Raw genomic sequence first — 229,496 nt, 5'->3', positions numbered from 1 at the left:
GTAGTAGATGCCCTCGCCGGAGGCCGGCGCCACCACGCCGGCGGCATCGCCGGCCAGAAGGACGTCGCGGCCGTTGTCCCAGCGCTTGCGCGGCCGCAGCGGAATCGGCGCGCCTTCGCAGCGCAGGGTCTCGACCCCATCGAGTCCGGCGTCACGGCGCAACTGGTCGACGGCGCCGCGCAGCGACAGGCCCTTGACCGCAGTGCCGGTGCCGATGCTGGCGGTGTCGCCGTGGGGGAACACCCAGCTGTAGAAGTCCGGCGAGAGGCGGCCCTGATAGTAGACGTCGCAGCGCTCGCCATCGAAGGCGGCGTTTTGCGGTTCCGGGGTTTGCGGCGACCGCACGACCTCGTGGTAGGCGAAGACGAAGGGGATCTTCTCGGCCTGGGGAAAGGCTTCGCGCACCACGGCGGAGTTGGCGCCGTCGGCGCCGATCACCGTGCGGGCGCGCACCGAAACGCTGTCGCCCTCCTTGGTCCGATAGGTCACCACGGGCCCGTCCTCAGCGTCGCGGGTCAGGCGCTGAAAGCTGCCCTGCCGCCAGTCCGCCCCCTGCATCGCGGCGCGGCGGCGCAGCCACTCATCGAAGTCGCAGCGGTCCACCATGCCGACGTAGCCCTCGCCGTCGATCGGCATGTCGACCGTGCGGTCGGAGGGCGCAATGATCCGCGCCGATCGGGCCCTTGCGACAATCAGGGAGTCCGGAATGGCGAAGTCGCGGATAAGGCGCGGCGGCACCGCGCCGCCGCAGGGTTTGATGCGCCCCGCCTTGTCGAGCAGCAGGACGCTCCGCCCCTGCTGGGCGAGGTCCGAGGCTGCGGTCGCCCCGGCCGGGCCGCCACCCACCACCACGACGTCGTAGCTTTCCATAGGCTGCATCGGCTCAGTCTCCTCCAACGGGCGCATATCCGGCCCCCCGCGCGGGCGAGCGGCCGGCGGCAGCGGGCCCCTTGACTCGCAGAGCGAGGCCGGCGGCCAGGAAGAACAGCATCGCTTCTCCCGCGAAAACCAGTGCATAGGCGGATGTCGGCGCGGCGAGTGCCCAGCGCAGGAGGTCGACGGCCAAGGTGCCGAGCAAACCTCCCAGGCCGAAGGCAATCGCCTGCGCCGCCCCCCAAAGGCCCATGCGCACGCCCTCCCGCTTGGCGCGGCCATCGTTGACAAGGCTCATCATCGCGCCGATAGCGGCCACCGCGAAGGCGCCGTTGGCCACACCCAGCGTGAAGACGGTGGCGCGCAGCGGCCAGCTTCCGGCGGCAAAGGCGGAGAAGGCCAGAGTCAGAAGAACCGCGCCCGAAGCGATGCAGCCACCGACGGTCCAGCCCAGGAGCGAGCCCAGGCGTCCGCGTGCCAGGCGGCCGCAGGCCAGAGCGACCAGAAGCATACCGAGGAAGACGCCGGCGTGTTGCACGCCGGAGAGCCGCGTCGATTCGCCCGGCGTCAGCCCGAAGACCGTGCCGGCGAAGGGCTCTAAGATCAGGTCCTGACCGCTGTAGGCCAGCATCGAGACGAAGACGAAGACCGCAAAGCGCCGTGCGCGGGACTCGCCCCAGACCTGGCGGATGGCCTCGCGGAACGGCGGCATGGGCTGGGGGCTTTGTGGGCTCTCCTGCAGCGCCGGCACAGCCCTGCCTTCGATCCCGAAGACCGCGATCAGCGCCAAGACGAAGGCCGCGGCGGCAACGCCCAGGCTGACGGCGACCAGGCGCGTCAACGAGAACGGGTCGAGCAGATGGCCGGCGACCGTTGCCGTCACCACGAAGCCGGCAATCATCATCATCCAGACGATGGTGGCCGCCGGGCCACGGCGCTCCGGGTCGACCTGCTTGGCCAGAAGCACCAGAAGCGAGGTGCCGGCAGCACCGACACCGCCGCCGATGACGGTGAAGGCGAGCACCGCCAGGGCGATACCCAAGAGCGGCTGGACCGACATCAGGGCCACTGCCAGAGAAGCCGTTGCCGCGCCCAGCGACAGCGCCAGCATGCCGCCGACGATCCAGGGGGTGCGCCGTCCCCCGACGTCGGAGCCGTAGCCCAGACGGGGGCGCAACACCTGGACCGCGTAGTGGAGGCCGACCAGCACGCCGGGCAGGGTTGCCGGCAACGCCAACTCGACGACCATTACCCGGTTCAGGGTCGAGGTTGTGAGGACGACGATGGCGCCGAGCGCCGTCTGCACCAGCCCAAGGCGGATAATACCGAACCAGCCGAGGCGCTTCCCGCTCATGCCACCGCTCCGACCAGCGGCACCAGAGCAAAGGCGGTGACCATCATCCCGATGACGTAAAGCGTGGTACCCGTTGCGTTGTACCAGGGCGCATAGGCCTTGGGGTCCCTCAACAGCCGCAGCATCAGGACAAGCTGCGCCAGGAACAGCAGCGCGATCGCCAGGGCAAAGCCGTGTTGTCCCCAGATCCACAGGAAACCGATGACGGCAAGCTGCGGCAGCGCCATGACGACGCAGGCGACCCGGGCGGCAAGCCTCACGCCGAGACGAACCGGCAAGGAGCGGATGCCCATGCGCCGGTCGCCCTCCACGGCCTTGAAGTCGTTGAGTGTCATGATGCCATGCGCGCCGGCGCTGTAGAGCGCGGCAACGACCAGGATGCGCCAGTCGGGCAGCGCCGCGGCCATGACCGCGGCGCCGGTGAACCAGGCAAGGCCTTCGTAGCAGAGCGCAACGGCCGCACAGCCGCGCCAGCCCTCCTCCTTCAGCCGCAGCGGCGGCGCACTGTAGGCCCAGGCAAGGACAAGACCGAAGACGGCGGCACCGAGAACCCAGGGCCCGAGCAGCGCCGCAACCACCAGCGAGAGGGCCGTCCAGCACAGCGCGAAGTAGAAGGGCACACGCCCGGGGACGCGGCCCGAAGGGATCGGGCGGCCCGGCTCGTTGATCGCATCGACATGGCGGTCGAACCAGTCGTTGGCGATCTGGCTGGTCCCACAGACCAGGGGCCCGGCGAGAACGACCCCGGCAAGGATCACGGGCCACTGTCCCTCCAGCGGCACGCCGGAAGAAACCACGCCACAGGCAAAGGCCCACATCGGCGCGAACCAAGTGATCGGCTTCAGCAGCTCGACCATCGCCGCCGGCTGTATGCGGCCCGTTGCCGCCTCGGAAACAGCCAATCGAGACATACCGTACGGTATGCTTGACACTCTAGATTGTCAATTTTGATTTACAGAAAGAAGTGCCGATTTTTCGCCGTCGAGAGGTCCGGCGGGGAGGCCAGCGGGAAAACCGTCACGCCTCTTCTTCCGGCGCCACGTCGGCGAGCCCGAAGCGGCGCAGTTTGACGTAGAGCGACTGCCGGCTGACCCCCAGCATTTCGGCCGCGGAGGCCCGGTTGTCGCCGGTCAGCTCCAGGGCGGCCTCGATGCAGAGCTGCTCGATGACATCCGTCGTTTCCCGCACGATTTCTTTCAACGACACACGCCCGACAAGACCGGTGAGCTGCTCGACCGAGCGCGGCACGGTCTTTCCGGCCGGATTGCTCGACTTGAGGCGCTGGCCGACATTGCGGATCATGAAGCCGTAGCAGGGCAGTTCGCCCTCGGTCACGGCCACGGCGGAAATCTCCACCTGCGCCACCAGGCCCTGCTCGCCCTGCACCGAAGACGCAAAGAGGCGGATCGCCTGGTTCTCCCGCAGGTTCGCGCGCAGCACGCTCCAGTCCACGCCGGGCCGGCCGAGCCAACGTTCCAAAGGCTGGCCGCGCGCCTGTTCCTCCGACCCGAGCTGCGCCAGGTCGAGGAAGGCACGGTTGGTGCTGAGGATCCGACCGTCGAGGGACGTCATGACAAATCCGTCGGGGGCGGCCTCCACCAACTCCAGCATCCGCGAACGGGGTCCCGATTCGAAAACGCTGCCGTCCCTGTTGAGCGGGGCAAAGCGCACCAGAAAGTAGGACGCGTTTTCGTGACGAAACAGCGATGCGCCAACGCTGAAGCGCTCGTCCCCATCGGTGGCGACGCGCACATCCTCGCCACGCCCTGCGGAGCGAACCGTCGCCAACAGATGGTCGATGGCCTTGCGGCCCCCGGCCTTCAGGCCTCTGAGGACATCCGGAAAGGTGGAGCCGACGGTCTTGCGCGGGCGCTTGGTCTTGTTGGCATAGGCCTTGAGGAAGGCTTCCGCCGCGGTGTTGGCCTCGATGATCTGCTGGCTTGCCGCATCGACGATGAGCACCGGCTCGGAGGACACCTGGAAGAGCAGGCGATAGCGCGTCTCGGCACTGCGCTGGCGGGCGTATTCGCGCTCCACCGCCTGCTGCGCCTCGACCAGACGCTGCTGAAGCACCGCGAACTCCCTCAGATTGCGGCCCAGCGCGATGACTTTCCCCTTGTCGCCGACGCGCAGGGCCGAATAGAGCACCGGCAGGTCGCCGCCGCTCGTCGAGGGATGGTTGACCTGGCGCCAGCGCGGCGCTTTCTGCTTTGCGGCATCGCGCAGAAGATCCTCGATCTTCTCGCGGCTTTCGACCGTGACTGTCTTTTCCCAGGGCTGGCCGAGCCAGTCGCCGCAGTCGTCGAGGGAAATCTCGTCGCTGCCCAGTGCGAGGTCTCGCACAACGCCCTTTTCGTCCAGGATCAAGGCGACATCGGAAGACGCCGCAAGCAGGCCGAAGGCCGCTTTGGGGTCGAGGTCACCCAGAGTCTTTAAGGGCGCGTTGAAGTGCTTCACTGCCTACACCGTCATACGTGACAACATCGCCGGATGATACCCGTGCAGGCAAGATCAGCAATGCGCCATCACCAAAGTGTGTAAATTGTCAGCTTGAAGGGCAGCGTGGTGACCGTCAATGGCCATGGCGTCCGCACCGACCTGCGATACGCACTTGGGATGTTCGACGAACACACGACCGCCAACGATTACCGATAGCTTGTCATTGCGCGACACCCTGCGCACCTCGTCAATCTCCGCCGCCAGCGCTTCCAGCCCCTCGTCGCAGCTCAACGACAGGCCGAGGATCGCAAACCATTCGTCGCGCACCATGCTCGCAACATGGCGCTTGTCCGTTGCCGGTTCCACAGCAACGTCCCAGCCACCGCGGCGCAGAAACTCGGCCACCATCAGGGCGCCGAAGTTGTGCTGCTCGCCCGGCGCCGGCGCGATGAGGGCGCGGCGCCCCTGTTCCCAGGGAATCGTCTCGCCCTGCGTCGAAAAGCTGAGGTCGCGAAGAATCTGCTGGAGCCGGCCCAGAGCAATCGTGACATCGGAGAAGGTACAGAGATCCTGCTTCCAGAGTTCGCCCAGGTTCTTCGCGGTCGGCGCCAGCAGGTCCAGGAAGATGCTCTCAAGCGCCACGCCGCGCTCGTGCAGCAGCGTCACGTAGGCCATCGCAACAGGGAAATCGCTCTTGAGAACCAGGCTGGTCAGCTCGGTCACATCATCCGGCGAAGGCTTGCCCCGGTGCTCCTGTCCGCCCTGATGGTCAGGCGGGGTCACCTTGTGGGCTAAGACAAGTCTCGGGATGATCTCTCCTTCGATCGTGCGAACCAAGCGGTCGAAGCGGACATCGGAGCCGTCCACCGCGGCGATGTGACTGAAATCAGCCGGAGGCGCATCGTAGTCGCGGACCTGTTCTTCGGTCCTGAGAAATTCCTTGGTCTGGCCTTCGTCGCTAAAGCTAGCCATTGCCTTCCTCCCTCAAAGCGAGAACGCAGGCTGCATTTTTGGCGAAGGTAACTACCGTCGATCTCTGAGCGCCGAACCTGGAGCTAGATCTGCCTACCTGTCTGAACTTATCCCCTGAGTGAAACGCCCCCTCTGGTTTTGATAGTCCCCTTCGCGTCCGCCTTCTTGACCGCTATGGCTTTGGGCATCTGCGCGAACCATTGAACGTTCCCACACGCAGGTCTGTCAAGCGGTCTTCACGTGAGAAAAAGTTGACAGAACGTCCGTGCCGCTCTGCCGCTTTACAAGACCTGCATCGCTTCACGTGCAACACAGCCTATACCCAGGTTCGAATCGGCGCAGCAGGCTCCGGTGCCAAGTTCTTCCACAGCCTGTGGAAAAGACCGGCTTGAGCGACACAGACGACGGTCGCGCGGAGCGGCCGCGCATGCCGGCCTCGCACCCTGCGACTCCGGCGAGGAGCGCCAAGAGCTAAAGCGCAGAGGCGCGGGATGATGCAAAATCGCATTTGTCCATTTTAATTTACGTCCATAAAACTTGACACTTCCGCGACAGCCGTTCTAGAGTCCCGGAAACAAAGCAAAAGGCGCGTGGGGAGGAGTTCGGTGCAGACTTTCCGACCCTGGCACGAAAGCGGCTCAGCAGGATCACCCTTGCATTGTTGCGCAGGGGCTTTCCGGAAGACGGCCATTCGGACAGGTCCCAAGACCGCAGGTTTCAGGACCACTGGTTTCAGGACTGCAAGGTCCGGGACGATCGGCACCGCAACCCTGACAGCAGCACACCCAGCAGATCGCGAACGCGCCAGTCGAACAGGCTTAGGCGGGCCCGGCTCAAGTTGGCCCGGCTCAGGTAGGAGAGCACCATGATCTTCGCGTCCGGAATACTCGATCGTTGCATCGCCGCCGTCGATTTCTGCCCCTGGCCGGCCCACGCCGCCGCCAGCCCGCTGCAGCGGCGCGGGGCCCAGACGCAACGCAGAGCGCTCTACACCGCCGAACAGCGGCGCCGGCGCGATGCATCGCGCTGGACGCTGGTGCAGGGCATTCTGGCGCCACTGCAGTTCGCGGTCTTCCTGATCAGCCTCTACCTTGTCATGGACTACCTGGCGACAGGTCAGGGCTATGCGTTGGCTACCGGCTCCATCGTCCTCAAGACGCTGGTGCTCTATACCATCATGATCACCGGGTCCTTGTGGGAGCGCGACGTCTTCGGGCGTTACCTCTTTGCGCCGGCGTTCTTCTGGGAGGATGTGGTCAGCATGCTGGTGCTGGCGCTTCACAGCGCCTACCTGGTTGCCCTTCTGGGCGGACTGATGGCGCCTCGGGAGCTCATGCTTCTCGCGCTCGCCGCCTATATCTCTTACGTGGTCAACGCCGCGCAGTTCGTGCTGAAGCTGCGCGCCGCGCGCCGCGAGCAGCAGCGCTCAACCGAGCACCTTGGCCTGGCAAGCCTCGCAAAATGAGCAACCCCGCCGCAGCCGTCTCGCCGCTCACCGCAGCCGGCTGCGGCTCGGAGGGGCGGGCACCTGAGCCGGAGGTTTTGCGACAGCGCGGCCAAAGAGAAGTCTTCTGCGGCCTCACCGGTATCATCTGGCTTCACCGAAAGATTCAGGATGCCTTCTTTCTGGTGGTCGGCTCGCGCACCTGCGCACATCTGATCCAGTCGGCCGCCGGAGTCATGATTTTCGCCGAGCCGCGCTTCGCCACGGCGATTATCGACGAGCGCGATCTCGCCGGCCTCGCCGACGCCAACGAAGAGCTGGACCGCGTCGTCGACCAACTGCTGGCCCGGCGGTCGGACATTCGCCTGCTCTTTCTGGTCGGGTCCTGCCCTTCGGAGGTCATCAAGCTCGATCTCGCCAAAGCGGCTCAGCGGCTCTCGCAGCGCCACGCACCCGATGTCCGCGTGCTCAACTACTCAGGCAGCGGCATCGAGACGACCTTCACACAAGGGGAAGACGCCTGTCTGGCTTCGCTCGTCCCCACCCTGCCCACCACCGATACCGCCGAGGCATCGCTTCTGGTCGTTGGCGCTCTGGCCGACGTGGTCGAAGACCAGTTTTCGCGGCTGTTCGACGACCTCGGGGTCGGGCCGGTCGGTTTCCTCCCCCCAGGGAAGGCGAAGATGCTCCCGCCGGTCGGCCCGACAACCCGCTTTCTGCTGGCCCAGCCTTTTCTGGCCGACACCGCGAAAGCGCTGGAGGAGCGCGGCGCCACACACCTGCCGGCACCTTTTCCCTTGGGGGCAGAGGGCACCACGGCCTGGATGCGCGCCGCCGCCGATGCCTGGGGTGTCGAGGCTGAGCGCTTCGATGCGGTCACCGCGCCGGCACGCCAGCGCGCCGGCCGTGCCGTCGCGCGCTACTGCGACACCCTGGCCGGCCGCCGGGTCTTCTTCTTTCCCGATTCGCAGCTCGAGATTCCCATCGCCCGCTTTCTGGCGCGGGAGCTGGAGATGACGCCCCTGGAAGTCGGGACGCCTTACCTGCACCGGCAGCATCTCGCCGCCGAGCTGGCGCTGCTGCCGGAGACCGCCCGCTTGAGCGAGGGACAGGACGTCGAACGCCAGCTCGACCGCTGCCGCTCCGCGCGGCCCGACATCACCGTCTGCGGCCTGGGGCTTGCCAACCCGCTGGAAGCCGAGGGCCTGACCACGAAATGGTCCATCGAACTGCTGTTCACGCCGGTCCAGGGCTACGAGCAGGCCGGCGACCTGGCGGAACTCTTCGCACGGCCCCTGCGGCGCCAGGCGGCATTGGCGGTCTGAGGCCATGCAGCTGACACTCTGGACATACGAGGGCCCACCGCACATCGGCGCGATGCGGATCGCAACCGCCATGGAGGGTCTGCACTACGTCCTGCACGCGCCGCAGGGCGATACCTATGCCGACCTGCTGTTCACCATGATCGAGCGGCGCGACAGGCGCCCGCCCGTCACCTACACCACCTTCCAGGCGCGGGACCTCGGCGGCGATACGGCGGCATTGTTCAAGTCCGCCGTGCGCGACGCCTACGAACGCTTTAAACCGCAGGCCCTCCTGGTGGGCGCCTCCTGCACGGCGGAACTGATCCAGGACGACCCGGGCGGCCTCGCCAAGGCCCTCGCCCTGCCGGTCCCGGTGATTCCGGTCGAACTGCCGGCCTATCAGCGCAAGGAGAACTGGGGCGCGGCCGAGACCTTCTATCGCTTGGTGCGTGCCATGGCCGGGCCCAAGCTGCCCGCTCCGGGGACCATGCGATCCGATCGGCCGAACGGTGCACAGCCGTCCTGCAACATTCTGGGGCCGACGGCGCTCGGCTTCCGCCACCGCGATGACGTCCGGGAGGTCACGCAGCTGCTTTCCCGGCTTGGCATCTCGATCAACGTCGTCGCGCCGCTCGGCGCCACGCCCGCCGACCTGGCGCGCCTGGGAGAGGCCGACTTCAACGTCGTGCTTTATCCGGAAGTCGCGGATACGGCGGCCCGCTGGCTGGAGCGCAGCTTCAAGCAGCCGCGTGTGACGACCGTTCCCATCGGCGTCGGAGCGACCAAGGACTTCATCGCCGAGCTTCGGGAGCTCGGCTTCGCCGGCCCACCGGCAGCCGATTTTGAGAGCGACCTGCGCCTGCCGTGGTACTCCCGTTCCATCGACTCGACCTATCTGACCGGCAAGCGGGTCTTCATCTTCGGCGACGCGACCCATGCCGTCGCCGCAGCGCGCGTCGCGTCCGAGGAACTCGGCTTTGAGGTCGTCGGCCTCGGCACCTACAGCCGGGAGTTCGCCCGCGACCTGCGTGCCGCCGCCGCGCGCTACGGCGTCGAACCGCTGATCACCGACGACTACCTGGATGTCGAAGCCCGCATCGCCGAGCTGCAGCCGGAACTGGTCCTCGGCACCCAGATGGAGCGCCACATCGCCAAGCGTCTGGGTATCGGCTGCGCGGTGATCTCGGCCCCCGTCCACGTCCAGGATTTCCCTGCGCGCTATGCCCCGCAGATGGGCATCGAAGGCGCGAACGTGCTCTTCGACACCTGGGTGCACCCCTTGATGATGGGCCTGGAAGAGCACCTGATCGGCATGTTCCGCGAAGACCCGGAGTTCGGTGCTGATGCACGGCCCTCTCACCTCGGCCACGGCTCAAAGCCGGCCGAGTCCCCCTCCGGCAGCACGCCCATCGAAATCTCCCCGCCCGCCATCGGTTCCGTCAGCGAGTCCGACTCTGGTTCCGGCGACGAGATCCGTTGGGCCGAGGAGGCAGAGAAAGAACTCGGCAAGGTTCCCTTTTTCGTCCGCGGCAAGGTCCGCCGCAACACGGAGCGCTTTGCCCGTGACGGCGGACTGGCCCTGATCACTCTTGAGACATTGTATGATGCCAAAGCCCACTTCGGACGCTGACGCGGCCCCCCTGCGGGTCGTGATCGTTACGCTCGACAATCATCTGGCCAGCGCCACCGAGAGAGCCTGCCGGCGCCTGAAGCGCGGTCTCCCGAGCCTGGACCTGAGCCTGCATGCTGCGACCGAGTGGAGCGACCCCGAAGCCCTGGCCCGGTGCCGTTCGGACATCGAGTGCGGCGACATCATCATCTGCACGATGCTGTTCATGGAGGACCATGTCGAGGCCGTGCTGCCCTGGCTGAAGGCGCGGCGCGAGCACTGCGATGCGATGGTCGGATGCATGTCCGCAGGCGAGATCATCCGGCTGACACGTCTCGGCAAGCTGTCCATGGACGGCAGCAGCGGCGGCGCCCTGTCGCTGCTGAAACGTCTGCGCGGGCGCAACAAGAAGGGCAGCACGGCCGGCGCGCAGCAGCTCGCCATCGTGCGCCGCCTGCCACAGATCCTGCGCTTCATTCCCGGCGCGGCCCAGGACCTGCGCGCCTATTTCCTGACCATGCAGTACTGGCTGGCAGGGTCGGAGGCCAATGTCGCCAACATGGTGCGCTTCCTGGTCAGCCGCTATGCGGCGGGGCCGCGCGCCGGCCTGCGCGGGCGCTTCAAGGCCACCCTCCCGGTCGATTATCCGGAGGTCGGCCTCTACCACCCGCGTCTGTCCCAGCGGGTGACCGAGACCCTGACGGACCTGCCGCAGGCCAGCGGCGGCAACGTCAGGCGCGTCGGCCTGCTGCTCATGCGGTCCTACGTTCTGGCCGGCGACACGCGCCACTATGACGGCGTGATCGAAGCCCTTGAAGCCCGCGGCATCGAGGTGGTCCCCGCCTTTGCCAGCGGCCTCGACTCGCGTCCGGCGATTGAGCGCTTCTTCGTGGCCGAAGACCGCGCGCGGGTCGACGCCATCGTTTCCCTGACCGGCTTCTCGCTGGTTGGCGGCCCGGCCTACAACGACTCCAAGGCGGCAGAGGAAGCACTGGCCGCTTTGGATGTTCCCCTGATCTCCGCCCAGGCCCTGGAATTCCAGACGCTCGACCAATGGGAGGCTTCGCCGCGCGGCCTGACGCCCATCGAAGCCACCATGATGGTCTCGCTGCCGGAGCTCGACGGCTCGACGGCCCCCATCGTCTTCGGCGGACGCGGGCACAAGGCGGACGACCCCGCCCCGGGCCAGCGCGACATGCAACCCCATGAGGAGAGAGCCGGCCTGCTGGCCGCCAGGGTGGCCCGGATGATCGACCTGCGGCGGCAACCGCGCGCCGACCGCAAGGTTGGAATCGTGCTTTTCAATTTCCCGCCCAACGGCGGGAGCACCGGTACCGCAGCGCACCTCTCAGTCTTTGGATCATTGCACCGTGTTCTGCAGGGGCTGAAACTCGAGGGCTACAGCGTCGACGTGCCCGACACTGTAGACGCGCTGCGGTCGCGGATCCTGGAGGGCAACGCCAAGCGCTTCGGAACCGACGCCAACGTGCACGCACGCATCGCGACGGACGACCATGTGCGCCGCGAGACCTGGCTCGGCGAGATCGAGGCCCAGTGGGGGCCGGCACCCGGCCGCCAGCAGAGCGATGGTTCGTCGCTCTTCGTTCTGGGTGAGCGCTTCGGCAACGTCTTCGTCGGCATCCAGCCGGCCTTTGGCTACGAGGGCGACCCCATGCGGCTGCTCTTCGAACAGGGCTTCGCCCCGACCCACGCCTTCTCCGCCTTTTACCGCTTCCTGCGGGAGGACTTCGCCGCCGACGCCGTGCTGCACTTCGGAACCCACGGCGCGCTCGAGTTCATGCCCGGCAAGCAGGTGGGGCTCTCCGCCGCGTGCTGGCCCGAGCGGCTGATCGGCGATCTGCCGAGCTTCTATCTCTATGCCGCCAACAACCCCTCCGAGGGCACGATCGCCAAGCGGCGCGCGGCGGCGACGCTGATCAGCTACCGCACGCCGCCGCTGTGCCATGCCGGGCTCTACAGGGGCCTGCTCGACCTGCAGGACTCCCTGACGCGCTGGCGTTCCCTGCTGCCGCAGGCGTTGGAAGAAAGGGGCTCCCTGGCCGCCCTCATTCAGACGCAGGCCGCCGCGCTCGATCTCGCGCCGGAGGCACCGGCCTGGACCGGGGAATGCGACCACGAAATCACAGCCCTGCAAGACTCCCTGCGGGAACTGGAGGACTCGCTCATTCCGACCGGACTGCATGTCATCGGCGAAGCCATGACGCGGAGCGAGCGGATCGAGCTGCTGGACGCAATGATGGAAACCGCCACCGGCACAGCCGCTGACCGCCTGGCCATTGAAGCGCTGGTGGACGGCGCGGCACCGGAGACGGTCCTGGCCGCCAGCGGCCTGCCGGCCAGCGAAGAGAACCAGACCCTCATCAGGGAGCTCAAGGAGGTCAACTGCCTGCTGACCGAGGACTATGAGATCCCGGCTGTGCTGCATGCCCTCGACGGCGGCTTCATCCGCCCGGTCCCGGGCGGCGATCTGCTGCGGACACCGGCCATTCTTCCCACTGGTCGCAACGTTCACGGCTTCGATCCCATGCGCATACCCAGCGCCTATGCCATCGCCGACGGCGCCCAACAGGCCGAACGCCTGCTCGCACGCCACCGGGCCGGCGGAGAGGACTATCCCGAATCGATCGCCGTCGTGCTGTGGGGAACCGACAACCTGAAGAGCGAGGGCGGCCCGATCGCCCAAGCCATGGCCATGATGGGCGCGCGCCCGCGCTTCGACGGGTTCGGGCGCCTCTGCGGTGCCGAACTCATTCCGCTGGAGGAGCTCGGGCGGCCACGCATCGATGTGATCGCCACGCTCTCCGGCATCTTCCGGGATCTTCTGCCCCTGCAGACGCGGATGCTGGCCGAGGCGGCCTATCTGGCGGCCACGGCAGAGGAGCCGCCGGAGCAGAACTTCCTGCGCAAGCACGCGCTCCGCTATCAGAAGGCGCAGGGCTGCGACCTGGAGGAGGCGGCGCTGCGCATCTTCTCCAATGCCGACGGCGTCTATGGATCGAACGTGAACCACCTGATCGACAGCGGCTGCTGGCAGGACGAGGACGAGCTGGCGAACACCTTCACGCGCCGCAAGGGCTTTGCCTATGGCCGCGACGGCAAGCCCGAACAGCGGGTGGAGCTGATGAACAGCCTGCTGGCCGATGTCGAGCTGACCTACCAGAACCTCGAATCCGTTGAGCTGGGCGTGACGACGATCGACCACTACTTCGATACGCTCGGCGGCATCAGCCGATCCGTCGAGCGCGCCCGTGGCGATACGGTGCCGGTCTACATCGGCGACCAGACCAACGGCACCGCAAAGATACGCACGCTGGAGGAGCAGGTCGCGCTGGAGACGCGCACGCGCATGCTGAACCCCAAGTGGTATGAGGGTCTGCTGTCCCACGGACACGAAGGTGTGCGTCAGATCGAGGCCCAGGTCACCAACACCATGGGCTGGTCGGCGACCACCGGCCAGGTGAGCCCCTGGGTCTATCAACAGATCACCGAAACCTTCGTGCTGGACGAGGAGATGCGCGAGCGCCTCGCCACACTCAATCCCGCCGCATCGGCCAAGGTCGCCAACCGCCTGCTCGAGGCCCAGGAGCGGCAGTACTGGTCGCCTGACGCCGCCGTTCTGGAAGCCCTGCGCAAGGCGGGTCAGGACCTGGAAGACAAGCTCGAGGGCGTGGGTCAGGAGGCAGCAGCATGAACGTCGCAACCAAACCTTCAGGCGTCCTCGCCGGCAACCGCTCCCGCCCCGACGGCGAAGGCAGCGTCCAGGTGATGCTGGACCCGGATCTCGCCATCGACAGCGCCAAGGTCTTCACGGTCTACGGCAAGGGCGGCATCGGCAAGTCGACCACGTCTTCGAACCTCGCCGTCGCCTTCTCCAAGATCGGCAAGCGGGTGCTGCAGATCGGCTGCGACCCCAAGCACGACTCGACCTTCACGCTCACCAAGCAGCTGATGCCCACGGTCATCGACGTGCTCGAGTCAGTCGACTTCCATCCGGAGGAGCTGCGCATCGAGGACTTCGTCTACGAAGGCTACAACGGCGTCATGTGCGTGGAGGCCGGCGGGCCGCCGGCCGGCACCGGCTGCGGCGGCTACGTGGTCGGCCAGACCGTCAAGCTGCTGAAGGAGCATCACCTGCTGGAAGACACCGACGTGGTGATCTTCGACGTTCTGGGCGACGTCGTCTGCGGCGGCTTCGCCTCGCCGCTGCAGCATGCCGACCGGGCCCTGATCGTCGCCGCCAACGACTTCGACTCGATCTTCGCCATGAACCGGATCGTCGCGGCGATCACGGCGAAGGCGCGGAACTATGACGTGCGCCTGGGTGGCGTGATCGCCAACCGCAGCGCGGCCACCGACGAAATCGACCGCTTCAACGACAAGGTCGGCCTCAAGACCCTGGCGCACTTCCCGGACCTGGACGTGATCCGGCGCAGCCGGCTGAAGAAGTCCACGCTCTTCGAGATGGAGGACTCGCCGGAGCTCGAGGCCGTCAAACGGGAGTATCTGCAGCTCGCCGAGACGCTCTGGGCCGGCACGGAACCGCTGGAGGCGGAGCCCATGAAAGATCGCGAGATCTTCGACTTTCTCGGGTTCGACTGAGGGGACGGACGATGGCAACAGCCTCTTACTTCGAACGGCGCAGCGAGCTCGAAACCTACTTCGACCGCACGGCGGCGGAGGCCTGGTCGCGCTTGACCTCCGACGCGCCGGTCGGACGCATCCGCGCGACGGTGCGCGCCGGGCGGGAACGCATGCGGGCCACCCTGCTGAGCTGGCTGCCGGAGGACCTCCGCGGCCGGCGCATTCTGGATGCCGGCTGCGGCACCGGGGCGCTGTCGATCGAGGCGGCGCGCCGCGGCGCGTGCGTGACGGCCATTGACCTGTCGCTCACGCTGGTGCAGCTGGCCCAGGACCGATGCCCCCAGGATCTCGGCGCCGGTTCCGTCAGTTTTCAGGTCGGTGACATGACCGACCCCGCACTCGGCAACTTCGATCACGTCGTCGCCATGGATTCGCTGATCCACTACGAGGCGGGCGATACGGTCGACATGCTGGCGCGCCTCGCGCAACGCGCGGAACGCAGCCTGCTCTTTACCTTCGCGCCGCGTACCCGGCCGCTCGCGGCAATGCATACGCTCGGACGCCTCTTTCCGCGCGGCAACCGGGCACCGGCCATCGAACCCCTGCGGGAGATCGACCTGCGGCGGCGCCTGGCGCGGGCCGAACGGCTGGACGGCTGGGAAACCGGCCGCAGCGAGCGCATCGCCAGCGGCTTCTACACCTCACAGGCCCTGGAGTTGCGGCGCCCATGAAAACCCTGCAGAGAGTTCTGGCGCGCGGCTGGCTCCATGTCGGGCCACGCTTCCTGCCGTTTGCCGACGCGGCAACGGCGGAGCTGCCGCTCGGCAGGCTGCTGCGCCTCTCGCTGTTCCAGGTCTCCGTCGGCATGGCGGTCGTCCTCATAACCGGTGTCCTGAACCGGGTGATGATTCTTGAACTGAGCGTGCCGGCCTGGTTCGTCGCGCTCGCCGTCGCCCTGCCGCTGATGCTGGCGCCATTGCGCGTGCTCATCGGCTTTCGCTCCGATTATCACATCTCGGTCCTCGGCTGGCGGCGGGTGCCCTACATCTGGACCGGCACCCTGATTCAGTTCGGCGGGCTTTCCATCATGCCCTTCGCCCTGCTGGTGCTCTCCGGCGATAACTACCATGACGTCCCGGCCATCGTCGGCCAGGGCGCCGCCGCCGCGGCCTTTTTCATGGTCGGCATCGGCCTTCATATGGCGCAGACCGCGGGTCTCGCCCTGGCCACCGATCTCGCACCGGCGGAGGCGCGCCCGCGTGTCGTGGCATTGCTCTACGTCATGCTGCTCCTCGGCATGGTGGTCAGCGCCCTCGCGTTCGGTGCGCTGCTAGCGGACTTCAACGCGGTGAAGCTGATCAGGGTGATCCAGGGCGCAGCCGTGGTGACCGTGGTCTTCAACGTCGTGGCGCTCTGGCAGCAGGAGGTGCGCGACCCTGCGCGCACCGATCCCGCCCGGCCGCGCCCCGACTTCGCCCAGACCTGGCGCGGCTTCATCAGCCAGGGCCGCGTGCTGCGCCTGCTGGTGGCGATCGGTCTCGGCACCGCGGCGTTCAGCATGCAGGATATTCTGCTGGAGCCCTATGGCGGGCAAATCCTCGGCCTCAGCGTCAGCGCGACGACGGTGCTGACTGCCCTGCTGGCCGGCGGCACGCTGATCGGTCTCGGCCTGGCGGCCGGCCGTCTAGGCCGCGGCGCCGATCCGCTGCGCCTCGCCGGCTGGGGCGCCGTCGCCGGCCTGGCGGCCTTTGCCCTGGTCATCCTGGCCGCGCCCCTGAATTCCACCCTTCTGTTCCGCGCCGGCACGGCACTGATCGGCTTCGGCGGCGGGCTCTTCGCCGTCGGCACGCTGACCGCCATCATGGCTCTGGCCGAGGGCGCCCACCGCGGTATCGCGCTCGGCGCCTGGGGAGCGGTCCAGGCCTGCTGCGCGGGAGGAGCCATCGCCCTGGGCGGCGCCGTGCGGGATGTCGTTTCGCAACTTGCGGATACAGGCGCGCTGGGCCCGGTCCTGACCGGTCCCGCCATCGGCTATGGCGCGGTCTATCACCTCGAAATCCTGCTGCTCTTCGCCACCTTGATCGCCCTGGGGCCGCTGGCGCGGGCGAGGGACGGGCGCAGGGCAGAATCGAAAAACCGTTTCGGGCTGGCGGAGTTCCCCGGCTAGGCCCGATTGCTTGTGGAGGTTTGTCATGTCAACCGGCGCATTTACCAGCTACATCGACGTCGCGCAGATTGCCCTCTATGTCTTCTGGGTCTTCTTCGCCCTGCTGATCTTCTATCTGCGGCGTGAGGACAAGCGCGAAGGCTATCCTCTGGAATCCGACCGCTCCGACCGGGTGACCGTCCAGGGCTTCCCCTCTCTGCCGGACCCCAAGACCTTTCATTTGCACCACGGCGGCACGGTGACGGCGCCGCGGACCGAGTCGGACACACGGACGATTCACGCCGAGCCGGCCTCCTACTTCCCGGGTGCGCCCTTGATGCCGACCGGCAATCCGATGACCGACGCCGTCGGTCCGGCCTCCTATGCGCAGCGGGCCAACACGCCCGACCTGACCGCCGAGGGGGCGGTGAAGATCGTGCCTCTGCGGACGGCAGGCGACTTCTATCTGGAACCGCGCGACCCCGATCCGCGCGGCTGCCCGGTCGTGGCCGCCGACGGGCAGACCGCCGGAACCGTGGTGGATGCCTGGGTCGACCGTGCCGAGGTGCTGATCCGTTACCTCGAGGTGGAGGTATCCGGCCCCGAGGGCCAGCGGCGCGTCATGCTGCCCATGACCTGCGTGCGGATGGGCGGCAAGCGCGGGGCCCGGAAGGTCCGCGTCAACGCGATCACCGCGGCACAGTTTGCTGACGTGCCATCGCTGGCGAACCCGGAGCAGATCACCCTGCTGGAGGAAGACCGCATCTGTGCCTACTACGCCGGCGGCAACCTCTATGCCACACCCCAGCGCCAGGAGCCGGTCCTATGACGGCCCATCACGGTCACGACGATTTCGCGTTCGAACCCGTCCGCGGCCTGCCCGAGACTCTGCCGGAGGGAGAGGCAATCCTTTGGCAGGGGGTGCCGGCGTGGCGTTCTCTGGCCCGGCGCGTTTTCCACACCCGGAAGATCGCCTTCTATGTGACGTTGCTGCTGCTCTGGCAGGGCGCGACGACGCTGCATGACGGCGGCAGCTTCGCTATGGCTGCCGTCGCCGTTCTGATGCCCTTGCCGCTGGCGTTGGGCGCGGTTGCCATTCCCGCCCTGCTGGCCTGGGGTTCCGCCCGTTCGACGGTCTACACCATCACCAACAAGCGGGTGGTCATCCGCTCCGGCATCGCCCTGGACGTCACCGTCAACCTGCCGCTGGCGAAGATCGAGACTCTCTCCAAGCGGCTGCACCGCGACGGCAGCGGCGACATTCCCATGACCCTGGCCGGCGACGGGCGGATCGCCTACCTCGCGCTCTGGCCCAACGCCCGCCCCTGGCGTCTCGCCCGGCCGCAGCCGATGCTGCGCTGCCTGGCGGAGCCGGAGGCCGTCGCCGAGCTTCTGGTCAGGGCCCTGATCGCAGCCCAGGCCGCTACAGGCCTGGAGACTGTGGAAGGCGAGTCCAAGGCCAAACCGACGGCGGAGCAGCCCCGCTCCGCGCCAATTGCAGCGGCCTCTTGAGACAGGGAACACAGGCCATGACCACAAACCACAAGCAGACCGAGACCATTCCGCGGCCCGTCCTGCTTGCCGCCGGGGCCATGGTTGTTCTTGCTATCGCGCTGGCTGGTTTCGGGCAGATCAGCGGGCTGGGGCGGGTCGCCCTGCCCGAGGCGGAAGCCGTTGCGAGCCGGGAACTGCACTTCGAACAGCGCAGCGATGGCGAAGTCGTCGTCCTTGGCAGCGACGGTGTGGTTGCAGTCAATCCGGAGGGCGCCGGCTTCCTGCTCGGCATTGCCCGCGGCCTGGGGCGCGAGCGCCTGCTGCGGGGCGCCGACCCGAACGCGCCTTTCACCCTCACGCGCTGGAGCGACGGGCGGCTGTCATTGCTGGACCGGGAAACCGGCAGCGAGATCGAACTGTCAGCCTTCGGCCCGGACAATCGGCGCCTGCTTGCGGCCCTGCTCTACGCAGAGACCGCAGCGCAATGATGCTTGCCTGACGCAAGCGCAAAGGAGAACACCATGGACGACCTCAACATCAACGACGCCGTCAATGTCACCACCCGCCAAGCCGTCACCGAGGACCTCATCTCGCCGCGCTTCTACACCACCGACTTCGCGGCCATGGACCGCTTGGACGTCAGTTCGGTGCGCAGCGAGTGGGACGCCCTGATGGCGGAATTCCGCGCCGACAACAACCGCCACCACTTCGACCGCGACCCGAAGTTCAACGTCGACATCGAGGCGCTGCCCGAAGACCTGCGGGAAGAGTTCCTCGACTTTCTGGTGAGTTCCCTGACCGCCGAGTTCTCCGGCTGCGTGCTCTACTCCGACATCAAGACCCGGGTGAAGAACCCGGACGTCAAGGCGCTGATGGGCGCCATGAGCCGCGACGAGTCCCGCCATGCCGGCTTCATCAACAAGGCGCTGAAGGACTTCAACCTGGGAATCGAGCTCGGCTTTCTGAAGAAGACCAAAAAGTACACCTTCTTCAAGCCGAAGTTCATCTTCTACGCCACCTATCTCTCGGAGAAGATCGGCTACGCGCGCTACATCACGATCTACCGGCAGCTCGAACGCAACCCGCAGTACCGCTTCCATCCGATCTTCAAGTGGTTCGAAGCCTGGTGCAACGACGAGTTCCGCCATGGCGAGGCCTTTGCCCTGATCATGCGCGCCGACCCCAGCCTGCTGCGGGGCCGCAACAAGCTGTGGATCCGCTTCTTCCTGCTGGCCGTCTTCGCGACCATGTACGTGCGCGACCATGCACGGCCCGCCCTGCATCGCGCCCTCGGGCTCGATCCCACCGAGTTCGATTTCACGGTCTTCCGCATCACCACGGAGATCTCAAAGCAGATCTTCCCGGTCAGCCTGGACCTCGACAATCCGGCTTTCCGCGCCGGGCTGGAGCGCCTGCGGCGTATCGCCGAGGCGAGCAAGGCCGCGAAGGAAAGAGGCGGCCTCGTCGGCGGTGCCAAACGGGCTGCCCTCGCCGTAGCAGGCGCAGCGACCTTCGCCCGGCTCTACCTGCTGCCGACGCGCAAGCACGCGCTGCCGCAGAACGTCCGGCTGGACCCGGTGTGGTAAGTCGGTAACCGACCCGAATGTGAGGCACGCCGATGATCGAGTACGGCCTTCCTGTGATTTTCGCGCTCTTTGTGTGGTGGTTCTCCACCGGCGTGATCATCTACCTGGACGGCCTGCCCAGGCACACCTTCCGCTGGGGCATGCTGGGCGCCACGCTGCTGCTTGCCGCCTCGATCTACGGCTTGGCCGTGACCAAGAACGACACCAGCGTCGCGGGGGCCTACTGGGCCTTCACCTTCGGCCTGCTGATCTGGGGCTGGCAGGAAATCAGCTTCTACATGGGTTTCGTCACCGGCCCGCGAAAGAAAGCCTGCCCGGAGGGTTGCCGCGGCTGGAAGCACTTCGGTCACGCCATACAGGTCAGCCTCTACCATGAGCTCTCGATCATCGCCGCAGCGGTGCTGGTGGTCGCAGTCACCTGGAACGGCGCCAATCAGGTCGGCACCTGGACCTTCATGATCCTCTGGTGGATGCATGAGAGTGCCAGGCTCAACGTCTTCCTGGGCGTGCGCAACCTGAACGAGGAGTTCCTGCCGGAGCATCTGGAGTATCTGAAGAGCTTTCTCACCAAGAAGCCGATGAATCTGCTGTTCCCGGTTTCAATCACCGTTTCGACGGTGATCCTTACTTGGCTGATTCAGTCGGCGATCGCGCCGGAAGCCACCGCCTTTGAAGCGGTCGGCTATACCTTCCTGGCAACCATGATGGCGCTGGCGGTTTTGGAGCATTGGTTCCTGGTGGTTCCCCTGCCGGCTGCCTCCCTGTGGAACTGGGCCCTTTCCTCCCACGGCAAGGCCCAACCCCTCGATGGCGAGCCGGCCGCCTTTGGTGTCGTGGAGGACCACGGCCTCGAGCAGGTCAGCACCCTCTCCGCACTGCATCTCGCCGGGAGCCGTGACACAGAAACAGATCACGGGCATGACCACGAAGGCGAGGCGACGTCATCGCATGGCGGCAACGCCCCCGGCGAAAACGAACAGCCGCGCATCGTGGCCATCGGACAGAATCTGGACTGCCCGGCGCTGGACGCCGGCACCGCAGGCTGCACCGCGGCCGCCACATCAGCCACCTCGGGGCCAACCCCTCGGACACGGCCTGTCGAACCTCAAAGCGAGGAGGAGACGAAGAATGGATTACCAGAGCTTCTTCGACCAGCAGCTTACTGATCTCCGTCGGGAGGGACGCTATCGCGTCTTCGCCGATCTGGCGCGTCAGGCCGGCAGCTTTCCGCGCGCCACTTGTCATCCTTCGCGCCAACCCGGCGAAGAACCGGGGGATCCTTGCGGCGAGGTCACCGTGTGGTGTTCCAACGACTACCTCGGCATGGGACAGCACCCCGCCGTGCTCGCAGCCATGCACGAGGCGATCGACCGCTGCGGCGCCGGCGCCGGGGGAACGCGCAACATCTCGGGCACCAACCACTATCATGTGCTGCTCGAACGCGAGTTGGCCGACCTCCACGGTAAGGAAGCGGCCCTGCTTTTCACCTCCGGCTATGTGTCGAACTGGGCGGCGCTGACAACCCTGGCCTCGCGCCTTCCCAACTGCGTCGTCGTTTCCGATGCGAAAAACCATGCCTCCATGATCGAGGGCATCCGCCACTCGCGCGCGGAAAAGCGCATCTTCAAACACAACGATCCGGAGGATCTGGCGCGCAAGCTGGCCGACATAGAGCCCGGGCGCGCCAAGCTGGTTGCCTTCGAATCCGTCTATTCCATGGATGGGGATGTCGCACCCATTGCCGAGATCTGCGATGTGGCCGAGAGATACGGCGCCATGACCTACCTCGACGAGGTGCACGCGGTGGGGCTCTATGGCCCGCGCGGCGGCGGCATCGCGGAGCGCGAGGGGCTGATGGACCGCCTGACGGTCATCGAAGGCACCCTCGGCAAGGCATTCGGCGTTCTCGGCGGCTACATCTCCGGGTCGGCCGCCGTTGTCGATTTCGTCCGCAGCTTCGCCTCGGGCTTCATCTTCACCACCGCCCTGCCCCCCGCCGTAACCGCCGGGGCCTTGGCATCGGTCCGCCACCTCAAGCACAGCAAGGTAGAACGCGCCCGCCACCAGGAGCGTGCCGCAACCCTGAAATGGATGCTGACACAGGCGGGACTGCCGGTCATGCCGTCCGCAAGCCACATCGTCCCGGTGCTGGTGGGGGATCCGCGCAAATGCAAGGCGGTGACCGACCTGTTGTGGGAGCGCCACGGGATCTACGTACAGCCGATCAACTATCCGACGGTGGAACGCGGCACGGAGCGGCTGCGCCTGACACCATCGCCGCTCCACGGCGACGACGATATGGAACGCCTGGTTTCGGCCTTGAGTGAAATCTGGTCGGAGTTCGCCTTGGTCAGGGAGGCCGCCTGAAGAAGGCCGCCATAGACGCCGGCATTCGGAGCGTTGCGGGCACCGCAACCGGCGGCTGGTATCAAAGGTTGCATCACGAGCCCGCCAACACCAAATGCGGTAGAGAAAGTGTGCCGCTATGATGTTGATTTCACAGATATTTCAGTAAATTGTGCTTGTAGTCTGACAGCCGCTGTCCACATTTATGGACAGATAGGATCGCGGTCTGTAGAAGTGGATTTATAAGCAGGTCGTAAAGTACAAGGCCTGTGCGCAAGGGGGGATTGGTTTAGGGCAAAGGCTTGTGGCTGCGCCGAGGGGCGACCTGCGAAGGGAGTCCACCGGCAGGGGGTGTGTCACGCCCACGACAGCCGCAGTCGGCCGACCCATTTTCGATAGCGCATGAGATTGAGTCATTATGGAAGGCTTGAACGTCGCACAACCTGACATAACCCTTCATCTGGATATGGAGGGCACCATCCAGCGCGTCTCCCATTCCGCCGCGATCCCCGACAGCGATGTCGAGAGCCTGCGCGGGCGTGCCTGGAGCGAGACGGTCGGCGACGTCGGCGGCGACAAGATCAAGCACATGCTGGAAGACGCGCGGGACCGGGGGATCTCGGCCTTTCGCCAGCTTAACCAGCACTTTCCCAGCGGACTGAAGCTGCCGATCGAGTACACGGCGGTGCGCCTTGGCGACAACCAGGGCCTCGTCGCCATCGGGCGCAACCTGCAGGCTGTGGCCGAACTGCAGTCCCGCCTCGTTGCCGCGCAGCAGGCCATGGAGCGCGACTACTGGAAGCTTCGTGAAGTCGAGACCCGCTATCGGCTGCTCTTCGACTCGTCGAACGAGGCGGTGCTCCTGATCCGCGCGTCGACCCTTCATATCGTGGAAGCCAATCCGGTTGCGATCCGCGCGCTCGGCGTGTCGGCCCAGGGCGGCGAGTTCCTGGCCGAGATCGCGGCGAAGGAGCGCCAGCATTTCGAAGACATGCTGCAGCGGGTCCGCGATCAGGGCAAAGCGCCGGCCGTCATGATCCACATGGGCCAGGACCAGACACCCTGGCTGGTCCGCGCGTCCCTGATGACCGCTGGACCGGGCCCCATGTACCTGCTTCAGCTCTCCCCGGTTTCTGCCGAGGCTCCTGCGAGCCTCGTCAACGATACGATGCCGATTGCCGACCTCATCGCGCGGGTTCCCGATGCCTTTGTCGTGCTCGACAAGCAGGGCACGGTCCTGCGGACCAATCAGGCCTTCCTTGACCTGGTTCAGGCCGGCTCCGAGGCGGTGGTCGTCGGGGAGCGGCTCAGCCGCTGGCTGTGGCGGCCCGGCGCCGATCTGACTGTCCTGCTGGCCAACATTCAGCTCCATGGGACGGTCAGGCTGTTCTCAACGACCGTGCACGGCGATCTGGGCCTGGAAACCGAGGTGGAGCTCTCCGCCAGTGGTGACAGGCAAGGCGACCCCCAGCATATCGGGGTCCTCATCCGCGACGTGAGCCGGCGGCTGGTGAACAGCACGCACGGCCGGGAACTCAGCACGCTGGTCAGCACCCTCACCGAGCAGATCGGCAGCACCTCCCTGCGCGACCTTGTCAGGGACACGGTTGGCGTCGTCGAACGACACTACATCGAATCGGCGCTTGAGCTGACCAACGGCAACCGCACCGCCGCGGCCGAACTCCTGGGCCTGAGCCGTCAGAGCCTCTATGCCAAGTTGAACCGCTACGCGATGGACGGCGGCACACAATCGCCGTCAGACAACAAAGCGTAACCGGTGCCCCTGCCAGCGTGTCCGAACAACAGCCCGCGACACCGGCCTTCGGCGAAGCCGATCTCTCGAACTGCGAGCGGGAACAGATCCATCTGGCTGGGTCGATCCAGCCTCATGGTGCGCTTCTCGTGCTCCAGGAACCGGAGCTGCGCGTCGTGCAAGCCAGCGCAAACGCCGGAAGCTTCCTCGGGCATGAATCCCCTGTCGGCACAAAGCTCGACGATTGGGAGGGCGATCTCTCAGAGAAAATCCGGCGCCACCTCGGCGACCGTATGGACCGTATCCCGATTGCCGTCCGATGCCACCTGGGATCGCCGGCGCGGGAGTTCGACGGACTGATCCACCGCCCGCCGGAAGGCGGACTGATTGTCGAGCTGGAAGAAGCGGGGGCATCGCTCAACCTCTCCCAGCACCTCGAAGACTCGCTGCGCAAGATCCTCGAGACCGCTTCCCTGGCCGAGCTCTGCAGCGAATCCGCCGGTATCATCAAAGCGCTCACCGGCTTCGACCGGGTCATGGTCTACCGCTTCGACGAAGAGGGGCATGGCGAGGTCTTCGCAGAACGACGGGAAGAGCATCTGGAAGCCTTTCTCGGAAACCGCTATCCGGCATCCGACATTCCTCAGATTGCCCGGCGACTCTATGAACGCAACCGCGTGCGGCTGCTGGTCGACGTGGACTACGAACCGGTGCCTTTGCAGCCGGCTCTTTCGCCGCTGACCGGCGGCGAGCTCGACATGTCGCTCTGCACGCTGCGGAGCATGTCGCCGATCCACATACAGTACCTGCAGAACATGGGCGTCAGCGCGACACTGGTCGCCTCGTTGATGGTTGCCGGCCGGCTCTGGGGCCTCATCGCCTGCCATCACTATGCGCCGCGCTCGGTCCCCTACGAGACCCGCGCCGTCGTCGAGCTTCTGGCGGAAACCATCGCGACGCGCCTCGCAGCTCTTGAGAGCTTCGTGCAGGCCGAAGCGGAGCTCATGGTCCAGCGTCTCGAGCAGCGCCTTGTCGAGGCGATTTCACGCGACGGCGATTGGCAGTCCGCTTTGTTCGGACATAGCCGTTCTCTGCTGCAGCCCCTCGACGCCAGTGGCGCGGCCCTGCTGTTCGAGGGCGAGGTGCGGACCACGGGCGAGGTGCCGGGAACCCGCGAGCTGCGCCGCATCGGCAACTGGCTCGACCGCCAGGCGCGCAAGGGGCAGATCACCACGACCTCGCTGGGCCGCGAGGAGCCTGCCTTTGCGTCCCTGACGCCGGTGGCCAGCGGACTGCTGGCCATGCCCCTTTCCAGCGTTCCCGGCGAGTACCTGTTGTGGTTCCGGCCCGAACGCATTCGCACCGTCACCTGGGGCGGCAATCCCTTCAAGCCGGTGATCGTCGGCAACGACCCCTCCGATCTTTCACCGCGGCGCTCCTTCTCTCAATGGCACGAAGTCGTCGAGGGCACGGCCGACCCCTGGACCTCCGCCGACCTGAATACGGCACGCCTGATCGGCGACACGCTGGCCGACGTGGTTCTGCAGTTCCGCTCGGTGCGCATGGTGATCGCCCAGGAGCAGCTCGATCAGGTCAGCGACAAGGTAAAGCTCTCCGAACAACCGGTGATCACGGCCTCTCCGGAAGGCCGCATCCTGCTGATCAACTCGGCGTTCCGGCGCTTACTGAAGGACCCTGGCAAAGAACTGACCACGGTCAACGACCTCCCGTCGCTCTTCACCAACCCCAACGCCGTAAGGCGCAGTCTCGACGACCTGTTGCGTCATCAGAGCACATGGCGTGGCGAGGTTGTCCTGCATCTGCAGGAGGAGGAAGCGACGCCGCTGCGTGTGCGTGCCGATGCCGTGATCTCCGCCCCCGACCATCTGCTCGGCTTCGTCTTCATGTTTACCGACCTGACCGAGCGCAAGGCCGCGGACACTGCCCGCCGCCAGTTCCAGGAAGGGCTGATCGGACGCCATCAGATGCACGGTCTGCAGCTCAACTCGAAGTCAGATCTGCTCTACCGCAACCTGCTGTCCTCGGTCGTCGGCAATGCGCAGCTTGCGGCGCTCGAGATCACCGACAGCATGGAACTGGCCAAGATCCCGTCAAAGCTCGAAAGCGTTCAGGCCTCCGTGGCACGCTCCAGGGAGCTGCTGGAACACCTGATGTGGCATGCCATGGTGGACGATGACAGCGAAGACGAGGAAGGGCCCGGAGGGAAGGACCGGCCGCCGGGGATTCGCAGCTAGGGCGCTGCAGCCCGAACGGCCAATGACATCGCGATGCTGTCCCGGAAAGCCCGTACGCCCTCGTCGACCGCAGCACGGAACCGCAGTGGCGGCAGGGGCGCGCGGTTGATCCTCTCGCGGTAGGCGCCCCGAAACCGATCGAGGTCTCCCACCTCCGTAAAGTCGTAGAACGAAAGACATCCGGGCTGCAGACCCAGATTGCGGGCCAGCAGGCGCCGCAACACCCGTCCGCCGTTCAGATCGCCGAGATAGCGGGTGTAGGCATGGCCCAGAAGCCGCGCCGGATCGCTCTCCGCCACCGCCTCTATCCGCCGGGCATAGCGGTCGGCGGCAGGCAGCACCGGCAGCACCGACCGCCAGGTTGCTCCAAAGAGAGCGTCAAGGTCGCGGGCAAGCCCCTCCGCGCGGTAGACGACCGGCTCGGCAAGCCCTGAAATCACAGGGTCCGCCTTCCCCTGCTCAAGCGACCGTTCCAGCGCCCCATAGACCGGATGCAGATTGCGCAGCAACAGCACATATCCCGTCCGGCTGACGGTCCCGTGCAGAATGTCGGCGATGATGCCCGAACGCTCGGCCTGGCGATGCAGACGCTGGGTTCGATCTTTCAGGCTGTCCGCCAGACCCGGCGCGCCGATGCGACTGCCGCGCTGCTTGCGGTGCTCTGCCGCGGCGGAACCCGGATCCACTCTCTGCCCATCCATCGCGCGCACCTCTCCGGTCCCTGCAAAGACGAGCTTCGCCGAGCCGACCGGCAGGGTCAAGCGACAGGGCCAAGCGACAGGCCCGCCTTCGCGGCGGGCCGGCGCCCAGGGCACCCCCCTCAGAGAGACTGGCTCAAGGCGGGGCGGCGCTCAGGGAGGGGAAGTCGCCCAGCATGCTGTCGCCGTTCAGCGGCTTCTGAACGCCCTGATGACAGGTCGTGCAATACGTCTTGGCGACATCGCCCAAAGGCCCCAGCCGCGTCGGCGGAAAGACCGGCTGCAGCGGATCGAGATGTTCGATGTTCAAGGCCCGCACCATCTCGATGCCATGCCAGGCGGTCATGCGCTGCGGGGTGCTCTGCGCCCACTCCTGGACCGCACGCGTGTTGTGACAGAACGTGCAGTTGACCCCCAGGGCCTCGGACATATGGATCATGAGCGCATAGGAGCGCTCGGTATCCTGGATCGAAACCACATGATCGCTCGGCAGGGCGTCCAGTCCCTCGACGCGGATCTCACCGTAGTCGCCCAGAAGCGCGGTAAAGGGATCGGTGTGCAGGGAGGTCAGTCCGACGGAAACGGTGTTCTGCCCGGCCGTATAGCCGGCCCAGCCGCCCGTCGGCCCGGGCTCTTCCTCTCTGTACCAGACGTTCTGCGGCACCGGATGGCCACGGTGGCAGGTGTAGCAGGTGACGCCGGTCTCGGCGACATGGTCCGTCCAGTTGGCGTTGATGTCCCAGGTCATCTGCAGCATCCGCCGGGCGACGCCCTTGGTGTAGACCTCGTCCGAAGCCAGGTTCTCCTCGTTGTGGCAGTAGACGCAGCCCTCCTCGGGAGAAACCCATTCGGTGATCGCGGCCATCAGGCGGTCGAACTGGTCGGAACTGAGATGTCCCAGCACCGGCACGTTCTCGTAGACTTCCGAGGCACGTGGGCCGCTGGTGTCAAGCTCCCAGGGCGGTTCCGGCAACTGGTTCGCCGCAACGCCCTCGGCCATGCGCTCGATATCGCCGATCTGCACCATCGCCGTGCCGCGGAAGCCGGTCTGGTTATTGTCCACCGGCGGCAGGTCCCAGTCCGCCATGACGAACATGGCGACGGTCAGAAAGGCTGCGACAACCGCCAGCAATCCGGTCCAGATGTTCATTGCCCTGCTCCCATCGCCGGGTCGCCCATGCCTTGGAAGACGTCCGGGTAAGGCGGGGCCACACCGTGTTTCACCGACCAGAGATACCAGTTATCGACCACCGTGCCGGTCAGCAGAATACCGATGCCGCCGGTCAGGGGCGTCAGCACCGCAAACCACCAGGCCCAGCGGTGGATCGATTCCATCGTGGCGTTGAAGCCCATGGTCCAGCGCCAGAACAGCGCCGCCCGTTCCGATGCCGTGCCGCGGTCGGTCACCTGCTCGATCTCGCGCTCGCCGCCAAGGCGGCTGACCGCGAGGATCGTCGCGCCGTGCATGGCAAAGAGCAGCACGGAGCCGTAGAGGAAGACGATCGAGAGCGCGTGGAAGGGGTTGTAATGCAGATTGCCGTAACGCAGCGAGAAGGCCGTGGTCCAGTCGAGATGCGGGAAGATGCCGAAAGGCACGGCCTCCGCCCAGCTCCCCATCAGCGCCGGGCGGATGAAGCCCAGAACGAGGAACAGGAAGATGGCCGACGCAAAGGCCCAGGCGACATGCGTCCCCATGCCCAGGGCGCGGGCCCGGCGATAGGTGCGCACCCACCACAGCAGGATGGAGATGGTCAGGAAGAACCCGGCCATGACCCACCAGCCGCCTTCGGAAAGGGGTGGCAGGAATGCGAAGCCGTACTCCGGCGGCGGCGGCTCGAGCGCCAGCCAGGGCAGTTGACGGACGAACTCGATCGGATCCCAGTTCACCGAGGCGGCCATGTTGAGGCCGATGATCTCGATGGCTGCGAAGCCGAAGAGCAGCGAAACGATCCCGGTCCAGCCCAGGTAGATCGGTCCGATCTGGGCATTCCCGAGCCAGCCGATCCAGTAGGCGAAAAAGGGTTTGCCGGCGCGGTCGGAATCGTGGCGCGGCAGGTCGACGCCGAGTTCGGGGGCGGCGCGGACCTGAACGCGGGTGAAAATGTTTTGATATTCAGCCATGGTCCCTTGCCTTTCCCTAGAACCAGATCGGCAGTCTCAGCCACCAGTCCCACCACTCCGGCCAGCTGCGGTTCCAGAACGGCCCGGAGATGACGATGCAGATGGCGCTCCAGACGCCGGCGTTGATCGCGAGCAGAAGCCCGAGGCGGTGAATGCCCAGGGTGCCGATGGAGTAGCCGATGGTGTCGCGGAAGAAGGTGTCTTCGTATTCCGGCGTCTTGACCTTCTCCCCCTCGGCCGGGTTGACCGCCGAGAGCACCAGCGCGCCGTGCAGCGAGAGCGCCAGGGTGGTGGTGAAGAAGAAGGTGACCGCGATCATGTGCGCCGGGTTGTACATGAAGTGCAGGTGCTGGTAGCCGACGTTGGACACCCAGTCGAGGTGACTGTAGATGCCGTAGGGGAAGCCGTGCCCCCAGGCGCCGAGCAGCAGCGGACGGATCACCACCAGGGTTACATAAGCCAGAATGGCCGCGCTGAAGGCGATCGGCACATGGTAGCCGATACCCAGCTTGCGGCAGATCTCCACCTCGCGCAGCGCCCAGGAGACGAAGCTGCCGATAGCGCAGATGGTGACGATTTGCCAGATGCCGCCTTCCATCATCGGGGCCGGTCCCAATCCATACTTAAGGTCCGGCGGTGCGATGTTGATCTGCCAGAGGTTCCAGGTCGGCCCCTGGCTGGCACCATAGATGATCAGCACGGTGCCCAGAGCGGCGAAGAAGACCGTCGTCACACCGAAGAAGCCCACGTAGAAGGGACCGACCCAGAAGTCGAACATGTCGCCGCCGATCAGCGTTCCTCCGCGTACGCGGTACTTCCTTTCAAAACTGAGCATTGCCATGGCGTGCCTCTCCTTTGGGTCGCCCTGAACTTAAAGCCGCCGCGGGCGGCGGGTTGGCAGCGGACGGCCCTTCAAGGGCGCGCCCGCTGCCAAAGGCCCAGCGATCACTGGATGCTGGTTTGGGCCGGTTCGTTGAGCCAGCTGCCGTAGCGTTCGGTACTGAGTTGAACGAAGTGGTTCACCAGCACCATGAAGAACGCAAACGCCAGGATCGCTATCAGCGCCCTGCGCGGATCGAACAGAAGCCAGATTCTCCACATGATTTCTCTCTCCTTCTCTGATCTGGACCTAGAACCAAGGACGCCAGATCCAGATGAGGATGTGGGCAATGATCGTCAGCCCGAGGAAATACAGGAATCCCTGCATGAAATACTTGTGGAATTCCCTGGCTTCGTTCTCCGTCAATCCGGACAGGGAGCCGCTCCTTTCGCCGTTAGCCATGCGAGTGGCCTCCAACAAGGATGGCCGTGTGGCCGTTACCGCGCTCATCCCACGCGGCGGGGTTCGTCACAGTGCAAGCACCATGACGAGTCCTCTGCCCGGCAGTGCCGGGCAAGAGCTCGGGGATCGCTGCGCGCCGGCCGCCACCGAGATCGGCGGGCCGGCAGGCAGGATCGTATCTGGAGAAAGTCCGGGTCATGCGCTCTGTCCCTCCGCCATAGCGGCCAGGGAGCGTTTCACGCGCTCGACGCCGACCTCCGCTTCGCCGGCGCTCTTGGCATCGGTCTCGATGCGCTCGCGCAGGCGCTTGGCGGCCGAAATCCGCACCAGGAAGGGCTGCCGCTCCAGATGCACTTCCAGCGCGGCGCGGGCCTCCGCACTCCAGCGGCAGGCGCTTGCCTGCGCGCCGCGCGCAGGCGTCGCCTCCACCCGGTCGAGGTCGCTGCTCAGCGGCAGGATGTGGAAGAGCGCGTCGAACAGCGCGTTGCAGTATTCCTGAACGATGTAGGTCGCACCGGCATAGCCCATGAAGGGCGTGCCCGTCGCCCGGCGCACGATTGCGCCGGGGAAGGATGCCGGAATGTAGATGGCGCGGCAGCCCTGCTCGGCGGCGTACATGCGCTCGTTGTAGGAGCCGAAAAGCACCAGTGGCGGCGATTCTCTGAGCGCCGTGCGGACCGCGTCGTTGTCCGGCTTCTTGCCGGCCGTGCGGGCGAAGGAGAAGGTGCAGGGCACCCCCATCTCCTCCTCCAGGAAGCGCTTCAGGCCGCGGGTGTAGGTCGCAGAAGCGACAACCGCGAAAGAGCCGGTGGCGAAGAAGTCCTGCGTCACGCTGCGCCAGAGATCCCAGATCGGCTTGATCGTGCCGTGCTTCTCTTCGGCGATGAAGGGTTCCGGGTCGACACCGGTCAGCTCACCCAGCTTGCGCAGGAAGTTCGTCGTCGCAAAGAGGCCGATGGGCGCCTGCAGGTAGGGCCGGTCCAAAGCTTCGCAGAGCTGGCGTCCGAATTCCCGGTAGAGGCAGACGTTGACCGCGGCATCGCCAAGCCGGGGCACGTCCTTCACGTGGGCGCCCAGGGGAAAGACCAGGTTCACCTCGCAGCCGATACCTTCGATCAGGCGGCGGATCTCCGCCAGGTCCGAGGGCATGTTGAAGGTGCCGTACATCGGGCCGATGATGTTGACCAGGGGCTTGGCGCCTTCGGGCCGGGGCTTCGCCGGCCGCTTCGCCGCCTTCTTGCCGCCGAACTCCGACCACAGCCAGTAAAGCGCGCGGTCGGCGCTCTGCCACTGGTCCTCGTCGATGGTGCGCGGCAGGAAACGCCGGAGGTTGGAGCCCTCGGGCGTGACGCCGCCGCCGATCATCTCGGCGATGGAGCCGGTGACCACAACGGCCGGCTGCTTCTGGTCCTGGGTGCCACTGGCCCGCCGCAGAGCCTCTTCCGTCCCGCTCATGGTGAGCTCGTCTTCGGACAGTCCGGTCACCACGACAGGCAGTTCGTGGGGCGGCAGGGCGTCGGTGTAGTGCAGGACCGCCGTCACCGGCAGGTTCTCGCAGCCGACGGGCCCGTCGATGACCACACGCAGGCCCTTGATCGCCGAGAACGCATAGACGGCGCCCCAGTAGCCCCCCGCACGATCGTGATCGAGGACCAGCATGGTCAGCCGCCTTCCTGCACGGCAGTCTGCGGTTCCGCCTGTGCCTTGTGTTTTGCCGGCGCCTTGGGCTTCACCTGTGCCTTGGGCTTCGCCGTGCTGCGCGCAGGGGCCTTTTCCGGCGCGGCGGGCGCTTCTGTTGCGGTTGCCTTGGGGGTCTCCTTCTTGGGAGGCCGCGGTCCGTAGCCCGCGGCATCGCCGCTGCCGACCCCATCGAAGAAGGCGGTCATCTGCCGGAAGCGTTCGCGGCCGCGGGTCTGTGCCGCCACGATGCCGGCCAGCGCGCCGGCCCCGGCAGGCCCGAAGAGCGGGCGTGCCGAAACCATGTTGGTAAAGTAGATCGCCGGCACGCCCTCTTCCTTGGCAGCCTGCACCAGGGGCGTGGTCCCCAGCGCGAGATCGGGCTTCACCTCGCGCATCGCCGCCAGATCCTGCTCCAGCGCGGCGCGGTACTGCACATGGGTTCCCTGCGCCGCAAGCCATGCGCGGTCGGGCTCGCTCCAGGGCGTCTTCGGACAGGCGGTGCCGACATAGGGCACCTCTGCCCCGGCCTCGATCAGCAGGCGCGCGACCAGCAGTTCGGAGCCTTCGTAGCCGGACACGGTGATGCGGGCCTTTATGGGATTGGCGGCCAGCACTGCACGGATCGCCGCCAGGCTCTGCGCCTTGGCGGCATCGACGCGCTCCGCCGCCACCCCGGCAGCCGCCCCGACGGCCTGCAGCCAGTCGGCGGTCGCCTCGACACCCACGGGGCCCGAGCCGACGACCGGCCGTCCGGCTGCCTGGAATTCCCGCACCGAGGCGGTATAGAAGGGATGCACTGCCGCCGCGACGCGGCAGTCCAGTGCGCCATAGAGATCCCGCCATTCGCGCGACGGCAGCTGCGGGCCGACAGCCAGGCCGAGCGGCTCCAGCAGGGCGCCGATGCCGACCGGATCGGCCGGGAAGAGCTCGCCGATCAAGCTGACTGTCGGGCGCTCCGCGGCGTCCTGGTCGGCCTGCTGGTTACTCTGGCGCCGGGGCCGCTGCACAGGGCCCTGCTCCGCTTCCGAGCGGGCGTAGCGCAGCATGGCGCCGGCCAGAACGTCCTTGGCTTCCGCATGCGTCGGCACGCCGAAGCCGGGCACGTCGATGCCGATGATGCGCACGCCCTCGATCTCGCGCGGCAAACGGTCGAGCGGGATGCCCGAGGCCGTCGGCACACAGAGGTTGATGACCACCACCGCGTCGTAGAGTTCCGGATTGGCCATCTCGACGACCGCGTTGCGGATGTCCTCGTAGAGCTGCCCCGTGACCAGGGTCTCGGAATTGAAGGGAACGTAGCCGACGGTGCGGCGCGCGCCGTAGAAGTGCGAGGTAAAGGTCAGGCCGTAGACGCAGCAGGCCGAGCCCGAAAGGATCGTCGCCGTGCGCCGCATGCGTAGGCCGACCCGCAGGGAGCCGAAGGCCGGGCACATGGACTGCGGCTGATCGTGCGGACCCTTGGGATAGTCCTCGGCCAAGCGTTCCAGAGCCGCCGTCTTGCCGGCCGCCCTGGCGGCGTTCAGCAGGGTCTCCTGGCCACCGTGGCAGCCGCCTGCAACGCTTTCCGTCGCTGCTGCGTCGGGCGGCTTCGTCGGCAGATGATCGTCGGAGCGCATCGCGGTCAGACCCCTTCGTAGACGACTTCGAGGGAGGGCTTTTCGACGATCTCGCCCGCGCACATGTCTTCCGGGGTCGCCGGGTCGAGGACCACGTCACGCCCCACCGCCTCGCTGGCGAAGAGGCCGAGAAGCGCGTCCTGGGTCAACGGCGTCGGCGTCTGCGGCCCGGCCCCGGCTGCCTGCTGGGCGAGTTCCTCGAACAGAGGAGCCCAGTCCCCACCGGGCTTGCCGACGATTTCGTAGTTGGCGCTCTTGCGCCGGATGTCGTCGTGCGCCGGGATGGCCGCGAGAACGGGGATGCCCACCGCCTCGGCAAAGGCCTGGGCCTCGCCGGTGCCGTCGTCCTTGTTGACCACCATGCCGGCGACGCCGACATTGCCGCCCAGCTTGCGGAAATAGTCGACGGCCGAGCAGACGTTGTTGGCTACATAGAGCGACTGCAGATCGTTGGAGCCGACGACGATGACCTTCTGGCACATGTCCCGGGCGATCGGCAGGCCGAAGCCGCCGCAGACCACGTCGCCCAGGAAGTCGAGCAGCACGTAGTCGAAGCCCCAGTCATGGAAGCCCAGCTTCTCCAGCAGTTCGAAGCCGTGAATGATGCCGCGCCCGCCGCAGCCGCGCCCGACCTCCGGGCCGCCCAACTCCATGGCGAAGACGCCGTCGCGCTTGAAGCAGACGTCGCCGATCTGGACCTCCTCGCCGGCAAGCTTCTTCCGCGAGGAGGTTTCGATGATGGTCGGGCAGCTGCGCCCGCCGAACAGAAGCGACGTGGTGTCGCTCTTGGGATCGCAACCGATCAGCAGCACCCGCTTGCCCTGCTGCGCCATCATGTAGGAGAGGTTCGCCAGGGTGAAGGACTTCCCGATGCCGCCCTTGCCGTAGATGGCGATGATCTGGGTCTCCTTCGTCACCGGCGCCGTGGAGACAGGGTCAGGGCCCTTGGCCGCTTCGGCGCGCAGGCGCGCATCCATCTCCGCCGTCGTGCGCGGTTCGGAAGCCGATGGCTCGGAAGCAGATGGCTCGGAAGACGGAAGGGTCGCGCCCGAAACATCCTGGGTTTTGGTTGTTGCCTGGGTCTTGGTCATTGCCTGGGTCTTGGTCACTGGCAGTGCCTCCAATCGAGAACCATCTTCAGGCAGGAGGAGTCGTTGAACGCGGTGCGGTAGGCAGGCTCGGCCTGCGCCGCCGCCTCGCGATGCGTGATCAGACCCTCCAGGGAAAGCCGCCCCGACCGGACAAGGTCGCTGACGGCCGCGAGGTCGCCATCGCGCCATTCCGCCGCGACCCTGATCCGCGCCTCGCGGATGAAAGCCGGCGGAAAGGCGAAGGAGAGGGGCTGGCTGTAGAATCCGGCCAGGGTGATCTCCCCGCCAGGTGCGAGGCGGCCGATGAGACTGTCCAGCAGGCTGTGATCGCCGGAGACATCGCAGATTCTGGCGTAGTCCTGGCGCGGGTCGTCATCGGGGTTGACGACCGCATAGCCTTCACCGCCCTGACTGCGCAGCGGGCTGCGCTCCCAGACCGTCGGGGCCGTCGCGCCGAGAATGAGCGCCAGACGCGCCACGAGACGCCCCAGGACACCGTGTCCGACGACGAGATCGGGAATGCCGTCAACGATGGCGTGATGGGCGGTGGCCGCCAGGGCCATGAGGACGCCCCGCTCGCCAAGCCCGGCATCCAGCGCGATGACCCGCTCGCCGGCCACCACAAGGCGCGCCGCGGCGCCGCCGAAAAGGCCCCTGACGTCGCCGAAGCAGCGCGCGCCGGGAACGAAGACGAACTCGCCCACCCTGGCGCCGGACCGGCTGCCTGCCTCGGTCACCCAGCCGACCGACTCGTAGCCGGGAACCAGAGGATAGCCCATGCCCGGAAACGCCGGCATGTCGCCGGACCATAGCAGGCGCTCGGTTCCCGTGCTGACCCCGCTCCAGGCCACGTCGACGACGACGTCCTCGGCCCCGGGCGGCGACAGCTCGAGCCGATCGAGGACCAGATGCTCGGGCTTTTGCAGGACAACGGCGAGGGTTTCCAAGGGTGCTCTCCATGCCCTGTGGATCAGGGCTTATGGCTCATCTTTCGATCGACTGTCAGCTTATATAGACACTCTGGAATGTCAAGTTAACAGAACACATGCGGGTGTCAGCTTTTTGGGACCTCTGCGACAAGCACGCGGGCCAGCAGGGGGGTATGGGTCGCGCGCAGCCGGGGATTCGCAAATCCGGCAGCCTCCGCAAGGCGGCCGATACGCTCGGGCGTGCGCGGACAGCCACGCCCCATCGCCAGCAGGTAGAACCCGAAGTAGGCGTCGCCGCTCGCCTCGGCCCCGCGGGTCTGGGCCATCGGTTCCGCCACCAGCAGGGTTCCGCCGGGCGGCAGCGCCCGGCGCACCGCGCGCAGCAGCGTCAGCACGGCATCGTCCTCATGGTCGTGGAGCACACGCACGAGGGAAACGATGTCGGCGCCAAGCGGCAGGGCGTCCTTCAGAAAGTCGCCGCCGTGGGTCTTCAGGCGGTCGGCGAGGCCCAGACCGGCGAAGCGTTGCTCGGCCCGCCGGGCGACCGCCGGCAGATCGAAGAGCATCAGTTCCAGTTCCGGCGCCGCCGCGGCGGCAGCGGCCAGAAAGGCCCCCTCGCCGCCGCCGACGTCGAGCAGGCAGCGGTGCCGGCCCAGCGCATAGGCATCGAGAACCTCGGCCGCCACCATCGGCTGCGAGACCGCCATGAGACGGCTATAGCCGGCAACCGAGTCGCCACCCAGCGCATCGGGCGCTTCACTGTCGGCATAGGGCCAGAACTGCGCGAGCGCCTGACCGCCGCGCTCCCCGCGCAGCAGGGCGACGGGATCGCGCAGGTCGGCGTAGAGCATGCCATGATGCTCGACCATCGCCGCAATGCCGGGATTGCCCACAATCGCAGCGCCCAGGGGACCGAGGCCGTAGCGCCCGCCACCGCGGGTCGCAACCAGCCGCAACGCCACGGCGGCGTCGAGCAGCCGCGCCGCGGCCTCTTCGGTCAGACCGAGGCGCCGGGCAAGGTCGGCACGCCCCTGCGGACCTTCTGCCAGGATTGCGAAAAGATCGAGACGCACGGCGGCGGCGAGCACCTGCGTGTAGACAAAGCCGGCGCAGAGATCGAAGAGCGCGCGGCTGCGTCGGCGCACGATAGGCCGCGTCAAGGGGAAGCGCGCGGCCCAGCGCTGAAAGCCCGGATTTGCGAGCAGCCGGTCGCGCGCGCCCAAAAGCCGGTCGTGCAAGGCGCGCAGGTTGGCCGGCGCGGCCTGCGGGACCCCTGAGCGATGGGTGGCGTCGGCTAGGCCGCGCGCCGGAGCTTCTTCGGTAGGAATCGCTGCGCCTCCTCGATGATGCGCAACCGCAGGGCCCTGCGCCCCGGACAGAGCGGGATCGACTCGGCTGCCGCCACGACCAACGCCTCCAGGCGGTCGATCGCACCGTCCAGGCCAAGCGCATGAACGGCGTTGGGGCGTTGATGGGCCGCATCCTGACCGACCGGCTTGCCGAGTTCGTCCGGATTGCCGAAGACGTCACGGATGTCGTCGGCGACCTGATAGGCCTCCCCGAGTCCCTCGCCCAGCGGGCGCCAGGGTGCAGGCTCGTATCCCGCCGCCGCGGCTCCGGCCATGGTCGCCCCGGCAAAGAGGGCGCCGGTCTTGGCGCGCTGGTACTGCGCCAGGTCGAGCGCGGGTTCGCATTCCCAGGCCTGGCCGGCCGAAATCCCATGCGGTGTCCCAACCGCTGCGCCGACGATGCGCAGCAGGGCGGAGAGGCGCTGCGGCTGTGCCGCGGCGCCACGCCCCAGAACCTCGAAAGCCATGACGATCAGCGCGTCCCCGGCCAGAACGGCGAGACGTTCGTCAAAGGCTTTGTGAACGGCGGGTTTGCCGCGGCGCAGGTCGGCATCGTCGAAGCACGGCAGGTCATCGTGAACCAGCGACGCGCAGTGCAGCAGTTCGACCGCCGCTGCCGACGCGGCGGCAATGTCGGAAGCGCCTTCGCCGCAGGCACTGGCCACCGCAAGACAGAGCTGGGGGCGGATCCGCGCGCCTCCCGGAAAAACGGCGTGGCGCATCGCGGCAGCCAGGCGCGGCGGGTGCCCGGGGGCCTCGCCGGCAAGCAGCGCGGCGTCCAACACCGCATCGACCCGATTGACCGTCTTCATGCTGCCCTCCCGCGCTTGTGCGTCCACATCAGCCTCGACTGTCATTTTTAATTGTCACATAATACTGTCAGATAGATTGGACAGTTCCGCATTGCTTGTCAACGGCCTTGCCCGACAGGCCGGACGTCCGCAGAGCCAACAACGCCGGCAGCACCGGAGGGAGCGCCGGGGAGAGCGCCGGGGAGAGCGCCGGGGAGAGCGATGGTGGACAGAGACCGTGTCATCATTGTCGGTGCGGGCATCGCCGGCCTCGTGGCGGCCGTCGAGCTGGCGCGGCGCGGCCTGCAGGTCACGCTGCTGGAACGGGCCGCGGCGCCGGGCGGCAAGATGCGCGAGGTCATGGTGGGCCCGGCAGCGGACCGCCGGGCGATCGACGCAGGCCCGACGGTCTTCACCATGCGCTGGGTCTTCGACGAGATCTTCGCCCGGGCCGGCACGGCGCTGGAGGACCATGTCGCGCTGCAGCCGGTTGAGGTCCTCGCCCGCCATGCCTGGAGCGCGGACCAGCGGCTCGACCTCTTTGCCGATGCGGCGCGCTCCGCCGAGGCCATCGGCGATTTCTCCGGGGCTGCGGAGGCGCGCCGCTTTCTCGCGTTCTGCAAAGAGGCCGCAGAGGTCTACACCACGCTGGAAGCCTCCTTCATGCAAACACAGCGCCCCAGCCCCGTCAGTCTGGTGCGCAACGTCGGCTGGCGCGGGCTCGGCGGGCTTTTGCGTATCAAGCCCTTCGAAACTCTCTGGTCGGCGCTCGGCCACCACTTCCACGATCCCCGCCTGCGCCAGCTCTTCGGCCGCTACGCGACCTACTGCGGGTCCTCGCCGTTCGCCGCGCCGGCAACCCTGATGCTGGTCGCCCACGTGGAGCAGCGCGGCGTCTGGCTGGTCGAGGGCGGCATGCAGCGCCTGGCGGAGGCCCTCGCCGCACTCTCTGAGAGCTTGGGCGCCACATTGCGTTACGGGGCCGAGGTGCAGGATGTGAAAGCCGCCGGCGGCCGCGTGTCGGGCGTCGAACTGACAAGCGGAGAGGTGCTGAGCGCCGACGCCGTGGTCGTCAATGCCGATGCAGCAGCGGCGGCGGCCGGCCTGCTGGGCCAGGACGTCGCCGCGGCGCTCCCAGCGGCCAGTCCTTCCGGGCGCTCGCTCTCCGCGGTCACCTGGGCCCTCACGGCAAAGACCGAGGGTTTCCCCCTGCTGCGTCACAACGTCTTTTTCTCTGGAGACTACGCCGCCGAGTTTTCGGACATCTTCGACCATCAGCGGGCGCCGCGAATGCCGACCGTCTACGTCTGCGCTCAGGACCGCGGCGACCCCGGCGACCCGCACCCGCAAGGGCCCGAGCGTTTGCTCTGCCTGATCAACGCACCTGCCGGCGGAGACGGTCCGCCCCTCGACGGCCCCCTCGACGGCCCCCTCGACGCCAAGGAGATCGAGTCATGCGCGCAAAGAGCATTCGACCGGATGGAGCACTGCGGCCTGCGCATCGAACGGCAGAGCGCGGCGATGGCCGTGTCGACGCCGCAGGACTTCAACCGCCTGTTTCCCGGCAGCGGCGGGGCCCTCTACGGGCGGGCCTCGCACGGATGGCAGGCAGCCTTCAACCGGCCGGGGGCACGAACCCGCCTGCCCGGGCTCTACCTGGCCGGGGGCAGCGTGCATCCGGGCCCGGGTGTGCCGATGGCGGCGACCTCGGGCCGGCTGGCGGCGGAGAGCCTTCTCCAGGAACTGGATTTACAGTCGACGTCGCTGCCGGCGGCTATGCCTGGTGGTATCTCGATGCTCTGAGCGACGACGGCCGCCATGGCGTGACCGTGATCGCTTTCATCGGCAGCGTTTTCTCGCCCTACTATGCCTGGGCGCGGCAGCGTGGAACCGCCGATCCGCTGAACCACTGCGCCGTCAACGTCTCGCTCTACGGACCGCGCGGCGGCCGCTGGGCGATGACGGAGCGGGGCGGCGGCGCCCTCAGCCGCGACGCGCAGCATCTGCACATCGGCCCCAGTGCTCTGCGCTGGGATGGTGAGTGCCTGAGCGTCGGCATCGACGAAGTGACCGTCCCCCTGCCGTCACGGCTGCGCGGCAGTCTGCGCCTCTATCCCGAAGCCCTCACCGGCCGAAAGCTGGCGCTGGACCGGGCAGGTCGGCATCACTGGTGGCCTGTGGCGCCGCGCGCCAGGGTCGAGCTCGACTTTCATCAGCCCGCTCTGCGCTGGCAGGGCGGCGGCTACTTCGACAGCAACGCCGGCGCCGTGGCGCTGGAGCAGTCCTTTCACGGCTGGCATTGGTCGCGGGCCCATCTGAAGGAAGGTGCGGCGCTGCTCTATAACGCGCGGGAGCGCGGCGGCACGACCACCTCTCTCGCCCTCCAGGTCGCGAGGGACGGAACCGTCGAGCCCTTTCCCAGCCCGCCGGAAGCGGCCTTGCCGCGGACCCTCTGGCGCATCGGGCGCCAGACACAGGCCGACCCCTCGGCAACGCCGCGGGTTCTGCGAACCCTGCAGGACAGCCCCTTCTACGCCCGCTCTCTGGTGGCGAGCCGCGTGCGGGGCGAGGACGTTACGGCGGTCCACGAGAGCCTCGACCTCAACCGCTTTCGCCATCCCCTGGTGCAGTTGATGCTGCCCTTTCGGATGCCGCGCCGTTCCTAGGACCTCTCTCGGGGCTCGTCTGGGGCGCGCCGTCGCTTTTGCTGACGCTCCACAACTGCCACACGGCCGCGCCCCCGACCAGCAGGAAGAAAAGCGTGATCTCCAGGAAGGCGGCCAGTTCGCCGCTGATGATCCCGCCCGTCATGATTCCACCATCTACGACAAGGCGACGCCGCGCGCACCGTTCAGCCGCCAGATCGTGAAGTTGAGCAGCATCGCAAAACTGACCCAGGCCAGATAGGGCAGCATCATGAGGGCGGCGCCGGAGTGGATCGGATAGAAGGCGACGATCATCGCCACGATGGAGATCCAGAGCAGGGCCATCTCCGCAAGGGCAAGATCGATGCGCTTCAAGCCGAAGAAGAGCGCCGACCACAGCCAGTTCAGAAGCTGCTGAGCGGCGTAGATCGCCAAGGGCAGGGCCGCACCGGCCCAGCCGGCCTCGGCCCAGACCAGCCAGCCCGATACCGCAATCATCGCGTAGAGGATCATCCAGACCGGGCCGAACAGCCATCCGGGCGGCTGCCAGGACGGCTTTTCGAGCCGCTGGTACCACTCCCCGGGCCGGAAATACATCCCGCTGGTAGCGACAGCCATGCAGGCGCCGATGAACAGCAGCAGGGTCAGGTAGCTTGGACCATCCATCGCCTTATCACTTAGCCTGCCCACGCCCGGCGTCAACGCCGCCTGTGGACCGGCCCGCCCCGCTCACGCGCGACGCCACAGTCAGGCCCGACGAACGGCCTGCGTCGCCGCCACCTCGCGGTCGCTGCGCTCCAGCCGCTCGAAAAGCGCGATCATCCAGCAGACGCGGGCACTGAGATCCCACCACGGCAGCACCACCTGCGCCTCTGCGGCCGCCTCGGCCGTCGCATCCGGAAGCGGCGCGACCGCACAAACCAGAAAGCGGGTCTGGTCCAACGCCGGCTGCGCGAGCGCACGGCGCAGCGCGGCCCGGCGCGGCAGCACCGTTTGGCCCGCCGTCCTTGTCAGGGACTTCAGCATCAGGCTCAGCTTGCGCGCGCCCGGCACCACCGCACGTTGGGACAGGCTGTCAAAGCCGTTGTGGGCAACGCATACGCCGATCTCCGCATAGATCAGGCTTGCTGCCAGAATTGCCGGACGGCAGCCCGCGGGCAGTGCGGCGATCCCGGACTCGGCCCTTGCATAGAGCCGCTCCGCGGCCGCCAGCAGGCGGGCGATCACCGAAGCGAGTGCAGGGCAGAACCGCGGCGCGGCGAGCCAGGCATCGGGATCGATGCCGGCTTCGCGCAGCCACTGGCGGGGCAGGTAGAGCCGACCGGCCCTGGCGTCCTCACCGACATCGCGGGCGATGTTGGTGAGCTGCATGGCCACACCCAGATCGCAGGCCCGCGCCAAGGCATCAGCATCGCGCACGCCCATCACGACGGTCATCATGGCACCGACCGTGCCGGCAACCCGCGCGGCATAGGCCTGCAGGTCGGCCAGAGTCTCATACTGGCGGCCCTCGGCATCCCAATGCAGCCCCTCGACGAGCGCCAAAGGAAGGTCGCGCGGCAGGGCGCGGCGCCGCACCATCGCCGCAAAGGCGCGGTCCACCGCATCGTCTTCCGGACGGCCCGCATAGAGGCGCTCCAGCCGTGCCCGCAGCGCGGCCGGGGTCTCAAGCCCGCCCTGCCCGAGATCGACCGCATCATCCGCCGTCCGGCAGAACGCATAGAGCGCGATCGCGTCGTCCCGAACGTCACCGGGCAGCAGGCGGGATGCAGCGTAGAACGAGCGGGACCCTTCGCTCAGCAATTGACGGCAGGCTGCGAGATCGGCAGCGGAGGTGTCAGGATCAGGCAAGGGCTGCTGCATCGGGAACCACCTTGTCGAGAACTTTGGCTGAGGTCAGGACGCCCGGCAGTCCGGCCCCAGGGTGGGTGCCGGCACCGACGATGTAGAGATGTTCGATGTCTTCGCTGCGGTTGTGCGGCCTGAACCAGGCGCTCTGCGTCAGGATCGGTTCCATACCGAAGGCCGCCCCCCGGTAAGACAGGAGACGATCCTGGAAATCCAGCGGGGTCATGAGCCGCGAGGTCACAACGGAATCTTCCAGACCCGGCAGCAGGGTGCTGTCGAGATAGGCCGCGAGACGCTTGCGATATGGCTCCGCCGACGCCCGCCAGTCGACCGCAGCCTCCAGGTTCGGGACCGGCGACAGCACGTAGAACGCATCGCAGCCCGGCGGCGCCAAAGAGGGATCGGTGGCGCTGGGCCGATGCAGATAGAGGCTGAAATCCTCCGCCAGGACCTTGCGCTTGAAGATATCGGCAATCAGTCCGCGGTAGCGCGGTCCCATGAGGATGGTGTGGTGAGGAACGTCTTCGTAGCGCCGTTTGGTGCCGAAGTACCAGAGAAAGAGGCTCATGGAGTAGCGCGTGCGTTCCAGCCGGCGGTCGCTCCAGCGTCGCCGCGCTTCCTCCGGCAGCAGGTTGCGGTAGGTCCAGGCGGTGTCGGCGTTGGAAACGACGACCTCGGCGGGGATCACCTCACCGGATGCCAGGGCGACGCCGACGGCGCGCCGGCCCTTCACAAGGATGCGGCTGACCTCCGCGCCCAGACGCAGGCGGCCGCCCTGCCCGGCGATCAGATCCACGAGGCCGGCCACCAGCCGGCCGGTCCCGCCCATGGCGAAGTGCACGCCCCACTGGCGTTCGAGAAAGGCAATCAGGCTGTAGACCGAGGTCGCGCTGAAGGGATCGCCGCCGATCAGAAGGGGGTGAAAACTGAAAACCCGCCGCAGGCGTTCGTCACGGATGTACTTGGCGACCAGATTGTAAACGCTGCGATAGCCCTGCAACTTCACGAGGTCCGGCAGCACCCGAGCCATATCGGTCCAGGACCCGAAGCTGACATCGCCCAGCTTCTCGAAGCCGATCCGGAAATGGCGCTCGCTGGCCGCCATGAAGCGCTCGTAGCCGGCAACGTCATCGGGCGAGACGCGGGCGATGGCCGCCCGCATGGCCGCAGGATCGCCGGAATAGTCGAAGGTCGCGCCGTCGTCGAAACGGATCCGGTAGAACGGGTCGAGCGGCCTGAGGTCGACATCGTCGGCCATGCGGCGGCCGCAAAGCTGCCAGAGTTCCTCAAAGAGAAAGGGCGCCGTCACGATGGTCGGCCCGGCATCGAAGGTGAAACCGTCCTGGCGGAACACATAGGCCCGCCCCCCCGGGGCGTCCAAGCGCTCCAGCACCGTCACCCGGTAGCCGCGGGCGCCGAGACGCACCGCCGCAGCAAGACCGCCGAAGCCACTGCCAATCACCACCGCATGCGGCTTCTGTGGCGCCTTGGCCGGCTCTGCGGTGGCCGGCGCCCGCGGGCCGACGCCGCTTTCTTTCACAACCGTCAACATTGGTTGACAAGTATATATGTTGTTTTTGATTGACGCCAGCCGCAGAAGCGGCAGCCCCAAAGAATCCCTGCAGGACCGGCGCGGGAGCGGCAGATCAGCCGCGAAGCACCTTCATCCGCTCTGCAAAGTCTGCGATGTGAGCGGCCGTTTCCCCCGGCGCTTCCTCGTGGGCCAAGTGCCCCAGGCCCGACATGGAAACGACCTCGGCCCGGGGGGCCAGCGCCCCGATGCGCTGCGCCTGGGCGGGCGGTATGCTGCGGTCGCGGGCGCCGACGATCAGCAGCAGCGGGACGGAAAGCTGTGGCAGCTGGTCCTCAAGGCGCTCCAGATTCCAGTTCGCCATCATGTCGAGGGCTGCGGCCACGTGGGCCGGCTTGCGCGCAAGGCGGCGATAGAGGCGCGCGCCCTCGGTATCGATGCGTGAGCCCGTTTCACGCAGCAGGCGGTTCACCAGCGAAGGGTCCGCGGCGCCCAAGGAGAAGATCCGCGGCACCGCGCCGCTCAGCGACAAGGCCCGGGCGACCGGCGAAAAGACCCGGCCGGGAAGCCCGCGCAATGCCAGCAGAGCCCCGTTGAGACTGATCATGCCCTTGGCGTCCAGCCGTCCGTCCAGACACATGCGCGCCAGGATCGCCGCACCCGCCGAGTGTCCGGCCACGAGGGCCGGTGAGACCTCCAGCGCCTTCAGCAGCGTCTCGACCGACCGGGCCATCGCCGTCAGGGACATGCGGTGGAAGGGCGCGGTCTGGCTGAAGCCATGGCCCGGCAGATCGGGCGCCACGACGGAGAAGCGTTCCGCCAGGAGTGGCAGAAGGCCACGCCACGAATGGGTCGAGGCGCCGGTCCCGTGCAGCAGCAGCAGACCGGGCCCGGATCCCTGGCACTGAACGTGCCATTCCAGCCCCCCGGCTTCGACAAAGCGGCTGCTGTCACGGTTTGGCCAATCCCGCCCATCCTCTTCCCAGAGCGGGCAGTCGCTCATGACACGGCCTCCGCCGCGCCGGCGTTCTGGACCGCAGCGGACAGGCTGCGGGCATCGGCGCGCGGCAACGCCAGGTAACGCGCGCCCATCTCCGCCGCCAGATCCCGGGCGAAAGGATTGGCCCGCGGGCCGGTATCGATGAAGAGGGTGGCAAGCCCCGCGCCGCGGAGTCTGCGCGCCGCGTGCCGCGCGTCGTCCTCTGCCTGCGCGCGCCCGCCGCTGCCGTCGCGCGATACATTGGCGCGGCCATCGGTGAGCAGCACCAGGCTGGGCGTGCGCCCCTGCCGGTTGACCGACTCCGCCATCACCCGCGCCGCATCGAGGCCGGCGGCCAGCGGCGTGCCGCCGCCGCCGGGCAGGGCCGCAAGCTCCCGCTTGGCGCGCACCAGCGAGCGTGTCGGCGGCAGCAGAACCTCGGCGCCACCCCCGCGAAAGGCGATCAGGGCAACCTGATCGCGCCGCGCATAGCAATCCGCAAGCAGCAGCTCGACGGCGCCCTTCGCTTCCGCCAGCCTGTGCAGGGCCGCCGACCCCGACGCGTCGACCACGAAGATCGTGACCGACTCGCTGCGCTGCTTGAAGCGGACGATGCGGAAGTCGTCCCGCCGCACCTCCATGCGCCTGTTCCCCTCCGCGCCGTCCTGCCGGTCCCGCCGCAGCGGTTGCCAGGGGGCAGCCGTCCGCAGCGTTTCGACGAGATTGAGGCGGTTGCCGCCTGCAAGATCGCCGCGGCGCGTCCCCACCGGCCGCCCGCGGCGGCGGGCAAGCTGCAGGGCGCCGACACGGCCCGCGGCGCTTCGGCCGCGCGGGCGGCCGGCGGCCGATTGCAGTTGGGTCAGCAGGCGCGGCGGGATCGCCGCCTGTGCCGCGGCCAGAACCAGATCTTCGGGCGGCGTGTCGCTGCCCCTGTCTTCACCCTCGCCGTCCTCCGGCGGAGTTTCGGCCTGGTTCTCCTCGGCGGCCGGGGGCTCATCATCGGGTAACGGCAGACGGCTCGCCCGCGGTGCCAGCACCAGGCGGGCCGCGGCCTCGCAGTCGGGCCTGGCCACGGCAGGCCGGCCATGAAGCGCCGCATGAATGCGGGCGAAACCCAGTGCGAGCGCCTCGGCCCGCAAGGACCCCGTGCCGAGCGCGAGCGCGACGCTACAGAGCAGCTCGACATCGCTTTCGGAGGCCTTCACATCCCGGAGCCGCCGGCGCGCACGTGCGATCTCCTCTGGCGCAAAGACACTCTGCGGGCTATCGCCACGGCGCAGGCCGTTCAGATCGATATGCAACGCCAGCCTGTCCGCCAGCGCCGGCGGCACGGCCTCTGAGTCGTCCAGCCCCTCGTCGAGAGCCACGATGCCGAAACGGGTGCGGTGGCGGGCCGTCGTGCCGTCACGCTCGACGGCGACCATGCCGCGGTCGAGCGTCGCCGTCAGACGTGCCGCCGTCGCCGCGGACAGACGCTCGGCGGAGGCGAGGATCAGCAGGCCGCCGTCGCACTCCGCCAACAGCCCGCGTTCCGCCAAGGGTTTGCCGGCCCGCAGGGTCGCGGCCAGGTCGAGCCCGCCGAACAGGCGCCCGTCGGTGACATGCAGCGGCACTCGGCGCCAGGGCGCGTCCGCCGGCTGTCCCTGGCACAGGAGTTTCAGCCACTGGTCACGCAGCGGCGAGGGCGGCGAGCGCAGCACCGCACCGCCGAGCCCCGCCGGATCGACCGCGAGCGCCGCTGCGGCCAGGACCGCATCCGCCCAGGGTGCGGGTGAAGACGCGGGTGAGGGCGCGGGCGCCACCCCGGTCATGCGCCGAAGACCTCCTGCAACGCCCGCTCCACACGAACGCCGGAGCCCGCCTCGTCCAGCGGATCGCGCCGCAGCCGATGGCGCAGCGCGGAAGGCGCGACCCGCCGCAGATGGTCGTCGTTGAGAACTTTCGCCCCCTCCAGCGCGGCCAGAGCGCGCGCGGCGCGGATCATCGTCAACTCGCCGCGCAGTCCGTCGGTCCCGAGCTTCATGCAAAGCTCGGCCACCCGCTCCAGCGCGCCATCAGGCACCTGAATGTCGTCGAGCCGCTGCCGCGCCGTGGTCAGTTTGCGGCGCAGTTGGCCGTCCTTGCGCTTCCACTTAGCGAGAAATGCGGCAGCGTGGCGCTCGAAGTCATCGCGGCGGCGCACCACCTCGACACGGCTGGCGAGGTCTTCCGGCGTGGTGACATCGACCGACAGGCCGAAGCGGTCGAGCAGCTGCGGACGCAGCTCGCCTTCCTCGGGATTGCCGCTGCCGATAAGAACGAAGCGCGCGGCATGGCGGACGCTGAGACCTTCGCGCTCGACCACGTTTTCTCCCGAGGCGGCGACGTCGAGCAGCAGGTCGATCAGGTGATCCTCCAGGAGGTTGACCTCGTCGATGTAGAGGAAACCACGGTGCGCCAGGGCCAGGAGCCCGGGTTCAAAGGCCTTTACGCCGGCTGTGAGCGCGCGTTCCAGATCCAGCGCGCCGACCACCCGGTCCTCGGTCGCGCCGAGCGGCAGGTCGACCACCGGCACCGGCACCGCCTTGCTTTTCAGCTCCGCAGATTTTCGGTTGCGCCGGAGGCCGCAGTCGTCGGCGCAGGCCCGCGGATCCGCTTCCGGATCGCAGTGATAGCGGCAGCCGGCCACCACCTGCATCTTCGGCAGAAGGGCGGCCAGCGCCCGCACGGCCGTTGACTTGCCGGTGCCGCGGTGGCCGAAAACCAGGACCCCGCCGATCGACGGATCGATGACGGCAATCAGCAGGGCCAGCTTCATCTCTTCCTGGCCGACGATGGCGGAGAAGGGATAAGGATCGGCCATTGTCAGACCCCGCCGTCCGTCAGAAGCAAGGGTCTGTTCGTTTCCCATCGGGGCATCGCGCCAGCAGGCCTTCCTCTGTAAAAAGTTGCTCCAGTCATGTTACATCGTTTGGACAGTTGAAAGCGACAGGCTATCTGGACAGTGCGCAGGCGCAGCGCCCGAAGCCCTGCGAACGTCGGTGCAGGGTCCGCGGCGGCGGTTCGCGCGCAGACAGGCGAGAGGGAGTAGGGTGACTCTGATCCAACGCATCACCGGCGTTGTCGCAACCGCACTGGCCCTGTTCTCCCTCTGGCAGCTCGAAAGCGCCCGGGACGGAATCTCCATCGTCCCGCTCCACACCGGGCAGACCCCGGCCACGGTCTATCGGCAACCGGACAGCGACGGGCCCATCGTGGTCATCGCCCACGGTTTCGCGGGCTCCCGCCAGCTCATGGAGGCTTTCGCCCTGACCCTGGCACAGTCCGGCTACACCGCCGTCAGCTTTGACTTTCAGGGCCACGGCCGCAATCCGGCGCCGATGTCGGGAGACATTACACAGATCGACGGAACGACGCGGCTTCTGGTCGCCGAGACGGCGGCCGTGATCGATGCCGCACAGCAACAGTTGGGCCGCACCGCAGAGCCCGTCGCCTTGCTCGGCCACTCCATGGCCACCGACATCATTGTCCGCCAGGCCATCGCCGACCCGCGTGTGCGCGCCGTGGTCGCCGTTTCGATGTTCTCCGAGGCGGTGAGCGCAGAGGCGCCGCAGCGGTTGCTGGTGATCACCGGCGCCTGGGAGCCAGGGTTGCGCAGCGTGGCGCTCGCGGCGCTCCGCCTCGTCGATCCGGGCGCTGCGGAAGGGCAGACCGTCAGCGACCCGGAGAACGGAGTCCTGCGGCGCGCCGTGGTGTCACCGACGGTCGAGCATGTGGGGGTGCTTTACAGTGCGACCTCGCTGCGCGAAGCGCGCGCCTGGATCGACGACGCCTTCGGCCGCGAGAGCAGCGGCCCGGTCGCGGCGACCGGGGGTTGGATCGCCCTGCTCTTGGGCAGCATCGTCGCACTCGCCTGGCCGCTGGTCAGCCTGCTGCCTGAGGGCCGGCGCCCGCCGGACCGGCCGATCGCAAGCACGTTCACAGTGGCAACGGTGCTGCCGGCGGTGTTGACGCCGCTGCTGCTCTACCCCTTGGACCTGCGCGTGCTTCCGGTTCTGGTGGCGGACTATCTTGTGCTCCACCTTCTGCTCTACGGCCTCATGGCGCTTGCGCTGCTTGCCTGGCGCGGCGTCCGTTTCGGGCGCCTGGCGCTCGTCCCGAGCGCCGCCCTCGTCGCCTTCGGGCTGGGCGTTTTCGCCCTGGCGCTGGATCGCTATGCCGCGAGCTTCCTGCCCCCTGCGGAGCGCATTCCCGTCATCCTCGTGCTGGCGCTCGGGGCCGTCCCCTTCATGCTGGCAGACAGCGTGCTCACCGAGGCGGGCCACGCCCGGCTGTGGCGGCGCCTTGCAGCACGTCTGGCCTTCCTCGCCTCGCTCGGCATTGCCGTCGCGCTCGACTTCGAACGCCTGTTCTTCCTGATCATCGTTCTGCCCGTGTTCGTGCTGTTCTTTCTGATCTTCGGCCTCATGGGCCGCTGGGTCGGACAACGCAGCGGCACAGCGATGGCCCCCGGCCTGGCGCTGGGCCTTATCCTCGCCTGGGCCCTGGGCGTCACCTTTCCGCTGGTCGCGGCCTGAAGGTCGTCCCGGCACCGAACGCCGTGAATGGATTTCCAAACCAGCGATCCGTTTGTCGCCGACCGGGACACCACCGACGATCACGGGATACCGCCGACGACCAGGCGCCTCGAGACTCCGGGCTGTCCGACTGATTGCCCGGGTCAGTTTGATCGCGCCCGTTCGGCTGTGATCTGCGGAACGAATCGGGAAGAGCGGGGGCCGAATGCCGTCCCATCCCGTTTTCATTCTGCTTTTCAGGAAGTTATGGCGCGCCCGGGAAGATTCGAACTCCCAACCTTCTGATCCGTAGTCAGATGCTCTATCCAGTTGAGCTACGGGCGCTTGAGGGCCAAAAACGGCGGGGCGGGGCCGCAAAGCGGACCGCGAAGAGGCGGGACATTACTCGAAGCCCCGGTTCCTTGCAAGCGCTTCACCGCGGTGCAAAACCCAAGGAATCTTGCGGGAAACCGCCGCTCTTCCACAGCTTTAGCGCGGGAAATCGCCCTTGTACCCCCAGAATCCATCCTCTACTATCTCGCGAACTTCCCCGGGGGGCTGGGATAGCAATACTCTGTAAAGACTTACATGGTTAATCTGTAAGGACTTACTTGGTTTGGCTGTCCCGTAAATCTGTACGGATATATCCATGTCGAAAAGACGATCCCTGCCCTTTCGTCGGACCGCTGTCGTCGCCGGCGTGCTGATGCTGGCTGCGGCCTGCGCCGCGCCTCAGAACGACCGCAGCACGGCGAGCGACAGCGCCCAAGCGCCTGCGTCCGAGCCTGTCGTCGAGACCGCGGCGGTGCCTGAGGCCGCGCCTGCCGAACCCGCGGCTGCCCCGGCCGCCACCGACTCCAATTCGCCGCCGCCGCCGCAGATCCTGGGAACCACGCAGTTCCGTCCGCCGACGGTCAGCAACATGCGCCCGACCGGCACCGTCGTCGGCAAGAAGATCGAGAGCCTGCGCGGCGATCTGCTGCGCCTGCAGGGGGATCTCTCCTCGGAGAACGACCAGCTTCAGGGCCTGCGGATCTCGGCCCGTCAGTTCGCCGGCAACTACCACTCCCTGAAGGCGGCGATGAACGCCCGCCTGCAGGTCGGCACCACCCCCGGCAACCCGGAACTGGTATCCCAGTGGAACCAGGCCCAGTCGGAACTGCAGCAGGTCGGCGCCTCCATCGCCGCCCTGAACACCCTGGCCAGCCAGGTCTCCGGTACCGCCTCTCTGGCGGCCTTCCTCCTGGAATCGACGAGCACGACCTTTGAACTGCGCGGCGCCGTGGAAGAAGACCACCGCCAGCTCGCGGTCTTGGAGGATGAGGTCAACAAGACCGTGGTCATCATCGACCGCCTGTTGAACGAGCTGACCGACGACATCGCCCGCACGCAGAACTACTTCGCCAACGAGCGGCTGAACCTGACGGCCATGCAGGTCGCCATCGACAACGGCGAATACATCGGCGGCAGCCTCGCCAACCGCTCCTACGGCGTGCCCGCTCCGGCCCCCGCCGGCGGCGCGGCCAGCCAGGTCGGCCAGCGCCAGCCCCTGGCGGTGATCCGCTTCGACGATCCGGACGTGCAGTACGAGCAGGCGCTCTTCACGGTCGTCGGCTCCGCTCTCGAACGGCGCCCCAACGCCGCCTTCGATATCGTCGCGGTTTCGCCCAGCGCCGGCGACGCGGCCCAGGTGGCCCTGGACACGACCCGTTCGCGGCGCAATGCCGAAGGCGTGCTGCGGACCCTCACCTCCATGGGCCTGCCGGCCGACCGCATGACGCTCTCGGCCACCAGCAGCGCCCAGGTCCAGGTCAGCGAAGTCCACGTCTACGTGCGCTAAGGCCACAGTCTCGCAAGCATAGCCTGCGTCTGCCCGGGCCGCCCCGCGGCTGCCCGCATCGTTTTGGCATGGGCGGGGCTGGACCCCCGGCGGTATCGCCCTAGTCTCACTGGGGTTACCAAGAGGGGGCGCCATGTTGCTTGCTTATCCCTACCCGGCAGGGCGCCGAACCGCCCTTTCTCTTTTCCTCGGCCTGCTGCTCTGCCTGGCGGCCGGCGGGCTCGCGCCGCCCGCCAAAGCGCAGGACACCGCCGCGCCGCCGGCCGCGGACCAGGCCGCGATCCTGAACACGATCCAGTCCCAGCTGGACGCCTTCCAGGCCGACGACGGGGCGCGGGCCTTCTCCTTCGCCACGCCGCAGCTGCGCCGCATGTTCCGGACACCGGAAAACTTCATGGCCATGGTGCGCGGCGGCTACATGGCGGTCTATCGACCGCAGTCGGTGGAGTTTCTCGACGCGCGCGTGGTGTCCGGGCGCACCGGACAGGCGGTGCGCTTCGTCGGGCCCGACGGCATCGCCGTCATCGCGATCTACACCATGGAGCGTCAGCCCGACGGCTCCTGGCGGATCGCCGCCGTGCAGCTGGTCCGCACCGGCGAAGTCTCCAGCTGATGTTCGAAAAGGCTCCGCCACAGGAGCCCTGAACCCGGCCCCAAGCGCAGATTTGACAGGCCGCCCCCGACGTCCAATAAAGGCCGCCGCAGGTCCGGACCGGATGCCGGGCACGCGGACTGCCGGGTCAGTGCAACAGGGGGATCGACCACCAATGGTTCAGAAGAACTTTCCCGTTTCCTGGGATCAGCTGCATCGCGATTCGCGCGCCCTGGCGTGGCGCCTGGTGGAAAGGGGGCCGTTCAAGGGCATCGCCGCCGTCACGCGCGGCGGACTGGTGCCGGCCGCCGTCATCGCCCGCGAACTGGATCTCCGGATGATCGACACCATCTGCATCGTAAGCTACCGCGACGACAACACCCAGGGCGAGCTTGAGGTCCTGAAAGGGGTCGGCCACGACAGCGAGGGCTGGCTGATCATCGACGACCTGGTGGACACCGGAAAGACCGCCTCGGTGGTGCGCGAGTTGATGCCCAAGGCCCACTTTGCGACGGTTTACGCCAAACCCGCCGGCCGCCCGCTGGTGGATTCCTTCGTCACCGAGGTCAGTCAGGACACCTGGATCCTCTTCCCCTGGGATTCGGAACTGCAGTCGGTCCCGCCGATCATCCAGAACTCGCGCGGCCTCTAGCGACCGGAAGCGCACCCGTGAACTCTCGGAGCCGGGCTTCGAGCCGGTCCGTTTGAGGGGAGCCGCGGCATCCCTGAAAGGAAGCCTAAAACCCGCCGGCGATGTCTTCCAGAGCGTCGCGGTCCGTCAGTTCGACTTCGTTGTTGGGTAACAGCCGGATCAGGCTGCGCTGCTTCAACTGCGTGAAGGTGCGGCTGACGGTCTCCGTCGTCAGACCGAGGAAGTCACCGATGTCGGTGCGGCTCATCGGCACCGAGACCGGCGACTCGCGCTGGCCGCGCTGACGCGCCCGCCGGGCCAGCAACAGCAGGAAGGACGCGATCTTCTCCCGCGCCGTCTTGCGGCCGAGCAGCAGCATCTGCTCCTGCGCCGCCGCCAGTTCGTTGCTGGCAATGTTCAGGAGCCGCTGTTCCACTTTGGGGAAGCGCTCCATCAGGACTTCCAGCTTCGGGCGCGGGAAACGGCAGAGCTTGCACGGCGTCACCGCCTCGGCGCTGTAGGCATAGTTCTCGTCGTTGGCCAGCCCGAGAAAGTCTCCGGCAAAGAGGAAACCCGTGACCTGGCGGCGGCCGTCCGGCAGCAGCTTGTAAACCCGCAAGGTCCCCTCGGTCACGTTGAAGACATGCTCGGCAGGCTCGCCCTCGTCGAACAGCGGGGTGCCGGCCTCGATCCCGATGTTGGTGACGATGGCCGCCATCTGCGTCTGCTCGATATCGTTCAGCGGCGCACAGATGGTCAGATTGCGAATGGAGCAGGCGCTGCACGGCGAGGGGTCCGAGCCTTCGCGCGGAACCGCGGGCGCAAGGTTGCCTACGTGATTGACATCGAATACGGCCATCTCACCACTCCATCGCCCGACGTGTGCAACGATTCGCGACGGGCGCCGCACGACCCTGAAGAGCTGTGGCAATGACATGGATCAAGGACGCCATCCCGAAATCGACCTCATGGTTCTTATGTTTGGCTGCCCTTAGGATGCTATCGATCTTGCGAAAACTCAATGTCAGTCTTTTGGCCCAGAACGAGGTGGACCGCGCCTATCCCTTGATTCAGGCGGCCCTACCTGGGGCGTCTATAGAAGCTTGGCGAAGCTTCGCAGCAATGCGATTAGGGCAGGACGAGACAAGCAGGACTGGAATCCTATCCGTACACAATGAGCAGTCCTGCATTGTCGGTCTGGGCGCCTACATGACGGTCCACGATCTGCAGCACGGCCCCGTTCTCTTCGCCGATCATCTCTGCGCCATGGATATCATGGACCAGTCGAGCGTCGCCCGGGCGCTGCTGCGCGCCATGGAGCGGATCGCCGAACAGCAGGGCTGCTACGCAATCCACACCTCCCTGCCGCAGAGCGACGTGCGCGAGGCCGGTGGATGGATCACCAACATCTTCCACGAACGCGGCCACTGCGTTCGCGGCCTGCAGATGTGCAAACTGGTGGCCGCCGCCAGCTAAAGCCCGACCGGAGCAGTCTCCGCCCCGTCGGAGCCAAGGAGCAGCGAGTCTTTGCGGACCCGGCAAGGCGCGGGCCCGGCTCCAAGCTTCGACTGGAAATTGCAGCCGCTCTGTCGGATGCTAATGCGGCTCGACCGACCTCGAAGCGGTTTCAGACCGCCTTTCCTCACCGCCACACTCGAGAGGAGCGTGCCATGCTTCGCCGCGCCAACGCCCGCCCCACCAACGCCTGCCCCACCAGCACCCGACGCCTCCGCCCGCTCGCCGCGCTGGCCTTCGCCGCCCTGCTGCCGGGCCTCGCGGGCTGCGCCGCCCCGGCGGAGCAGACGACCACCGCCGTCGAACAGCCGCAGCACATGGTCGCCGCGGCCAATCCGCTCGCAGCCGAGGCCGGGATGGCGATGCTGCGCCAGGGCGGCTCGGCCGTCGATGCGGCCATCGCCACGGCCCTGGTGCTCGGCCTCGTGGAGCCGCAGTCCTCCGGCATCGGCGGCGGGGCCTTCCTGCTGCACTACGCCGCAGCGGACCGCAGCGTCAGCGCCTATGACGGGCGCGAATCCGCACCGCGGGAGGTGGCAGAAGATCTCTTCCTCAAGGCCGACGGCGACCCCATGGCCTTCTGGGATGCGGTGGTCGGCGGCCGTTCCGTCGGAACGCCGGGCCTGCTGCGCATGCTGGAGATGGCACACCAGGAGCACGGGCGCCTGCCCTGGGCCGATCTCTTCGCCCCGGCCATCGCGCTGGCCGAAGAGGGTTTCGCGGTGTCGCCGCGGCTGAACGGCCTGATCGCCGGCGACCGCTTCCTGAAGCGCTATCCCGAGACCGAGGCCTACTTCCACGACGGCCAGGGCCAGGCCCTTGCGGTGGGCACGCGGCTGCGCAACCAGGCCTACGCGGATACCCTGCGCGCCGTGGCCGAGGGGGGCGCCGATGCCTTCTACAAAGGGCAGATCGCCATCGATCTGGTGCAGCGGGTGCGGGCGGCGGCCGGCAACCCCGGCTTCCTCAGCTACGCCGACATGGCGACCTACGAAGCCAAGAAGCGCGCGCCGCTCTGCGCGCCTTACCGCCAATGGCAGGTCTGCGGCATGCCGCCGCCGACCTCCGGCGGCGTCGCAGTGCTGCAGATCCTGAGCCTGCTGGAGCCGAGCGACCTGGCGGCGCTGGAGCCGGCCTCGCCCGAGGCGATCCACCTTGTCGCCGAGGCCAGCCGCCTCGCCTTCGCCGACCGCAACCGCTTCCTGGCCGACAGCGACTTCGTCGCCGTGCCGGTAGAGGCCCTGCTCGACCGGACCTATCTGCGCGAGCGCGCGCGGCTGATCTCGACCGACCGCAGCCTCGGCACGGCGGAGCCGGGCCTGCCGGCGCAGCAGGCCCACAGCCCGCAGCAGCTCAACCCACCCTCGACCTCGCACCTCTCCGTGGTGGACGCGGACGGAAATGCCGTCTCCATGACCGCCTCCATCGAGAGCGCCTTCGGCGCGCGGCTGATGTCCGGCGGCTTCCTGCTGAACAATGAGCTGACCGACTTTTCCTTCCGCCCCTCCGTTGACGGCCAGCCGGTCGCCAACCGGGTGCAGGCCGGCAAGCGCCCGCGCTCCTCCATGTCGCCGACCCTGGTGCTGGACCGCGAGGGCCGCTTCGTCATGGCCATCGGCTCGCCCGGCGGCAGCCGCATCATCGGCTACACCGCCAAGTCGATCATCGGCGCGCTGGACTGGAACCTGTCGATGCAGGAGGCCATCGACCTGCCCAACTTCGTCAACCGCAACGGCGCCACCGACCTGGAGGAAGGGCGCGGCCTGGAAAGCGCGGCCCGGGCCCTCGAAGGGCTGGGCCACGAAGTCAATATCCGCGGCCTCACCTCCGGCCTGCACGGCATCCGCCTGACCGGGGACAGCCTGGAAGGCGGCGCCGATCCGCGCCGCGAAGGCGTGGTGCTGAGCGAGTAGGCAGCCGCCGGAGCAGAGGCCGTAGAACTCCCTGGCTTCGCCGTGGATCGCGGCAAAGGCTGGCACCCCCACCCCAACCCTCCCCCATCAAGGGGGAGGGGGAGTTCTTAAGGCGACCAACAAAGAGACCCCTCCCCGCTTGATGGGGGGAGGTCGGGAGGGGGGTGACCCTCCGCCACCCGCCGAAGCGCTTTGAAACCGGAAGAGGCTTTTCCGCGTAGGTTGAATCAGGCCGCATGATCGATCCGATCTATCCCATGCGAGCCTCTTGCCATGTTTCGCACCTTCGCCCTCGTCTTCGGCGGCCTCTGCTATCTCCTGTCCTCGGCGGTCCTGGCCTATTACCTCTGCTGGCTCGGCGGCTTCCTGGTCCCCAAAACGATCGATAGCGGCGCTGCCGCCATGCCCGGCGGCACGGCGCTCGCCGCGGCCCTGCTGGTCAACGCCCTGCTGGTCGCGCTCTTTTTCATCCCCCACAGCATCCTGGCGCGGCCGCGCTTCAAGGCCTGGTGGACCGGGATCGTGCCGGCGCCCATCGAACGCTCGGTCTATCTGCTGCACTGCGCCCTCGCCATGGCCGCGATGATGGCCGGCTGGCAGGCGCTGCCGGCGCCGCTCTGGCAGCTTGGCCACCCGCTGGCCGAAGCCCTGCTCTGGGGCGGCTTCGCCTTTGGCTGGATCTTCATGCTCGGCGGGGCCTTCTCCATCGACCATCTGGAACTGATGGGCCTGAAGCAGGTCGCCTATAACTTCCTGGGGGCGCCACTGCCGCCGCAGCCCTTCTCGACGCGCTGGTTCTACCGCGTCGTGCGCCACCCCATCGCCCTCGGCCATCTGCTGGTGGTCTGGTGCCATCCGCAGATGAGCCTGGGCCACGCCTTCTATGCCGCCCTGGCCACGGCCTACGTCCTCTACGCCACCTACCGGCTGGAAGAACCGGACCTCGATCAGGCTTTCGGCGAGAACTACGCTGCCTACAGGAGGCGGGTCCCCGGGCTGGTTCCGCTGCTCCGTCCGCGCCGCTGACGGTCCCTGCCTGCGCTCTTGCAGCGGGGACATTCGCAGTTAGACTGAGGGGAGATGAGCGACACAGCCTCTCCCTCCGAAGACCAGACCAGCGAGCCTCCGGACCCGGCCTTAGCGGCGGCGGGCGGCCTGCCGCTGGTGACCCTGAAGCCCCATGGCGTCAAGCGGCTGCGCCGCGGCCATCCCTGGGCCTACTCCAACGAAATCGAGATGAATGCCGCCGCCAAGGCGGTGCCGCCCGGTGCGCTGGTCGAACTGCAGGATGCGGCGGGCGAGTACCAGGGCACGGCCTTCTTCAACCGTCACCCCCTGATCTCGGCGCGCGTGGTGACCGCCCGGCGCCGCGACAAGATCGACCGCGACTTTCTGGTCCGCCGCCTGCAGCGCGCCCTGGAGATCCGCGAGACCCTGATCGGCGTGCCCTTCTACCGCCTGGTGCATGCCGAAGCCGACGGCCTGCCGGGGCTGATCGTCGACCGCTTCGGCGAGGCCCTGGCCGTCCAGGTGAACACCGCCGGGATGGAGCGCCTGACCGGCCTGCTGATCGACGCCCTGAACCAGGTCGTCGGTCCGCGGACCATCGTGCTGCGCAACGACAGCGCCGCCCGCGCGCTGGAGCATCTGGACGCGCAGGTGAGCGTCGCCCAGGGCGCGCTCGACGGCCCGCTGGCGCTGGAGGAAAACGGCGCACGTTTCTTCGCCGATCTGGAAGGCGGCCAGAAGACCGGCTGGTTCTACGACCAGCGCGACAACCGCGCCTGGGCGGCGGGCCTCGCCAAGGATGCCCGGGTGCTGGACTGCTACGCCTTTGCCGGCGGCTTCTCCGTGCTCGCCGCGCTGGCCGGCGCGCGGGAGGTGGTGGCGCTGGACCGCTCCCAGCCGGCGCTCGACCTGGCGGCCATGGCGGCATCGGCCAACGGCGTCGCCGAGCGCTGCCGCTTCACCAAGGGCGAGGTCTTTCACGAACTGCAGCGCCAGGCCGCGGCGGGGGAGCGCTACGGCCTGGTGATCGTCGACCCGCCGGCCTTCGTGAAGTCGAAGAAGGATCTGGCCCAGGGCCTGAAAGGTTACCGCAAGCTGGCCCGCCTCGCCGCCAGCGTGGTGGCGCCGGGCGGCTATCTGGTCGCCGCCTCCTGCTCCCACCACGCCGATGTCGACAGCTTCGCCGGGCAGGTGCGCCGCGGCCTGCAGGACGCCGGGCGCAGCGCGCGCATCCTGCGTACGTCCGGCGCCGCGCCGGACCACCCGGTCCACCCCGCCCTGCCGGAAAGTGCCTACCTGAAGGCCCAGTTCCTGGCGCTGGACTGACGGGGCGCAACCGCCGCGACCGACACTCCACCTGTCGTGCTCCGGCCCGTCCCGAGCATGCACCCTTCGAGACGCCGCTGGCGCGGCTCCTCAGGGTGAGGCCGTTCTCTTCCTCATGCTGAGGAGCGCCCGCAAAGGGCGCGTCTCGAAGCATGCCGGGCCCGGCGCGCAGATGGACCCCTCAAGAAACCAAAGGGGTCAAGCCCGAGGGTGACAGTTAGAAGGGAGGCACTAGAGGCGGTGTAGGCCGCCAATCTGAGCCGGCTCTGCCGCTTCAGTTCTGCCCCACTCAGTTCTGCGCCGTCTGCAGTTTGCGGTCGATGTGGCTGGCCAGTTCCATGGAGGCGCGGCCGTCGACCAGCAGGCCGTTGTCACGCTGGTAGGCCCGGATGGCGGCGGTGGTCTTCTCGCCCTGCTGGCCGTCGATCGGCCCCGGGCTGTAGCCGAGCTGGTCAAGGCCCGCCTGCACCCGCGCGACGGCGGAGTCGTTGGCGGGCCGGTCGTTGGACGCCCAGATGGGATCGCCCAGATTGATAATGTCCTCGTCGGTGAGCGCGCCGGTCAGGCCGCCGGCGGCGGCGCCGATGAGCACGCCCTCCAGGATCGAAAGCCCGGTGACCGCGCCGACCACCGCGCCCGCCGCCGCACCGATCCCCGCGCCCGAGCCGGCGCGGTCGCCGGTGCTGCTGCCGCAGGCCGAAACCAGAAGGGTCGCGCCCAGAAAGAGCGCCAGGGCAGAACGTGTCATCGCCGGTCTCCATGATGGCTTTCACCTTAAGATAGACCAGGAACGGGGGTATTTCATTCCCAATCCCGGCCTCTTTGATCCCCGTCGCTTTGATCCCCGTCCCTTTGATCCCGGTCCCTTTCACTGGCGGGCGTTCCCCCGACGCATGGCAGCCCTGCCCCAAAGCCGGCTTGCCAGCAGGGGGCTGGCGATGCTACCCGAACGCTTCGATCCAACGGCTGCGGCCCCTGCCGCGCCGCCTTACTCGGAGCCTTGATGTCAGGGATTGTGCCCACCTGCTGATCCGTTCTCCTGACGGCTGAGCCTGCCTTCGTGGCGGCTGTGCCTGACGGAAGCTGACGGACTCGAGCAGCCTTGACGCCGCCGCCGCGATGCGGACCGGCAGCACTGAGGCGTGGGTTCCTTCTCCGGGGACAGTCCCCCTCCGAGTACATCATCATGAACATCTCCAAGAGCGAACAGCGCGTGCTGCACGTGCTGGCGCAGGGCGGACAGATCCGCCATGAGCGCGGCGGGAGCCGCAAGGTCACCAAGGTTCTCTGCGTCACGCGGGACGGACACGTTCTGTCCGACTGCACGCTGGCGGTCTTCAACCGCCTGCGCCGCAGACGCCTGATCAGCTCCCGGGGCGGCAGGCCCTACCGCATATCCCAGTTGGGCCGCGAGTCCGTGCGCCCGCAACTCGACAACCGCTAGGGGCGGAACAGCGACAAGGACAAACCCAAGATGACTGCAAAGGAAAGCCGGACCCTGCGCCCCGCGACGCGGGAGGACAGCAAGGCCATCCTGAACCTCGCCGTCGCCAGCGGCCTGTTTCAGGAAGACGAAACCGCCGTACTGGCGGAGATGCTCGCCGATGCCTTCGCCGGCCACCTGGAAGACCATCACTGGATCGTGCTGGAGGACGGCCCGGGGAAAGGCGAACCGGGTGGCGGAGCCATGGTTGCCGCCGCCTGCGTCGCGCCGGAGATGATGAGCGACCGGACCTGGAACCTCTACTTCATCGCGGTGGCGGCGCCACACCAGGGCCGGGGCCTGGGCGCGGCGCTGCTGACCCATGTCGAAGAGACGCTGCGCAAAGGCGGCGCGAGGCTGCTGCTGATCGAGACTTCGGGGCTCGACAGCTTCGCGGCGACACGCCGCTTCTACCGCACCAGAGGCTATGAGGAGGAGGCGCGCATCCGCGACTTCTACCGCGCGGGCGAGGACAAGATCGTGTTCCGCAAGCTGCTCTGACGGCCGGCTTCAGCTCGCCTTCTTCGCTGCCGCCTGCTGGTCCTTGCTCTGGGCCACCGGGAGCACGAGGCGGAACAGTGTGCCCTCGGCGTCGGAACGCTCCATGCGGATGTCGCCGCCGTGGGCGCGCATGATGTCGTGGGCGATGGAAAGGCCGAGGCCCGATCCGCCCTCCCGGGTCGAGCCGGTGAAGGGCTTGAAGAGGTGCTCCTGCGCCTCCTCGGGCAGGCCGGGGCCGTTGTCCTCCACATCGATGACCAGAAAGTCGCGCACCGGGCGCGCGGCGATGCGCACCTCGCCCGCCCCGGCTTCCAGGGAATTGCGCCCGAGGTTGATGAAGACGCGGTAGAGCTGCTCGCGGTCGGCCTCGACCACGAAGCCGCGGTCGACTTCGTTCAGCCAGCCGCCGCGCCCGGCCCCGGCGCCGGCCAGGCCCTCGCGCACCTCGGTCATGAGGTCGCGCAGGTCGAAGCGGTTGAGCTCCAGATGGGCCGGCCCCTCCCGCGTGAACTGCAGGGTCTGGGCGCAGAGATGCAGCGCCCGGTCGATGGCGCCGACCAGGGTTGGCGCCATTGAGCGCACGGCGGGATCGCCGCTGCGGGCCAGACGCTCCGAAATCAGGCTGGCGGTGGCCAGAATGTTGCGCAGATCGTGGTTGACCTTGGTGACTGCGGTGCCGAGGGCGGCCAGCCGGGTCTTCTGCAGCAGCGCGGCGCGCAGCCCCTCCTGCATGGTCACCAGCTCGCGCTCGGCGACGCCGACTTCGTCGCTGCGCTCGGAGGGCTGCAGCCCGCCGGCGGCCACCTCCGGGTTTTCGCGAAAGGCGGCCATGCTGGCGGTGATCCGGCGCATGGGCCGCACCATCAAGAGATGCAGACTGAGATAGACCAGCGCGGCGGTGAAGATCGAGATGATCAACGAGAGCTGGAGGATGCGGTAGGAGTAGTCGTACATGTCGCGGCGCATCGGCGCTTCGTCCAGCACCACCTCCACCAGCACCGCCGGGTCCTTGGGCGAGGGCCCGACGATGCGCAGCAGGCGGTTTTCCGGCGCGGCCAGCGCGACCACCGCATCGCCGATCAGTCCGAAGAAGCTGGCCTCGCGCAGATCGTAGCTGGCGTCGATCCCCTCCGGCCCCTCGACCATCAGCATCAGCTTGCCGCGGTCCGGCTTGGTGAGGGCCACCATGTAGGCGCCGACATGCTGCAGCAGCTCCGCCTCCAGGTCCTTGCTCACCATGTTGTCCGGCGTCGCTTCGAGGGCGAGGATGGAGAGATGTGCCGCGGCCAGCCGCTCCTGCAGGTAGACCAGGCGCATGCGCCCGATGGAGGGCGCGTAGATCAGCACCTCCGCCACCATGACGAAGAAGATCGTCAGCAGCAGAAGCTTGGCCGAAAGGCTTTTGGTGAGAGGCGGCAGGCGGAGCCTGTTCCCCGGCGACTTAGGACCCAACATAGCCCTGGCTTATAGCACGGCTCCGGCAGGCTCGGGAATCGGCGCCGCCACGCGCCGCAGGGGCTTCGGTCGGCCGGAAAAGGCTGGGTTCAGACCGCGAAAGGCAGGGCGCCCGGTCCCGCCGCCCTGGCCCGCGTGCCGCGAGACAGACTGCGAAGGACCGGGCGCCGAAAGAGGAGATCCCGTCTCCGCCCTTAATTGGACTTGGCGGCGCAGGGATTGCAGGGGTTCTTGGCAGCGCAGGGGTTGCAGGGGTTCGCAGCCGCACAGGGATTGCAGGGGTTGCAAGGATTGCAGGCCGCCGGCTTCAGCACCTTGGCGGCGCAGGGGTTGCAGGCCGCCTTGGCCGCACAGGGGTTGCAGGGGTTACAGGCCGCCACCTGAACCGGGGCGCTCGAAACGTTGGCTGCAGCGACCGGCATGGCCACCGCACCGGCGGAAACAGTGGCGACACTCAGCGCAACAAGGGTTTTCTTCAGCATCGTGGTTAAGCCTCCAAGCTTGATCGATCCGTGCCGACACCCGCGGACGGGCGCCTTCGAGCCGGCAGGCCGCCGATGTGGGGCCGTTGCGTGCCGGTGGTCCAAGAATGGTGGGATGCGCGATCAATCTCGAATCACGCTCCGGCGAGCGGCTTCAATTTTCTGTGAAAAATGGCCCTTTTCCGGCCACAGAAGCCCGTCCTAGGCCCGCCCCGGGACCGCCCCCGGGACCGTACGCCGCCCCCAGGCAGCAGATCCCAGGCACCAAGCCCCAGGCAACCGACCGGCAGGTCCTCGGGAGCGGCGCTCAGTCCTGCTTGCGCGCCTTCAGCTTCTTGTACACCACGGGAGTCACCGCTAGCACCGCAAGGCCCAGGATGGGCGCAAGGATCTGGGGCTGAAAGATGATGCCCAGGTCCGGCACCTCGCCGCGGTCGAAGATGGCCCCGACACCATTGCCGACCAGCGCGTAGACGAAGGTGCCGGGGATGATGCCGATGAAGGTACCGATGACAAATATCCTTAAAGGAACCCCGAGAAACGCCGGCACCAGGTTGACGATGAAGAAGGGAAAGAGGGGGACCAGCCGCAGGACCAGCATGTAGTTGAGAGCGTTCTCCTGAAATCCTGCTTCCATCTTCTGGATGGCCGCACCGGCCTTGGCGCGCAGCAGGTCGGCGAAGGCATAGCGCGCTGCCAGGAACAGGGCACTGGCGCCCAGAGTTGCGCCGACAACCACGTAAATCGTGGCGAAGTACGGCCCGAAGAGAAACCCCGCGGTAATGGTCAGGAGCGCCGCGGCAGGGATCGAGCAGGCGGCAACGATCGCATAAAGCGTCACGAAGCCGAGCCCCGACAGAATTCCGTACTGCGCTACGAGATCCAGAAGGTTGGCGCGGTTTTCCTTCAAAACATCGAAGCTGACATAGCGGTGCCAGCCGAGCAGGAAGAACAGGCCGAGCCCCGCCAGCAGAACGAGGATCGGCAAGAAGCGGCCGAGCGATAAGCCTTTTTTGCCGGCAGGCCCGGCATGCTCGGGGGTGGGTTCGGTCATGGACACTCCCTGGGACGGTCCCGGACAATCCCGGGTGGTAGCCGGAACATGGTTAACCAAAGGCTAATGCAGACCCCAGCGGGCCGGCGGCGGGGCGGTCGGGTTCGCTGGGAGGCGGCGCACAACCGAACACCCGAGCGTTTTAGCCCCTGGCCGGGCCGGCAACCAGTCACCATAGTGTGAGCCCTGCGCGATGGCCGGCCAAGCGTCGCCCAGGGGCTCCCAGGAGGAGGCATCGGAAACCCTTGCGCCCGCGCCGTGTCGGAACCGCCGGAAAGAAAGGCGCGCCGCGGGCCTTGCGGTCGTTGACAGAGCCGGGAGGCACCCTTATACAGCCCCGTCAATTCAAGAGTCAGCCTGGTACTGGAGACCGACCGTGAAGCGCACCTATCAGCCCTCTGTGCTGGTCCGCAAGCGCCGCCACGGGTTCCGCGCACGTAAAGGAACCGTAGGCGGGCGCCGCATACTCGCTCGACGCCGCGCCAAGGGCCGCAAGCGCCTTTCCGCTTAAGGTGTCGTGATGCCGACCGTCGGGCGGCTGAAGACACGACCTCAGTTCCTCAGGGTCGCGGCCGCCAAACGCAAGTGGGCGACGCCGGGCCTCGTTCTGCAGGCCGCAGGCCGGCCGGCGGACAGCACGCAGGGCAGCAAGACACGGGAAACGGGCTCTCCGGCCGCCGGTCACGATGATCCGGCGGATGTCCGGGTCGGTTTTACGGTCACGCGGCGGATCGGCAACGCGGTCGTGCGGAACCGGGCCAAGCGGCGCCTGCGCGCCGCCGCCGCCGAGGTGTTTCCGCGTCTGGGCCGCAAGGGCACGGACTACGTGGTCATCGGCCGCAGCGGCACGCTGACGCGGCCGTACGACAAGCTGCTGGGCGACCTGGAACAGGCCATCGGCAGGCTGGACCGCAGAAAAGCCCGGGCCAAAACGGCCAACGCCAAAACGGGCGAAGGCAGAACGGGCGAAGGCAGGGCGCGGGACGCCGGGCCACAGGGAACGTCAGAGGAGGCATCTTGATGAGGGCCTTGCGCCTGTTGATGCTGGTCTTGATCCGGGGCTACCAGCTTCTGATCTCGCCCTTCTTCCCGCCGTCCTGCCGCTACATCCCCAGTTGCTCGGAATATGCCCGCCAGGCCGTGGTCCGCCACGGCCCCCTGCGGGGCGGCTGGCTGGCGCTGCGCCGGCTGCTGCGCTGCCACCCCTGGGCCGACTGGGGCTATGACCCGGTTCCTGATGCGCCTGCCGATCAGGCACAAGGCGGTCGGGCGCAAAACGCGGGCACCGCAAAGAATTCCGCCGGCGGGCTTGGCCTTTGCGCCGATTGTCGCCATCTAGACCACTAACCGAGCCGCAGAGGCCCGCCCGCGGGGAGCCAATCGAGTCTTATGGAACAGCGTAACCTTCTCCTGGCGATCGTCCTGTCGGTGGCGATCCTCTTCGGCTTCCAGATGCTCTTCCCGCCGCCCCCGCCGCCGGTCCAGCAGCCGGAGACGGCCGGCGAGCAGGGCTCGACGCCGGTTCCGGGAGCGGGCACCGCCCCGGCGATCCCCGGCCTGTCCGGCGGCGTGCCGGCGGCCCAGGTGCGCGAAGAGGCGATCGGCATCAGCCCGCGCATCGAGATCGAAAGCGACAACCTGGGGGGCTCCATCGCCCTGCGCGGCGCCAAGGTCGACGATCTGGTGTTGAAGCAGTTTCGCGAGACACTGGACGAAGACAGCCCGCTGATCACCTATCTGTCGCCGGAAGGCTCCGCCAATCCCTACTTTGCGCGCTTCGGCTGGGCCGCCTCGCCGGGCACCACCGTCACGCTGCCGGACGCCCAGACCCTCTGGCAGAGCGAGGGGGGGACGCTGACGCCAGACAATCCGGTCACGCTGCGCTGGAACAACGGCGAGGGCCTGACCTTCGAACAGGTCTTCGAACTCGACGAAGAATACCTCTTCACCGTGACCCAGCGCGTCGTCAACGATGCCGGCCAAGAGGTCCAACTGGCGCCCTTCGGCCTGATTTCCCGCACCAACACGCCGGACATCCTGGGTTTCTTCATTCTCCACGAGGGCCCGTTGGGCGTCTTCGACGAGGTTCTGAAGGAAGTCGACTACGACGAACTGAAAGACGACTTCGAGGGCCGCGATGTGGTGATCGAAACGCCGACCACCAGCGGCTGGATCGGCATCACCGACAAGTACTGGCTGGCCGCGCTGATCCCGGACCAGAGCGAGGCGGTCATGACGCGCTTCCTCTATAATCAGCGCGACGGCCGCGACCACTACCAGACGGACCTGATCTACAACGCCAGCGCCATTCCCGCCGGCGGCAGCGCCGAGATCACCAACCGGCTGTTCGCCGGCGCCAAGGAAGTGGTGAAGCTGGACGCCTACGAAGAGCAGTTCGGCATCGTCGGATTCGACCGGGCGGTCGACTTCGGCTGGTTCTACTACCTCACCAAGCCGCTGTTTTATGCCCTGCACTGGCTGAACGCGACCCTCGGCAATTTCGGCCTCGCCATCCTGGCGCTGACCGTGGCCATCAAGCTGGTGTTCTTCCCGCTGGCCAACAAGTCCTACAGGTCCATGGCCAAGATGCGCAAACTGCAGCCGCAGATGCTGGAACTGCGCGAGCGCTTCGCCGAGGACAAGCAGCGCCTGAACCAGGAGATGATGGCGCTCTACAAGCGCGAGGGGGCCAACCCGCTGTCGGGCTGCCTGCCGATCCTGATCCAGATCCCGGTCTTCTTCGCGCTCTACAAGGTGATGTTCGTCACCATCGAAATGCGCCACGCCCCCTTCTACGGCTGGATCCAGGATCTTTCGGCGCCGGACCCGACCTCCATCCTCAACGGCTTCGGCCTCTTGCCCTGGGGCGTGCCGGAGCTCGGTATCCTGAACCTGCTGAACCTGGGCGTCTGGCCGTTGCTGATGGGCATCTCCATGTTCCTGCAGCAGAAGCTGAACCCCCAGCCGCCCGACCCCGTGCAGGCCAAGATCTTCCTGATGATGCCGATCATCTTCACCTTCCTGCTGGCGACCTTCCCGGCGGGCCTGGTGATCTACTGGACCTGGAACAACGTGCTCTCCATCGCCCAGCAGGCCATCATCATGAAGCGCGCCGGCGTGCCCATCGGCGGCGGCTCGGCCACCAAGCCGACAACCTGACCGGGGAAAGGGGCCGGCCTCGGGACCGGCCCCGCTGTCGGCTGTCATGACGCCAGAGACTGAAAGCGACGCCGAAGCCGAAGCCGCGGCGCTGGAAGCCGGGCGCCTGCTCTTCGCCGGGCCCTGCGACTTCCTGATTTCGGCGGCAGACGAAAACCAGATCCCCGCCTTCGGCCTCGCCGAGGTCGCCTTTGCCGGCCGCTCCAACGTCGGCAAGTCGAGCCTTGTGAACGCGCTCACCGGGCGCAAGACCCTGGCCCGCACCTCCGGCACGCCGGGGCGCACAAGGCTGCTGAACTTCTTCGATCTCGGCGGGCGGCTGATCCTGGTGGACCTGCCGGGCTACGGCTACGCCCGCGCCTCCAAAAGCGACATCGAACGCTGGACCCGGCTCACCCGCGGCTACCTGAAGGGCCGCTCGGAGCTGCGCCGGGTCTGTCTGCTGGTCGACTCCCGCCACGGCCTGAAGGCCAGCGACCATCAGGTCATGGACGAACTGGACAAGGCCGCCGTCTCCTACCAGGTGGTGCTGACGAAGGCCGACAAGATGAAGCCCGGCCCGCTGGCGCGCATGGCGGAGGAGACGGGCAAGACCCTGGCCAAACGCCCGGCCGCCCACCCGGTCTGTCTGATCACCTCGGCGGAGAGCGGGGCCGGCATTGCCGAACTGCGCGGCGCCCTGGCGGCGCTGGCCGAACCGCGCGACAAGGGTTAGAGTGGCGCCGGCCCAAGGGGGCTGAGTCGGTCGGGGGAAGCACCGGCGCCGCAACGGCGGGCCGGGGGATCTAGAGTATGAAACGCAACAGCATCAGCGACACCAAGCACTGGCTGCGCACGGCCCGGACCATCACCGAGGCGCTGCCCTTCATGCGCCGCTACTCCGGCGAGACCTTCGTCATCAAGTACGGCGGGCACGCCATGGTGGACGAGGAGCTTGCCGCGCTCTTCGCCAGCGACATCGTGCTCCTGAAGCAGGTCGGCGTGAACCCCATCGTGGTGCACGGCGGCGGCCCGCAGATCGGCCGCATGCTGGAGCGGCTGTCGGTCGCAAGCGAGTTCGTCGACGGCCTCAGGGTCACCGACGCCAAGACCGTCGAGGTCGTGGAGATGGTGCTCTCGGGCACCATCAACAAGTCGATCGTCAGCGCCATCAACGCCGCCGGCGGACGGGCGGTGGGCCTCTCGGGCAAGGACGGCAGCCTGATCCAGGCGCAGAAGCTGAAGCGCAGCACCCGCGATCCGGATTCCAACATCGAGAAGGTGCTGGACCTGGGTTTCGTCGGCGAGCCGACCATGGTCGATCCGCGCATCCTCTTCGCGCTGCAGGACTCCGGCCTGATCCCGGTCATCGCCCCCATCGGCATGGGTCCAAAGGGCGAAACCTACAACATCAACGCGGATACCGTGGCCGGCGCCGTGGCGTCGGCGGCCGGCGCCTCGCGCCTGCTGATGCTGACCGACGTCGTCGGGGTGCTGGACAAGAGCGGCGAACTGCTGCCGGACCTCAGCGCCGAGGAGGTCGGCAGGCTGCAGCAGGACGGCACCATTTCCGGCGGCATGATCCCCAAGCTGGAGACCTGCGTGAAGGCCGTGGAGAACGGCGTCGAGGCGGCGGTCATCCTGGACGGCCGCATGCCGCATTCGATGCTGTTGGAGATCTTCACCGGCGCCGGTATCGGCACCCTGATCCACCGCTAGCGGGTGGCGAGGAGTCCGACACAGCCCCTTCATGCTTCGAGACGTTCGCTGCGCTCTCTCCTCAGCATGAGGATGCGTTCTTGAAGCGCCCCAGCCCTCATCCTGAGGAGCGCGCCAAGGCGCGCGTCTCGAAGGATGCAGCACGAAGGGCTGAATGCGCCAGCAGCCCCTGAGACGTCAGAGCCTCAGTCGGTGAGGCTGGCGAAGAAGTCCAGCTGCCACTTCATTTCTTCCGGCGAGAGCGGAAAGTCGTCGCCGTTGCGGGCATGCAGCGCCTTGTTGGGGGGGATGCCGCCCATGTTGGTCTGAAGCTGCAGGGCCATGCGCATGCTGCAGCCGGCTTTCCAGGCCAGCGCGGTAACGCCCTTGGCGGAGCGGCCCTTGAGGATGCGGTCGACAAGGCCGGCATCGATCTCGGCAAGCAGCGCCAGGCCATGGCACACGAACTCGCGTTTGCCGGCGAGAACCGCATCGCCCAGCACTTCGCCGTTCAACTTGCCGGCCTTGAAGAGACGGGCTGCGTCCTCGGCGCCGTCGTAGGCGGGTTCGCCCGGTTGCTCCGGCGCGCTTTCGGCGACCCGGCGGTGCACCTCCTTGGCCACGGCCTCGGCGGTTTGCTTGTCGATATCGTTGCGCTGCCTCAGCTTCTCCAGCAGGGACTCCGCCACCAGCGAGGCCAGCTTGCGCACCGCCTTGGGGGACAGGGCGGGCCGCTCGACCAGCGGCTGTTGCCAGGACGGTTCCTCGACCGAACCATCGATCAGGGTATCGAGAGTCTCCTCGCGGATCTGTGCTGAATCATTGCCCAGAAGCTCCGCAATGGCGCGACGGTCGTCGCGCTTGACGATGGCATCGGAAACCGCCTCGCCGACCTGCGCGCGGCGCGAAATTGCGCAGAGCCGATCGCCGGAAACACTGCTGGCAATGATCTCCAGGAGATCCTCGTCGCTGAGCAGCGGCGAGAATTCCAGAACCGGGCAGGCGACGACGTCTTCGGCGTCGCGGGCCAGACGCTGGATCACCTGCGGCGGCGCATTGGCGACCGACTTCAGGGTCTCGGCGAGGATCTGACGGACCTGCGTGGCCTGGTCCCTGGCGAGCAGTTCCAGCGCCTCGACGACGAAGCGCTGGGCCTTCTCCTGGGTGCCCCGGTTCTCCTGACGGGTCAGCTCGGCAATCTTGCCCGCCAACTCGGCCCGCACCTTCTCGTCGTTGTCGCGCGCCAGGATGAGATCCGCCTGCCCCGGCGTCTTTTCGTTGGCGGCGATGCGGCGGCGCACCTCCGAGGAGGGGTCCTGCGAGAGGTAGTACAGCAGTTCCGGGCGCAGGTCCTCGCGCGATGCCAGGTCCGCGCGGTCCTTGTCGGACCCGCCTTCCGCCAGCGCCTTGCTTTCCTCATAGGACAGGGCGGCCGGCGCCTTCTTGCGTTTCAGACCGAAGACCATCAGTCGGCTGCCTTGCGGCGGTCGAAGGCCGCGGCCAGTCGAAGCGCATTCTTGCCCGACCGCTTGGCGCCGTACATCGCCTCGTCGGCGCGCCGCAGCAGCGATTCGAGGCTCTCGCCCTTCTTGGGTTCGTGAATGGCGATGCCCAGCGAAAACCCGAGCGGATGGTCCGCATCGCCGGAGTATCCGCGCAGGCGTTCGGCGAGCTTCAGCAGCCGTTCGCCTTTGCGCTCGGCGGTGGCGCGGTCCATGTCTTCGAGAAAGAGGGCGAACTCGTCGCCGCCGAGGCGCGCCGCAAGATCGCCGGCGCGCGACTGTTCTTTCAGTAGGGCGGCAACGTCCAGCAGCGCTTCGTCGCCGGTCTGATGGCCATGGGTGTCGTTGACCTGCTTGAAGTTGTCGAGATCGACGTAGATCAGTGCCCCCGGCCGCTTGGCGCCGCTGTCGGCCGCCACGCGTTTCTCCAGCTTGGCGGTGAAGCTGCGGCGGTTGTCGAGACCGGTCAGCGGATCGGTCATGGAGAGGACTTCCATCTCCGTCTGCCGGGCCAGCTGCTCGATGGCGAGGCCGACCTGGCCGGAGATGTTGTTCAGCAGACCGCGGTCTTCCTGGCTCCAGCCGCGGGCGCCGCTGGAACGCCAGACACAGAGCAGGCCGTTCATTTCGTCGCGGAACCGGGTGGCGCGGACGAGGACGGCGCCGCTGTCGCGCTCCAGTTCGGCGACGAGGTTTTCCGGCGTCAGCAGTTCGGACAGGCCGGCGAGATCCTGAACATCCGCCGCTTGCCCGGACTGCGCCAGCGCCTGGCCGATTTCCCCGTCGACCAAGGCATGGATGGAGATGCCCGAGAGCGCCAGCGCCGGCAGCAGGGCCTCTGCCGTTGCGGTCAGCATGCGCTGCGGTTCGAGTTCGCGGCGCACCATGTTGACGATGTAGGAGAACAGGCGTTCGCGGTTCTGTGCTTCGGCAAGCTCCGCCTCGTGGCAGCGCAGCTGGGTGATGTCGCGGCACACGCCGCGCGCGCCCAGCCATGCGCCATCGACAGTCAGCGGCAAGACGGTGGAGAGCAGGCAAAGGCTTTCGCCGGCGGCATCGCGGACCCAGATCTCAGCCGCGTCGACAGGCTCCTTCGCACTGAAGGGGCTCTTGTCCGCAAGCTTGGGGTCCAGCAGCAGGTCGCTGGCCGGGCGCCCGACGAGGTCCGAGGCCTTATAGCCCAGTGCACCGCGCGGGGAGACGAAGGCAAAGCAGCCCTCGGCATCGGTCTCCCAGGCGAAGTCGTTGGAGATTTCCACCAGATCCTTGTAGCGCTGGCGCGATTCCACGAGGGCCGACCGCAGGCTGCGTTCCAGCGTGACATCGCGCCCGAGCAGCAGCGCCGCGGTGCCTTCGCTCCAGGGCAGCACCGTGACGTCGAAGGCGCGCTCGACAGACTTGCCGGCCTCGGTCGCCGTGACCACCAGGGGATTCACCTGGGCGGCGGTGCCCAGGATGGCCGCGCGGACGGCCTCGCGCAGTTCCTCGTGGCCGCCCGCCGTCAGGAGAGTCGCAATGGGGGCCGCCAGTTCGTTGGCGTGCAGCACGATCCCGTTGTGGCCCGCCAGCAGTACGGCACCGGGATAGAGTTCCAGGGCGCCATGGGCGCCGAACAGCGCGGGGGGCGCCGCGTCTTCGAGAAGCTGGTCGTAGCTGCCCTGCCGGACGGCGTCTTGTGTGGGGCCGCTCTTTGCGGGCGACCTTGCCATGAAACCCCCTTTTCGGACACGGCCCTGCCGGGGGCCGGAGTGTGTGATCTGGAGGTCACCAAGATGCGCCCTCTGCCGTTAAGATGCGCTTAAGTGCAAAGGCCGAAACCCCTGCGTTACAGCCATTCCGGCGTGTCGAATTTGGCACAAACACACGCCAGCAGCGAAACCGGCAGGCGCGTTCCCGCGCTTAACCTTCGGCTAACCCTGAAGCGCTCAGCCGAGCCGCCGCGGGGAAGCCAGGGGGAGGCCAGGGGAAAGCCAAGGGGCCGCCGCGGGACTCCCGGCCGGCGGAGCGCTGACAGCCTGCGGGAAGGCCGGGGAAAGGGCGCGGCCGCCGGGGGCGTTGGGGAGAGGACGGGCAATTGACAGGACGCCAAGCCTACCGCATGTTCCCGGGTATCTGTTCTATGGGCATTTGCGCCCCATCCACCGCCTGAACCAAGCTGCAGGACCCCATGCAAAGTGACCAGCTGAAGGGCATCATTGAGAATGCCTGGGAAGACCGCGAGTCGGTCAACACGGGAACCACCGGCGAGATCCGCGATGCGGTGGCCGCGGCGCTGGAGGGGCTGGACTCCGGCAGCTTCCGTGTCGCCGAAAAAGGCGGCGACGGCTGGCAGGTGAACCAGTGGTTGAAGAAGGCGGTGCTGCTGTCCTTCCGCCTCAACGACATGGGGCTGATCCCCGGCGGGCCGGGCGAGGCGACCGCATGGTGGGACAAGGTGCCATCGAAGTTCGCGGGCTGGGGCGAGAACCGCTTCCGCGACGCCGGCTTCCGCGCGGTTCCCAACTGCACCGTGCGCCACTCCGCCTACATCGCCCCCGGCGTGGTTCTGATGCCGAGCTTCGTCAACCTGGGCGCCTATGTCGACTCCGGGACCATGGTGGACACCTGGGCGACCGTCGGCTCCTGCGCCCAGATCGGCAAGAACGTGCACCTCTCCGGCGGAGCGGGCATCGGCGGCGTGCTGGAGCCTTTGCAGGCCGGCCCGGTCATCATCGAGGACAACTGCTTCGTCGGCGCCCGCTCGGAGGTGGTCGAAGGCGTGGTGGTCGAGGAGGGCTCGGTCCTCTCCATGGGCGTCTACATCGGCGCTTCCACCAAGATCGTCGACCGCACCAGCGGCGAGGTCTTCATGGGCCGGGTGCCGGCCTACTCCGTCGTGGTGCCCGGCAGCCTGCCGGGCAAACCGCTGCCCGACGGCAGCCCGGGCCCCAGCCTCTACTGCGCGGTCATCATCAAGCAGGTCGACGAGCGCACCCGCGCCAAGACCTCGATCAACGACCTTTTGCGCGACTGAGCGCAGGCTCATGGCGGCAACCAAGATCGACACGCTCGAACTGGCGCAGGCCCTGATCCGCTGCCCCAGCGTCACCCCGGCGGAGGCCGGCAGCCTGGACGTTCTGGGCGAGGCGCTGGAAGGGCTCGGCTTCACCTGCCACCGCCTGCCCTTCGCCGAGGAGGACAGCGCCGAGGTCGACAACCTCTATGCCCGCCTCGGCGACAGCGGCCCCAACCTCTGCTTTGCCGGCCACAACGACGTCGTCCCGGTCGGCAACCCCGACGACTGGAGCGTCGACCCCTTCGCCGCCGAGGTCCGCGACGGCCGGCTCTATGGCCGCGGCGCGGTGGACATGAAGGGCTCGATCGCCGCTTTCGTCGCCGCGGTCAGCGGCTTCCTGGCCGAGGGCGGCAAGCCCAGGGGCTCGCTCTCTCTGCTCATCACCTGCGACGAAGAGGGCGAGGCCATCAACGGCACCCGCAAGGTGCTGCGCTGGCTGGGCGAGCAGGGCGAGGCGCTGGACAGCTGCCTGGTCGGCGAGCCCACCAGCAACGAAGCTCTGGCGGACATGGTGAAGATCGGCCGCCGCGGCAGCCTGAACGCCCGGCTCTCGGTCTCCGGCACCCAGGGCCACACCGCCTATCCCCATCTGGCCGACAACCCGCTGCACCACCTGACGCGCATGCTGGACGCGCTGATCGGCGAGGCCCTGGACGGCGGCAATGCGCACTTCCCGCCCTCCAGCCTGCAGATCACCTCCGTCGACGTCGGCAACGCCGCCACCAATGTGATCCCGGCGACCGCCGAGGCGCGCTTCAACGTGCGCTTCAACAACCTCTATGACAGCGCGGCGGTGGAACGCTGGATCCGCGAACGCCTGGACCGGGCGCTCGACGCCTCGCGCGGGGCGGCCTACGACCTGAAGATCCGGGTCTCCGGCGAGTCCTTCCTCTGCCCGCCCGGTCCCTGGAGCGCGCTGGTCTCGGCGGCGGTGGAGGAGATCACCGGCAAGCCGCCGGAGCTGGGCACCAGCGGCGGCACCTCCGATGCCCGCTTCATCAAGGACCACTGCACGGTGGCCGAACTGGGCCTGCTGAACGCCACCGCCCACAAAGTGGACGAGAACGTCAGCGTGGAAGACCTCACGGCCCTGACGGCGATCTACCGCAGCCTGCTGGAGCGCCACGCCGCCGGCTGACGGTCAGTCCTTCTGAGAGATTTCGAAGACGTCGTCTGGGTAGCCGACCTCGGTGAGATAGAGGCCGCAGGCCGGCGCCGTGGGACCGGCTGCCGCCCGGTCTTGCGCCTCCAAGGCCCGGCGCAGGTTCCCGGCGCTCCACTTGCCCTCGCCCACCAGCCGCAGGGAGCCGGCGAAGTTGCGGATCTGGTGATGCAGGAAGGAGCGCGCCTCGGCGTGGATCTCGATTGCCTGGCCGAAGCTGTCGGCCCGGGAAGTGACATCCAGGCGGTCTAGGGTTTTCACCGGCGACTTAGCCTGGCACTCGCTGGCCCGGAAAGATGTGAAGTCGTGCCGCCCCAGCAGCACCTGGGCCGCCGCATGCATGGCCGCGGCGTCCAGCGGCTGGGGCACGAACCAGGCTTGGCCCCGCTCCAGCGCCAGGGGCGCCCGGCGGTTGACGATGCGGTAGCGATAGGCGCGGCGGTTGGCGGAAAAGCGGGCGTGAAAGTCCGCCGGCACCCGGCGCACCGCCAGCACCGCCACCGGCGCCGGCTTCAGGTGAAAGTTGAGGGCGGCCATCACCCGCTCTGGCTCCACCTCTTTCGCCAGATCCAGGTGCGCCGACTGCGCCAGGGCATGGACCCCCGCGTCGGTGCGTCCGGCCCCCTCGACCAGTACGGTCTCGCCGCAAAAGCGGGTCACGGCCTCTTCCAAGGCGGCCTGGACCGAAGGGCCGTTCGCCTGGCGCTGCCAGCCGACGAAGGCGCCGCCGTCGTACTCGACGATGATCTGAAAGCGCGACACGCCGGCGGCTACCCAGCGGCTGCGCCGAGCGGCAGGCGGCTGCCGGTGGGCAGGTCGAAGCCGCGCAGGAAGGCCTCGGCCGACATCGCCGCACGCCCGGCCCGCTGAACCTGCAGCAGGCGCAGGGCACCGGCGCCGCAGGCGATGGTGGGCGCCTGGTCCAGCACCGCGCCGGGCTGCCCGCCCTGCGGGAGCGGGATGGCGGCGAGGACTTTCACCCGCTCCGCCCTGCCGTCGTGCTCGATTTCGAAGAAGGCGCCGGGCCAGGGCGTGAAGGCCCGGACACGGCGGTCCAGCTCCGCCGCCGGTTCGGACCAGTCGAGCCGGCCTTCGCTTTTCTCCAGCTTCTCGGCATAGGTGACGCCGAAGGCCGGCTGCGGCTGTGCCTCGAGGCGCCCGCGCGCGAGCCCGGCCAGGGCCTCGACGATGAGCCGCCCGCCCAGTTCGGCCAGCGCATCGTGGAGCTGCTGCGCATTGGTGTCCGGCCCGATGGCGAGGCTTTCCTGGAGAAGGATGGCGCCGGTATCGAGGCCCTCGTCCATCTGCATGATGGTGATTCCGGTCTTCTGGTCGCCGGCCAGGATAGCCCTCTGGATGGGGGCCGCCCCGCGCCAGCGCGGCAGCAGGGAGGCGTGGATGTTCAGACAGCCGAAGCGCGGCGCCGAGAGGATCGCGGGCGGCAGGATCAGGCCGTAGGCCGCCACCACCGCCGCGTCGAGGCCGAGGTCTGCAAAGGCGCGGGCCGCGGCCTCCGTGCGCAGGGTCTTCAGCGTGCGCAGCGGCCAGCCGCGCGCCTCCGCCAGGGCCTGCACCGGCGAGGGTCGGAACTTCTGTCCGCGTCCGGCCGGGCGCGGCGGCTGGGTATAGACCGCGGCAATGTCATGCTTGGCTTCGGCCAGGGCCTCCAGCGCCGGCAGGGCGAAGTCCGGGGTTCCCATGAAGGCCAGACGCAGGGGCTTGTCTGTTTGCTTGCCCGGGGACTTACCGGACGAGTGGCTGCTGGGTTCCGGGTGTTGGGCCATAGGGCCGGGCTCAGACACAGGCCCGGACTCAGGCCGTGGCGTAGCTCGCCAGCGGCTTGTCCGCCTTCTTGGCCTTCAAGAGCTTGCGCAGGATCATGTTGCGCTTCAGCGCGGTCATGTGATCGACGAAGAGGATGCCTTCCAGGTGATCCATCTCGTGCTGGATGCAGGTGGCCAGCAGACCCTCGGCCTGCAACTCGCGGATCTCGTTCTCGTGGTCCAGATAGCGCACGGTGATGGCCGCCGGGCGCACAACGTCGCCATAGTGTTCCGGCAGGGAGAGGCAGCCCTCCTCGTAGGAGGAATCCTCGTCGGACACCCAGGTGAGTTCCGGATTGGCCATGTAAAGCGGCGCTTTCTCCTCGCCTTCGCCGGCGACATCGACCACGATCACCCGCTTCAGCACACCCACCTGCGGCGCGGCCAGGCCGATGCCCGGGGCGTTGTACATGGTCTCCAGCATGTCATCCATCAGCCGGCGGATCTCGTCGTCCACGGCCTCCACGGGCGCACAGACCTTCTTCAGGCGCGGGTCGGGGGCGGTGATGATGGGAAGCAGGGCCATGGTCGGATCGCTGGGGTTCCTGGGGGTTCCTGGGGGTTGCCGGTTTCGGGCGCCGCCGCGCTGCGCCGGACAGGCACTAGGTATTGCCTGCAGGGCCGGGGGTCAAGGGATCGGGATCACGCGCGCCAGGCAGCCCGCCTGTGCGGCTTGCTTAGGCCGGGGCGCCGTGCTGTGCTAATCTTCGATTCGCGTTCTGTTCTCTTTCGGAGTCGCGCCATGGATTCCCTGGTGATTCTCGTCGCAGTGGCGGTGACGGCCGTCGCAGTCGTTCTGGGCTTGTTCCTGCTGCGGGAGCGGCGGCGGCCGGCCCAGGAGGACGGGCGCGAAAGCGAGCTGGCGGCCCTCGCGGGGCGGCTGGCCCAGATGGCGGAAAGCCAGGCCGCGGTGCAGGCCCGGATCACCGATCAGCTTCAGGCCCAGGAACGCCAGATGGCCAAGGCGGTGGAGGAGCGGCTGGAGACCTTCTCCAAGCGCGTCGGCGACCGCCTGAACGAGAGCGCGACCAAGAGCCAGACCACCCTGACCGAACTGCGCGAGCGCCTGGCGGTGATCGACAAGGCGCAGCAGAACCTGGCGGAGCTGTCCGGCCAGATGGTGGGCCTGCAGGACATCCTGGCCAACAAGCAGGCGCGCGGCGCCTTCGGCGAGGTGCAGCTGCGCGACCTGGTGGAGGCGGCGCTGCCGCCTTCGGCCTATGCCTTCCAGGCGACGCTGGGCAACGGCCGGCGGCCCGACTGCCTGCTGAAACTGCCCAATCCGCCGGGGTCGATCGCCATCGACGCCAAGTTTCCGCTGGAAAGCTATGAGGCGCTGCGCGCCGCGGGCAGCGACGAAGCCGCCCTGGCGCCGGCCCGCCGCGCCTTCGCCCAGGATCTGAAGCGCCACGTCCAGGACATCGCGGCACGCTACATCCTGGCCGGGGAGACGGCGGAATCGGCGCTCCTGTTCCTGCCCAGCGAGGCGGTCTACGCCGAACTCCACGCCAATTTCCGCAGCGTCGTCGAGGAGTCCTACAAGGCGCGGGTCTGGATCGTCTCCCCCACCACCCTGATGGCGACCCTGCACACGGTGCGGGCGGTGCTGAAGGACGTGCGCATGCGCGAGCAGGCTGGCATCATCCAGACCGAAGTGGAGAAGATGATGGGCGACGTCCTGCGCCTGGACAAACGGGTGAACAACCTGGAGAGCCACTTCGAGATGGCCCGCCGGGACATCCACGAAATCCGTACCTCCTCCGGCAAGATCCTGCGCCGCGGCGAGAAGATCGGCGAGCTGGAGCTGGAGGACGACGGCTCCGCCGCCGCCCTGGAGCCGGCATCAGCCCCGCCGCCCCAGATCACCAAGCATTGAATTTACTTATTTTAAGTTAAATGCGATCAAAATCGACTATTAACTTGAAATAGCTTAATTCAGCACTCTGATGCGGTAGCTGACCTCCGCCTCGCCGCCGGCCGGGACCTGCAGGCGCCAGACGATGCGGTTGGCGCTTTCCTTCTCGTGAGCCGCGCTTTCCTCCAGCATCGACCAGCCCTGGGGCAGGCTGCCGCCGACCAGCACCTCCACCGCCTCGGCCTTGGCGTTCTGCACCACGATGCGCTGGCCGGTCTCGTAGCTGCGGTTGGACAGCCGCTCGAAGGCCGTGCGCGTCGCCCGTGCCGTGACGTCGAAGGCCCGGCCCAGGCTGAGCCGCGCGGTCTCGCCTTCCGGTGTCTGGGTCATGCGGTCCTCGCCCAGAAACAGCGGCTGACCGCCCGGCCCGGGGCCGTAGATCCGCACCACCCCCGATGGCAGGGGGGCGCCCAGGCCCAGTTCGGCAGAGTTTTCCAGTTCCATGATCAGGGCGGCGGAGACCGGCCCGACCTCCTCGATGTTGGGATTGCCGATTGCGAGACCGTCGAAGCGGTACTCGCGGGCGACCTTGACCCCGGCGGCGCTCATCAGCGGCACCTGCTTGGTCTCGCCGCGCAGCAGGGTGACCGGCAGCGCCACGGTGTAGACGTAGCGGTCCGAGGCCGACTGCGGCGCCCGCGCCATATCGGCCGGCGCCGCCATCGCCTGGGGCAGGGCCGCGTCCATTTCCTGGCGCGCCATCATCAGCGGGCGGGCCGTTTGATTCACCTGGCCGGCCACCAGCCGCAGGTCGGCCGCCGGGAAGTCGCTGCGCGTCCCGTTGGTCAGGGTTGCAAGAGCCTGGAGGTCGAGGGTGTCGTCCGCCTCGTTCAGCCGCGCCACGTAGTCGGCGCGCCAGGACAGGCCCGAGGTCAGATAGGCGAGTTGCAGGGCCTGCTCCCCCGCCGTCTGGCCGGCCAGCCGGGCGAGCAGCGCCGGTTCGCTGCGCAGGCCCGGCGGCAGCTCCGCAAAGGCGATCCGCCCCGGCGGCGAGATTTCGATCTGCCCGTCAACCCGCAGCACCAGGCCACCGGCCAGGGAGAGCACCTCGGCGTCGAAGACCGTGTCGGCGCCGGTTTCCGGGTGGGTCCGGATGAGGCGGACGGTCTTGCCGAGGGAGGCTTCCAGGAGGCGCTGCGGCGTCAGCAGGTCGGCGACGAAGCTCTGTTCCAGAACCCGCAAGCCCTGGCCGCTCAGCAACACGGTCTCCGGCCGCAGCAGGTTGCTGACATCTTCGATCGCCAGTTCGGAGGCGCCGGCCGGCAGGTTCAGCCGCCGCTGCTCGCTGACCAGGGCCAGATCCTGCTCGTAGATCGTCAGCGCCAGCGACTCGCGCCCCTCCGCCGTCAGGCGCGCTTCCTGTGCCCCAACGGGGATGGCCGCGGCCGCCAGAACCGTCGCCGCCGTGATGGTCAGAACCGCACGGCGGCGCAGGAAGCGCGCGTTCCGGCCGAAAATCTTCAACAAAGAAGCCATAGTCTTGTTAAACCTCGCTCAATTCCTGCAGGTCGGCGGTGCGGCGGGAGCCTGCCAAGCAATTGCGGCAGCATCGGGGCGCAGCACTGGGGTGCAGCATTGGGGCGCAGCAGCCGGGGCACACCAGCATTGGAGCGCAAGCGCGCCACGCGCCCATCTTTCGTCAGGCCGGTCGCCGCGCCTTCAAGGCGGCTGTCAGGGTGCCGTCGTCGAGATAGTCCAGCTCGCCGCCGACCGGAACCCCGTGCGCAAGCCGGGAGAGCTTCGCCCCGCTCTCCGCCAGCCGGTCGGTGACGAAGTGGGCCGTGGTCTGGCCGTCGACCGTGGCTGAAAGCGCCAGGATCACCTCCTCGACGCCGCCGCCTTCGACGCGTTCGATCAGCCTGGCCATGTGGAGTTGATCGGGCCCGCGCCCGTCGATGGCCGAGAGCGTGCCGCCGAGGACGTGATAGCGGCCTTTGAAGGCGCCGCTGCGCTCCAGCGCCCAGAGATCGGCCACCTCCTCCACCACGCAAAGCAGGCGTCCGTCACGCTTGGGATCCTGGCAGATGCCGCAGGGGTCCTGCGTGTCGAGATTGCCGCAGGTGCTGCAGACAGTGATGGCCTCCGCCGCCTTGGCCATGGCATCGACCAGCGGCAGCATCAGCGCCTCGCGCTTTTTCATCAGATGGAGGACCGCCCGGCGCGCCGAGCGCGGCCCCAGGCCCGGCAGCCGGGCGAGCAGCTGGATCAGACGGTCGAGGTCGCCGGCAATCATCGGCGGATGGATCCGAAGCGCAGGAGCATAGGAAAGGCGCGCAGAAGCGGGCCGGTCAGAAGGGCAGCTTCATGCCCGGCGGCAGGCTGAGCCCGCCGGTCACCTTCTGCATCTCCTCGGCGACCCTGACCTCCACCTTGGCCTTGGCATCGTTCACCGCGGCGACGATGAGGTCTTCCAGAACCTCCACATCGCTGGGATCGACCAGGGAGGGATCGATTTTCAGGCCGCGCAGTTCGGACTTGCCGTTCAGGGTGGCCGTCACCATGCCGGCACCGGCCTGACCGGAGACTTCGAGCTCCCCCAGCTTCTCCTGCATCTCGGCCATCTTGGCCTGCATCTCCTGCGCCTGCTTCATCATCTGGCCCAGGTTCTTCATGCTTCGCCCTCTCCTTTTTCTTTACGACTCTCGTCGTCATGGGCGCCGGTCCCATAGGTGCCAGTCTCCGCGGCGCCCGCCTGTCTCGCGCCATCACGGCGCGCAACCAGTTCGGCATCCGGAAAAGTCTCCAGCGCCGCCTTGACCAGGGGATGGTCCATCACCGCGGCGCGTTTCTCGGCTTCCGCCGCCCGTTCCTGCTCGCGCAGGGTCGGCGCGCCCGGCTCCTGGGAGATGGAGATGATCCAGCGGCTGCCGCAGACCTCCTCCAGCACCGCGGCAAAGCGGCTCGCCAGATTGGGCGGCGCCTCTTCGCGCACGTTGATCTCAATGCGCCCGGGCTCGAAGCTGACCAGATGCACATCGTCCATCAGATGGTTGGCCAGCATGGTCTCGCGGGCGCCGCGCACCAGCGCAACCGCCTCGGCGAAGCTCCTGGGCGTCTTGTCGTCAGGCCCGGAGGACGGCTGCGAAACCGCCTCCGGCAGCAGGTCGAAGGTTTCTTCCAGCGGCTGGGCGAGGGCGGCCTGGGGCGATCCGTCGGTCAAGGGCGCCGGCTGGTCGCGCGGCGGAAGGGCGGCCGAAGCTTCCGGCCCCGCATCCAGCGGGCCGGCCATGGGCTCCGGCGACGGCGCGCGCGCGGACTTGGGGGCCGAAGCGGTCCCCGCATGGCCGGCTCCCGAGTTGCCTGCCGCCGCATCGGCGCCGCCGGTCAGGCGCTGCACCAGTTCCGCCGGGCTCGGCAGATCGCTGGCATAGGCCAGACGGATCAGCGCCATCTCGGCCGCCTGCAGAGGGATCGGCGCGCTCTGTACCTCGCCCAGGCTCTTCAGCAGCATCTGCCAGATGCGCGCCAGGCTGGCCATGCTGAGCTTCTCTGAGAGGTCGCGCCCGCGCACCCGCTCGGTCTCCGGCTGGCCCGGCGCATCGAGCGTGGCGGGAACCAGCTTCGCGCGGGTGAGAAAATGGGAGAGCTCCAGCAGATCCTGGATCACCACCGCCGGGTCCGCGCCGGCGGCATGGAGGCCGGCCAGGATCTCCAGGCTCTCCGGCACCTTGCCGGTGACCACCGCGGCAAAGAGATCGAAGATGCGCGCGCGGTCGGCGAGGCCCAGCATGGCCTGCACCTGATCGCCGCTCACCGTCTTGCCGCCGCCCAGCGCCATGGCCTGATCGAGCAGGGAAAGGCCGTCGCGCGCCGAGCCGTCGGCGGCGCGGGCGATCATGGCCAGGGCCTCCGCCTCCACCGCGACATCCTCCTGTTCGGCGATGCGGGTGAAGAGGGCCGCCAGTTCCTCCTGCGCGAGGCGGCGCAGATCGAAGCGCTGGCAGCGCGACAGCACGGTGACCGGCACCTTGCGGATCTCCGTCGTGGCGAAGATGAAGACGACGTGCTCCGGCGGCTCCTCCAGGGTCTTCAACAGGGCGTTGAAGGCGCTGGTGGACAGCATGTGCACTTCGTCGATGATGTAGATCTTGTAGCGCGCCTGCACCGGGCGGTAGCGCACGCCCTCGATCAGTTCGCGGATGTCGGCGACGCCGGTGCGGCTGGCCGCGTCCATCTCGATCACGTCGACATGGCGGTCCTGGGCGATCGCCAGGCAATGTTCGCAGACGCCGCAGGGCGCGGGGGTGGGACCGCCGGAGCCGTCCGGCCCGACGCAGTTCAGCGCCCGGGCGATGATGCGCGCCGTCGTGGTTTTGCCGACGCCGCGCACGCCGGTCAGCACGAAGGCATGGGCCAGGCGTCCGGTCTCGATGGCGTTGGTGAGGGTGCGGACCAGCGCTTCCTGGCCGACAAGGTCGGCGAAGCTGCTGGGGCGGTACTTGCGGGCGAGCACCCGATAGAGGCTGGCTTCGTCTCTGTCGCTGCTGGCGTCGCTCATAAAGCTGTCCGGGGGTTATCCGGGGGGTCCATCCGGGTGGACTTCGGTCCTGGCGGGACCTGCAGCCCTTGAGCGATAAAGCTCAACCCGATCAAAGGTTTAGGGTGGGAGGCTGGACAAACGACCCGTATCGGAAACTCGTTACGGCTGCTTCCTTCCGGACCTGACCGGGTTGGCGAGCGATACGTCCGCAGCCAACCTCCCACAATCAATATCGGGCATCGCGGGCAGGAGGGCAAGGCCCACGGATGGCTTTCGGCAGGCGCCCGAAAGCCCAGGCGGAGCTACGCATCTAGGCCTTGATCGGGATCCAGATTTCCAACCCGCCATCCCCGGTTTCGGGATCGAAGTCCTTGTCGTAGCGCTCAAAATCCGGTGCATCGGCCATCTCATAGCCGGATCCGGGGAGCCATTTGTTCCAGATCGTGTTCACCGTCCGGCGGATCGTCGAGATGTGATCGCGGTGGGCGAAGACGGCATAGCGCTGCGGGGCAATGCGCAGGCGGGTAAAGTCGGCCGGCAGCTCGTCGAAGTCCGTGACCTCGATCCCGCAGATGTAATCGAAGTTGCCGGCTCCGTCACTGTTGCAGGAGACTCCGTAGGCCACCTGGCCGACCTGGCCGGGCAGTTGGTCCGCACAGGCGTTGAAGCGCTGCCACTGTGCCGGAATGCCCTTGCTGGATTCCCAGTCATAGCGTGCGCCGAGGCCGGCCACGAGCAGGGCCCGGCCGTCCTCGAAGCGGGCCGGCTCCAAACCTTCAACAAAGTCCTCGTCCATTTTCAATGGCTCCACCAGTTCGAGAGTGTTGAGACTGCGCCGCGCGCGAAGCTGCTCCGGCGTAAGCCCGAAGTGCTCGCGAAAGGCGCGGGTGAAGGCTTCGTGTGAACCGTAGCCGGCATCGAGTGCGACCGCCAGGATGTCGGGCGCGCCCTCCGCCAGGCACCGGGCCGCCTCCGCCAGCCGGCGCCCCCGGCGGTAGCGGGCGAGCGACCAGCCGGTGGCCAGGCTGAAGGCCCGTGACATTTGGAAACGAGAGATCCCGGCAACCGCCGCAATCTCGTCAAGGGTGATGTCTTCGGCCAGTTGGCTTTCGATGAACCAGATGGCCTTACTCACGGGGTTGGTCACATCCGCCGACCTGTATCCACAAGAAACCCGGGCAAGCTATAGCGGCTGTGGAGCGGGGCCGCTTGATCGCGGTTGCGGCCGCTCCGCCTTCTGCCCTTAGCCTATTGGCGTTCCAGCGTGATGAGGGAGCCGTCGCGGGCGGGAAAGGTGACACGGGCGATGCCGCAGTCGGCATCGTACCAGACGTCGCGCTCGATCTCGCCGGTGAGCCGGAAGTGGCGGGCCTGGCGCGGCCGGCCGGCAACCTCCACCGCTTCCTCGCCGACCAGCCTGGTGTTCACCACCTTGGTGCGCCCGTCGATGGTGCCGAAGAGCACCTGGGTCTTCGGTGTGTCGCGGTGCCAGAGGCTGGCCGGAACGACGAAACCGGAGACGTCGAAGCCGACGTCGTTGACGGTGCCGCGCAGGGCGCCGTCGCGGCGCAGGGACTGCACCCGCCAGAGCCGGCCATCGTCGTCGGTGGCGGAAGTCAGGCCATGCAGCCAGCCGTCGCGCCAGACCTCCTCGGCGCGGTGGGTGAAGCGGAACAGCGTGACGCCGAGTACACCGACCGAAATGTCGATGGCGACCTCGACGATGAAGTCACCGTCGCGGCGCGAAAAGTCGAAGCGGTGCTCGCCAATGACGTTGCCGTGGCGCAGGACCAGAAAGCGCCAGGCCTTGTCCTGCGGCACCAGATTGGCCGCCGCAGCCCCGAACGGGCGGCCGGGCCCGAGCAGGCCCGCGGCGGCCAGCGCGGAAGCGCCGCCAAGACGGAGCGCCCGGCGCCGGTTGATGTCGAAGCGCGCAGTCGTGCCGGGAGCTTTGATATCGGAACCGGTCATGCTGGTCCCAGCCTGACCCAAGGGCGCCGGCGGTTCAAGGCGCAGCCTGCGCGCCCGTCAGGATGCCGGGATCACGCTTCGGTGACCGAAAGGGCGATTGCCACGACGCCATTGCCAGGAGTCCAAAGCCCGGGCAAGCTGGCGCCATTATGTCCCCACGCAAGTCTCCCGCGCCGAATTTCTATGCCGGCGTCCCCCTCGACCGGATCGACCAGCGCCGCGCCGATGCGACCTTCATCGACCGGCTGGTCAGCGATCCGGACTGCGTCATCGTACCGGTCTGGCGCAACAAGCACCTGATCGCCGCCCAGGCCGAGGCGGTCTGGCTGCGCCGGCGCGACGCCGGGCACCTGGTGGCGGTGGCGCGCGAGCACATGTTCCTGGGGCTGCGCAGCGACGTCCCCTATCTGGCCGTCGACCTCTCCCACCTGGAGGCGCCGGAGGACGACCCGGTGCTGGCGCGCCAGGGCGCCTTTCAGGACCTGCGCGCCGTCGGCCCGGTCATGAACCGCTGCGACTCGGCGATCCTGGCCTATGCCCGCGGCCTCGTGCACTGGCATTCCCGCCACGGCTTCTGCGGGGTCTGCGGCAGCCCCACCGTCAGCGAGAAGGCCGGGCACCAGCGCCGCTGCACCAATCCCGCCTGCCGCAGCGTGCATTTCCCGCGCACCGACCCGGCGGTCATCATGCTGGTGCACGACGGCGGCGAGCGCTGCGTGCTGGGCCGCCAGCCCATCTGGCCGCCGGGCATGCATTCCACCCTGGCCGGCTTCGTCGAGCCCGGCGAAAGCCTGGAGGAGGCGGTCGCCCGCGAGATCCTGGAGGAGGTCAACCTGCCGGTCGCCGTCGAGGACGTGGTCTACCACTCCTCCCAGCCCTGGCCCTTTCCGTCCTCCATCATGCTGGGCTTCTACGCCCGCGCCGACTTCGGACCGCTGGACACCGCCGAGGACGAACTGGAAAGCGCGGCCTGGTACACCCGCGACCAACTGCGCGCCTCGCCGGAAAACGAGACCTTCAAGCTGCCGCGTCCCGACTCCATCGCCCGGCGCCTGGTGAACGACTGGCTGGCGGAGGGTTAGGCGGAGTCCAACCCACCCTTCGAGACGGGCTTTCAGCCCTCCTCAGGGTGAGGCCCGTTTTGAACCCCCACGGTTTTGAAACCTCATGGTGAGGAGCCCGCGCAAGCGGGCGTCTCGAACCATGAAGGCGGTCCTACCAGGTTCCCTGATTTCAGTCGCCGTTGGTGCGGCCGCGGAAGGCATCGGCGGGATAGACGCCGAGGATCTTCACTTCGCGGGAGAAGAAGCTGAGTTCCTCCAGCGCCAGGCGCACCATGCGGTCGTCCGGGTGGCCTTCGATGTCGGCGTAGAACTGGGCCACCGTGAAGCTGCCGTCGATGATGTAGCTTTCCAGCTTGGTGATGTTGATGCCGTTGGTGGCAAATCCGCCAAGCGCCTTGTAGAGAGCCGCGGGCACCGAGCGCACGCGGAAGACGAAGGTGGTGATGACCAGCCCGTTGTGCATCGGCGGGTCGATCGGCTCCTCCGCCATGATGAGGAAGCGGGTGGTGTTGTGGTCGGTGTCCTGCACGTCGCCGGCCAGGATCTGCAGGTCGTAGATCTCGGCGGCGAGCTTGGAGGCCAGTGCGGCGCGGGTGGGATCGCCCAGTTCGGCCACCTCCGCCGCCGCGCCGGCGGTATCGGCGTGGGAGACCGGCATCAGCCCCTCGCGGCGGGTGAAGTGGCGGCACTGGGACAGCGCCTGGACATGGCTGTGGACGGTCTTCACCTGGTCGCGGGTCGTGTTCTTCGGCGCCAGCAGCTGATGTTCCACCCGCTGGAAGTGTTCGCCCACGATGTGCAGGCCGGATTCCGGCAGCAGGTGGTGGATGTCGGCAACCCGCCCGGCGCTGGAATTCTCGATGGGGATCATGGCCAGCCGCGCCCGCCCGTCCCTGACCGCGGCAAAGGTGTCCTCGAAGGAAACGCAGGACAGCGTGGTCATCTCCGGAAAGACGGCCCGGCAGGCCATGTCCGAATAGGCACCGGGAACGCCCTGAAAGGCGATCGTGTTCTGCGACGCCGCCGCTGCGGGGGCCTCCACCATGGACGAGAAACCTTCTTACGTATTGGGCCAGACATTCGTATTGGAGGGCGCGCGGGAGCCTCGCCCGAGAGACAGACTTGCCGACCGGCCCTTACCCCCGATCGGGCGCGAGAAGAGCCCGCGCCCGGGCCAAATCGGCGGGAGTATCGACGCCGAGCGGCAGGGTGTCAACGCGGGCCACATCCAGGCGCAGCCCCGCTTCCAGGGCTCTGAGTTGCTCCAGCCGCTCGCGCTGCTCAAGGGGCGAGGGCGGCAGGGAAACGAACTGCGCCAGAGCCTCGCGCCGGTAACTGTAGATGCCGATGTGGTGGTAGAGCGGCTGGGCCGCACCGCCGTCCTTGGGATCAAAATCCCAGGGATCGTAGGGCACGGGGGCGCGGCTGAAGTAGAGCGCCCGGGCCAGGTCGGCGCGCCCGGCAAAGCTGACGGCGGCCTTCACCACATTGGGGTTGCGGCGCTCCTCCGGATCGCGGATCTCGACCACCAGGCTGCCGATATCCACGGCGGGGTCGGCCAGGGGGCGCAGGACCGCCTGCACCAACGCCGGCTCCACCGTCGGCAGGTCGCCCTGCAGGTTGACCACCGCGTCGTGGCGGCCTTCCGGGTCGATGGCCTCCAGCGCCTCGAAGATGCGGTCGGAACCGCTGGGATGATCGGGCCGGGTCAGCACCGCCCGGCCGCCCGCCGCTTCGATTGCGGCAACGATCTCCGGTTCGGCACAGGCCACCGCCACCGGGCCCACCTCCGCCTCCACCGCACGGCGCCAGACGTGGACGATCATGGCCTCGCCGTGGATGTCGGCCAGCGGCTTGTCCGGCAGGCGCACGGAGGCCATGCGGGCCGGAATCAGGACAACCGGGTTGCGCGGCGGAGTCGGCTCAGGCGGGGAGACGGGAACCATGGGGCAGGGGCAGGTTTAGGGGCTGGTTTAGGGGCTGGTTTAGGGGCTGGTTTAGGGGCTGGCTTGGAGACTTGCTTATCTGGGCGAGACTTCGGGGCAGGTGGATTCGCGGCGCGCGCGAAAAGCTCCCGCAAACCGCCAGATTTGTCACCGGGCGGTGAGCCTGTCCGCCTTCATCGCCGATGAAAAGGCTTTTTTCACGCTCTTTTTTGTATACCTGCGGCGCCATAACGCGGCGCGGACTATTGAATGCCCGGATTTGCGCGGCTATTGTCCGGCCCGGAACAGAGGGAAAGCAAGGGTTTGTCCATGGCTTCTTCGTTGGAATCGAACAAGATTGCTGCCGCGCTGCTGACCGCCGGCGTTATCGCCATGTTCTCCGGATTCGCCGCAGAGCTTCTCTACCATCCCGAGCAGTTGGAAGAGAACGTCTACACGGTGGCCGGAGTGGAGGGCGACGCCCCGGCCGAGGTCGCCGAGGCACCCCCGGCGCTGGAGCCTATCGGACCGCTTCTGGCCTCCGCCGATCCGGCGGCCGGCGAGAGCGTGGCCAGGAAGTGTACCGCCTGCCACAGCTTCGACGAGGGCGGTCCCACCAAGGTCGGCCCCAACCTCTGGAACATCGTCAACCGCCAGATCACCGGCTACGACGGCTTTTCCTTCTCCGACGCCCTGCTGGAGAAAGCCGATCAGGTGTGGGACTACGAGAATCTGAACGGCTTCCTGCACCGGCCGCGCGACTGGGCGCCGGGCACCAAGATGTCCTTCGCCGGCCTGCGCAGCGAGCAGGAGCGTGCCGACATCATCGCCTACATGCGCGGGCAAAGCGGCGAGCCGGCCCCGCTGCCACAGTAGGTTTCTGGACAACCAGCCTGAGCGGCCCGCCGGGATAGCCTGACGGGCCGCTTTTCAGTTCTTCACCGGAGACTTGGGCCCATGGGCGAATCCCCCGAAGCCTGTCCGCAGGCCTTTGTCGAGCCGGCCGGGGCGATGGCCGACGCCGCCCGGAGCGTCGCCCGGCAGTACTTTCGCCAGGGCCTGGCCATCGAGGACAAGGCCGACGAGAGCCCGGTGACCCGCGCCGACCGTGAGGCCGAGGCGGCCATGCGCGCGATCATCGCCGCCGCCTTTCCCGACCACGGAATCATCGGCGAGGAGTACGGCACCGAGAATCCGGAGGCCGAATACGTCTGGGTGCTGGACCCCATCGACGGAACCAAGCGCTTCATCACCGGCAACCCCCTCTTCGGCAGCCTGATCGCCCTGCTGCGCAACAAGCAGCCGATCCTCGGCGTCATCGACATGCCGATCCTGGAGGAACGCTGGCTTGGGGCCACCGGGCGGCCGACGGTCTTCAGCGACCGCCAGGGCAGCCGCACGGCGCGTGTCAGGCCCTGTCCGGACCTTGGCGCGGCCACCATCCTCTCCACCGCGCCGGAGATGTTCCAGGGCGCCAACGAGCCCGCCTTTCACCGCCTGCGCGAAGCCGCCAAGCTGACCCTCTACGGCGGCGACTGCTTCAATTACGGGCTCCTCGCCAGCGGCTTCGCCGATATCGTCATAGAGGCGGACCTGGCCCCTTACGACTATCTGGCTCACGCCCCCGTCATCATCGGGGCCGGCGGCCTGATGACCGACTGGCAGGGCGCGCCCCTGACCCTGGACTCGGACGGTCGGGTGCTCTGCACGGGCGATACAGCCTGCCACGGCGCGGCGGTTACCCTGCTTGCCGGAACCCTTTAGGCGCTCCCGCTACATCATTTTGTTGCTGCGGCGCGATGAATTCGCCGTAACAATAGGGCGAGGACGCTTGTTTCGAGAGGATTCGGCACCCAATTCGGTTTAGAATCGAGTTCAAGAACAGGGACAAAGGCTTGAGCCACATGCTGCCACGCAGCGCTTCGCCGGTCGGGTGTGCCGCCGCGCCGACCGCGCGGCGATGCCGAAAAGGATAAAGGGCCGAAAGGGATAAAGGAATGACTGACAGCTTCCGTCTTCCATGGCGCCAGGGCGCCATGGCCGCCGTCCTCGGCGCTGCCGTGCTGATCCCTCTTTCCGCCGCTGCCGACGAGCACATCACAAAATCCTGGGCCATCGCAGAATTCGGCGAGCCGCTCTACGACGAGACCATGGAGCATTGGCCCTATGCCAATCCCGATGCGCCGAAAGGCGGCTCCATTACGCTGGGCGCCTTCGGCACTTTCGATACCTTCAATCCGTATATTCTAAAGGGCGAGTTCCCCTCGAGCATCGGGCTCATTTACGACAGCCTCATGGAGGGCTCCGCCGACGAGCTGGTGAGCGCCTATGGGGTCATCGCCGAGAGCGTCGAGTATCCGGAAGACAAGAGCTGGGCGATCTTCAACATCCGTCCGGAAGCACGCTTTCACGACGGGGTGCCGATCACGGCCGCAGACTTCAAGTTCACCTTCGACACCATCCGCGAGCATGGCCGCCCGTTCCTGAAATCGTTCTACGACGATGTCGAGAGCGCGGAAGTCCTCTCCGACCGCCGTATCCGGTTCAACTTCCGCACCCGGAATTCCATGAAGCCGATCACGATCGTGGCCGGCACCTCACCGCAGCCGCGTCACTATTGGGAGACGCGAGACATCTCCAAGACCACCCTGGAGCCGCCGCTCGGCTCCGGCCCCTACCGCATCAAGAGCATGGAGCCGGGCCGCAACATCGTCTACGAGCGGGTGGAGGACTATTGGGCCGCCGACCTGCCCGTGAACCGCGGCCGCAACAACTTCGATATCATCCGCTACGACTACTACCGCGACCAGACGGTGCAGTTCGAAGCCTTCAAGGCCGGCAAGATCGACTATCGCGGCGAAGGTGAGGTGAAGCGCTGGTTTACCGGCTACGACATTCCCCAGGTGAACAACGGCCAGATCCTCAAGGTCGAGAAGGCGAACAACAACCCGCGCGGCATCGGCGCCTTTTTCATCAACAACAGACGCGACAAGTTCAGTGACAGGCGCGTGCGCGAGGCGATCGTCAATCTCTACGACTTCGAGGCGATCCAGCGCACCCTGCTGTACGGCCAGTACAGGCGTATCAAGAGCTATTTCCCCAACTCCGATTTCGGCGTTTCCGGACCGCCGACGCCGGAGGAAGTCGCAATCCTGGAGCCCTACCGCGATCAACTGCCGCCCGAGGTTCTGACCGAAACCTTCGAGCCGCCGAAGAGCGACGGCAGCGGACGCAACCGCCAGAACCTGCGCCGGGCGCTTGCGCTCTTCAAGGAAGCCGGCTGGGAGCTGCGCGACAACCAGCTGGTGAACGCCGAAACCGGCGAGCAGTTCCAGCTCCAGATCATCACCGCCTCGCCGCCGACCCTGCGGATGGCCGAACCCTTCGTCCAGTCCATGCAGCGCGCCGGCATCGACGCCTCCATCCGGCTGGTCGATCCAGCGCAATGGCGGGTCATCGGCGACGACTTCGACTTCGACATGAGCACCGGACGCCTGAACTTCTTCCCACCGCCGGGAACGGAGTTGCGATCCTATTTCGGCTCAGAAGCGGCCGACCTGCGCGGATCGGCAAACTCCATGGGAATCAAGAATCCGGTCGCCGACGAGCTGATCGAGAAGATCATCAATGCCGAGGACCTGGAAACCCTGAAGGCAACCACCCGCGCCCTCGACAGGGTCCTGCTCTGGAACCACTACCTGGTCCCGGTCTACTATCCGGACAAACACTGGTTCGCCTATTGGGACAAGTTCGGCATGCCTGAGACATCGGGCCGTTACAGTGCGGGCTTCTCAAGCACCTGGTGGTACGATGAGGCGCGTGCTGCGAAGCTCACGAACTGACCGGCGGCGTCCCGTGCCGCCCCTCGCGAAGAGCATGCAGCCTCTATGCTAGCCTACATCGTCAGGCGGCTGTTTCTCATCATCCCGACCCTGCTCGGGATCATGATCATCAACTTCGTGATCGTACAGCTGGCGCCCGGGGGACCGGTCGAACAGCTGATCGCTGAGCTGAGCGGCGAGGCGGTGGGCGCCACCGAACGTTTCTCGGGCGGCGGCGCCGACGTCAATCAGCAGACACAGCCAAGTGGCAGCGCAGCAGGGGAAAGGGGCTCCAACACGACCTATCGGGGCGCGCAGGGCCTCGATCCGGAAGTCATTCAGGAGATCGAGCGCATGTTCGGCTTCGACAAGCCGATGCACGAGCGCTTCCTGCTGATGATGGGCAACTACATCCAGTTCGATTTCGGCGAGAGCTACTTCCGCGACCGGCGGGTTGTCGACCTGGTCATCGAAAAGATGCCGGTGTCCATTTCGCTCGGCCTCTGGACGACACTGCTGGTCTACCTCATCTCGATTCCGCTGGGCATTGCCAAGGCAACCCGCGACGGCAGCCGCTTCGACGTCTGGACCAGCGGCGTGGTGATTGTCGGCTATGCGGTGCCGTCGTTCATTTTCGCCGTCCTGCTGATCGTCGTCTTTTCCGGCGGACGCTATCTCGACTGGTTCCCCCTGCGCGGCCTGACCTCCGAGAACTTCGACGACCTCGGGCGGCTGGAACAGGCGCTCGACTATCTCTGGCACATCACGCTGCCGGTCCTGGCCCTGGTGATCGGCGGTTTCGCCACGCTTACAATGCTGACCAAGAATTCCTTCCTCGACCAGATCGGCCAGCAGTACGTGCTGACCGCCCGCGCCAAGGGGCTGACCGAGCGGCGCGTGCTCTACGGCCACGTCTTCCGCAACGCCATGCTGATCGTGATCGCCGGCTTCCCGGGCGCCTTTGTCTCCATCCTCTTTACCGGCGCTCTGCTGATCGAGGTGATCTTTTCCCTCGACGGTCTCGGCCTGCTGGGCTTCGAGGCGGCCCTCAGCCGCGACTATCCGGTCATGTTCGCAACCCTCTACTTCTTCACCCTTCTGGGCCTCCTGATGCAGCTTGTCGGCGACATCACCTACACCATCGTCGACCCGCGGATCGATTTCGAGAGCCGGGAGACCTGATGTGACCACCCCGGCAGCAGCGGCGAAGACCGGCGAGGGACGCTTTCTGGGCTTTCGGATTTCGCAGATAAACCGGCGGCGCATCGGAAACTTCCGTGCCAACAAGCGCGGCTACTGGGCGACCCTGATCCTGGTACCGATCTTCATCCTCTCGCTGTTCGCGGAGCTGATCGCCAATGACCGACCGCTCTTTATCTGGTTCGACGGCAAGCCCCACTTCCCGGTTTTCTTCACCTACGCCGAGACCGTCTTCGGCGGCGAGTTCGAACTGGAAACCGACTACAAGGATCCTTTTGTCGTCGAGCTGATCGAGGAGAAGGGATGGATTGTAAACCCGCTGATCCCCTTCTCCTACAACACCATCGACTTCGACCTCGCCGATCCCGCCCCCACGGCCCCGGACAGCCGGCACTGGCTGGGCACCGACGACCAGGCCCGTGATGTCGTCGCGCGGGTCATCTACGGCTTCCGCATCTCCGTGCTCTTCGGCCTGGCACTGACGATCATATCATCGGTCATCGGCGTCATGGCCGGGGCCGTGCAGGGCTACTTCGGCGGCTGGACGGATCTGCTGTTCCAGCGCTTCATCGAGATCTGGTCGGGCCTGCCGATCCTCTACCTGCTCATCATCATGGCAAGCGTCATCACGCCGGGATTCTTTCCCCTGCTGATCCTGATGCTGCTGTTTTCCTGGATGGGCCTCGTGGGTGTGGTGCGCGCCGAGTTCCTGCGCGCGCGCAACTTCGACTATGTGCGCGCGGCAAGAGCCCTCGGCGCCTCCAACATCACCATCATGTACCGCCACGTGCTGCCCAACGCCATGGTCGCGACCATCACCTTCATGCCCTTCATCCTTTCCGGATCGGTCACGACCTTGACGGCGCTCGACTTCCTGGGCTTCGGCCTGCCCCCGGGCTCGCCCTCGCTCGGCGAGTTGCTGGCCCAGGGCAAGGCCAACCTTCAGGCGCCTTGGCTGGCCCTTACCGGTTTCGTGGTGATCGCCATCATGCTCAGCCTCCTCGTCTTCATCGGCGAGGCCGTGCGCGACGCCTTTGACCCGCGCAAGCTCTTCACCGGCCCGTCGGTGGCCGAGGACACGCTGTCCGAGGCGGCGGACGCCTCACGGCCGGCCGCCGCGAGAGGAAACGACTGATGGAGCCTCTCCTGCAGGTGAACAATCTCTCGGTGCGGTTCCAGATGCCGGGCAGCCCGGTCGACGCTGTCAAGAACGTCAGCTTCGAGATCGCCAAGGGCGAAACCCTGGCGCTGGTGGGAGAAAGCGGGTCCGGCAAGTCGGTCTCGGCGCTTTCCGTGCTGCAGCTGCTGCCCTACCCGCTGGCCCGCCATCCGGCCGGCAGTTCCATCCGCTTCATGGGGCGGGAACTCATCGGGGCCGACGAGAAGACCCTGCGCGAGGTGCGCGGCGACCAGGTCTCGATGATCTTCCAGGAGCCCATGACCTCCCTCAATCCGCTGCACACGGTGGAGAAGCAGATCCGCGAGACGCTGATCCTGCACAAGGGGATGACCCGGGACGAGGCGCGCCAGCGCACCCTGGAGCTTCTGAAGATGGTGGGTATCCCCGACGCCGTGAAGCGCCTCTCGGCCTATCCGCACGAGCTTTCCGGCGGCCAGCGCCAGCGGGTGATGATCGCCATGGCACTGGCCAACGAGCCGGACCTGCTGATCGCCGACGAGCCGACCACGGCCCTGGACGTCACCATCCAGGCGCAGATCCTGAAGCTTCTGAAGGAGCTGCAGCGCGACCTCGGCATGGCGATGCTGATGATCACCCATGATCTGGGCATCGTGCGCAAGATGGCCGACCGGGTCTGCGTGATGACCCAGGGCGAAATCGTCGAGCAGGGCGACGAGGAGGCGATCTTCGAAAAACCCCAGCACCCCTATACCCAGCGCCTGCTGGCGGCCGAACCCAAAGGCGCGCCCATCCAGGCAGCCGCCGATGCGCCGGAGGTGATCCGCGGCGACGACGTGAAGGTCTACTTCCCCATCAAGAAAGGCGTGCTCAAGCGCACGGTGGACTATGTGCGTGCCGTCGACGGCATCTCGGTTTCGGTGCGCGAGGGCCATACCGTCGGCGTGGTGGGGGAAAGCGGCTCCGGCAAGACGACGCTGGGCCTGGCGCTGCTGCGCCTGCTGTCCTCGGAAGGCGCGATCCGCTTCAACGGCCAGACCATTCAGGGCCTGGGCTCCACGGACCTGCGGCCCCTGCGCCGCTCCATGCAGATCGTCTTCCAGGACCCCTACGGCTCGCTCAGCCCGCGTCTTTCGATCGGCCAGATCGTTGCCGAAGGCCTGAAAATCCATGACATGGGTGAGAGTGAGGAGGCGCGCGAGGCGATGATCATCGACGCGCTGGAGGAGGTCGGGCTGGACCCGGAAAGCCGCCACCGCTACCCGCACGAATTCTCCGGCGGCCAGCGCCAGCGCATCGCCATCGCCCGCGCCATGGTGCTGAAGCCGCGCTTCGTGGTGCTGGACGAGCCGACCTCGGCGCTCGACATGTCGGTGCAGGCGCAGATCGTCGATCTGCTGCGCGATCTGCAGCAGCGCCACAACCTGGCCTATCTCTTCATCAGCCACGACCTGAAGGTGGTTCGCGCCCTGGCCGACGAGGTGATCGTCATGCGCAACGGCCGGGTGGTGGAGCAGGGCGACGCCGGGCAGATCTTCGATGCCCCGCAGGAGGCCTATACCCAGGCTCTGATGAAGGCGGCATTTGAACTGGAAGCCGTCGAGGGGGTTGTGGCAACCTGAAGGCCCAGTCCCTTCCGCTTCCTGGATCATCGTGGCCCTTCTCATCAAGACCGATATCGACCGCGGCACCGCCTGGGCCGAGGCCCTGGCAACCGCCTATCCCGAACTGGACGTCCACACCTGGCCCTACAAGGGCGATCCCGCGGACATCGAGTACGCGCTGGTCTGGCAGCCGCCCGAGGGGGAGCTGAAGCGCTACCCGAAGCTGAAGGCGATCTTTTCCATCGGCGCCGGCATCGATCATCTGGCGAGCGACCCGGACCTGCCGGAAGGCGTGCCGGTGGTGCGCATGGTCGAGCCGGGGCTCACCGCCGGGATGTCGGAATACGTGACCTACGCCGTCCTCGGCCACCACCGCTTCATGCTGGACTATGCCCGCCAGCGCGCCGGGAAGCTCTGGCAGGAGATCCCGCAGATCGCCGCCGGCGCCCGCCAGGTGGGCATGCTGGGACTCGGCGTGCTGGGGCGCGACGCCCTGGAAAAGCTGATGCCCTTCGGCTTCAGATTGGCGGGGTGGAGCCGCACGCCCAAGAGCATTACCGGCATCTCCTGCTACCACGGTGAGGAGGGGCTGCGCGAGTTCCTGGCGGAGACCGACATCCTGGTCTGCCTGCTGCCGCTGACGCCGGAGACCGAGGGCATCCTCTGCCGCGAGACCTTCGACCAGCTGCCCGAAGGGGCCGCCGTCATAAGCGTCGGGCGCGGCGGCCACCTGGTGGAGGACGACCTGCTGGCCGCGCTGGACAGCGGCCGCCTGAGCGGCGCCACTCTGGACGTCTTCCGCAAGGAACCCCTGCCCAAGAAGCACCCCTTCTGGACCCATCCGAAGATCTTCATCACCCCGCACATCGCCAGCATGACCATCCCGGAGAGCGCCTGCCAGGCCGTGGTCGCCAACATCCACCGCCTGGAAGCCGGCGAGCCGCTGCGCCACGTCGTCGACATGGAACGCGGGTACTGAAACTCTCCGTCAGGATCGAAGGATCATCTGGGATAACGGCGACTGAGACGGAGAGGCCGTCACCCCCTCCCCCTTGAGGGGGGAGGGTTGGGGTGGGGGTGAGCCGCCCGCTTTGCGTCGTCGTTCGTATTCAGCCCTCGTCCAGCGTCCTGGCGGCCTCGGCGGCCATGTCGGCGAACTCGCGCAGAAAAACCGAGCCCTTGACGGTGCGCTGCACCAGGATCGAGCGGCGGTCCGCCTCGTCCGGCTTGCGGCGCAGGAATTCCAGGCCCTCCAGCCGGTCGAGCGCCCGGGTCACCGCCGGTTTGGACATGTTGAGCCGCGCCGCCAGGCCGCGCACGGTGTGGGGCGGCGGCGCCTGGTAGACATGCAGCATCAGCGCGAACTGCCGCGCCGTCAGATCCGGCAGCGCACGGTTCAGGCCCGCCACCATCACGCTATGCCACAGCGCCAGGGCCCTGGCAGGCTTCAGGTCCAGGCTCACGGCCGGGCGTTCCGGAGAGCCGCATTCCGGGGGGCGGCACTGCGGGTTGCCGGCCCGGTCTCCGGCGGCGGGCGGACGGCCATGCTGGACGCCTCATCTCGTTACAGGTGCGAAACGAATTCTGCCGAAGCTCAACCCGGGGCGCAAGCGCTGTCCCCTCTTTGCCCCAGGCCTGCTTTGTCCCGCGTCTGCGGCAGGCAGACGGCGTGACGGGCGCCGCCAGGCGGCGGTCAGCGCTTGGCCGCGGGCGTACGCCGGGTGAGTTCGACAACGGCCGCATAGGCCGCGCGCAGGCCCATGGCCTCGCCGCCCTCCGGCCGGCCCGGCTTGCCCGCCGGGTTCCAGGCCATGACATCGAAGTGCGCCCAGCGCGTCGACGGGCTGACGAACTGCTCCAGAAAGAGCGCGGCGACGATGGCGCCCCCATAGGGGCTGCCGGCGATGTTGTTGAGGTCGGCGGTCTTGCTCTCCAGGCCCTGGCGGTAGGGCTGGTGGAGCGGCAGACGCCACATCGGGTCGTTCTCCGCCGCGCTGTGGCGCAGCAGGGTACCGGCCAGCTTGTCGTCGTTGCAGAAAAGCGCTGGCAGGTCGGGGCCCAGCGCCACCCGCGCGGCGCCGGTCAGGGTCGCGAAATCGAGCAGCAGGTCCGGCTTCTCGCTGTCCGCCTCGGCCAGGGCATCGCAGAGGATGAGGCGCCCCTCCGCATCGGTGTTGCCCACCTCGACGGTCAGTCCCTTGCGCGTCTGGAGGATATCCATCGGGCGGAAAGCGTTGCCGGAGACCGCGTTCTCCACCGCCGGGACCAGCACCCGCAGGCGCAGCGGCAGCTTCTGGGCCATGATCAGGGCGGCCAGGCCCAGCACGTGCGCGGCGCCGCCCATATCCTTTTTCATCAGCTTCATGCCGGCCGCCGGTTTCAGGTCCAACCCGCCGGAATCGAAGCAGACCCCCTTGCCCACCAGGGTGACCCGCGGCCCCCGCACACCCCAGCGCAGATCGATCAGGCGCGGCTCGTCATCGGCGGCCCGCCCCACGGCATGCACGGCCGGATAGTTCTTGCGCAGCAGCGCATCGCCCACGATCACGCTGCACTTGGCGCGGTGGCGCCGGGCCAGCGCCTTGGCCGCATCGGCCAGCGCCGCCGGGCCCAGGTCGTTGGCCGGGGTGTTCACAAGATCGCGCACCAGAAAGGTCGCCTCGGCAGTGTGGGCGACGAGATCCTGGTCGGCCCCCTTCGGCCAGACCAGGCTGGCATAATCGCGCCCGTTTGCCTTGTAGCGGATGAAGGCATAGGTGCCGAGCCGCCAGCCGAGCGCCGCCTTGCTGGCCGCGGCCGGGCGCAGCGGCTGGGTCAGGCGGTAGGAGCCCGGCGGCAGCGTCGAGGGCAATGCCGCAAAGGACCAGATCGGCTCCTTGGCGTCGACGATGGCCAAGACCTCGTCCAGCGCGCCGTTCGCGCCGGGCAGCGGACAAACGCTGCCCGGGGCCGCCTTGAACCCGCTCTGCGCGATCCAGCCGCGCCGCTCGGCGCGCTGGTCCTTCAGCCAGTCGTCGAAGGCCTCGCGCGGGAGCGCGGTCAGGGGTCTGGCGGAGGGGTCGTCGGTAACCAGAAATGATGTCGTTGCCAAGGCTGCGGGCTCCGGAGTGGGCAGGAGGAAGGGTCGAGGAAAGCCGCGCCGCAGGAAAAGCCGGCGACGAACGGCTTGCGTGGCGCGCGCATCTTTGCGCTAAATCGCGGCCCTGTCGAGCCGCAGAAAGACCGACCCGGAGAAAGCCCAGCCCATGCCCCGCTACAGACTGATCCTCGGTAACAAGAGCTATTCCTCCTGGTCCCTGCGCGGCTGGCTGATCGCGAAGCTGGCCGGCATCCCCTTCGAAGAAGAGGTGATTTACCTGCGCAAGTCCGATACCCGCGCGAAGATCCTGGCCCACAGCCCGGCCGGCCAGGTGCCGGCGCTGATCGAGGACGGTCAGGTGATCTGGGACAGCCTGGCCATCGGCGAGCACCTGGCCGAGCGGTATCCCGATAGAGGGCTCTGGCCGAACGATCCGCAAGCGCGCAGCCTTGCGCGCTCGGTGGTGGCAGAGATGCACTCCGGCTTTCGCGCTCTGCGCATGGCCCTGCCCATGGACCTGCGGCGGCGCTACACGGACCATCCGCTGAGCCCGGAGGTCGCCCGGGAGATCGCCCGCATAGAAGAGATCTGGCACGACTGCCGCGCCCGCTACGGCGCCGAGGGCGGCTTCCTCTTCGGCGCCCCGACCATTGCCGATGCCTTCTACGCCCCGGTCGTCACCCGCTTCCGCAGTTTCGAAGTGACGCTGAAGGCGGAAAGCGAAGCCTACTGCGCTGTGATCATGGACTGGTCCCTGATGCGCCAGTGGCTGGCTGAAGCGGCGGAGGAAAGCGAGACCATCGTGTTCTTCTGACCGCGCGCACCCGGAGCAGCAGGTACCGGGAACTGCACGCACCGGAAACTGCGCAGGCGCGGCTTGGCGCGGCTGCGCCTATTGCAGCACCTCGGCCTCCCGGTAGTAGCGCTCGGCCCCCGGATGCAGAGGCACGCCGAGCCCCTCGGTGGCCTTTTCGATCATGATCTGCGCCCCCTTCGGATGGCCTTTCTCGAGAAGCTGCCGGGTGCTGGGGTGCCACAGCGCGCGCGTGATCTGGTAGACCGTTTCCTCCGGCACGCTCTCCGCGACCAGCCACTGCGCCCCGACCGAAACGGTGTGGGTCGCACCGATCCCCGGATAGGTTCCCGCCGGTAGCATCTGGTCGGCGAAGAAGGGAGAGTCCGCCAGCAGGGCCTCCACCGGCGGCCCTTCGATCGGCACCAGCTCGACGAGCGCCTCCTCCGCCAGCTCCTGCACCGCCGCGGCAGGCGTACCGGCAGTGAAGAAGAAGCCGTCGATCTCGGCTTCGCGCAGGGCGTCGGCAGCGGCGCCGGATGCCAGTGGCACGTCCTCCACATCGTCTTCGCCGAGGCCAAAGGCCTTCAGGATCAGCAAGGCATCCACCCGGGTCCCGGAGCCTTTGCGGTCCAGGGAGATGCGCTTGCCACGCAGATCCTGCACGCTCTCGATACCGGAGTCGTAGCGCACCACGAGGTGCATGGTTTCCGGATAGAGGTTCGCGATCGCACGCAAGCTGGAGACGGCGCCTTCCTCTTCGAAGAGCTCCTCTCCGTTGAAGGCCCAGTAGGCGACGTCCGACTGACTGAAACCGGATTCCAGGCTGCCGTCACGGATCTGTCGGACGTTGTCCACCGACCCCCGGGTCGACTGCGCCACGGCCACCAGTCCCGGGGCGCCGCAGCTGCCGCCGCGGTCGCAGTCGCGGCTGCCGGGCGGCGAGGAGATGGCGCTGGCGATGATACCGCCGACCGGGAAGTAGGTGCCGGCGGTCGAGCCCGTGCCGATCCGGAAGAAGGTGATCTCCTGTGCCACCGCGCCGGCAGCAAAGACCCCCATGAACAAGGGTACCAGCAGGGCCTGGCGAAGGACCCTGCCGACTCTTGCGGCGAACCAAAAGCGGCGATGCATCAGCGCCTCTTGACGGGAGCCGGCCTGGCCGGCTGTGTGCACCGCCACAGCATAGCAAGCCGGCCGGAAGGGCGCCAGAGCGACGCCCGTCCGGCCCGCCGATCAGGCGCCCGCCCGCCGCGCCTTCACGCGCTTGTAGACGACCGGCAGCAGGGAAAGAAGCGACAAGCCCACCAGCCCGGCAATGATCTCCGGCGTCAGCACCGAGCCCACGGAGAAGCTGCCGCCCTGATCGAAGACCGACCCAAGGCCGGCTCCGGCGAGGACGAAAACCAGGGTGCCCGGGATGATCCCGAAGAAGGTGCCCAGCACATAGGTGCGCAAGGGCACGCCCAGGAAGGCCGGAACCAGGTTGACGATGAAGAAGGGAAACAGCGGGATCAGACGCAGCACCAGCAGATAGCTCAGCGCGTTCTCCTGAAAGCCTGCCTCCATGCGTTTCAGGAAGGGCCCGGCACGGTCCCGCAGCGCCGAGCCGAGCGCCGAGCGTGCGATCAGGAAGATCGCCGTCGCGCCGAGGGTCGCAGCGACGACGACATAGACGGCGCCTGTTGTGACGCCGAAGAGGAAGCCCCCGGCGATCGTCAGCACCACGCCGCCCGGCAGCGAGAGGGCCGTCGCCAGGGCGTAGAGCGAGACGAAGGCCAGCCCGGCGAGGACGGCATTGTCCGCCACAAAGCCGTTGAGTGCTGCGCGGTGCTCGCGCAGGGCTTCGATGGAAAGATGCTCGTGCAGACCCAGCGAGAAGGCCGTCGCAATGGCCGCCGCCAGAACGGCAAGCGGCAGAAAGCGCTTCACGCGGGACGGTTTCCTGGTGGGAACAGTGTTGTTGTCCACTGTGGTGGCCTCCGTTGCGGTCCGCGGCACGGGGCCAGAGGTCGATACATGGTCGCTCATGACAAACTCCAGGCTTGCCGCCCCACGCCGCTCGTGCGGGCGGTGGTTGATGGATCCAAAGGATTGCTGTCTTGCGGCCGCTGGACGGCCTTTCGTCTGCGCCCCAGCTCTGGGCCCTAGAAGCGCAGCAGGAACCGGACGATCTTCTTCGTACGCTCGCTGAACAGGCTCGGGGTGTAGTAACTCCCCGCAACCCGCTTGTTGACCTCGCCCAGGGTCGGATAGGGCGCGATGATGTTGGCCATGGCGCCGATCTTCAGACCCTGGCTGATGGCCAGGACCCAGGGTTGGAGCAGTTCGCCGGCGTGCAGCCCGGCGATGGAGGCGCCCAGGATCTTGCCCCGCGCGCCGACCACCACCTTGATCAGGCCCTCGGTGGCCTGCTCCGCCTGGGCGCGGTCGTTCTCGGCGAAGGACCATTTGAGCGCCCGCACCTTGTCCCCGTACTGCTCGCGCGCCTGGGCTTCGGTCAGGCCCACGTGGGCGACCTCCGGGTCGGTGAAGGTGACCCAGGGCACCGCCTTGTAGTCGACCTTGGCGGGCAGCTTGAAGAGCGCGTTGCGGATGACGATGCCTGCGTGGTAGCCAGCCATGTGGGTGAACTGATAACCGCCGGCGACATCGCCGATGGCAAAGATCTTCTTGTTGGTCGTCCGCAGACGCGCGTCGACCTCGATGCCCTTGGGGGAGTAGGCGACACCGGCGACTTCCAGGTTCAGGCCGCCCACATTGGCCTTGCGCCCGGCCGCCACCAAAAGGTGGGAGCCTACAATCTGCTTCGTCTCGCCGTTTTCCTCGATGGTTACCGCGACGCCGTTGCCATGCGGCGCAACCTCCTTGATGGCGATGCCTTCGTGGATCTCGATGCCGTCCTCGACAAGGCGTTTGCGCGCGAAGGCGGTGACGTCGGGGTCGTCCTTGCCCAGCACGGTGAACATCTCCAGCAGCGAGACCCTGGCCCCCAGGCGACGCTGGGCCTGGGCCAGTTCGGCGCCGATCGGGCCGCCACCGATGACGATCAGGTGGTCGGGCCGCTCGGCCAGATCGAAGACGGTCTCGTTGGTCAGAAAGGGAACCTGGTCGAGGCCCGGGATCGGCGGCACCGCTGCCGACGACCCGGTGGCGATGACGAAGCGCTTGGCCTTGATGCGGGTATCGCCGGCGACGACCTCGCCCGGCCCGGTGAAGCTGCCGGCCGACTGAATCACGGTGACGCCGAGATCTTCAAAGCGCTCTACCGAGTCGTGCGGGGCGATGGCGGCGATGACGCTGCGGACGTGATCGCGCACGCCGAGGAAGTCGACCTCCGGCTCGTGACCGTTGACGCCGAACCTGCCGGCGTGGCGCACCGTGTCGGCCGCATGGCCGGCGGCGATCAGGGACTTGGAAGGGACGCAACCGTAATTCAGACAGTCGCCGCCCATCTTGCCCTTTTCGAGCAGAACCACCTTGGCGCCCATTTGCGACGCACCGGCGGCCACAGAAAGGCCGCCGGAACCGGCCCCGATCACACAGATATCCGCTTGGATGGTCTTGGCCATCGTGCTGTTCCTTGTTTGCGCTTGTGTCTTCCCGGGCTTCCGGGCCGCCGCCGCAGCGGCGCCGGCCCCTTGACCCGGAACCGTTAGCCTTCGACGACGATCTTGTAGTTCGGCGTCGGGTTCAGCGGGCAGCTATAGATGTACTCGCCCGCCTCGAGCGTGACTTCGTAGTCCTTGGTCGTGCCCTGGCTGAGGCCGCCGCCGGAGACGGAGACCTTGTTCAGCTTGTGCAACGGATTGCGCCAGTCGTAGTCGTGCTCGCGCACCCAGAAGCCGAGGTCGTAGGGAACGTTCTTGTTCGTCACCCGGAAGACATACTTGCCGGGCTTCAGCGTCAGCACCTTGGCGCTGGCCAGGCGGTCCGCGCCGCTGTCGGCATTGATCGCCTCGCAGTCGGCCTTCTGGGTGGTGGTGTAGCCGTGATCGCCACCGTCTTCGACCTCGACGAACTGGCAGGCGGTCTGCGTGAGTTCGATAACCTGGGCCTCCTGGGCCGAGGCGGAAGAGATGCCAAAGGCGAGCGCCCCGGCGGCGAGGGAAGCCGTGCTCAGAAAAACCTTCTTCATGGCGCTGTCTCCTTGTCGCTGTAGCGGGGTCGCATGCGACGCTCTCGATGGTCCCCCGACCTCGGTGCGGGTGCCCGCTCAACTCCCCCGGCAGGCGCCCCGTCTGCAGCTCAGATAGGAAGGCTGAATGCCGCCAAAAGGCCTTTCACAGGGATGTGACACGGCGTTACGGGCGCCGGACCGCCTAAAAAACCCAGTTTCGGCTGAATTGAGGGCTTTTCGCAGCCCGCAATCAATGGATGACCATAGCACAGGCGGCGTTACCAGGCCGTTTGCACAGGCATGACCCGCGCGAAAAGCCGCCTTTGCGCCTTCAACCGGGGCAACCGGCACTCAGGCCCTGGCGGTCCGGCAAAGGGAGTGACACAATTCCTCTCCTCTCAGCTCCTGTCCTCTCAGCCAGCCCGGAACCGCCCGTCCCCTTATGACCGAACAGCAGATCATGATCTTCGCCATCATGCTGGGGCTCTTCGTGCTGCTGGTCTGGGGCCGCTGGCGTTACGACGTCGTCGCCTTCGGCTGCCTGATGGTGGCCGTGGTCGCCGGGCTGGTTCCGGCCGCGCAGGCCTTCAGCGGGTTCGGCCATCCGGCGACCATCACCGTGGCGGCGGTCCTGATCCTCAGCCGGGTTCTCTCCGGCTCCGGCGCCATCGACCTGCTGACCCGGCTGATCAGGCCGGCGGAGCACTCGACCAGCAGTCATGTCGGCGTGCTCGCGGGCCTGGGCGCGGTGCTTTCCACGGTGATGAACAACGTGGGCGCCCTCGGCATCCTGCTTCCCATGGCGCTGCAGTCGGCCCGCAAGGCGGTCCGCTCGCCCGCGAAGCTTCTGATGCCGCTGTCCTTCGGATCGATCCTCGGCGGCCTGGTGACGCTGATCGGAACGCCGCCCAACATCATCGTCGCCACCTTTCGCGGCGAGCTCACGGGCCAGCCCTTCAAGATGTTCGACTATGCCCCGGTGGGGCTGGCCATCGCGCTTGCCGGCCTGGTCTTCATCACCCTCATCGGCTGGCGGCTGGTCCCGGAACGCGGCACCAGCCGTGCGGCGGGCGGCGACCTCTTCGACATCGAGAACTACATCACCGAGGTGCGGGTGCCGGAGGACAATCCCCACATCGGCAAGACGCTGCGCGAGATCGACGACCTGACCCAGGACATCGATGCCGTCATCATGGATCAGATCCGCAACGACCGGGTGCATCCGGCCGCCGGCCGCAAGGAGCTGCAGGCGGGCGACGTCCTGAAGATCGAGGGGGCGCCCGACGAGATCGACAAGTTCGTCAGCAAGCTCGGGCTGGAGATCGGCGTCGAGACGGGCAAGACCAAACCGCCGGAGGACGCGACCCTGATGGAAGCGGTGGTGACGCCGGGCTCGCGCCTGGAAGGGCGGCTGGTCGGATCGCTGCGCCTCTTCGCGCGGCGCGGCATCACCATTCTCGCCGTCTCCCGCCAGGGCCAACCCTACCGCGGCCGGCTGCGCTCCTTCCGCATCCGGCCGGGCGACGTGCTGCTGCTGCACGGCGAGACCGAGCATCTGGCCGACCTCGTCCCGGCACTCGGCTGCCTGCCGCTGGCCGAGCGGGAGCTTCACTTCGGTAAACGCAAGCAGGGGCCAGCCGTCATCGCCATCTTCGCCGCCGCCATCGCCGCGGCCAGCCTGGGGCTGGTGCCGATCCAGATTGCCTTCGGCATCGCCGTCGCGCTTCTGGTGGTCAGCGGCATGCTGGCGGTACGCGAACTCTACGACGGCATCGACTGGCCGGTGATCGTGCTGCTGGGCTCCCTCATCCCCGTCGGCGGCGCGCTGCAATCCACCGGTGCGACGACGCTGATCGCCGACGGCCTGCTGACAGTCACCGCCGGGCTTTCGGCCAGCATCGTTCTGGTGATCCTGATGGTGGTCACCATGACCCTTTCGGATATACTGAACAACGCGGCGACCGCGGTCGTCATGGCGCCGATCGCGGCGACCATTGCCGAGCGGCTGGGCGTCAGCGCCGATCCTTTCCTGATGGCCATTGCCGTCGCCGCCTCCTGCGCCTTCCTCACGCCCATCGGCCACCAGAACAACGCGCTGATCCTCGGCCCCGGCGGGTATCGCTTCGGGGACTACTGGCGCATGGGTCTGCCGCTGGAGGCACTGGTGATCGTGGTGGCGGTCCCGGTCATTCTGATGGTCTGGCCGCTCTAGGCCGGCCGCGGGGCGCGGCGGCCCATCCGGGCGCGGTCAGGCGGAGTTCTGGCTGGGCCTGCCGGCACCGCCCGGCCAGGTCAGGACGCGGCTTGCCGGGAAGCGCACGGTGATCTCCGTGCCTTCGCCGACCGTGCTTTCGACCACCATCTGGCCGCCGTGCATCTCCGCCAGGGACTTGGTGATCGGCAGGCCGAGACCGGTGCCGTCGTGGCTGCGGGTGTGGACGCTCTCGACCTGGCCGAAGGGTTGGAGAACCAGGTCGATCTCCTCTTCCGCCATGCCGATGCCGCTGTCGCGCACGACCAGCGCAAAGCTGCCGTCGGCTTCCACGCAGGCTTCGGCGCAGACCGACCCGCCCACCGGCGTGAACTTGATGGCGTTGGACAGCAGATTGAGCAGGATCTGCCGGATCGACCGCTTGTCGGCGACGAGCTGCGGCAGGCCTTTCGGCAAGGTCGCCTGCAGCTTCAGGCCGCTGTTCGCCGCGGTTTCCTTGACGATGGTCAGGCAGGATTCCACCACGGCGCCGAGGTCGATGGGTTCCTCGTGCAGCTCCATGCGCCCGGCCTCGATCTTGGAGAGATCGAGAATGTCGCTGATGATCGAGAGCAGGTGACTGGCCGAACGCCGGATGTCTTCGGCGTACTCGCGGTAGTGCTCGTTGCCGATCGGGCCGAAGAGGCCCTGCTCCATGATTTCGGAAAAGCCGATGATCGCGTTCAGCGGCGTGCGCAGCTCGTGGCTCATGTTGGCGAGGAAGGTCGACTTCGCGCGGTTGGCTCTCTCGGCCTCGTCGCGGGCGACCCGAAGCTGCTTTTCCTTCTCCTTCATCTCCGTGATGTCGACATGGATGCCGCCGACCCCGATCGGCGTGCCGCCGGAGCCGAGCACCGGAAAGCGCGTGATCATGACAAAGACCTTGCCGCCGTCGCCACGGGTCACCTCCGTTTCGACCTCCATCGGCACGCCGGTCTTCAGCACCATCCAGTCCTGTGCGCGAAAAACCTCCGCCTCGTCGTGGCGGAAATAGTCGAAAGGCGATTCGCCGACCAGCACGGTCTCTCCCAGGCCATAGACGTCGCGGAACTGCTGATTGACCAGCATGTACTGGCCGTCCTGGTTCTTCAGGCTGAGGCCGGCGGGCAGATGGTCGATCACGGCGCGCAGGCGGTCGCGGATTTCCTGCTCAGCCCGCTCGATGGATTTGGTCTCGGTGATATCGGTGGCGGTCAGGAAGATGCCGCCGTTGGTGGTGCGTTCCTCGCGGATCCGCACCCACTTGCCGTCGGAGCGCTCGACCTCGAACTCTTCGCGCGGGTTCAGGTGCCGCTCCATGCGCTCGGCGACCCACTCCTCCTCGCGCCCGAAGGCCGAGGGGATGAGACCATGCTGGATCTGGATGCGGATGAGCTCTTCGAAGGTCATTCCGGGCCCGATGGTCTCGGTGGCGGCGCTGTGGAAGGCGAGGTAGCTCTCGTTGAACAGCAGCAAGCGGTCTTCCGCATCAAAGAGCGCCACCGCCGCGGTGAAGGACTCGACCGCCTGAAGCAGCAGGTCCTGCGCCTCGAAAGCGATGCGGCGCGCGTGGTATTCGTCGGTCAGGTTGCGTCCGGTGCCCCGGTAACCCAGGAAGCTGCCGTCGTCGTCGAACAGCGGCACCCCGCTGATCGACCAGTACTGGCGCGATCCGTCGGCCATGGCATAGACATAGCGGAAATCACGGAACGGCCGATGAGCCCGCAGGTCGGCCAGATGCGCGTTCCACTTCTCCTCGTCGGTGTCGCCCGCCCCGAGCTGCAGCCGCGACTTGCCGATCACCTCGTCGGGGTCGACACCGGTGGTTTCTCTCAGCCGCTCGGAGACGAAGCAAAGCCTGAGGTCGGCATCCATTTCCCAAAACCAGTCCGACGCCGCGGCAGCGAACCCCCGCAGGCGCTCCTCGCTGTCGCGGAGCGCGGAAAGAGCCCGGGCATGATCGTCCTCGAGGCGTTCCACCTCCTCGACGCGTTGCCTGAGCCGCGCCAGCTCCTCGGCCAACTCAGCCTTGGTGGGCAAGGACCCCAACCTTTCCATGGGATTACGGACAGATTTCAGTTTCCTCTGATAACCATTAAGAGACGTTGAAGATGCCCGGAAAACCGGGCCGAAGCCTCGCTGAGAGCCCTCCTTCAACGCCTAAGCGCACCCGTCACGAAAGTGACCTGCAAGCGACATCCTGCGGCAAAGTCCGAAGGCTATCGAATTCGTTAACCATAACCACGCGCTGAGGCCGGGCCGGCCGGGGCAGCCACGGGACGCCGCGCCTCCGCGTTAACGAAACAGCAAGATCCCCAAAACCCGATCGCCAAGGAGAAGATCATGACGCCGACGCGCTTTCCCCGCTCGACCTCCCTCTACTCGCGACGCAAGGTGTTGCGCGGCGGCGCCGCCGGCGCCGGGCTGTTCGGCGCCGGGCTGCTGGGCTTCCCCGCCATCGCCCAGTCCAACCGCCCGGTCTTCACCCACGGCGTTCAGTCCGGCGACGTGACCACCGACAGCGGCATCATCTGGGCCCGGGCCGACCGGCCCTCGCGGCTGCTGGTCGAGGTCGCGACCAGCGATTCCTTCAGCAACGCCCAGCGCCTGCGCGGGCCGGCGGCCATCGACGGCAACGACTTCACCGCCAAGATGGATCTCACCGGCCTGCCGGCCGGCCAGGACATCTTCTATCGCCTGCAGTGGCAGGACCTGGCCGACGTCAACCTGCTGAGCGAACCGATGGTCGGCCGCTTCCGCACCGGACCCGCCGGCAAGCGCGACATCACATTCGTCTGGACCGGCGATACCTGCGGCCAGGGCTGGGGCATCAACCTGGATTGGGGCGGCATGCGCTGCTACGAGACCATGCGCAACAACCGGCCGGACTTCTTCATCCACTCCGGCGACACCATCTACGCCGACAACCCTCTGGAAACGGAGAAGATGCAGCCCGACGGCAGCGTCTGGAAGAACGTGATGATCGAGGAAAAGGCCAAGGTCGCCGAGACGCTGGCCGAGTTCCGCGGCAACTACAAGTACAACCTCATGGACGAGAACGTGAAGCGCTTCAATGCCGAGGTGCCGATGCTCGCCCAGTGGGACGACCACGAGGTGGTGAACAACTGGTACCCGGGCGAGATGCTGATCTCCGACGACCGCTACACGGTGAAGAGCGCGGACCTGCTGGCGGCCCGCGCCAACAAGGCCTTCCTGGAATACATGCCGATCCGCCAGCACCCCAGCGACCGCGAGCGCATCTATCGCAAGATCCCCTACGGGCCGCTGCTGGACGTCTTCTTCATCGACCTGCGCAGCTACCGCGGCCCCAACAGTTCCAACAACCAGCCGGTGCGCAGCCGCGACACCGACTTCCTGGGCCCGCAGCAACTCACCTGGCTGAAGCAGCAGCTGCTGGCATCCAAGGCCACCTGGAAGGTGATCGCCAGCGACATGCCCATCGGCATCGTCGTCGCCGACGGCGAGAACGCCTTCGAGAACGGCGCCAACGGCAGCGGGCCGGTGCTGGGCCGCGAGCACGACATCGCCGACCTGCTGAGCTTCATCAAGCACAACGACGTCAAGCAGACGGTCTTCTTCACCGCCGACGTCCACTACACGGCCGCGCACTACTACGACCCCAGCAAGGCCCAGTTCCGCGACTTCAATCCCTTCTGGGAATTCGTCTCCGGCCCCGTTCATGCCGGCTCCTTCGGGCCGGGCCGCATGGACGACACCTTCGGCCCGCAGGTGGTGTACTCCAAGGACCCGGCAGGCGAGCGCAATCTGCCGCCGAGTTCCGAACTGCAGTTCTTCGGCCATGTGCGCATCGACGGCGAGACCGAGGCCATGACCGTGACCCTGAAGGACCTGAACGACAAGGACCTCTACACGGTGACCCTGGAGCCGGCCAGCGCCTGACCTCTTCGTTCGCAGACTTGAGCCAAGGGGGCGCCCCGCAGATCCGCGGGGCGCCCCTCTTGTTGCCAACCCGGTCTAAGTCTGGCCGCGCAGGGGCCGCACCGTGTTGGGGAGATTCGCCACCACCACGTCGGCCAGGGCTTCGATCATCTTCACCTGGGGGAAGCTGCGCCGATACCACAGCGCCACCGGCCGGGTCGCCGTCGCCAGCTTCAGCGGCCGGGCGACGATGCCCATATCCGTCATCCAGCCGCCCCTGACCGCCAGCGCCGGCACCAGCGTGCAGCCGAAGCCGGCGGCCACCATGTTCAGCAGCGTCTCCAGGCTGGAGGCGCGCAGGTCGCCGAAAGGACTCGTCCGCTTGCCGTTGCGCGCCGTCGCGCCGGGGGTCCCGGCCCGGGTGTCGCAGACCTGCAGCACCTGGTCGCGCAGGCAGTGCCCGTCGGTGAGCAGCAGCAGGTCCACTTCCGCCAGGTCGGCTTCGGTAACCTCCTCCAGGGACGCCAGCGGATGGTCGCGCGGATGGGCGATCCAGAAGGGCTCCTCAAAGAGCGGCAGGCTGGCGAGGTCCGCGGCCTCCGGCGTTGTCGCCAGAAGGGCGGCGTCGATCTCGTGATCGGCCAGCCGCTCCAGCAGCCGCTCGGTCACTTCTTCCGAAAGCACAGGCGTGAGGCGCGGATGAGCCTCCGCCAGGCGCCGCAGCACCAGGGGCATGAGGTAGGGCGAGACGGTGGGGATCACGCCGAGCCGCAGGCGGCCGCTCATGGGGTCGCGCTGGGCGCGGGCGATGCCCTCGATCAGGTCGGTCTGTTCCAGCGCCAGGCGTGCGTGCCTGGCGATGGCCTCGCCCACCGCCGTGGTCACCACCGAGCGGTTGGTGCGCTCGAAGAGGGTAACCCCCAGGCTGTCCTCCAGCTTGCGGATCTGGCCGCTCAGGGTCGGCTGGGTGACATTGCAGCGTTCGGCGGCGCGGCCGAAGTGCCGCTCCTCCACCACCGCAAGCAGGTAGCGCAGATCCCTCAGGTTCATCGCTCAGAGTCCCAAAACCATCGCCTTTTCCTAATAATAGTCTATGCCAATTATATCTATCGAAACAATCGATTTCACTTATCGACGATTTCCGACCACCTTTGAGGCGTCGCTTCAGCCGGGTGCGACCCGGGCAGCCGGTGAGACTGCAGGGCGAGACTGCAAGCAGGACCCGGCAGGGCGCAGAGCACCGTTTTCAGGAGGACAGAGATGGCGGACGACAGCAGCAAGACCAGCCGACCCACCACAACCACCCCCACCATGACGACCACGGCGGGGGCGCCGGTTTCCGACAACCAGAATTCCATAACCGCCGGCGCGCGCGGCCCGGTCCTGCTGCAGGACTATCAGCTGATCGAGAAGCTGGCGCACCAGAACCGTGAGCGCATCCCCGAGCGGGTGGTCCACGCCAAGGGCTGGGGGGCCTTCGGGACCTTCACCGTCACCCACGACATCACCCAGTACACCCGCGCCAAGATCTTCTCCGAGGTCGGCAGGAAGACCGAGCTGATCGCGCGTTTCTCCACCGTCGCCGGCGAACTGGGCGCCGCCGATGCCGAGCGCGACGTGCGCGGCTTTTCGGTGAAGTTCTACACCGAGGAAGGCAACTGGGATCTCGTCGGCAACAACACGCCGATCTTCTTCATCCGCGACCCGCTGAAGTTCCCGGACTTCATCCGGACCCAGAAGCGCCATCCCAAGACCAACCTGCGCTCGGCCACCGCGATGTGGGACTTCTGGTCCCAGTCGCCGGAATCCCTGCATCAGATCACCATCCTGATGTCCGACCGCGGCATTCCGACCAGCCCGCGCTTCATGAACGGTTACGGCTCCCACACCTTTTCGTTCATCAACGCCGACAACGAGCGGTTCTGGGTGAAGTTCCACTTCAAGACCCGCCAGGGCCACAGGCACCTGACCAACGAAGAATCCGCCGCGGTGATCGGCCAGAGCCGCGAGAGCTATCAGGAGGATCTCTTCGGTTCGATCACGAGCGGTGCGTTCCCGCAGTGGGACCTCAAGGTCCAGATCATGCCGGAGGCCGATGCCGAGAAGACGCCCTACAACCCCTTCGACCTGACCAAAGTCTGGCCCCATGCCGACTATCCGCTGATCGACGTCGGCGTCATGGAACTGAACCGCAACCCGGACAACTATTTCGCGGAGATCGAGCAGGTCGCTTTCTCGCCCTCCAACATCGTGCCGGGCATCGGGTTCTCGCCGGACAAGATGCTGCAGGGGCGAATCTTCTCCTACGCCGATGCGCACCGCTACCGCCTGGGCACCCACTACGAGGCGCTGCCGGTGAACGCACCCAAGTGCCCGGTGCACCACTATCACAAGGACGGCGCCATGCGGTTCTTCCGCAACGACACCGGCAACCCGGACGTCTACTACGAGCCGAACTCCTTCAACGGCCCGGCCCAGAACCCGGACTACGCCGAGCCGCCGCTGAAGATCTCCGGCGATGCCGACCGCTACGACCACCGCGAGGGCAACGACGACTACACCCAGGCGGGCAACCTCTTCCGCCTCTTCGACGAGGGCCAGAAGCAGCGGCTCTTCGAGAGCATCGCCGGGGCCATGGCCGGCGTGCCGGACTTCATCGTCCAGCGCCAGCTCGCCCACTTCCACGCGGCCGACCCGGACTACGGCGCCGGCGTCGCCAGGGCCCTGGGCGTGACCTATCCGGCGGCGGCCGAGTAAGCCGCCCGCGAAAAGCCTCCGCCGCTCCGCCCGGACCCCGCACCCCCTCTTCGGCTCCGGGCGGATCGGTTAACCTGAGGCCGGAGACGGACCGTCCCCTCTTCCTCCGGGGGGAAGGCCCGTCTCCGGCCCTTTTCTTATCACGCCAGAGATCTCCGCCGGACTCGCGCGCACGTCGCAGGCGCAAGTCACAAGCGCGCGAGGCACGGCCTGTCAGCCGGCCGCCGCGCCGGTCAGCCGGGCCATGACGTGGGCGTCGATGTATTCGCCGCGGCGGTAGGCATAGGCCCTAAGCGTTCCCTCGACCTCGAAGCCCAGGCTCCTGTACAGCGCGACCGCGCGCTCGTTGGTGGTCCAGACCGTGAGACCGAGCCGCGAGAGCTGGAGCCAGTTGTCCGCCAGATCGAGGATCGCCTCCATCAGCGCGCGGGCCACGCCTTTGCCCTGCCAGTCGGCGTGGGTGACGATCATGTTGATGTCGCCGGCGTGGCGGTGGCGCGGAACATGACCGAAGGTGTAAAGTTCGGCAAAGCCGACGATCCGGTCTTGCGACAGGGCCACCATGGCGGTCGTCCCGTCGCTGGGCTCCAGGCGTTTGCGGGTTTCGTCGAGACGCTGGATCGGCAGCCGCATGGTGCCGGTCACGACGTGCGGGCTGAGGAAGATCTGGTGCACCGCGTGGTGATCGCCGTCCTGCACGTGGCGAATCTCATAACCCATCGTTCCCTCCTTGAAGTCAGCGAACGAATGCGGCGTCGCGCGGACACTAAGGATTTGGGCAGAAGATGCAACCGAGTCCATGAGGCCGGGTTGACGGCCTTTGCGGGCCGACGCCCTCAGCGATTGGAGGGTTGCTTTGCAGTGACGCGGATCTCGATGAGCGCGCCGGGCGCCGCGAGCTCCGAAACACCAATCGCGGTCCAGGCCGGATAGGGCTCGGCGATGTAGTCGTCCTTCACCCGGCGGAAGAGATCCAGATGGTCGAGCAGGCCGACGTGATAGCTGGTCATCTCCACCACGTCGCCGAAGTCCGCCCCGGCCTCCGCGAGCACCGTGCCGACGTTCGCGAAGGCCTGACGAACTTGCGCTTCCGGGCTCCGCGGCAGGCTGCCGTCCGGGCTCGCCCCGGTGCAGCCGGAGACGAAAAGGAAACCGCCGGAGAGGATCGCCGGCGCGAAATGCCAGTCGCTGTAATAGCTCTGCCGGTCCGGCGGGATGATGGCTTTCTTGTCCAAGGTCGAACGTTCCCAAGCATGGCGGCGTACAAAGGCCGATTACCTTACCCGCCGTTCACGTAAGCATCGACCTCCGCGATCCGGGCGGCCTTGGCCTCGTCGTCGAGGAAGGAGGCGGCAAAGGAGTTGCGGGCGATTTCGGCCAGAACCGCATCGCTGAGGCCGAGCGCCTGCTGCACCGCGCGGTAGTTGTCGTTCACATAGCCGCCGAAGTAGGAGGGATCGTCGGAGTTCACCGTGACGAAGAGCCCCTTGTCCAGCATGGTCTTCAGGGGATGTTGCTTCATGTCTGTCACGCCGCAGAGCCGCAGGTTGGAGAGCGGACAGACGGTCAGCGGCATCCGCCGTTCGGCCAGTTCCGCGACCAGGTTCTCGTCCTCCAGCGCCCGGTTGCCGTGGTCGATGCGGTCGACCTGCAACGCCTCCAGCGCGCCGCGCACATAAGCGGGCGGCCCCTCCTCGCCGGCATGGGCGACCGCGCGGAACCCGGCAGCCCGCGCCTTGGCGAAGACCTCGGTGAAAAGCTCCGGCGGATAGCCGTTCTCCGAGGAGTCGAGCCCGACGCCGACGATGCGGTCGCGGTGATCCATGGCCTGCTCCAGGGTCGCCAGGGCGTCCTCCGCCGGCAGGTGGCGCAGAAAGCAGAGAATGAGCTTCGACGTAACGCCGAACCGCCGCTCCCCCTCCTGCAGGGCGCTGTGGATGCCGTCCAGGACGGTCTCGAAGGCAACCCCGCGCGCCGTATGGGCCTGAGGGTCGAAAAAGATCTCCACGTGTTTCACCCCATCGGCCGCAACCCGCGTGAGGTAGGCCAGCGTGAGATCGTGGAAATCCTGCTCCGTCCGCAGCACCGACATACCCTGGTAGTAGAGGTCCAGAAAGTCCTGCAGGTTGGCGAAGCTGTAGGCCGCCCTGATCGCCTCCACCGAGTCGTAGGGCAGCGAGACGCCGTTGCGCTGAGCCAGGGCGAACATCATCTCCGGCTCCAGCGAGCCCTCGATATGAATGTGCAGTTCGGCCTTGGGCAGGGAAGCGATGAAATCGGTCACGGAAAACGGATCCTCTTGGGCGCGGCGTCCTTTGTTGCGGTGGGCGTTTATAGCGAAATGGAGAAGCCCCCGTCGACCGGCAAGGCGGCACCGGTGACGAAGTCGCTGGCGGGCCCGGCGAAAAACGCCGCCAGCCCCTCGAAATCCTCCGGCCGGCCCCAGCGCGCCGCCGGCGTGCGTTTCAGGACGTGGTCGTTCAGGCCGTCCACCTCGCGGCGCGCCAGGCGGGTAAGATCGGTGTCGATCCAGCCCGGCAGGATACAGTTCACCTGGATGTTGTCCGCCGCCCAGGCCGCGGCCAGAGACCGGGTGAGCTGCACCACGCCGCCCTTGCTGGCGCCGTAGGCCGGGCTCCAGGGCGCCCCGAAGATCGACAGCATGGAGCCATTGTTGAGGATCTTGCCGCCGCCGGCCCGCTTCATGAGGGGATAGCAGGCCTTGGCGCAGAGGAAGGCACTGGTGAGGTTGGCATCCATTACCTGCTGCCACTCCGCCGCCGACAGGTCCTCCGGGCGTTTGCGGATGTTGGTGCCGGCGTTGTTCACCAGGATGTGGGGCCCGCCGAGCCGGGCCTGGGTCTCTTTCACCATGGCCGCGACCGCCGCCGCGTCGGTCACATCGCAAACAACGGACAAGGCCTTGGCGCCCAGGCCCTCCAATTCTGCCACGGCAGCGGACAGCTTCTGCCTGTTGCGGCCGGCCACGGCCACCGCCGCCCCGGCCTTGGCCAGGCCACGGGCGATGCCCAGACCGATCCCGCCGTTTCCGCCGGTGACCAAGGCCACCTTTTGTGAAAGGTCGAACGCTTTCATGCCGGAGGTCCCGCTTGCGCGCTACTGCAGCGGCGCTTCGGAGTCTGCTTGGCTGCTGCGGGCGGCCGCGAGGCGCAGGCGGAAGGTCTGCTCGTCGGGAACGCCGGCGACTTCGAGCAAGAGTTTCTTGCGCACCGCCTCGGCAAAGCTCTGGTCGCCGTCGACGGTGACGACAAAGGATGCCGGGCCGACGATGATGTCCTCCCGGAAGGCCTGCTCCAGGTCGTAGCTGACGGGCCGCCCGCTGGCGCAGGGCCGGCAGAGGATCGCCAGACCGTTTATGGAAACATCGGCGGCCAGGGCGGCGTCGCGCGCCGCCTGAACCGGAAGCCCGCCCCAGTTGTTGGCACTGTCGCCGGAAAAATCGATGATCTTGCGGAAGCCGTCGATGTCGTTGTTCTCGATCAGCGCCAGACCGGCGGCGATGGCCGAGCCGATGGCGTTGCGCCCGAAGGCCTGGCGCGGCTTCTCCAGCAACTGCTGGGCGAAGGCCGCGGCGGAGGCCTCGCCGTCGATGATGGTCCAGGGCACCACCACCTCCTGGGAGCTGGCATTGCCCCATTCCACGTAGGTGACCGCGATTTTGCCGTCATGTCCCAGACCGATTGCCGCCAGGATGTCGGGGTCGGTGATCGCCTCGGCATAACCCTGACGCTGAAAGAAAATCTCGTCGTCGTCGATGGAGCCGGAGGCATCGGCCAGCAGCACAAGCTCCAGATCGACCCGTTCGGCCGCCAACGCGGGCGGGGAGACCGCCATGGACAGACCCGCGAGCAGGCCCGCGAGCAGGAAAGCGGAGAGTCCAAAGGCTTGCAGCAGGGCCCGGGCCGGGAAAGGCATGATCCGCATCCTCGCAGCTGTGTCGGCGGCAGGGAGCATACCCTTTGCCGCGGGCCGGCGATAGCGGCTCAATACGGCTGAGGCCCGCTGACAGGCCTGCGAAGAGGAGATAAGCTCCCGCTGAAATACCAGGGAGATCGGTCATGACTTCGAAACGCGGGGCAACGAAGCGCGGGCACTGCCTTTGCGGGGCGGTCAGCTATGAGTATGACGGACCGGAAAACTGGCGCGGGCACTGCCATTGCGATTCCTGCCGGCGCGCCACCGCCTCGCCCTTCACCACCTTTTTCGGGGTCGACCGGAGGGCTTGCCGCTTCACGGGAGCCGAGCCCGCGGTCTATCGATCATCGCCCGGCGTGCGGCGTCTGTTCTGCCCGACCTGCGGAACGCCGATCGCCTACGAAAGCGAGCGCTGGCCGGAAGAGACCCATTTCTACGCCGCCACTCTCGAGGACGCCCGGGACTTCGCGCCCGAGTTCCACGTCTACTGGGCCGAGCGCCTGCCCTGGGTCCACCTGCAGGACGACCTGCCGAAACACGAGGGCAGCGGCAGCTGAGGGACGGGCGACCGCTGAACCGGTAACCGCTGAAGAAGTCGCCAAATCCGGCTACGGGCGCGGCGAAGGCGGCGCCTACTCCCCCGGCGCGTTGACGGCCGGGGCCGCGGCCCGCGCCGGGCCGGGGCCGCCGCTGCCGGCGGAGTCGTTCCTGCCAGCGACCGGAACGGCCTCGACGAAGCAGTCGATGGCCGCCTGGACCCCGCCCTTGCCGTGCGGGATGCCGAGCGCCGCCAGGCTGGTCTCCACCACGCCCAGAGTGCCCAGCATCATCGGCGCATTCACATGGCCCATGTGCGCGATGCGGAAAGCCTTGTCGGTGAGATCCCCGATGCCGATGCCGAGGACCACACCGCAGACGTTTTCCGCGTAGCGCAGCAGCTCTGCCGGGTCGCGTCCCTCCAGAAGCACGGTGGTCACGGAGTTCGCACGCGCCGCCGGATCCAGCACGTTGAAGCTGAGCGCCCCGCCCTGGGCCCAGACCGCGATGGCGCGCCGCGTCGCTTCGGCCAGGATGCGGTGGCGTTCGAAAACCGCCGGCAGCCCCTCCTCGAACAGCAGATCGAGCGCCTTGCGCAGGCCGAACAGCAGGTGCTCCGGCGGCGTGCCGCAATACTTGTTGTAGTGGCGCGGTCCTTCGCGCTGTGTCCAGTCCCAGTAGAAGGTGCGCAGGTCGGCGCTCTCATGCGCATCGAGCGCCCGCTTGCCGGCAGCCACGAAGCTCAGCCCGGGGGGCGTCATAAGACCCTTCTGCGATCCCGTCACCCCGACGTCGATCCCCCAGGCATCCATCTCGAAGGGCATGGTGGCGAGCGAGGCGATGGCATCGACCATGAACAGGGCGCCGTGGCCAGCCGCATCGATTGCCCGGCGGATCGCCGGGATGTCGTTGGCGATGCTGGAGGCGGTGTCGACCTGGACCACCAGAACCGCCTTGATCTCCCCCGCCGTATCGGCCCGCAGACGCTCCTCGACGGCGGCGGGATCGACCGCATGGCGATAGCTGGCCGGCATCTCCTCGACGGTGATGCCTTGCGACGCGGCCATCTCGCCCCAGGCCGGCGCGAAAAGGCCGGAGCCCAGCACCAGCACCCGGTCGCCGCGCGAAAGGGTGTTGCTGAGCGCCGCCTCCCAGGCGCCGTGGCCGTTGGCGGCATAGATGTAGGTGCGCCCCTCGGTCTTGAAGATGCGGCGCAGATCCTCCAGGCAGCTGGTGGTGGTGTCCAGCAGGGCACCGGCATAGATCTCGATCGCCGGGCGGTGCATGGCCTGCAAGACCTCGTCGGGCACCGTCGTCGGGCCCGGAATCGCCAGGAATTCCCGTCCATGTCGCAGTGTCATCGCGCGAAATCTCACGTTAACGTTGGCGGCGGAGGAAGGGAGCCTAAGCGCCCGGCGGCAGAGGGGCAAGCCCGACGCGGACAGCCGCAGAGAACTGCGGGAAAAGCCCGTCCGACCGCGGCCGCCAGATCCGTCACTGCGAAGGACGCGCGCAGGCGGCAGAGCAAAGGTGACGGAGCAAAGGCGACCGGGCAAAGGTGACAGGGCAAAGGCGACCGGGCAAAGGTGACAGGGCGGCTTGAGTTTCAGAAAGCCCGGCACTAGCCTACGTCCTCAGGCCCGGCCCGGGCCTCCCCCCTCCGACAGGGAAAGCATCCGACATGCAGGGCGAAGACCTCATCGAACCCGTTCCGTTCGAGCACGTGCATAAGGAGGGACTGCACCGCCTGCTCGCATCAGGAGGGTATCGCATGAGACTGTCAGCCCCCATTTTTCGACTGAAACGGCAAGCCAGACTGTTGGCGCGCGAAACCGGTCTGCCGCTGCATGACGCTCTGAACCGGGTCGCGCGAAGCGAAGGTTTCCGGACTTGGAGTGAGCTCGCCGCGGCTGTGCCGCGGCGGCCTGCGGCCGCCGAAATCCTGACCCGGCTGGTTCCCGGGGATCTGATGCTGCTGGCCGCGCGTCCGGGCCACGGTAAGACCCTTCTGGCTTTGGCGCTCCTGGTCGAGGCTTCAAAGGCAGGCCGGCAGGGTTTCTTCTTCTCTCTCGACTGCACCGAGATCGAGGTTCTGCGTCACCTGCGATCGATCGGTGCGGACCCGAAAACGAGCGAAGGCGCCTTCGCGCTCGACACCTCCGACGACATCTGCGCCGGCCATATCGTCGAGCGGATGACGGGAACGCCGCAGGGCAGCCTCGCGGTGGTCGACTATCTCCAGCTTCTCGATCAGCGGCGGCGCAACCCGGAACTCGGCGCTCAGGTGGCGGCCCTGCGGGCCTTCACACAGGCCAAAGGATCGATCCTGGTGATGGTTTCGCAGATCGACCGCGCGTTCGACCTCCAGGGCAAAGCCCTGCCCGACCTGTCGGATGTGCGCCTGCCCAATCCGCTCGATCTGACTCTGTTCACCAAGACCTGCTTCCTGCACGACGGTGAAATTCGGCTGGACGCGGTGGCCTGACGCCGCCCCGAAGGAGGATCTCGCATAGGTCCGTTTCCCGTTTGGAAGATCCAGGCCGGCAGGCGGAGCCGATCGGGTTTTGCAACGAACCCGGCCGGCGCCGTTTTTGTGGGCAACAACTGGATGACAATGGCAGGGTTTTGCTGAACAGTTGGAAGCATGGACAAAATGGTCATCGAGGAGATCCCTCGGACGATACCCGCCAGCACCTTTGACCGGGTGGTTTCCTGCTGCTTGGGGAGCCATTTGTGAGCAGCCGCTGGAAGCCCGGCCGTGCTTTCACCATTGCGACCGTTTTGCCTGCGCTTCTGGCGCTGCTGGTCGTTGCGGCCGTGGTTCCGGTTATCGCGACGACCTATGTGGTCAATGCATCGAATGCCAACGCATTGCTCAGCACCCGCGCCGAGCTGCTGGTTGACGGCCTGGAAAACCAACTGAGAGGGCTGCTGGATCCGATCAACGCGCAACTGAGCACGGCCCGCGACCTTATCGAGCAGAGCGAACTGGACTTCGAGGACCCGGTCCGCTTTGAAACCTATGTCGAAGGAATGATCAGCGGCACACCGCAGATGTCCGGCATCGGCGTCATACGGCCCGACGGCACCATGAGGCGATGGGAGAGGGGACGACCCGGAGCCATAGAGGAGCCGCCCGACGCCCTTCCCTTGGTGGGACAGGCCCTCGCCGAAGCCGGCCTCACAGACCAGGTCCGGTGGTCGGCGCCCTTCGTCAGCCTGGTGCTGCGGGATACCATTCTCAATCCGCGCATCTCAATCCGACGGGATGGAGGGATCGCCGGCATCCTGACTGCCGGCGTCACGGGCCGGCGCCTGTCGGAGTACGTAAGCGCGCTCTCCGAAGGAGAGGTCACCGCTTTCATTCTCTATGACCGCGACAAGCTGATCGCCTATCCCAACCGTTCGCCGGAAGAAGCCACGCCGACATCGACACGTCTGCCGACCATCCAGGACAGCAGCCTGGCCATCATCCGCGATATCTGGGTCGAACAGAACGAGGTCACCCAGAGCAACAAGATGGTGCGCACCGAAGGTCACTGGGCCCCTATCGACGGAACGCCCTATGCCTACTTCTATCGTGAAATCACTGGATACGCCCCCGAACCCCTTCTGGTCGGCGTGGCCATTGCCTCGGCGGAAAGCCGCTGGTTCAGATGGGCGGCCCTCTTGGCGGCCGCGTTCGGGGTGGTCCTGCTCGGGATCGCCGTCGTCGCCGCCTGCGTGATGGGACGCCGGATCGCAGCACCCATGGTTCAGATCGAGGATGCGCTCAGCAAACTGGAAAACATGGAGTTCGACAGAGTGGCGTTGCCGCAGATGAGCCGAAGCCGGATCGCCGAATGGCGGAACTCGGCCACGCGGCTGACCAAAACGGCGACGGCCCTGGCGTCCTTCAATCAGTACGTTCCGGGCAAACTGGCCCGACGGCTGATGAACCGTCCTCAGGACGCGGTGGAGCCGCAGGAAAGACCGGTCACCGTCATGTTCGTCGACATGGAGGGGTTCAGCGCCTTTGCCCGGACCCATACGGCACAGCAGGCGGCGGAAAGACTGAATGCCGTCTTCGGGCTCATCGGTCCCATCATCGAGAACCACGGTGGTGTGATCGACAAGTACACCGGGGACGGGCTCATGGCTTTCTGGGGCGCGCCGGACCTGCAGGAAGACCATCGCCGGCGGGCGATCGATGCGGCTCAGGAAATTCGGCGTGTCGTGGACGAGGTTTCCGCTGAATCCTGGTTCGACGGCACCCCCCGCTTGAGGATAGGTCTGCACGCCGGGCCGGCAATCGTCGGCAATCTCGGTTTCGAGGGGCGCGTGAACTACACCCTGGTGGGAACGACGGTGAACACCGCCGAACGTGTCGAGCAGGGGCTGCGCGGGCGCCGGCCGGATCAATCCGTGATCATCGGCATGTCGCAGGAAATGTACGATCAGGTCGGGCCTGCGGCGGGCCTTGACGCGGCAGAGACCCTGCAGGTCGGCCACTACCACATAGTGGTCCTCTAACGACCTTTATGAGCGGGCGTGGCGTAGCGCCGGTCGGCACAAACGGTCCAGGCCGGAGGGGACAGGCGCCTCTCTCACGACGCTTCGCGGGAGGACGCCTGCCTGTCGGGTGCACGGACCCACCATGCGCACAGCAGGCCCAGGAAGGACGTTGCGAACATCAAACCCAGCAGGGTCATTGCACCCGTCTCTTCGGTGACGACGGCACCGGCCATCCATGTCAGAACGGCACCGGCAGCCATGGTAAGGGCCCCGGCGAGGCCCGAGGCCGTGCCCGCCAGATCGGAACGGACCGACATCGCGCCGACATTGGCGCTGGGCATCGTGATCCCGTTGCCGAGGCCGACGAAAATGGTGCACCCAAACAGGGCGAGTTCATGCTCCAGGCCCGCGGCAAAGAGCAACAGCCCGACGGTAAGACCCGTGCAGGCCACGACCCGCCCCGCCAGCATCATGGTCTCCAGTTCGAAATCCTTGGCAAAGCGGGCGGCCCCATAGCTGCCCAGAACGAAGCCGCCGGTGATCGATCCGACGTAAAGCCCCAGCATGCCCGGAGAGATCTGGAACAGCGCGGTCGCGACCAGGGGCGCCCCGGCAATGAAGGCGAAGAACGCCCCTGTCGAAAACGCCATGCAGCCGGCATAGCCCCAGAACCGCCGGGATCGCAGCAAAACCGGATAGGACCGCACCTGGGACCGGAAGGTCTGGGAGGGGTTCGGGTTGGTCTCGCCCAGATCGATCCAGGTCAGGCCGAAGAGGGCGATCCCCACCAGCGCAAAGACGAGGAAGCTGGATCGCCAGCCGAAAAGCTCGTCGAGCGCGCCGCCCACCATCGGGCCCAGCATCGGCGCCACCGCCATCGCCATTGCGATATAGCCGAGGAGGCTCGCCGCCTGCTTGGGCGGCACCATGTCCCGCACGACCACGCGCGACAGCGCCCCGCCTGCAACGATCGCGCCCTGCAGCAGCCGGAAGAACAGGAACACCCAGACGGTTTCCGCCAAGAGGCAGCCCAGCGACGCGACGGTGAAAAGGACGATGGCGCCAAGCAACACGGGCCTGCGCCCGTATCTGTCCGACAGGGGTCCGATGACGATCTGCAGGACAGCGGTCACCGCGAGGTAGCCGGCGATCGACAGGCTGACCAATGCGTAATCCGCATCGAGATCCACGGCGATGTTGACGAGCGAGGGGACGAACATATTGAGCGAGAGGATCGAGACGCCAGTCAGCAGGATCAGCGTCAGGATCGTCGGCGGCGTTCGGTCGGTCGAGGACATCTAGGCAATCCACTAAAACTTGCACAAAAAAAGCCCCCGAAACAGTCGGGGGCGCGTCACGTCGTGAACCGGAAACGGTTACCGTTTCCCGCGCCTTCGCTTCGATACTACGCAGATCCTGGTCACGACGATTGCTCCACTTGAGTGCCTGGCACTTGGATGCCTGGAACGCTAGGGACCGCAGTTCCGCCTGTCAACAACGGCGCCCGCCGCACAAAGCGGTGGCCCGCACGTCATCACGCCCGCTAGACTGAGGCCGATGGCGTGAAAACCAGGTCCGCCAGTCCATGCCGAAAAGCCGCGGACCAGTCCCCGCCAGCGGGCCATTAGTCGCCTGCGACGAGGGCCGCGCCCGAGAAGCATGAAAGGATACGCATGCGCAAGGTCCTGAAAATCCTGCACTCAATCGCCGCATGCGGACTCATCGGCGGCCTCGGCTGCTACATGATCCTGCTCGTCGCGGCTCCGCAGGAGACGCCTGCCGCCTACGCGGACCTGCGGCACGCCATCGCCGCAATCAGCAACTACCTGTTGCTGCCTTCTTTGGCCATCGTGCTGCTCTCCGGCCTGCTGGCGATGGCGACGCATCACCCGTTTCTGGACAAGGGCTGGGCGTTGCTGAAGGCGGCCTTGGGCATCCTCATGTTCAAAGGCGTGCTGACAATCGTCGGGGCGAAGGCCGATCACGCCGCCGTTGTCTCCCGGCAGATCGCCGACGGCGAGCCGGTGGCGGAGGTGCTGGACGCAGCTCTTGCCCAGGAATGGCTCGCCCTTGGCACCGTCATGGCGCTGTCAGTGGCCAACGTGGTGTTGGGGGTCTGGCGTCCAAGGCTCGCCCGCAGGACACAGAGCCACGCGCAGCGCACACCCGAGGCGGCCGCCGGCACGGATGCGGGCAGCGGCGAGCGCGCGCGCCCGGCGGCGTAGCCGGGCGCCCCAGAACGCCGACCGCCCAAGCGGCGTCGCCGCCCCAGGTTGAAGGCAGCGGCACTTCAAAACCCGATGTGAGCCAGAGCTGCGGAGAAAGGGAACTGCGGGCCCTGGCCAAGGCCTCCCCGCCCGGTCCAGGTCTGCGTGGAGTCCTGCCGTCCGCTCGGCCGCATGGCGATGTTTTGCGGCGTGACAGGGGGCGGCGTCCGGTCTTAAATGCCCCACCAAGGCACACGAACGAGAGCGATTGCGCCCCTTCCGCGCCAAGGCCAGCGGCTGACGCAATGCGGCGGACCGCAAAGGGACCCTATCGATTGCGCTGGCGGGAGGCGGCCGTATCCGTGTGCGATCCTGATCGGCACCGTCTGGTGCGAAAACTTGGGCTGGTGCAAAGACTTGGGGCGGGTTGTCTCGGCCTGCTCATGACCCTGTGGGGGCTCGGCCCTGCCGGCGACGCTCTGGCACAGCAGGCCCCCGAGTTCTTCAACGACGAGGAGACACCGGCTCCCCAGAGCGAGGAACCGGTTGTCGGCTATGAGACCCTGCTGCGCGGCGTCGAGGACGAGGGGTTGCGGGCGGTCCTGGAAGGGTCGTCGCAACTCTTCGCCCTCGCGCAGAGGCCACCGGCCACCCTCATCGGCCTGCGGCGGCGGGCCGAAGCCGATCTCGAGCGCCTGCGCACGGCCCTGCGGTCCGAGGGGTACTACGCCTCCGAACTCGACCTGGAAATCGACAGCGACAGCCGCCCTGTCCGGGTCGCTCTGAACGTCACGCCGGGCCCGCGCTACAGTCTGGCGGCCTACGACATCGGCTATGTCACCAGTCCGGCGCCCCCGCAGGCGCTGCGCCCCGATCTGCAGGAGATCGCCGTCACCATCGGCATGCCGGCCCGCGCCCCGGAGATCGTCGCCGCAGAGCAGAACCTCGTCAGCCGGCTGCAGGAACGCGGCTATCCCTTCGCCCAGGTCGCCGAGCGCAAAACCTTCGTCGATCACGAGGCGAGGGTCATGACCGTGCAGCTCAGCCTGGACGCCGGGCCGGCGGCCACGCTGGGTCCGCTGACATTCACGGGCCAGGAGCAGGTCGCGGAGAGCTACCTGCGGCGGATCGCCGGATGGGACGAGGGAGCCCCCTATGACCGGCGGGTCCTGCAGGAAACGCAGCGCCGGCTGTCCGAAACCGGGCTGTTCGCCTCGGTCACGGCCGAGACCGCCGCCGAACCCGCTGCCGACGGCGCGCTTCCCGTCACGGTCACGCTTGTGGAACGGGCGCAGCGCTCCATCGGGGCCGCGGCCTCGATCTCGACCGATATCGGCCCGGGCGCCGAGGTCTTCTGGGAGCATCGCAACCTCCTGGGCGAGAACGAGACCTTTCGGGTAAGCGTCACGGGGTCCCTGATCGAACAAAGCAGCGCGCTCGAGTTTCGCAAGCCGGCCTTTCTGGAGCGCGAGCAGGCCTTGCTGGCGGAACTGACCGGCGGCTTCGAAGACAACGACGCCTTCGAGCGTCAGGCGGTTGAAGGCCTGGTCGCTCTGGAACGGCCCGTTCTGGACAACTGGCGGGTCACGGCCGGTGTCTCGGCCGGATACGAGGTCGTCGATGAAAACGCCAATGGCGCAACCGGCGAACGCCAGTTCACGCTCTTCGGCCTGCCGTTGACGGCCAGCCGCGATACCACGGACAATCCGCTTGATCCCGCCAGCGGAACCCGCCTGCAGGCGTCGCTGACGCCGGCTACGGGGGTGGGCGACGAGTCGCTCTTCTTCGCCACCGGAACCCTGGGCGGCTCCGCCTACTATGCCGTTGACGAGGACGCCCGCTTCATCCTGGCGGCCCGCGCACGGGCGGGAACGATCCTGGGCGAGGAGACCGAGGTGCTGCCCGCCGACCGGCGCTTCTATGCCGGCGGCGGCGGGTCGATCCGGGGCTACGAGTTTCAGCTGGTCGGCCCCCTCGACGACGATGAAGATCCTCTGGGCGGTACCTCCCTGGTGGAACTCGGCGTCGAGGCGCGCGTCCGTGTAAGCGAGGACATCGGCGTCGTCCCCTTTGTCGACGGAGGAACGGTCTTCGACGACCCCTGGTTCAACAGCGGCGAAACACTGCGCTGGGCGGCCGGCCTGGGACTGCGGTACTTTACCGGCTTCGGACCCCTGCGACTGGACGTCGCCTTTCCGCTCAACGGGCGTGACGACGTGGACGAGACCCTGCAGATCTACATCAGCTTCGGACAGGCGTTCTGAGATGCCGCGGGCCGGCGCTATGCTGAAATGGACGGCCATCGGCCTGACCACGGTCCTGGCTGTCGCCGCGCTGTCGGGGCTGCTCGCCTACGGCTGGCTGGAGAGCGAGGCCGGCCGCGGCTGGCTGAAGCGGCAGGTCGAGGCCGCCGTCAGCACGCCGGGCGAGATCGAGCTTTCGATCGAAGCGCTCGAGGGCAGCCCCTGGCGCAAGATGACGGCCCGCAAGGTGACGCTGCGGGATCGGGCCGGCCCATGGCTGCAGTTCGGCGCCGTGGAAGTCGCGTGGCGGCCCGGCGCTCTTCTGAGGGGCCGCCTGGATATCGAGGCGCTGACGGTGCGCGCCGCCGCACTGGACCGGCTGCCCGCGGAATCTTCGCAAGGCGCAGATCCGGCGCAGACCTCGGAGGGTCTGGCCGTTCTGCTGGACCCGCCACTCGACATCCGAATCCGGAAACTGGATGCGGATGAGATCGCCCTCGGCGCGCCGGTTCTGGGACAGGCCGCCCGCTTCACTCTGCAGGGCGAAACCGCCAGTGACGGGGAGCGCCAGCTGTCCGCCGATTTCACGCTGCAGCGGCTCGACGGGCCCGAGGCCCGGCTGCGGTTTGCCGCCGCCTACGATCCGATGCGCGACGACCTCATCGTCGACGCCGAAGCGGTGGAGGCGCCGGGGGGCCTCATGGCCACCCTCACCGAGCTTCCGGAACTCCCCGCAGCGGAACTAAGGTTGAACGGCAGTGGCCCGCTGAAAGACTGGAACGGCAGCCTGGCGTTTGCGCTGGGCGCGGTTGCCGATGCCGAAGCGGCCATCGGCGTCATGCGATCCGCGGAGGGCGGGCTGGCCCTGCGGCTGGATGGCCGCAGCACCGTCGCCGCGGTTGACCCCGCCACGCCCTGGGCGCTGCTGGCCGGCACGACGCGGATATCGATGGCGGCGGCCTGGACGGCGGACGACCGGATCGATCTGCAGAGCCTTTCCGCCGCCAACGACACATTCAACGCCTCGCTCAGTGGCAGCGTGGAGATGGCGGGCGCGACCGTCGACCTTGCGATGACCGCCAGCACCGAAGCCGATCCCGCAGTCTGGGAAGGTCTCGGCCTGGACAGTCTCCGCCAGGGCTCCGTCGATCTTACGGTTCAAGGCCCCATCGCAAGGCCCGTCGCTGTGTTCGGCCTGAGCGCCCGGGACGTGGCCGCAGCAGAGTTCAGGGCGGCAGCCCTCAGCGCAGAAGGGCGCCTCAGCGCCGAAAGCGACCTCCTGGACTCTGCGCCCGTGCTGGCTCTGGACCTGCAAGGCGTCATCGACGGGCCGCAGATCAGCGGGGCGGACAGCGTCAACCGGCTGCTGGACGATCAGGCACGCTGGTCCCTTGCCGGAGAGCTGGACGCCAACGCCGCCACCCTCACCGTTACCGGACTGGAGGCCGCCCTCGGCAGCGTGAAACTCGCGGCCGGTGGCACCACCGACCTTGCTGCCGGCTCTGCGGAGATGGACATGGTGTTGGACATCTCCGACCTCGGGGCGCTGCAGCCGCTGACGGACGTCATGCTCGGCGGAGAGGCGACCCTGCGGGGGCCGCTCAGCCTGGAAGGCTTCGGCGCGCGGATCGAGACCGAACTGGCCGGCCGCTGGGAGCAGCCGTCCAGCGACATCCCGGCTTTGACGCGCGCCACCGAAGGCGGTGTCGAGATCGCCACGCGACTGCGCTACGCGGACAGCCTGCTGCGTGTCGAGAACCTGACCGCCGTTTCGGCCGCCGGGCGCCTTGAAGGCGCCCTCAGCGTCACGCCGGCGGGAGATCTCGCAGACGGCCGCTATCGTCTTGTCCTGCCGGATGCGGCCCGGCTGGCCGCGGACCTGGGCGCCGCCTTCACCGGCGAGGCCAGCCTCGAAGGCACCTTGGCCGGGCCCGCCGATGCCCTGCAAACGGCGGGGAGGATGCAGGCTGCCGCCGTGTCGGTCGGGGGCCAGGAGCTGAAAGACATCAGGGCTTCCTACGCCTTCGTCCTCGGTGGCCCGGACAGTGACGGCCCCGACGTCGAAGGCCCAGACATTGCGGGCCCGGTAGAACTGGCCCTGGAAAGCCCGGTAGGAGCCCTCGACGCGCGCGCCGGTCTGCGCCTGCGCGCAGACAGGCTGACTTTGGAGGCGCTGGACCTCCGCCTGCCGGAGGCCAGGGTGGACGGCAGAATTGTCGTTCCCCTCGACACCGGGGAGCCCGCCGCCGATCTCACCGCCGATCTCACCGCCGAGGTGGCCGATCTGGCCCCCTGGCTGTCGCTTGCCGGCCTGGCCGGAAGCGGTCAGGGACGCCTGGCGGTGCAGCTCAACGGCGCCGGCGATGCGCCGCCGCTTCAGGCCTCCGCCGAACTGACCGCGCTCGCTCTCACGATGGCACCGGATACAGCGCCCCTGCGCGTGGGGTCCGCCGCCCTGCGCCTGGAGAGCCAAGGCCTTGCCCTGGACGCCGGGGTTTCCCTGACCATCGATGCCGATACCCTGGCCTGGCAGCGCCTTCAATTGGCACGCCTGGACGTCGAAGGCGCGGGCACGGCCGAGGCTTTCGACGTCGCCCTGACGACGGCCGGCAATTGGATCGAACCGCTCGACCTGCGCCTTGCCGGCCGCATCGGTCAGAAGGGTGAAACCCTGACCATCGATCTTGCCGAGGCCGAAGGCCGGCTGCTGGGACAGCCGCTTGCCCTTCAAAGGCCCGCCGCGCTGACGCTCGGCCCGGACTCCTTCGGGCTCCGCGGCCTCGATCTGGCTTACGGCGAGGCGCGCCTGTCCGGCGAAGCGCTGCTCGAAAAGGAGCAGGTGCAGCTCTCCGCCGTCGTCGAGGACCTGCCGCTGCAGTCCGCCGACGCGGTCTGGCCCTCGGGTCTTGAAGGCCGGGCCTCGGCGCGGCTGGAACTGGAGGGAACACGTCTGGCGCCGCGCGGTCAGGCAGACCTGGCCGTCACTGCCTTGCGTCCGCGCGACGCCACGGACCTGCCGGAGCTGACTCTCGCCGCAAGCGCGCTCTGGCGCGGCGGGCGTCTGCAGGTTGAAGGAAGCCTCGGCGGCGCCGCGGTTGCCGAGGCCCGCTTTCGGGCCGACGCGCCGCTGCGCATAAGCGCCGCGGGCAGCCTGGAGATGCCGCCCGACGAAGCCATGTCGGGTGAACTCGGCTGGAGCGGCGACATCGCCACCCTGCTGCTTTTCGTGCCGCTGCCGGAACATCGCCTCAACGGAGACGCCAGGGTGGCGATGACCGCGGCCGGCTCGCCGCGCGCCCCGCGCATCGACGGCAGCGTCGCCCTCACCCAGGGCCGCTACGAGAACCTGGAAACCGGGACCCTGCTGCGCGACCTCGAAGTCCTGGCCAGGGTCGATGGGGACAGGGTGACGCTGACAACCCTGACCGCCAACGACGGCGCCGGCGGCAGGGTGACCGGCGACGGCGGCATGACCGTCGATCCCGGAACCGGGTTTCCCTTCAGCGTCTCCGTCGCGCTGGACAAGCTCCATGCCCTGCGACGCGACGATGTGACGGCAGTGGTGGGCGGTACGGTCCAGGCCGCCGGGACCCTGGAGGCGCCCCGGGTGGAGGGTCGCATCACCACCGAGACCGTCGAGATCAGCCTGCTGGCCGCCCTGCCGCCGGATGTCGTCAGCCTCGATGTTACGGAGCTGAGGGACGGCATCGTTCAGCAGCGCCCGGAGGAGACCGACGCGCCGCCGCCGGTGGATGCCGCGCTCGACATCGTTATCGAAATGCCAAGGCGGGTCTTCGTGCGCGGCCGGGGGCTCGATTCCGAATGGGCCGGACGGATCGCGGTCGCCGGCAGCGCCAGCGCGCCGGAGGTGACCGGGGAGATCGCCGTGGTGCGCGGCCAGCTTTCGGTGGTCGGCAAGCCCTTCGCGCTGCGGAACGGCACCGTGACCCTGCCCGGGGCCGCGGGCGACGAGACCAGCCTGGACATCACCGCCGCCTACCAGGGTCAGGACCTGGACGTGACCGCCCGGATGGCCGGGCCGCTTTCCCGCCCCGCGCTCGAGCTTTCCTCGACGCCGGCACTGCCCCGCGACGAGATTCTCTCCCGGGTTCTCTTCAACAAGGCGTCCTCCGGGCTCAGCGGGGCCGAAGCCGCACAGCTCGCTCTGGCGGTGCAGGAGTTGAGAGGCGAGGGCGCCAGCGGCATCCTGGACTTCGCCCGCCGTACGCTGGGCGTCGACGTGCTGCGGGTCGATACCAACGACGGCGGAGCCCCCGCGGTGGAAGCCGGCCGCTACCTGACAGATGGCGTCTACGTGGGCGTGAAGCAGGGCGCTTCGGCGCAATCGAGCGCCGCCGGCGTGGAGGTCGAACTGACCCCCAACATCACGGTCGAAAGCGAGGTCACCGGCTCCGGCGCCAACAAATCCGGGGTCCGCTTTCAGTGGGATTACTGAACGGCCGGAGCCACCGATGGCGACAGGGGAGGTCGAGAGTCGGGTCGGTTCCCGACCTCCCCTTTGGCCCGGTGTCGCAAGTCTGGGAGTTTCAAGACAGGTCTAGGAGTTTCAAGACACGGCGGCGCTTCGGGGGCGATGCCATTCCCGCCTTGCGATGTGAAGCTCCCCGGAGCTCTTCTTTTTGCTTCCCCTCTCGGCTTCCAGCTGCCGATAGAGTTCGCCCGGCGCAAAGCGCATGAGGTGTTCGATGTCCTCCTTGGCCATCCACACGATCCACTCGGCAAAGGATTCGGAACTGCCGGGCGTGTGCCAGAAGCCGGGCTCCATGTGCATGTAGCCCTCACGGGCGGCGAGGCCCTTGCAGGCCGCCAGGGGGTACATGAAGCCGAAAACGTAGTCGGGCGACCACTGCATCAGGCTGAGAGCCAGGGCCATGCGTGGCAGAATGGTGGTGAGCCCGGTTCCCCGAAACCCCTTGCCGCCGCCATCCTTCAGCCAAAGCTCTCCGTGGTAGCAGACCCGTCCTGTGATTCTCTGGCTGCCCGGGGTCGGCGAGTAGACGAACTGGCTCGGATCGTCCGTGTCGCCGGGGGTCATGTACTTGTGCCGATGCAGCCTGAAATGATCGGCCAGGGAGATCCCGGAAAGGTCAAGCAGGCGCATCGCCTGGGTATGCACAAGCTCCCCGTTTTCATCGAGGCCCTTGATCCAGAACCCGTTCGTCGCATCGATGTAAGAACTGGCCACGTCGTACATCGGGTAGAGCGTTGATCTTTCCGGCTGGGCCGAGCGGACCCTCCGGAACTCCTCGAAGTCGGTACTGACCTCCAGAGTGAGGCCCCTCGCCTGGCTGACATGGATGATGTCAGAGATATAACGAATTGATTCGTAAAGACTATTAGCAAACATCGGCGCACGCTCCCTTATTTCACGTCATGGGTGATGAGATAAGGTAGCGCGATACGCGCCGTTCGAAACGTCGGCAGCCTGCGGTCTTAGATGTCGAACTCCATGGCAAGGTCCTCCGCCATGGGTTCGACCGCCTCGGGGTCCATCCCCTCGATGTCGATGCGCCGCGTCCTTGCCACCAGCACAGCCAGGGCCGTGTGGCCATCGGGGAACACGCAGCACATCAGCAGCCGCTGGAAACTGACCGGAAGCGGCGGCCCGCCCCGCTCACGCGGTATCTGCGCGTAGACATGATCCAGCCGGACGCCACCCTCGTTGAAAATCTCAGCGTGGGCGCCGGAAATGAACTCGTTGAACTCGCTTCCGGCAGGGTCTTCCTTGGAGAAACGGCCGATGGCGCTCTTGGCCCAGACCTGGTCGAACCAGGTGGCATAGGAGGACTTTTCGCCGATGGCGACGCAGAGCCAGCCTTCATCGTGCGCCCGATAGAGAAGCAGATAGGGCTTGAGACGTTCGATCTCCGGGGACTCGATCTGAAACTTCGCATTGGCCCAGGCGAGGAACCCTTGCTGCAGGATGGGCGGGCTGTCGATCCACAGGCGGCCCAGCGGATGCTGCTGGGCATAGAAATCGCGGCCTTGCTCGTCGTGGTACCTTGAGAGATTCATTCCCGAGGCCGCGGTGCCGCGAAAATGATGGTCGCTGAGCCATGCCTCGGCGTGACCGAGGACCCTCTCAGCCTCCTCCATCGCCTGCCTGCCGGGCTCTGTCAGCACATACTGCCGGTTCGTGATCTCGAAGAATTTCGAGCCCTTGATCTTCTCCAGGGCGTCGATGTGCCGCCGCACCGTCTGGCGGGTGATGCCGAGGGTGGCCACTGTCCTGGAGAGATTGAGCGTCCGGCCCAGTGTCGTAAGGGACCTCATCATTTCGAACAGTACGGGCGGGCGCTGCAAAGCTGACATGGCGATGAATCGGTCCTTACGATCAAGAGGATATTATCGAACAACTTATACAACAAATGATTGTTCTTACGAAACCAACCCGGCAGCCCAACCAGAGGACCGACGTCGATCAGCACATTCTGGTCTTCAAAGCGGCGGTGCCGTCAGATCCGCTGCCTGCCGGTTCGGACGCCCCGGCATCTGCAGGCGGTCATGAAGACCAATCCTAAGATTTAGCGCTTTTGGGGGGCTGTGTGAACGCCGTCGCCCAAAGGGCCGCGCCGGCCCCTTGGACGGCGACGGGGTGGCAAAAGGGGCGACGACGGGGCGCTGACGTCCGGCGTCCGGCGCTGCGGGGCGCAGCGTCCTGGGGATGGCCTTAGGCTGACCGCCCGGGCGCTGCCCTACTGCGCGGTGTATCCCCCATCGACCGGGTAAAAACCGCCGGTCGAAAAGCTGCTTTCGTCGGAGAGAAGGAACGCGACCAGATTCGCCACCTCTTCGCGGGTCGCCATGCGGCCCATCGGATGGGCCGCTCGCACGGCGGCCAGCACCTCATCCGGCGTCTCGCGCATCTTCGGTGTCTCCACGAAGCCCGGCCCGACCGCGTTGATGCGCAGGCCCTGCTGTGCGAATTCCAGTGCTGCCGAGCGGGTCAGCCCAAGGATGCCATGCTTCGCGGCAGTGTAAGGGCCGATCCCCGCCACCCCGACCACGCCATTGGCGGCCGACAGATTGACGATCGCGCCGCCGCCACTCTTCAGCATCGCCGGAATCTCGTACTTCAGGCAGTGAAACACGCCGCTGAGACACGTCGCGATGACAGCGTTCCAGTCTTCGACGGTCGAGTCCGGTATTGTCGTGCCGCCCGGGCCGACGATCCCGGCATTGTTGACGGCCATGTGGAGCGCACCGAACCGCGAGACCGTCTCCTCGACAAGCCTTGAGACCTGAACCGGATCGCGGACATCGCAGACGAGACCGAGGCTCCGCGCCCCGGAAGGGTCGAGGGTTTGTGCCGTCGCGCGGGTCCTTTGCGGATTGCGGGCGGCGACGACAACGGACGCGCCGCGCGCATAAAGCGTCGCCGCGATGGTTTCACCGATGCCTTCGGTTCCGCCGGTGACGATCGCGACCTTGCCGTCGAACGCCTGCATGGAGAGCCTCTTCAATCGCCTCGCCGCCATCAGCCTATCAGAAGGGCGGGCCAGAACGTGTCAGGAGACTTCTGGGCAGAGCGAACGGCAGGCCGCGCCAGACAAGAAGGCGAACTCTGTTTCCGCCATAACCCTACGCCGACGACATTCACAAAGCCGGCATCTTCGGCGAACAGCACCCCGATGCCGTCGGCGTCGTCATCGTTCCACCGATCGAATAAGCGCCGGCGACGGTGTCTCCGCTATCGAAAAGGGGCGGACACCTTTCGCTTTATCGACAGCCGACGGATCACCGCTGCAATCGGATCACCCCGCTGCAGCTTTGGCGCCGTCACCCCAACCGGCGGTTCGCAGATAGGCTTCGAAGGTCATCGCATCGGGGTTGAAGCGGCGCATATAGGCTGGCGCGCCGTCCATGCCGAAGCTGTCGAAATAGCGATACATGAGCATCAACTCCTCGCCTTGTTCGGCAACGCATTGGTCCCAGCTCATCTGTTCGTAGCGCAATGCATGACCTGTGACCCGCGACAGGGCCGCGGTAATCTCCGCCATGCTCGAAACGTCGGCGGCCAGCGGCATCACCTGCCCGGCCCAGATACCCGGATGCTCGAAGGCCGTCACGACCATGGCGGCGATATCGGCGACGGCGACCTGCCGGTAGAGCGTGTCCGGCCGGATCGGATAGCGCACGACGCCGCTTTCCAGGATCGTCTCGCGATCCCATTCCCAATTGTCCATGAAGGCGGCAGGCCGGAAGACGGTCCAGGGCTTGTCCAGCGCGCGCACCCGGGTTTCGACCCGCCATTTGCTCTCAAGGTGCGGGACGCCGGTATTGCGATCCATGGTCGAGGCGCCGGTGTAGACGAGGTGCTCGATGCCGGAAGCGGCGGCGGCTTGCGTCAGGTTGACACCCTGGCGCAGTTCGGCCTCGACACCAGCTTCCAGAAAATCCTGCACCGAGAACAGCGCGCCGGCACCGGCGAGCCCGCGATCGAGAGAGGAGCGATCCTCCAAGTCGGCGCGCACCACTTCCGCACCCTTCCCGGCCAGCGCTTGAGCGGCCGGTTTGTCAGGGTTGCGCGTGAGCGCCCGGACCTTGTGGCCGTGGGCGAGAAGACGATGGGCGACGGCGCCGCCTTGTTTGCCGGTAGCGCCGGCGACGGCGATGGGCCGGTCGTAGATCTTTGCGTTCGACATGACAGAGGCTCCCTGACTGGATGATGCAGGGAACGTGGGCATTGCGCGTTTGCGGAGAAGATCGCCCATCGCGCATTGGATGCGCGTCCATGCACCATCAAGCGGTGCCACGCTTCATCGTCTGCACAAAGGCCTGGACCTTGGCCGAGCGATGCAGGTCCACATGGGTCACCGCCCAGATTTGTTCATGCCAGTCGTCTTGCGGAGGCGCCAGTTCCGCCAGCCCTGCGCTCTCGGCCATTGCCTTCGGCATGAAGCCCGCGGCGCTGCCGGTGCGTACGGCGGCCCAGAGTGCGGCGACGCTGTCACTGGTCATGACGACCTGCTCGGGCGGTACATTCTCCCTCAGCCACTGAAAATAGGGCGTTGACGGAGCATGCCGGCCCGGTCCGGCGAAGCGGTCCGCATCGGCTGTCGGCCCATAGAGGCCGACCGGCAAACGCCGCAGCGGCAGGACGACATTGTCGGGATGGTCCGGCTTCGGCCCGATGCGGAAGGCGATGTCCGCCTCGCCGTATTCCAACCTCAGCACCCGGTCGCTGCTGACCAGATGAACCCGCATACCGCGATGCTCGGCCTGAAACGCCATGGTCACCGGCAGGATTATGGGGACCAGAACATCAACGCAGGTCACAGTGAAAACGCCGGACAGATCATCCACGCCGCCGCGCGCAAGCCGGAACAGCTCGCCGAATTGAGCAGCGGTCGCATCCGCGACCCGGAGCAACTCGCGGCCCAGCTCTGTTGGTGAAAAGCCCCGAGCGTGACGTTGGAAGAGCTTTGCACCGAGCGCAGCCTCCAATGAGTCGATATGCCGCGTCACCGTGGCACGGTGCACGCCGAGTGCTTCCGCGGCGGCGCTGATCGTGCCGAGCCGAGCGACCTGAGCGGCGGTGCGGATCTCGTCCCAGTTATCCATGCCCTATGAACGCGCATAAAGTGCGCGTTTCCTTATCTTATGAACATTTTCGCAACAATAAATGATTCGGGGTCAGAAATTCAAACCGGACTCCAGAGATGAACGGTGCAGCCGCACTTCCGCAGCCCAGTCTGCGCACCATACTGTCGGAGGTTCCTCCTATCCTGCGGCTCGCCGTCCCTGTCATTGTCGGCCTCATCTCCGGCACGCTGATGGGGGTGGTCGACACCCTGATGATCGCGCCGCTCGGAACCGATGCGCTGGCGGCAACCGGCCTTGCGACCAGCGCTCTGATCATCGTGCATTCCGGTCTCTTCGGCCTGTTGTCGGTGGTCGCGGTCGCGATGGCCCAGGCTCATGGTGCGAAGGATCGGCAGGCGCTTGCAGCGCATCTGACCCACGGCTTCGTTCTGGCGGCCCTGGCCTCTCTGGCGGTCGCCGGGGCGATGGTCCTGGCGTTCCCGGGTTTTCTCCTGCTCATGCCATCGCCGAGGGTGCTCGACGCGCTCTACCCTTACTGGTTGGCCATGGCGGCGATGACCGTGCCCTATGCGCTCTTCGGCGCGCTGCGGGGGCTCTACAACGCCGTCAATCGGCCATGGATCGTCGTCTGGATTGCACTCGCGGGGGTGGCGGCGAACATCCCGCTTAACGGGCTTCTGATCTATGCTGCGGATCTGGGGCTCCTGGGTGCCGGGCTTGCCAGCCTGGCTGCCAAGAGCGTTGTTCTGCTGCTTGCCCTCTGGCATTGGCGGCGAGCACCCAGCATGGCCAGCTACCGTCAGGCTGCCCGCTTCCGCCCGTCGTCTATGCTGCATCATGTGAAAGAAGGTGTACCGGTTTCTCTCGGCAGTCTCGGCGAAGGCGGCGCCTACGCCACCACGGGACTGATGATGGCCTTGTTCGGCGCAGCAGCCCTCGCGGCCAACCAGGTTGTCCATTCCATCGGCGCGATCATGTACATGGTGCCGATGGGCATGACGGCGGCGGTCGCCATCCGCATGGGTCAGGCGGTCGGCGCCAATGAACCCAGCCGATACCGCCCGGTCTTTCTTGCGGCCAACGGCGTCGCGCTCACCTGGGCTGCGCTGGTGTTCACTCCGCTGCTCGTTTTACGCGGCGACATCGCAGGCGCCCTCAGCGCTGACCTTGCGGTCGTCGCCCTGGCCATGCCGATGTTCGTGGCCATGGCCTTTATCCAGTTTGCCGACGGTCTGCAGTCTATCGCCCTGGGTGCACTGCGGGGGCGCACCGACAATCGCGGTCCCAACGCCATCACGATCACGGTTTACTGGGCCTTCGCTCTACCACTGGCTTACGCCGTTGGCGTCGTGCTCGATTTCGGCCCGAGCGGCGTCTTGGCAGGATATGCGATCGGCGTCCTGTTCGCGGCGCTGATCCTTCAGGCTCGATTCTGGAAGAGGACGCAACCGGTATAGGTCGTCGCTGGTCGCGGCATCCCGGGAGCCGTCCGATGGCCCGGCTGCCGAGGGCGTATCGGCCGGATGTGCCTTCAAGGACAGGCTGTCGCGCATAACATCGCAGAAAGACCAGCCAAAGAGTATGGCGGGGAGGGCGGGAGTCGAACCGAAGGGCCGGTTTCGACTTCTAAGCCCCGGAAACTCGCCACCTTCTTCGGCCCATTTTGGTCAATCTGCGGTAGACGGAAATTCCGACGGAACTTGGCGATTTCAGCGCACAACCCGGCCTGTAGAGAACCAACGCAAATGCCACCCAATGCCCGATATCGGCCATAGCCGGTCGTGGTTGGGAGCAGATCTACACTCCGACGCTGACCCGGAGCGGTCGTTTGACTGGGTTTGATCTCAGCGGCTGCGTTCGGCCAGGACGGGTCATTTGCAACAGCTGCGGCGAGATCCGCCTCCGATCATCAGTTGTGCGGGACAGCGCAAGCAGGGGCCCCGTCAGGCTCCTGTCAGACTTCGAATCGATACTGTCAGGCGACGGGCGCCTTCACAGCCCCCTCCAGCCTTTCCCGGTTGGCATCGATGCCACCGCCGGTATCGTTGCCAGACACCGCCCCGCGCCACTGAACCGAAAGAGAAACGACATGCGCGTCCTGCTCGTCGAGGATCACCCACCGCTCGCAGAAGCTGTCAGGGATGCCTTGCGGCGCTCCGGTTTCACCGTTGACCATGTCAGCACGGCGCAAGAGGCGCGCGAGATGGCGGCAATCGCCGATTACGCCCTTGTCCTGCTCGATCTCGGCCTTCCGGACGGCGACGGGCTGCGGCTCCTGCCGGTTCTGCGCGACGGCGGCCGGGCGCCGGTCATCGTGCTGACGGCCCGGGATCAATTGGCGGACCGACTTGCGGGTCTGGATGGTGGGGCGGACGACTACGTGGTCAAGCCGGTCGAGATGCCCGAGCTCGTCGCACGTTGCCGCGCGGTCCTGCGGCGGCCCGGGGACCGCTCACACACGACACTCCGGATCGGAACGCTCTCGCTCGACTCGGCCGCGCGCAGCGTCAATGCAAACGATGTATCCATTCCGCTCGGTCGTCGAGAGGTTGCTGTCCTCGAACAACTCATGCGGTCCGCAGGGCGTGTCGTATCGCGGCGCGTTCTGGAGGAGGCGATTTATGGCTTCGACGATGAGGTGAGCCCGAATGCACTGGACGCCGCCGTGTCGCGGTTGCGCCGCGGTCTCGAGGCGGCGGGCTGTCCCTTGCCGATTGTCACGGTACGCGGTGTCGGTTGGATGCTGCCGCGGGAGGACGCGTCGTGAACGGCAGCGCGCCCTCGCTGGCGCAGATCCTGACCCGGCGGCTGACGGTCATCGCCGCCGCAGTCCTGCTGCTGAACATCGCGGTCGTCGGAACCTATTACGGATCTGACCGGCGGGAGCTGGAAACCCAAGCGATGGTGCACGAGATGGAGCGGTTAAAGGCGGCACTTGAAGGAACAGAAATTCCAGAAGACGCATCAGCCCGTGCACTTTATGCCGATCACCCGGCGGCCTATGCCTTTGCGCTGGTGGATCGTGGTGGCACAGTCCTTGATGCCATGAATCGCGGACTGATCCCTCCTGCCGCGACCGACATCTACGCAGACAACTGGATCACCCGGCTGAATACGCCTGAGGGGCCGATGCTCGTCGCCGGGCACGAGTTTGCGAAGAGGTCGGACGGCTTGCGTGTCGTTTTCGTGATGGCGTCTGATTCGGCAAATCTCCTGCGGCGCGCTTTCCTCAGCGAGTTCTACAAGCACGTTTGGCTCCCGATCCTGCCCGTGGCGTTACTGCTCATCGGAGCGAGCGCCTTCTTGATTCGCCGTGGCCTCGCGCCGATTGCGGATGCTGCCGAATGGGCCCGCACTCTGCGCCCCGGCGCGCCAACGCCGCCCCCATCCATGGCCAGGGCCCCCGCCGAGATTGCCGACCTTGTCGATGCCACGCAAAGGGCACTCGACCGCCTTGCCACGGCGCTCGCAGCCGAAAAGCGCCATGCCGCCGAGGCCGCGCATGCACTGCGGACGCCGGTCGCCGTGTTGGTCGCACGGCTTGACGCGCTGCCACCGGGAGAGACAACGGATCGCCTGCGCGCGGACCTCTCCGCTCTGTCGCGCACCGTGAAGCAGGTGCTCGCCGCGTCGCGGACGGACGTGCTGGACGTGCCGGACGGGACCGCCGTGGACCTGCGCCGAACCGCCGAGACGGTCGCGGCGGCGCTCGCCCCGTTCGCCTATTCGAAGGGGATCGAGCTGTCGCTTGCCCTGCCAGACGACCCTGTGATGGTGCGCGCCGACGCCGAGGGCGTGGAGGTGGCGCTTTCCAATCTCGTCGAGAACGCCATCCTCCACGGTCGCATCGGTCCGGTCGAGATCTCCGTCGGCCCCGGCCCCGTCCTTCGGGTACGCGATCACGGGCCGGGCCTTCCTCCGGGCGCGCAGGATCATCTCTTCGAGCCGTTCTGGCGCGGTCCGGATGCGGTACCGGGTGGCGCAGGCCTTGGCCTTGCCATCGTTGACCGCCTGCAGAGTGCGCAGGGTGGCGACGTCGCGGTGCGCACCCCTGCTGGTGGCGGGTGCGAATTCCTGCTCACCTTCCGCCCGGCGACACTCTGACATCCCGTCAGACTGCGGTCAGACTCACCCCCGATAAATACGCTCATCGGATCGACAGACAATCGAAGAAGAAGGAGCGAATCATGAACGAAGTCCAGAAATTCAACCTGCGTCAGGCTGGTGCATGGCTGTCTGGCGAAGTCGAAATCCGCGTTCCCAAGAAATGGCTGGCCTTTGGTGCTGTCGCCATTGCCGTCCTGCTGGTGGTCGCGCTCGACTGACCTGCGCGTAGTCCTCAACCAAGCCCTCTCTCAGATCGAAAGGAGCAGCAAGATGAAGATTCTTGCCACTGCCGCCATACTTGCAGTGCTTTTCACCACCCCCCCAGCCATGGCCAACCCGATCACGCCCATCGCAGACGCGCAGCGTGGCACGATGGTCACCGTGCAAGGCACGGTCGAACGGATCACCGACGAAGACGAATTCCGACTTGCCGACGCAAGCGGCAGCATCCGCATCTATGTGGGGCCGAACTGGGTTCCTGCCGATGTGGGTGAGACCGTCATCGTCAACGGCTTTGTCGATGACGACCTTATCGGCCCACGCGAGATCTATGCGCGCAGTCTGACGCGCGCTGACGGCTCGGTAGTTGCCTTCGAGCGGCGCTACGATTGATAGTTGTTCGGCCGGGGCGGCAGCAGGTCCGGCATGCTGCCGCCATAGCTCCGGTGCCTGACCGGACCCTGCCGCTTGCGTCAGCGCATCTTCTTCCATCTTGAGTCCCAGAGCCCCTCATGACGCAACGCATTGGAGCGAAACCCACGGTAACGGCCTCGCATCTGTTTCAGCAGATGTGCAGGCGTTTCGAGGGAGCCAGCCCAACCTTGGGAGAGGTGGCACAATTTGCAGGGCCGCAAGCATCTGCGCTGCTCTTGCTTCTTCTCACCCTCCCCGAAGCCTTGCCGCTGCCCGTGGCGGGAATGTCCACGATCCTTGCGATACCTCTGATCTTTGTCTCGGTCCGGATGATCCGTTACGGAGGAGAGATTCAGCTGCCCGTTTGGCTGTGCCAACGGACGATTCCCGTACGGCTGTTTCAGGGCGTGGCCGCGCGTCTGGTTACCCTGCTGCGTCACTTGGAGCGCGTGTCACGTCCGCGATGGCACGGAATGGTCGACGCAACCAGGTCGATAGGGGCGGCGTGTCTTGTCCTCGCATTCGTTATCGCGCTTCCAATCCCGTTTGGAAACCTGCTGCCCGCGCTCTGCATCGTCGGGATCGCAGTGGGCATGCTGCAGCGGGACGGCATCATTGTCGCCGTCTCGCTGGCCGCCGGGGGATTTGTCGTGGCTGGTCTTTCAACCGCTCTCGTGCTGGCGGGGGGTGCCGCGCTATCGGCCGTGGATAACCTCGGAACCTGAAAGCAGCCGCTTCGCGACTGGCCTGAAGACGGGGATTTTGGCCCGCAAGACATTACGTAGCACCCGGATGAGTGCATTGCTCGACAAGCATTTCAGTCCCGCAAGGAACCCCGTCCCGATCGTGCGCGCGGCCGTCCAGAGAGACGGCGAACGCGCAGACTTGGTGACGGAGAGTGTGGGATTCGAGCCCCGCGTGCCGCGCGCTGGCATTGTCGTCCACCTCTGCTTCCGCGTCGTGCCGTCGGCTACCTATCCCGTCAGCGCTGCGGCCGCGTCTGCTCATCGATCCAGCGGCGCACCTGTGTCAGGACTTCACCCATGTGCGAGCGGCCTTGCGGATCGACCATGGCGTGATCCCAGGTTTCGAACTCCCAATAGGTGAGGCGGTGCTCCTGGCCGGCAGCAACAAAAGCATCGCGGGTTGCACGTGCGGCCTCGACGGGCGCTGACTTGTCCCTCCCGCCGTGTATGAGAAGCACGGGAATGTCCGCCTTCAGCAGATCATCGGAGAACCGGCGGTCGAGAACATCCCGCCACCAGTTGTAGGAGACGCCACCCAGCACGCCCGCGGCGTCCGGATCGCTCCGAATTCCGTCGAACGCAGCGCGCATCTGCTCCATCGCAGGCGGGGGCGCGACCAGCGGAAGGAACTCCGCCATGGTGAGCCCGGTTCCGGTGGAGAGCACAACAACGGCGTCCGCCAAAGCCGGCAGGAAGCTACCGCGCCAGCCGGGACTCGGCTGGCGCGGCAGGGTTTGTCACGGCGCGATCATCTGAGAATAGTCACCGCGCGTGCGCAGCGTGAAAGTTACGGGCGCATCGGTGCGGTTTCGCCAGAACCATCCGTGATTGCCGGTGAAGGCGGCGACCAGTTCACCTTGCTGCCCCGGCACGCCGCGGCCCTGTTCGTAGGTAATGCGCTGTCCGCTACCGTCACCATGGGTGTCGTGATTGAGCACGGCACCGTTCGCCGTCCATTCGAATGCCGCCACCGCACCCTCGGTCATGGCGAGTTTGATCTCGATCCCCTCGGTGGGGGCGAGCGTATAGCTGACTTCGTCGCGCCACTCCGTTTCGGCGGCCACTTCCGGCGCGGCAGGCACGGCCACCTCCGCCGGCGCGGGGGCTGGCGCCGCTGTTGACGCTGCACCGACTGCGGCCACGATCCCGGCCAGCCGTGCATCGATGGAGTCAAGCCGCGCCACAAGGGCCGGATCGGCCGAAACCTGAGCCGCCGCCGCCTGCGCGGCGAGCACGGCATCGTCCTCGGCAGCTTCGCTGTAAAGCTGCTGCTTGATCTCGCCCATCTGGGTCAGCCCCATGGCACGGCCAAGCCCGGTCAGGTCAAGGCCGTACTCGGCCGGAAGCCAGAACAGCACAAGGACGACCCCGGCCGCCACGGCCGAACCGAGCGTTGCCCGGATCAAGCCGCCCGCGGTCACGTCGATTCCTTGGATATGCCCCGCTGTGTCGGACCCCGACGCAGAGGTGCGCCCTGCGGATTGGGGATGAACCGGAGCGCCGGCAGCATCGCCGGCAGTATCGCCGGCAGTATCGAAAGACTGGTTTTGCATTTTTCAGAGTCTCCTGCCGCTCAGGTAGCGACGAAATAGCCGGTGATTTGCAGCCCCATCAGGGCGAAGCCAGCCGTCATCAACACAACGTTCACCGCGTAGGCCTGCCGCGCGAAGGATGCCATGGCGCGCCAATAGCGCATCACGACGAGGATCGCTGCCAGCGCCAGGAGCTGCCCAACCTCTACGCCGACATTGAAGGCGATGAGGTTCGGCCAGAGCCCGTCGGGTGAGATCTCGTAGTCGATGATCCGCGAAGCGAGGCCGAAGCCGTGTAAGAATCCGAAGATCAGCGTGGCGGCCTTGGTCGAGGGCTGAAACCCAAACCAGCGCGGAAAGGCACCGAGGTTGTCGAGTGCCTTGTAGACCACCGAGAAGCCGATAATCGCGTCGATGATGTAACTGCTGATCCCGAAGTCGAGCCAGACACCCAACAGCATGGTCGTCGAGTGGCCGATGGCGAAGAGCGAGACGTAGATCCCGATCTGCTTCATCCCGTAGAGGAAGAAGATCACGCCGAAGAGAAAAAGAAGGTGATCGTAACCCGTCACCATGTGTTTGGCGCCGAGATAAACGAACGGGATGAGATGAAACCCGGAGACCTCTTGAATGTAACCCTTGTCGCCAAGTGTGACGGCATGGGCGAGGGCCGTATCGGCCCAAAGGAGGGATGCTGCGACGGCAAGCAGAAGGACGGGGGCGCGGGGCACCCACATCCTCCGGCGGCGCGGCGCGGCCGGTAGACTTGTCATGTGCTGTTCCTATGTCTGAACCGTTGGTCTGACGCCAGGAAGGCGCGGCCTAGATCAGCTCAGACAAAACGCGGCGGACGCTTCGGCCCGTCACGCGGAAGGCCATGAAAAGAGGTGATAGTCGGGTGCGGCGCACCACTTGCCGCGGGCCACTCCGTCTGTCCGGGCTGGTCAGCCAAGGACTGAAGTTGGTGTTCATGGTCGGTCGCGTCATGACCGCCAAGCGGACCGCCCGGCAGATCGCTGCTGGGATCGCCTCCAACTTGGCTGTGGGTATGGGTATGGTCATGCGCCGCGCCCGCTGCGGCTATCCCGGCAGCGGCGGCATGAGCAGCTGGGCCATGGGAGAGGATCACGACGATCGGCGCAGCGAACAACGCCACGACGATCGCGAGCGCAATCACTCGACGCGCCAAACGCCACATTCCTCGTGGTCGGAGCTTTTGGTCCATGCACCGCCCAATGCTCTGCTGCATGCGCGCAGCCTTGTCTCGTCCCCTTCGGGAGCAGTCTTGTGTTTATGACAGAACTCTATCGGCACGCAAGCCAGGGATTGGGTTCGAAACTGGCCGTTGGATGTGAAGCGGTCCTTTGGGATGGCGGAACGAGTGAGGTTCGAGCCCCGCGTGCCGCGCGCTGGCATTGTCGTCCACCTCTCCTTCCGCGTCATGCCGTCGGCTACCTATCCTGTCAGCGCTGCGGCCGCGTCTGCTCATCGATCCAGCGGCGCACTTGTGTCAGGACTTCACCCATGTGCGAGCGGCCTTGCGGATCGACCATGGCGTGATCCCAGGTTTCGAACTCCCAATAGGTGAGACGGCGCTCCTGGCCGGCAGCAACAAAGGCATCGCGGGTTGCACGTGCGGCCTCGACGGGCGCTGACTTGTCCCTCCCGCCGTGTATGAGAAGCACGGGAATGTCCGCCTTCAGCAGATCATCGGAGAACCGGCGGTCGAGAACATCCCGCCACCAGTTGTAGGAGACGCCACCCAGCACGCCCGCCGCGTCCGGATCGCTCCGAATTCCGTCGAACGCAGCGCGCATCTGCTCCATCGCAGGCGGGGGCGCGACCAGCGGAAGGAACTCCGCCATGGTGAGCCCGGTTCCGGTGGAGAGCACAACAACGGCGTCCGTCTCTACGGCCTCGTGGGCAAGAACCGATACGACGGCGCCCCCTTCTGAGCCACCGAAGAGGACGAGGTCGCCGTCGAAGAGACGCCGCTCTTTGAGGTCCTCGAGGACTGCCGCAACATCGGCCACACGCTGACTGACCGTGTGACTTTCCAGATAGGTATCCGAACACCCCTCGATGCGCTCTGTCAGCACATCCGCGGGCGCGACACCGGCTTTTTCGACGGTAAGAACGGCGTAGTCCGAAAGGATCTCCGCCAGCATTGCGACGGAGGGGCTCGACCGCGCGGGTGAGCAACCCGACCCTTGAGCAATCAGCACAACCCGGTTGGGACGGTCTTGGGCGGCGTTGGACAGTGTCCAGTGGATCCGGGAGCCGTCAGCCCGCGCCGTCATATCGGCGATTTCCCTGGCGGCGCTATGGCCGGCCGTCCAGGCCGAGGCGACCAACAGAACAGCCAGGGCAAGCGCGCACTTCGGGTTAACAGGTCTGAGATGCATCATCACTCCTTATCTCGGTTGCCGAAGAAGCCCTCCTTCGCCGAGGCTTCGGAGGGCAGCCACGCTCCAATCTCGCTTCTGCAGGCTTTGTGGCGTAAGCCAGCCAAAGCGCAAAGCGCGAAGGCTGGCGGAGAGGTTGGGATTCGAACCCCGCGCTCCGCGCGTAGGCCCAATGGTGTGGGTTCGAAACCCACCCTTCGACGAGGAACGTCTCTGGGATATGGCGGGCCATACGCGACAAAAATGCGAACTATTCCTTCGCTATAGCGCTACGATAGTACGACCGCCTGGCGCGCGGTATTTTTCAGTGGCGCGAAGTCGTGCGCGGGCATACTACGCTGGCACATCGCGGTTACGGACCTTCCGGACGCAGTGCTGCCCACGACAGCTTTGAGCCCAATGTGTCGTCAAATGCTGCGGTGAACGCGAACGGCTGCATCTGCGGCCCGTGCCGGACATCGCGCTTGTCTTCTACCAACTACACCACGTCCCGGGACACGACCGTTCCGGGTAATCCTGATTGTTGAAATGACCCCGATGTTTGAAGAACTGTCCGAAATCCATCGAAAACCGAATTTGTTTTCCGTCTACACGGCGGAGACATTGTGGACCGAGCCGCACTTGGCCCAGCAAATGCTCAAGACGCATCTGGACCAGACGACCCCGCTTGCATCGCGCCCTCTGCACATCATCGATCAAACAGTGCAGTGGCTTGATGAGAAATTTGGCCTGAACGGCAAAAGAATTTGCGATTTGGGCTGCGGTCCAGGCTTGTATGCGGAACGATACGCGCAACGTGGGGCGCAGGTTGAGGGCATGGATTTTTCCGCCAGTTCCATCGAGTACGCCACCTTGAACTCCGATCCAGGCCGCGGCTCACTTGCGTTTCGACGAGCCAATTACCTCACCGACGCACTTCCAACACAACAGGATTTGATAACACTCATCTATTGCGATTTCTGCGTCCTTTCCCCTTCTCAACGCGCGGCCTTGTTGGACAAGGTGCACCGCTCGCTCAATTCTGAAGGCTCTTTTGTCTTCGATGTGTCTTCAATGAAGGCTTTTGAAACCGTCTCTGAGGGAATTGTCTTTGCGCGCAACTACATGGATGGGTTTTGGACGGCCGATGAATGCTACGTCTTTCATAGCACTTGGAAGTACGAAACTGCTGCTGTTTCCCTTGACCTTTTCACCATCGTAGAAGAGCAGAAAACATGGCGTGTCTACAACTGGTTGCAGCACTTTTCCCAAAGCACCCTCGAGGCTGAGCTGAAATCACGTGGCTTTGAAATTGACGACATAAGCAACAGATTTGATGCGAGTGACACAGAGGCTCATTCGTTCACAGTCGTTGCGAGACGATTCGGAAGCTGAGGTTGGAACCGACGTGGCCGATGGCCGCTTTGTCCGCAATACAGTAATCGAACCAGTGTAGTCGAACGTCGCGCAATCGGCGGTGAATGGCGGGCCACGCGAGACAAAAATGCGAACTATTCCCTCGCCATAGCCCTACGGTAGAGGCGCTTCGGGGTTCGATAAGACGCGTTGTTGTTCGCTATGCACAGCTAAAGCACTACCTCATAGCAATCGGATACGAAACAGCTTGATCAGAATCTTCTCTAAAGTCGCCGCAGCTTAGCGTTTTAATTTGCAAATCGGATCGTCAGACGCCGCCTTACTAAGCGCCTGATTGAGGCCTTCAACAGGTTTGTGTGAACCCGATGCACCGGAATTGCAGCTGGCTAGTGACGCCTTCATGCCAATACGTCTCAAATTAAGAGCAATAAGCTGGCAGCGAGAGTAATAGGATAATTTCTTCCATTGTGCGGGTATTCGGGGGCTGTCTATTTCTTCAGCGCCACAAGGAATTTGTCATAACGGTCGGCGTTCTCGCTCTCCACGTGACGCTCGCTTTATGGCCATGACCATCACACGGAAGGCAGAACAAATGACAGTCCAACTTCTCAAGAACGAGAGCCTCGAAGAACTTCAATATCAGGACCTTAAAGTATTCGTAGCTGATGCGATCGGCCCGAAAAGCAGCTCGTCGATGACAGCCGGCTATGCCAGGTTCGAGGTGGCCGGCGAACGAATGGAATGGTCTTTTTCATATGACGAGGTGCTCTATATCACACACGGCGCAATCACGATCCATTTCGATGGCAAGTCGGTGACGGGTCGGCCCGGTGAGATGATCTTCATCGAGAAGGGCACGAAGGTCGTCTATGAGACCGCAGAGGACGGGTCCGCACTCGTTTATGTCAGCTACCCCGATTGGCAGGCGACACAGTCGGATTCGGAGTTCAAGCAGTTGATGGATCGCTTTCATCCGGTCGAGGAGAAGTAAGAACTGTGAAATACCCGGCTCTTCCGGGTCGTTGTTATGCTGAGGTCGAGAAATAAACGATCATCTTGAGGTGGCGGTGCTCATCCACGGTCAGCAGTTGGTGAGTGAAACTGAGAAGCGTGTCGTCGTCGTCGGCCAGCAGAGCGCTGACGCCTCTGGCGCAGATGTCCATGCCGGGTTGTTCCATCCAGCGGCGGAAGTCGGGCGACACCTTTTTCAGGTCTTCGACCAGCCAAAGCATGTCCGGATCGTCCGGCGCGGCGGCCAGATCGTAGCGGAACTGCGCGACTAGCCGGGGTGCGTCCTCCTTCCATTCAGGCAAGCGGCGCCGCAGGTCCGGATCGGCAAAGACCATGCGGATGATGTTGCGGTCGCGTTGATCCCGATCGGAGAAGGTGAACAGATGGTCGGCCGCCGCATTCCAGGCGATGACGTCCCAGCGGAGATTGGACACGTAAGCCGGCCGTTCGGTGAGATCATCCAGCAATTGCTGAACCAACGGGTCGACCGATGGCCATTGACGGGCTTCAGGCGGTGGCGGTCGCCTATGGGCCAGCAGGAAGAGATGGCTGCAATCGGCATCGCCCAGCTTTAGCGCTTTGGCTATTTTGAGAAGAAAACTCTCCGACACCTGAATGTCGCGGCCCTGCTCAAACCATGTGTACCAGGTGAGCCCGACGCCGGCGAGTGCGGCGACCTCCTCGCGCCGGAGCCCCGGCGTGCGTCGCCCGCCAGTGGTCGGCAGGCCGACATCGGCCGGGGTGAGTGCTTTCCTGTGGCGCGTGACGAACTCAGAGAGGTCGGGTTTGTCGCGCGCAAGGGTCCGGCCAGACAAAACCATTACTCCTAATAATAGGATGATTTCTTATATTGTAACAGTTTTAATCTAGCTGAATTGTCCGCCTCAGACAAGGAGGCGACATGACAGTTCATCACGACGGCACGGTTTCTCATCCAGCAACGGCGGCTCAATCCAAGGCGCCATCGCCCGCCAGGGCCGGCGTGCGCCAATGGCTGGGGCTGGCGCTGCTTTCGCTGCCCACCATCTTACTTGGCCTCGACCTGACCCTGTTGCATCTGGCGCTGCCGGCGTTGGCTGCCGATCTGCAAGCAACCAGTACACAGGCGCTTTGGATCATGGACGCTTATGGCTTCATGATCGCAGGCTTTCTCATCACCATGGGCACGCTCGGCGACCGGATCGGACGGCGCAAGCTGTTATTGATCGGCTCCGTCGCCTTCGCAATCGCTTCGGTGATTGCAGCGTTTTCGACCAGCGCCCCCATGCTGATTGCCGCAAGGGCGGCTCTCGGCGTCGCAGGCGCCACCTTGATGCCATCCACCCTGGCGCTCATTAGCAACCTCTTCGCCGATCCACGTGAGCGCGCGGTCGGCTTCGGTGTCTGGGCCACGATGTTTGCCCTTGGTATGGCGATGGGACCAATCGTGGGCGGGGCGTTGCTTGAGCACTTCTGGTGGGGCGCCGGCTTCCTGCTTGCCGTACCCATTGTCGCTCTATTGCTTGTGCTTGCCCCTGTTCTGTTGCCCGAATATCGCGCGCCGAATGCCGGGCGGATCGATCTTGTCAGCGTGGTGATCTTGCTGGCCGCCATGCTGCCGGTGATCTACGGCATCAAACAGATTGCCAAGTTCGGGCTCAGCCTCGATGCGGTTGGCGCTGCTGTGGCAGGCGTCCTCTTCACCGTGCTCTTTGTTTGGCGGCAAAGGCGTCTTTCCGATCCGTTGCTCGATATGAGCCTGTTTGGCAGCAGAGCCTTCTCCGTCGCGCTGATCGTGCTGCTCTTCGGGCTGGTTGCGGTCGGTGGGACCATGTTGCTGGTGACGCAATATCTGCAACTGGTGGCCGGCTTTTCCCCGCTTGTTGCAGGTCTGTGGATGGGGCCGCCGGCGCTTGCGATGGTTGCCGCTGGCATCGGCGCGCCGCTTGTCGCGCATTATGTCCGGCCCGGTTTCGTCGTGTCCGCCGCGCTCGCTCTGTCGGTCGTCGGCTATCTGATGCTGACCCAATTGGGCGACGCCGCAACGGGTGTCGCCACGGTGATTGCCGGCTTCTCGCTGGCCTATCTTGGCCTTGGCACCATCGCTGCGCTGGGCACCGGTCTGGTGGTCGGATCGGCTCCAGCCGAGAAAGCCGGATCCGCCTCAGCCATGTCTGAAACGGTCCAGGACCTGGGCGTGTCGCTCGGCATCGCCATTCTCGGCAGTCTTGTCACCGCCATCTATCGGGGCACCATGCTTGACCGCATACCGGGCACGCTCGGCGAAGAGGCTCGCGCTGCGGTGAGCGACAGCCTCTGGGCGGCGTCCACAATCGCGGTGGACCTACCAGCCGGGCTGATCGAGGACGCACAGAACGCGTTCATATCAGGGTTCAATGGTGCGGCGATCTTCAGCGCCATCAGCGTGACGATCCTGGCCATCCTTGCGGCGGTGATGCTGCGGCACGTCGGAGCGCTTGGCCAACCTGACGAAAGGTCGTGAGTTCAATGGACCTGGGTCGTCTTCGCTATCTTCTGGCTGCGGCGGATGAGCTGGGCTTCAGGCGCGCAGCTGCAATGATAAGCGTGGGCCAGCCCGTCGTTTCGCAGCAAATCGCAGCGCTGGAAGACGAGCTCGGCGTCGCCCTGTTCGAGCGCAGAAGCACGGGTGCCCATCTGACCGAAGCCGGTCGCATGTTCCATGCTGACGCGCGAAGGCTCCCCGTTGATGTCGACCGGACGCAGGAGACGATCAAGGCAGCAGGTTTGGAACCAAAGGCCGTTTGCGCGTGGCGGTCTGCGAAGATGCCATGACGCCAACACTCGCGGCGATACTAGCGGATGGGGTGGGAGTCGAACCTCAAGCGCGCCGTCGGCGCGCGACCTACTTTTAGTCGTGGGTTCGCATCCCACGATGGATCGCGAAAGACTGGCAATGGCGGAGCGCGGGGTTCGAAACCCACCCTTCGACGAGGACTATCTCTGGGGTATGGCGGAGAGGGTGGGATTCGAACCCCGCGCTCCGCGCGTAAGCCTAATGGTGTGGGTTCGAAACCCACCCTTCGACGAGGAACATCTCTGAGATATGGCGGTGCGGACAGTCCACTGCGAACCAGTCTCTGACCGACGTTCCCTGATAAACAGGGAGAATACAGGGAAATTCGTCGATCCCGGCGCCTCTGTCGCGGTAGCGGGCCGAATAGCAACCATATTTCAGCGTCTTACCCGGGATTTCTCTAGATCAGGTAACAGGGAGCCAGGAGCGCCAAAACAGGCAAATTGCTGATGAAAACAGGGACGAAGGTAAGCGACAGGAAGAGTTGTTTCTCAGATTGATGAAGTGCTGTTGCGAACTACCGCCTCCTATTGCTGTTGCCACTCCTCCCATTCCTTCAGGCTGGATTTGAACGTCTCGATTTCATCGTCGCTCGGACGCTGGATAAGGTTGTCTCCTGCACTACGCTGAACGCGCGCTGACAAACCCTCTGAAATCGTTGTGAGTATCAGGAAGCGGGGCAACTGTTCCCTCGACTCCAACTCATAGCCACCTGAATCGTCGATTTTCAGAACATAGTCTTCGCTGGAGATATTGGAGATGTCTAACTTGCCCTCGTTGACTGTATTCGAGCGTATGTCGAGCTCTGCCAGCACTTGGCCACGAACTAAGAAGGCGGGGCGGTTGCCAATCGCACTTTGGCAATCCGCATCAGCAAGCTTTGCGTTTACATAGTTATCGCTTACGTCGCGTCCGGCAATGTCGCTTAATGCTATGGTTCCTTCGTCCGATAGGTTTATGCTCAGCCCAGGGGAACCGATGATCGCCAAAACTGGGTGCACACTCTCAGGGACACTCGCTCCGGCGTTAAAGCCACGTTTCATTGTCATAGTTGGCAATGATCCCCACTGAACTGGCTCCTGGTTCTGCGTCGCTTTGTCAAAAAGGCAAGCCTCAGTCATCGATCGAGCAGCTGGACGATCCTCACTCAGTTGTGGAAGAACGGTACCTTGCGGATGTGCAGCCAAAACAATTGGCACTATGCGGTAACTGGCGTCGCCACCTGCGGCATTTTCTAAGGCAACTGCGATTTCCCACATGGTTTCGACATAACCGTCGAGTTGCTGACCTGCCTCCTGCGCCTTTCGTGTTTCACAACCAGCAATTGCAAGCATCGCCACAACCGCTGCAGTGAGTGAGAAATAGGTCCCTAGATTGATCCGTATGCCCAAACATCCGGCGCGCCACATTTTCTTCCCCCCCCCAACCCTGCTAAGGTGAATTTCTTATAGCTTACGCTATCAGAGCTAGCAACGGAACTGGGATATGCGCTACTTCGCTTTGGCATCGCTCATCTTCTTTGGGATCAGCAATGTACACTTCTCTGGACCGGCACAGGCTGAACCGGTCTTTATCGAGTTTCAATTTGCCCAGTACCAGAGATTCAAAACAGAAATCTTTGAAGACATTGAGAAGCGAGCGAATTCTCGGATATCTGCGTTTTCGGCAGCGACGACTGAATCTGAACGTCGCAAAATGCAGATCGATCTTCTTAGGAGCCAGTCGGCTCTGACAAATGGCTATGCCGGGCGCTTTCGATTAACCGGAACTGAATATGAGCGAGCCTCCGCGCTTGCCAATCAGATCACTGATACGCTCATGACGGCTCCAATCGCGGACTTTCCTGAGGGCAGACGGCTTGTAACGTACAAGCATGAACATCTTAAGTTCGTTCTCTTAACGAGCCGAACCGGCAGAACTTCCGGTAGCAATCCGTTCCAGGACGACGTGAGGGACCAGGCAAGCGCAATGGTTGAGACGTTCGCGGTTCTCGATACGAACACTGCGGCGCATGCCTTGAAAGACGCTGGCATACCCGTAACTGACGTTTTTCTTGCGGTTAACCAGTTGACTGTGGCTTACGCGCGGCTGCGCAGTGGGCTGCCTGTTAAGCAGCGAAAAGAGCTGCTAGAGCAGGCAGACGAACTCGTTCAGATTCACTTCGGGGGTTGGCCCCGGGAGATCGGCGCCAATATCGTTGATATTGCTGAGGAGCTTCACAGACTGGGCGATGTGGACGCGCTCCTTTCTATGATTGAAACGATGAAAGCTGCGAGCGCCGATGTCACCAGAGCGACCGATTTTAAAGTTGCAAAAACCCGTGTTCGGTCTGTGAGTGCTTTCGCCGCGCTAGCTCTAGCCCGCCGCGGGGAGTTTAGGCGCGCAGCGCGCATCTACGAAAGTCTCTTCGATGATGATGGCTGGAGCCTCCGCGTAAGTCTATTGCCACCCAACGATGGACTTGCCTCACCCATTAGGCTCTCAGCAATATTGGCGGGTCAGGGCACTCAGCAGCCTCGCTGGTGTTCCGAATACGGCACGCTTATCGCCATCCTATTAAAGATCCATCCTCAGGTTGTCACAATCGACTCCTATCTCGACTTCATCACGCACCTAGCCAGCGCGGCAGAACGTTGCGGCAATGACAGCGGCTCGGCTATGCAACTCCTAAACCATGCGTGGTCGATGCGTGCTTATGCTGGTTATTCGCCAATTGAACAGCTTGTAGCAGCAGAGCGCGCGATAGTTCTTGGCTTCGAATCTGGACGTGTGACGGAGGTGGAAGGGCCAATCGAGTTCGCGCTGGACATCATCGCAAAGGTAGTTCCCGAAAGCGGAACTCCGGAGCAGAAATTCAATGCAGTAGCGGCGCTTGGTGCAGAGCTCGTCCTAGCTGGAGGAACTGGTGAGCTGTTCAGTTTGCTCGCAAAAATCATCAGCGATGAAGTTATTAACCGTACCCCAGTGTTGTACATGGCATATGCGGGTGTTTTGGCTCAAGAAAGCTCAGACGTATTGAAGCGTAATGCAGGCTCCATTGTTAAGCGAGGCCGTGATTTAGAGCGGCTACGAAAGAACACTGATTTGCTCCTTACTATAGCGCTGAATGATTTTCCGAATGACCATCTACTGGCCGAGATTGCATTGCTTGTGCTTACCGAGCGTCACTTACGACTACTTGATGACGAAGCGGAGCGTCTTGAGAAAGCACGAACCGAGGGATTGGATGAGCAAATGGCTGGACTGGACCAAGAGCTGTCCAGGATCGCTATGAGCTCGATGGCTGAACAGGCGTCCAGTGATTGGCTTTATGATTTCGAGGATAGATGGCTGAAACGCGGAATCCTGGAAGACAGACTAGCGCCGGAATTTGAGAAGGCGGAAGTCGGTCGACTTGGTGATGTCCGCGAAGCTTTACGTACATCGCTGGAGCCGAATGATGTGCTGGTCATTTACACCCGGTATCACCCATATACGCTGGATCCGAGGACATTGCAGTTTGTCAGGTCGGCCCCAGTATATGCTGCCGTGACCTTGTTTCCTGATGGCGAAGTTCGAGGTCGCTATCTGGCGGAAGCCGATGTCGTAGACGGCGGGATCAGATCGCTACGAGAGCTATTGTTGGTAGACAACACGGTGGATCACGTCGCTGAAGCGAGGAGCGTTGGGTCGGACCTATATAAGATGTTGCTCGCCCCCATCGTCGATATGGTTTCAGAGCATGGAATGGTCGCGCCCAATATTAAGATCGTGGCCGACGGGATGCTTCATTTGCTCCCCTTTCACGCGATGTCTCCAGACGGCAAAACCTTCCTCGTAGAGAACACCCACCTTACGGTGCAACAAATCGGGCAGATTCCTCGGCCAAGTGACAGCGGCAATCTAGCAACTGATGTTCGGTGTGGTGAAGGCGCGCTGATGATCGCGAATGCTAACTTCGATCATCCGTTTCATGTGTTTTCAGAGAGTGGCAGATTTGACCCCTCTGCGTTTCGCGGGCTGGAAGACTCTGGACAATTTGTGATGGGGCGCCGGCCATTTCTACCGTTGTGGAAGGATGCCGAACGTGAAGTGGCAGCTGTCAGGGCTCTAGACAAGAACCTTCTCCTGATGACCTACGACGAAGTTAATGAAGCACAACTCAAACAAACGGTGTTCCCGCGCATTGTCCATATGGCGACTCACGGATTTACCTTTAGTCCAACGACCATGATTTCCACCGGCGGCGGTTACTCCTCCCCTGGACGGCTCGCCGACAGTATGGAGGCCTCTAGCGCAACAGTTCTTTATTCGATGCATTTTTCTGGACTCGCTTTGGCCGGGGCAAATACTCGGATAGGCGAAGAGGATGGGTTGCTTACTGCGGCCGAGATTCGACACTTGGATATGCATTGTTCCGAATTGGTAGTGCTCTCAGCTTGTGACACTGGGGTGGGCAGCGTTATTGCTGGAGAGGGCGTTTTCGGCCTTAGGAGGGCTCTTTACTTAGCTGGAGCTCAGTCCACCGTAACAAGCCTGTGGAAGGTTTCTAGTGATAGCACCGTGGTATTCATGGAGCACTTTTACAGTGCCATGCGGAACGGTCGCTCTCCTGGTGACGCACTCCGTGAAGCTCAGCTTAGCATGCTCAGTGATCCGGCTACGAGTCACCCGTATTACTGGGCAGCCTTTGTCTTCCATCGAGCAGGACTCTAGCTACGCCTGGTTCAGCCAACCCTGTCCGAACTAAGTTGGCCGACAAGGCCTCGCAGTGTACGAGTTAGAGGCAAGGGTGTTGGCCTTAGATCGCCGGATTCGGCCAAGTCTCGATCTCGCCGAAGATTACCCTGCCCAGTTCCGACACTGTCCCCGGGGCTTCTCGAAGCGCCGACTTGCTCGCCCCATCCGAGAGTACGTTGCTGCAATACAAGACGCCTCGTCGAAGGGGGGCTTCTCAGTCGAACCTGCAACCATTACCTCACCAAGCTCCTCGACAATGCCCGCGTGGTGCGCTTCCTCGCCCGGCACCATGAAGAAGTCTTGGCTGAGTTCCAGCGCATCGCGGAAATGGAGACGACATCGGCATGAGAATCGTACTGGGATAGCGCATCTCGCCCGTTCACCCCTAGGGATCCACCTCGGTTCCGCAGGCTTGAAACGGCCTGTCCCGCGACCGCATGATCGCGCCGAGACGCCGGACGGCCAAAGCTGCCCATCCCGCCCCCTGCAGCTCAATTCGTCTTGACCTCTCCTGCTTCCTGAGCCCTTGGTGGACTGTCTATTGGTCCGGCGCGCATGGAGGCGCCTCGGGCCGAGAGTAAAAGCGGCGCGAGGGGGTGCTCGTAACACCCACCCCGCGCCTGACCACAACCCGACTAAGAAGGAGTCCGGTCATGGCTACCTATACCCTTAACACGAGGCTTTCCCGCCGCACCATGCTGGCCGGCGGCGCAGCCGCTTTCGGCATCACAGCGCCCATCGTCACATCCCCACCGGCCTCCGCTGCCAGCACCGAGGGCGATCTTCGGATCGCGCTACTGGCCGGGCGCCACCGATGTGCCACCGAGGCGGTGATCGACCTGATAAACGAGGCCGAGCGGCGGCACGGTCCCTTCGCCTATCAAGAATCTGAATACAGCGGGCGCTATCACGCATGCCTCGCCTTCAGAAAGCGCTGTACCGAGGCCTTAGCGCAAGCGCGTCCCAACAGCATCCAGGGAATCGTACTCAAGCTGCGGTCCGCCCTTTATTGCGACAGCCTCTACGAGTCTGACCTGGACTGCCACGACGAAACCATCTTGTTACCGGCGCTGCACGACCTGGAGCGCGTCGCGGCGGGCATGCGGGCCTGACCGGCAATAAGGCGGGACACCCGGTTTCTGCAACAGACCGAAAGTCCGGCCGCCGGTTGCCGCCATGGTGCTCGCAAAAGACGTCGGCCGTTGCCTGCGCGCCCTGCGCCAACAGCGCGGCTTGACCCAGGCGGCGCTTGCCGATGCGATCGGCCGGTCCGAGATCTCGATACGCGCCATCGAACGCGGCGCTTCCGCGCCCAGCTTCGTCACATTGGAGCCCCTCACCCGGGCCCTTGATGTCCCCGCCGCCGCGCTCTTTCCGAACGGCGACACCACCCCAACAACCGAACGCCAGGCACGCGATCTGGCTGCCCTCACCGCCCTCGCCCGTGATCTCCGCCAGGAAGACCTCGCAATAGCCCTGGATATCCTGCGGGCCGTCAGCCGGCGCCGAAATCCCAACCGCTGAAGCCAGCGTCTGGGTGTATTGAAGTTGGCTGTCTCTCGTCAATGCAGTGAACTTGACCGCCTGCAGTTACCATACAGCCGGAACGGCTGCGCGACGAAAATCCAGTATTGGGTCGAAGATGGGCTTAGCCTTGACGGTGCTCTACCCGAGCAATGAGTTTTGGGAAAAATTCACTACTACTTTCTTGGTGTAAATTTCCTGGCTGGTCGAACAAGCGGTGTCATTGTGCAGCAGGTGTAAACGCTTAGCGACTGCCAGAAACCAGAGCACCACAGCTTGCTTGGTGTCTCGACGAGTACCATCGCTCCAGATTATCGACTAGCATATCGAAGGGTATCCGCTCCTGCTCTAGGCGCCACGGCCCTGCCGCCATCAATTGCTGGGCGGCACGCTCTCGGTCGATCAATCCTTCATAGGCTCGGTTCGTACCCGGGGCGGATGTATCATTGACCCAATAACTCTTATTGACCTTCGCTGTTCTTACATCCATCAGCGCCGTCTGGAGATGTGCAAGTCCGTCGCGACGAAGCCCAGCCACCATCTGAAAGCCGGCGTGGTCCAAGTCACCCAGGTATAGGACAGGCTGAAAGGCAAGCCACCTCGCAGAGACTAAAATCCGGACGGTGAAGCCACGACCAAAGATCGCGACGATGCCCGGCATCCTCGGAAGTGCCTGAAAAGTTGCCTGGTTCTCAACGATGACCACACCTTGTGGAGTTCCTGCGCCAGCAGCCCGCGCAGGGCACTCGCCAGTCAATTGCCCGGCCGGCAATGCGAAGTGTGGATAAGGCAGCACACTGCCGTCGAGATCACGAAGCTCGAACATCCTCGTATCGTCTTCGAAGAAACCAAGTTTGCCAGCCCAGGTTAGCGCCTTTGGATCTAGCGGCACATTCAACGCGGCCAGAATTGGTTTCAAAACTGTCCGATTTTGCTCAAGAAACTTCGTGTGCATGCCAGGACAGGGCACCTCTCGAAGCCGCAGTCGCGTAAGGTCGAGCGCTGTTGCCTCTTTGACGAACCGGCACAGAATGGTGAAGTCACCCTGACTCATGCAGGTAATCCGGGGCCAATGACTGGCAAGGGCCTCTAGGCGGCTGTCTGTCGCCATCAATGCTGCGTAGCGTTGTCGAGCAGAAGCAAGCTCCCTGGTTCGACGCACCAGGCGAGCCGCTCCGTCGATGGAGTTGGCATACGCGGTCTTCGGGATACGGACCCGGCCGAAATTGCGCGTCTGCCATTCGGCAAAGGCGAGAACAAGGTCTGGTTCAGCGGCAGCAGCTTCCTGCCAAGCCCCTGCCCAACTGCGCACGACCGCAAACTGTTCGGCTATGATGCCGGCGGTGAGGCCCGGCGCCGTAATTTGAAAGGTGTCGATCGGCATACCCGGCTCTCGTAGGTCCGCCGCTACGAACCGTTCGAAGCGCTTTTCGAGCCATCGCCGGAGGTCTTCAGGTGTCTTCCACCTTTCCACAATGGCAGCTCCAGCCGTCATCCAATGACGTCCTCAGTGTTTTCGCTGAGTGCTGCCAACTGGACGATCTCATCAGCTGTCATGTCTCCCAAACCGATATGGTCTTCGTCGATCTCGGAGAAATCCAGGTCGCTGAGGTCAACACCAGCGTCGCGTGCCATGTTCAATGCCATTGCAGCGGCGGCCGCATGATTTTTCAGCACAAGTTTCTTAAGTGCATGGACGGTAATTATCGTCCGGCGTGCCTTGGTGTCGACGGCGAAGGCACGTTCAATGTGGTTCGAGACCACCGCCAGGTTCTTTGACGGCATCGCGAAAACCATTTGAAACCCGAACGCCTTGAATAAGTCGAGCAGCGCTCGTGTTGTGTCGTCGTGACTGTTCTTAAAGGCTTCGTCCAACATCAGGACGCGGAAAGACGTGGAAGCTCGAGCCGGGTTGACCATGCCGAACCGCCAAGCCAGGCCGGCAGCCATGACGGTCATCGCCAGGCGCTCCTTCTGGCCACCAGACGTACCGGACGCGCCGTCGTAGTCGTTGATGATCTTCTCGGAACCGTCATCATCGACCTTGTATTCCTGAGCGACAAAAGTAAACCAACGTCGGGTGTCGAGCACCTCGCGACGCCAGGCCGTGTTTTCTGGGATGTCCTTCACCTTGTCGATAAAGATCCGCGTTTTTCTGTAGCGTTCCTCGATCGGCGCATCTTCGTTGCCGATCCAGTCGTCAGTGACCTGTCGCAGGCCACGCGTGAACTCGACGATGCGCTTAGTTGCGCTGTCGGTGGCGATGAATTGGATCTTGGTGCCGTGAGCCGGGTCGTATGTTACTTCGCGCAGTGTATCGTTGATTCCTGCTATCGTGTCGCGGATTTCGGTCTTCTCCTGTTCGAGTTGGGTCTTGATGTTAACAATGCCATTGTCAATGGCATCGGTCATCGCCTGCTGGAGGCGTTCGGTATGGCGAACCAACTCGCGGGCCTCGATATCTGTATAACGCTGGCGCCAGTCTTGGCGGGCAGCCGACGACTCTTGCTCAGTCAAGCCCATTGCGGCCAAATGCGTGGTCTCGGCCGGAAAATCCCTTAGATAGTCGCCTGCTAAACGCGTAAGAGTGCTGACGTTCTTCTCACGCACTTTGCTTTCAGCCTCCAAATCTGCGTCTAGGCGGTCGCGGATGGCCTCCCAAATACCATCACTCAGAACGTCTGTAGCCTCCGGATCGACCTCGAAAATCGTTGCGCGAGCATCGAGTTCGCGAGCGAGGAGCACATAGCCTTTCCACGCTGAACAAGGCACCACCCGATCTCGAAGTGCTGCGTGCAACCTCGCCAAACGGTTCTGCTGCTTTTCGATACGGTCTTCCAGAACGGCTTGACTCTTACCCAACTCATCCGCGGCATTCCGGGCTTTGCGTTGCTCCGCTTTCGCCGCACTCAGTGCCTTCGAGATGGCCACATAGTCGGGGTTCTTCGATGTAGCCTGCTCGATCCATTGCTGGCGCTCCTTGACCTCCTCCTCCAACTTGGCGACATCAACAGTCTCGAAATCGCCCATGCTATCACCTATCTGCTGCATATTATTGGCACGGAGCATCAGGTCGTCACGACGTTCTCGGGTCGACGTGTTGTCTTGGCGTTTTTTCAGAAGGTCGGCTTCAAGCTTGCGTAAATCGCGCTTAAGGTAGGCGACACGTGCGGCTGTATCCCATCCCAGCGTGTAGGCTGATCGGTCATCGACACGCCGTCGATCGTCCTTGACGTGACGATCTCCGTCGCGGCTCTGTCCGGCCTTGGTAAGCGCCCGGCGAGCCTGCCGAAAGCCGCCGTCGGCCGTCTCGAAACAAGTGTGATCGAAGCGTCTGTCGAGGACTGAACGAATGTAACCAGCGAAGTCGCTGTCTCGCCGAACATCGAGCTTTCCGGCAACTTGATCCGCATCATGTGATGTGTCTTGCCAGGGGATGAGGTCGACTCGGTCGTATTCGAGCTTGATGCCTAGATGACGGCGATCAATCGCACGTACGACCTCAGCATAGAGTCGTTCAGGCACGAGAAGTCGGCGCGCCTGGTTGCCCAGTAGGCGGTTGAGAGAGCCCTCCCATCCGTCTCTAGCGGCTTCTGGAGAGACGCGGACGAGTTCGCCGAAGAAGGGTAGTTGCGAAGTTGAAACCCCCAGTGTTTCGGCAAGTCGTTCACGGACCTCGATCAGCCGCCCAGGTAAATTGGACTTGGCACGTTCCGCAGCCAGAAGGTCGGCTTCCCGGGTCTTTACCGCTGAATCAAGTGCCGCGATATCCGCAGATAGCTGGGCGAGATCTTTTTCCAGTTCGTCTGTGCGTCCTGGAATAGCCTCGACATTCTCACGCAGTGCGACCTTGATGCGGTTCCATTGGTCGGCACTATGATGCGAATCCTCGAACGAGATACCTGCCACCAGGCCAAACGAGGACAGTGTAGTAGCGAGTTTCTCCAAGTCAGACTTGATTGTAGTGATTCTTTTCGCACGGTCTTCAATGTCGCGGCGCCAATCACTGACCGCTTGGCCACCAAGTTCACGCTGTTGGAGTTCTAGATCGGTGACACGATCGTCTGTCCGTCTCACCTTTTCCAATGCGGCCTTGTGGTTCCGACGAGTTGCGTTCTGTGCCGTCTGCTGCACTTCAAGGTCGCGTCGGATCGCTCGAACGACAACAGCCGTGCCCGCAGTCTTTCTATGTGTCATCAGCCGCCGGACCTCAGACGACTTGCAATATGAACGCTCCAGGCTGTCGATCTCCTTGACGATTCGTACGAGGCGCTTGAGTTTTTCTTCATCGGCTTTGACGGTCGCGTATGCCTCGTCCAGTGCCGCTGTAGACTGGACCAACTCGTCTGCAGTCTTGGCCAGCGTCGACGCCGGCAGAATCAGAGCGCGCATGAAGTCGGTCAAATTGTCGACTGTCTTCGTGCCAATCGCGCGCTCGAACAGGGCCCAAGCCTGTTTCATATCCGCCACCTTGAAGTGCCCCGACAGCGCAATCCGATAGGCATTGAAGGTGTCGTAGACACGCACCCCCATATGAGCCAGGGAATCCCGGATTGCCCGGCTTGTTGCAAAGTCAGGAAAATCTCGCGCGATATCGAGACGAGCACGCGCGAGCACGTATCGCTGGCTGTTGCCTTGGCCCTGCGGGTCGTATTGCACCAGCCGAGCTGCCGAAATCGGCCGATCGTGGGCATCGATGAAAACGCCCACGATCACCATGAACTTCTTCTCATGGTACTGCCGTAGCACTCTATATTCCGGTCGCCCGTCGCGCTGGAGTTTACCTATAACGCCCTGATAATAGGTACGGATATCCCGGTCGCGTTTCTTGGCCTCGGGGGTCGTTGCGTCGTTAAAGTTAGGTTCCTGCGAGATCAACATGCGGAACGCGTCAATGGCCGTGGTCTTGCCGACACCGTTCCGCCCCGTGAAGATCGCGCTACCTCGTTCCAATCGGATCACCGATGGCGGACCATCGTAGGTTCCGAAGTTCTGAATCTGCAGTTCTTCAAGGCGATAGCCCGCGAACCGCGGATCTGAGAGGTCGCTTGGGTGCGCCTGAACAGTCGCTTGCATAACATCGGGCGGCAGCTCATTGCCCCCTACATCGGCATCCGCAACTGTAAGATCATCGACAATATTGTTCATGATGCAGTGCTGTCATGGTCTGTGCGCCTTTCTCCACCAAACTCTGTCGATGTGAGATCCACCGAACCGCTTTCGTGCAAGCTATCGCCGTCCGGACCGGTATCGGTATCATCCTCCGGATCACCGAGCAGACCTTCGACCATCGTGCTGAACCGTGCGAGCTCGTCGCGAGACACCATGACCAGTAGGACCAGATTCGGCCGAATTGCCGGGCGGGCATTCAGGTGGGTCTCTTCCACTAGGCCGTAATCCTGGAATTTGCCAAGCGCGGCATCAATCCGCTTGATGATCGTCGCTTCCTTGTTGCGCTGCGCCTCGGGTTGCATATGGACAATCGCGCTATAGACCTCACTCTTGAGCAGCGTAAGGTCGTAAATTCCCATACTTGCGGCGGTGTTGAGCTTCTCGTGCAGATAGGTCAGCACTTGACTATCGAAAAAGGTCAGCGCGCGGGATTTGAGGACTGCTGGCAGAACCGCTTTACCAGTGTTGGCGGCGCGCTGCTCACGCTGAGCCTCGGTCATCTGCCGCACGAGCGCGATCCGGTAATCTGCATGCACGATCAGCTCGGCGCCTATCTCGCGGAACCACTGGGTCAAATGATCTTGACTGGCGAGGATCTCGGCCCAAATTTCCGGGTCTTCATCTTCTGCCAGCGGGCCGGAGAGGAGCCTTATCTTTGCATGACTGATGGTTAGCCCGTCGGCTTTGGCCATCGCTTCCTCCTCGCAGGCCAACGGTGGGCCTCGCTTCGTTGCTTCCTTCCACCGTAGGAACCGCCGTAGATGCTCATCACTGTTCGCCTTGCGTCATGGTTTCGACCGCACAGACCTTATCGATCACGGACCTCAGGGAAGCCTCCAGACCGTCCTGCTCGATGGCCAGCAACAAGCTTTCATCGACGGCCGCGTTCTCCGGCACAAGGCAATGGACGTCTTCGATCCCCGTGCCAGGTTCGCCGCGGGACAAGAAGATGGGATCGAAGAATGTACAGGTGCTCAGCCCCACCGGATCCTCATGCTCATCAATCAGCCGCGTGACGGAGATCTGGACCGGATCGAACCGTGACGGCACGTGTTGTATCGCCAGTTCAATGAATGCGTTCAGCTCCAAGAGCCCGTATCTAAGCGGAAAGAGAGACAGAACGTCACTTAGGCGGACGGCTTCCTTACCCACCCGCTTACGCGCCAGCGCGATCCTCAGCTTTAGTTGCGAGCGGGTGATATGTGCCTGACGGCGCATCTCTCGCTCGAAGGCATCGGGGACCGACTCGTCATCTTCAGCATCGGCCGGCGGTACTGACTGGGCACGCTCTGCGAGGTTTGCCGGAAAGCGAATGTCGGCCGTTGGATGCGGCTTAAACGCCGTACCCGGGAGCACGATACCGATACCCTTCAGACGTGGATCCCTTGGCGACGGCGCGAGGCGGTCGCGAACATCGACGAACCGCGCACCGAGCACCTTATGGGTGCGGCTGACTGCACGCATCTCATCAATGTCTTCGCGGACGACGATGCCACGCAGCTGCTCGTAGTAACCGTTGAATTCGGCATCGATCTTGCGCGACCGGTCGAAGAAGCTCTCGACCGCACCATCGAACCGCGCCGGCGCCTTGCCGGTTGCAATAAACCGTTTGTGGATCACTGGATGGTGCTTAAGCTCCTCGACTTTCTCGCGTGTGGCCATTCGCAGCTGATCGTCAGTCAACAGCTGACGGAATGCATCGAGCGAAGCGTATTCGTCGGTACCTCGAACCCTGTCCTCCTCGACAAAGACAAGGTCGAGAAGTTGACCCTTCGGTGCCTCGGAAGTCATCACGATGTCTTGGGTACTCGCTCGGTGTTGGGCCATGAGAGCGCGCACCTGATCCAGATCAGTACCGATCGCACCATGTAAGCGAAGAAGCTCCTCGAACTCGGCAATCACCTCGCGTTCGGGCATAACCTCGACCCGCCCGGTCCGCTCGATACCGGCGATTTCGCGCTCGGCACGCTGTATCTGTGTCTTTAGCTCACCAATCCGCCGGTCGGGGCTACCGCTGGCGCGCGTCGAAAGATCGTTGGTAAGGTCGATAAAACGCTTGAGTCGGCTCTCGGTTGAAACGGATCGGCCGGCCTCGATGGATGCGAGGATCGTATGTGCCTCGCGCCCAGCGGCTGTCAGACGATAGTATTTCAGCCCGGAAGGGTCGGCGTGGACAGAGAACCAATTTGCCCCACGAAGATTCGACCATTGCTCAAGGTATTGTTTCGAATCTTCCTGGAACCGATCGCTGTCCTCCTCTTCGTGACCGATCTCACGAGCAGCGCCCAGGATATGATCCAATGTGGCACAGAGTTCGTCCTCTGTGACTTCGCTTCGTTCCGGATTGATAAAGCAAATTCTGGTGAGTGCCGCCGCGATCGGAAAACGTCGCGCAGCGAATATCCTTAACACGGCGCTGGTGCCGTGCAGAAGATGGATGGTTTTAAGCGTATCGACCAGTTCGGGCATTATTCAACTGTGAGTCTGTTTTGACCTCATCAACAATTGGACCACAACGCATCAACCGGCAACAAGGTATTGTCTACCGGAGGTGCAACAAAATGCGACTCTTTCGTTACGTTTGGAGAAAAAATTTCTTTATTAACAATATTTTGGCCTTGCCTTCAGGTCCGTTAGCCCGGAAATCCAGCTGACTCAGCCCGCATCAACGGGGCACTCAGTGACAATCAACTCACGGTGATGTATTGATCCCCGTATTCTAGGGATTCAAGATCGACGCTCGTTTCAGGCTACCCCCGCTATCGCCCAAAGTTCTTATTATGTTCTTTTAGATTGCCATCAAACTTGCCTTAGGCGCAATGATATTGCGCCTGTTTGGCAACAGCCCTACCGGCCGCAAAATCCAGCTCCTAATTGAAGCGCCAAACCATGTCCGCTAACGGGTTTTCAAAACAAGGTCTATGATCGCGTGGGGGTCGGCTTCGATCTGCCCGGCAATCTCCAGGAACTCGACGACATCGAGCCTGCGCTCACCGTTTTCATATTTGGCCACGAAGGACTGCGGCCGGCCCAGCAGGTCGGCCAGTTGCTGTTGCGTCAAACCGGCATCGGTCCGCGCCTCGGTAAGCCGGGTAATCAAGACGCGGTACTGTTCAGTGTGGACCGATTTTCGCATGCCTGCGCCCGGAAACGACCAAAGCGCAGGCAGACCTAATCCTGGATTCGGATTATCCCAAAAGAGGATTTATTAACGAATGCATGGCTTCATGGCAGGGCAGCCCACCAGAGACGGAGGAGACGCATCATGGGCCCTAGAAACCCCTTGCCCGCCCTGCCGTCCGAGCCCCTGGCCATGCCGCCCGCCAAGACCATGACCCAGACGCAGATCGGCACCATCGGCGAGGTGACGGTGGCGGCCCAACTGATGCTGGGCTCGCAGGGCCGTTTCTCGCCCTTCCTGCCCTTTGCCGATGACGACGGCATCGATCTCATCGTCTATGACAAGGTGACGGGCCGCTCCCTGCCGGTCCAGGTGAAAGCCCGGACCTCCGCCAAGCTGGGCAAGTCCGACACCATCCTCTTCGATGTGCGGCGCAAGACCTTCAGCGACCACGAGGGTGCCTTCCTGCTGGCCATCCTGCTCGACATCGGCGGCGGAGCCATCGATCGGGCCTGGCTGATTCCCATGGCGGAGCTGGGCTCCATCGCCCGCGTGAAGGCGGACAAGCTCTCCATCACCCCCAGTGCCAAGGACGCATCCAAGGACCGCTACACCCCCTACCGCTGCACCGACATGGCCGAGGTCGTGCAGCGCCTGGCCACCTACCTGGACGGGCGGCGGGCACCCCCACCCTCTTAATGCGGGCTTTCGTGAGTTTCCAGAGGACACTTGTCTAGCATCGCCCATCGCAGATCGGACAACCTCGAGTCCGTGCCGTTTCCCCAAACGGGTTCTTCGCCGGGGTGGCAGAGCGCCTGCCCGCCTATCTGGACGGACAGCGCGTAACCTGAGGGCCTTGGCCGACGCTGACCAAGAAACCCAAACTAGGACTGGCGGTCCAGGCCTTCGCTCCGAGAACGAATTGTTAGGACAGTGGCCATAGGGTGGCATCACACTTCATGCACTCTTAGGTAGCCGGTCTCATGACCGAGAACGACAGCGACCCACCCGACAGGCCTAGGGTCGATTTCTCCCACCTCGACGCGCTGCATCTTGTGGACATCGAACGGCGGCTCACGGAAGGCGACTACGTCGATCCGGAGGAACTGGCCGCCAACCTGCGCAAGCATGGGCAGCGCCCGATCCCGTCTCATACCCTCGAATACCTCTGCCGCCATTTGGAAGGCAAGGTGCCGGCGCCCAAGGGCCGAAGAGCCTTACCCGAACTGGAGAAACACCGTCAGTCGATGATTCTGCGCCACGTCTACCAGCGTACTCTCGCTTGGCTGCGCCAGCGCAAGCAGCGCTACGGCCACCTCGACGGCTGGCCATACATCCGCAATGCGGACTGGTGGCAGGGCCCGCCGCACGAGCGGGCCGCCCGCATGGCGGCCAAGCGCTTCCGCTATGGCGCCGAGGCCTGGCGCAGCCTACTCAACGAGGTCTCTTCACGGAAATAGCGCCGTTTTCTTGTGAAGGAGACGGTCCGACCGACCCCCTAAAGTGGGTCCCCTTTTGACTTTGGGGAGCACCCACATGGATCACCTTACTATTGTTTCCCGGCCTGTGGCCGAGCTAGCACCCTATCCAAAAACCGCGCGCACGCACTCCAAGAAGCAGATCCAGCAGATCGCCGCCAGCATCGAATGCTTCGGATGGACCAACCCGGTGCTGGTCGATGCCGATGGGCGGATCGTCGCCGGCCACGGCCGTGTGGCGGCGGCCAAACTGCTTGGCATCGAGCAAGTACCCACCATCGCCCTGGAAGACCTCACCAAGGCCCAGGTCCGTGCCTACGTGCTGGCCGACAACAAGCTGGCCGAAAACGCCGGCTGGGACCGCGAGATCCTGGCTATCGAGCTCCAGGCCCTGGTGGACCTGGACTTCGATGTCGAGCTGACCGGTTTCGAAACCGCCGAGGTCGACCTGCTGATCGAGGGCCTGGAGGCTCCGGGCAGCGAGAATGCGGCCGACCGCCTGCCGGCACCAGCTGTCGGACCGGCGGTCAGCCGCCCGGGCGACCTCTGGCGCCTCGGGCGCCACCGCCTTCTCTGCGGCGATGCCACCCGCCCGGAGGCCTATGCCCGGTTGCTGGCCGGTGAAAAGGCCCAGATGGTCTTCACCGACCCGCCCTATAACGTGCCGGTCGACGGTCATGTCTGCGGCCTGGGGGCGGTACGCCACGGCGACTTTGCCATGGCGTCGGGCGAGATGTCAGAAGCGCAGTTCACCGCCTTCCTGGAGGAGATCTTTTCTCACCTGGCCGCCAGCAGCCAGGACGGGGCAATCCACTTCGTCTGCATGGACTGGCGCCACCTCTTCGAGGTGATGGTGGCAGGCCGCGCCGTCTACAGCGAATTGAAGAACCTCTGCGTCTGGAACAAGACCAACGGCGGCATGGGATCGCTCTATCGCTCCAAGCACGAGCTGATCCTGGTCTTCAAGAACGGGACCGCACCCCACATCAACACCGTCGAACTGGGTCGCCACGGCCGCTACCGTACCAATGTCTGGGACTATGCCGGCATCAACAGCTTCACCGAGGGGCGCCTGGACCAGCTGGCCATGCACCCGACGGTAAAGCCCGTCGCCCTGGTGGCCGATGCCATCAAGGACTGCTCCAGGCACGGCGGGGTGGTGCTGGACGCCTTCGGGGGCAGCGGCACCACCCTGATCGCCGCCGAACGCATCGGCCGGCGCGGCCGTCTCATCGAGCTGGACCCGGCCTACGTCGATACCGCCATCGCCCGCTTCGAGGAGCTGACCGGCGAAGTGGCTATGCACGCCGAAACCGGCCTCGGCTTTGTCGATCTCAGGGCCTGGCGCTCCATCGAAGGCGAAGAAGCCACAAGCGGCGAGAAGGAGACCGAAGATGCCTAAGAGGAAAGGATCCGCTGACTACGAAGTCGGCTATAAGAAACCGCCCAAGCACAGCCGCTTCAAGAAGGGTCGCTCCGGCAATCCCCGGGGCCGGCCCAAGGGCAGCCGCAACTTCTCAACCGATCTGAAGGCAACGCTTGAGCAGGGCGTGCGGGTCACTGAGGGCGGTAAGCCCAAGACGGTGTCGACCCAGCTCGCCACCCTGCTGCGGCTGCGCGAGAAGGCGCTCGCCGGCGATGGTCGCGCCCTGGACCGCCTCATCGATCTCGCCCGGCTCTACAACAATGAAGAGATGACCGAAGCAGCGAAACTCGGTGCCGGCGATGCCGCGATCCTGGAGAGTTTCACGGCCCGGCAGCTGCGCCGAGCCGGCATTGCCGCGCAGGAGCCGGAAGCCGAGTCCGGCAAGACCGAGGCTTTGGAAACCGACCCGGAACTTGACACAGCGCCTAAGCAGAAACCGAAAGACAGCATTGCGGATGCGGAGGACGAGGATGCCTGGTTACGCTGAGCTGGACGCTATCTTGCGCCGTGACCTGAACGCCTTCGTGCACAAGGTTTTCACCACGGTCTCGCCGAACGATCGTTTCGAGCCGAACTGGCACATTGAAGCCATCACCTATCAGCTGATGCGCTGCTATGGCGGCGAGAACCGCCGTCTCGCGATCACCCAGCCGCCGCGCTCTTTGAAGTCGATCTGCACCTCGGTCGCCTTCGTCGCCTGGGCCCTCGGGCACAATCCGGGCCTGCGCTTTCTCTGCGTGAGCTACAGCGATGCGCTCGCCACCGAGTTCACCCGCCAGTTCCGCATGGTGGTCGAAAGCAGCTGGTACAAACGTGTCTTTCCGGCCATGCGCCTGAAGAAGGAGACCAGGACCGAATGCATCACCACCCGCGGCGGCGGCCGGGTGGCGGTCTCCGTCGGCGGCTCGGTCACCGGGCGTGGTGCCGATTACATCATCATCGACGACCCCCTGAAGGCCGAGGACGGAGCATCCGAAGGCGCCCGCAACCATCTTATCGACTGGTACGACGGCACCCTCAGCACCCGTCTCAATGACAAGGAGCGCGGTGTCATCATCCTGGTGATGCAGCGCCTGCATCAGGACGACCTGGCGGGCCATCTGCTGCGCCGTGGCCCCTGGTACCATCTCAACCTGCCCGCCATCGCCCTGGAAGACCAACGCATCGACATCGACATCGACGAGGTCTACCACCGCCGGCCGGGTGAACTTCTGCATCCGGCCCGTGAATCCCGGGAAGCGCTGGAGCGGATCAAGTCCGACCTCGGCAGCCTGCGGTTTTCTGCGCAGTACCAGCAGAGCCCGGTTCCGCCCGAGGGCAATCTGATCAAACGCAAGTGGTTCAAGGTCTACGATACCGCCCCCGAACGCCAGCCGGGTGTGCGGATCGCGCAGAGCTGGGACATCGCGACCGCCACCGGCGAGCGCAACGATTATTCGGTCTGCACCAGCTGGGCCATCAAGCAGAAGGACTTCTACTTGCTCGATGTCTGGCGCGGCCGGGTGGAGTTCCCGGCCCTCCGGCGCAAGGTCATCGACCATGCGATGCACTATGGTGCCCAGACGGTCCTGATCGAAAAGGCCGGGCCAGGACTGCAGTTGGTGCAAGACCTGCGGCAGGACACCACCCCGAGGTTTCCCAAGCCCATCGGCATCACTCCGGAGGGCGAAAAGCTGCTGCGCATGGAAGCTCAGACACCGCGCCTGGAGGCCGGCCATGTCCTGCTGCCCAAGGAGGCGCCCTGGCTGGCGGCCTTCCTCGAGGAACTCCGTGCCTTCCCAAGCGGCCGGCATGACGACCAGGTGGACAGCGTCTCCCAGTTCCTGAAATGGGCCTGGTCGGATGTCAGCCGCCCCTACGCCGTCGGGTACGGAAAACTGTTCGTAGGGGACAGCGAATACCACTGGGATTAATCAAGCAAGGGCGGGCCGGCTTCGATTTCAGCGGGTCTAAGGGGCACCGTCGTCACGGCACTCGGCGTTAACCAAGTTCACAAGCAGCAAGAATCCCCTGCTGAAAGGGACTGGACTTCCTCCGCAAAGGAAGCGTTCCTTGGGGCACGAGATCGCTTGGGCTGCCCGCCTCCTCCTGGGCCGCCCGCCGCCCCGACCGGACGGCCGGCGGGGCTGTGCCGGGTGGGAGCGCCGTGATGATCACGGTGCCGGAACACCATCGGAGGCCCTCATGCCCAAGCTCACCGATACTCAACTCGTCATCCTCTCTGCCGCTGCCAAGCGCGATGATGGGGCGGCCCTGCCACCGCCGAAATCCCTGAACGCGAAAGGCGGGGCGCTCACCACAGTCCTCAAGAGCCTTCTCAAGAAAGGTATGCTGGAAGAGCAGCCTGCGTCCGCTGGTGTCACTGCCTGGCGCGAAGCCGACGACGGCCGGCCCATGATGCTGGCGATCACCAAGGCCGGCCTGCAAGCTCTCGATGGTGGAACGGGCATCAGCACGGCCAAGTCGACGTCCCCCGGCAAGGCCCCGGCAAAGAAAGCCACCACCCGGAAAAAAGCTCCGGTGACCAAGCCGAAGGACAGAGCAGCGGCCCCCGCCGCCCGCCAGGGCAGCAAGCAGGCCCTGCTGATCGGCCTCTTGGAACGCAAGACCGGAGCCAGCCTGGATGAGATCGTCGAGGCCACCGGCTGGCAGCCCCATTCGGTGCGCGGCGCCATCAGCGGCACCCTCAAGAAGAAGCTCGGCCTCACTGTCACCTCTGAGAAGACAGAGGGCCGCGGCCGGGTCTACCGCATCGGGACCGGAGGGTGATCCGATGACGCCGGGAACCCCTGCCATGACCCGCGACGATGGCAACGTCAGCCCTTACCTGCTGCGGCGCCTGCGCAGCCTCCAGGAGGCGCTCCGCGAGCGGGCGAAAGCTTCCCGCCCGAAGCAACAGCCGCAAGACCGTTCCCCGCCCGGCAGGTCCAAGCCCCCTCGGAACCCCGGCAGGAAGGCTGGTGACGATGTCTGAGCGCGTCACCGCCCAGATCGCCGCATTGGAAGGTCTCGACTCAGCCGCGCTCAGGGCGCGCTGGGGCGAGACCTTCGGCCGGCCGCCACCCAAGAAGATGAGCCGCGACATGCTCCTGCGCGCCCTGGCCTACCATGTCCAGGAACAGGCCTTCGGCGGCCTCAGCAAGGCCGCCCGCAGGCGGCTGGCAGCCCTGGCCGAACCGACGGGCAGCAGGGGCAGCCCTTCGAAGCCGGCGCCCCCTGTCGCCCGACCCCGACCCGGTACCCGCCTGATCCGCGAGTGGCACGGGGTGGTCCATCAGGTGACCGTGCTGGAGCAGGGCTTCGATTATCAGGGGGAGCACTATGCAAGCCTGTCGCAGATCGCCCGCACGATCACCGGGACCCGCTGGTCGGGGCCGAAGTTCTTCGGGCTGCGCCAAGCTTCCACCAATTCAGGAGCATCGTCCGATGGCCGCTGAGCGGCAGGCGCGGCGGCGCTGTGCCGTCTATACGCGCAAGTCCTCCGAGGAAGGGCTGGATCAGGCCTTCAATTCCCTGGATGCCCAGCGGGAGGCCTGTGAGGCCTATATCAAAAGCCAGGCCGGCGAGGGCTGGAAGCTGGTTCGCACTCCCTATGATGACGGCGGCATATCCGGAGGCACCTTGGAGCGGCCTGCCCTGCAGCAGCTGCTGGATGACATCCGCGCTCGCCGGTTCGATACCGTGGTGGTCTACAAGGTTGACCGCCTCACCCGCTCCCTGGCTGATTTCGCCAGGATCGTCGAGGTCTTCGATGCGCACGCCGTGTCTTTCGTCTCGGTCACCCAGCAGTTCAACACCACGACCTCCATGGGGCGGCTCACCCTCAACATGCTGCTGTCCTTCGCGCAGTTCGAGCGCGAGGTCACCGGCGAGCGCATCCGCGACAAGATCGCTGCCTCCAAGAAGAAGGGCCTGTGGATGGGCGGCTTCGTGCCGCTGGGCTATGAGGCCAAGGACCGCACCCTGGTGATCAACGAGGCTGAGGCCGAGACCGTGCGCACGGTCTTTCGGCTCTACCTGGAGCACGGCTCTGTGCGCCGGGTGAAGGAGGAAGCCGACCGACTGAGCCTCACGACCAAGCTCCGGCAGTCGGCAGATGACCGCATGCGCGGCGGCTGCCCTTTGAGCCGCGGCTATATCTACAAGCTGCTCGGCAACCCGCTCTACATCGGTCGCATCCCCCACAAGGGCACCTCCTACGAGGGCCAGCACCCGGCGATCATCGACCCCGGGACTTGGGAGGCGGTGCAGGCCAAACTCGCCAACGGCGCCCAGGAGCGGCGGTCCGGCACCCGGGCTGCCGAGCCGAGCCTCCTTGCCGGCATGCTCTATGACGACCGCGGTAACCGACTTAGCCCATCCCATGCCGTGAAGAAGGGCGTGCGCTACCGCTACTACGTGAGCCAGGCGTTGCTGCAACAGCGCGATGACGCCGCGGGAGCCGTCGTGCGGATCTCGGCGCGGGAGATCGAGGAACTCATTGCCACTCAGCTCGGTGGTTTCCTTGGCGATACTCAGAAGGTGATGGATGAGCTTTGCGGGAGCCTCGGTGCGAGAGACCGACGGCGCCTCATTACTGCCGCTAAGAACAAGGCAGACAAATGGCGACACATGAGCACGACCGACCGGCGTGCCATGCTCATCTCTACGTGGGCGACCATCACCGTCCATCAGGATGGTGTCCGAACTGTGCTATGCCGAAATGCACTGCGAGATACACTGTTGTGCGAAGCATCATCGCATGCCGCAGCAAACGGACCTCGACGTCCGACCCCATCCTCGGGCACTGAAGATCGCCTGGTTCTCGTATCGCCGGCGCGCTTCAAGCTCAGTTCGGGCGAGATGCGGCTTGTCATTCCGCCAGCGTATGCCAAGGACAGGTCGCCACGGCCGAACGCACCGCTCATCAAGGCCGTGGTCAATGCACACAAGTGGAAGGAGAAGCTGTTTGCGGGTGATGCGTCTTCGGTCCTGGCCATAGCAAAGAATGAGGGCGTGACCGACCGCTACGTTGCGCGCATCTTGCGTCTCGCCTTTCTTGCACCAGAGATAGTGCAAAGAACTCTCGACGGTTGCCAGCCGGCGGATCTCGAACTTAAGCAGCTAATGCAGAACATCCCGCTAACGTGGGACGAGCAGTGTAAGCTACTTGGATTTGGGAGCTCATGATTTCTGTGCCGCTTCGGTGCTTTCCATACGGATACTGCTCGACCTTGTGCTAGCTCGCCTCCAGCACCATGCCACATAAGCGACACTGCCCGCGTTGATTCAAGGATGGCCTCTAGCGCCGTAACTCTACACAGTCGTAACCTGGCCAATGAAGAGTTATCGGTCGCAATCAGGCTGGCTCAACCGGGGAGTTAATCGGAGCGAACCAGGATATGCTCGCCTCCGCTCTCTGGGTCGGCAATGAGTAGGCCGAGCTTCAAACTGCTATCGGGACGAGATGAGCTTCTGCAGAGTGGAGAAGATCTCGACCATCGCCAGCGTGTCGAGCTTGCAATAGGAAAGCAATGCCTCTCGGAGCGCCGTTCGCGCCTTCTCATTCTCGGCAACAGTCAGGGCCTTCCAAGCCTCCATTGCACCGGCGCCATCATGCACACTATCCTGATCATATCGAAGATCTGGGCACAAGACCGGCAGAACTTTCTTGATGGAAGTGGAGCCGCCGAAAGCTGGATGTACGTAGCTTCTCTTGAAAACATCCATTAGATCGCGCGTGCGCTCATTGAGTCCGGAGAGAAACCCCGCCTGATCGGGAACCAGCCGCGAAAGGCGTCTGTTGCAACTGGTCTCAAAGCTTGCGTTCCAAGAAAGCAAATGGCCAGCCTCACCAATGTCACGCCGCAGGAATTCGGTGACCTCGCTCTGCATGCCGGGCCTTTCGGTAAGGAGCTCTGAGTGCGTAAGAGAGCCGTCTGCGTCCAATCGATGAACAGACACCTGTACAGGGATCTGCTCGTGCGGCCTTTGGCCATCCGCGATTGGAATCGCGGAACCGAAGGTTTCGTAATCGTAGAAGTAGAGTGGGTACTCGAGGGCCTCTAGAAATGCTTGGATTCCTGGGAGATCGACTACCTCTGAACCGCGTTGCATCGCTTCCAGCACCGGTTGCTGTGATGCTGTTACCTCTTCCAGTTTGATTTGATCCAAACCGAAGCGGCCCTCGGCCACAAAAGCCTCCCGTCGCTTTGCCGACAATCGGGGCAGATCATAAATCGAGGGCGTCGGGACATCCCGATTGAAGTAGGAGAAGGGCACACAGTGCTGGTTCTTCGATTTCAGGATACAAGTGCAGCTCGTTTCATCGATTTTCGCCGCCGCGAGCAACGCAAGAGCGGCATCAACATCGTTCTCGATCTCAGGCATGCGATCACGCACTTCATCGGTCACATCCCTTATGATTAGAAGGCTGCGCGGATCGATTTCTCCAGCTCGGACATAGTCCTTGTTCACATGAATGATGCCGATCGATCGCACGGTTGCACCTGAGCGTTCCGCTACGAGCGTTTGGAAGGCTGCGTCGACAACATGATCGGAGCCCGACGGCCTCAGTGAAGTTGAGGCCTTTACCTCCCAGAGATCGACATTGTTCTCGCCCAGATCCCGCACAAGATCCGCACGGGCAAACATGCCTTGGTCAGTCTCGAACTCACGCTGGAAACTGCAAGCGCCCGCATCCGGCCAGGTGGAGACCAGCCGCTTGACCTCATCCTCCACAGCATAGCCGTCCGCCATCAAAAGCCGATCGAACTCGGTTGGGGCCGGCCAATCGACTACATGGCTTTTCAACTTCTTTAGCCATAGCGCCTTTGCGCAGGCACGGTAGTCAAGGAAGTCTGATTTTGTCAGTCGATGATCAGGCAATCCCTAAGCATCCTCGGAGACATGAGTCCAGTACATCACCTCACCATAGATGGGGCGCAACAAGCTCTGCGCGCAATTGGTGCAGATCACATTGTCGCCAATAGTATCAATGAGACAAGTTACTGTGTTTATTATGTTCACACGCCTGATGCGGGGGCTTTCCAGAGATATGTGTCGGCGGCGCAGGGCTTCCCCGTCCTCGACGGGCTCACCCCAGTTCAGTTCGCAGCCTGGAATCAAGAGGACTATAACTGGAACAGAGCTAAATCATAAACGGGGACCATTTGGGGAGCAGGTCAATGCGAAATGGATCGTTGCTGTCCAGCGTTGGCAGCCACACCGTGACTAAAGATCTGTGCCTAAAGGACGCGGACCGAAATTATCGAGATATTGTCACGCCCACCCCTGTCGAGGGCGTGTCCCAACATTCGGGAAACATAATCATGGGGGAATTTTCTCATAACCTCTTCAATTTCGTAGTCCTGAACTAAGTCGCTAAGCCCATCAGAACAAATAAGAAATCTCTGAGGAGCGTCTACGTCTCTTTCAATAACATGTGCATCAATACGCCGCCGCCTGAAACCACCTCCCAGAGACTGTGTTATTGCGCTACTCACCTTCCGCCCGTTTCTTTTATCCCTAAAAGCATCATCTACAGAAATCTGCATCAACCTATCTTCTTCAAATGCGTATACGCGGCTATCACCCACATTAAACGCGACGGCATTTCCTCTATGAATGCGCACGCCCGCAATCGTTGCCCCCATTCCTTCTGTCCCCTGATGCATTGAAGTGAACAACTCCTGATTCACTTGCTCCAATGCTTCGGCGACTGCTTTAGGCTTCGCAGCACTCACCAAACGCTTGTGCGCCTCACGAACCGCAATTCTACTCGCTAATCGGCCACCCGCATGGCCGCCCATACCGTCTACAACCATGCAGATCAATGGCTCGTGATCTGATTTGTGAAAGACCATAGGGGAACCATTCGTTGCCGAGCTGGCCCAGTTGTTTATGGCAACACGGTCCTCATTGTGAGCACGGTGGCAACCGCGGTGAGTAACGGCACAGACCTCATAATGAAGGCTTACCACACTCACCTCCCTTACTCAGAAACCTCACGCGTCCGGAAGGTTTCTCTCAGCCTACCGACAAGGCCCGAATCTTGAACCATGAGTCCTTGCATACGGCGTAGCGGGCGCTTTGAGTCCCTGTAAGATAGCCAGGGAAACGAACTCACTACCGCAAATCTATCATCGCAGATGAGCCAGTTGACTGGGCTCTTTCTAGTCCTCCGCAACGAGATGCCAGCATTCCTTTTAGATAGCTCCTTTATCTGACTAACTACACCGTTCCCTTGCTCGCCATTCCTCAGCCAACCACCGTTGATGTAAAGCGCAATATCAACGTGCCTATCGAGCAACACATTAATGCTTCTCAAAAAATAGCCATCAACGATCGTGTCCAGTATCCTTGTTGATGATACAATTATACTATGCTCCGCATTCTCCAGAGCATCCGCCAAAAATGCTGGGTATTCATAAACTGCTACTGATCGGACTGGAAAATCATCCAGGCTATTCTTCGCCCTTTCGTGGCGTTGTTCTGCATTCTCCAGCTTGGCTGTGAGCTCCGCCTTAGCTCGCGCCCCCTTTGCCCTGGCAGCTTTCTGCTTTGCGCTCTCTAGAAGCATTTTCGATGCAGCTACTTCAACGCGGACGTTGCTCACCTGGGTGTCATCGGCTAGGAGGCCTCGCGCGTCTTGACCGATTTGTGCTTTGAGAGTCTGCCTGATGTCACCGGAAGAAACAGAGTCTTGGATGCCCATCTTTGTTGGCCCGTCGTTACGTGCAAACGCAACGGAATGATCTTCTGACAAGGCGCCATTGATGACGAAATCAAGTTCAACATTCTTTGAGCGATCAGACTTGAAGAGCAACGCAATCGCGGACCTGAACAGTCGGCTCTTTCTAGCAATTCGGTTTATCGAAAGCACTTCTTTCAGGTCATTTGGTTTCCCAATCCGCGCCTCCAAGGCTTTTTGTACCTTCCGCAGATCAAGATCATCCAACTGCGGAGATGAGGCCGGGTAAGGTCTGATCTCAATCTTCCCCGCACTTCTAAGTTCTGAAGGCTTCGCTACGACTTCACGCCCCAGGTTAACAGGCTCTCTAGTGATACCATCGAAATCAATCGCGATCGTTTCATCTTGAGGCGATATGTCTGCTCCCTCCTCCAGAACGTCTCTACCTTTCTTTGTCATTGCGTAGATATTGCGCCCCTCTTCGGCAATCCACATCTTGGAAAAGAGCGCGTTTATGCTGAGTTCAAATACGCGGCCGTCTAACCCCAGAATGCCCGACACTGTTGGCGCATCGCCGACGCCAGATTCCAACAGCCGTAGTATGAACTCTTGAACGGATGGCAGTTCGCGCCGCTCCAGAGAAACAACGTCTATCCATAAACGATAGATAGGAAGCCCAACCTCGGCGTAGTCCACAAGCTGAAAGCCTGGGCGGTTTTCATACTTTTGGGCAATCTCCTCCGGAGTCATTGCACCTCCTCTACAGTGCAAGATTCCGGATTGTTCTCGATATAGCTGATAACTTCAGCAAACGGGTTGCGACCTTGTGCAGATCGGCAAAACACGTGGTCACCAACAATTATAAGATACGATTTCGCCCTTGATAAAGCGACGTTCAGCCGAGGAAACTCACGAAGAAAGCCGATCTTTCTCGCGGGGTTCGAGCGTGTGACAGAATAGATACAGACGTCTGCTTGCCTACCTTGAAAGGCGTCGACCGTATTGCAGGAGATTGTCAGCCACTTCGATAAACGCGTCCCTCGGTCTATAGTACGGTTTATCTCTTCCACCTGGGCTGCGTAGCCGGCAATTATCGCTACCGATATTCTCTTCTTCTTCGTCTTGGCAACGAACTCGATCCTATTAAGCGCCTGCAACACGATGGAGGCCTCAAACCTGTTCTTAGAGCTGACCCCGGATTCTTGTTCGAAACGATGTTGGGCTGCCGAAGTGGTGAGCCAAGTCACTGGCTTCGAGAACGATGGGAGAAGGCTTAGGTCAGCTTCCTTCTTCGGGCTCTGCAACATCCCTCCATAAAAGCACTTGCTAACCAAGTCCCCGATTCCTGCAACCATTCGGTACTGTCGCTTCAACCTCTTAGCAGAATGCACGGGGAGAGTATCCAAGAGGCGCTCCAGAAGTGTCACCCGCAAGTGCTCTGCGCTCAATCCAAACTCCTCCATCAGTTCGACGTCCTCCAAAAGCTCCTGCTCGACAAATGGAGGAAGTTGCTTTGGATCGCCTACCAAGACCCAACTCCTTGAGCGCGCCATTGGCACTAGGACCTCGGTCGGCGTCGCTTTCGAGGCTTCATCGATGATACAGAGATCAAAACTAACCTCCTGGATACCTGGCACTGACGCCATGCCAATGCAGGTACCTGCGATTACCTGAGATGAACCTAGGATTGCCGGGTAGAAGTCCTGCGTCTTCCCAACACGAAGGAGCCACTCCTCTGAGATTTCGATCACCTTGCGACAGTGCGCGACTCTCGGGTCGTCTGGCAAAAAAAGGTCAAGCCACTCCTTTAAATCATCAAAGCTCATCACCGACAGCTCTTGGCCATAATCGGCGATTTGAGCTAGTTCTCTACGTAACACCTGTTCTTTGTCTTTGAGTGCTCGCAAATGCAGCTCAAGTGACTCTATTTGCTCCTGCGCTTCTTCCGTTTCTAAATCGATCTCATCAGAGATCACGCCTCCTTTGGTATCGATGTGTTCATCCTGCTTCGTATCAAGTCCTTCCTTCTCCGCCTTCGCTGCCCTTACCTTCTCACGCACTAAGGCGTGAGCCTTCAACACGGCCAGCAACTCTTCGACCCTTATGCCAATGCTTATCTGCGCCTTATCGACACCGCTGGATTCAGCCCAATCCTCCAGAAAGCGGGATGCGTTTTCTGACACCGCTTTCGCCCAAGCTTGCACCTTGGAGTCAAGCAGAAGCGGCTTCACTGACTCTGTTATTTTGGGGTCGTCCGGCTTACCAATGCGGACCACATCCACCTCACCAGAGACACTCAAGATTCGCTCTATGACGTTGTCCAGGGCGATGTGAGTTTGCGAGGACAGCAAAATGCGATGCTTCGGATGCAGCTTGAGATATTGGATGACGATCTCGGCGATCAGAGTGGTCTTCCCGGTTCCCGGCGGTCCCTGGATCGCGACAACACTTTCCGTTCCAAGGGTTGCTCTTAGTGCATCCAGCTTGTCACTATCGATTTCACTCTGAACCGTTTCGATGTTCTCAATCGGTTGAAGTTGTGGAATAGAAGCTGGTTCAATCAAGAAAGACTTGAGCGATGGGTTGACGCAACGGTTATAGAAAACCGAGTCCAGGGCGATTCGTTGCCTCTCAATTGCGCGTGCCATCTGCCGCGTATTGACCGAGAGCGTGCCGGTGACGGGAATCTCCATCGGCGACGAGTTTAGCGGCGTAACGTCTATCTCTTTTGATCTAACCTCAATGACTTCACATCTAATTACAAATCCACTTGCTAACTTTATGACCCTCTCTTCTCCAAGAAAATCATTCGAAACAAAAACATCTGTTGTCAAAGTCGCAGAATCTCCGACAACGGTTCTACTGTGGTAGTTGATTCGCTCCTGGGTTCGACGCTCGATTTCGCTCTTCGCACTCAAAAAGGCGTACATGCGCCGGAAGAACTGCTCTTTTTCTGCCGCTTTGGCCGCATGCTCCTTCTCAGATTCATACGCCGCAACTGCTGCAATTACATCTCCTGTCAGGTTACGACCTTGTATTGGTCCGGGAGGCCTAGAGAACGAGAATTGTAGAGGGAGGACACACCCATCTTCTCTGAGACGTGCAATCTCAGCGGGGCCCATTTGCCATGCGCGAACCACTTCGAATACCGAGCGATCTGACTCCTTTGGCTTTAGTTGAAAGGCCCAAGTGATGCCCCACAAGGTCAGCTCGTTCTCGGCAGTCTCACTCCTACCTTGGAGCCTGTATTTGGAGAACGAAAAGGCCTCGCCTATCTCCTCCAGAACAGTGCGTTCGATACGAGATAATCGGTGATCATCCAGCTGGCGACCCACCGCATTAATGCTAGCATCACGCAAGAACAAGTAGCACTTCCGCTTCGGTGCGCTAACGCTTTGTCTCTGGTGAAGCTCAAAGGCTTCTAACTTGGCTTGAAGAGCGCTTGCTGTAGGGAATCTGTTGGATGGACTGTCGGAAAGACAGCGCTCAAGGATCTCCGCTAGATCAGGTGGCAGTTTCTGAGAAATGAACACTTCCCTTAAGCGGTCGTACTTTTGCTCCTTTGTAAGTTTCTCCTCTTCATCACTCTTGAACACTCCTCCAGCAAGGCTAGCAATAGTTAGTGCGGCGAACGAGTAGACATCCCGAGTGAAAGTATGAAAGCCATCGTCGTCTTCTTTCGGAGTGAACGGAGGCGAGCCAAAGTGCGCAAGAGTGCCTGAATTGGGGAGCAATCCATCCACATACTTTGCGATCCCATAGTCTGCGATCTTTGGGATTCCATCGTCGGTCAGAAGTATATTCTTCGGTTTGATATCGCGATGCGCATATTTCAAGGACTGAGCGTAGACTATTGCATCAAGTATTTGAGCGCCATATCGAGACATAAAGTCTTCGTAGTCCCGAACCGGGCTCTTTTCTATGGCTTCCTCAAGTCTCTCCTCCAGCCACTCAAGAACAAGAAAACTCTTCCCATTTTCTGTTCTATTTGCTTCGATTATTCTCACAATGTTCTTGTGATTTAGACTCTCTAGAGCATTGAATTCACGAAAGAACGCATTCTTCGATCTTATTTCATCTGAGATACGAGAAAGAAACTTCAGCGCCACAAACTGGCCAGTTTGCATGTCGTAGGCCTTTCGGACAGTCGACATCCCCCCTCTCCTCTCAGGAGCAGGATCGAGCACATACCGCCTGTTGACTACTTCGCCTGCCTTCAAGGCACATGCTCCTCGCGGTCATTGTGTCGACTGAGAACCCCCCCGAGGTCGGTGATACGGGGGGCTCAAAACACACGGTGGTTGCCGGCCCTCTCCCATTCGGTGGCTGCGCCCACCCCTCCTCCTACCAATAGTTGAAGACCCCGGCCCGAGTCGGCAAGCCCCTTCCAAGGGGCTCCTCCATAGGAAATGCCCTGAAAACCCGTGTGCTGGGGTAGGGGCGACGGTTCAAGGCCGGCACAGCCGAGAGATCGTTCTGCTGGGCGACCGGAAGAGCGGCTCGGTACTGCCAGCCCCCGCAAAACCCCAGCGTGAAGGACTGCAAGAATGCCTGACCGGCTGACCCGGGAAACCGCCGAGCTGGAAGATTTTGATTCCAATGCGCAGTGCGCGCTGAGGCGAGACCTTCATCCGAAACCACAGCGTCAATCTGGCCTACGCTATGGATGGGCTACAGCCAGGTCGCCGCTTTCGCCAGGCTGCCAGGAGTCGAAACAAGCAACCGCCTTCATTCGTGGGGGTAGATCAGTACAAAGTGCGCCGCCTTAGACTACTTGTGACCCAACTCAGACATCCAATTGACCAAGCAATGATCCTCTGGGAGCGCAGGCCAGAGTGATCTATCAGCAGATCTACTGCGCCTGGGCCTGGTAAAGAACAGAATCAAACACCACAAGCTTCACACCAAGCCTGACTGTACCTCCGACCATCGCAGGGGTGCCAACCAGTTTCGGCTCTTTCTACACATGAGACCAGTGCTTCCTACATCTCACCTTTCAGCACGGCGATCATCAGGCTGTCGCCGTTGCTCTCAGCTATGGACAACGGAGTGCGATCGAGATTGTCCTCCATGTCTTTGTCGGCGCCATACTGAACCAATAGGCGGGCAATCGCTGCGTGCTGTTCAACAACTGCCAACTGCAACAAAGAGCCGCCGTTCATCGCCGTACTCTTAGCATCACCGACCAAGATCATCGGAACGTCACCGGCATTCAGTTCGAGCTGTAGATTTGGGTCGGCACCATGTTCGAGTAGGAGACGCACCAGTTCCGTACTTCCGGAAACTACAGAAATGAAAAGAGGTTCTTGACCATGTGGTGCTGTCTGGCTAGCTCCGTTCTGAAGCAGAAGCTTGACACATCCCACCGGGTTGATCGTGGTGATGGCTTTTTGCAGCAGCGATGCACCCCACTCGTCCCGGATTTCCAACCGCGCACCATTCGCAATCAAGAATGCTGCGCTTTTTTCGTGACAGTGACGATCACCTTTGTCGTCCACAGACGATACTGCATTGTTCAAAGGAGTTCCGACATATTCTTGGTCGATCGGCACTCCTTTCGACTTCAAAATCGCCAAAAGGGCTGGATCGTTGAACTCAACCGCGTTGTACATGATGCCTGGGTGATCAAGCTTGGCGCCTTTCGCGATCAAGTATTCCGCGAGGTGGCGATGACCGTAGGAGAGCGCGAGTAGGACTGGCGTGTCATTGCCATAATTTACTGAACGATTGATGTCAGCACCTGCCGAAACGAGATACCGTGCAACGCCCTCGCTTCCGTTCAACGCCGCATACAGCAATGGCGTAACGAACAGGGTTGGGCTTACTGTGTCTGGCGAGGCTCCGGCCTGAACGTACAAAGCAATCACGCCGACATTGTCTTCCTCAACGGCCTTGAAGAACACATAACGATCCCTTTCGAGCCCAAGCTCGGCAAGTCGAGTGTTGGCCTGCTCTCGCGAAAGGCTTAGCGTTGTGTCGGGATCGAGAATCGGAAGATCGACAACCTTTGGATCAGTCGATGCTGCTGGCTCGATCTTAAGTGGTTCCCATTCCGATGCTTCGGTCTGTGCTAGAGTGATTTGTGGCTGAGTCAGTCCTTCTTCGAGCCCGGCGATAATGCCCGATAGAGCCTCCACAATGTTAGGCTGACCACTGGATTTGGCTATCAGCGCCCATTTGTACGAATCGACGTAATTGGTGAACTCAAAGCCATCCTGAGCTTCAAGCAAAGCAGTCAACGCCTGTGCTAACGGATCACCTAGTTGGGCGCCTCTCAGGGCATATTCGTGTGCCTTCTGGTAACTCTGTATGACCCCTTCGCCATCCCAGTATATCCTCGCCAAGTAATGGTACGCCTCAATGCGTGTGGCAGTTGCCTTCTCAAGCCAGCGTATCGCGGCAGCGGGTTGCTTATCTGTGCCGATGCCCTGGACCAAGAAGACGCCGACATCGAAGTAGGCCGGTGCATAACCGCCATTCGCGGCCTTTCTCGCCCATTTCAGCGCGCGTGCGTTATCCTGCGGCACGCAATAGCCGTTTCGATATAGATCGCTCAATAGGTGCTGGCTCTTTCCATCGCCATCCTTTGCGGCAGTTTCTACGTCAAAGTATCGCTCACATCGGCCCTCGGCGAAGGCCTGATATTCCATAAGAAGCTGAAGGGCGGAAATAGCCTCCATAGAGGTCGTTATACTTTCCATCGACGACTCCGAGGCGTGCTTCTCTCGAGCGGAGAGCTGATCGCCGAAGAAGTCGTCACCTCTCGCAGCCGATGCCTGGACCAACAGTAGCAGCGCGCACCACCAACAGAGGCCCAGCAAAGCTTTGGGTGCGTCCCAATTCACACGCATTTCTAGCTTCCCTTGCTTATTGGGCAGGTACTATCACCAGTGATAACAAACAGCCCGCTATCCAAATCTGAATCTCGCACGCAAGTGAAGTTCCGGGCAACCGGCACCTTCTCAGCTCTTCTCCCAAGAAGCGAGACTAATCGGCCAGGTCGGCTTTCCACAGACTTATATCCGCGGCGTCGTCAGCTTTGGGCGTGCCGCCTGCATGGCAGTATAGGCAGCTCGTGCCACTATCCAGCCCAAAGGTTGATTGGCTTTGACAACCGGAGTTGCTTCGCAAGCCGAAGTAGTCGCGCTGCGTGCTGGCACCAAAACCGGCCTTCCAAAAAGGTGGCGAGAGAAGATGCGACTGAAATTCTCTATTCGACGGAGCAGAGCGGTTCTCTCAGTGCGGTTTGAGAGGGGACCGGCCGCTAAGGTCCGCGAAACGCGGCCCATTCTGGCTCCTAGTGTCAAACCGTCCAGAGAAACGGCAAACCCGCAGACTTGGTGGCGGAGAGGGTGGGATTCGAACCCACGAGGCGGTTTCCCACCCACACGCGTTCCAGGCGTGCGCCTTAAGCCACTCGGCCACCTCTCCTCGGGCGCGATGCAAGGGGCTGCGCAGCCCTGCCAGCGCTCCGGCGGCGGGACCCTAGCCGAGGCCGCGGGCGGATGCAATCTTTAGCGTCAGCCCGGCAGGGCCGCAATCCGGCCTCCCAGGGCCCGGCCTGGGCCAAAAAAACCTGCCCGCCGGTTGGCCCGGGGCATAGCTGGCTGTTAGTATCCGCTTGTCGCGATCCCGGTTGCGCCCCTGCCAGCGCAAGACCACAGCAAGAAAAGCGGGCGTGGCGGGAAGTACCTGAGGGGGACTCATGATCGTTGGCCGTATTCTCGGCTGGTTTTTTCTGTTCGGTGCACTGGTGCTGCTGGGCTGGGACGGCGTTTCCTCTGTGAGTTCCGGTAACTGGCGCTTCGCACCTCTGGGCCAGCGCTGGTACGAGATCGACCAGGCCCTCGGCGGTTTCAGCCTCAACACCCTGCAGGCGGGCATCGAACGCAACATCTCGGTCAGCCTCTGGGACAACATCTTCGCGCCGCTGCTGGGCTGGTGGGCCTGGGCGGTGTTCCTGGTGATCGGCGCGATCCTGGTGCTGATCTTCCGGCGCTGGCGCAGCGAGCGGCAGCCGCGCCGCTTCTCCCCCCGCGGGCGGCGCTAGAGTGGAAACAGGGCGGAAACCCGTCCCGGCAGGGGACCCTAGCCGTCGCCCATCTTGAGGGCGGCGAGGAAGGCCGACTGGGGGATTTCGACGTTGCCGACCTGGCGCATGCGCTTCTTGCCCGCCTTCTGCTTCTCCAGGAGCTTTCGCTTTCTGGAGACATCGCCGCCATAGCACTTGGCGGTCACGTCCTTGCGCAGGGCCGAGATGGTCTCGCGGGCGATCACCTTGCCGCCGATGGCCGCCTGGATGGCGATCTTGAAGAGCTGGCGCGGGATCAGGCCCTTCAGGCGCTCGCAGAGCACGCGGCCGCGCGGCTCGGCCTGGCTGCGGTGCACGATCATCGCCAGGGAATCCACCGGCTCCTGGTTCACCAGGATGGAGACCTTCACCAGATCGCTCTCGCGGTAGCCCTCGATCTGGTAGTCGAAGCTGGCGTAGCCGCGGGAGACCGACTTCAGGCGGTCGTAGAAGTCGAAGACCACCTCGTTCAGCGGCAGCTGATAGACCAGCATGGCCCGGCTGCCGGCGTAGGTGAGGTCGATCTGCTCGCCGCGCCGCTCCTCGCAGAGCTTGAGGATGGGGCCGAGATAGTCGTCCGGCACCAGGATGGTCGCCTTGATCCAGGGCTCCTCGATGCGGTCGATCTTCACCACGTCCGGCATGTCGGCCGGGTTGTGCAGTTCGACCAGATCGCCCTTGGTCATGTGGATCTTGTAGACCACCGAGGGGGCGGTGGTGATGAGGTCGAGGTCGAACTCGCGCTCCAGGCGCTCCTGGACGATTTCCAGATGCAGAAGCCCCAGGAAGCCGCAGCGGAAGCCGAAGCCCAGCGCCGCAGAGGTCTCCGCCTCGAACTGGAAGGAGGAGTCGTTGAGCGCCAGCTTGGCCAGCGAATCGCGCAGGGTCTCGTAGTCCGCCGCATCGACGGGAAAGAGCCCGCAGAAGACCACCGGCACCGAGGGCTGGAAGCCGGGCAGCGGCGCGGCAGCCAGGCGCTTTTCCTCGGTGATGGTGTCGCCCACGTTGGTGTCGGCCACCGACTTGATGCTGGCGGTGAGGAAGCCGATCTCCCCCGGGCCCAGGCCGGTCAGCGTCGTCATCTTCGGCGTGAAGGCACCGACCTTGTCCACCAGGTGGGTGGCGCCGCTGCCCATCATGCGGATCTTCATGCCGGGCTTCAGGGTGCCGTCGACCACCCGCACCAGGGTGATGACCCCCAGATAGGCGTCGTACCAGCTGTCCACCAGCAGCGCCTTCAAGGGCGCTTCCGCATCGCCCTTGGGCGGCGGCAGCCGCTGGACCAGGGCCTCCAGAACCGCGTCAACGCCCACGCCGGTCTTGGCCGAAATCGGCAACGCCTCGCTGGCATCGATGCCGATAACTTCCTCGATCTGTTCCTTCACGCGCTCGGGCTCGGCCGCCGGCAGGTCGACCTTGTTCAGGACCGGCACGATCTCGTGGTCGTTGTCGATGGCGAGATAGACATTGGCCAGGGTCTGCGCCTCCACGCCCTGGCTGGCGTCGACCAGCAGCAGCGAGCCTTCGCAGGCCGCCAGGGAGCGGCTGACCTCATAGGAGAAGTCGACATGGCCGGGGGTGTCGATGAGGTTCAGCTGGTAGGTTTCGCCGTCCGCGGCCTTGTAGCTGAGGCGCACCGTCTGCGCCTTGATGGTGATGCCGCGCTCGCGCTCCAGGTCCATCGAGTCGAGGACCTGCTCCTTCATCTCGCGGTCGCTCAGGGCCCCGCAGAGCTGGATCAACCGGTCGGCCAGGGTCGACTTGCCGTGGTCGATATGGGCGATGATCGCGAAGTTCCGGATATGAGCAAGATCGGTCATGGCGTCTTCTAAGGTACAGAATCACTTCTGAGGTCCAGAATCCCTGGGGCTGCGCACCGCGCTCGGAACCCCGGCGGGCAGGAAGATAGGGCGCGGCGGCCCCTCGATCAACGCTTGATGGACCACCGCGCAAACGGGCAGTCCCCCTGGCCGCAGCCCTTCCCAGAGTCGATCAAGAGTCGATCATGAGTCGATCCGGCCAACCGCCTACAAACCAAAACACGCGAATTTGACGCGAAGTCGTCACACCTTCGGCGATAGAGGCTGTGATAGCCCTCCAGGCGAGAGGCTATGGAGGACATGTTGAAACGACACAATATCTTGATCGAACCTTGGCGGGAAACCTCGAGCTTCACCTACCAGCGCGGCGAGCCGCTGTTCCGCTGGACCGTGACCTTCGAGCAGGACGGCGTCCGCTATCAGCAGGGCACCGCCCGCACCCACGCCGAGGCCCGTGCCGCCGCCGAGTCCTTTCTCGCCGATCATGGGGTCGAGTTGCACTGGCAACAGCCGGCCAGCGCCACCACCCGCGTCCTGACGCCCCGGTCAGGCCAACCAAGGTTCTTCCAGTACTAAAGCGGATCTGCGGCGGGCGCCTTATCCGGGCAGCTTGTCTGAGTATCTTGCCCGCCTATCTTGCGGCCTATCTTGCCGCCTATCTTTTCTGGGCATCTTAGGACTTGGTTTCTATCTTTTAGGTCCCTGACAAGACTGCTAAAGTATTCGGGAGTTAGGGGGCATTGTCTCGATTCTTCACCGAATCTCAACGCCGGGCAGGAAGAATTGGGGGAACCTCAGGGATCTGAGGATGCACGATGCGGAGAGATTTAATGGGCAAAATCCTTACGATGACGGGGAGCAGCCTGCGCTTGGCGGCCTGCGCGGCAGTGGCAGGTGTGGTCCTCGCGACTTCGGCATCCCCCGCCGCGGCGCGCAACGAAGCGCGCTGGTACCAGCAGAACTATTGCATGGTGAAAGCCTACGAAGCGCTCGGCAAGAAAGACGCGGCCACCTACACCAAGAACGCGCGCCAGTCGCGCGCCAAACTGATTCGCCTGGGCGTGCCGGAGCACCACATCCGCGAGCTCGAGGCCTTCATCAACAAGACCATCAAGAAGAACAGCCGGGGCAACAAGGCCCACCAGGGGCCCCGTATCTGCATGCAGTGGTACAGCACCTGACCGCTGTGGCTCCAACGGCTGTCTGCAGGCCACGACGAAGCCCGGTCCCCAAAGGGACCGGGCTTTTTGTTGCCCGACGGCCATAAGCCGGGAAGCGGCTCGCCACCGCCAGGACCCATCCAGCCTTGTTGCATCTTTGCCACTCTCAGTGCGCAAATATCACAGTCAGCGGGATCTTAACCTTTCGTTAACCATGGCCGGACGACGCTCAAGGCTCGCAATATCTGCGGGATGGGCAGGGACACTGGCAATGGATCGGAGAATCAGCGAAGCGGAAGCGCGCGAGTATGCCGCCATGACTTGGGCCTTGGCGGCACGTGCGGAAGCGGCTGGCAACATCAAGCTCGCCAAGGAGTTGGTCGCCAAGGCGCGTCGGGCCGACGAACTCTGGGCACGCACCAGCGATACCGAAGCAAGCGTCTATCGTTGAGTATCCGCCGCCTGCCGTCCCCCGCTTGGGGCCGGCCGGCGACGAACCCGGAGGGGCCGATTCAGAAGGGCCGCGGCTTCAGCCGCGCAGGGTCCCGCCGGTGGCGCCGGTCACCTGTTTGACGACCTTCGCCGCCACCGCTTCGATTTCCTGATCGGTCAACGTCGCCTCGCGCGGCTGCAGCGTCACCGCGATGGCGAGCGACTTCTTGCCCGGCTCCACCCCCTTGCCTCGATAGACATCGAACAGCACGACATCGCTGACCAGCGTCTTGTCGGCGCCGCGCGCCGCCCGCAGCACCTTTTCCGCCGGTACGTCCTCGTCGATCACGAAGGCGAAGTCGCGGGAGACCGGCTGAAAGGCCGAAAGCTTCAGCAACGACGGCTTCTGACGGCCCGACCGGGGCAGGGGGATGCGGTCGAGGAAGACCTCGAAAGCAACCGCCGGGCCCTTCAGGTCCAGCGCCCTGAGCACCCGCGGGTGCAGTTCGCCGAACTGGGCCAGCACGTTGGGACCCAGGCGCAGCACGCCGGAGCGGCCCGGGTGGTACCAGGCCGGTGCGTCGCGGGTGACCTGCAGGTTGGCCACCGGCGCCTCGCAGGCCGCGAGCACCGCCTCGGCATCGCCCTTGGCGTCGAAAGCATCGACCGGCCGGCCCGGGGCCGCCCAACTGCGCTGGCGGCGCTCGCCCGCCCGGATGCCGGCGGCCACGGTCGCCTGCCCTTCCGGGCTGTCGTCGTTGTACTGCGGCCCCACCTCGAAAAGCGCGAGATCGCCGTAGCCGCGGTCGGCGTTGCGCGCGGCGGCGCTCGCCAGATTGGCCAGCGGCGTCGGCCGCATGACGTCGAGGTCCGCCGAGATCGGATTGTCCAGGTGCAGCGCCGCAGCGCCGCCACCGAACAGCGCCGCCTCCTTGCCGGAGAGGAAGGAGAAGGTCACGCCCTCCCACATCTCGCGCCAGGCCAGCGCCGTGCGCGCCGCGGCGACGCGCCGCTGACCGGGGCTGAGCGCCGCCTGCGGCAGATAGGTCTCGCGCGGCAGGTCGACCTCGGGGATCGCATCGTAGCCGTGGATACGCAGCACTTCTTCCACAAGGCAGGCCTCGCCCTCGATATCGGGCCGCCAGGACGGGACGGCGGCTTCCAGCCGATCGCCGGATGTGTCGACGGCGAAACCGAGGCGCTCCAGGATCTCCGCCTGGCGCTCCGTCGCGACCTCGACGCCGCAGAGGCTGGCGATGCGGGCGGGCCGCAGGCCGACACTGCGGTCCCAGGCCGGGACTTCGCCGGCGGTCACCACGTGGCTGGCCTCGCCGCCGCAGAGCTCCAGGATCAGGCGGGTCGCCACCTCCACCCCCGGCAGCACGAAATTCGGATCGACCTCGCGCTCGAAGCGGTAGCGGGCATCGGAATGGATGCCCAGTTTGCGGCCGGTCTCCGCCACCCGGATGGGGTCGAAGAGGGCCGCCTCCAGGAACACGTTGGTGGTCTCCTCCGTGCAGCCGGAGACCTCGCCGCCCATGATGCCGCCGATCCCTTCCGGTCCGGCATCGTCCTGGATCACCACCATGGTCTCGTCCAGGCGGTAGGTGTTGCCGTCCAGCGCCAGGATCTCGGCACCCGGCTCGGCCAGGCGCATGGTGACGTCGCCCTTCACCTTGTCGGCGTCAAAGACGTGGAGCGGCCGGCTCAGGTCGTAGGTCACGTAGTTGGTGATATCGACCAGGGCGGAGATCGGCCTGAGGCCGATGGCCCGCAGGCGGTCCTGCATCCACTTCGGGCTCGGCCCGTTCTTGACGCCGCGGAAGTAGCGGCCGGAGACGAAGGGGCAGAGATGCTGCTGGTCGTCCGGCAGGGCGCGCTGCCAGCGGATCGGGCTGTCGAAACCGCCCGGCAGCGGCGCAGTGTCCAGCGGCTTCAGCGTGCCGAGCCCGGCGGCGGCCAGATCCCGCGCGATGCCGCGCACGCCCAGGCAGTCGCCGCGGTTGGGGGTGATAGCGATCTCGATCACCGGGTCGTCGAGGCCGGCGGCCTCGGCGAAGGGGCTGCCCAGCGGCGCCTCCTGCTCCAGCTCGATGATGCCCTCGTGCTCGTCGGAGAGGCCCATTTCCCGCTCGGAAACCAGCATGCCGTTGGACGCCTCGCCGCGGATCGTCCCGGCCTTCAGGGTGATCCCGGTGCCGGGGATGTAGCTTCCCACCGGCGCGAAGACGCCCAGCATACCGCTGCGCGCGTTGGGCGCGCCGCAGACCACCTGCACCTCTTCGCTGCCGGTATCGACGATGCAGACCCGCAGGCGGTCGGCATTGGGGTGCTGGCGCGCCTCCTTGACGCGGGCGACGGTGAAGGCGGAGAGCGCCTCGGCCGGGTTGTCGACGCCCTCGACCTCCAGGCCGATCATCGACAGGGCGTCGGTGATCTCCCGCAACGAGGCCTCGGTTTCCAGGTGCTCCTTCAGCCAGGACAGGGTGAACTTCATCGCCTCAGCCTCCCCGCACCAGAGAGGGCGGCTCCAGCGGCACGAAGCCGTAGTGCTTCAGCCAGCGCAGATCCGTCTCGTAGAAGATGCGCAGGTCCGGGAAGCCGTACTTCAGCATGGCGATGCGCTCGATCCCCATGCCGAAGGCGAAGCCCTGGTAGACCTCGGGGTCGAGGCCGCAGTTGGCCAGCACCTGGGGGTGCACCATGCCGCTGCCGAGAATCTCCAGCCAGTCCTTGCCGGGGCCGATCTTCAGCTCGCCGCCCTCGCGGCTGCAGCCGATGTCGACCTCCGCCGAGGGCTCGGTGAAGGGGAAGTAGCTGGGCCGGAAGCGCAGCGGCAGGTCGTCGATCCCGAAGTAGGCGCGGCAGAAGGCCGTCAGGGTGCCCTTCAGGTGGCCCATATGGGTCTTCTTGTCGATCACCAGCCCCTCGACCTGATGGAACATCGGGGAGTGGGTGGCGTCGTGGTCGGCGCGGAAGGTGCGCCCCGGTACGATGATGCGGATCGGCGGCTTCTCGGCCAGCATGGTGCGGATCTGTACCGGCGAGGTATGGGTGCGCAGCACCTTGCGCGTGCCGTCCGCCGCCGGCTTCAGATAGAAGGTATCCATGTCCTGGCGGGCCGGATGCCACTCGTGGATGTTCAAGGCCGTGAAGTTGTGGAAGTCGTCCTCGATATGGGGGCCTTCGGCCACCGAGAAGCCCATCTCGCCGAAGATCGCCACCAGCTCTTCCCAGGTCTGGCTGATGGGGTGGATGCGGCCGAGTTCCGCCGGGCGCGCCGGCAGGCTGACGTCGATGGATTCCTCCGCCAGCCGCGCCTCGAGGGCCGCCTCTTCCAGAGTGCCGCGGCGCGTCTCGATGGCCGCGTTGACGGCTTCCTTGATCTTGTTGAGGCTCTGGCCGGCTTCGCGGCGCTCGTCCGGGGAGAGGCTGCCAAGGGTCTTCAGCCGCTGGGTCAGTTCGCCTTTCTTGCCGAGCGCCTGGACGCGCAGTTTTTCGAGGGCTTCGAGATCGGCAGCCGCGGCCACCTGATCGATCAGACTGCTCTGCAGCTGCTCAAGACTTTCCATGATTACTGTCCGCCTTTGCCATCCCGCCAGCCGAACCGTCCGTTTCCTCTATGACCGGTTCTTCGGCAAGCGACCCGGTCTTGCGCCGGGTCTGCGGGAGTGGTCCTTGGAACCGGCCAGCGCCTCAGCGTCTGAGCCGTGGCCGGTCCACGAGAGGCGTCAGGCCCGTGCGGCCTTCGCCTGGTCGACCAAGGACTTAAAGGCTTCGGGCTCACGCACCGCAAGGTCCGACAGCACCTTGCGGTCGAGCTCGATGCCCGCCTCCTTGATGCCGTTCATAAACTGCGAGTAGGTGAGGCCGTGCTGGCGGGCGCCGGCATTGATGCGCTGGATCCACAGGGAGCGGAAGTTGCGCTTCTTCACCCGGCGGTCGCGGTAGGCATACTGCATGCCCTTCTCGACGCGCTCGATGGCGACCGTGAAGACGTTCTTGCCCCGGCTGCGATAGCCCTTGGCGCGTTTGATGACCTTCTTGTGGCGGGCGTGGGTGGTGACGCCGCGTTTCACTCTTGCCATGGCTCCGGTCTCCTTACTTCGCGTAGGGCAGGAAGTTGCGGCGCACGATCTTGGCGTCGGCGTCGCAGAGCAGCGTGGAGCCGCGGGCGTTGCGGATCATCTTCTGGGGGCGCTTGCGCATGCCGTGGCGCTTGCCCGCCTGGTTCATGCGCACCTTGCCGGTGGCGGTCAGCCGGAAGCGCTTCTTCGCCCCGGACTTGTTCTTCAGCTTGGGCATTTTGCATCCTTTCTGAACGAAACGAGACAGTGTGAGCGGCTGGGCATGCCCTTTCGCCGGACCGCTCTTTCTCAGGAACGCGGGGTTATAGCGGCCTCCAGGCCGGATTGCAAGCCGGGGCCAAGGGCCTGAGAAGACCCCTCAAGCCCCCGTTTATGCCCCCGTTTAAGCCTTCATTTCCTGGGCTTCCGCACAGGCCACGCGGAAGCCGGCGCCGGCGATGGCGGCGGCCTGCGCCAGGGCCTCGGGGGGCAGGCCGTCGCGGGCGGAGGCGGAGAGCCCGGCCAGGGTGACGACGACGAAATCGGCCAGGCGCTCGGCCTTGCCCGGGGCGCTTTCCGGCGGGAACTCCTGGCGAAAGCGGGCGATCACCCGGTCCCGGGCGGCGGCCTTCAGGGTCTTGGTAAAGGCGCAGACCCCCTCGTCGGCAGAGTTGCGGGCGCCGTCGGTCACCAGGCAGCCCAGGTGCATCCGGTCGATACCGTAGGCCTCGGCCGCACGCGTAAGGAGCCGGGCCCCGATCTCCGCCACCGGCCCCGGCTCGGCCAGGATTTCGGAGACAAAGGCCCCCTCGCGGCCCAGATAGCGGGCCACGGCACGCTCATAGAGGCCCTGCTTGCTGCCGAAGGCGGCGTAGAGGCTGGGCGGATTCACGCCGATGGCCTGGCTCAGTTCGGCCACCCCCACCGCGTCATAGCCGCGGGCGTGAAACAGGCCGAGGGCGGTTTCCACCGCGGCTTCCGGATCGAAGGCGCGGGGCCGCCCGCGGCCCGTCTCGCTTCCTTCTGTGATTTTTTTAGCGCTCATTACATTTTTCTCTTGCGAAAGCGTCTCAGGAACATATGTAACGATCACTACAGAATTTCAACAACCATCCACCCAACGCTTTTCCAGCCAACCACAGCTTTTCCAAAAGGAGCCGCACCATGTCTTCACTTGAGAACAAGAAAGCCCTCGTCCTCGGCGGCAGCCGGGGGATCGGCGCCGCCATCGTCGAACGCCTCGCCAAGGACGGCGCCGAGACGGTTTTCACCTACGCCGGATCGGCCGAGGCCGCCGCGACCCTGGCCGAGAAGACCGGGGCAAAGGCCACCCAGAGCGACTCGGCGGACCGCGAAGCGGTCGCCCGGGTGATCGACGACCAGGGCGCCCTGGACATCCTGGTCGTCAACGCCGGTGTCGCGGTGCTGGGCCACGCCCTGGAAAACGACCCCGACGCCGTCGACCGCATGATCGACGTCAATGTGCGCAGCCCCTACCACGCCGCCGTGGAAGCGGCCCGCAAGATGAAGGACGGCGGGCGCATCGTGGTGATCGGGTCGGTGAACGGCGACCGCATGCCCTTTCCCGGCGGTGCGGCCTATGCCCTCACGAAATCGGCGGTGCAGGGTCTGGTGCGGGGTCTCGCCCGCGACTTCGGCGACCGCGGCATCACCGTGAACTCGGTTCAGCCCGGCCCCGTCAATACCGACATGAACCCGGCCGACGGCCCGATGAAGGAAACGATGCACTCCTTCCTGGCCATCAAGCGCCACGCCGAACCGGCAGAAATCGCCGGCCTGGTGGCCTACCTCGTGGGGCCGGAAGCCGCCTACGTCACCGGCGCCCAGCACACGATTGACGGCGGTTTCGGCGCCTGACGCTTGAAGCGGCAGCGATCCGTCGCATGCACCACCCCCACCCCATCCCTCCCCCATAAAGGGGGGGGATAGGAGTTGGCCCCGCTTCTTGCTGGTCAGCCAAGGCGTCGCCAAAGACGCTCATGCGGGTGACTTGAAAAATCCCCTCCCCCCTTGATGGGGGGAGGTCGGGAGGGGGGTGACAACCGTTCCGCTGCTTGCGGCCAGCCATCGGGCAGGCAGGAAAGCGGCTTAACCTGCCAGGGCGCCGCCGTCGGCGATCTGCCGGTCGACCGGTTTGGTCTTCTCCGTCACGATGTCGCCGGTATGCCGGGTGGTTACGGTTTCGACCAGGGCGATCCAGCATTCCTCCGCCGCCACCGGGTTATGCATGCGGCCCTTGGGCACGATATGCATGTCGCCCTCTTCCAGGGTCACCGCGCCGTCCTCGTACTGGATGACAAGGCGGCCTTTCAGCACCAGGAAGAGCTCGTCCTCCGCATCGTGCTTGTGCCAGGCCAGCTCACCCTTCACCTTGGCGACCTTGACGAACTGGTCGTTGACCCGGCCGACCACGCGGGGCGACCAGAGCTCCTCCACGCCGTCGAGCTGCGTTTTCAGGTTGACCACGGGGTTCATCGGCAGTCTCGCTTCTCTTCTGCGGTGCGGCTGTTGATCTGCGGCGGTCCACTGCGATCGGCGCGGACCGCAACCGTCACACTCTGCGCAGGACCCGGCTTTCTGGCCGGCCCCTTCCTTGGAGAAACATCGGGGGCCCTAGAGAAACAGCGGGGGAACGGTCCCCCGCGCGGCTAGCGCGGCTTCATGCCCCCCGCGCCGCTAACGCGGCTCCATGACCCCCGCGCCGCTAACGCGGCTCCATGACCCCCGCGCCGCTAGCGCGGCGCCATGACCCCCGCGCCGCTAGCGCGGCGCCATGACCATCGTCATCTGGCGGCCTTCGAGCTTGGGGAACTGCTCGACCTTGGCGGTCGGCTCCATCTCCTCGCGGACCCGGTCCAGCACCTGCTTGCCGATTTCCTGATGCACCATTTCCCGGCCGCGGAAGCGCATGGTCACCTTGACCTTGTCGCCTTCGCCGATGAAGCGGTGGATCGAGCGCATCTTCACCTCGTAGTCGTGGGTGTCGATGTTGGGCCGCATCTTGATTTCTTTGACATCGATGGTCTTCTGCTTCTTGCGGGCCTCGTTCTTCTTCTTCTGGGCCTCATAGCGGAAGCGGCCGTAGTCGAGGATCTTGCAGACCGGCGGGTCCGCATTGGGCGAGACCTCAAGAAGGTCCAGCCCGACATCCTGCGCCCGGCGCAGCGCATCTGCGGTGGGAACGATCCCGACCTGTTCGCCGTTCTCGTCGACCAGCCGGACCTGTGCCGACGTGATCATGTCATTCACGCGCGGACCGTCGCGGGACGGCGCGCTGTCAAAGGGTGGGCGTGCTATTGCTTAAGCTCCTCGTTTCCATCCATAGCTGGCTAACCACTCAATCGGGATCTGAAATCCGCCCCGCCATGGTTGGCGGCGGCTTCCCCTCCTCGGCGGGCAGGCTTCTTCGCGGGCCCTTCGGCCAGCGTCCCGGATCTCGCACAAGCGCCCGGAGCGACCGGCCATTTCACGATCAGGCCTCTGGCGTCTCGGCGCCCGGGCCTGCCGCTTCCGCCATGATCCTAGCCGCTGCATCGTCAAGCGCAAGGATCTCTTGCGCTTTGCTGCCCAGGCGGCGCAGGGCGACCTTGCCTTCCTCGGCCTCGCGGCGCCCGACAACGGCGATCACCGGGACCTTGGCCAGGGAGTGCTCGCGCACCTTATAATTGATTTTCTCGTTGCGCAGATCCGCTTCGACCCGCAGGCCCTGGGCCGCCAGGCGGTCCCGGACCGCCGCCGCGTAGTCGTTGGCGTCCGAGGTGATGGTCGCAACCACCACCTGCACCGGCGCCAGCCAGAGCGGGAAACGGCCGGCAAACTGCTCGATCAGGATCGCCAGGAACCGCTCGAAGGAGCCGAGAATGGCCCGGTGCAGCATGACCGGGCGGTGCTTCTCGCCGTCCTCGCCGACGTAGCTGGCGCCGAGGCGCTCCGGCAGCACGAAGTCGACCTGGAAGGTGCCGCACTGCCAGTCGCGCCCGATGGCATCGCGCAGCACGAACTCCAGCTTGGGGCCGTAGAAGGCGCCTTCGCCCGGGTTCAGGCTGTACTCGAGGCCGGCCTCGCGGACCGCGTCCAGCAGCGCCGCCTCCGCCTTGTCCCAGGTGGCGTCGTCGCCGGCGCGCACCGGCGGCCGGTCGGAGAACTTCACCACCACCTCGTCGAAGCCGAAATCGCGGTAGATGCTCTGCAGCAGGTCGCAGAAGATCACCGTTTCGCTGTTGATCTGCTCCGGCGTTGCGAAGATGTGGGCGTCGTCCTGGGTGAAGGCGCGCACCCGCATCAGCCCGTGCAGGGCGCCGGAAGGCTCGTTGCGGTGGCAGGCGCCGAATTCCGCCATGCGCAGCGGCAGGTCGCGGTAGCTGGTGATGCCCTGCTTGAAGATCTGCACGTGCCCCGGGCAGTTCATCGGCTTCACCGCCAGGGAGCGGTCCTCGGACTCAGCGATGAACATGTGCTCGTGGAACTTGTCCCAGTGGCCCGAGGCCTCCCAGAGCGCGCGGTCGATGAGCTGCGGGGTCTTCACCTCGAGGTAGCCCGCCTCGTCCAGCCGCCGGCGCATGTAGTCCTCGACGGTGCGGTAGAGGGCCCAGCCCTTGGGGTGCCAGAACACCGAGCCCACGGCCTCCTCCTGCAGGTGGAAGAGGTTCATCTCGCGGCCCAGGCGCCGGTGGTCGCGCTTCTCGGCCTCCTCGACCATGGTGAGGTAGGCCTTGAGCTGCTTTTCCGTCTCCCAGCAGGTGCCGTAGACGCGCTGCAGCTGTTCGTTGCGCGCATCGCCGCGCCAGTAAGCGCCGGAGACCTTGGTCAGCTTGAAGGCGTGGCCCAGCTTCTTGGTGGAGGGCAGGTGCGGGCCGGTGCAGAGGTCGAGCCAGTCGCCCTGGCGGTAGATGGAGATCTCCGCATCGCGGGGCAGCGTCTCGATGTGCTCGGCCTTGTACTTCTCGCCTTTCTCCATGAAGAGGCGGATGGCGTCGTCGCGGTCCCAGATTTCCCGGGTGATGGTCTCGTCGCGGTCGACGATCTCGTGCATGCGCTGCTCGATGGCCGCCAGATCCTCCGGCGTGAAGGGCGTGGCCCGGGCAAAGTCGTAGTAGAAGCCGTTTTCGATGGCGGGACCGAAGGTCACCTGGGTGTCCGGATAGAGCTCCTGCGCGGCTTCGGCCAGCACATGGGCGCAGTCGTGGCGCAACAGTTCCAGGCTGTCTTCATGGCCGGGGGTGACGATCTCCACCGCCGCATCGCCGCCGATGGGCGCTGTCAGATCCTTCAGCACCCCGTCGACCTTGATCGCCAGGGCCGCCTTGGCGAGGCCCGGACCGATGCTGGCCGCCACCTCGGCGCCGGTCACCGGCCCGTCGAAGGTCTTGGCGGAGCCGTCCGGCAGGGTGATCGAGATCTGTTTTTCTTGGGTCAGGTCCATGCGTCGGCCAAGGCAGGTTCAAGGGTGCAGTCCGCGCGCGGCAGGGCGCGCCGCCCTTCAGCCCCTGCAGGCAGTTGCGGGGGCCGAAAGCGGCGGCAACTCTAGAAGGATTCCAATGCCTGTCAAGGATGCGCCCCGGGCGCCCAGGCGCCGGACCGCAGCACCTCTTTGTAGACCGCGAGGGTCTTGGCGCACATCTGGTCCTTGGAGAAATGCTGGCGGACGCGGGCGATGGCGGCGCTGTGAAGCAGCGCGCGCTCGTCCCGCGTCAGGCCGAGCGCCTTGCGCAGCGTATCGGCGAGGGCGGCGGCATCGCCGGAGGGAAAGAGAAAGCCGGTCTGCCCGGGCAGGATCTGCTCGCGCGCGCCGCCGTGGTCGCTGGCGACAACCGGGCGGCCGAGCGCCTGGGCCTCGCCGATCACACGGCCGAAGCCCTCCGGGTCGGTGGAGGCGGAGACCACCACGTCGGAGAGCATGTAGGCCGCGGGCATGTCCTTGCACTCATCGAGCAGGGAGACCTTGCCCTCCAGGCCATGCCGGGAGATCAGGCCCTCCAGCTCCCGGCGGTAGGCGGTGCGGCCCTGGTCGGAGCCGACGAAGACGCAGCGGTAGTCGATGTCGCGCAGGTGGCTGAGGGCCTCCAGAAGGACCGCCTGGCCCTTCCAGCGGGTCAGCCGGCCCGGCATCAGGATCAGCGGCAGGCCGTCCGGCAGGCGCCAGCGGGTGGAGAGCTGGATCATGCGCTCCGCGCTCACCCGGTCGGGATCGAAGCGCGCCAGATCGACGCCGCGCGGGATGACGCGCAGCTTTTTCGGGTCGACCTTGTAGTGCTCGCGCACATGCTGGGCGATGAACTCGGAAATCGCGATCACGCGCTCGCCCTCCGCCATGATCGCGTTGTAGCGCTTCTTCAGCGCGTTGGAGAAGTTGTAGGGCGCATGAAAGGTGGTGACGAAATGGCAGCCGCTGCGGCGCGCGGCGGCATGCGCCGACCAGGCCGGCGCCCGCGAGCGGGCGTGCAGCAGATCGACGCCGTAGCTTTCGACCGCCCGCTGCAGGCGGGTCACGTTGCGGCGCATGACCAGCGGATTTTTCGAGGCGAGGGGCATTTTCAGATGCAGCGCGCCGAGGCGCTTCAGGTCATGTTCCATCGGCCCGCCTTCGGAAGCGACGATGGCCGTTCCGCCCTCGGCGATGATGGCGCCGGCGATGTCGACGGTGCCGCGCTCCGCGCCGCCGGTGACCAGCGCCGGCACGACCTGCATCACCACCGGACCTTTGCTGGCCGGCGCGCTTTCGACGCGGGTGGTCGCGGTGCTAGTCTCGGACATGCTCATGGCGCCGGGCGATTCCCGTAACCCCCGCCGCAGGCCAGGGGGGCCGGTTGCGCAACAATGAAGCTGAAAGACACCATGTCGAATCCCGAATCGCCCGCCGGACCGGCACCGCAGATCCTAACCTGCGATGACGGGACCGTCCTCGCCTATTACAAGACGGAGACGGGAAAAGCCAGCGCCGAGGAAGGCCCCGCGCTCCCGGGTCTGGTCTTCCTCGGCGGCTTCATGTCCGACATGACCGGCACCAAGGCCGTGACCCTGGAAGCCTTCGCGCAGGCCCGGGGCCTCGGCTTCCTGCGCTTCGACTATCGCGGCCACGGCGCCTCCCCCGGCCGTTTCGAGGACGGCACCATCGGCGGCTGGCTGGCCGACACCCTGGCGGTCCTCGACGGGCTCACGGAGGGCCCGCAGATCCTGATCGGCTCGTCCATGGGCGGTTGGATCGCGATGCTGGCGGCGCTGGCACGGCCGCAGCGGGTCGCCGGTCTGCTCGGCATCGCCGCCGCGCCCGACTTCACCGAGTACCTGATCCAGGCCCGCACCACCGACGCGCTGCGTGCGCAGATGGCGCGGGATGGCTATGTGCTCTATCCCTCGGCCTACAGCGAGGAGCCTTACGTCATCACCATGCGGCTGATCGAGGAGGCGCGCGAACACCTGCTGCTGGACAAACCGATCCCGCTCACCTGCCCGGTGCGCCTTGTCCAGGGTATGAAGGACCCCGACGTGCCCTGGCAGACGACGCTAAAGCTCTGCGAAGCGCTGGAGAGCGAAGACGTCGAACTGACCCTGGTGAAGAACGCCGGCCACCGGTTGTCGGAGCCCGAAGAACTGGCGCTGATTCAAAGAACCCTCGCGGCCTTGATCGAGCGCTGCCGTCCGCGCTGACGAAGACCTTCAGTGGCCGTCGGCCAGCAGCGCGTCGAGCCCGGCCTTGTAGGTCGGGTAGCGCAGATCGACGCCCAGTTCCTCGTGCAGGCGGCGGTTGGAGACGCGCTTGTTGTCCGACCAGAAGCTAAGGCCCATGGGCGAGAGGCCGGCTTCCTCCAGGGGCACCAGGGGCGGCGGCTCGACCCCCAGGAGGCTGCAGGCATAGGCCGTGACCTCGGCGGGCGAAGCCGGACCATCGTCGCAGACGTTGTAGACGCGCCCCGGATTGGGCCGCGCGATGGAGGCCTGCAGCACGCTGGCGATGTCGTCCACATGGATGCGGCTGAAGACCTGGCCGGGGCGGTCGATGCGCTTGGCTTTCCCCGCGCGCACCGTGTCGAGCATGGAACGGCCGGGACCGTAGATGCCGGCAAGGCGGAAGATGTGGACCAGCAGGCGGTTTTCGCGCCAGGCCGACAGCCAGGCCTCTTCTGCCTGAACACGCCGGCGGCTGCGCGCGGCACTGGGGTGGAGGTCGGAGTCCTCGTCGACCCAGCCACCGTCTCGGGTGCCGTAGACGCCGGTGGTGGAGAGATAGCCGACCCACTGCAGGGCTTCGGCCCCGGCCAGCGCGGCGCCGTAGCAGTCGATGACCGGGTCGCCCTGCTCGTCGGGGGCAATGCTGCTGAGCAAATGCGTCGCACCCGCCAGGGCCGCAGCCGGAATCTCCCGCGGCCGCTCCCGGTCGAAGGGAAAGACCTCGATGCCTTCGGCGGCCAGCGCCGCCATCTTGTCGTCAGACCGGGTCGTCCCGGCGACGGCCCAGCCGTCCGCCATCACCCGCCGCGCCAGGGCGAGGGCGCTGAACCCCAGGCCGAAGCAGAACAGGCGCGGCGCGGCAGCACCGTTGGCGGCGTGCTGGGCTTCGGTCATCGGCTTCGATCCTTCTGCGGCATGGCGGTTTGCGTTGGCACGGCTACTCTCGGCAACGCCGCGGTCTGCGGCGACAAGGCGGTTTTCGCGGCCGCGGTTCTTGCCTAAGTTGGCGGCCCCGGCCGCCGGATGCTCAAGCTCCGGCGACAGCAACGATATAGGAAGCGCCGTGACGGCAGAAAAGCACAGGCATGCCGGACAGGAAACGCTGCGGGCCCAACGGCGGACCCCGATGGCGTTGCTGCTGTGGCTGGGTCTTGCGTGCGCAACCTTGCCGGCATGGGTACAGAGCCACGCCTGGGCCCAGAGCGACGATCAGGAGCAGGCCGCCCGCTACGGCGCCTGCATGGATCTGGTGTCCCTGGACCCGGACCAGGCGCTGGAGCAGGCCCAGACCTGGGCCGACCTCGGCGGAGGCGACCCGGCCCGCCACTGCGCGGCGGTGGCGCTGCTCCGGCTCGGCCACTATGCAGCGGCGGGGGAGGAGCTGGAAACGCTCGCCTCCAGCCTGGAGCAGTCCTTCGCGTTTCTGCAGATCCCGATCCTGATCCAGGCCGGCCAGGCCTGGTTCCTGGCGGAAAACCTGGAGCGCGCCCACGCGGTCCAGTCGATCGCCCTGGCGCGGGAACCCAACAACGTCGAACTGCTGGTCGACCGCTCCATGACCGCCGCGGCGGCCGGCGACTTCGCGGCGGCCCTGTCCGATATCGACCGCGCCCAGGCCAACGCCCCGCAGCGCGCCGACATCCTGGTGCTGCGGGCCAGCGCCCACCGCTACCTCGACCAGCCGGCCCGGGCCCTGGCCGACGTGGAGCGCGCCCTGGCGCTCGACCCGCGCAATGCCGAGGGCTATCTGGAGCGCGGCAACCTGCGGCGCCTGGCCGGCGACGACGCCGGCGCCCGGAGCGACTGGATCGAAGCCGCCAACCTGGCGCCGGAAAGCGCAACGGCCGCCGCCGCCCAGGCCAACATCGCCAAGCTCGACCTGAAGGTGGAGTAGAGGTGGCCAAAGCGCCGCGCGGGGCATTCCCCCTCACCCTCCCGCTTCGCGGGGCCCTCCCTCTCCCACGGAGGGGAGAGGGTGACCAAACTGGCGACGGCTTGTGATCCCTCTCCCCTGGTGGGAGAGGGTTGCGCAGGCTTGGTGAGCATGGCGAACCTAGCCGAAGCTGGGTGAGGGGGAATGCCCCGGGCTGCCCCTAAACCTCCCTAAAAATCCAGGTCGGCGTAGTGCTTGGGGGGGCGGGCGCCGGAGATGTGGTCGGCCAGGATGGCGCGGAAGCTGGGGCGCGACTTGATGCGGGCGTACCAGTCCTTGGCGCCGGCATGACGGGTCCAGGGAACGTCGCCCAGGTAGTCGACGGCGGAGATCTGACAGGCCGCGGCGATGTCGGCGCGGGAGAAGAAGTCCCCGGCCAGCCAGCGCCTGCGGTCGCAGAGCCAGCCGATGTACTCCAGGTGATAGTGAATGTTGGCGAGGCCGGCGCGGATGGCGGCGGAGTTGGGCGTGCCCAGCCCGAGGAAGCGCTTCATGATCTTCTCTTCGACCAGGTTCACCGTCACCTCGCGGTGGAACTTCTCGGCGAACCAGCTTTCCAGGCGGCGCACCTCCGCTCGGTCCAGCGAGTCCGTGCCCAGCAGGGTCGGCTCGGGATAGGCTTCCTCCAGGTACTCGGCGATCACAGTCGCCCCGGGAATCGCCGTGCCGTCCTCGTCGATGAAAACCGGCACCTGGCCGGCCGGGTTCATGTGCAGGAAGACCTCGCGCCGCTCCCACACCTTTTCGGTCCTCAGCTCACAGTCGATGCCCTTTTCCGCCAGCATGACGCGGACGGCCCGGCAAGCGGGGTCGATGGCGAGGTGATAGAGCTGGCGCATGGCCGCGGACTATAGGGTCTAGACCCACAGGTGAACAGGCGCGTTTGGGGGCAAAAAGGGGGACACGGCTGCATCAGCCCGCGCACCACCACCGGACGCTGCAGCCGGCTGCGGCGCAGAGGGGCGCTGCGCCGCCCTCTTTGGGATCAGGCGCGCTGCGCCTCCGCAGCTTCCGCCGCCGCGCGGGTGACCGGATGGGCGAGGCGGTGCACCATCTCCTTGGGCACGACCTGCCAGAAACGGCCCTTCACATGCTGCCAGTCCACCAGAAGCTGCTGGGCAAAGGCCGACTGGGTCTCGCGCCAGTGCTCGGAGATCAGCTCCCGCAGGCCGTTTTCCCAGTAATCGGTCTCGATCCGCTGGTAGATTACGGACTCCGCGTTGATGCGCTCCGGCAACAAGTCGTCGACGTCGTAGATGAAGGCCATGCCGCCGGACATGCCCGCAGCGAAGTTGGCCCCGACGGAGCCCAGGATCACCGCGACACCGCCGGTCATGTACTCGCAGCCGTTGGAGCCGCAGCCCTCCACCACCGCAACGGCGGCCGAGTTACGGACACAAAACCGCTCGCCGGCCTGGCCGGCGGCGTAGAGATTGCCGCCGGTGGCGCCATAGAGCACCGTGTTGCCGATGATGGTGTTCTCGTTGCTCGCCAGACGGCTGGAGGTGAGCGGGCGCACCACGATGGTGCCGCCGGACAGCCCCTTGCCGACGTAGTCATTGGCGTCGCCGAAGACCTCCAGCTTCAGGCCCTGCACCGCAAAGGCGCCGAGCGACTGGCCCGCCGAGCCGCGCAGCCGCACGGTGACGTGGCCGGCGTCCAGCCCGGTCATGCCGAACTGGCGGGTGATCATGGCCGAGAGCTTGGTACCGATGGCGCGGTGCGTGTTGCGGATCGAGTACTGCAACTGCATCTTCTCGCCGTCCTTGAACAGCGGCTCCGCATCCTCGATGATCTGCGCGTCCAGGGTCTCCGGCACCTCGTTGCGGCCCTCGAGCGTGCAATAGGTCGGATCGTCGCCGGCATCGGCGCGCACCAGCAGCGGGTTCAGGTCAAGATCGTCCAGATGGGCGGCGCCGCGGCTGACCTGCATCAGCAGGTCGCTCCGCCCGATGATCTCGTTCAGGCTGCGCACGCCCAGCTGCGCCAGGATCTCGCGCACCTCCTCGGCGATGAAGCTGAAGAGGTTCACCACCTTTTCCGGCGTCCCTGTGAACTTCTTGCGCAGCGCCTCGTCCTGAACGCAGACGCCCACCGGGCAGGTGTTGGAGTGGCACTGCCGCACCATGATGCAGCCCATCGCCACCAGCGAGGCGGTGCCGACGCCGAACTCCTCGGCCCCCAGCATGGCGGCGATCACCACGTCGCGGCCGGTCTTGATGCCGCCGTCGGTGCGCAGGGTGATGTTGTGGCGCAGGCGGTTCAGGGTCAGCACCTGGCTCACCTCCGAAAGCCCCATCTCCCAGGGTACGCCGGCGAACTTGATCGACGTCTGTGGCGAGGCGCCGGTGCCGCCTGTGTTGCCGGAAATCAGGATCACGTCGGCCTTGGCCTTGGCGACACCCGCCGCAATCGTGCCGATGCCCGAGCGCGCCACCAGTTTCACGCAGACCTTGGCATCCGGATTGATCTGCTTCAGGTCGTAGATCAGCTGCGCCAGGTCCTCGATGGAATAGATGTCGTGGTGCGGCGGCGGCGAGATCAGCATCACCCCCGGCGTCGAGTGGCGCAGCTTGGCGATCATCTCGGTCACCTTGAAGCCGGGCAGCTGGCCGCCTTCGCCGGGCTTGGCGCCCTGGGCCACCTTGATCTCGATTTCGCGGCACTGGTTCAGGTACTGCGCGGTGACGCCGAAGCGCCCGGAGGCGACCTGCTTGATGGCCGAGTTCTCGTTGTCGCCGTTGGCGTGCGGGGTGAAGCGCGCCGGGTCCTCGCCGCCCTCGCCCGAATCCGACTTCGCGCCGATGCGGTTCATGGCGATGTTGAGGGTGCCGTGCGCTTCCGGCGAGAGTGCGCCCAGGGACATGCCCGGCGTGACGAAGCGCTTGCGGATCGCGGTGATCGACTCGACCTCTTCGATCGGAACCGGCTCGACGCCGGCCACCTTGAAGTCGAGAAGGTCGCGCAGGTTGCTCGGCGGCTGGCTGTGCACACCGTCGGAGAACTTGCGGTAGGTGGTGTAGGAGTCCGTCGCCACCGCGTGCTGCAGGGTGTGGATCAGGCCCGCCTCCCAGGCGTGGCTTTCGCCGCCGCGGCGGTAGCGGAAGAAACCGCCCACCGGCAGCGCCAGGAAGTCCTCGGTCCAGGCGCGCTGATGGAGGTCCAGGACCTTCTGCTGGATACCGGTCAGGCCGATGCCGGACAGCCGGCTGGGCATGGACATGAAGTACTCGTCCACCAGGGTCCGCGAGAGGCCCACCGCCTCGAAATTGCAGCCGCCGCGGTAGGAGGAGATCACCGCAATGCCCATCTTGGACATGATCTTCAGGAGGCCGTCATCAACCGCCTTGATGTAGCGCTGCACGCAGTCCTCCAGGGGGCGATCCCCAAAGAGGCCGCGGCGGTGGCGCTCGGCATGGACTCCTGCGCCAGATAGGCATTCACCGCGGTGGCGCCGACACCGATCAGCACGGCGAAATAGTGCACGTCCAGGCACTCGCCGGCGCGCACGTTCAGCGACACGAAGGTCCGCAGCTTCTGCTTCACAAGATGGCTGTGCACGGCGCCGGTGGCCAGGATCATCGGAATGGCGGCGCGCCCGGCGGAGACAGCCTCGTCGCTGAGGATGACGTGCTCGCAGCCTTCGCGGACGGCGTTCTCCGCCTCCAGGCGGATGCGGTCGAGGGCTTCGCCCAGGGCCGCTTCGCCACCATCGGCCGGAAAGGTGCAGTCGATGGAGGCAGCCGTATCGCCCATGTGCACCAGCAGGGCGTCGAACTCCGCGTTGGAGAGCACCGGCGATTCCAACTGCAGCAGGCGCAGTTGCGCCTCGTCCTCGTCCAGGATGTTGCCGAGGTTGCCCAGACGCGTCTTCAAGGTCATCACCCGGCGTTCGCGTAAGGAATCGATCGGCGGATTGGTGACCTGACTGAAGTTCTGGCGGAAGAAGTGGTGCATGCCGCGGTAACGGCTGGAGAGCACGGCCAGCGGCGTATCGTCGCCCATGGATCCAATCGCCTCTTTCGCGTCATCCACCATGGGGTGGAGGATCAGCTCAAGGTCCTCCATCGTGAGACCGTAGGTGAGCTGGCGCCGGCGCAGGGCCTCGCCCTCCCAACGGACCGGCTCGCCGTGGTCCGGCCGCAGCAGGTCATCGATGGAGGTGACGTTGGCGATCCACTCGCCGAAGGGCTTCTGTTCGGCGAGATGGGCCTTGATCTCGCCGTCGTGGTACAGCCGGCCCTCGTGCAGGTCGACGGCGATCATCTGGCCGGGGCCGAGCCGGCCCTTTTCGACGATGCGCTGTTCGTCGATGCGCACCATGCCGGTTTCCGAGCCGGCAAACAGCAGGCCGTCGTTGGTGATGGTGTAGCGCATGGGCCTGAGGCCGTTGCGGTCCATCCCGGCCACCGCCCAGCGGCCGCCGAAGCCGCAGACCGCCGCCGGACCGTCCCAGGGCTCCATCACCGCGTTGCAGTAGCTGTAGAGATCGCGATGGGCCTGCGGCATGGAGGGGTCCTGCCCCCAGGCCTCGGGGATCAGCATGGTCTTCACCATGGGCAGGTGGCGCCCGGCGCGCACCATCAGCTCGGCCACCGCGTCCAGCGCCGCGGAGTCCGAGGAGCCCGCGGCGATCACCGGCTTCAGGTCTTCCACGTGGTCGGCAAAGGTCTCGGAGGCCATGCGGCACTCATGCGCCTGCATCCAGTTGACGTTGCCCTTCAGGGTGTTGATCTCGCCGTTGTGGGCGAAGATGCGGAAGGGTTGGGCCAGCCGCCAGGTCGGGAAGGTGTTGGTCGAATAGCGCTGATGGAAGATGACGAAGTTGGAGGCGAAGCGCTCGTCCAGAAGGTCCGGGTAGAAAGACGAGAGCTGTTCGGCCAGGAACATGCCCTTGTAGATGACCGAGCGGCAGGAGAGCGAGCAGATGTAGAAGTCCTGGATCGACTCCTCCTCCGCGGCCTTTTCGATGCGCCGGCGGATGATGTAGAGATCGATTTCGAACTGAGGGTTCGACACGCCGCGCGTGTTGGCGATCATCACCTGTTCGATCTCGGGCCGGGTGGCGTTGGCCTTTTCGCCGACGATCTCCGTGTTCACCGGCACCTGGCGCCAGCCGTAGATGGTGTAACCGAAGTTCAGGATCTCGCGCTCCACCAGCACGCGGCAGCGCTCCTGCGCGCCGAAATCGGTGCGCGGCAGAAAGACCATGCCGACCGCCAGGGTCGCGTCGCCGGGCTCATGTCCGGTGCCTTCCACGTGCTCGCGGAAGAAGTCCTGCGGGATCTGCAGATGGATGCCGGCGCCGTCGCCGGTCTTACCGTCGGCGTCCACGGCACCGCGGTGCCAGACCGCTTTCAGGGCTTCGATGCCGGCTTCCACGACCTCGCGGCGCGGCTTGCCGTCGATGGAGGCGACCAGCCCGACGCCGCAGGCGTCGTGTTCGTCGGCCGGATCATAGAGGCCGTCGCGGGCCAGCGTTTGCGCCGTGTCGCGCCAGGTGGCGATCCGGGCAGCGGCATCTTTCCGCGATGTCTTCCTTGTCATGCGTCTCGCTCCCCGGAAATCACTCGGCCGCGACTGCGGCGGCTTCGGCCTTGGCCTGAAGATGGCGGTGGATCTGTTCGGCGGCGTCGCGCCCGTCGCGCACGGCCCAGACCACCAGAGAGGCGCCGCGCACGATATCCCCGGCGGCGAAGACGCCGTCCAGATTGGTCATCATGGTGGCGAAATCGGTCTTCACGGTGCCCCAGCGGGTGACGTCCAGCCCCGGCGTATCGAAGAGTTGCGGCAGGTCTTCCGGATCGAAGCCGAGCGCCTTGATCACCATGTCCGCTTCCATCGTGAAACTGGAGTTCTCCAGGATCTGCGGCGTCTGGCGGCCGGTGGCATCGGGCATGCCGAGGTGGACGCGCTGGGCGCGCACGGCTTCGACCTTGCAGTCGCCGAGAAAGGCTTCCGGCGCCGAGAGCCAGACGAACTCAACCCCTTCCTCCTCGGCGTTGGCGACCTCGCGCTGGGAGCCCGGCATGTTCCTGCGGTCGCGCCGGTAGAGGCAGCGCACCGACTTGGCGCCCTGGCGCACGGCGGTGCGCACGCAGTCCATGGCGGTGTCGCCGCCGCCGATCACCACCACTGCCTTGCCGGCGGCGTTGAGCGTACCGTCGTCGAAGGCCGGCACGGCATCGCCCAGGCCCTTGCGGTTGGAGGCGGTGAGGAAGTCCATGGCGGCGAAAACGTTGTCGAGCCCGACCCCCGGCACCTTGATGTCACGCGCCTTGTAAACACCGGTGGCGATCAGCACCGCATCGTGGCGTTCGCGCAGTTCGGCAAAGCCGAGGGCGCCGCCGACATCGCTGTTCAGATGGAACTGCACGCCGCCGCGGGTCAGCAGGTCGCTGCGCTTCTCGACGACCTCCTTCTCCAGCTTGAAATTCGGAATGCCGTAGATCATGAGGCCGCCGACGCGGTCGTAGCGGTCGTAGACATGGGCCTGATAGCCCTTGCGGCGCAGCTCCTCGGCGGCGGCCATGCCGGCGGGACCGGCGCCGATGATGCCGATCGACTGCGGACGCTCCTGCGGCGGTTTCACCGGCTCGACCCAGCCCTCCTCCCAGGCGGTGTCGGTGATGTACTTCTCGACCGAGCCGATGGTGACCGTCCCGTGGCCGGCCTGCTCGATCACGCAGTTGCCTTCGCAGAGCCGGTCCTGCGGGCAGATGCGCCCGCAGATCTCAGGGAAGTTGTTGGTCGCCTGCGACATCTCGTAGGCCTCGCGCAGCCGCCCTTCGGCGGTCAGCATCAGCCAATCCGGGATGTTGTTGTGCAGCGGACAGTGGACCTGGCAGAAGGGCACGCCGCATTGGGAGCAGCGGCTGGCCTGGGCCTTGGCCGCAATGGGGTCGTATTCCTCGTAGATCTCGCCGAAATCCGCCCGGCGCGTATCGACGCTGCGCTTCTCCGGCATGGCGCGCTCAAGGTCGACGAATTTCAGCATCTTATTGGTCATCGTCTCCTACCCCAAATCTCTGCACGTCCTTGGCGGCGTCCCGCACTCTGCGGAACCCGCCGGCTCATGTTCTTGTTGGCATTGGCCGTCCTGCGGCCGTCCTGCGCCTGGGCCCTCAAGCCCCTTACCGCAACGGCACACCCCATCCGCAGCGCAGCACCTCTCAAAGAGCGGGCCCCGAAGACCAGGATGGCGGCGGCTCAGCGCCCTTTGTGGAGCCCGTCTATAGACGAACCCGCCCCGCCGGGCGAGCAAAAACAACAAAGTATGTCAATATTACTGACATAAATACCCAATCCGCGGGAAACTGTCACGGAACTTTCGCATTGGATCGCGGAAGCGCCGGTAAATTTAGTCCTGAAACGGTACCAAAATTCAATCTGTGGCCTCGGCTGGTGGGCAAACTCCAGGCTGTGAGCCGCCTTGGGGGAGTGCTATAAGCCCGCCCGTCGCGCCGCCGTCCGGCGCGATTCGGCTGACCGGACCGGCGGAAACCCCGCCGCCCTTGACCCGCCGCCCTTGAAATGAACGCCTTTAAGGCGCCCCTCTCTGCAGTGGCGGGGCGAAACCGGCAAAGAGGTGCGTGATGACAGGCGCCGCGCGGGAAATTCACCTCCGCTTAACCCTGTTGAAACCGGTCTTGGGCTCATTCTCCAGGACTCAGCCCTGCAGCGGTCAGGCCGCCGGCAGGATCCTACGCCGGCCTTTGCCCTGGCCTTTGTTTTGGCCCTTATCCTGAAGGAACCCCGTTGCCCCTGCTCCACATCGTCATCCTGGCCATCATTCAGGGCATCACGGAGTTTCTGCCGATTTCCTCGTCAGGCCATCTCGTGCTCGCCTGGCACGGCTTCGACAGCCTGAACCTGGACGGCATCGAGGAGTCGGCAGGGGACCGGCTGACCCTGGACATCGCCGTTCATGTCGGCACTCTGCTGGCGGTCTGCGTCTACGTCCGGCGGGACCTCTGGCAGATCGGCGGCGGCATGGCCCGCCTGGCCATCGGGCGCTGGACCCCCGCCGGGCGCCTCGGCGTTCTGATCGTTCTCGGCAGCCTGCCGCTGATCGCCGTGGGCGGCCTGTTCATGGACCAGATCTCCCAGCACCTGCGCAGCACTGCGGTGATCGGCTGGGCGACGCTCGGTTTCGGCTTGCTGCTCTATGCCGCCGACCGCAGCGCCATGACCCTGCGCCGGCTCGATCACATGACCGTCCGGGCCGGGCTGATCATCGGGTTCGCGCAGGTGCTGGCGCTCATTCCCGGCACCAGCCGCTCCGGCATCACCATGACAGCGGCGCGCTTTCTGGGTTTCGAGCGGGTCGAGGCCGCGCGCTTCTCGCTGCTGCTGGCGATCCCGGCCATCCTGGGCGCCGGCGCGCTGGCCGGCCTGGAGCTCTACGAGAGCGGCGATCTGCTGCTGGGCTTCGAGGCCCTGGTCGGCGGGGCGGTGGCCTTCGTGGTGGCCCTGATTTCCATCCTGCTGATGGTCGGCTGGCTGCGCCGGGCCTCCTTCACGCCCTTCGTGGTCTACCGGATCGTGCTCGGCGCCGGACTGCTCTGGTGGGTCTACGGAACCTGACGCGGACACCCCGCCGGAGTGACAACCAAGATAGCGGTCAGGGACGGGCGCCCTGCGAAAACCGCCCGCCGCGGCGGTACTTGTCGAGATAGGTGGGGATGATGGTCTCCACCGCGGTCGGCTCGATCCCCAGGTCCCGCAGGGTGAGGGCGCCCTCGCCCACCACGTTGTCGCTGCGCAGCAAGGTCACCTGATCGCGGGTCAGCGGCGGCTCCGGCAAGAGTTCCAGAAAGCGCGCCTGCAGCCGCGCCAGGCCGAAGGGCAGGGTGACCAGCGCGCGCCGCCGCCCGGTGGTTTCCATCAACAGTTCCAGCAGCGCCTTGAAGGTGTAGGCCTTGGGGCCGCCCAGTTCGTAGGTCTTGCCGCGGCAGGCCGGGTCCTTCAGCGCCAGGGCGACGGCACGCGCCACGTCGCCGACGTAGACCGGCTGAAACCGGGTCAGTCCGCCGCCGACAAGCGGCAGGGCCGGCGCAATGCGCGACATCTCGGCGAAACGGTTGAAGAAGCCGTCTTCCGGCCCGAACACCACGCTGGGCCTGAGGATCGTCGCCTGCGGAAAGGCGGCCAGAACCGCGGCCTCCCCCGCGCCTTTGGTGCGGGCATAGTCCGCCTCGGCCGCAGGATCGGCGCCGATTGCAGAGACCTGCACCAGCCCCTTGAGGCCCGCGGCCGCAGCCTGCTCGGCAATGACCTTGGGGCCGTCGACGTGCACCGCCTGAAAGCGCTGGCGCCCTTTCTCGAAGAGCAGACCGATCAGGTTCACCGCCGCATCGGCTCCATGCAGGGCGGCGGCAACCGCCTCGGGCTCCTGCACCGGCACGGCAAGCGGCGTGATCTGGCCGATATCCCCGAGCGGCTTCAGAAAGGCCGCCCGGGCGGGATGGCGTACGGCCACGCGGATCTGCCAGCCGTCCTGGGCCAGATGTTGGACGACGTAGCGGCCGAGAAAGCCGGACCCGCCGAAGACCGTAACGATACCGCTGCTCATATCGGTTGCCCCCAAATCTCACCGCTGCCGCCGCTCCCCGGGCGATCCGCCGTCTGCGGTCGCGGCATGAGCGCGGCCGGCGGAACGCGGTCTGCACCGGCCCCGCAAAGCGGATATATACAAAGCCCCCGGGTAAGTTGACAGCCTCAATTCACCGCCTATCTTGGGCGTTCGGCCTGCCGCGCGGCTGCGCCGAAGCAGGACCCTGAATCTGCGCGCCCGGAGGCGTTCGGAGCGCCGGCCGGGGAGCCGACCGGGAAGCCAGGCAGAAAGCCGGGACCTGTAGCGCCAAGGCAGAACAAAGACCCAAGAGCACAACCAAGGCGCAAGACAGGCAAGACGCAAGACAGGAAAGACGCAAGACAGGAAAGAGGGGGGCCGCAGGGGACCGTGCCAAATCCGGAAATCCATCTCCATCGCGGCGACCTGCCGGACGGAATCACCTTCGACGGCTCCGTGGCCGTCGACAGCGAGACCATGGGCTTGACCCTGGCCCGCGACCGGCTCTGCCTGATCCAGCTTTCCGGCGGCGACGGCGTCTGTCATCTGGTTCAGTTCGCCAAGGGCGCCTACGACGCCCCCAATCTGAAAGCCCTGCTGGCGGACCCGCAGGTGACCAAGCTGTTCCACTTCGCCCGCTTCGATGTGGCGGTCATCCGGCAGTACCTGGGGGTGGACTGCCGACCGATCTACTGCACGAAGATCGCCTCCAAGCTGGTGCGGACCTATACCGACCGCCACGGGCTGAAGGATCTCTGCCGCGAACTGATCGGGGTCGAGATCTCCAAACAGCAGCAGTCCTCCGACTGGGGCGCCGGGGAACTGAGCCAGGACCAGCTGGCCTATGCCGCCTCCGACGTCTTGTATCTGCACCAACTGAAGACCAAGTTGGACGGCATGTTGGAGCGCGAGGGGCGTCAGGCCCTGGCGGAGGCCTGCTTCCGCTTTCTGCCGACCCGGGCGGAGCTGGATCTGGCGGGCTGGGGCGAAATCGACATTCTGGCTCACTAAGGCAGCCGCACGGGCAGGGCCACACGGGAAGGGCCACACGGGAAGGGCCGCACGGGAAGGGTGGCGGCCGTGACGGGAGCGTCCCTGTGGCGCAGCCCGGGATGATTCGGCCACCCGGGAGGTCTGGTAGAAGCCGGAAAGGAGTGCTATCCCTTCGATTCAGGCGAATCGGCAACGCCGCGCCGAACATCGGGCGGGGGCGTTTCGTCGAGACGCAAGGAAGGGATGTTGCGCAGCGCCGCGGCGTATGAGTTGGCGGGCGGGGCCGGCAGTACGACCGGCAGCAACGACCGGCAGGCGGCCCGCGACAAGGCCTTCATCGGTCTGCCACCTTGCGGGGGCCCCGGTGATCGCAGTGCGCCCGTGTTGCGCAGGGCGTATGCGCGGCCCGCATCGGTCCACGGGACCGGAGGGCGGCACCCCGGTGCCGGAAGTCGACAGGGGGTCGGCGGCTGAATGTTGGCAGCTAGAAGTGAAGACATGAAAGCACAAGCAAGTACCTGTCCCGCAGAAAACCTCGATGACGTGGAGAGCGCCGGCGTGAAGAGTCCCGATCTGGCGGTGGCGGCGCGGGTGCTTTCCGTGGAAGCCGAGGCGCTCAACACCCTCGCCCGCAGCCTGGACGGCCGCTTCATCGAGGCCATCGAGCGCCTTGCCGCCGTCAAGGGCCGGGTGGTGGTCACGGGAATGGGCAAGAGCGGCCACATCGCCCGCAAGATCACGGCCACCCTGGCCTCGACCGGCACCCCGGCCCAGTTCGTCCATCCCGGGGAAGCCAGCCACGGCGACCTGGGTATGATCACCGCCGAAGACGCGGTGATCGCCTTGTCGAACTCCGGCAATACGCTGGAACTGAGCGACATCGTCACCTACGCCAAGCGCTTCTCGATCCCGATGATCGCCATCACCGCGAAGGCGGAGAGCGCGCTGGCCGAGGCGGCCGACGTGCCGCTGATCCTGCCGGCGGCGCCGGAGGCCTGCCCCATGGGGCTGGCGCCGACCACCTCGACCACCATGATGCTGGCCCTGGGCGATGCCCTGGCGGTGGCTCTGCTGGACCGCAAGGGCTTCTCCGCCAGCGACTTCAGGCTGCTGCATCCGGGCGGCACCCTCGGCAAACGGCTGCTGCGCGTCAGCGATCTGATGCACGGGCGCGAAGCCCTGCCGCTCTGCTCGCCCGACACTGTGATGTCGGAAGCGATCCTCGTCATGACCGAGGGCCACTTCGGCTGCGTCGGCATTGTCGACGAGGCCGGGCGCCTGACCGGCATCATCACCGACGGCGACCTGCGGCGCCACATGGACAACGGGCTGCTGAGCTGTCAGGCAAGAGACGTCATGACCGCCGCGCCGCGGACCATCCGCGCCTCCGCCCTGGCGGCCGAGGCTGTGGCCCTCATGAACACCAGCAACCCGCCCTTCCTCTGCGTCTTCGTCGTTGACGAGGAGGTCTCCCCGGATGTGCCGGTCGGTATCCTTCACATGCACGACTGCCTGCGCGCAGGCGTGGCCTGAGCGCAGGGACGGCCATGGCAGAGGCGGCAATCGATACCATCGGCGGGGCCAAGCAGGCTTCCTCCGGCACAGCCGAAGGCGGCGCAGAGCAACCGCCGCGCCTTTCCGGACGCAACAGCTACAGCCTCTTCGTCACATCGATGAAGCTGCTGCTGCCGGCCCTGGCGACCGGCTTGGTCCTGCTGGTGATCGCCTGGCCGCAGATCATTCCCGACCAGCGCAGCCTGGGCCTCGACTTCTCCAAGATCGCCGAGGAGCAGGCCAAGACCCTCAGCATGCTGAACGCGCACTACAGCGGGGTCGACGAAAACAATCAGCCCTTCAACGTCATTGCGGACATGGCCAACCAGGCGCCGGACAACGAAGACGTGGTCGAACTGCAGCACCCCCGCGCCAACATCAAGACCACGGAGGGCGCCGTTGTCGCCCTCTCCGCACGGACCGGTCACTACAACCGGGAGGTCGAAGTCCTCGACCTGAACGGGACCGTACACCTGACTCACGACAAAGGCTTCGAGATCACCACAGAAACCGCCCGCGTCGACCTGAACGACGGCAGCGCCGCCGGCGACACCGCGGTCAGCGGCCAGGGGCCGGCGGGCGAGCTGCAGTCCGAAGGCTTTATCTTGAGAGAACGGGGACAGATCATCATCTTTACCGGCAAGAGCCGCATGCTGATCTACCCCGATGCCGAAGAGAGCCTGAGATGACCACCGCCGCGCAGAAGCCAGGCCCTTTGGGCAGATCCGCCATCCTGACCGCTGCCTGCGTCGTGGCCGCGTTCCTCGCGGTGGCCTTGCCTCTGCAGCCGCAGACCGCGGCGGCACAGGCGATCGGCAACCTCCAGGAAAGCGACGAGCCGCTGGAGATCAATGCCGAGGACGGGATCGAGTGGAACCGCAACGACAAGACCTATATCGCCAGGGGCAACGCCCGCGCGGCCAGCGGCGACGTCGAGGTGCTGGCCGAGGTCCTGACCGCCTATTACCGCGACTCTGCGGAGGGCGACAGCGAGATCTTTCTTCTGGAGGCCACCGGCAACGTCGAAATCCGCTCGCCGGAGGGGACCGTCTACGGCGACAAAGGCCAGTACGACATCGAGAAGCAGGTATTCGTCATGACCGGCGAGGATCTGCGCCTGGAAGGCCAGAAGGACCGGCTCACCGCCCGCGACAGCCTGGAGTATTGGGAGGCCAAGCAGCAGGCCGTGGCCCGCGGTGACGCCCGCGCCTATCACGAAGACAAGCAGATTCGCGCCGACGTTCTGACCGCCAACTTCGTCGAGAACGCGCAGAACGAAATGGAAGTCCGGCGCATCGACGCCAAAGGCAACGTCGAGATCCTGACCGCAAAGGAGTACGTGCGCGGCAGCGAGGGAACCTATTTCGTCGACAGGGAACTGGCGACGCTGACCGGCGACGTGAAGATCACCCAGGGCGAAAACCAGCTCGACGGCAAGTATGCCGAGGTCAACATGGCTACCGGCGTCAGCAAGCTGCTGGGGGCGCCGCCGGGCAGCAGTCAGCAGAGCGGACGGGTCTCGGCCATCGTGCTGCCCAAGTCCAAGCCGCAGGAGGAAGAGCCGGACGCGGAGAACGCAGGCGAAGAGAGCCTCGACGCGGCCCCGGCCCCCGAGAGCGGCGTAGCGGACGATGCCGCAGAGGGCAATGGCGCAGGGGCCAATGGCGCGGGCGACAGTGGTACGGGGGGCAGTGTTACGGGGGGCAGCGGCTCCTGAGTGCGTGCAGGCCCGCCCTCCCGCCTTCGGCTTCTGCCTCTGGGACGTGCTGCTACTTTATGGCCGTGCTACTTTAGGACTGTCCTGCCTGCGGCCGGCCACTGCGGCCTTGGTGACGCGGCGAACTTGGTGTAACAGGAATGCGATGGGTCGTTTAGGGGGAAAATCCTGGTGAGTGCTTCGAGCGGAGGACCGCAGCCGGACCCGCAGCAGCCTGACCGCCCGGCGGGCACTGCGGAAGGGCCGCGTCTGGTCGCGGACAACGCCGGCCTGATGGCCGTCAACATCGGCAAGAGCTTCAAGAAGCGCCCGGTTCTGCGCGGCGTGAGCCTGGCCCTGCAGCGGGGCGAGGCGGTCGGACTGCTGGGGCCCAACGGCGCCGGCAAAACCACCTGCTTCTACATCGTTACCGGACTGATCGCGCCGGACTACGGCTGGGTCACCTTTGACGGCCATGACATCACCGACATGCCGATGTACCGCCGCGCGCGCCTGGGCATCGGCTACCTGCCGCAGGAAGCGTCGATCTTTCGCGGCCTCACGGTGGAGCAGAACATCCGCGGCGTGCTGGAGGTTATCGAACCGGAGCGCGAGAAGCGCGAGGTGGCGCTGGAGAACCTGCTCGCCGAGTTCTCCATCACCCATCTGCGGCGCACGCCCGCGGTAGCGTTGTCCGGCGGCGAGCGACGGCGCGTCGAGATCGCGCGCGCGCTGGCGTCGCAGCCCAGCTTCATCCTGCTCGACGAGCCGCTCGCCGGGATCGATCCTATCGCCGTCGGCGACATCCGCGATCTCGTCTCCCACCTCAAGGACCGCGGCATCGGTGTGCTGATCACCGATCACAACGTCCGCGAAACCCTGGACATCGTCGACCGCGCCTACATCATTCACGACGGTGTGGTACTGATGGAGGGTGAACCGGACGCCATCGTGGCCCACGAGGACGTCCGCCGCGTTTACCTGGGCGAAAGGTTTAGCCTCTAAAAGGTTAAGCAGTATGGCGGCGACTCAAAGATTGGAACTGCGCCAGCGCCAATCTCTGGTCATGACGCCGCAGTTGCAGCAGGCCATCAAGCTGTTGCAGCTTTCCAACCTGGAACTGGCGGCCGAAGTTGACAGAGAGATCGAGCAGAACCCTCTGCTTGAACGCGAGGACGGCAGCAGCGATGCCCTGCTGGAACCACCGGCGGTGGACCAGCAGGAGGCCGGACTCGACCCATCACTCGACCCATCACTCGATTCTGGGCTCGAGACTCCTTTCACCGCATCGGAGGCGGCCGGCGATACGGCCGCGAGCGGCAGCGGCGAAGGCGACCACGACAGCGGCCTGAACGAAACCGCGTTGCTGGAGAGCGCCGGCGGCGACAGCCTGGACCGGGCCAACGCCGAGCAGTTGCCTGCCAAGGGTGACGACCCGCTGGACACCGACTACGAGAACGTCTTCACCCACGGGGCCTCCTGGGAAAGCGGCGGCGAAGACGCTGCCTTTTCCAACCGCGGTCTGGGCAGCGCGCGCGGCGACGACTACGACTTTTCGCTGGAGCAAAGACTCTCCGACGAGGTGAGCCTGCGCCAGCATCTTTCCGATCAGCTGATGCTGGAGGTTGCCGATCCCTCGGAACGCGCCATCGGCGCCGCGCTGATCGACCTGCTCGACGACAACGGGTACCTGTCCGCCGATCTGGGCGACCTTGCCGAGACGCTCGGCTGCCCCGAGTCCGCCATTGAGGCGACTCTCCTGAAACTGCAGCGCTTCGAGCCGAGCGGCATCTTCGCCCGATCCCTGGCGGAATGCCTGGCGCTGCAGCTTCAGGAGCGCGATCGCTACGACCCGGCGATGCAGGCGCTGGTCGAGAACCTGGAGCTTCTGGCCAAGGGCGACCTGGCGCGTCTGAAAAAGCTCTGCGGGGTCGACCAGGAAGACCTGGCCGACATGATCGGGGAAATCAAAGCCCTCGACCCCCGCCCGGCGCTGACCTTCGACGGCGCCGTGGCCCAGCCTGTCATTCCCGACGTGCTGCTGCGTCCGGACCGCAAGGGCGGCTGGGTGGTGGAGCTCAACGCCGAAACCCTGCCCCGGGTCCTGGTGAACGCCGACTACTACGCCCACGTCAACACCCAGGTCCGATCCAAGAAGGAGCGGGAATACCTCAGCGAGCGCCTGCAGTCCGCCAATTGGCTGGTGAAAGCCCTCCACCAGCGCGCCACCACGATTCTCAAGGTCTCGACCGAGATCGTGCGCCAGCAGGACGCGTTCTTCCAGAAGGGCGTGGAGCATATGAAGCCCCTGACCCTGCGGGATATCGCCGCGGCGATCGAGATGCATGAATCAACCGTAAGTCGGGTGACCTCCAACAAATACATCGCCACCCCGCGCGGCACCTTCGAACTGAAGTACTTCTTCACCGCGTCCATCGCCGGGGCTGACGGCACCGCCCACTCCGCCGAAGCGGTGCGACACCGCATCAAGCTTCTGATCGAAGGGGAAAGCCGCAAGAAGATCCTCTCCGACGACACCATCGTCGAACTGCTGCGCAAGGACGGGGTCGATATCGCCAGGCGCACGGTCGCCAAGTACCGCGAGGCCATGCGAATTCCGTCCTCGGTGCAGCGGCGGCGTGAGAAATCGGCCAGCGTTAACCAATCTTAACCTGTTGATTCGCCATGCCGGCGACCCGATATCTAGGCTTCGGCGAGCGGGTCGTGCGGGCCTATTGACAGCCGTCGGGCCCGTCTCTATGTTGCGCCCGCCCTGAGGAAAGGGCTATGTTATGCGGGTGGTGAGCCACCTCGTTACAATCCACAAAAGTGATCATGCAGCTCTCTGTTAAGGGCCAGCAGCTTGACGTCGGTGACGCGCTGCGCACGCACGTTGATGAAAGCCTTTCCCGCATTCTCGACAAGTACTTCGGGGATGCGATCGACTGTGCGGTGACGCTGTCCCGCGAGGCGCATCTGTATCGCGCGGTTGTATCGGCCCACGTGGGGCGCGGCATAAAGCTGGAAGCGCAGGGCGAGGCCAACGAGCCTTATCCGGCCTTCGATGCGGCGGCGGAGCGTCTTTCGACACGGCTGCGCCGCTACAAGCGCCGCCTGCGCGACCACAACAACAAGGTTGCGAGCGCCGACGGTGCGCCGCTGCCGGCCCAGCAGTACATTCTGGCCGGCGACAACGATGAAGAGACCGATGAAGACAGCGGCGGCGACAATCAACCCATTGTTGTTGCGGAGATGGCAACGGAGATTCCTGCGCTGACGGTCAGCGAGGCTGTGATGCACATGGATCTTGGCAATCTTCCGGCAATGATGTTTCGCAACTCGGCGCACGGCGGCCTGAACATGGTCTACCGGCGCAGCGACGGCAATATCGGCTGGATCGATCCCCGCGGAAACCGCAAAGAGTGAGCCCGCAAGGGCCAGTCTGCGGGGCGATCAGGCAAGAACCCAAGAGTTACTGATGGAACTATCCGATCTTATCGACCCGGAAAGCGTTGTTGCGAGCCTTCGCGTAACCAGCAAGAAGCAGGCGCTTCAGGAACTGGCGAAGAAGGCGGCGGAACTCACCGGGCAACCGGAGCGGGCCGTGTTCGAGGTGCTTATCGAACGCGAGCGCCTGGGGACCACCGGCGTGGGCCACGGTATCGGCATTCCGCATGGCAAGCTTCCGGAACTCGACCGCCTCTACGGTCTTTTCGCGCGGCTGGAAAACCCGATCGACTTCGACGCCATCGACGAGCAGCCGGTCGACCTGATCTTCGTCCTGCTGGCCCCGGAAACCGCGGGGGCCGACCACCTGAAGGCCCTGGCCCGGGTGTCGCGGCTGTTCCGCGACCGGGCGATCTGCGACAAGCTGCGCGGCACCGACAACGCGGATGCCATCTACGCGCTTCTGACCCAGGGCGCAGCCAGCCACGCGGCCTGACGGCCCCGGTTTCGGGTCCCAGCCTAAGGCCAGCCCCAAAGACAACGGCCCCGCGCGCTGCGGGGCCGTCTTTCGTTTACGCCGGTGAGCCGCTACTGCGACCGGTCAATGGACGCTCATCGGCTCCATGCCGTTCTGGCGCACCGCGGCAAAAGCGATGTCGTGATCGGCCATCGTGGCGATCTGGGTCCCGTCGGCCGAGAACACCAGATAAACCTCCTTGCCTTCGTGGCTTGCCTTTTTCACGTAGGCCAGGTCGTTGACGCCCAGCAAGAGAAAGTCCTGGGGCGAGAGTTCGCGAACGGCTGTCAGTTCGTTCATGTCTTACTCTCCTTTCCGAATATCCTGAATGGATGGCGACTCCCCTGACTGAGACTCCTTGCTGTCGATCTTGATTTTACGGACTTGCGGCTGCACCAGCGGGCGCTCCAGATCGATGTGGAGCAGGCCTTTGTCGAGCGACGCCGCGGTGACTTCGATACCCTCGGCCAGAACGAAGGAGCGCTGGAACTGGCGCGCCGCGATGCCGCGGTGCAGATAGTTGCGCTGCGTGTCGTCCTGCTGCTTGCCGCGAACGACCAGCTGGTTGTCCTCGATCTGGACGGTGAGGTCTTCTTCGGCAAATCCGGCAACCGCCAGCGTGATGCGCAGCCGGTGCTCGGCGAGCTGCTCGACGTTGTAGGGCGGATAGCCGTCGGCGTTTTTTGAGATCCGGTCAACGGCCCGCTCGAACTCCTCGAAACCGAGCAGCAGCGGACTGTTGAAAAGCGACAGGCGTGTCATCTGCGGGTTTTCCTCCTCTACATCGCGAGCAAGGTCAGCCGTCGTCTTTAAGGCAGTACGGGGATACCTGTGTGGTCATCCCTGCCAGCGGCCCTTGCGTGGCACCGCTGAGCTATATCTGGGGAGGCGCCCGGCGCTGATCAAGCAACCGATGCGATCAAGCGGCCTCTGCGATCGGGCAGAGGTTTAGGACAATGTTCTTATTTATGTCCGGGTCCGCAGCACCGCCGGTCCGGCCCAGGGAGCCCGGCCCAGGGAACCCGGCTCAGATGGCCCGGCTCAGGCGCGCCGGCGGGCGCGGCTCCCTTCGGCCCCGCCGGAGAACACCGGCTGGGGCGCCGGCGGACCCAGGAGGTAGCCCTGGCCCATGTGCACCCCGAGGGCCCGCAGCTTGGCGACCTGTTCCTCCAGTTCGATCATCTCCGCGATGGTCTTGATCCGAAGGTCGCGGCAGAGGTCGCAGAGGTTGCGCAGCATCAGGGTGTCGCGGTCCGAACTCAGGAGCCGGCGCGTATAGGTGCCGTCGATCTTCACATAGTCGACCTCCAGCGCGCGCAGATACTGGAACGAGGCGGCACCGGCCCCGAAGTCGTCCAGGCACATGGAAAAGCCGAGTTCCTTCAGGGTCTGGAAAACGTTGCTGACGCGCTCGAGATCGTAGATCCGCGAGGACTCCGTCGCCTCGAACATCAGGCGCCCGGCCAGGGCCTTGTTCTCCGTGCTCAGGGCCATCAGGGCATCGATGAAGGCGTCGTTCTGCAGCGACTGGCCGGAGAGATTGACGGCGAGGTTCACCGGGGAGTGGCCAACCCGCTCCGCCAGATAGGCAAAGGCCCGCCGGGTGCAGGCCAGATCGAAGTCCTGGATAAGGCCGACTTCCTCGGCGAAGACAATGGTCTGGTAAGGCGATTCGCCCTTGGCGAAGCGGGTCAGGGCCTCGAAGTGCGAGATCTCCCGCGTGCGAAGGTCGACGATCGGCTGAAAGGCGAAGTCGAAGCGGTTCTCGGCCACCACGGCCTTGAAGGTGGAGATCCGCTCCTGGGTCTCGGAGACATGCTCGTGGAAGCTGGCGCTCAGGTTGGAGAAGGCCATCTTGGCGGTGCCGTTGGAGGCGACCTTGTTGATGGCGTAGACCAGGGCCTGGGCGGCTTCCTCGCTGGTCAGTTCCTCCGCGCCCGCATCGATGGTGGCCTGCTCGACCGCCAGACCGCCGCCGGCCGGGTCGAAAGCCCGCGCCAGTTCCTGCAACTGGCGGCGCACCTCCATGCCCGTCGCGGCGCCGGCCGCATGGACGATGCCGAAACGGTCCTGGGTAATGGCGCCGGCCGAATCGCTGTCGATGGAGCCTTCGCGCATGACCGCGCCGGCATCGGCACAAAAGGCATGCCAACGGTCCAGGCCGACGCGCTCGCGGAAGGGCTCGGCATCGACCAGTTCGATAAAGGTGAGTTCGACATCCTCGCCGGCCGCGCGCGCAGCCTCCAGCGTTTCCACCGCCGCAGCCTCGAAGGCCTCGCGCTGCAGCAGACCGCCGTCGGTGCGCTGGGCGGCGGCCCGCGCCTGTTTGGCCGAGGCGGCATTGGCCACGGTGACGGTGCAGTAGACCACCTCTTCGTGGTCCGGAATGCGGCAGGCATTGAAGACGACCTTGATCCCGGCGGCGCCAGACGGTGCGCCGGCGGCGTCGCGCGCCGCCTCCTCGGCGGCAGGCCCGGCCGTTATCATGGTGGTCAGCACCGGCCCGCAGCGCTTGCCCGCCGTCAGGCCGCCGATCTTGGCAACCAGGATCGGCCGGTCTTCCGGCGCGAAGAGGTCCAGCCAGCCGAGGCCGATCATCTCCTGCGGCGACCGGCCGAGAAGCTGGCTGGTCGCCCCCAAGGCATAGCGGATCAGGCTGTCGTCTCCGACTTCCAGCAGCAGGTCGGAGGCGGCGAAGGCGAAGGCCAGGAAGCGGTCACGCTGAACGCGCAGCGGTTCGGAGTCCGGCTTGGCCGCCTCCGCGTCGCGCTTCTGCTTGGATTGGTCCATTCCGACCTTCTGGAAACTGGGCGTTTTCGACGGCTGCGCAGGCTTCGGTCACCCGGGAGAACCCAACGCAGAGCGGCGACAAGTACGCCTCAACCTACGGCAAAACACTTAGTCTTTGCTTAAGAATGCCGCCGGCTTCACCGCGCGTTCACCAAGACTGCCGAGGCGCCCCCGGGGCAGGCTGCCGGGAAAGGCATTCCTGGGAATTTTGTCTCTTGGCGGCCCGCCTGATCCGTCAGGTCTCGAGCCGGGTGGTGAGAAACCGCAGTTCGTTGCCGCGGATCTCCACCGCGCTCAGCGAGCCGCTGGCAAAGACGCCGCTGTCGATCCCGATGCGGTGCTGCAGGGCGATCGGCCCGTCGGGGGTGTGGCCATGCACCACCGTCACCGGGTGGGGCCAGTCCCGACTGCTGAGAAAAGGCTCGCGGATCCACAGCAGATCCTCTTCGTCCTGATCGTCCAGGCGCCGGTCCGGGTTAAGGCCGGCATGGGCAAAAACATAATCGCCAATGCGGTGCTGCAGGGGCAGGGTTTCCAGAAAGGCGAGCCGCTCGCGCCCCAGGGCCTCGAACAAGGCCGCGCCGACCGTCTGCGGATTGTCGATCTCCGCGTCCGGGGCCAGACACTTCAGGGTTTCCTCGCCGCCGTAGCGCCACCAGTTCAGCAGCCGCGGCAGCGAAAGGTCACGGCCCGTGGCCGCATCGATGAGATAGCGCTCATGGTTGCCCAGAAGCTTGACCTCGTTGACTTCGGGCCTGCCGAGGCCGGCGGCCACGAGGTCCAGGGTCTGCAGCGGCTCCCAGCCGCGGTCCACATAGTCGCCCAGCCAGACGACGGAGACATCGCGGGCATCGTGCTCCAGGGCGATGATGCCGCTGATGCGCTCGTGCAGCATCCAAAGATGATCGGCATGGGAATGCACGTCGCCAATGGCGAAGATCGCCTTCCAGGCCGGCAGCGCGCGTGGCGCGGCCTGCCAGGGGCCGGCATCGACGACTATCCGGGACATCGCTGCGATCTCTGCATCGTCCTTACGGGTGCGCGCCTGGCGTACGGGTGAGCGCCCAGTTGACCGCGCCGCGCCGCAACACGCAAACGCGAAAACCCTGATCGGGCCGGCCACCGCAGGCCTGTGACGCAAATGTGATACCGCATCACGGTATCCGCAAGAACCCCGCCGGCCCTGTGTGAACGCGCCGTGTTGCGCGGTGACCCGCACAGCAGCGTCACAGATTGATCCCGCGGGTATCTTAAGAAGACCATTTGCAGGCCCTCTGGAAGGGTCTACCATTGCGCGTAACAGGCCACCTTAAGCTGTGCCGAGAAAAAGGAACAACGAACTGGGAGGAAGACGGTGAAACGCTCTCTACGGCGGCTGGCGGTGCTGGCCGGCAGCTTGGCATTCGGAATCGCCCTGACGGCCCAGACCGCCCTGACGGCCCAGACCGCGACGGCGGGCACGCTGGTCATCAATGCCGGAACCTCCGATCCCGCCCCCAAGCAGGCTTTCGAGGAGTTGATCGAGCGCTTCGAGGCGGAAAACCCCGACATCGAGGTGAAGCTGAACGTCTTCGATCACGAGGGCTTCAAGACCTCGGTGCGCAACTTCCTCTCCTCCCAGGCGCCGGATGTCATCACCTGGTTCGCCGGCAACCGCATGAAGACCTTCGTCGACCGCGACCTGCTGGAAGACGTGAGCGACGTCTGGGAAGCCAACGGCCTGAAGGACGCCATGCCGTCCAGCCTCTCGGCCATGACCGTCGACGGCAAGCAGTACGGTGTGCCCTGGAGCTACTACCAGTGGGGCGTCTATTACCGCCGCGACATCTTCGAGGAGATGGGCCTGACCGCGCCCACGACCTGGGACGAGTTCATGGCGGTGAACGAGAAGCTGAAGGCCGGCGGCGTCACCCCCATAGCCATCGGCACCAAGTATCTCTGGACCGCCGGCGGCTGGTTCGATTACCTGAACCTGCGCGTCAACGGTCTGCCGTTTCATCTGGAGCTGATGGACGGCAAGGTGCCCTACACCGACGACCGGGTGCGCGCGGTCTTCGACAAGTGGCGCCAGATGGTCGATGCCGGGCACTTCCTGGAGAATCACGCCACCTATTCCTGGCAGGAGGCGCAGCCCTTCGTGTTCCAGGGCAAGGCCGCGATGTATCTCATCGGCAACTTCTTCGTGCCCTTCTTCCCGCCGGAGATCGCCGACAAGATGGACTTCTTCCAGTTCCCGGTCATCAACCCCGATGTGCCGATGTATGAGGATGCGCCCATCGATACGGTGCACATCCCCGCGCGCGCGCAGAACAAGGAAGACGCCCGCAAGTTCCTCGCTTTCGTCGCAAGGGCCGACAACCAGACCGCCATGAACAAGGTGCTGGAGCGCCTGCCGCCCAACAAGGACGCCACCGTCAAGGACGACCGCTTCCTGCAGGCCGGCTTCACCATGCTGTCGGAGTCGGAAGGCCTGGCACAGTTCTACGATCGCGACACCGACCCCGAGATGGCCAAGCTCGGCATGCAGGGTTTCCAGGAGTTCATGGTGAAGCCCGACCGCCTGGACCGCATTCTCGACCGCCTTGAGAAGTCGCGCCAAAGGATCTTCAAGCAATAGGTCCGCTCTGATCGGGGCCGGATGCAGGAGGGAAGCGACCGGCCCCGATCCACAAAAAAGCCTGTGGAGGGGGAATGAACGCCCAGGCAAGCCTCGCCGAGCTTCGTGGCCGAAGCTCCTACTGGTATCGCAACCAGACGAAGATCGCGCCGATCCTGTTCCTGGCGCCGGCCTTCATCATGTTCCTGGTGTTCGTGGTCAACCCGATCATCCAGAGCATCTGGATCTCTTTCCATGAGTGGGACGGGCTGGGCGACAAGGTCTGGGTCGGCCTCGCCAACTACGCCGAGCTCTTCGACGACGAACTGTTCTACGTGTCGCTGTGGAACAACGTCATCTGGCTGGTGCTGTTCATGCTGTCGCCGGTTATCGGCCTGGCGATCGCGCTCTACCTGAATCAAAAAGTCTGGGGCATCCGCCTCGTCAAGTCGCTGTTCTTCTTCCCCTTCGTCATCAGCCAGGTGGTGGTCGGCCTGGTCTTCGCCTGGTTCTACGACCCGAGCTTCGGCCTGCTCGGCGAGGTGCTCGGCGCGTTCGGCGGCGAGCCGGTTCCGGTGCTCTCCGACGAGCGCTTCGTCACCTACGGGATCGTGGCGGCGGGGCTGTGGCCGCAGACCGCCTACTGCATGATCCTCTATCTCACCGGCCTCAACAACCTCGACGGCGAGGTCATCGAGGCCGCGCGCATCGACAACGCCAAGGGCTGGTCGATGCTCTACCACATCATCCTGCCGCAGCTTCGGCCCGCCACCTTCATCGCCGTGGTGGTGACCGTCATCGGCGCGCTGAGGAGCTTCGACCTGGTGGCCATCATGACCGCCGGCGGCCCCTTCGGCAGTTCGACCGTGCTGGCCTACTACATGTACGAGCAGTCGCTTTTCAATTACCGCATGGGTTACGGCGCGGCGGTGGCGACGGTCCTGTTCCTGATCATGGACATCTACATCGCCTTCTTCCTCTACCGCATGCTGAAACAGGAACGCAGGAGCGGCTGATGTATCCGACCGCCATTCAAAAGGCGCCGGCGGGCGTCGCCCTGGGCTACAAGATCTCGCTGCCCATCGCGCTGATCGTCTGGCTGCTGCCGCTGGTCGCGGTGATGCTGACCTCCATGCGCTCGCTCAACGACATCACCCAAGGCAACTACTGGGGCCTGCCGACCGAATGGCAGATCCTGGAGAACTACACCACCGTCTTCACCGCAACTCCGATGACGCTCTACCTGATGAACAGCGTCATCGTCACCCTGCCGACGGTGGCGATCACGGTTGCCATCTCGGCCATGGCCGGCTTCGCCCTGGCCAAGTACAATTTCCGCGGCAACCTTCTGCTCTTTGCGATGTTCATCGCGGGCAACTTCATTCCCTTCCAGATCCTCATGATCCCGGTGCGCGACCTGATGGTCCAGCTCGGCATGTACGACACCTACTGGTCGCTGATCCTCTTCCACATCGCTTTCCAGACCGGCTTCTGCACGCTGTTCATGCGCAATTTCATCCAGGCCCTGCCCCACGAACTGATCGAGGCGGCGCGGGTGGAAGGGGCGACCGAGTTCGAGGTGTTCTGGCATGTCGTCGTGCCGCTGGTGCGCCCGGCCTGCGCGGCCCTGGCGGTGCTGGTCTTCACCTTCATCTGGAACGACTACTTCTGGGCCCTGGTGCTGGTGCAGAGCGACGAGGTGCGGCCGGTCACTGTGGGGCTGGCCGCACTGCGCGGGCAGTGGGTCGCCTCCTGGCAGCTTATCTCCGCCGGCTCCCTGGTGGCCGCTCTGCCGCCGGTCATCATGTTCTTTGCCATGCAACGCCACTTCATCGCCGGGCTGACCCTGGGCGCGACAAAGGGCTGAGGGCCGCCATGCCGCCCGCCTTCGTCCGCCTCGACGGTGCGGACAGCAGTCTGCTGCTCGACTGTCGCGGACCAGGGGTGCCGCTCTGCCTGCACTGGGGCCCCACCCTTCCGGGCGGCATAGACCCCGAAGCCCTCGCCGTTTCGGCGCAGCCGCGCCTGCGCCAGCACGCGATCCTGGACAGCCCGCCGCCGGTCAGCCTGCTGCCGGAAGCGGGGCTCGGTTTCTTCGGCGCGCCGGGGCTGGAGGGACACCGCGGACGCAACGACTGGGCCACCGCTTTCGAACTGCGCGAGATCGAACAGGAAGACGATGCCCTGCGCCTCCACCTGGAAGAACCGCGGGCGATGCTGGCGCTCACCCTCGACATCCGGCTGCACACCGCCAGCGGCATTGTCTCGCGCCGCTCGGCCCTGACCAACCGCGCCGCCAAACCCTATAACCTCACCTGGCTGGCCGGAGCCGCCTTCGACCTGCCGGAAGACGCAGAGGATGCGCTGCTGCTGAACGGCGCCTGGAGCAGCGAGTTCACGCCGCGCCGCATGGGGCTGGGCGCCGGGCAGATCGCCCAGGAATGCCGCCGCGGCCGCACCAGCCACGCCAGCTTTCCCGGCTGCATCGTCGGCAGCCGGGGCTTCGACGACCTGCAGGGCAGCGTCTACGGCTTTCACCTCGCCTGGAGCGGCAACCACCGCCTGCTGATCGACCACCAGCCCGACGCCGGGCACCAGGTGCAGCTCGGCGAGCTGCTGCTGCCGGGGGAGGTGATCCTGGGCGAAGGCGAGCGCTACGAAAGCCCCTGGGTGCACGCGGCCTGGTCATCAGCCGGACTGAACGATCTCTCCCAGCGCTTCCATGCCTTTCTGCGGGACGCGGTGCTGCCGCCCCGTGTCGCTGCGCAGCCGCGCCGCGTACACTACAATTCCTGGGAGGCGATCTACTTCGACCACAGCGAAGAGAAATTCTTCGCCCTGGCCGAACAGGCCGCCGCGCTTGGGGTCGAGCGCTTCGTGCTGGACGACGGCTGGTTTCCCGGCCGTGTCAGCGCCCAGTCCGGCCTCGGCGACTGGCAGGTCGACCCGACCAAGTATCCGCAGGGGCTCGACCCGCTGATCGCCAGGATCACAGACCTCGGCATGGACTTCGGTCTCTGGGTCGAGCCGGAGATGATCAACCCCGACAGCGACCTCTACCGCGCGCACCCGGACTGGGTGCTGGCGCTGCCGGGCCATGCGCGCCCGACCGGACGGCACCAGCTCGTGCTCGACCTGACCCGGCCGGAAGTCTCCGATCACCTCTTCGCCTGGCTGGACCGGCTGCTGTCGGACCATGCCATCGCCTACCTGAAGTGGGACCACAACCGCGACCTGGCCCCGGCCGGCGATGCCCTGGGACGTCCCGCGGCGCGGCGCCAGACTCTGGCCTTCTACGCCCTGCTCGACCGGCTGCGCGCCGCCCACCCGCAGGTGGAGATCGAGTCCTGCGCCTCGGGCGGCGGGCGCGCGGACTACGCGGTCCTGCGCCGCAGCGAGCGGCTCTGGACCAGCGACAACAACGACGCCCTGGCGCGCCAGACCATCCAGCGCGGCGCCAGTCTGTTCTTCCCGCCGGAGGTTTTGGGCGCCCATGTCGGTCCCGCCGCCAGCCACACCGCCGGACGCCGCTTCAGCCTCGACTTCAGGGCCGGCACCGCCCTCTTCGGGCACTTCGGACTGGAGTTCGATCTGGCCGAACTGAGCGCCGCGGAGCACGACTCATTGAAAGCCTGGATCGCGCTCTACAAGCGCTTCCGATCGCTGCTCCACGGCGGCCGGCTGTATCGTCTGCCATTCATGGGCGCGCACGGCCAGGCCTGGCTCAGCATCGCCCAGGACGCTTCGGAAGGGCTCGCCGCCCTGGTCTGCCTGGAACCGCCGCTGCCCCCGCGGCCGGCGCCGTTGCGGCTGCCCGGCTTCGATCCGGATGCCGACTACCGGGTCACGCTGCTGCCGCCCGCACCGGACGGGCTGGCGGACTACATGAACGATTTACGGGCTTGGCTTGACGGTCAAATCGTGCTGTCTGGCCGGCTGCTGACAGAGGGCGGCCTGCACTTTGGACTCGTCCGCCCGCAGTCCATCGCCCTTCTGCATCTGAAAAAGGTCTGAGCGCAATGCTTGGCGTCTGTTACTACCCGGAGCACTGGCCGGAAAGCCGCTGGGCCGAGGATGCCGCGGCCATGGCGGCGCTCGGCATCACCTACGTGCGCATCGGTGAGTTCGCCTGGAGCTTCATGGAGCCTCGGCGCGATGCCTTCGCGTGGGACTGGCTCGACCGCGCGATCGAAACCCTGGCGGCCGCGGGCCTGAAGGTCGTGCTCGGCACACCGACCGCAACGCCGCCGAAGTGGCTGGTCGACGAGCGCCCGGAAATTCTGCCAGCCGACGAGCGCGGGCGCGTGCTGCGCTTCGGGGCAAGGCGGCACTACTGCTTTTCGAGTCCGGCCTGGTGGGAGGAAACACAGCGCATCGTCGAGGCCATGGGCGAGCGCTACGGCAACCATCCCGCCGTCGCCGGCTGGCAGTTGGACAACGAGTACGGCTGCCACAACACGGTGCTGTCTTACGTGCCGCATTGCCTGCCGGCCTTTCGCAACTGGCTGCTTGATCGATACAAGACGATCGAGCGTCTGAACGAGGCCTGGGGCACCGCCTTCTGGAGCCAAAGGTACGGCGGCTTTCATGAAGTGGATCTGCCCAACCTGACGGTCACCGAGGCCAACCCCTCGCACCTGCTGGACTACCGCCGCTTCGCCTCCGACCAGGTCGCGGTTTACAACCGCCTGCAGGCGAAGATTCTGCGCCGCCTTTCGCCCGGCCGCTTCCTGGCGCACAACTTCATGGGCTTTTTCACCGAGTTCGATCACTACCCCCTGGCGCGCGATCTGGATGTCGTGTCCTGGGACAGCTATCCGCTGGGCCACACCGACCAGCGCCTGCCCATGCCCGCCGAAGACAAGAAGCGCTGGGCGCGCTCCGGCCACCCCGACGTCGCGGCCTTTCACCACGACCTCTGCCGCGGCATGGGCACGGCGCGCTGGTGGGTGATGGAACAGCAGCCGGGGCCGGTGAACTGGGCCGACTTCAACCCGGCACCGGCCAAAGGCATGGTGCGGCTGTGGACCTGGGAGGCCTTCGCCCACGGCGCCGAAGTGGTGTCCTACTTCCGCTGGCGCCAGGCGCCCTTCGCGCAGGAGCAGATGCACGCCGGCCTCAATCGCCCTGACGGCGCGCTGGATCAGGGTGGCGAAGAAGCGCGCCAGGTCGGTGAGGAGATCGCCGCGCTTGCAGACTCCCTCGGCAAGCGCCATCAGGCGCCGGTCGCCCTGGTGTTCGACTACGAAGCCGTCTGGGCCTTCCAGATCCAGCCGCAGGGACTGGGCTTCAACCACAAGGACCTCGCCCACCGCTTCTACCGCTGCCTCAGGCGATTGGGCCTGGACGTCGATATCCTGCCGGCGGGGGCGCCGCTCGACGGCTATGCCCTGGTGGTCGTCCCCAGCCTGCCTGTGCTGCGGAACGGCGCCGCCGAGGCCCTGGCTGACAGCGATGCCGCCGTCGTGCTCGGCCCGCGCAGCGGATCGAAGACCGAGAGCTTTCAGATTCCCGCCGGCCTGCCGCCCGGCCCCCTGCGACAGCTGATCGACATGCAGGTGACCCGGGTGGAGAGCCTCCCGCCTGCCGTGCGCGATCAGCTCACCTGGGGCAACAAGGGCTACAGCATCGGCCTCTGGCGCGAGCGCCTGGAAAGCGCCACGGCGGAGACGCAGGCCCGCTTCCCCGACGGAGAGGCCGCGATCCTGTCACAGGGCCGCACGCATTACCTCGGCTTCTGGCCGGAAGAGGATTTCCTGACCGACTATCTGGCCGCCCTGGCCGAGGCCCGCGGCCTGGCGGTCCAGCGGCTCGACGACGCGCTGCGGCTGCGCCGTCTCGGCGATCTCACCTTCGCCTTCAATTACGGCGACAAGCCGCTGCCGGCGCCGGCGCCCGAGGGCAGCGCCTTCGTGCTGGGCGGGCCCGAGATCGCCGCCCACGATCTGGCGGTCTGGCGCAAGGGCTGACCGCCGCCGCGCCTTCAGTGCCTGCCGTGATGCTCATGGAC

The 229,496-nt window shown here is 65.4% G+C and carries 193 protein-coding genes, 2 tRNA genes, 1 other RNA gene and 2 pseudogenes (2 of these 198 cut by a window edge); 98 read left to right on the top strand and 100 right to left on the bottom strand.

The genetic code is table 11. The features are described 5' to 3' along the window. The 5 genes from ACO06P_RS16450 to ACO06P_RS16430 form a co-directional block, all read right to left on the bottom strand. A protein-coding gene (locus tag ACO06P_RS16450) for a geranylgeranyl diphosphate reductase (protein WP_420346311.1) crosses the window boundary here: on the bottom strand, positions 1-879 show its 5' portion. It extends 321 nt beyond the left edge of the window; only the first 879 of its 1,200 coding nucleotides appear in the window; the start codon lies at positions 877-879; the stop codon falls past the left edge of the window. A gap of 4 nt (positions 880-883) precedes the next feature. Beyond that, the gene (locus ACO06P_RS16445; RefSeq protein WP_420346310.1) at positions 884-2,227 is read right to left on the bottom strand and encodes a BCD family MFS transporter; all 1,344 of its coding nucleotides are present in this window, start codon (positions 2,225-2,227) and stop codon (positions 884-886) included. Then, the gene (gene chlG / locus ACO06P_RS16440) at positions 2,224-3,138 is read right to left on the bottom strand and encodes a chlorophyll synthase ChlG (protein ID WP_420346309.1); all 915 of its coding nucleotides are present in this window, start codon (positions 3,136-3,138) and stop codon (positions 2,224-2,226) included. The genes ACO06P_RS16445 and chlG overlap by 4 nt, the downstream gene beginning before the upstream one ends. Before the next feature lie 106 nt (positions 3,139-3,244). Next, on the bottom strand, positions 3,245-4,684 hold the full coding sequence (ppsR, locus tag ACO06P_RS16435; protein WP_420346308.1) for a transcriptional regulator PpsR: 1,440 nt from the start codon (positions 4,682-4,684) through the stop codon (positions 3,245-3,247). Between the two features lie 54 nt (positions 4,685-4,738). After that, positions 4,739-5,638, bottom strand: coding sequence for a cobalamin B12-binding domain-containing protein (locus tag ACO06P_RS16430; protein ID WP_420346307.1), 900 nt, complete (start codon positions 5,636-5,638; stop codon positions 4,739-4,741). 865 nt (positions 5,639-6,503) lie between these two features. Between ACO06P_RS16430 and bchF the strand changes: the two genes are divergently transcribed. The 15 genes from bchF (at position 6,504) to ACO06P_RS16355 (ending at position 26,177) form a co-directional block, all read left to right on the top strand. Next, positions 6,504-7,103, top strand: a complete 600-nt coding sequence (gene bchF, locus ACO06P_RS16425; protein WP_420346306.1) for a 2-vinyl bacteriochlorophyllide hydratase — start codon at positions 6,504-6,506, stop codon at positions 7,101-7,103. Beyond that, positions 7,100-8,407 (top strand): ferredoxin:protochlorophyllide reductase (ATP-dependent) subunit N, encoded by a 1,308-nt coding sequence (locus ACO06P_RS16420; RefSeq protein ID WP_420346305.1) that lies wholly within the window; start codon positions 7,100-7,102, stop codon positions 8,405-8,407. The genes bchF and ACO06P_RS16420 overlap by 4 nt, the downstream gene beginning before the upstream one ends. Before the next feature lie 4 nt (positions 8,408-8,411). Beyond that, a complete protein-coding gene (bchB, locus tag ACO06P_RS16415; RefSeq protein ID WP_420346304.1) occupies positions 8,412-10,016 on the top strand; it encodes a ferredoxin:protochlorophyllide reductase (ATP-dependent) subunit B in 1,605 nt (534 codons plus the stop codon). Continuing rightward, the gene (locus tag ACO06P_RS16410) at positions 9,988-13,707 is read left to right on the top strand and encodes a magnesium chelatase subunit H (protein WP_420346303.1); all 3,720 of its coding nucleotides are present in this window, start codon (positions 9,988-9,990) and stop codon (positions 13,705-13,707) included. Before bchB ends, ACO06P_RS16410 begins: the two co-directional genes overlap by 29 nt. Further along, positions 13,704-14,615 carry a ferredoxin:protochlorophyllide reductase (ATP-dependent) iron-sulfur ATP-binding protein gene (gene bchL, locus ACO06P_RS16405; protein ID WP_420346302.1) on the top strand — a complete coding sequence of 304 codons (912 nt, stop codon included), beginning with the start codon at positions 13,704-13,706 and terminating at the stop codon, positions 14,613-14,615. Before ACO06P_RS16410 ends, bchL begins: the two co-directional genes overlap by 4 nt. An 11-nt stretch (positions 14,616-14,626) precedes the next feature. Then, on the top strand, positions 14,627-15,328 hold the full coding sequence (gene bchM, locus ACO06P_RS16400) for a magnesium protoporphyrin IX methyltransferase (RefSeq protein WP_420346301.1): 702 nt from the start codon (positions 14,627-14,629) through the stop codon (positions 15,326-15,328). After that, positions 15,325-16,764, top strand: a complete 1,440-nt coding sequence (locus tag ACO06P_RS16395) for a BCD family MFS transporter (protein ID WP_420346300.1) — start codon at positions 15,325-15,327, stop codon at positions 16,762-16,764. Before bchM ends, ACO06P_RS16395 begins: the two co-directional genes overlap by 4 nt. A 25-nt stretch (positions 16,765-16,789) precedes the next feature. Beyond that, positions 16,790-17,572, top strand: a complete 783-nt coding sequence (gene puhA, locus ACO06P_RS16390; protein ID WP_420346299.1) for a photosynthetic reaction center subunit H — start codon at positions 16,790-16,792, stop codon at positions 17,570-17,572. Further along, positions 17,569-18,255: a photosynthetic complex putative assembly protein PuhB gene (gene puhB, locus ACO06P_RS16385; RefSeq protein WP_420346298.1), complete on the top strand. Its 687-nt coding sequence runs from the start codon at positions 17,569-17,571 to the stop codon at positions 18,253-18,255. Before puhA ends, puhB begins: the two co-directional genes overlap by 4 nt. Before the next feature lie 17 nt (positions 18,256-18,272). Next, positions 18,273-18,725, top strand: a complete 453-nt coding sequence (puhC, locus tag ACO06P_RS16380; protein WP_420346297.1) for a photosynthetic complex assembly protein PuhC — start codon at positions 18,273-18,275, stop codon at positions 18,723-18,725. Between the two features lie 33 nt (positions 18,726-18,758). Beyond that, on the top strand, positions 18,759-19,823 hold the full coding sequence (acsF, locus tag ACO06P_RS16375; RefSeq protein ID WP_420346296.1) for a magnesium-protoporphyrin IX monomethyl ester (oxidative) cyclase: 1,065 nt from the start codon (positions 18,759-18,761) through the stop codon (positions 19,821-19,823). A gap of 32 nt (positions 19,824-19,855) precedes the next feature. After that, entirely contained in the window at positions 19,856-20,989 is a 1,134-nt protein-coding gene (gene puhE, locus ACO06P_RS16370; RefSeq protein WP_420346295.1) for a putative photosynthetic complex assembly protein PuhE, read from the top strand. Next, positions 20,952-22,190, top strand: coding sequence for a 5-aminolevulinate synthase (gene hemA / locus ACO06P_RS16365; RefSeq protein ID WP_420346294.1), 1,239 nt, complete (start codon positions 20,952-20,954; stop codon positions 22,188-22,190). The genes puhE and hemA overlap by 38 nt, the downstream gene beginning before the upstream one ends. Positions 22,191-22,587: 397 nt before the next feature. After that, positions 22,588-23,943: a transcriptional regulator PpsR gene (gene ppsR / locus ACO06P_RS16360; RefSeq protein WP_420346293.1), complete on the top strand. Its 1,356-nt coding sequence runs from the start codon at positions 22,588-22,590 to the stop codon at positions 23,941-23,943. A gap of 17 nt (positions 23,944-23,960) precedes the next feature. After that, positions 23,961-26,177 (top strand): GAF domain-containing protein, encoded by a 2,217-nt coding sequence (locus ACO06P_RS16355; RefSeq protein ID WP_420346292.1) that lies wholly within the window; start codon positions 23,961-23,963, stop codon positions 26,175-26,177. Here the strand turns inward: ACO06P_RS16355 and ACO06P_RS16350 are convergent. From ACO06P_RS16350 to ACO06P_RS16295, 12 genes are all read right to left on the bottom strand, one after another. Continuing rightward, positions 26,174-26,878 (bottom strand): heme oxygenase (biliverdin-producing), encoded by a 705-nt coding sequence (locus ACO06P_RS16350; protein WP_420346291.1) that lies wholly within the window; start codon positions 26,876-26,878, stop codon positions 26,174-26,176. The two genes, ACO06P_RS16355 and ACO06P_RS16350, sit on opposite strands and share 4 nt — an antisense overlap. A 133-nt stretch (positions 26,879-27,011) precedes the next feature. After that, entirely contained in the window at positions 27,012-28,025 is a 1,014-nt protein-coding gene (pufC, locus tag ACO06P_RS16345) for a photosynthetic reaction center cytochrome PufC (RefSeq protein ID WP_420346290.1), read from the bottom strand. Beyond that, positions 28,022-28,996, bottom strand: coding sequence for a photosynthetic reaction center subunit M (pufM, locus tag ACO06P_RS16340; RefSeq protein WP_420346289.1), 975 nt, complete (start codon positions 28,994-28,996; stop codon positions 28,022-28,024). The genes pufC and pufM overlap by 4 nt, the downstream gene beginning before the upstream one ends. A gap of 16 nt (positions 28,997-29,012) precedes the next feature. Beyond that, positions 29,013-29,837 (bottom strand): photosynthetic reaction center subunit L, encoded by an 825-nt coding sequence (gene pufL, locus ACO06P_RS16335; protein ID WP_299399040.1) that lies wholly within the window; start codon positions 29,835-29,837, stop codon positions 29,013-29,015. Between the two features lie 104 nt (positions 29,838-29,941). Then, positions 29,942-30,097, bottom strand: coding sequence for a light-harvesting antenna LH1, alpha subunit (gene pufA / locus ACO06P_RS16330; protein WP_299399038.1), 156 nt, complete (start codon positions 30,095-30,097; stop codon positions 29,942-29,944). A gap of 28 nt (positions 30,098-30,125) precedes the next feature. Continuing rightward, positions 30,126-30,278, bottom strand: coding sequence for a light-harvesting antenna LH1, beta subunit (gene pufB, locus ACO06P_RS16325; protein WP_322097080.1), 153 nt, complete (start codon positions 30,276-30,278; stop codon positions 30,126-30,128). A 195-nt stretch (positions 30,279-30,473) separates the two neighbouring features. Beyond that, on the bottom strand, positions 30,474-31,937 hold the full coding sequence (gene bchZ, locus ACO06P_RS16320) for a chlorophyllide a reductase subunit Z (RefSeq protein ID WP_420346288.1): 1,464 nt from the start codon (positions 31,935-31,937) through the stop codon (positions 30,474-30,476). A 2-nt stretch (positions 31,938-31,939) separates the two neighbouring features. Next, positions 31,940-33,574 carry a chlorophyllide a reductase subunit Y gene (gene bchY, locus ACO06P_RS16315; protein ID WP_420346287.1) on the bottom strand — a complete coding sequence of 545 codons (1,635 nt, stop codon included), beginning with the start codon at positions 33,572-33,574 and terminating at the stop codon, positions 31,940-31,942. A gap of 5 nt (positions 33,575-33,579) precedes the next feature. Continuing rightward, complete coding sequence (locus ACO06P_RS16310) at positions 33,580-34,551, bottom strand: chlorophyllide a reductase iron protein subunit X (RefSeq protein ID WP_420349652.1); 972 nt, start codon at positions 34,549-34,551, stop codon at positions 33,580-33,582. A gap of 128 nt (positions 34,552-34,679) precedes the next feature. Next, positions 34,680-35,612 (bottom strand): chlorophyll synthesis pathway protein BchC, encoded by a 933-nt coding sequence (bchC, locus tag ACO06P_RS16305; protein WP_420346286.1) that lies wholly within the window; start codon positions 35,610-35,612, stop codon positions 34,680-34,682. 107 nt (positions 35,613-35,719) lie between these two features. Continuing rightward, positions 35,720-36,739: a methyltransferase gene (locus ACO06P_RS16300; protein ID WP_420346285.1), complete on the bottom strand. Its 1,020-nt coding sequence runs from the start codon at positions 36,737-36,739 to the stop codon at positions 35,720-35,722. A gap of 149 nt (positions 36,740-36,888) precedes the next feature. Further along, on the bottom strand, positions 36,889-37,755 hold the full coding sequence (locus ACO06P_RS16295; RefSeq protein WP_420346284.1) for a polyprenyl synthetase family protein: 867 nt from the start codon (positions 37,753-37,755) through the stop codon (positions 36,889-36,891). Positions 37,756-37,956: 201 nt separating this feature from the next. On the opposite strand from ACO06P_RS16295, the gene crtD reads away from it, so the two are divergent. Both crtD and ACO06P_RS16285 read left to right on the top strand, forming a co-directional pair. Continuing rightward, complete coding sequence (crtD, locus tag ACO06P_RS16290; RefSeq protein ID WP_420346283.1) at positions 37,957-39,537, top strand: 1-hydroxycarotenoid 3,4-desaturase CrtD; 1,581 nt, start codon at positions 37,957-37,959, stop codon at positions 39,535-39,537. A 20-nt stretch (positions 39,538-39,557) separates the two neighbouring features. Further along, on the top strand, positions 39,558-40,400 hold the full coding sequence (locus ACO06P_RS16285) for a carotenoid 1,2-hydratase (RefSeq protein ID WP_420346282.1): 843 nt from the start codon (positions 39,558-39,560) through the stop codon (positions 40,398-40,400). A 156-nt stretch (positions 40,401-40,556) separates the two neighbouring features. Here the strand turns inward: ACO06P_RS16285 and ACO06P_RS16280 are convergent, their stop codons facing one another. From ACO06P_RS16280 to bchI, 6 genes are all read right to left on the bottom strand, one after another. Next, positions 40,557-41,045, bottom strand: a complete 489-nt coding sequence (locus ACO06P_RS16280; RefSeq protein ID WP_420346281.1) for a TspO/MBR family protein — start codon at positions 41,043-41,045, stop codon at positions 40,557-40,559. 81 nt (positions 41,046-41,126) lie between these two features. Next, positions 41,127-42,242 carry a phytoene/squalene synthase family protein gene (locus ACO06P_RS16275; protein WP_421935130.1) on the bottom strand — a complete coding sequence of 372 codons (1,116 nt, stop codon included), beginning with the start codon at positions 42,240-42,242 and terminating at the stop codon, positions 41,127-41,129. Continuing rightward, a complete protein-coding gene (locus ACO06P_RS16270) occupies positions 42,223-43,767 on the bottom strand; it encodes a phytoene desaturase (RefSeq protein ID WP_421935129.1) in 1,545 nt (514 codons plus the stop codon). Before ACO06P_RS16270 ends, ACO06P_RS16275 begins: the two co-directional genes overlap by 20 nt. Before the next feature lie 106 nt (positions 43,768-43,873). Then, positions 43,874-44,761, bottom strand: coding sequence for an alpha/beta fold hydrolase BchO (gene bchO / locus ACO06P_RS16265; RefSeq protein ID WP_421935128.1), 888 nt, complete (start codon positions 44,759-44,761; stop codon positions 43,874-43,876). Then, entirely contained in the window at positions 44,758-46,548 is a 1,791-nt protein-coding gene (locus ACO06P_RS16260) for a magnesium chelatase subunit D (RefSeq protein WP_421935127.1), read from the bottom strand. Before ACO06P_RS16260 ends, bchO begins: the two co-directional genes overlap by 4 nt. Then, the gene (gene bchI / locus ACO06P_RS16255) at positions 46,545-47,579 is read right to left on the bottom strand and encodes a magnesium chelatase ATPase subunit I (RefSeq protein ID WP_421935126.1); all 1,035 of its coding nucleotides are present in this window, start codon (positions 47,577-47,579) and stop codon (positions 46,545-46,547) included. Before bchI ends, ACO06P_RS16260 begins: the two co-directional genes overlap by 4 nt. A gap of 229 nt (positions 47,580-47,808) precedes the next feature. Here bchI and ACO06P_RS16250 point away from each other — a divergent pair, with 229 nt between their 5' ends. Further along, on the top strand, positions 47,809-49,293 hold the full coding sequence (locus ACO06P_RS16250) for an alpha/beta fold hydrolase (RefSeq protein WP_420346273.1): 1,485 nt from the start codon (positions 47,809-47,811) through the stop codon (positions 49,291-49,293). 247 nt (positions 49,294-49,540) lie between these two features. Here ACO06P_RS16250 and ACO06P_RS16245 read toward each other — a convergent pair. After that, a tRNA-Arg gene (locus ACO06P_RS16245) sits at positions 49,541-49,617 on the bottom strand. A gap of 304 nt (positions 49,618-49,921) precedes the next feature. On the opposite strand from ACO06P_RS16245, the gene ACO06P_RS16240 reads away from it, so the two are divergent. From ACO06P_RS16240 to gpt, 3 genes are all read left to right on the top strand, one after another. Next, positions 49,922-51,112 carry a hypothetical protein gene (locus ACO06P_RS16240; protein ID WP_420346272.1) on the top strand — a complete coding sequence of 397 codons (1,191 nt, stop codon included), beginning with the start codon at positions 49,922-49,924 and terminating at the stop codon, positions 51,110-51,112. A gap of 133 nt (positions 51,113-51,245) precedes the next feature. Further along, on the top strand, positions 51,246-51,725 hold the full coding sequence (locus tag ACO06P_RS16235) for a DUF4864 domain-containing protein (protein WP_420346271.1): 480 nt from the start codon (positions 51,246-51,248) through the stop codon (positions 51,723-51,725). 154 nt (positions 51,726-51,879) lie between these two features. Next, the gene (gene gpt / locus ACO06P_RS16230) at positions 51,880-52,356 is read left to right on the top strand and encodes a xanthine phosphoribosyltransferase (protein ID WP_420346270.1); all 477 of its coding nucleotides are present in this window, start codon (positions 51,880-51,882) and stop codon (positions 52,354-52,356) included. Positions 52,357-52,441: 85 nt separating this feature from the next. On the opposite strand, the gene ACO06P_RS16225 is transcribed toward gpt, so the two are convergent. Further along, positions 52,442-53,194, bottom strand: coding sequence for a cyclic nucleotide-binding domain-containing protein (locus ACO06P_RS16225; protein WP_420346269.1), 753 nt, complete (start codon positions 53,192-53,194; stop codon positions 52,442-52,444). A 350-nt stretch (positions 53,195-53,544) separates the two neighbouring features. Between ACO06P_RS16225 and ACO06P_RS16220 the strand changes: the two genes are divergently transcribed. The 4 genes from ACO06P_RS16220 to ACO06P_RS16205 all read left to right on the top strand — a co-directional run bounded on the left by ACO06P_RS16220 (position 53,545) and on the right by ACO06P_RS16205 (position 58,097). Next, complete coding sequence (locus tag ACO06P_RS16220) at positions 53,545-53,811, top strand: hypothetical protein (protein WP_420346268.1); 267 nt, start codon at positions 53,545-53,547, stop codon at positions 53,809-53,811. Between the two features lie 194 nt (positions 53,812-54,005). Next, positions 54,006-55,763, top strand: coding sequence for a gamma-glutamyltransferase (ggt, locus tag ACO06P_RS16215; RefSeq protein WP_420346267.1), 1,758 nt, complete (start codon positions 54,006-54,008; stop codon positions 55,761-55,763). A gap of 273 nt (positions 55,764-56,036) precedes the next feature. Then, the gene (locus ACO06P_RS16210) at positions 56,037-56,789 is read left to right on the top strand and encodes a methyltransferase family protein (protein ID WP_420346266.1); all 753 of its coding nucleotides are present in this window, start codon (positions 56,037-56,039) and stop codon (positions 56,787-56,789) included. Positions 56,790-56,843: 54 nt separating this feature from the next. Continuing rightward, a complete protein-coding gene (locus tag ACO06P_RS16205; protein WP_420346265.1) occupies positions 56,844-58,097 on the top strand; it encodes a class I SAM-dependent rRNA methyltransferase in 1,254 nt (417 codons plus the stop codon). Positions 58,098-58,386: 289 nt separating this feature from the next. Here the strand turns inward: ACO06P_RS16205 and ACO06P_RS16200 are convergent, their stop codons facing one another. Continuing rightward, entirely contained in the window at positions 58,387-58,845 is a 459-nt protein-coding gene (locus ACO06P_RS16200; RefSeq protein ID WP_420346264.1) for a peptidoglycan-binding domain-containing protein, read from the bottom strand. 438 nt (positions 58,846-59,283) lie between these two features. Between ACO06P_RS16200 and ACO06P_RS16195 the strand changes: the two genes are divergently transcribed. Both ACO06P_RS16195 and ACO06P_RS16190 read left to right on the top strand, forming a co-directional pair. Further along, positions 59,284-59,541 carry a YjhX family toxin gene (locus ACO06P_RS16195; protein ID WP_420346263.1) on the top strand — a complete coding sequence of 86 codons (258 nt, stop codon included), beginning with the start codon at positions 59,284-59,286 and terminating at the stop codon, positions 59,539-59,541. 30 nt (positions 59,542-59,571) lie between these two features. Beyond that, on the top strand, positions 59,572-60,081 hold the full coding sequence (locus ACO06P_RS16190) for a GNAT family N-acetyltransferase (RefSeq protein WP_420346262.1): 510 nt from the start codon (positions 59,572-59,574) through the stop codon (positions 60,079-60,081). Positions 60,082-60,090: 9 nt separating this feature from the next. Here ACO06P_RS16190 and ACO06P_RS16185 read toward each other — a convergent pair whose 3' ends face one another. From ACO06P_RS16185 to ACO06P_RS16175, 3 genes are all read right to left on the bottom strand, one after another. After that, the gene (locus ACO06P_RS16185; RefSeq protein WP_420346261.1) at positions 60,091-61,536 is read right to left on the bottom strand and encodes a sensor histidine kinase; all 1,446 of its coding nucleotides are present in this window, start codon (positions 61,534-61,536) and stop codon (positions 60,091-60,093) included. A 194-nt stretch (positions 61,537-61,730) separates the two neighbouring features. Beyond that, positions 61,731-62,018 (bottom strand): hypothetical protein, encoded by a 288-nt coding sequence (locus tag ACO06P_RS16180; RefSeq protein ID WP_420346260.1) that lies wholly within the window; start codon positions 62,016-62,018, stop codon positions 61,731-61,733. A gap of 307 nt (positions 62,019-62,325) precedes the next feature. Next, positions 62,326-63,072 carry a TVP38/TMEM64 family protein gene (locus ACO06P_RS16175; protein WP_420346259.1) on the bottom strand — a complete coding sequence of 249 codons (747 nt, stop codon included), beginning with the start codon at positions 63,070-63,072 and terminating at the stop codon, positions 62,326-62,328. A gap of 376 nt (positions 63,073-63,448) precedes the next feature. Here ACO06P_RS16175 and rpmH point away from each other — a divergent pair, with 376 nt between their 5' ends. From rpmH to argB, 6 genes are all read left to right on the top strand, one after another. Further along, positions 63,449-63,583: a 50S ribosomal protein L34 gene (gene rpmH, locus ACO06P_RS16170; RefSeq protein WP_299394819.1), complete on the top strand. Its 135-nt coding sequence runs from the start codon at positions 63,449-63,451 to the stop codon at positions 63,581-63,583. Positions 63,584-63,592: 9 nt separating this feature from the next. Further along, positions 63,593-64,093, top strand: a complete 501-nt coding sequence (gene rnpA / locus ACO06P_RS16165; RefSeq protein WP_420346258.1) for a ribonuclease P protein component — start codon at positions 63,593-63,595, stop codon at positions 64,091-64,093. Continuing rightward, entirely contained in the window at positions 64,093-64,419 is a 327-nt protein-coding gene (yidD, locus tag ACO06P_RS16160) for a membrane protein insertion efficiency factor YidD (RefSeq protein WP_420346257.1), read from the top strand. The genes rnpA and yidD overlap by 1 nt, the downstream gene beginning before the upstream one ends. Positions 64,420-64,461: 42 nt before the next feature. Further along, positions 64,462-66,231, top strand: a complete 1,770-nt coding sequence (gene yidC, locus ACO06P_RS16155; protein WP_420346256.1) for a membrane protein insertase YidC — start codon at positions 64,462-64,464, stop codon at positions 66,229-66,231. Between the two features lie 46 nt (positions 66,232-66,277). Continuing rightward, a complete protein-coding gene (yihA, locus tag ACO06P_RS16150; RefSeq protein ID WP_420346255.1) occupies positions 66,278-66,946 on the top strand; it encodes a ribosome biogenesis GTP-binding protein YihA/YsxC in 669 nt (222 codons plus the stop codon). Between the two features lie 77 nt (positions 66,947-67,023). Continuing rightward, positions 67,024-67,929 carry an acetylglutamate kinase gene (argB, locus tag ACO06P_RS16145; RefSeq protein ID WP_420346254.1) on the top strand — a complete coding sequence of 302 codons (906 nt, stop codon included), beginning with the start codon at positions 67,024-67,026 and terminating at the stop codon, positions 67,927-67,929. 185 nt (positions 67,930-68,114) lie between these two features. Here argB and ACO06P_RS16140 read toward each other — a convergent pair whose 3' ends face one another. Then, positions 68,115-69,374 (bottom strand): DUF2336 domain-containing protein, encoded by a 1,260-nt coding sequence (locus tag ACO06P_RS16140; protein WP_420346253.1) that lies wholly within the window; start codon positions 69,372-69,374, stop codon positions 68,115-68,117. Then, the gene (locus tag ACO06P_RS16135; protein WP_420346252.1) at positions 69,374-71,119 is read right to left on the bottom strand and encodes a diguanylate cyclase domain-containing protein; all 1,746 of its coding nucleotides are present in this window, start codon (positions 71,117-71,119) and stop codon (positions 69,374-69,376) included. Before ACO06P_RS16135 ends, ACO06P_RS16140 begins: the two co-directional genes overlap by 1 nt. Before the next feature lie 458 nt (positions 71,120-71,577). Between ACO06P_RS16135 and dapD the strand changes: the two genes are divergently transcribed. Both dapD and dapE read left to right on the top strand, forming a co-directional pair. Further along, positions 71,578-72,423, top strand: a complete 846-nt coding sequence (gene dapD, locus ACO06P_RS16130; RefSeq protein WP_420346251.1) for a 2,3,4,5-tetrahydropyridine-2,6-dicarboxylate N-succinyltransferase — start codon at positions 71,578-71,580, stop codon at positions 72,421-72,423. A 10-nt stretch (positions 72,424-72,433) separates the two neighbouring features. Further along, positions 72,434-73,603, top strand: coding sequence for a succinyl-diaminopimelate desuccinylase (dapE, locus tag ACO06P_RS16125; RefSeq protein WP_420346250.1), 1,170 nt, complete (start codon positions 72,434-72,436; stop codon positions 73,601-73,603). A gap of 3 nt (positions 73,604-73,606) precedes the next feature. On the opposite strand, the gene truA is transcribed toward dapE, so the two are convergent. From truA to def, 3 genes are all read right to left on the bottom strand, one after another. Further along, positions 73,607-74,389, bottom strand: a complete 783-nt coding sequence (truA, locus tag ACO06P_RS16120; RefSeq protein WP_420346249.1) for a tRNA pseudouridine(38-40) synthase TruA — start codon at positions 74,387-74,389, stop codon at positions 73,607-73,609. Between the two features lie 8 nt (positions 74,390-74,397). After that, a complete protein-coding gene (fmt, locus tag ACO06P_RS16115) occupies positions 74,398-75,327 on the bottom strand; it encodes a methionyl-tRNA formyltransferase (protein ID WP_420349651.1) in 930 nt (309 codons plus the stop codon). Positions 75,328-75,439: 112 nt separating this feature from the next. Then, complete coding sequence (gene def, locus ACO06P_RS16110) at positions 75,440-75,976, bottom strand: peptide deformylase (protein WP_420346248.1); 537 nt, start codon at positions 75,974-75,976, stop codon at positions 75,440-75,442. 216 nt (positions 75,977-76,192) lie between these two features. Between def and ACO06P_RS16105 the strand changes: the two genes are divergently transcribed. Continuing rightward, positions 76,193-77,326 carry a DNA recombination protein RmuC gene (locus tag ACO06P_RS16105; RefSeq protein WP_420346247.1) on the top strand — a complete coding sequence of 378 codons (1,134 nt, stop codon included), beginning with the start codon at positions 76,193-76,195 and terminating at the stop codon, positions 77,324-77,326. A 54-nt stretch (positions 77,327-77,380) separates the two neighbouring features. Here ACO06P_RS16105 and ACO06P_RS16100 read toward each other — a convergent pair whose 3' ends face one another. The 7 genes from ACO06P_RS16100 to ACO06P_RS16070 form a co-directional block, all read right to left on the bottom strand. Then, positions 77,381-78,841 (bottom strand): DUF4139 domain-containing protein, encoded by a 1,461-nt coding sequence (locus ACO06P_RS16100; protein ID WP_420346246.1) that lies wholly within the window; start codon positions 78,839-78,841, stop codon positions 77,381-77,383. Between the two features lie 163 nt (positions 78,842-79,004). Beyond that, complete coding sequence (gene recR / locus ACO06P_RS16095) at positions 79,005-79,598, bottom strand: recombination mediator RecR (protein WP_420346245.1); 594 nt, start codon at positions 79,596-79,598, stop codon at positions 79,005-79,007. 55 nt (positions 79,599-79,653) lie between these two features. Continuing rightward, positions 79,654-79,977, bottom strand: a complete 324-nt coding sequence (locus ACO06P_RS16090; protein WP_299394854.1) for a YbaB/EbfC family nucleoid-associated protein — start codon at positions 79,975-79,977, stop codon at positions 79,654-79,656. After that, positions 79,974-81,863 (bottom strand): DNA polymerase III subunit gamma/tau, encoded by a 1,890-nt coding sequence (locus ACO06P_RS16085; RefSeq protein ID WP_420346244.1) that lies wholly within the window; start codon positions 81,861-81,863, stop codon positions 79,974-79,976. Before ACO06P_RS16085 ends, ACO06P_RS16090 begins: the two co-directional genes overlap by 4 nt. A gap of 104 nt (positions 81,864-81,967) precedes the next feature. Continuing rightward, an RNA gene (ffs, locus tag ACO06P_RS16080) (signal recognition particle sRNA small type) lies at positions 81,968-82,066 on the bottom strand. Between the two features lie 89 nt (positions 82,067-82,155). After that, positions 82,156-82,980: an AraC family transcriptional regulator gene (locus ACO06P_RS16075; RefSeq protein WP_420346243.1), complete on the bottom strand. Its 825-nt coding sequence runs from the start codon at positions 82,978-82,980 to the stop codon at positions 82,156-82,158. A gap of 113 nt (positions 82,981-83,093) precedes the next feature. Next, positions 83,094-83,816, bottom strand: coding sequence for a DUF6134 family protein (locus tag ACO06P_RS16070; protein WP_420346242.1), 723 nt, complete (start codon positions 83,814-83,816; stop codon positions 83,094-83,096). A 149-nt stretch (positions 83,817-83,965) separates the two neighbouring features. Here ACO06P_RS16070 and nudC point away from each other — a divergent pair, with 149 nt between their 5' ends. Further along, positions 83,966-84,898, top strand: a complete 933-nt coding sequence (gene nudC / locus ACO06P_RS16065) for an NAD(+) diphosphatase (protein ID WP_420346241.1) — start codon at positions 83,966-83,968, stop codon at positions 84,896-84,898. Between the two features lie 151 nt (positions 84,899-85,049). On the opposite strand, the gene ACO06P_RS16060 is transcribed toward nudC, so the two are convergent. After that, positions 85,050-85,925: a prephenate dehydratase gene (locus ACO06P_RS16060; RefSeq protein ID WP_420346240.1), complete on the bottom strand. Its 876-nt coding sequence runs from the start codon at positions 85,923-85,925 to the stop codon at positions 85,050-85,052. 91 nt (positions 85,926-86,016) lie between these two features. Further along, positions 86,017-86,826: a 3-deoxy-manno-octulosonate cytidylyltransferase gene (locus tag ACO06P_RS16055; protein ID WP_420346239.1), complete on the bottom strand. Its 810-nt coding sequence runs from the start codon at positions 86,824-86,826 to the stop codon at positions 86,017-86,019. A 309-nt stretch (positions 86,827-87,135) separates the two neighbouring features. Here ACO06P_RS16055 and ACO06P_RS16050 point away from each other — a divergent pair, with 309 nt between their 5' ends. From ACO06P_RS16050 to ACO06P_RS16020, 7 genes are all read left to right on the top strand, one after another. Beyond that, complete coding sequence (locus ACO06P_RS16050) at positions 87,136-87,681, top strand: c-type cytochrome (protein WP_420346238.1); 546 nt, start codon at positions 87,136-87,138, stop codon at positions 87,679-87,681. A gap of 81 nt (positions 87,682-87,762) precedes the next feature. After that, a complete protein-coding gene (gene hisN, locus ACO06P_RS16045; protein ID WP_420346237.1) occupies positions 87,763-88,569 on the top strand; it encodes a histidinol-phosphatase in 807 nt (268 codons plus the stop codon). A gap of 233 nt (positions 88,570-88,802) precedes the next feature. Next, positions 88,803-90,647, top strand: a complete 1,845-nt coding sequence (locus ACO06P_RS16040; RefSeq protein WP_420346236.1) for an extracellular solute-binding protein — start codon at positions 88,803-88,805, stop codon at positions 90,645-90,647. Between the two features lie 45 nt (positions 90,648-90,692). Continuing rightward, positions 90,693-91,808, top strand: a complete 1,116-nt coding sequence (locus ACO06P_RS16035) for a microcin C ABC transporter permease YejB (protein ID WP_420346235.1) — start codon at positions 90,693-90,695, stop codon at positions 91,806-91,808. Position 91,809: 1 nt separating this feature from the next. Beyond that, the gene (locus tag ACO06P_RS16030) at positions 91,810-92,961 is read left to right on the top strand and encodes an ABC transporter permease (protein ID WP_420346234.1); all 1,152 of its coding nucleotides are present in this window, start codon (positions 91,810-91,812) and stop codon (positions 92,959-92,961) included. After that, the gene (locus ACO06P_RS16025; RefSeq protein WP_420346233.1) at positions 92,961-94,586 is read left to right on the top strand and encodes an ABC transporter ATP-binding protein; all 1,626 of its coding nucleotides are present in this window, start codon (positions 92,961-92,963) and stop codon (positions 94,584-94,586) included. Before ACO06P_RS16030 ends, ACO06P_RS16025 begins: the two co-directional genes overlap by 1 nt. A gap of 31 nt (positions 94,587-94,617) precedes the next feature. Then, positions 94,618-95,547 (top strand): 2-hydroxyacid dehydrogenase, encoded by a 930-nt coding sequence (locus ACO06P_RS16020; protein WP_420346232.1) that lies wholly within the window; start codon positions 94,618-94,620, stop codon positions 95,545-95,547. Between the two features lie 130 nt (positions 95,548-95,677). On the opposite strand, the gene ACO06P_RS16015 is transcribed toward ACO06P_RS16020, so the two are convergent. After that, positions 95,678-96,031 (bottom strand): MarR family transcriptional regulator, encoded by a 354-nt coding sequence (locus ACO06P_RS16015; protein ID WP_420346231.1) that lies wholly within the window; start codon positions 96,029-96,031, stop codon positions 95,678-95,680. A gap of 230 nt (positions 96,032-96,261) precedes the next feature. Continuing rightward, on the bottom strand, positions 96,262-97,659 hold the full coding sequence (locus ACO06P_RS16010; RefSeq protein WP_420346230.1) for a leucyl aminopeptidase family protein: 1,398 nt from the start codon (positions 97,657-97,659) through the stop codon (positions 96,262-96,264). Positions 97,660-97,813: 154 nt separating this feature from the next. Between ACO06P_RS16010 and ACO06P_RS16005 the strand changes: the two genes are divergently transcribed. Beyond that, positions 97,814-98,461: a glutathione S-transferase family protein gene (locus ACO06P_RS16005; protein ID WP_420346229.1), complete on the top strand. Its 648-nt coding sequence runs from the start codon at positions 97,814-97,816 to the stop codon at positions 98,459-98,461. A gap of 78 nt (positions 98,462-98,539) precedes the next feature. On the opposite strand, the gene ACO06P_RS16000 is transcribed toward ACO06P_RS16005, so the two are convergent. The 4 genes from ACO06P_RS16000 to ACO06P_RS15985 form a co-directional block, all read right to left on the bottom strand. Then, positions 98,540-99,574 (bottom strand): TAXI family TRAP transporter solute-binding subunit, encoded by a 1,035-nt coding sequence (locus ACO06P_RS16000; RefSeq protein WP_420346228.1) that lies wholly within the window; start codon positions 99,572-99,574, stop codon positions 98,540-98,542. Between the two features lie 102 nt (positions 99,575-99,676). After that, positions 99,677-100,471 (bottom strand): TVP38/TMEM64 family protein, encoded by a 795-nt coding sequence (locus ACO06P_RS15995; RefSeq protein WP_420346227.1) that lies wholly within the window; start codon positions 100,469-100,471, stop codon positions 99,677-99,679. Positions 100,472-100,587: 116 nt separating this feature from the next. After that, a complete protein-coding gene (locus tag ACO06P_RS15990) occupies positions 100,588-102,012 on the bottom strand; it encodes a dihydrolipoyl dehydrogenase family protein (protein WP_420346226.1) in 1,425 nt (474 codons plus the stop codon). Between the two features lie 83 nt (positions 102,013-102,095). Next, complete coding sequence (locus ACO06P_RS15985) at positions 102,096-102,578, bottom strand: hypothetical protein (protein ID WP_420346225.1); 483 nt, start codon at positions 102,576-102,578, stop codon at positions 102,096-102,098. Positions 102,579-103,002: 424 nt separating this feature from the next. Between ACO06P_RS15985 and ACO06P_RS15980 the strand changes: the two genes are divergently transcribed. Then, positions 103,003-104,772 (top strand): SLC13 family permease, encoded by a 1,770-nt coding sequence (locus ACO06P_RS15980; protein WP_420346224.1) that lies wholly within the window; start codon positions 103,003-103,005, stop codon positions 104,770-104,772. Positions 104,773-104,808: 36 nt separating this feature from the next. On the opposite strand, the gene ACO06P_RS15975 is transcribed toward ACO06P_RS15980, so the two are convergent. After that, the gene (locus ACO06P_RS15975; protein ID WP_420346223.1) at positions 104,809-106,830 is read right to left on the bottom strand and encodes a PAS domain-containing sensor histidine kinase; all 2,022 of its coding nucleotides are present in this window, start codon (positions 106,828-106,830) and stop codon (positions 104,809-104,811) included. A gap of 303 nt (positions 106,831-107,133) precedes the next feature. Between ACO06P_RS15975 and ACO06P_RS15970 the strand changes: the two genes are divergently transcribed. Beyond that, entirely contained in the window at positions 107,134-108,711 is a 1,578-nt protein-coding gene (locus ACO06P_RS15970; protein WP_420346222.1) for an alkaline phosphatase D family protein, read from the top strand. A gap of 75 nt (positions 108,712-108,786) precedes the next feature. On the opposite strand, the gene ACO06P_RS15965 is transcribed toward ACO06P_RS15970, so the two are convergent. Next, positions 108,787-109,740 (bottom strand): LysR substrate-binding domain-containing protein, encoded by a 954-nt coding sequence (locus ACO06P_RS15965; protein WP_420346221.1) that lies wholly within the window; start codon positions 109,738-109,740, stop codon positions 108,787-108,789. A 210-nt stretch (positions 109,741-109,950) separates the two neighbouring features. Between ACO06P_RS15965 and ACO06P_RS15960 the strand changes: the two genes are divergently transcribed. After that, entirely contained in the window at positions 109,951-111,447 is a 1,497-nt protein-coding gene (locus ACO06P_RS15960) for a catalase (protein ID WP_420346220.1), read from the top strand. Positions 111,448-111,660: 213 nt separating this feature from the next. Here the strand turns inward: ACO06P_RS15960 and ACO06P_RS15955 are convergent, their stop codons facing one another. From ACO06P_RS15955 to ACO06P_RS15935, 5 genes are all read right to left on the bottom strand, one after another. Then, complete coding sequence (locus ACO06P_RS15955) at positions 111,661-112,167, bottom strand: GNAT family N-acetyltransferase (RefSeq protein ID WP_420346219.1); 507 nt, start codon at positions 112,165-112,167, stop codon at positions 111,661-111,663. A 116-nt stretch (positions 112,168-112,283) separates the two neighbouring features. Next, positions 112,284-112,682: a RidA family protein gene (locus ACO06P_RS15950; RefSeq protein ID WP_420346218.1), complete on the bottom strand. Its 399-nt coding sequence runs from the start codon at positions 112,680-112,682 to the stop codon at positions 112,284-112,286. Positions 112,683-112,726: 44 nt separating this feature from the next. Next, complete coding sequence (locus ACO06P_RS15945; protein WP_420346217.1) at positions 112,727-113,731, bottom strand: adenosine deaminase; 1,005 nt, start codon at positions 113,729-113,731, stop codon at positions 112,727-112,729. Between the two features lie 47 nt (positions 113,732-113,778). Then, entirely contained in the window at positions 113,779-114,543 is a 765-nt protein-coding gene (locus tag ACO06P_RS15940; RefSeq protein WP_420346216.1) for an SDR family NAD(P)-dependent oxidoreductase, read from the bottom strand. A 21-nt stretch (positions 114,544-114,564) separates the two neighbouring features. Continuing rightward, positions 114,565-115,383, bottom strand: a complete 819-nt coding sequence (locus ACO06P_RS15935; protein ID WP_420346215.1) for a DUF1194 domain-containing protein — start codon at positions 115,381-115,383, stop codon at positions 114,565-114,567. Positions 115,384-115,526: 143 nt separating this feature from the next. On the opposite strand from ACO06P_RS15935, the gene ACO06P_RS15930 reads away from it, so the two are divergent. Next, positions 115,527-115,940, top strand: a complete 414-nt coding sequence (locus tag ACO06P_RS15930; RefSeq protein ID WP_420346214.1) for a GFA family protein — start codon at positions 115,527-115,529, stop codon at positions 115,938-115,940. A gap of 75 nt (positions 115,941-116,015) precedes the next feature. Here the strand turns inward: ACO06P_RS15930 and ACO06P_RS15925 are convergent, their stop codons facing one another. Then, complete coding sequence (locus ACO06P_RS15925) at positions 116,016-117,281, bottom strand: pyridoxal-phosphate-dependent aminotransferase family protein (protein WP_420346213.1); 1,266 nt, start codon at positions 117,279-117,281, stop codon at positions 116,016-116,018. Positions 117,282-117,691: 410 nt separating this feature from the next. On the opposite strand from ACO06P_RS15925, the gene ACO06P_RS15920 reads away from it, so the two are divergent. Further along, positions 117,692-118,405 (top strand): DNA helicase, encoded by a 714-nt coding sequence (locus tag ACO06P_RS15920; protein ID WP_420346212.1) that lies wholly within the window; start codon positions 117,692-117,694, stop codon positions 118,403-118,405. Positions 118,406-118,653: 248 nt separating this feature from the next. Continuing rightward, positions 118,654-120,432 carry an adenylate/guanylate cyclase domain-containing protein gene (locus ACO06P_RS15915; protein WP_420346211.1) on the top strand — a complete coding sequence of 593 codons (1,779 nt, stop codon included), beginning with the start codon at positions 118,654-118,656 and terminating at the stop codon, positions 120,430-120,432. A gap of 74 nt (positions 120,433-120,506) precedes the next feature. Here ACO06P_RS15915 and ACO06P_RS15910 read toward each other — a convergent pair whose 3' ends face one another. Continuing rightward, complete coding sequence (locus ACO06P_RS15910) at positions 120,507-121,712, bottom strand: multidrug effflux MFS transporter (RefSeq protein WP_420346210.1); 1,206 nt, start codon at positions 121,710-121,712, stop codon at positions 120,507-120,509. Between the two features lie 375 nt (positions 121,713-122,087). On the opposite strand from ACO06P_RS15910, the gene ACO06P_RS15905 reads away from it, so the two are divergent. From ACO06P_RS15905 to ACO06P_RS15895, 3 genes are all read left to right on the top strand, one after another. Further along, positions 122,088-122,639: a DUF2269 family protein gene (locus ACO06P_RS15905; RefSeq protein WP_420346209.1), complete on the top strand. Its 552-nt coding sequence runs from the start codon at positions 122,088-122,090 to the stop codon at positions 122,637-122,639. A 389-nt stretch (positions 122,640-123,028) separates the two neighbouring features. After that, positions 123,029-124,885 carry an autotransporter assembly complex protein TamA gene (locus ACO06P_RS15900; RefSeq protein WP_420346208.1) on the top strand — a complete coding sequence of 619 codons (1,857 nt, stop codon included), beginning with the start codon at positions 123,029-123,031 and terminating at the stop codon, positions 124,883-124,885. A gap of 19 nt (positions 124,886-124,904) precedes the next feature. Further along, a complete protein-coding gene (locus tag ACO06P_RS15895; protein ID WP_421935125.1) occupies positions 124,905-129,320 on the top strand; it encodes a translocation/assembly module TamB domain-containing protein in 4,416 nt (1,471 codons plus the stop codon). 111 nt (positions 129,321-129,431) lie between these two features. On the opposite strand, the gene ACO06P_RS15890 is transcribed toward ACO06P_RS15895, so the two are convergent. The 5 genes from ACO06P_RS15890 to ACO06P_RS15870 form a co-directional block, all read right to left on the bottom strand. After that, positions 129,432-130,232, bottom strand: coding sequence for a hypothetical protein (locus ACO06P_RS15890; protein WP_420346207.1), 801 nt, complete (start codon positions 130,230-130,232; stop codon positions 129,432-129,434). A gap of 86 nt (positions 130,233-130,318) precedes the next feature. Continuing rightward, positions 130,319-131,197, bottom strand: a complete 879-nt coding sequence (locus tag ACO06P_RS15885) for a LysR family transcriptional regulator (protein WP_421938132.1) — start codon at positions 131,195-131,197, stop codon at positions 130,319-130,321. A gap of 383 nt (positions 131,198-131,580) precedes the next feature. Further along, positions 131,581-132,333 (bottom strand): SDR family NAD(P)-dependent oxidoreductase, encoded by a 753-nt coding sequence (locus tag ACO06P_RS15880; protein WP_420346205.1) that lies wholly within the window; start codon positions 132,331-132,333, stop codon positions 131,581-131,583. A 306-nt stretch (positions 132,334-132,639) separates the two neighbouring features. Next, positions 132,640-133,641: an NmrA/HSCARG family protein gene (locus ACO06P_RS15875; RefSeq protein WP_420346204.1), complete on the bottom strand. Its 1,002-nt coding sequence runs from the start codon at positions 133,639-133,641 to the stop codon at positions 132,640-132,642. Next, entirely contained in the window at positions 133,628-134,449 is an 822-nt protein-coding gene (locus ACO06P_RS15870; RefSeq protein ID WP_420346203.1) for a LysR family transcriptional regulator, read from the bottom strand. The genes ACO06P_RS15875 and ACO06P_RS15870 overlap by 14 nt, the downstream gene beginning before the upstream one ends. A gap of 98 nt (positions 134,450-134,547) precedes the next feature. On the opposite strand from ACO06P_RS15870, the gene ACO06P_RS15865 reads away from it, so the two are divergent. From ACO06P_RS15865 to ACO06P_RS15840, 6 genes are all read left to right on the top strand, one after another. After that, a complete protein-coding gene (locus ACO06P_RS15865) occupies positions 134,548-135,888 on the top strand; it encodes an MATE family efflux transporter (RefSeq protein ID WP_420346202.1) in 1,341 nt (446 codons plus the stop codon). 632 nt (positions 135,889-136,520) lie between these two features. After that, entirely contained in the window at positions 136,521-137,198 is a 678-nt protein-coding gene (locus tag ACO06P_RS15860; protein WP_420346201.1) for a response regulator transcription factor, read from the top strand. Further along, the gene (locus tag ACO06P_RS15855; protein ID WP_420346200.1) at positions 137,195-138,535 is read left to right on the top strand and encodes a sensor histidine kinase; all 1,341 of its coding nucleotides are present in this window, start codon (positions 137,195-137,197) and stop codon (positions 138,533-138,535) included. The genes ACO06P_RS15860 and ACO06P_RS15855 overlap by 4 nt, the downstream gene beginning before the upstream one ends. An 83-nt stretch (positions 138,536-138,618) precedes the next feature. Further along, positions 138,619-138,756: a hypothetical protein gene (locus ACO06P_RS15850; protein WP_420346199.1), complete on the top strand. Its 138-nt coding sequence runs from the start codon at positions 138,619-138,621 to the stop codon at positions 138,754-138,756. A gap of 52 nt (positions 138,757-138,808) precedes the next feature. After that, positions 138,809-139,150, top strand: coding sequence for a NirD/YgiW/YdeI family stress tolerance protein (locus ACO06P_RS15845; RefSeq protein WP_420346198.1), 342 nt, complete (start codon positions 138,809-138,811; stop codon positions 139,148-139,150). A 119-nt stretch (positions 139,151-139,269) separates the two neighbouring features. Next, entirely contained in the window at positions 139,270-139,896 is a 627-nt protein-coding gene (locus ACO06P_RS15840) for an exopolysaccharide biosynthesis protein (RefSeq protein WP_420346197.1), read from the top strand. A gap of 257 nt (positions 139,897-140,153) precedes the next feature. On the opposite strand, the gene ACO06P_RS15835 is transcribed toward ACO06P_RS15840, so the two are convergent. The 3 genes from ACO06P_RS15835 to ACO06P_RS15825 form a co-directional block, all read right to left on the bottom strand. Then, positions 140,154-140,555, bottom strand: coding sequence for a hypothetical protein (locus ACO06P_RS15835; RefSeq protein WP_420346196.1), 402 nt, complete (start codon positions 140,553-140,555; stop codon positions 140,154-140,156). Positions 140,556-140,654: 99 nt separating this feature from the next. After that, entirely contained in the window at positions 140,655-141,470 is an 816-nt protein-coding gene (locus ACO06P_RS15830; RefSeq protein WP_420346195.1) for a hypothetical protein, read from the bottom strand. A gap of 20 nt (positions 141,471-141,490) precedes the next feature. Continuing rightward, positions 141,491-142,180, bottom strand: coding sequence for a HupE/UreJ family protein (locus tag ACO06P_RS15825; protein ID WP_420346194.1), 690 nt, complete (start codon positions 142,178-142,180; stop codon positions 141,491-141,493). Between the two features lie 230 nt (positions 142,181-142,410). Here ACO06P_RS15825 and ACO06P_RS15820 point away from each other — a divergent pair, with 230 nt between their 5' ends. Beyond that, positions 142,411-142,746: a hypothetical protein gene (locus ACO06P_RS15820; protein WP_420346193.1), complete on the top strand. Its 336-nt coding sequence runs from the start codon at positions 142,411-142,413 to the stop codon at positions 142,744-142,746. Positions 142,747-142,912: 166 nt separating this feature from the next. Here ACO06P_RS15820 and ACO06P_RS15815 read toward each other — a convergent pair whose 3' ends face one another. Continuing rightward, on the bottom strand, positions 142,913-143,857 hold the full coding sequence (locus ACO06P_RS15815) for an alpha/beta hydrolase (RefSeq protein ID WP_420349650.1): 945 nt from the start codon (positions 143,855-143,857) through the stop codon (positions 142,913-142,915). Positions 143,858-144,391: 534 nt separating this feature from the next. On the opposite strand from ACO06P_RS15815, the gene ACO06P_RS15810 reads away from it, so the two are divergent. Then, positions 144,392-145,228, top strand: a complete 837-nt coding sequence (locus ACO06P_RS15810) for a class I SAM-dependent methyltransferase (protein ID WP_420346192.1) — start codon at positions 144,392-144,394, stop codon at positions 145,226-145,228. A gap of 541 nt (positions 145,229-145,769) precedes the next feature. Further along, a complete protein-coding gene (locus tag ACO06P_RS15805) occupies positions 145,770-146,201 on the top strand; it encodes a cupin domain-containing protein (RefSeq protein WP_420346191.1) in 432 nt (143 codons plus the stop codon). A 34-nt stretch (positions 146,202-146,235) separates the two neighbouring features. Here ACO06P_RS15805 and ACO06P_RS15800 read toward each other — a convergent pair whose 3' ends face one another. Continuing rightward, positions 146,236-147,036: a helix-turn-helix transcriptional regulator gene (locus ACO06P_RS15800; protein WP_420346190.1), complete on the bottom strand. Its 801-nt coding sequence runs from the start codon at positions 147,034-147,036 to the stop codon at positions 146,236-146,238. Between the two features lie 86 nt (positions 147,037-147,122). Between ACO06P_RS15800 and ACO06P_RS15795 the strand changes: the two genes are divergently transcribed. Beyond that, entirely contained in the window at positions 147,123-148,703 is a 1,581-nt protein-coding gene (locus tag ACO06P_RS15795; RefSeq protein WP_420346189.1) for an MFS transporter, read from the top strand. A 5-nt stretch (positions 148,704-148,708) separates the two neighbouring features. Then, on the top strand, positions 148,709-149,014 hold the full coding sequence (locus tag ACO06P_RS15790) for a LysR family transcriptional regulator (protein ID WP_420349649.1): 306 nt from the start codon (positions 148,709-148,711) through the stop codon (positions 149,012-149,014). Between the two features lie 549 nt (positions 149,015-149,563). On the opposite strand, the gene ACO06P_RS15785 is transcribed toward ACO06P_RS15790, so the two are convergent. Further along, the gene (locus ACO06P_RS15785; protein ID WP_420346188.1) at positions 149,564-150,370 is read right to left on the bottom strand and encodes a hypothetical protein; all 807 of its coding nucleotides are present in this window, start codon (positions 150,368-150,370) and stop codon (positions 149,564-149,566) included. A gap of 151 nt (positions 150,371-150,521) precedes the next feature. Between ACO06P_RS15785 and ACO06P_RS15780 the strand changes: the two genes are divergently transcribed. From ACO06P_RS15780 to ACO06P_RS15770, 3 genes are all read left to right on the top strand, one after another. After that, on the top strand, positions 150,522-153,731 hold the full coding sequence (locus ACO06P_RS15780; RefSeq protein ID WP_420346187.1) for a CHAT domain-containing protein: 3,210 nt from the start codon (positions 150,522-150,524) through the stop codon (positions 153,729-153,731). A 677-nt stretch (positions 153,732-154,408) separates the two neighbouring features. Continuing rightward, the gene (locus ACO06P_RS15775) at positions 154,409-154,867 is read left to right on the top strand and encodes a hypothetical protein (protein ID WP_420346186.1); all 459 of its coding nucleotides are present in this window, start codon (positions 154,409-154,411) and stop codon (positions 154,865-154,867) included. A gap of 64 nt (positions 154,868-154,931) precedes the next feature. Next, on the top strand, positions 154,932-155,279 hold the full coding sequence (locus tag ACO06P_RS15770; RefSeq protein WP_420346185.1) for a helix-turn-helix domain-containing protein: 348 nt from the start codon (positions 154,932-154,934) through the stop codon (positions 155,277-155,279). A gap of 244 nt (positions 155,280-155,523) precedes the next feature. Here ACO06P_RS15770 and ACO06P_RS15765 read toward each other — a convergent pair whose 3' ends face one another. The 5 genes from ACO06P_RS15765 to ACO06P_RS15745 all read right to left on the bottom strand — a co-directional run bounded on the left by ACO06P_RS15765 (position 155,524) and on the right by ACO06P_RS15745 (position 163,587). Then, positions 155,524-156,774 carry a Wadjet anti-phage system protein JetD domain-containing protein gene (locus tag ACO06P_RS15765; protein WP_420346184.1) on the bottom strand — a complete coding sequence of 417 codons (1,251 nt, stop codon included), beginning with the start codon at positions 156,772-156,774 and terminating at the stop codon, positions 155,524-155,526. Then, positions 156,771-160,427: an ATP-binding protein gene (locus ACO06P_RS15760; RefSeq protein ID WP_420346183.1), complete on the bottom strand. Its 3,657-nt coding sequence runs from the start codon at positions 160,425-160,427 to the stop codon at positions 156,771-156,773. Before ACO06P_RS15760 ends, ACO06P_RS15765 begins: the two co-directional genes overlap by 4 nt. Further along, a complete protein-coding gene (locus ACO06P_RS15755) occupies positions 160,424-161,143 on the bottom strand; it encodes a DUF4194 domain-containing protein (protein WP_420346182.1) in 720 nt (239 codons plus the stop codon). The genes ACO06P_RS15760 and ACO06P_RS15755 overlap by 4 nt, the downstream gene beginning before the upstream one ends. 76 nt (positions 161,144-161,219) lie before the next feature. Further along, a complete protein-coding gene (locus ACO06P_RS15750) occupies positions 161,220-162,920 on the bottom strand; it encodes a DUF3375 family protein (RefSeq protein ID WP_420346181.1) in 1,701 nt (566 codons plus the stop codon). 427 nt (positions 162,921-163,347) lie between these two features. Then, complete coding sequence (locus ACO06P_RS15745; RefSeq protein WP_420346180.1) at positions 163,348-163,587, bottom strand: helix-turn-helix domain-containing protein; 240 nt, start codon at positions 163,585-163,587, stop codon at positions 163,348-163,350. A gap of 129 nt (positions 163,588-163,716) precedes the next feature. On the opposite strand from ACO06P_RS15745, the gene ACO06P_RS15740 reads away from it, so the two are divergent. The 8 genes from ACO06P_RS15740 to ACO06P_RS15705 all read left to right on the top strand — a co-directional run bounded on the left by ACO06P_RS15740 (position 163,717) and on the right by ACO06P_RS15705 (position 171,645). Beyond that, complete coding sequence (locus ACO06P_RS15740) at positions 163,717-164,271, top strand: hypothetical protein (RefSeq protein ID WP_420346179.1); 555 nt, start codon at positions 163,717-163,719, stop codon at positions 164,269-164,271. A 284-nt stretch (positions 164,272-164,555) separates the two neighbouring features. Beyond that, positions 164,556-165,032, top strand: coding sequence for a hypothetical protein (locus tag ACO06P_RS15735; protein ID WP_420346178.1), 477 nt, complete (start codon positions 164,556-164,558; stop codon positions 165,030-165,032). Between the two features lie 76 nt (positions 165,033-165,108). After that, positions 165,109-166,452 (top strand): site-specific DNA-methyltransferase, encoded by a 1,344-nt coding sequence (locus ACO06P_RS15730; protein ID WP_420346177.1) that lies wholly within the window; start codon positions 165,109-165,111, stop codon positions 166,450-166,452. Then, positions 166,445-166,963, top strand: coding sequence for a DUF5681 domain-containing protein (locus ACO06P_RS15725; protein WP_420346176.1), 519 nt, complete (start codon positions 166,445-166,447; stop codon positions 166,961-166,963). The genes ACO06P_RS15730 and ACO06P_RS15725 overlap by 8 nt, the downstream gene beginning before the upstream one ends. After that, a complete protein-coding gene (gene terL / locus ACO06P_RS15720; protein ID WP_420346175.1) occupies positions 166,947-168,389 on the top strand; it encodes a phage terminase large subunit in 1,443 nt (480 codons plus the stop codon). The genes ACO06P_RS15725 and terL overlap by 17 nt, the downstream gene beginning before the upstream one ends. A gap of 271 nt (positions 168,390-168,660) precedes the next feature. Beyond that, on the top strand, positions 168,661-169,245 hold the full coding sequence (locus ACO06P_RS15715; protein WP_420346174.1) for a DUF3489 domain-containing protein: 585 nt from the start codon (positions 168,661-168,663) through the stop codon (positions 169,243-169,245). A 197-nt stretch (positions 169,246-169,442) separates the two neighbouring features. After that, the gene (locus ACO06P_RS15710) at positions 169,443-169,913 is read left to right on the top strand and encodes a DUF2924 domain-containing protein (protein ID WP_420346173.1); all 471 of its coding nucleotides are present in this window, start codon (positions 169,443-169,445) and stop codon (positions 169,911-169,913) included. Further along, a complete protein-coding gene (locus ACO06P_RS15705; protein WP_420346172.1) occupies positions 169,903-171,645 on the top strand; it encodes a recombinase family protein in 1,743 nt (580 codons plus the stop codon). Before ACO06P_RS15710 ends, ACO06P_RS15705 begins: the two co-directional genes overlap by 11 nt. 264 nt (positions 171,646-171,909) lie before the next feature. On the opposite strand, the gene ACO06P_RS15700 is transcribed toward ACO06P_RS15705, so the two are convergent. The 4 genes from ACO06P_RS15700 to ACO06P_RS15685 form a co-directional block, all read right to left on the bottom strand. Continuing rightward, positions 171,910-173,343: a DUF2779 domain-containing protein gene (locus ACO06P_RS15700; RefSeq protein WP_420346171.1), complete on the bottom strand. Its 1,434-nt coding sequence runs from the start codon at positions 173,341-173,343 to the stop codon at positions 171,910-171,912. A gap of 359 nt (positions 173,344-173,702) precedes the next feature. Then, positions 173,703-174,281 (bottom strand): PP2C family protein-serine/threonine phosphatase, encoded by a 579-nt coding sequence (locus tag ACO06P_RS15695; RefSeq protein ID WP_421938131.1) that lies wholly within the window; start codon positions 174,279-174,281, stop codon positions 173,703-173,705. 167 nt (positions 174,282-174,448) lie between these two features. Continuing rightward, on the bottom strand, positions 174,449-175,897 hold the full coding sequence (locus tag ACO06P_RS15690; RefSeq protein ID WP_420346169.1) for a hypothetical protein: 1,449 nt from the start codon (positions 175,895-175,897) through the stop codon (positions 174,449-174,451). Then, the gene (locus ACO06P_RS15685; protein ID WP_420346168.1) at positions 175,894-179,367 is read right to left on the bottom strand and encodes an AAA domain-containing protein; all 3,474 of its coding nucleotides are present in this window, start codon (positions 179,365-179,367) and stop codon (positions 175,894-175,896) included. Before ACO06P_RS15685 ends, ACO06P_RS15690 begins: the two co-directional genes overlap by 4 nt. 597 nt (positions 179,368-179,964) lie before the next feature. On the opposite strand from ACO06P_RS15685, the pseudogene ACO06P_RS15680 reads away from it, so the two are divergent. Beyond that, positions 179,965-180,113: pseudogene (locus tag ACO06P_RS15680) on the top strand (transposase); the annotation flags it as partial. A gap of 16 nt (positions 180,114-180,129) precedes the next feature. Here the strand turns inward: ACO06P_RS15680 and ACO06P_RS15675 are convergent. Continuing rightward, positions 180,130-181,848 carry an ankyrin repeat domain-containing protein gene (locus ACO06P_RS15675; protein ID WP_420346167.1) on the bottom strand — a complete coding sequence of 573 codons (1,719 nt, stop codon included), beginning with the start codon at positions 181,846-181,848 and terminating at the stop codon, positions 180,130-180,132. A gap of 640 nt (positions 181,849-182,488) precedes the next feature. After that, a tRNA-Ser gene (locus ACO06P_RS15670) sits at positions 182,489-182,578 on the bottom strand. Positions 182,579-182,852: 274 nt separating this feature from the next. On the opposite strand from ACO06P_RS15670, the gene ACO06P_RS15665 reads away from it, so the two are divergent. Then, positions 182,853-183,197 (top strand): hypothetical protein, encoded by a 345-nt coding sequence (locus ACO06P_RS15665; protein WP_420346166.1) that lies wholly within the window; start codon positions 182,853-182,855, stop codon positions 183,195-183,197. A 38-nt stretch (positions 183,198-183,235) separates the two neighbouring features. Here ACO06P_RS15665 and lepA read toward each other — a convergent pair whose 3' ends face one another. Next, positions 183,236-185,038 carry a translation elongation factor 4 gene (gene lepA, locus ACO06P_RS15660; RefSeq protein WP_420346165.1) on the bottom strand — a complete coding sequence of 601 codons (1,803 nt, stop codon included), beginning with the start codon at positions 185,036-185,038 and terminating at the stop codon, positions 183,236-183,238. Positions 185,039-185,359: 321 nt separating this feature from the next. Here lepA and ACO06P_RS15655 point away from each other — a divergent pair, with 321 nt between their 5' ends. The 3 genes from ACO06P_RS15655 to ACO06P_RS15645 all read left to right on the top strand — a co-directional run bounded on the left by ACO06P_RS15655 (position 185,360) and on the right by ACO06P_RS15645 (position 186,649). Further along, entirely contained in the window at positions 185,360-185,614 is a 255-nt protein-coding gene (locus ACO06P_RS15655; protein WP_420346164.1) for a hypothetical protein, read from the top strand. A 272-nt stretch (positions 185,615-185,886) separates the two neighbouring features. Next, a complete protein-coding gene (locus tag ACO06P_RS15650) occupies positions 185,887-186,219 on the top strand; it encodes a hypothetical protein (protein ID WP_420346163.1) in 333 nt (110 codons plus the stop codon). 250 nt (positions 186,220-186,469) lie between these two features. Then, positions 186,470-186,649 carry a hypothetical protein gene (locus ACO06P_RS15645; RefSeq protein WP_299394980.1) on the top strand — a complete coding sequence of 60 codons (180 nt, stop codon included), beginning with the start codon at positions 186,470-186,472 and terminating at the stop codon, positions 186,647-186,649. Positions 186,650-186,727: 78 nt separating this feature from the next. On the opposite strand, the gene pheT is transcribed toward ACO06P_RS15645, so the two are convergent. The 5 genes from pheT to ACO06P_RS15620 form a co-directional block, all read right to left on the bottom strand. Further along, a complete protein-coding gene (pheT, locus tag ACO06P_RS15640) occupies positions 186,728-189,127 on the bottom strand; it encodes a phenylalanine--tRNA ligase subunit beta (protein WP_420346162.1) in 2,400 nt (799 codons plus the stop codon). 4 nt (positions 189,128-189,131) lie between these two features. After that, entirely contained in the window at positions 189,132-190,202 is a 1,071-nt protein-coding gene (pheS, locus tag ACO06P_RS15635; protein WP_420346161.1) for a phenylalanine--tRNA ligase subunit alpha, read from the bottom strand. 159 nt (positions 190,203-190,361) lie between these two features. Beyond that, positions 190,362-190,718, bottom strand: coding sequence for a 50S ribosomal protein L20 (gene rplT, locus ACO06P_RS15630; RefSeq protein ID WP_420346160.1), 357 nt, complete (start codon positions 190,716-190,718; stop codon positions 190,362-190,364). 13 nt (positions 190,719-190,731) lie between these two features. Then, positions 190,732-190,935 carry a 50S ribosomal protein L35 gene (gene rpmI, locus ACO06P_RS15625; RefSeq protein WP_299396389.1) on the bottom strand — a complete coding sequence of 68 codons (204 nt, stop codon included), beginning with the start codon at positions 190,933-190,935 and terminating at the stop codon, positions 190,732-190,734. A 165-nt stretch (positions 190,936-191,100) separates the two neighbouring features. Then, a complete protein-coding gene (locus tag ACO06P_RS15620) occupies positions 191,101-191,742 on the bottom strand; it encodes a TetR/AcrR family transcriptional regulator (protein WP_420346159.1) in 642 nt (213 codons plus the stop codon). 119 nt (positions 191,743-191,861) lie between these two features. On the opposite strand from ACO06P_RS15620, the gene bdcA reads away from it, so the two are divergent. Further along, positions 191,862-192,575: an SDR family oxidoreductase gene (gene bdcA, locus ACO06P_RS15615; protein ID WP_420346158.1), complete on the top strand. Its 714-nt coding sequence runs from the start codon at positions 191,862-191,864 to the stop codon at positions 192,573-192,575. A gap of 231 nt (positions 192,576-192,806) precedes the next feature. Here bdcA and ACO06P_RS15610 read toward each other — a convergent pair whose 3' ends face one another. The 4 genes from ACO06P_RS15610 to ACO06P_RS15595 form a co-directional block, all read right to left on the bottom strand. Next, positions 192,807-193,193, bottom strand: a complete 387-nt coding sequence (locus ACO06P_RS15610; protein WP_420346157.1) for a cupin domain-containing protein — start codon at positions 193,191-193,193, stop codon at positions 192,807-192,809. A gap of 285 nt (positions 193,194-193,478) precedes the next feature. Further along, complete coding sequence (infC, locus tag ACO06P_RS15605) at positions 193,479-193,958, bottom strand: translation initiation factor IF-3 (protein ID WP_421938130.1); 480 nt, start codon at positions 193,956-193,958, stop codon at positions 193,479-193,481. Between the two features lie 232 nt (positions 193,959-194,190). After that, positions 194,191-196,140: a threonine--tRNA ligase gene (gene thrS, locus ACO06P_RS15600; RefSeq protein ID WP_420346156.1), complete on the bottom strand. Its 1,950-nt coding sequence runs from the start codon at positions 196,138-196,140 to the stop codon at positions 194,191-194,193. Positions 196,141-196,262: 122 nt separating this feature from the next. After that, on the bottom strand, positions 196,263-197,471 hold the full coding sequence (locus ACO06P_RS15595) for a glycosyltransferase family 4 protein (RefSeq protein WP_420346155.1): 1,209 nt from the start codon (positions 197,469-197,471) through the stop codon (positions 196,263-196,265). A gap of 81 nt (positions 197,472-197,552) precedes the next feature. Between ACO06P_RS15595 and ACO06P_RS15590 the strand changes: the two genes are divergently transcribed. Beyond that, the gene (locus ACO06P_RS15590) at positions 197,553-198,365 is read left to right on the top strand and encodes an alpha/beta fold hydrolase (RefSeq protein ID WP_421935124.1); all 813 of its coding nucleotides are present in this window, start codon (positions 197,553-197,555) and stop codon (positions 198,363-198,365) included. A gap of 9 nt (positions 198,366-198,374) precedes the next feature. On the opposite strand, the gene ACO06P_RS15585 is transcribed toward ACO06P_RS15590, so the two are convergent. Then, complete coding sequence (locus ACO06P_RS15585; RefSeq protein WP_420346153.1) at positions 198,375-199,280, bottom strand: SDR family oxidoreductase; 906 nt, start codon at positions 199,278-199,280, stop codon at positions 198,375-198,377. 169 nt (positions 199,281-199,449) lie between these two features. Here ACO06P_RS15585 and ACO06P_RS15580 point away from each other — a divergent pair, with 169 nt between their 5' ends. Beyond that, complete coding sequence (locus ACO06P_RS15580) at positions 199,450-200,280, top strand: hypothetical protein (RefSeq protein WP_421938129.1); 831 nt, start codon at positions 199,450-199,452, stop codon at positions 200,278-200,280. Between the two features lie 209 nt (positions 200,281-200,489). Here ACO06P_RS15580 and ACO06P_RS15575 read toward each other — a convergent pair whose 3' ends face one another. The 3 genes and pseudogenes from ACO06P_RS15575 to ACO06P_RS15565 form a co-directional block, all read right to left on the bottom strand. After that, positions 200,490-201,158, bottom strand: coding sequence for a glutathione S-transferase family protein (locus ACO06P_RS15575; protein WP_420346151.1), 669 nt, complete (start codon positions 201,156-201,158; stop codon positions 200,490-200,492). Positions 201,159-201,304: 146 nt separating this feature from the next. After that, positions 201,305-205,866 (bottom strand): annotated as a pseudogene (gltB, locus tag ACO06P_RS15570) (glutamate synthase large subunit). A gap of 19 nt (positions 205,867-205,885) precedes the next feature. Further along, a complete protein-coding gene (locus ACO06P_RS15565) occupies positions 205,886-207,328 on the bottom strand; it encodes an NAD(P)-dependent oxidoreductase (RefSeq protein ID WP_420346149.1) in 1,443 nt (480 codons plus the stop codon). A gap of 749 nt (positions 207,329-208,077) precedes the next feature. On the opposite strand from ACO06P_RS15565, the gene ACO06P_RS15560 reads away from it, so the two are divergent. After that, the gene (locus ACO06P_RS15560) at positions 208,078-208,905 is read left to right on the top strand and encodes an undecaprenyl-diphosphate phosphatase (protein WP_420346148.1); all 828 of its coding nucleotides are present in this window, start codon (positions 208,078-208,080) and stop codon (positions 208,903-208,905) included. Between the two features lie 37 nt (positions 208,906-208,942). Here ACO06P_RS15560 and ACO06P_RS15555 read toward each other — a convergent pair whose 3' ends face one another. Next, on the bottom strand, positions 208,943-209,893 hold the full coding sequence (locus tag ACO06P_RS15555) for a complex I NDUFA9 subunit family protein (RefSeq protein ID WP_420346147.1): 951 nt from the start codon (positions 209,891-209,893) through the stop codon (positions 208,943-208,945). A 390-nt stretch (positions 209,894-210,283) separates the two neighbouring features. Between ACO06P_RS15555 and ACO06P_RS15550 the strand changes: the two genes are divergently transcribed. The 8 genes from ACO06P_RS15550 (at position 210,284) to ptsN (ending at position 218,079) form a co-directional block, all read left to right on the top strand. Beyond that, positions 210,284-210,904: a ribonuclease D gene (locus tag ACO06P_RS15550; RefSeq protein WP_420346146.1), complete on the top strand. Its 621-nt coding sequence runs from the start codon at positions 210,284-210,286 to the stop codon at positions 210,902-210,904. 480 nt (positions 210,905-211,384) lie between these two features. Further along, the gene (locus ACO06P_RS15545) at positions 211,385-212,419 is read left to right on the top strand and encodes a KpsF/GutQ family sugar-phosphate isomerase (protein ID WP_420346145.1); all 1,035 of its coding nucleotides are present in this window, start codon (positions 211,385-211,387) and stop codon (positions 212,417-212,419) included. A 14-nt stretch (positions 212,420-212,433) separates the two neighbouring features. Next, positions 212,434-213,129 (top strand): LPS export ABC transporter periplasmic protein LptC, encoded by a 696-nt coding sequence (lptC, locus tag ACO06P_RS15540; protein WP_420346144.1) that lies wholly within the window; start codon positions 212,434-212,436, stop codon positions 213,127-213,129. Beyond that, positions 213,126-214,157, top strand: a complete 1,032-nt coding sequence (locus tag ACO06P_RS15535) for an LptA/OstA family protein (RefSeq protein ID WP_420346143.1) — start codon at positions 213,126-213,128, stop codon at positions 214,155-214,157. The genes lptC and ACO06P_RS15535 overlap by 4 nt, the downstream gene beginning before the upstream one ends. A 171-nt stretch (positions 214,158-214,328) precedes the next feature. Further along, a complete protein-coding gene (gene lptB / locus ACO06P_RS15530) occupies positions 214,329-215,141 on the top strand; it encodes an LPS export ABC transporter ATP-binding protein (protein WP_420346142.1) in 813 nt (270 codons plus the stop codon). A 13-nt stretch (positions 215,142-215,154) separates the two neighbouring features. Beyond that, positions 215,155-216,807, top strand: coding sequence for an RNA polymerase factor sigma-54 (rpoN, locus tag ACO06P_RS15525; protein WP_420346141.1), 1,653 nt, complete (start codon positions 215,155-215,157; stop codon positions 216,805-216,807). Positions 216,808-216,971: 164 nt separating this feature from the next. Then, positions 216,972-217,562, top strand: coding sequence for a ribosome hibernation-promoting factor, HPF/YfiA family (gene hpf / locus ACO06P_RS15520; RefSeq protein ID WP_420346140.1), 591 nt, complete (start codon positions 216,972-216,974; stop codon positions 217,560-217,562). A gap of 52 nt (positions 217,563-217,614) precedes the next feature. Next, a complete protein-coding gene (ptsN, locus tag ACO06P_RS15515) occupies positions 217,615-218,079 on the top strand; it encodes a PTS IIA-like nitrogen regulatory protein PtsN (RefSeq protein WP_420346139.1) in 465 nt (154 codons plus the stop codon). A gap of 105 nt (positions 218,080-218,184) precedes the next feature. Here the strand turns inward: ptsN and ACO06P_RS15510 are convergent, their stop codons facing one another. The 4 genes from ACO06P_RS15510 to ACO06P_RS15495 form a co-directional block, all read right to left on the bottom strand. Continuing rightward, positions 218,185-218,400, bottom strand: coding sequence for a DUF1150 family protein (locus tag ACO06P_RS15510; protein ID WP_420346138.1), 216 nt, complete (start codon positions 218,398-218,400; stop codon positions 218,185-218,187). 3 nt (positions 218,401-218,403) lie between these two features. Beyond that, positions 218,404-218,862, bottom strand: coding sequence for an Hsp20 family protein (locus ACO06P_RS15505; protein WP_420346137.1), 459 nt, complete (start codon positions 218,860-218,862; stop codon positions 218,404-218,406). Between the two features lie 279 nt (positions 218,863-219,141). Continuing rightward, entirely contained in the window at positions 219,142-220,890 is a 1,749-nt protein-coding gene (locus tag ACO06P_RS15500; RefSeq protein WP_420346136.1) for an EAL domain-containing protein, read from the bottom strand. A gap of 235 nt (positions 220,891-221,125) precedes the next feature. Further along, a complete protein-coding gene (locus ACO06P_RS15495; protein WP_420346135.1) occupies positions 221,126-221,899 on the bottom strand; it encodes a metallophosphoesterase in 774 nt (257 codons plus the stop codon). Between the two features lie 345 nt (positions 221,900-222,244). Between ACO06P_RS15495 and ACO06P_RS15490 the strand changes: the two genes are divergently transcribed. The 5 genes from ACO06P_RS15490 to ACO06P_RS15470 all read left to right on the top strand — a co-directional run bounded on the left by ACO06P_RS15490 (position 222,245) and on the right by ACO06P_RS15470 (position 229,455). Beyond that, the gene (locus ACO06P_RS15490; protein ID WP_420346134.1) at positions 222,245-223,507 is read left to right on the top strand and encodes an ABC transporter substrate-binding protein; all 1,263 of its coding nucleotides are present in this window, start codon (positions 222,245-222,247) and stop codon (positions 223,505-223,507) included. A 74-nt stretch (positions 223,508-223,581) separates the two neighbouring features. Next, on the top strand, positions 223,582-224,502 hold the full coding sequence (locus ACO06P_RS15485) for a carbohydrate ABC transporter permease (protein WP_420346133.1): 921 nt from the start codon (positions 223,582-223,584) through the stop codon (positions 224,500-224,502). Next, on the top strand, positions 224,502-225,353 hold the full coding sequence (locus tag ACO06P_RS15480; protein WP_299391100.1) for a carbohydrate ABC transporter permease: 852 nt from the start codon (positions 224,502-224,504) through the stop codon (positions 225,351-225,353). The genes ACO06P_RS15485 and ACO06P_RS15480 overlap by 1 nt, the downstream gene beginning before the upstream one ends. Before the next feature lie 8 nt (positions 225,354-225,361). After that, on the top strand, positions 225,362-227,500 hold the full coding sequence (locus ACO06P_RS15475) for an alpha-galactosidase (RefSeq protein WP_420346132.1): 2,139 nt from the start codon (positions 225,362-225,364) through the stop codon (positions 227,498-227,500). A gap of 5 nt (positions 227,501-227,505) precedes the next feature. Continuing rightward, a complete protein-coding gene (locus ACO06P_RS15470) occupies positions 227,506-229,455 on the top strand; it encodes a beta-galactosidase (RefSeq protein ID WP_420346131.1) in 1,950 nt (649 codons plus the stop codon). Between the two features lie 14 nt (positions 229,456-229,469). On the opposite strand, the gene ACO06P_RS15465 is transcribed toward ACO06P_RS15470, so the two are convergent. Continuing rightward, positions 229,470-229,496, bottom strand: partial view of a hypothetical protein gene (locus tag ACO06P_RS15465; protein WP_420346130.1) — the final stretch only. The gene runs 534 nt beyond the window's last position; only the last 27 of its 561 coding nucleotides appear in the window; its start codon lies off the right edge, out of view — the gene reads right to left on this strand; the stop codon is at positions 229,470-229,472.

The sequence above is a fragment of the Pelagibius sp. genome (genome assembly GCF_965227505.1).
Lineage (GTDB): Bacteria > Pseudomonadota > Alphaproteobacteria > Kiloniellales > Kiloniellaceae > Pelagibius.
Note: the sequence above shows the minus strand (reverse complement) of the source record. Positions and strands in the feature narration are given on the sequence as shown.

What these genes read in the sequence shown, in the direction of transcription:
- ACO06P_RS16445 (WP_420346310.1), bottom strand. Translation starts at nt 2,227, where the DNA reads ATGAGCGGGAAGCGCCTCGGCTGGTTCGGTATTATCCGCCTTGGGCTG.
- chlG (WP_420346309.1), bottom strand. Translation starts at nt 3,138, where the DNA reads ATGTCTCGATTGGCTGTTTCCGAGGCGGCAACGGGCCGCATACAGCCG.
- ACO06P_RS16430 (WP_420346307.1), bottom strand. Translation starts at nt 5,638, where the DNA reads ATGGCTAGCTTTAGCGACGAAGGCCAGACCAAGGAATTTCTCAGGACC.
- bchF (WP_420346306.1), top strand. Translation starts at nt 6,504, where the DNA reads ATGATCTTCGCGTCCGGAATACTCGATCGTTGCATCGCCGCCGTCGAT.
- ACO06P_RS16420 (WP_420346305.1), top strand. Translation starts at nt 7,100, where the DNA reads ATGAGCAACCCCGCCGCAGCCGTCTCGCCGCTCACCGCAGCCGGCTGC.
- bchB (WP_420346304.1), top strand. Translation starts at nt 8,412, where the DNA reads ATGCAGCTGACACTCTGGACATACGAGGGCCCACCGCACATCGGCGCG.
- ACO06P_RS16410 (WP_420346303.1), top strand. Translation starts at nt 9,988, where the DNA reads ATGATGCCAAAGCCCACTTCGGACGCTGACGCGGCCCCCCTGCGGGTC.
- bchL (WP_420346302.1), top strand. Translation starts at nt 13,704, where the DNA reads ATGAACGTCGCAACCAAACCTTCAGGCGTCCTCGCCGGCAACCGCTCC.
- bchM (WP_420346301.1), top strand. Translation starts at nt 14,627, where the DNA reads ATGGCAACAGCCTCTTACTTCGAACGGCGCAGCGAGCTCGAAACCTAC.
- ACO06P_RS16395 (WP_420346300.1), top strand. Translation starts at nt 15,325, where the DNA reads ATGAAAACCCTGCAGAGAGTTCTGGCGCGCGGCTGGCTCCATGTCGGG.
- puhA (WP_420346299.1), top strand. Translation starts at nt 16,790, where the DNA reads ATGTCAACCGGCGCATTTACCAGCTACATCGACGTCGCGCAGATTGCC.
- puhB (WP_420346298.1), top strand. Translation starts at nt 17,569, where the DNA reads ATGACGGCCCATCACGGTCACGACGATTTCGCGTTCGAACCCGTCCGC.
- puhC (WP_420346297.1), top strand. Translation starts at nt 18,273, where the DNA reads ATGACCACAAACCACAAGCAGACCGAGACCATTCCGCGGCCCGTCCTG.
- acsF (WP_420346296.1), top strand. Translation starts at nt 18,759, where the DNA reads ATGGACGACCTCAACATCAACGACGCCGTCAATGTCACCACCCGCCAA.
- puhE (WP_420346295.1), top strand. Translation starts at nt 19,856, where the DNA reads ATGATCGAGTACGGCCTTCCTGTGATTTTCGCGCTCTTTGTGTGGTGG.
- hemA (WP_420346294.1), top strand. Translation starts at nt 20,952, where the DNA reads ATGGATTACCAGAGCTTCTTCGACCAGCAGCTTACTGATCTCCGTCGG.
- ppsR (WP_420346293.1), top strand. Translation starts at nt 22,588, where the DNA reads ATGGAAGGCTTGAACGTCGCACAACCTGACATAACCCTTCATCTGGAT.
- ACO06P_RS16350 (WP_420346291.1), bottom strand. Translation starts at nt 26,878, where the DNA reads ATGGATGGGCAGAGAGTGGATCCGGGTTCCGCCGCGGCAGAGCACCGC.
- pufC (WP_420346290.1), bottom strand. Translation starts at nt 28,025, where the DNA reads ATGAACATCTGGACCGGATTGCTGGCGGTTGTCGCAGCCTTTCTGACC.
- pufM (WP_420346289.1), bottom strand. Translation starts at nt 28,996, where the DNA reads ATGGCTGAATATCAAAACATTTTCACCCGCGTTCAGGTCCGCGCCGCC.
- pufL (WP_299399040.1), bottom strand. Translation starts at nt 29,837, where the DNA reads ATGGCAATGCTCAGTTTTGAAAGGAAGTACCGCGTACGCGGAGGAACG.
- pufA (WP_299399038.1), bottom strand. Translation starts at nt 30,097, where the DNA reads ATGTGGAGAATCTGGCTTCTGTTCGATCCGCGCAGGGCGCTGATAGCG.
- pufB (WP_322097080.1), bottom strand. Translation starts at nt 30,278, where the DNA reads ATGGCTAACGGCGAAAGGAGCGGCTCCCTGTCCGGATTGACGGAGAAC.
- bchZ (WP_420346288.1), bottom strand. Translation starts at nt 31,937, where the DNA reads ATGCTGGTCCTCGATCACGATCGTGCGGGGGGCTACTGGGGCGCCGTC.
- bchY (WP_420346287.1), bottom strand. Translation starts at nt 33,574, where the DNA reads ATGCGCTCCGACGATCATCTGCCGACGAAGCCGCCCGACGCAGCAGCG.
- ACO06P_RS16310 (WP_420349652.1), bottom strand. Translation starts at nt 34,551, where the DNA reads ATGGATGCGCGCCTGCGCGCCGAAGCGGCCAAGGGCCCTGACCCTGTC.
- ACO06P_RS16295 (WP_420346284.1), bottom strand. Translation starts at nt 37,755, where the DNA reads ATGAAGACGGTCAATCGGGTCGATGCGGTGTTGGACGCCGCGCTGCTT.
- crtD (WP_420346283.1), top strand. Translation starts at nt 37,957, where the DNA reads ATGGTGGACAGAGACCGTGTCATCATTGTCGGTGCGGGCATCGCCGGC.
- ACO06P_RS16280 (WP_420346281.1), bottom strand. Translation starts at nt 41,045, where the DNA reads ATGGATGGTCCAAGCTACCTGACCCTGCTGCTGTTCATCGGCGCCTGC.
- ACO06P_RS16275 (WP_421935130.1), bottom strand. Translation starts at nt 42,242, where the DNA reads ATGCAGCAGCCCTTGCCTGATCCTGACACCTCCGCTGCCGATCTCGCA.
- bchO (WP_421935128.1), bottom strand. Translation starts at nt 44,761, where the DNA reads ATGAGCGACTGCCCGCTCTGGGAAGAGGATGGGCGGGATTGGCCAAAC.
- ACO06P_RS16260 (WP_421935127.1), bottom strand. Translation starts at nt 46,548, where the DNA reads ATGACCGGGGTGGCGCCCGCGCCCTCACCCGCGTCTTCACCCGCACCC.
- bchI (WP_421935126.1), bottom strand. Translation starts at nt 47,579, where the DNA reads ATGGCCGATCCTTATCCCTTCTCCGCCATCGTCGGCCAGGAAGAGATG.
- ACO06P_RS16240 (WP_420346272.1), top strand. Translation starts at nt 49,922, where the DNA reads ATGTCGAAAAGACGATCCCTGCCCTTTCGTCGGACCGCTGTCGTCGCC.
- ACO06P_RS16235 (WP_420346271.1), top strand. Translation starts at nt 51,246, where the DNA reads ATGTTGCTTGCTTATCCCTACCCGGCAGGGCGCCGAACCGCCCTTTCT.
- gpt (WP_420346270.1), top strand. Translation starts at nt 51,880, where the DNA reads ATGGTTCAGAAGAACTTTCCCGTTTCCTGGGATCAGCTGCATCGCGAT.
- ACO06P_RS16225 (WP_420346269.1), bottom strand. Translation starts at nt 53,194, where the DNA reads ATGGCCGTATTCGATGTCAATCACGTAGGCAACCTTGCGCCCGCGGTT.
- ACO06P_RS16220 (WP_420346268.1), top strand. Translation starts at nt 53,545, where the DNA reads ATGACGGTCCACGATCTGCAGCACGGCCCCGTTCTCTTCGCCGATCAT.
- ggt (WP_420346267.1), top strand. Translation starts at nt 54,006, where the DNA reads ATGCTTCGCCGCGCCAACGCCCGCCCCACCAACGCCTGCCCCACCAGC.
- ACO06P_RS16210 (WP_420346266.1), top strand. Translation starts at nt 56,037, where the DNA reads ATGTTTCGCACCTTCGCCCTCGTCTTCGGCGGCCTCTGCTATCTCCTG.
- ACO06P_RS16205 (WP_420346265.1), top strand. Translation starts at nt 56,844, where the DNA reads ATGAGCGACACAGCCTCTCCCTCCGAAGACCAGACCAGCGAGCCTCCG.
- ACO06P_RS16200 (WP_420346264.1), bottom strand. Translation starts at nt 58,845, where the DNA reads ATGACACGTTCTGCCCTGGCGCTCTTTCTGGGCGCGACCCTTCTGGTT.
- ACO06P_RS16195 (WP_420346263.1), top strand. Translation starts at nt 59,284, where the DNA reads ATGAACATCTCCAAGAGCGAACAGCGCGTGCTGCACGTGCTGGCGCAG.
- ACO06P_RS16190 (WP_420346262.1), top strand. Translation starts at nt 59,572, where the DNA reads ATGACTGCAAAGGAAAGCCGGACCCTGCGCCCCGCGACGCGGGAGGAC.
- ACO06P_RS16185 (WP_420346261.1), bottom strand. Translation starts at nt 61,536, where the DNA reads ATGTTGGGTCCTAAGTCGCCGGGGAACAGGCTCCGCCTGCCGCCTCTC.
- ACO06P_RS16180 (WP_420346260.1), bottom strand. Translation starts at nt 62,018, where the DNA reads ATGCTGAAGAAAACCCTTGTTGCGCTGAGTGTCGCCACTGTTTCCGCC.
- ACO06P_RS16175 (WP_420346259.1), bottom strand. Translation starts at nt 63,072, where the DNA reads ATGACCGAACCCACCCCCGAGCATGCCGGGCCTGCCGGCAAAAAAGGC.
- rnpA (WP_420346258.1), top strand. Translation starts at nt 63,593, where the DNA reads ATGCCGACCGTCGGGCGGCTGAAGACACGACCTCAGTTCCTCAGGGTC.
- yidD (WP_420346257.1), top strand. Translation starts at nt 64,093, where the DNA reads ATGAGGGCCTTGCGCCTGTTGATGCTGGTCTTGATCCGGGGCTACCAG.
- yidC (WP_420346256.1), top strand. Translation starts at nt 64,462, where the DNA reads ATGGAACAGCGTAACCTTCTCCTGGCGATCGTCCTGTCGGTGGCGATC.
- yihA (WP_420346255.1), top strand. Translation starts at nt 66,278, where the DNA reads ATGACGCCAGAGACTGAAAGCGACGCCGAAGCCGAAGCCGCGGCGCTG.
- argB (WP_420346254.1), top strand. Translation starts at nt 67,024, where the DNA reads ATGAAACGCAACAGCATCAGCGACACCAAGCACTGGCTGCGCACGGCC.
- ACO06P_RS16140 (WP_420346253.1), bottom strand. Translation starts at nt 69,374, where the DNA reads ATGGTCTTCGGTCTGAAACGCAAGAAGGCGCCGGCCGCCCTGTCCTAT.
- ACO06P_RS16135 (WP_420346252.1), bottom strand. Translation starts at nt 71,119, where the DNA reads ATGGCAAGGTCGCCCGCAAAGAGCGGCCCCACACAAGACGCCGTCCGG.
- dapD (WP_420346251.1), top strand. Translation starts at nt 71,578, where the DNA reads ATGCAAAGTGACCAGCTGAAGGGCATCATTGAGAATGCCTGGGAAGAC.
- dapE (WP_420346250.1), top strand. Translation starts at nt 72,434, where the DNA reads ATGGCGGCAACCAAGATCGACACGCTCGAACTGGCGCAGGCCCTGATC.
- fmt (WP_420349651.1), bottom strand. Translation starts at nt 75,327, where the DNA reads ATGGGAACCCCGGACTTCGCCCTGCCGGCGCTGGAGGCCCTGGCCGAA.
- def (WP_420346248.1), bottom strand. Translation starts at nt 75,976, where the DNA reads ATGGCCCTGCTTCCCATCATCACCGCCCCCGACCCGCGCCTGAAGAAG.
- ACO06P_RS16105 (WP_420346247.1), top strand. Translation starts at nt 76,193, where the DNA reads ATGGATTCCCTGGTGATTCTCGTCGCAGTGGCGGTGACGGCCGTCGCA.
- ACO06P_RS16100 (WP_420346246.1), bottom strand. Translation starts at nt 78,841, where the DNA reads ATGGCTTCTTTGTTGAAGATTTTCGGCCGGAACGCGCGCTTCCTGCGC.
- recR (WP_420346245.1), bottom strand. Translation starts at nt 79,598, where the DNA reads ATGATTGCCGGCGACCTCGACCGTCTGATCCAGCTGCTCGCCCGGCTG.
- ACO06P_RS16090 (WP_299394854.1), bottom strand. Translation starts at nt 79,977, where the DNA reads ATGAAGAACCTGGGCCAGATGATGAAGCAGGCGCAGGAGATGCAGGCC.
- ACO06P_RS16085 (WP_420346244.1), bottom strand. Translation starts at nt 81,863, where the DNA reads ATGAGCGACGCCAGCAGCGACAGAGACGAAGCCAGCCTCTATCGGGTG.
- ACO06P_RS16070 (WP_420346242.1), bottom strand. Translation starts at nt 83,816, where the DNA reads ATGACCGGTTCCGATATCAAAGCTCCCGGCACGACTGCGCGCTTCGAC.
- nudC (WP_420346241.1), top strand. Translation starts at nt 83,966, where the DNA reads ATGTCCCCACGCAAGTCTCCCGCGCCGAATTTCTATGCCGGCGTCCCC.
- ACO06P_RS16060 (WP_420346240.1), bottom strand. Translation starts at nt 85,925, where the DNA reads ATGGTGGAGGCCCCCGCAGCGGCGGCGTCGCAGAACACGATCGCCTTT.
- ACO06P_RS16055 (WP_420346239.1), bottom strand. Translation starts at nt 86,826, where the DNA reads ATGGTTCCCGTCTCCCCGCCTGAGCCGACTCCGCCGCGCAACCCGGTT.
- ACO06P_RS16050 (WP_420346238.1), top strand. Translation starts at nt 87,136, where the DNA reads ATGGCTTCTTCGTTGGAATCGAACAAGATTGCTGCCGCGCTGCTGACC.
- hisN (WP_420346237.1), top strand. Translation starts at nt 87,763, where the DNA reads ATGGGCGAATCCCCCGAAGCCTGTCCGCAGGCCTTTGTCGAGCCGGCC.
- ACO06P_RS16040 (WP_420346236.1), top strand. Translation starts at nt 88,803, where the DNA reads ATGACTGACAGCTTCCGTCTTCCATGGCGCCAGGGCGCCATGGCCGCC.
- ACO06P_RS16035 (WP_420346235.1), top strand. Translation starts at nt 90,693, where the DNA reads ATGCTAGCCTACATCGTCAGGCGGCTGTTTCTCATCATCCCGACCCTG.
- ACO06P_RS16025 (WP_420346233.1), top strand. Translation starts at nt 92,961, where the DNA reads ATGGAGCCTCTCCTGCAGGTGAACAATCTCTCGGTGCGGTTCCAGATG.
- ACO06P_RS16005 (WP_420346229.1), top strand. Translation starts at nt 97,814, where the DNA reads ATGCCCCGCTACAGACTGATCCTCGGTAACAAGAGCTATTCCTCCTGG.
- ACO06P_RS16000 (WP_420346228.1), bottom strand. Translation starts at nt 99,574, where the DNA reads ATGCATCGCCGCTTTTGGTTCGCCGCAAGAGTCGGCAGGGTCCTTCGC.
- ACO06P_RS15995 (WP_420346227.1), bottom strand. Translation starts at nt 100,471, where the DNA reads ATGAGCGACCATGTATCGACCTCTGGCCCCGTGCCGCGGACCGCAACG.
- ACO06P_RS15990 (WP_420346226.1), bottom strand. Translation starts at nt 102,012, where the DNA reads ATGGCCAAGACCATCCAAGCGGATATCTGTGTGATCGGGGCCGGTTCC.
- ACO06P_RS15985 (WP_420346225.1), bottom strand. Translation starts at nt 102,578, where the DNA reads ATGAAGAAGGTTTTTCTGAGCACGGCTTCCCTCGCCGCCGGGGCGCTC.
- ACO06P_RS15980 (WP_420346224.1), top strand. Translation starts at nt 103,003, where the DNA reads ATGACCGAACAGCAGATCATGATCTTCGCCATCATGCTGGGGCTCTTC.
- ACO06P_RS15970 (WP_420346222.1), top strand. Translation starts at nt 107,134, where the DNA reads ATGACGCCGACGCGCTTTCCCCGCTCGACCTCCCTCTACTCGCGACGC.
- ACO06P_RS15965 (WP_420346221.1), bottom strand. Translation starts at nt 109,740, where the DNA reads ATGAACCTGAGGGATCTGCGCTACCTGCTTGCGGTGGTGGAGGAGCGG.
- ACO06P_RS15960 (WP_420346220.1), top strand. Translation starts at nt 109,951, where the DNA reads ATGGCGGACGACAGCAGCAAGACCAGCCGACCCACCACAACCACCCCC.
- ACO06P_RS15955 (WP_420346219.1), bottom strand. Translation starts at nt 112,167, where the DNA reads ATGGGTTATGAGATTCGCCACGTGCAGGACGGCGATCACCACGCGGTG.
- ACO06P_RS15940 (WP_420346216.1), bottom strand. Translation starts at nt 114,543, where the DNA reads ATGAAAGCGTTCGACCTTTCACAAAAGGTGGCCTTGGTCACCGGCGGA.
- ACO06P_RS15935 (WP_420346215.1), bottom strand. Translation starts at nt 115,383, where the DNA reads ATGCCTTTCCCGGCCCGGGCCCTGCTGCAAGCCTTTGGACTCTCCGCT.
- ACO06P_RS15930 (WP_420346214.1), top strand. Translation starts at nt 115,527, where the DNA reads ATGACTTCGAAACGCGGGGCAACGAAGCGCGGGCACTGCCTTTGCGGG.
- ACO06P_RS15925 (WP_420346213.1), bottom strand. Translation starts at nt 117,281, where the DNA reads ATGACACTGCGACATGGACGGGAATTCCTGGCGATTCCGGGCCCGACG.
- ACO06P_RS15920 (WP_420346212.1), top strand. Translation starts at nt 117,692, where the DNA reads ATGAGACTGTCAGCCCCCATTTTTCGACTGAAACGGCAAGCCAGACTG.
- ACO06P_RS15910 (WP_420346210.1), bottom strand. Translation starts at nt 121,712, where the DNA reads ATGTCCTCGACCGACCGAACGCCGCCGACGATCCTGACGCTGATCCTG.
- ACO06P_RS15905 (WP_420346209.1), top strand. Translation starts at nt 122,088, where the DNA reads ATGCGCAAGGTCCTGAAAATCCTGCACTCAATCGCCGCATGCGGACTC.
- ACO06P_RS15895 (WP_421935125.1), top strand. Translation starts at nt 124,905, where the DNA reads ATGCTGAAATGGACGGCCATCGGCCTGACCACGGTCCTGGCTGTCGCC.
- ACO06P_RS15890 (WP_420346207.1), bottom strand. Translation starts at nt 130,232, where the DNA reads ATGTTTGCTAATAGTCTTTACGAATCAATTCGTTATATCTCTGACATC.
- ACO06P_RS15885 (WP_421938132.1), bottom strand. Translation starts at nt 131,197, where the DNA reads ATGTCAGCTTTGCAGCGCCCGCCCGTACTGTTCGAAATGATGAGGTCC.
- ACO06P_RS15880 (WP_420346205.1), bottom strand. Translation starts at nt 132,333, where the DNA reads ATGCAGGCGTTCGACGGCAAGGTCGCGATCGTCACCGGCGGAACCGAA.
- ACO06P_RS15870 (WP_420346203.1), bottom strand. Translation starts at nt 134,449, where the DNA reads ATGGATAACTGGGACGAGATCCGCACCGCCGCTCAGGTCGCTCGGCTC.
- ACO06P_RS15865 (WP_420346202.1), top strand. Translation starts at nt 134,548, where the DNA reads ATGAACGGTGCAGCCGCACTTCCGCAGCCCAGTCTGCGCACCATACTG.
- ACO06P_RS15860 (WP_420346201.1), top strand. Translation starts at nt 136,521, where the DNA reads ATGCGCGTCCTGCTCGTCGAGGATCACCCACCGCTCGCAGAAGCTGTC.
- ACO06P_RS15850 (WP_420346199.1), top strand. Translation starts at nt 138,619, where the DNA reads ATGAACGAAGTCCAGAAATTCAACCTGCGTCAGGCTGGTGCATGGCTG.
- ACO06P_RS15845 (WP_420346198.1), top strand. Translation starts at nt 138,809, where the DNA reads ATGAAGATTCTTGCCACTGCCGCCATACTTGCAGTGCTTTTCACCACC.
- ACO06P_RS15840 (WP_420346197.1), top strand. Translation starts at nt 139,270, where the DNA reads ATGACGCAACGCATTGGAGCGAAACCCACGGTAACGGCCTCGCATCTG.
- ACO06P_RS15835 (WP_420346196.1), bottom strand. Translation starts at nt 140,555, where the DNA reads ATGGCGGAGTTCCTTCCGCTGGTCGCGCCCCCGCCTGCGATGGAGCAG.
- ACO06P_RS15830 (WP_420346195.1), bottom strand. Translation starts at nt 141,470, where the DNA reads ATGCAAAACCAGTCTTTCGATACTGCCGGCGATACTGCCGGCGATGCT.
- ACO06P_RS15815 (WP_420349650.1), bottom strand. Translation starts at nt 143,857, where the DNA reads ATGATGCATCTCAGACCTGTTAACCCGAAGTGCGCGCTTGCCCTGGCT.
- ACO06P_RS15810 (WP_420346192.1), top strand. Translation starts at nt 144,392, where the DNA reads ATGTTTGAAGAACTGTCCGAAATCCATCGAAAACCGAATTTGTTTTCC.
- ACO06P_RS15805 (WP_420346191.1), top strand. Translation starts at nt 145,770, where the DNA reads ATGGCCATGACCATCACACGGAAGGCAGAACAAATGACAGTCCAACTT.
- ACO06P_RS15795 (WP_420346189.1), top strand. Translation starts at nt 147,123, where the DNA reads ATGACAGTTCATCACGACGGCACGGTTTCTCATCCAGCAACGGCGGCT.
- ACO06P_RS15790 (WP_420349649.1), top strand. Translation starts at nt 148,709, where the DNA reads ATGGACCTGGGTCGTCTTCGCTATCTTCTGGCTGCGGCGGATGAGCTG.
- ACO06P_RS15785 (WP_420346188.1), bottom strand. Translation starts at nt 150,370, where the DNA reads ATGCTTGCAATTGCTGGTTGTGAAACACGAAAGGCGCAGGAGGCAGGT.
- ACO06P_RS15780 (WP_420346187.1), top strand. Translation starts at nt 150,522, where the DNA reads ATGCGCTACTTCGCTTTGGCATCGCTCATCTTCTTTGGGATCAGCAAT.
- ACO06P_RS15775 (WP_420346186.1), top strand. Translation starts at nt 154,409, where the DNA reads ATGGCTACCTATACCCTTAACACGAGGCTTTCCCGCCGCACCATGCTG.
- ACO06P_RS15770 (WP_420346185.1), top strand. Translation starts at nt 154,932, where the DNA reads ATGGTGCTCGCAAAAGACGTCGGCCGTTGCCTGCGCGCCCTGCGCCAA.
- ACO06P_RS15765 (WP_420346184.1), bottom strand. Translation starts at nt 156,774, where the DNA reads ATGACGGCTGGAGCTGCCATTGTGGAAAGGTGGAAGACACCTGAAGAC.
- ACO06P_RS15760 (WP_420346183.1), bottom strand. Translation starts at nt 160,427, where the DNA reads ATGAACAATATTGTCGATGATCTTACAGTTGCGGATGCCGATGTAGGG.
- ACO06P_RS15755 (WP_420346182.1), bottom strand. Translation starts at nt 161,143, where the DNA reads ATGGCCAAAGCCGACGGGCTAACCATCAGTCATGCAAAGATAAGGCTC.
- ACO06P_RS15750 (WP_420346181.1), bottom strand. Translation starts at nt 162,920, where the DNA reads ATGCCCGAACTGGTCGATACGCTTAAAACCATCCATCTTCTGCACGGC.
- ACO06P_RS15745 (WP_420346180.1), bottom strand. Translation starts at nt 163,587, where the DNA reads ATGCGAAAATCGGTCCACACTGAACAGTACCGCGTCTTGATTACCCGG.
- ACO06P_RS15740 (WP_420346179.1), top strand. Translation starts at nt 163,717, where the DNA reads ATGGGCCCTAGAAACCCCTTGCCCGCCCTGCCGTCCGAGCCCCTGGCC.
- ACO06P_RS15735 (WP_420346178.1), top strand. Translation starts at nt 164,556, where the DNA reads ATGACCGAGAACGACAGCGACCCACCCGACAGGCCTAGGGTCGATTTC.
- ACO06P_RS15730 (WP_420346177.1), top strand. Translation starts at nt 165,109, where the DNA reads ATGGATCACCTTACTATTGTTTCCCGGCCTGTGGCCGAGCTAGCACCC.
- ACO06P_RS15725 (WP_420346176.1), top strand. Translation starts at nt 166,445, where the DNA reads ATGCCTAAGAGGAAAGGATCCGCTGACTACGAAGTCGGCTATAAGAAA.
- terL (WP_420346175.1), top strand. Translation starts at nt 166,947, where the DNA reads ATGCCTGGTTACGCTGAGCTGGACGCTATCTTGCGCCGTGACCTGAAC.
- ACO06P_RS15715 (WP_420346174.1), top strand. Translation starts at nt 168,661, where the DNA reads ATGCCCAAGCTCACCGATACTCAACTCGTCATCCTCTCTGCCGCTGCC.
- ACO06P_RS15710 (WP_420346173.1), top strand. Translation starts at nt 169,443, where the DNA reads ATGTCTGAGCGCGTCACCGCCCAGATCGCCGCATTGGAAGGTCTCGAC.
- ACO06P_RS15705 (WP_420346172.1), top strand. Translation starts at nt 169,903, where the DNA reads ATGGCCGCTGAGCGGCAGGCGCGGCGGCGCTGTGCCGTCTATACGCGC.
- ACO06P_RS15695 (WP_421938131.1), bottom strand. Translation starts at nt 174,281, where the DNA reads ATGGTTGTAGACGGTATGGGCGGCCATGCGGGTGGCCGATTAGCGAGT.
- ACO06P_RS15690 (WP_420346169.1), bottom strand. Translation starts at nt 175,897, where the DNA reads ATGACTCCGGAGGAGATTGCCCAAAAGTATGAAAACCGCCCAGGCTTT.
- ACO06P_RS15675 (WP_420346167.1), bottom strand. Translation starts at nt 181,848, where the DNA reads ATGGAAAGTATAACGACCTCTATGGAGGCTATTTCCGCCCTTCAGCTT.
- ACO06P_RS15665 (WP_420346166.1), top strand. Translation starts at nt 182,853, where the DNA reads ATGATCGTTGGCCGTATTCTCGGCTGGTTTTTTCTGTTCGGTGCACTG.
- lepA (WP_420346165.1), bottom strand. Translation starts at nt 185,038, where the DNA reads ATGACCGATCTTGCTCATATCCGGAACTTCGCGATCATCGCCCATATC.
- ACO06P_RS15650 (WP_420346163.1), top strand. Translation starts at nt 185,887, where the DNA reads ATGACGGGGAGCAGCCTGCGCTTGGCGGCCTGCGCGGCAGTGGCAGGT.
- ACO06P_RS15645 (WP_299394980.1), top strand. Translation starts at nt 186,470, where the DNA reads ATGGATCGGAGAATCAGCGAAGCGGAAGCGCGCGAGTATGCCGCCATG.
- pheT (WP_420346162.1), bottom strand. Translation starts at nt 189,127, where the DNA reads ATGAAGTTCACCCTGTCCTGGCTGAAGGAGCACCTGGAAACCGAGGCC.
- pheS (WP_420346161.1), bottom strand. Translation starts at nt 190,202, where the DNA reads ATGGAAAGTCTTGAGCAGCTGCAGAGCAGTCTGATCGATCAGGTGGCC.
- rplT (WP_420346160.1), bottom strand. Translation starts at nt 190,718, where the DNA reads ATGGCAAGAGTGAAACGCGGCGTCACCACCCACGCCCGCCACAAGAAG.
- rpmI (WP_299396389.1), bottom strand. Translation starts at nt 190,935, where the DNA reads ATGCCCAAGCTGAAGAACAAGTCCGGGGCGAAGAAGCGCTTCCGGCTG.
- ACO06P_RS15620 (WP_420346159.1), bottom strand. Translation starts at nt 191,742, where the DNA reads ATGAGCGCTAAAAAAATCACAGAAGGAAGCGAGACGGGCCGCGGGCGG.
- bdcA (WP_420346158.1), top strand. Translation starts at nt 191,862, where the DNA reads ATGTCTTCACTTGAGAACAAGAAAGCCCTCGTCCTCGGCGGCAGCCGG.
- ACO06P_RS15610 (WP_420346157.1), bottom strand. Translation starts at nt 193,193, where the DNA reads ATGAACCCCGTGGTCAACCTGAAAACGCAGCTCGACGGCGTGGAGGAG.
- infC (WP_421938130.1), bottom strand. Translation starts at nt 193,958, where the DNA reads ATGATCACGTCGGCACAGGTCCGGCTGGTCGACGAGAACGGCGAACAG.
- thrS (WP_420346156.1), bottom strand. Translation starts at nt 196,140, where the DNA reads ATGGACCTGACCCAAGAAAAACAGATCTCGATCACCCTGCCGGACGGC.
- ACO06P_RS15595 (WP_420346155.1), bottom strand. Translation starts at nt 197,471, where the DNA reads ATGTCCGAGACTAGCACCGCGACCACCCGCGTCGAAAGCGCGCCGGCC.
- ACO06P_RS15590 (WP_421935124.1), top strand. Translation starts at nt 197,553, where the DNA reads ATGTCGAATCCCGAATCGCCCGCCGGACCGGCACCGCAGATCCTAACC.
- ACO06P_RS15585 (WP_420346153.1), bottom strand. Translation starts at nt 199,280, where the DNA reads ATGACCGAAGCCCAGCACGCCGCCAACGGTGCTGCCGCGCCGCGCCTG.
- ACO06P_RS15575 (WP_420346151.1), bottom strand. Translation starts at nt 201,158, where the DNA reads ATGCGCCAGCTCTATCACCTCGCCATCGACCCCGCTTGCCGGGCCGTC.
- ACO06P_RS15565 (WP_420346149.1), bottom strand. Translation starts at nt 207,328, where the DNA reads ATGACCAATAAGATGCTGAAATTCGTCGACCTTGAGCGCGCCATGCCG.
- ACO06P_RS15555 (WP_420346147.1), bottom strand. Translation starts at nt 209,893, where the DNA reads ATGAGCAGCGGTATCGTTACGGTCTTCGGCGGGTCCGGCTTTCTCGGC.
- ACO06P_RS15545 (WP_420346145.1), top strand. Translation starts at nt 211,385, where the DNA reads ATGAAAGCACAAGCAAGTACCTGTCCCGCAGAAAACCTCGATGACGTG.
- lptC (WP_420346144.1), top strand. Translation starts at nt 212,434, where the DNA reads ATGGCAGAGGCGGCAATCGATACCATCGGCGGGGCCAAGCAGGCTTCC.
- ACO06P_RS15535 (WP_420346143.1), top strand. Translation starts at nt 213,126, where the DNA reads ATGACCACCGCCGCGCAGAAGCCAGGCCCTTTGGGCAGATCCGCCATC.
- rpoN (WP_420346141.1), top strand. Translation starts at nt 215,155, where the DNA reads ATGGCGGCGACTCAAAGATTGGAACTGCGCCAGCGCCAATCTCTGGTC.
- hpf (WP_420346140.1), top strand. Translation starts at nt 216,972, where the DNA reads ATGCAGCTCTCTGTTAAGGGCCAGCAGCTTGACGTCGGTGACGCGCTG.
- ptsN (WP_420346139.1), top strand. Translation starts at nt 217,615, where the DNA reads ATGGAACTATCCGATCTTATCGACCCGGAAAGCGTTGTTGCGAGCCTT.
- ACO06P_RS15510 (WP_420346138.1), bottom strand. Translation starts at nt 218,400, where the DNA reads ATGAACGAACTGACAGCCGTTCGCGAACTCTCGCCCCAGGACTTTCTC.
- ACO06P_RS15505 (WP_420346137.1), bottom strand. Translation starts at nt 218,862, where the DNA reads ATGACACGCCTGTCGCTTTTCAACAGTCCGCTGCTGCTCGGTTTCGAG.
- ACO06P_RS15500 (WP_420346136.1), bottom strand. Translation starts at nt 220,890, where the DNA reads ATGGACCAATCCAAGCAGAAGCGCGACGCGGAGGCGGCCAAGCCGGAC.
- ACO06P_RS15495 (WP_420346135.1), bottom strand. Translation starts at nt 221,899, where the DNA reads ATGTCCCGGATAGTCGTCGATGCCGGCCCCTGGCAGGCCGCGCCACGC.
- ACO06P_RS15485 (WP_420346133.1), top strand. Translation starts at nt 223,582, where the DNA reads ATGAACGCCCAGGCAAGCCTCGCCGAGCTTCGTGGCCGAAGCTCCTAC.
- ACO06P_RS15480 (WP_299391100.1), top strand. Translation starts at nt 224,502, where the DNA reads ATGTATCCGACCGCCATTCAAAAGGCGCCGGCGGGCGTCGCCCTGGGC.
- ACO06P_RS15475 (WP_420346132.1), top strand. Translation starts at nt 225,362, where the DNA reads ATGCCGCCCGCCTTCGTCCGCCTCGACGGTGCGGACAGCAGTCTGCTG.
- ACO06P_RS15470 (WP_420346131.1), top strand. Translation starts at nt 227,506, where the DNA reads ATGCTTGGCGTCTGTTACTACCCGGAGCACTGGCCGGAAAGCCGCTGG.